Here is a 230,686-nt window from a genome sequence, read left to right as displayed (position 1 = left end):
TAGCTTATACAAAATTACTTTTGGAGGGATTATTATGGATATAGTCAGAGTAAATAACATAACAAAAAGATTTAACGATAAATTGGCACTTGATAATATCAGTTTTTCTGTTAAAGAAGGGGAGATATTTGGACTTATTGGACCAAATGGGGCTGGTAAGTCTACACTTATAAATATAATTACAAATCTTATGTTACCAAATAGTGGTGACATTCAAATCAATGGTTTAGATTTGTCAAAAGATTATATAAAAGCAAAGTCTATAATAGGATTAGTTCCACAAGAATTAGCACTTATTGAAACCCTTACTCCTTTTGATAACTTAGAGTACTTCGGAGCTTACTATGGTTTAAAGGGAAAATTGCTTCAAGAGAGAATCACCGAAGCCTTAGAAGTCACAGGACTTACTGATGTTAAAAAGAAAAAAATAAAAAAATTATCTGGTGGTATGCAAAGGAGATTAAACATTGGAATAGCACTCTTAAATCATCCTAAAATATTAATATTAGATGAACCAACGGTAGGTGTTGACCCCCAATCAAGAAATCATATTTTCAATTTTATTAAAGATATATCTGAAAAACAAAAAACCACGGTAATATATACTTCTCATTATATGGAAGAAGTTGAACATCTTTGTTCTAAGATTTTTATTATGGATGAAGGCAAGGAGATTGCTTTTGGAGATAATAATTATCTAAAATCATTAGTATCTACACATACAAAATTAATCATGGAAATTAAAAATATAAATGCTCAACTTATATTCGATTTAAAAAATATCAAAGGTGTGATATCTGTTTTAGAAAATAATTCATTAGTAGAATTGGATATAGATAAAAAATTGCAACTTACAGATGTGCTATCTGTTGTTGAGAAAAATAATTCAAAAATAGTACGAATTTCTTATGAAGAACCTAGTCTAGAAGATGTGTTTTTAAATCTAACAGGTAAAAATCTAAGAGATTAATGGAGGTGATTTTATGAGATTATACATTAGTGTAAAAACTATGCTAAAAGGTTTAAAAAGCTCTTTTATACTTAATTTAATATATTTCTTAGCCTTACCTCTAGTCTTAGCTGGGTTTCTTGGAATGGTGACAGAAAGCATGTTTCAAAACCCTATAAAAACAGATTTGACATCAATTGTTATATATGACAAAGATGATACAAAGCTATCAAATAATCTGACAAGATACTTAAAAAATGACTTATCTTCTATATTAACAGTTCAAAAAGATAGTTCTAATGCAGATTTAAAACTCACTATACCTAAAGGATATGAGAGTAATTTATTAAATGAAGAATCAAATATTTTAAGTGTAGAAAAACTTGGAACTCGCGATGATATTGCAATATTACTTCAAGACATATTAGATACTTATCATGAAAAATTATATTTAAATAATTCGCAAAAACTAAGTTTAGAAGATTTCTCTAAATTATTTAACAAGAATTCTATTGATACTTCTATAATAAAAAATAATGTCAGACAAAACTCTTATGAGTACTTTGCTTTAGTTTCTCTGGGATTTCTTGTAATAATTTTTATAATGAATAATATTTTAGCAAATTACGTAAGTGAATCAAAAGGACTTTCAAAAAGACTTTACTCTATGCCTATTACTAGAGTACAATTCTTAATTTATGATTTTGTAGGATTGTGGATTTATTCATTTATCTTCTTGTTATTATATGTTTTATTCTTTAGAATACTTGGGATAACATTTAAAGGTAACTTTGCCATATTAATTTTACTTTGTGCTTTATCTTCTTATTTTATGACTTCAATATCTACTTTTGTAACCGCCTTTTTTAGTAAGAAATATGGTACAGTTATTGTTTACACATTACTCTTCTTACAGACAGTTTTTGGAGGTATTCTCAGCATGGTAAATGATATATTTACTAAGTTTACAAGTTTATCTCCTACTTATTTAATAGGAACATTATTCAGTAATTATGAGACATTTAAAACTATCGATTCAATAGGAAACTTAATTTTTATATGTCTAATTGCATCTACAATATTGATTGCACTTTCTATTGTAAAAGAAAAATATAAATGGAGGGAGATTTAATAATGATTAGATTAATTATTGCAAACATAAAAAGATATATAAAAAATCATGCTCTTTTAGTTAACATGGTTCTGTTTCCTGTTATATTATTAATGTTTTCTCTTAACTTTTTTACTGGTAACTCAGAAAATCAATCAATGTACTTTTCTCCAGTAGCAATTGTATCTAATTCTTCTGGAAAATATGAACATAAGTTAATAGATGGTTCTAAATTAAAAGAAAACTCATTTGGATTAGACGAACAGGATAAGGCTATGAATTTATTAAAAAATAATAAAGTTTCTGCTGTCTTCATTTTAGATGAAAATTTTTCAAACAATATAGATAACTTAAAACGACCTGTAGTTAAATGTTTTAAAACCGAAAACGGTGGAGGTAGTCTTTGGGCAGAATCACAAATAGAATCTTTTATTACTAATTCATTAAAATTAAAAATAGATAGAAACATAGATGATAAATTGACAAGGACAAATATAATTGATAACAGTCCAAATAAGAATAAAAATTCATTTTTAATAGTCTTCTTAATATGTTATTTTATGTATATTAATGCAGCACATCTTGCTTCTGATTTATTCGCATTAAAAAAATCTAATACCTTAAAAAGACTTGTTTCTACAAGACATAAAGATATAAAAATCATTTTCAGCATATTTTTAGGGTTATTTTTTATTCAAGCAATTATATACACCTTAACTTTAGTATGCTTCTCATTTATAAGTGATTTTAAATTGACTTTAAACACATTAATGATTGTACTAGCAAATAGTTTTGTTGCTACTGGATTTGTATTTTGGATAGCTAGAGTAACTAAAAGTGAAAGTTCTATAAGTCTTATGTCTACATTTTATTCTTTAATAGGTTTAGCTATATCTATATCTAGTCTAATACCATCACTTGATAAATTATCCTTTATGGTTAATCTTTCAAAGCTTACACCATTTTATTGGACTATAGACGCTATTAATAATGACAACATATTAATAAATATAATTGTTTTAATTTTTATTGGAATGGTCTTTGTAACAGCTGGAAGTCTTAAGTTAAGAGATTTTGCTAAAAATTAATAATTACTAAGCATAGTTAATGTACAGTTTTATAAAAAACTAACATAATATTTCAATACGTTAAATCATTTTATCTTATATTTTTATAGTTATTTTATATTTATTCATCATAAACTTAATATTATATATTAATATTTTTGACTTGTCAAGTATTTTGTGATATAATATTGAGTATTAGATAATTAAAGCATTGTACCCAAATTGCAATATCTAAAATTCAGTTTGGAGGTATAACTATATGTATAATATTGGCGAAAGTGTGATGTATCCAAAAGAAGGTGCTTGCTATGTAAGTGATATTGTAACAAAGGAAATAAATCATAATATACAGAAATACTATGAATTGACTGTTATTTTCAATAGCAATCTTAAAATTTTGATTCCAGTTATAAGTGCTGGCAAGATTGGCATACGTCCAGTTATGAATGAAAATGAAGTTGATGATTTTATGCAATCTATTGATAAAACAGATGGTGTATGGATTTTTGATAGAAAGAAGCGACTTAAATTATACCAAGATAAATTTCATTCAGGAGATGTTTTTGAGATTGTAAAATTGATTAAGATGCTTATGATACAAGATTGTTCAAAGCAATTATGTAGTACAGATAAGGACTTTCTAAATAAGGCTCAAAGGTTTGCTTTATCAGAATTAGCTGCAGCTCAATCCAAGTCCTATACAATCGTATTAGATGAAATGAAAAAACATATACTAAATTTGAATAAAAATTAAGCACGTAAAGCACTCTCTTTTACTTTAAACTGCCTAATCTATTATTGATAAAATTCTCTTAATTAGATTGAAGTTTATACTCAAACAAAAAAGCTAAGAGCAAATCATATTTTTGATTTACTCTTAGTTAATAAAATTTAATCTTCTGCAAGTTCTTTTTTTTCTTGTAATAACACACCTAACTCATTTGCTTCTAAAACTTGTGCCTCTGCAATATCAAGTAACTCTTGTTGCCATTCCACACATTTATCTTTGTAATCAAAAGGTAGCGTTCTGTCAACTATGTACTTATCAATACAGCCCTCCGCACTTTTAATTATTTCTTTTCTTTCATTAATAAATTTCTCCAATTCTACTAAGGCTTCTTCATAAGCTTTTTTACTCATATAAATTCCCCCTTTGTACAATTATTCTACATTAAAATGATTTTTCCTCTTTTTTGTATAAAATTTTATTTGTATATAACTTTTCCATCAATATCTTTTATAGTTTGACATCCAGTTAATATCATAGAACCACTTAGTTCTGATTGAAGCTTATTTACATAAGTTTCTACACCATCAGTTGCTCCACCAAATGAAGCAGTCACAAAAGGTCTTCCTATTAATACTGCATCTGCTCCTAGACCTATCATCTTTAATACATCTAATCCTGTTCTAACTCCACCATCTGCAAGTATTGTAACTTTGCCTTTAACAGCATCAGCAATCTTTGGTAAAACTTCACATGCTCCTGGTGTACAATCTAATACTCTTCCTCCATGATTTGATACAACTATGGCATCTACACCTGCTTCAACTGCCATTAACGCATCTTCAACAGTCATTATTCCTTTTAATATAAATGGTAGTTTAGTAGAGTTCACCAATTCTTTTATTTGTTCAACATTTTTAGGAAGTACTGGCTTTCCATGTAGCGATAAAGTCACTAGACCACAAGCATCTATATCAACTCCAACTGCAAATGCACCAGCTTCTTCAGCTAGTCTTATCTTTTTTATAATATTTTCATTATCCCAAGGCTTAATAAATACAATCCCATCACCATTATACTTTTTAACTACATCTAAATTTTCCATTAAAAAAGCATCTACTGCTGTATCTCCAACCATTGCATAAATCCCACTTTTTGCACATCCTGCAACTACTGGTTCTATGTAATCTCTTTCACTAATTTTTCCACCCATATTCAAGGTAGTTCCTGTTACTGGAGCTGCAAATATAGGTGCACTCATTTTTTTCCCAAATATCTCTATAGATGTATCAGGATTTGAGACATCATGTATTACTCTCATATTTACTTTTACTTTTTCTAAACTCTTACTATTTTCTATAAAAGAAGAACCACTTCCTTTACCTCCCATACCAGGAACTTCCCCTGCACAAACAACTCCATTACAAACCTTACAAACTTTACAACTTCCATTTAAATTTTCTCTAGCATTTTTTAATAATTCATTATACTCCATCTTTAATCCCCCATTTATTATAGTAATTTATATCATATACATTATATCATATTGTGTTTACAGTATATTTTTCAAAAAACTTTTCCTATGTATAGGAGTTATCCCATGTTTTTCAATGGCTTCATAATGTTCTTTAGTCCCATACCCTTTATGAGATTTAAAACCATATTCTGGATAGACCCTATCATATTGATACATTATACTATCTCTAGTAACCTTAGCCAATATACTTGCTGCTGCTATTGATATAGATTTTGAATCTCCTTTTACAATTGGATTTTGAGCTATGTCAATCCCTGGTATTGTCGCTGCATCAACCAATAGATAATCTGGTGCTTGTTTTAAACAATTTATAGCTTTTTTCATTGCCATATAGGTAGCATTCAATATATTAAATTCGTCTATTTCTTCATTATTTACTATACCTATTCCATAGTCTAATGCTTCTCTTTTTATTACTTCAAAAAGTTCATCTCTTTTTGCTTCACTTAGTTTTTTAGAATCATTTACGCCTTCTATTTTTGTGTCTTTTTTAAATACTACTACAGAAGCTACAACAGGTCCAGCAAGAGGTCCTCTTCCCGCTTCATCAATTCCTCCAATATATAAATAACCTTTATTGTAACCTTCATTTTCAAATATATTTATAGTTTCTAATCTTTCTTCTTCTCTTCTAATATTGTCTAATTTTTTAGCTAGTTTTACAGCTAAGCTTTGAACAGATTTTCTGTCATCGACTCTCAATAGTTCTATATATTGCATATATTTTTCTACTTCTAAAGTCTCAATTATTTCCTTAATCTCCCTCACGCTTTTATTCTGCATACAATTCCCTCATCTTTCATTTGTAAAAATATAAGTTTTTAAATCTATTAAAATTTTGCTAACACAAAGTTTAATTACATCCACTATATCCACATTTTAAGCATATACTACAACCACCTGTATGTGCAATTCCTTCACTTCCACACTCAGGACACACAAATTTCTCATCTTCTTCAAAATTTTTATTTATTATTTTTTTGGATTCTTCATCTTTATTATCTTTTTCTTTTTTATTATTTTTATAACATTCTTTTTTATTATCTTCTTTTTTATTATTTTCTTTATTGTTTTCTTCCTTTTTTTCATTTATTAAAATTCCACTCCTTTTGCATCCATCTCTAAATATTGTCACCCCTTTAAGACCAGCCTGCCATGCCTTAATATATATATTGAAAACATCTTCAACTGTAGTTTCAAAGGGAATATTTATTGTAGATGATATAGAAGCATCAATATATTTTTGCCATACTTTTTGCATGTTTATCCTTTCTTCGTATCCTATATTCATTGCAGTTACAAAGAACTCTGGTAAACATTCTTCATCTGTAATACCTTTTTTATCCATATATTCTTTAACGATTGGAGTATATACTTTGTAATATACATCTTCGTCATGTAAACTCTCAGTTTTTCTTATATATGAAAGATTAAATATAGGTTCTATTCCACCACTAATTCCTATCATTGTAGATATAGAACCTGTAGGAGGTATAGTTAATAGTTGTGAATTTCTAAGCCCATATTTTTTAACCATTTCCTTAGTATCATCATTTAAATTTTCTATAAAAAACTTAGACTTGGATATATTTTCATATTTATACTCACTAAAAGTTCCATATTCTTTGGCAATTAAGGCTGATTGCTTTACAGCTTCATTCAACATAGTTTTACCAATTAAATCACATAATTCCAAAGATTTATCAGAACCATATCTTATTCCCATCTTTATAAGCATATCAGCTATACCCATTACTCCTAAACCTATCTGTCTATATTTATGTACACTATCTCTTTGCTCTTGTAATGGATGTAAGTTTAATCCCTCATCTAACACATCATTTAAAGCTACCACAGCTTCTCTAACGCAAGATTTTAATTTATTAATATCAAAGGTAGCATGTTCACCAAATGGTTGTATTACAAACTCTGACAAGTTTATTGAACCAAGCAGACAACTTCCTCCACTTGGAAGTGGCTCTTCTGCACAAGGATTTACTCCTGAAAAGCAAAAATTCTTATCTTCGCTCATAAAATTATAAGTTCTTATTTTGTCCCAAAATAATATACCTGGTTCTGCATAATCCCAGTTATTTTTCACAAATTTATTAAACAAATCATATGCATTTACTATCTTGACTATTTTTTCTCCAGTAGTTTCAACTTCAAAAGTACAGTTATACAGTTTCTTTTCCTTTACAGCTTGCATAAATTCATCTGTTACTCTTACAGAAATATTTGCTTTAGTAACTTTTTCTAAATCTGTTTTTATATCTATAAACTCTTCTATCTCTGGGTGGTTTACGTCCATAGAAATCATAAGAGCTCCTCTTCTTCCTCTTTGACCAATCAAACCAGTTGTCATGCTGTAAAGTTCCATAAAAGAAACTGCTCCAGTCGTGTGTTTTGCAGCATTATTAACTTTTGCTCCTTTTGGTCTTAACTTTGAAATATCAATTCCAACGCCTCCACCATAGCTAAATGTTCTAGCAAGTTTTTTTGCAGTATCGAAAATATCTTCTATACTATCTTTTGGTGGCTCTATTACATAACAATTAGAATATGTTACTTTTTTACCTTCTTTCTGCAATCCTCTATTTGCTAAAATCCTTCCAGCAAATAGAAATCTTTTCTGTCTTATTAATTTTGAGATTCTAGGACTATTATTTGAGATTCTCTTTATCCACTCATCAAAACTCTCACCATTATTTCTATACTTATTCTTCCATATTGATTTTTGCAGTTCATCAAACTCCCAAGCTTTAGTTCTTATTTCAGAACGTCTTTCTCTATATAATATGTAGTGTTTTGCTATATCTTTTCTATTTGATTCCATAAGTAATACTTCAACTATATCTTGGATTTCCTCTACGGATAAGCATTTTTCCATAGAATTATAATCTTTAGCTATTTTTCTTGATATATCATATGCTAAATCTCTATCCACTCCACCTTCACTATTTATACTAGCCTTATAGACAGCATCTTCAATCTTACTTTTACTAAAAAGTTCTTTTGTACCATCTCTTTTTATTATGTACTTCATTTTTAGACCTCCAATAAATTAGTATTAAATTAATACACCTATTAACTATAACTCTAAACAAACTTTTTTATATGTTTGTATTTTTTCAGATTAATTATCTAGCATAATATATATTATACTATTTTATATTCAATATAACACTCCTTATAGTTCTCTCAACTTTTAAAACAATTTCTTAAAAAAATCAAAAATAATATAAAAAAGTATATAAAAGTCCAATTCTACTTTTATATACTTTATATTTTTTATGTTTTTATTGTTTTAACTTTTATTAATTAATAAGTATCTAAATAATAAATTCTTTATTTTTTCTTTATATATATATGGCAATAATTTACATTTACATTAAATATTTTTAGTAAATATAATTTTATTTTACTTATAGTTTTAAATCATCCTTTTTATTTTACATGCTATTATAAATCATATTACTGCTAATGTTATAAAATTAAACAAATAACATATTTTCAATCTTAAGCAATTTAATAATACTTGCAAATATTACAAATATAAAAAGGAATTGCCTCTATAATTTAAAGGCAATTCCATAATTATCAATTATTCTTTATTATTATGCAGTTTTACTGCTTTTAGATGGAATAAAGTTTCCTATTATTCCTGCTATTACAACTGGAACTATCCAGTTAAATCCTAATGAAGCGAATGGTAAGCTATTAACTAGAGGAATATTTACACCAAAGCTTGTTGCAACTGTTAACACACTTACTAATAATGCCATATATGCAGCACATTTGTATACATTGTCATTTTTAATTTGGTTACTAAATAATGCTAGTATAACTAGAGTTATAGTTGCTGGATATACCATACTTAATATAGGAGAAGAGAATTTTATTATTGTACTTACTCCAAAGTTTGATATGATTGCACTAAACACACAAACTACTATAACTATATGCTCATACTTTAATTTCCCATCTGTAAGTGTTGAGAAATATTGACCTGCTGCTGAAGAAAGTCCTATAGCTGTTGTTAAACATGCTAATGCAACTATAATAGCTAATAAGACTTTACCTGTAGTTCCAAGTAAAGATGCTGTTATTGCAACTATTAAAGCTGTTTGTTGAACATCTTGTCCATATGCTTGAGATACAGTTGCTCCAAGATAACATAATCCACCATAAACTAGTGCCATACCTATTACTGCAATAACACCTGCGCTTACTGTAGCTTTCATCTTTTCTTTTTCACCTGTATACCCTTTAGCTATTACTGACATGATTATAATTGATGCAAATACACTAGCTGCTAATGCATCCATTGTTTGATAACCTTGAGTTATACCTTCTGCAAATACATTTTGTATTAAAGAACTGTCTCTTATTTCTCCTAATGGAGATATGATACCTTTAACGATTAATACTGCTAAAGCTATAAGTAAAGCTGGAGTTAATATTGACCCAACTATATCTACAACTTTTGATGGTCTTATTGTTAGAAGTAATACTATAGCAAAGAATACTATAGAAAATATTACTGGGCTTATTCCTGAACCTATTGTAGGTAATATACCCATCTCATAAGTTGTTGCTGCTGTTCTAGGTATTGCCAAAAGTGGACCTATACAGATTACCATTGCACATCCTAATGCAATACTTAATCCTTTACCTGCTCTTGAGAACATCTTTGATGTGTCTCCATTGAACTTAGTTGCTGCTATAACTGCTAATAATGCCAAACCACCATCTGCGAAAAGGAATCCTATGAAAGCTACTAGCCAACTACTTCCGGATAAAACTCCTAGATATGGAGGGAATATTAAGTTCCCAGCACCAAAAAACATTGCAAATAGTGCAAATCCAATTACAATTACATCTTTAAACTTGATTTGTTTCTCACCCATTTAAAGCACCCCCATTTGAATTTTACTACTTTTTTTACCTTCTACTACATTTTACTAAAAAATAAGTCCAATCTCTTCTTAAATGAAAACCTTTTGACGAGATTTTATTTAATTATACATTTTTGACTTAAACTTGTCAATTATGTTTCATAATTTATAAAATCTTCGCAATATTTAATACAACTTTCTTAATTAAATAAAATCAACCTGTATACTTTAAACATGACTGGTTTTTCATTTTTTTACTAAGTTTTCTTGACAAAATTAAAAATTCTAACTTTTTTGAATTTTCTAAATTTTACCATTTTTTGAATTATTCCTAATTTAAGTTGCTTTATGTAATACTGTATATCAACCTCCTTACTATTTTTATATAATCTTTTTAATTCAGTTTAAATTTTAAATATTTTGTGTTTATTATATAATTCTAAAAAAAAGCCGTCAATATGATTTTTAATTTTTTAAATTTTCAAAATTATGATATCCGAAAAATCGTTTTCCTTTTGTCACAACTCTTATTTACGTTAATTCTTGTAGGATTTTGTATTTATTTTGCTAAATTAACTCCTAATTTTATTGAATAACCGTTCTACACCTATAGATTTTTCACTTCTTTTTTATGCTTGAAATCGTTTTTTCTGAAAATTCCTTATTATGATTTACAATCTTACTTTTCTTCATCGTAATTATTTTCTAACTTCCAACTTACTTAAACTTTGCAGTTGCTAGTATCCACATAAACATACTTATATTTCAAAATTAACTAAAAATTCTTAATATATACCTCTATAAAAACAATTTAGTGCTTTGCTCAATTCATTTATATATGTAAATGACTTAAATTTTATTTTATTATTTTATTATTGTTATAATTTTATTTATATAATATTTTTGTAAAAATCAGCTACTACATATAACTAAACTTATAAAATTCATCCAAAATTCTTTTTTTAATCTTTATTATTGTTAAAAAATAAACTATATATTTTTTCTAATATTTTCTTATATTTTTACATCCAAAAGCAAACAATTAGTATAGAAACTAAAAATAAAAGGAGTTATCTATATAAATAATTTAATTTATTATAGATAACTCTTTTATTTATAGGTAATTATATTTTAACTAAATAAAGTTTAATTTGTTCCAAGTGTATTAGATTGACTCTTTGATGGTATAAAATTACCAATTATTCCAGCTATTATAACTGGAACCACCCAGTTAAATCCTAATGAAGAAAGTGGTAAAGAATTTACTACAGGAACATTTACTCCGTAAGTAGATATAACTGTCAATATACTTACAAGTAGTGACATGTATACTGCTCCTTTGTAAACATTATCATTCTTAATTTTTTCATTGAAGAATGCTAAAATTATTAAAACAATTGATGGTGGATAAACTATACTCAATATAGGAGATGCTATCTTTATTATAGTTCCAACACCAAAAGATGCTACTACTGCACTGAATACAGATACAGCTAATACTATTTTTTCATAACTTAATTTACCTTTTGTAAGTCTAGAGAAATATTGTCCTGTAGCAGACGTAAGACCTATAGATGTAGTTAAACATGCTAATGATACTACTATTGCTAAAATCGCTTTCCCAACATTACCAAGTAATCCTTGTGTTATATTTACTATTACTTGTGATTGTACTGCATCTGTTCCATACATTGTTGATACAGTTGCTCCAAGGAAACATAATCCACCATAAACTATAGCTAGACCTCCACAAGCAAGTACACCAGCTTTACCAATCATTTTTAATTTCTCACTAATAGAAGTATATCCTTTTTCATTTAAAGACACTATCAACACTGATGCAAGTGCTATCGCTGCAAAGGCATCCATCGTCTGATATCCTTGACCTATACCTTCTGCAAATACATTAGGTATCATAGGCTTATCTATTATCTCTCCAAGAGGAGATACAACACCTTTTATAATTATAAATGCTAAAGCTATTAGAAGAGCTGGAGTTAAAAATTGTCCAACTATATCTACGACCTTAGAAGGTCTTATCGTTAATACATATGATATCGCAAAATAAACTATACAGAATAATAACACTGGAATCGAAGTTCCAAATAAAGGCATCATACCCATTTCATAAGTTGTTGCACCTGTTCTTGGTATAGCTAGGAATGGTCCTATGCATAAAATATCTGCACAACCTATAAGAATACCTAATTTCATACCACATCTTTTAAACATTTCAATTACGTTTCCATCGAATTTAGCTGTAGCCATTACTGCTAGAAGTGCTAAGCCAGCATCGGCAAATGTAAATCCTAAGAAGGCAATTAACCACTCTGGACCTGTAATTATTCCCAAGTATGGTGGAAATATTAAGTTACCTGCTCCAAAGAACATTGCGAATAATGCAAATCCAAATACTATAATATCCTTGGTCTTACCCATTATAAAATCCCCCTTTTTAACCTTATTAAATTAATAAAATTCCTCAATTGTTTACGCTTGCATAACTTACATATATAACTTAATTGAAACAATAAGAGCTTATTATTAAATTAATAAAACTAAATAAATTAAATTTTTAATATATTGTATTGATTTGTGCTTATTATATATTATACGAAACAAGCAAGTCAATATACCAAAATTTGAAATAATCATACTCATTTTAATTTTCAAAAAATTAGGCATATTTGTCTTAAATTAATGTTTTTAAAGGTTTTCTAATCTAATTTACACTTTCGCATGACAATATTTGTCTATATTTCAAAAAAGTAAAAAAAACCTTTAGGAAAAGGCTTTTTTTAGCTTATAATATTAATTTTTTTAACTAGCTTTAAAATCTATCTTTTAACATTCTCTGGTACTTCTAGAGTTATATTGCCTATTTTTCCATCTCTAAATTCATTTAAAACAGTTGTAGCTATGCGTGTATAATCAAGCTCTTTTTTACCTGTTATAAATCCTCTTTTATGACCAATCATATCCATAGTTTCAATTGGAGTTTCTCCTAGAGTATCCAATTTATATCTCGCTTTCAGATTCTCAGGAGCTATTTTCATAAGTTTTTCTATGAGTCTTAATGCTAAAGTTTCAGTATCTAAAATCTCATCCTTTATAGCTCTACTAAAGGCTAAGTTTAAAGCAACTTCTTGGTCTTCAAACTTAGGCCAAAGTATCCCAGGTGTATCTAGAAGTTCAAGGTTTCCCTTTAATCTAACCCATTGTTTACCTTTAGTTACTCCTGGCTTATCTCCTGTTTGTGTACTTTTTCTTCCTGTTAATTTGTTTATAAGAGATGATTTACCAACATTTGGAACCCCAACTATCATTATTCGTATAGCTCTTTCTTTTCTCCCTTTATCCTTTAAATTATTCATTTTTTCTCTAGTTACATTCTTACATTCTTCTATTATCTTATTTATGCCAACTCCTTTTATTGTGTCTACAGGTATAGCTTTTATATTGATTTTTTTATAGTACTCTACCCATTGATTTAATTTATCTCTGTCTGCCATATCACTTTTATTAAGTACAACTACTCTTGGTTTATCACCTACAAGCTTATCTATATCTGGATTTTTACTACTAAATGGTATTCTGGCATCTAACAGTTCAATAACTACATCAATCAATTTTAAGTTGTTTTTTACCAACTCCTTAGTTTTTTTCATATGACCTGGATACCAGTTTATATGTAGATTGTCATCCATAAGATACTCTTCATATTCATTTGACATGTATATCACTCCTTTAAAAGATTATATTATTATATCTTAATTATAATTAAAAAATAAATTTATTTAAATCATTGTATTGTCATGCTTTTAACATCCTACTTTACATAATATTCTCTTCTTATTTTAATATTATTTCGAAATATAATTCAATATTTATTGATTTTATTTTTCATTTTAAAAGGTATAAATTCATAAATAAATAATATATATTTTCAACAAATAGTTCTATTTATTTCTAATATAATTATTTGCTGTAATTTTCATTAAAATAGAAAGAGGACTGATAAATCAGCCCCCCATTTATAAGTAAAGTTTTTAATTATCTATTTCTAGCTTCTTTTATCTTAGCAGCTTTACCTACTCTACCTCTTAAGTAGTTTAGTTTAGCTCTTCTTACTTTACCTTTTCTAGTAACTTCTATTTTTTCTATTTTTGGAGAGTGAACTGGGAAAGTTCTTTCTACACCAACATTGAAAGACATTTTTCTAACTGTGAAAGTTTCTCTTGCTCCTCCACCTTGTCTCTTTAATACTACACCTTCAAATACTTGTATTCTTTCTCTTTTTCCTTCTATAATTCTAACGTGTACTTTAACTGTGTCCCCAGGTCCAAAATTAGGAACTTCATTTTTTAATTGTTCTTGCTCAATTGCTCTTAGCATTTCATTCATCTTTCTTCCTCCTAAATATCATAGACGTTCTTAACTACCCGACCAGTGTAAACAGAGGAACGCCCGTATTTTCAACATTTTATATTATACTATACTTCAATATTTATTACAAGCACTTTTATGTTTTTAATTCCATTTATAGGTACTTTACTGTATACATGTATATTAATTATTTATTCTCTTTTTATTTTTTTTGAGATTTTTTATATAAGTCTAATCGTCTTTCTTTAGTTATTCTTATAGATTCTTCTCTTCTCCACTCATCTATCTTTTTATGATTACCTGATAAAAGGACTTCTGGTACTTTTAATCCTTCAAAGTCTCTAGGTCTAGTATAATGAGGATATTCTAACAAGTTATCTTTAAATGATTCTTCTTCAAAAGATTCATCTTGATTTAATACACCTGGTATTAGTCTTGATATAGAATCTATCATTATAAGTGCTGGAAGTTCTCCTCCAGTTAGTACATAATCTCCAATTGAAATTTCATCAGTTACGATTAAATCAATGATTCTTTCATCTATTCCTTCATAATGACCACATAGCAGTATTATGTCCTCTTTGACAGACATCTGTTTTACTATGGATTGATTGTATACCTTCCCTTTTGGAGTTAAATAAATTACTCTTGGATTATTTATATTATAGGTTGTTATTATATGCTTATACGTGTCATATATTGGTTGAGGAGTCATTACCATCCCAGCTCCTCCTCCAAATGGATAATCGTCTACTTTTTTATGTTTATTATCAGAAAAATCTCTTATATTATATATATTAACTTCAATTATACCTTTTTCAACAGCTCTTTTCATTATACTTTCATTCATATATGAATGAAATATTTCTGGAAAAAGCGTCATTATATGAAATCTCATATTACCACCTAATCAATCATTCCCTTAATAGGGTCTATAATCATTTTTCTGTCATCAATGTCTATTGTAGGTACAAATTTTTTAATAGCTGGTATCATAAATTCTTTATCTTCATCACCTTTTATTACATAAACATCATTTGCAGAATATTGGAGAACATCTTCTAACACTCCTACATATTTTCCGTCTACAGTTAAAACTTCCATACCAATCATATCTGCTATAAAAAATTCGCCTTCTTCAAGCTCTCTACTATCTTCTCTAGACACGTACATAAATTTATTTTTTAGCTTTTCTGCTTTTTCTATACTATCTATATCTTTTATCTTCATTATAACCATAGAACCTTTGTATCTTACCTTCTCAACAATCCACTTATTATTTAAATCTTTTCCTAGATAGAAATCTTTTAACTCATCAAATCTATCTATATCATCAGTAAGTGGATAAACTCTTACCTCACCTTTTAAACCTTGTGTATTTACTATTTGACCTATCTTAAAATGAGTTACTTTTTCTTTCATGCTATCACCTTCTTAAAAAATTTAATCTTATATACTCATATCATCATAAATTCTTAAAACTACATATAATTATATAAAAAGGACTAGGTATTATACCTAATCCTCCTATTTACACTATCTCAAGAGAAACTTTTACATTTTCTCTATTTGCAACAGATCTTACGACAGTTCTTATAGCTTTAGCTATTCTTCCCTGCTTCCCAATAACCTTACCCATATCATCTTGAGCAACTGTAAGTTTTAAGACTATACCATCATTATCTTCAAATTCCTCAACGACAACTGAATCAGGATTATCAACTAGAGCCTTAGCTATATCTACAACTAGCTCTTTCATATATTTCATCTCCTAAAGTAACCTCAGCAATGAGTACTTACTTAAACTAATCGCCAAGAAAAAATTATTTTGCTTGTTTAGAAGCTTCGAATTTTTCTATTACTCCATTTTTTACAAGTAATTTTTTAACTACTTCTGTTGGTTGAGCACCAGTAGCTAACCATTTTATAGCTTTTTCATCATTTATTCTTACTTGCTTAGGTTCAGAAACTGGATTATAGTATCCTATTTCTTCTATAAATTTTCCATCTCTTGGAGCTCTTGAATCAGCTACTACTATTCTGTAGAAAGGTTTTTTATTAGCTCCCATTCTTTTTAATCTTATTTTAACTGCCATTACAGTCACCTCCGAATAATTTTTACTTTTTTATATTTTATTTAAAAAAAGGTAAACCGCCTAAGCCGCCCCTTTTCTTCATACTCTTTTGTGAACCAGCAAACATCTTCATCATTTTTTTCATTTCATTAAGTTGTTTTATAAGTCTATTTACATCTTGTACACTAGTTCCACTACCTCTAGCTATTCTTTTCTTTCTAGAAGCATTTAATACTCCTGGGTTTCTTCTCTCATATGTAGTCATTGATTGAATTATGGCTTTAGTTCTATTCATTTCTTTGCCATTCAAATCTACATCTCCAAGTTGGTCTTTTACATTTCCCATACCAGGTATCATGCCAATTATCTTGTCAAGAGGTCCCATATTTTGTATTTGTTCCATTTGTTGTAAGAAATCCTCAAAATCAAGTTCTTGCTTTTTGATTTTTTGTTCTAATTCCTTAGCTTTTTCCAAGTCTATGTTTTCTTGTGCTTTTTCTATTAAGCTTAAGACATCTCCCATACCTAGGATTCTTGATGCCATTCTGTCTGGGTGGAAAGGCTCTATATCATCTAGTTTTTCTCCCATACCCATAAACTTTATAGGTTTTTGTGTAACTGCTCTTATTGAAAGTGCAGCACCACCTCTAGTATCTCCATCTAATTTAGTTAATACTACTCCATCAACACCAAGTGCTTCATTGAAACTTTCTGCAACATTTACAGCATCTTGTCCTGTCATAGAGTCTACAACCAAAAGTATTTCATGTGGTTTAACTTCTGACTTAATAGATTTTAACTCATCCATAAGCACTTCATCTATATGAAGTCTACCAGCTGTATCTATAATAACTAAATCATTTGCATTTTTAATTGCATGGCTTAAACCTGCTTTTGCAATATTTACTGGATTTTCTTTATCACCCATATTAAATACAGGTATATCCAATTTTTCTCCAACAACTTGAAGTTGCTTTATAGCTGCTGGTCTATAAATATCACAAGCTACTAATAAAGGTTTCTTGCCTTGCTTTTTAAAATATCCTCCAAGTTTTCCTGCTGTCGTAGTTTTACCTGCTCCTTGCAATCCAACCATCATTAAAATTGTAGGAGGTTTTGAGGAAATCATTACTTTACTTTGTACATCCCCCATTAAGCTTGTAAGCTCTTCATTTACAATCTTGATTACATGCTGAGCTGGAGTTAAGCTTTGCATAACTTCTTGTCCAACACATCTTTCTTGAACTTTTTTTATAAAATCTTTAACTACTTTAAAGTTAACATCTGCTTCAAGAAGAGCAAGTTTAACTTCTCTCATAGCATTTTTTACATCTACTTCTGTAAGTTTTCCTTTTGATTTTAACTTACTAAATGCCCCTTGTAGTTTATCAGACAATCCTTCAAATATCATTTTATCATCTCCCTACATACATCTTCTATATTTTCTAGCTTAGGGATTAAATTAGCACAATCTCTATTGTGCAATAAATCTTCTTTAATGTCAATAATTTTATCTTTTATACTTTTAATATTTTTTTCCTGCTCTTGAATCTTAGATACTAAGTGTAACTTTTCTTCATAATCTCTTAGTATTTTCTCTGAACGTTTCAAAGTGTCATACACACCTTGTCTTGATACATTCAGATTTTCACTAATTTCACCTAAAGAATAATCTTCTTCATAGTATAGAGCTACTATTTCTTTCTGCTTGTCAGTTAATAATTCTTTATATTGTTCAAATAACAATCCAATTTCGACCATTTTTTCTATATTCATATCTTACACTTCCTAGCAGTATACTGTAAAGGTTATCTACTTTACACTATTGTATTTTATATCATATAAACACTCTTGTCAACCATTATTTTTAAAAGAATACTAGTTACCAAATAATGCATCTGAAAATGATTTTGCATTAAAATCTTGTAGGTCTTCTACTCTTTCTCCAACTCCAATAAGTTTTACAGGTACATCTACTTCTGATTTTACTGCAAGTACTACTCCACCTTTTGCAGTCCCATCAAGTTTTGTAAGCACTATACCTGTTATGTCTGCAACTTCTTTAAATGTCTTTGCTTGAACAACTGCATTTTGACCTGTTGTGGCATCTACTACAAGAAGTACTTCACGCTTTGCCTCTGGGAATTCTCTATCTACTATTTTAAATACTTTGCCAAGCTCATTCATAAGATTAGCTTTATTGTGTAATCTTCCTGCTGTATCACATATTAATACATCTGTTTTTCTAGCTTTTGCTGCCTTTATAGCATCAAATACTACTGCTCCTGGGTCTGCTCCTTCTTGGTGTTTTATTATATCTACATTAGTTCTATTTGCCCAAATTTCTAATTGCTCTGTAGCTGCTGCTCTAAATGTATCTGCTGCTGCCAATAAAACTTTTTTACCATCTTTTTTGTATCTATTTGCTAGTTTTCCTATTGTAGTAGTCTTACCAACTCCATTTACACCAACCATTAAGATTATACATGGTGCTGGTTCTATATCTAATGTAGAGTTTTCATTCGTAAGAATGTCTTCAACTATAGATTTAAGTTCTTCTCTTACCTCGATAGGCTCAGTAATACCTTTTTGCTTTATTTTATCTCTTAATTTTTCAATTATATCCATAGTTGTATTTACACCAACATCTGCTGTTATTAAAATTTCCTCTAAATCCTCAAGTAAATCTTCATCTACTTTTGTATATGATTTTAAAACCTCATCTATTCTATCTGTTATTCCTTGCTTTGCTTTTGTTAATCCTTGTTTTAGCCTTTCAAACAAGTTAACCTTTTTTTCTTCTTTATCTTCCATCTCTTCAGATTCAGTTTTATCATCATATATTTCTAATTCTTCTATTATATCTTCCTGAGAATCACTATTTAAGATACTTTTCACTTCTTGTTCATCACTATTTATCCGACTTTCTACTTCTTCAGTTTCTTCAGTACTGTCATTAGTAACATCTTCTTCAGCTTTTTCTTCGATATCTTCCACTTTATCTATCACTTCTTCTTCAAGCCCTGAAAAAATAGTTTCTTCTATATTTTCTAGATTATCAACACTACTTTCTATTTCTTCTTCTACCTCGTCATCTTTTTTTTCCAGTTCTTTTTCTTTGTCTTTTCCAAAACCAAATAATTTTTTTAACACTATTCTTCCTCCTATGTCAATCTAAGTTATATAATATCTGTTATTTCCTGAGCTTCCTTTAATTTTAAACTAATAACTTTTGAAATGGCTTTTTCTTGCATAGTAACTCCATAAATATAGTCAGCAGCTTCCATAGTTCCTCTCCTATGTGTTACTGATATAAATTGTGTTTCTTTAGATAAATCCTTCAAAAACTCTCCAAATCTAAATATATTTGCATCATCAAGTGGCGCTTCAATCTCATCTAATATACAAAATGGTGTTGGTTTTGTAATTAATATAGCAAATAATATACTTATTGCAGTTAAAGCTTTTTCTCCACCAGACAATAGGTTTAGGTTTTTCATTTTTTTACCTGGTGGTTGAGCTGTTATTAGTATATCACTTTCTAATAAATTTTCTTTATCTAAAATAGTTAATTCTCCACAACCTCCACCAAATAATCTCTTATACACATACTTAAAGTTTTTGCTTATTTCTTCAAATTTAATCTCAAATTCAGATTTCATATTTTCTTCTAATGTATGTATAAGTTTTTCTATCTCTTCCATAGATTCTTCTAAGTCTTGTTTTTGTTCACTATAAAAATCATATCTTTCTTTTATTTCTTCATATTCCTTTATAGAATCTATATTTATATTTCCAAGACTTCTTATTTCTCTCTTTAGACTTTCTAAGAATTTTCTATCTATATCTAAATTTTCATTTTTAATTTCCAATGCTTGTACTAGAGTCATCTCATATTGCTCAAATAACTTATTTATATATGTGTCTTGACTAGTTTTTAATCTTTCTAATCTTCCACCAACTTTAAATAAACTTTCTTTAAGTTCTATATGTTGTCTATCTATAGTTTTTAATTCTTTATTGATTTCATCAAAACTATTTTTTAAATCATCTTTAGCTATTTTTCTAGTTTCAAGATTTCTGTTACTATCTCCCAATTGTTTTGTTAGATTTTCTTTTTCTTTTTCTTCAATAGATATAGAGTCTTGTAATTTAACTATTTCTTGTTCTTCATAGTTTAATGATTCTTCTAGTTGTTTGTTTTTTTCTTCTAGCTCACAATTTTCACCAACTATTCTTTCTATATCTCTAACTATACTATTATAAACCTCTCTTTTCTTTACTAAGGTTAAGTTTAATTCATCAAATTGGGATTTTTCTTTATCATATAAATCATTATATTTTTTTATTTCATCATTTAATCTATCAATTTTTTCTTTATTTTGACTGTATATGTTATCTAATTCTTCCATATCTTTTTCAACAATATCACTTTTTTCAAGTGTGTAATTTAAATTGGAGTTCAAATCATTCTTCTCACTCTCTAATTTAGTAATACTACCTTTTAAAGATTCAATTTCAGATTCAATGTTCTTTATACTTGTACTTTTTATTATTATACTTTTTTCTAAATCCTTTATTTTACTTTCATGTAAATCAATTTCATTTTTTATATTTTTTATATCCTTATCTAGAGATTCTCTTTTTAATTCTAAGTCTGAAATCTCAACCTTGATACTATTTATCTTTTCTGTATATTCATTAATGTATCTTTTTCTTGATAATATATTCCCATTAGTTTTTAAGCTTCCTCCAGTCAAAGAACCTCCTGGGTTCAATATCTCACCATCTAAAGTTACTATTTTAAACCTGTGACCAGTTTCTTTTGCAAATTTTATACCTTCATCTATATTATTTATAAGTATTGTTCTTCCAAGTATATTTTCAATTATATTTCTATACTTTTCATCAAATGTAATTAAATCACTTGCTATTCCTATAAACTTAGTATTTGCTTTTAAGTTTCCCAAACTTATTTTATTTGATTTAATTATATTTAATGGAAGAAATGTTACTCTCCCTAAATTATTTTGCTTCAAATAATTTATTGCAGATTTAGCACTAAACTCATCATCAGTTATTATATTCTGCATATAGGCACCCAAAGCTGCTTCTATAGATTTCTCATATTTTTCAGGCACATTTATAATTTGCCCTAGTGCTCCATGAACACCTTTTAAACTTTTATTTTTTAAGACTTCCTTTACTCCTCTATTAAACCCCTCATAATGATTTTCCATGTCTATATAGACATTTAATTTTGAGTTATATCCATTTAGGTTATATTTACTTTTCTGTATTTCATCTTCTAGCTTATTGTGTTCATTAATTGAATCTTTTAAATCTGTTGCTAATTCATTATTTCTATTATTTATATTCTTTAAATTTTCATTTTGCATATTGAATTCTTTATTTATATTATCTAATTCAAAAGACTTTATTTCAATACTCTTATTTAATTCTGCTATTTCTGAGCTTATGTTTTCATCTCTTATATTCATATTTTCCTTATTTGCATTTAAGGTAGATAGCTTATTACTAAATTCTTGCTTCTTATTTAATATATCTATTATACTTTCTTTCAATAATTCTATATCATTATTTAAAGATTCTAATTTCACTTTTTGTTTATCTTTATTAGATTCCAATATTTTTATATTTTCTTGCAAAATAGATAGTTCTTCACTACCTGATGACTTATTGCTTTCTAACTCTTTTATGTATTGCTTATTTTCATTTAGTTTTTCTTTTATATCATTTATTTCTGAATTTTTTCTATGAATTTCATTTGTAAAATTTCTTATTCTTTCTTTAATTAAATTTATCTGAGATTCTTTTTTTGATATAACCCCTTTAATTGAGTTTATATAGTCTACAGACTTTTCAATTACATCTTGTAATACATCTATCTCTTTATTGATATCCTCTTGCTTTTTTTCTACAATACTTTTTTGTTCTTCTTTTTCATTAAGTTCTTTTTCAATAACGTTTCTATGCTCATTAACCTCACTTAATTCTTTTTCTGTTCCTTCAATTTCTCTTATAAAGCTATTTACTTCTAGTATCTTCAACTTCTCACTTATTTCCAAATACTTTTTTGCTTTTGTCTGTTGATTAAAAAGAGGTTTTAATTGATTTTCAATTTCTATATATACATCATCTATTCTTTCTAAGTTCTCCTTTGTATTACTTAAATTTCTTTCTGCTTCCTGCTTTTTATATCTATACTTTGATATACCACAGGCTTCATCAAAAACTTTCCTTCTACTTAAAGGATTGTTACTTAATATTTCGTCTACTTTTCCTTGTTCTATGATTGAATAACCATCTTTTCCAATACCAGTATCTAAAAAGACTTCTTTTATATCTTTTAATCTACAACTCTTATTATTTAGAAAAAACTCACTTTCACCATTTCTGTAAGCTCTTCTTCTTATAGTTACTTCTGTAAAATCTAATTCCAATTGATTCTCAGAATTATCAATAGTAAGAGCCACTTCACAGTAATTCATAGGTTTTTTTGTATCTGTACCCGCAAATATTACATCTTCGAGTTTATCTCCTCTAAGACTCTTAATACTCTGTTCTCCTAATACCCATCTTACAGCATCAGATATATTACTTTTCCCACTTCCATTTGGCCCTACTATAGCTGTTATTCCTTCTTTAAAAATAATATCTGTTTTCACTGGAAAGGATTTAAATCCCTTTAACTCTAGTCTCTTTAAATACAAATCGTTTCTCTCCCTTCATCGTTAAAACTAAAGGTCATAAATGTCATACAATTTTCTATGAATGTCTATCATATTAGCAATAATTAAACTTTTTCCATCTAACACAATTTCTAATTGATTTATATCTAAATCTGATTCTTGTGTTTTTAAAATCACACCAAATTTTTCTTTCATATACTTCACATTTGTTTTTTTATTTCCTATTATTTTAGAAATATTCTTTTTATTAGATTTCACCAACATTTGTTTTACATCTTTATTTTGTAAAATAATAAATTTTAAATAATCTTTTATCATATCAGCTTCTACTAATTCCCTAAATGCAGGATGATATGGTCCTGATAAAACAGCTTTTCCAATTTGTATATCATCAGTAGCTTGAAGTCCAACTCTTATTACATTTATATTATTAACATAAAACAGTACAAGAACTTTTTTTACTATACTTATACTTTCATCAAGAGTAAATGGACTATACTCATTTTGCTCCATCAATTTTTCAAGCCCTGTATCTTTTACTACTAAAGTTGGATAAACTCTAACACAATCTGGTTTTAGCTCTACAAATTTTTTTGCCGTAAATATACATTTTTCTTCTGTATCAGCTGGGAGACCAATCATCATCTGCAATCCAAGTTTAATTCCACTATTTTTTATCATTTTTGAACTCTTGTATACAACTTCTGCTTGATGACCTCTTACACTCTCTAATAATACTTTTTCATCTAAAGATTGTACTCCAAGTTCAATTATGCTTGTCTTATAGTCTTTCAACATACTTAGTATCTCTTCATTAATGCAGTCTGGTCTTGTAGACATTCTAATATCTTTTACAATACCTTTTTCTACATATTCTTTGGCAACCGATAACAAACTTTTTTGTATATCAATATCTATAGCAGTAAAGCTACCACCAAAAAATGCTATTTCTACATCAGCATCTTTATCTATGGTCTCTAAACATTCTTCAATTATTTTTCTTGCATCTTCACTTGTAACATCGGTACTCACACCTGTTATTTTTTTTTGATTACAAAAAATACAATCATGAGGACACCCTTTGTGAGGAACAAATATAGGTATAATTCTCTTTTTCATCTACAACATCCTTCTAATATAAATATTTCTTTTTATATTTTTACATATTACATTTATTTTTCCCATAATTTTTTCTTTAAAGCCACTTTAGCGGCTAATTGTTCAGCTTCCTTTTTACTCTTACCTTCTCCTATACCCAATACATCTTCATTAATTCCAACTTCCATCACAAATCTTTTATTATGGTCTGGCCCTTTTTCTTCTATAAGTCTGTACCAGATATTATTTTCACCATTTCCTTGTAATACTTCTTGAAGATGTGTTTTATAGTCTCTAAATATATTTCCTTTTCTTGAGTCATAAATTATATTTTCCATATAATTTAGTATAAATTGTCTTGCACTTTCAAAACCTCCATCAAGATATATAGCAGCTATTACAGCTTCAAATGCATCTGCTAATATTGAAGTTCTGTGTCTGCCTCCAGTTGCTTCTTCTCCTCTACCTAATAACATGTGAACACCTAAATTTATATCATTAGCTACTTCACTTAATGAATCTTCACAAACTATATTTGCTCTAAGTTTAGTCAGTTCCCCTTCGGGCAGATTAGTTTCTTCATTGAATAAATAATCACTTATCACTATACCTAAAACCGAATCCCCTAAAAACTCTAATCTTTCGTTAAAATTATATTTTTTATTTTCATTAGAATATGAACTATGAGTAAGAGCTTCTAATATATATTCTTTATTTTTAAACTTATAATTTATAACATTTTCAAATCTTTGTATATTATCTAGTAATTTTTTACTTATTTTCATAACTACATCCCTCCAAAATCCTATTCTATAAATTCTAGTGTACTATTTTTGTCCAAGTATTGCAAAACCAAAATACATAATACCCTTCCTCATAAAAATAAAACTACCTATGAAACAAAATTATCTCATAGGCATCATAGGCAGTTTTATTTCTTATGAATTTTTACTCTCTATCATCACAACTTGAACAACCACCACATGTACAATCATCATCACAATCATCTTCTGATGATAATATTACAGCCTTACAATCAGGACAAACAACATCTACTTCATCATCATATAACAAATCTTCGTCTATTTCTACTAACTCTCCACAATTTGGGCATTCCATTTCTATATAGCTGAAGTCCTCATCGTCATCATCTTCATCTTCTTCATAAAGATCATCTTCCATGTCAGCGATTTCTTCTTCTAAATCTGCTAAATCTTCATCAATAGATTCAACAAAATCTTGAAGTTCTTCTTGCTCTTCATCCAATGTTACAATAGCATCTGCAAACACTTCTAATGCATCAACTATTTTATGTATCATTTTCCCTTCTTTGCTTTCAGCACTAATTTCTAGTCCTTCTGCTAGGCCTTTTAAGTATGCAACTTCTTCATATAAATGTTTCATGTAACACCCCTCGCTTTCTTTTTTATATATAAACTAAAAGCTCATATATCTTATATTATTAAGACATATAAGCTTTTATATACATAAATTTTTATACTCTTGATAAATATTCACCTGTTCTAGTATCTATCTTTACTTTATCTCCAGTATTTATAAATAATGGCACTTGAACAACTGCTCCAGTTTCAACTGTAGCTGCTTTAGTTACATTACTAGCTGTATCACCTTTTATACCTGGCTCTGTATCTGTAACTTCTAGCTCTGCAAAGTTTGGAGCTTCCACTTGGAATGGTTGCCCTTGATAAAATCTTATTGTAGCAACTTCATTTTCTTTTAAGAACTTAATTGCTTCTTCAACTTGCTCATAGTTTAATGGTATTTGTTCAAAATTTTCTTGGTCCATAAAATAATATAACTCACCATCATTGTATAGATATTGCATTTGTCTTGTATCTATAACAGCTTTAGGGAATTTTTCACTTGGATTGAAACTTTCTTCTCTTATAGCTCCTGTTTTTAAGTTTCTGTATTTAGTTCTAACGAAAGCAGCTCCTTTACCTGGCTTAACGTGTTGAAAATCAACTACTAAACATGGTTGTCCATCTTTTTCAAATGTAACACCTTTTCTAAAATCACCTGCTGATACCATTTCTTGTTCCTCCATATTAAAATAAATTTCTTATTTTTTAGTAAATTTTACATTACTATGCCTTTAAAATTATATCTCTTACTTGAATTCTGTCAAGTCAGGATTACAAATTTTTACTAATATCATAATATCATAAGTTATACAATATAAACAAGTATTTGGCAAATTACTTATTCTATATTTTTATTATTCTCCTCTACAATCTTAGTCTATACATTTTATATATTAATATTATTCAGTTATATAGTTCTCAATAATTATGTTTTATATGATTTGTTAATGTTGTTTATTTTTCTTAAGCCTATGTGTTTTATATGTTTTGACTAAAATTCCATACTTTTATTTTGAATTTAGTTTCATAGTTTTGGCTACGTTTTGATAACTTCAATTTTATATTAACATATTGTCCATTATTAGACATTGACACATACATTTCGTCTACATAATCTCCAATCTCATAACCACCAGCTTGACTACTTTCACCATTTAAAGAATTTACAAACAACTTATTTCGTCTTTCATTTAATATAATTTCTTTGTTACTTATATATTCTTCATTATTAGTTATACTTTCGTCTACATACCTACATTTTATAGATGTTGTCCTTTTAAAACCTTCTTCGTCATTAGATAGATTTATTATTCCCATAGAATTACTAATAATTCCTTCCATAGATTTTACAATTTCAAGGCTTTGTTGTTGCAACTCTATCTTATCTTCTATTTTAAGTTTCAAGTTTATTGTAAGTACAAATATAGAATGTAGAACCATTATCAATATTACAATTGAAGTTAATGATACTACACTTTCTAAAAGTAAGTATCCATCTTTATGTTTCATATTTTCCCTCTTTCAGAAGTACTCTTCCACTTACAGGTGTTATTGTTATAGTTTTTCTTAGTCTATTATTATATATCTCTATTGTAGATGCTTTTTGAGGCGAGCCATCAGATTTAAACTTTATTATATCAATACTTCTTGCTATTTTTACACTTTTAGGTAGTACTATAGATTTAATATTTTTACCATCTTTTCTCAATACATATCCTTCATGTTTATCTTGATTTACAATATATATATATGTATTGTAATTGCTAAACATATTAGTTCTCCTAACATATCTTATATCTGAACAAAGTTGACGTGCAAATAAATTTATTTTTTGATTTTCAAGATTATCTTTTGGAAAAGATAATGTAGCTATCAATAGTATTATACTAATAGATACTACTAATTCTATTACAGTCACATTCCTTCTTTTTTCAAAGTTATACACCTCTATACTTATATACATATACTAAATTTCTTTCATCAAAGCTCTTTTTTATATTTTCAATTATATTCTGTTTAATCTCTTCTTCTATAGATTCATCAAGTTCTTGATTACTTGTGCTTTCACTCTCAGCTTCAAATTCATTTAAAATTTCATTTTCTTCAAATGACTCATATTCATTAAATACCTCAATATTGGATTCATCCATATAATCTTCAATGTCAATCCCTACCCATGGATTTTTAATTTTCACCCTCACTTTTATAACTTTTAAAAAATCTTTTTCTCTAACTGAACTTGTTATATCCAATTCAAAAAAATCGCCTTTATCATATATAGTATTATTCTCTACTTTTAAAGAAACGTCTTCTAGGTTGCTATGGGAGGTGTCTTTTATTTTTTTTATACAATTAATCATATTATTTCCTAAGAAATATGTTCTAAATTCATCTTCACTATTTGATATATTAATGGCTTCCTCCACACAAGAAAATACATTACTTATTGATATTTCTATCCCACTTAAAGAAGTTTCTTTTAGCTGAATGTCCTTGTATTCTAACTCAAATATGTTATTATGTGTGTAAATTAGACCTATAGTCATAATACATACAGTACTTATAATAGAAAATATTATCAATGTCATTATTAATATAGAGCCTTTATTGTTTAGTAACATAACTATTAAACCTCAATTTTTTAAAATTACTTTTTATTTCTATATTTATTTCATAACATTGATAGTAATCTAAAATTTGTTTTGCTGTACTGACAACTTCATATCCATTTATGTAGTTTCTATTTGTTTCATTCTCAATCAAATCATATTTACTACTTTTTATTTTATACTTCTCCTCTTCCATATATTTTTTTGCAATGATTAACATTTCTCTATCAGATGAATTTCTACAGACAAAACTATAACAACTATATAAAGATGTTGACACTAAATAAACCGTCACATATAATATAGCAATGCTTATTATACATTCAATTGATATAAAACCCTTATTTCTTGTTTTCAATAATAAAAACCTCTCAGTAATATTTTATATAGAAATTTAACTGTAAATTTTCTTCATAAATATCTTTTATAAAGTTTTTCCATTTCCCTCTAAAGCTATCTAAGTCCATATACAAAAGCACTTATCCCTTGATTTATTAACATATCAATGTTTCTTTAATTGAACATAAACTGTCTGCCATAACTCTACAAGCACCTCCACAACCTAATATCATCACTTTCTTATTTGTTAAATCAAAACCATTTTCAATTACAGATTAACTCTATTCCATCATTACTATATCCCTTTAGTACACCACCTTAATTTTTAATAGTATTAACTACTCCTGCTAACCTCACTTTGTAATCTCATCTTCCTTTATATTTATTGACATCCAAATTTCAATTTATACTAAATAAATTAATAATTCCTTCGCCTTGTTTCATATATATATAACAAAATTTTAAATTTATGTTATCATTTTTCATGTTATATTACGGTCAAAAGTTTGTAAATATATGTTTTAAATTCTAAAAGTATGCACATTATTTTATTAGATAACAGTCAACTTGGATAAGTCTCCTTCATATAATTTAAAGTGACCGTTGAAAAGGGGGGTGACCTATTGGCAGCTCTTAAATCTTTTGAAAAACCCTTAACCCCTGAAGAAGAGATTGAGTATTTAACTAAATTTAAAATAGAAAACGATAAAAGTGCAAAAGATACATTGATTGAAAGAAACATGAGATTAGTAGCTTATATAGCAAAAAAATATAATAATTCGACGGAAGACCAAGATGATTTAATATCCATAGGTACAATAGGATTAATAAAAGCTATAGAAACTTATAATATAGATAAAGGAACTCGATTAGCAACATATGCTTCTAGATGTATTGAAAATGAGATTTTAATGAATATTAGATCTAACAAAAAAAATAAAACTCAAGTATCTTTACAAGACCCTATCGGAACAGATAAAGAAGGTAATGAAATAAATACTACTTTTTATCTATATTTCTCTACTGTGTAAAATAACATCCTCATATAAGAATACTTTTCTCAATCCTCTCAAACTAAAATACATATCAATAGCATCATTAGCCATAATTACATATTTTTAAATATATCTAAATATCTAGCTTTTTTAATCATGACTTTATTACTATAAAATGCCAAGGCTATACTCTCAAATAAATTGTTATACATATAGCAAACAAATATTTCATATTAAATCTCAAATATTCTACTTTAATAGTTTTTTTATTTTTGTCATTTTATAGATATTAATGTATATTTACTTATTGTAAAAAATAATAAAATTTTATAATTTATTCCATAATATACTTTTTTCTATAAACATTTTATATATAACCTTTATTTTTTTATTAAAATGCATTATAATAAAAAGTAAAGCTAAAATTGATATAGTTTTAACAAATATTATTTTCAGAAAAGTGACACTATTAAATATATTGAAAATAATCATAGATGGAGGTCAAAATATGAGTGTAATTGTATTATGTAGTTACTGTGGAAAAGAAATAGATGAATATAGAAATAAATATATAACTTACTATGAAAAAAATACTAACGAAGAGATTAAGGTTTGTATTAATTGTGCTTTGGATTTATTAGAAAAAACAAAAGAAAATCAAGAATTAGATATTCAAAAATCTCAAGATACAATACTTCTTTAATAATTTAGAAAAGCACCTATATAGGTGCTTTTTATGTGTAAGTAAATCCATATATCTTTAAGGCAAATATAAGTGTTGAATGTAATACTAGAAACAATAAAAAAGTAGATAGTATTGTTGAAAGTACAACTATTATTCAAGATTAATTATATCCTCATTAATGATATACACTTTACTTCCGTCTATAAGTTTGTAATAATAATCAGTCCCAAAAATAATATCACAATAATTGTCACAATCAAAGCTAATACATTGATAATTTTTATTGTCTTATTCTTAAATATTTTTGATAATAAAACAAAAATTGCTATTCCTATTATTCCCCCTAATGTATTTCCTAACAAATCAGTTATATCACTTGCACCTATTGCAAATATATATTGAAGTGTTTCAAAAATTAAACTTGCTAAAAAAATAGGTACAACCTTTTTCAGAAAGCTCCACTCTTCTTTTAGCATACACAAATATATTCCAAATGGCACAAATACAACTACGTTTAATATAATCTCTGATATATCAACTTTATTATTAACTACAAGTGAGCCAGCAAAAGGTACTAAGTTTATATTTCTAAGATTCATGGCTTCAAGTGATGCAATATCAAATTGCATCTTAAATAGTATTATCCATGTCAAAATGATTATATATACTATAAACAATACTTTTGTAATATTAGATTCCCTCGTTTTCATTCATTGCCTCCTTACTATACCATTGTATCACACTCTTAATACAATAGTATAGTAATACAATTTATCTGTCAACTATTTCTTATAAAATTACATAAATCTTTATTCACTATTTAATATATAAAATTTATTCTTTACTTTGTCAACATGCACTTTATTTATTATTTAAAATTCTATTTTTATAGTATAGACCTTAGTAGAGATTTCATAGTTAGCTACTCAAACTCCTCAAATCTATATTCTTGTGCTGTATTAAGATACTTTTCTTTATCTACTTTAGAGAGAAATATATCTATGGGTCTTGCAAATGCTCCTGTCCCATTGTATAAAGATTTGTAAATTACTAGCTTTTCACAGTCTATTTCTTTTTGATGATAGAAGTTTCCATCCGAGTCTTTATATATAACCACAATATCATTAGTTTCAGTATGAACTGCATTAAAACCATTTTCTACTACCAAATAATAACTATCAAATTCAAACAATGATTTATTAAGTTCAAAATAAGCAACAGGTTTACTAATTCCTATAGTTACATAAAATCCACCTTTGAAATGCTTATATATATATGGATATTTTAATTTTCTTTCCTTAGATTCTTTTATATCTAAATCTTTAACCATTATATCTATAGTATCATATATGTTAAAAGTCTTAATATCTTTATACAAACAACTATTATTATTTAAATTATAGTTGTTTGTATAAAATTCACAATCACCACAGTTTAGATTCTTTTCTTCTCTTGATTTTTTCGTAAAATTATTGCAATGTTTTTCCATCTTAGATAAAACTCTATGTAATTCTAATAATAACTCATTTTTAACCACTACTTAAATCCTCCTAATTTACACATTTCATATTTATATTATTTTTTAAATTAGTATCTTTATAATTTTAATTATTCCATCGACTCTTATATAAAACTCTTTTCCTATTTAAATAATATATTTACTTATTGACTATAATTTTATTTGTTACTATAAATGTAATAAATGCTATCAGTAAAATTTTTCTCACAGCTAGAGCATATATATCCAATATTTATGGTAAACAATATACAACCTCAATTCTTTGCATATTACAACTGTCATGATTCAACTTCTATAATACATCTTACATAAGCTTTTTACACTTCAAGTTTTCTTCAAGTTTTATTACGATTATTAAATCTTCTACATATTTCATAATTTGATATTAACTATAGCTCATAAATTCTTTTATAATTAGAAATTTAATGTTCTTTTTGTTTTTCTAAAATAAAAATTATTTTATGCCTCTTTATTTTTCACAGTATATAAATTTCGTAAAATAACTACCTAGTTGTTAAAAAACACTTGTCCAACTTTGTGGTAAAGAAGTGCTAAATATTAGCAACTTCTATACTTTTTTAACATTCTGCTGTTTCAGCTTTTTTCATTGATATATTAATAGCTACTTCTTTGGCTACAGCATCAAAGTCTTCCCATCTTCTTTTATTCTCTTCATTAGAAATGCGTGGATATATTATATAGACTTCTGTACTTTGATTAGCTATAATTTTTTCATCATACTCTATATCCTTTTCTGTATCATATTTAAATGGTTTAAATTGTTGTAGTACTTTCACAATATCACCCCTTGTTATAAAATATGAGCTCATATACTTGTCTTATACTCAATATAAACCTTGTTTTTAGAATTTTAATTTGTCATGTATTTACCTAGATTGCTTTAAATTTTACTGTTATTCTTTTTCATACTTTTGGTATACCAAAGACAAGGTGTATAGATTTAGACAAGGTTGATATTTTATACAAATACAGGTGTATCATATAATTTAGAAATAAGATTTTAAGATTGGAAATACAGTACTATTAATAATTAAAAATAAGAAAACTAATGGAAGGTATATTACACTTAAAATATATTATTAGAATAATTCTAAATATATTAAACAAATGTGGAAGAAATATTATAGGATTGCCAATTTATTTTAGAAAATAGATAAATTTTAATTTAATAATCACTTGATTATAAAATCAAAAAACATAACAAAATTATATACACATTTACTATGTAGTAAAATTATTATTTTTGAATATTTATATCAATTTGTGATATAATAAAAGCAAGAAGAACTACAATCTATGTGGTGTAGAGTGAAGTTCATGATTAAAAAACTAGAAAATTATTTAAACTTATGGAATTTGATTTTAAAGTCAAATTCCCAACCACTCTTAGTGCCAGCTTTGAGTGGTTTTTTACGTTTTCTAAATAACTTACTTATTAAGTAAACTATATAGCTAGCCAAAATACTGGCTAATATACTTAGTAAAAAATTATCCATACATAATCACCTCCCTTCTTAAAATTGGGAGGATAATCCTTTGTTTGTATGAACTCCACTCTTAGATTATAGGTTACAACTTCTTGCTAGAATTATTATAACATATTCTGGTAATTTATATAATTAAAAACACTTGTTTAATATGGTTGTAATAACATACTTATAAGTATTTATAAAACAATTATATTACTCAGTTATAACTAATATAATATATTCAAGGAGTGTGATTACTTATATGAATGTTGCTATCTACTTAAGAAAATCTCGTGCTGATGAAGAAGCAGAAAAACAAGGAGAATTCGAAACTCTAAGCAGACATAAATCAACTCTATTAAAAATAGCAAAAGACCAAAATCTAAATGTAATTGAAATAAAGGAAGAACTAGTATCTGGAGAAAGTATAATACATAGACCCAAAATGATTGAACTTCTAAAGGAAGTTGAAGAAAATAAATACGATTCAGTATTAGTAATGGATTTGGACAGACTCGGTCGTGGAGATATGAAAGACCAAGGTATAATTTTAGAAACTTTCAAGGAAAGTAAGACTAAAATTATAACACCTAGAAAAACATATGACTTAACAGATGAATTTGATGAAGAATATTCAGAATTTGAAGCATTTATGGCAAGAAAAGAATTAAAACTTATCTCAAGAAGAATGCAAAGAGGAAGAATAAAATCGGTTGAGGAAGGAAATTTCATAGGTACTTCTGCTCCATTTGGATATGATGCTGTAACTACAGGTAGAAAAGAAAGAATTCTTGTACCAAATAAGGATGCTGATGTGGTTAGAATTATTTTTGATTTATATATTAATGAGGATATGGGTTGCAGTAAAATATCTAAACATCTAAATAACCTAGGGATTAAAACCTCTACAGGTGCTAATTGGTATAACTCTGCAATAACAAATATAATAAAAAATAAAGTTTATTGTGGTTATATTCAGTGGCAAAAGAAAGACTATAAAAAATCTAAAAATCCAAATAAAATAAAAACTGTTAAATTAAGACCTAAAGATGAATGGATTGAAGCAAAGGGTAAGCATGAACCTATAGTAAGTGAATCAGTTTGGAAAAAAGCTCAGAATATCCTTAACAAAAATGGCCATGTAAGTTATGGTAATCAAATAAAAAATCCACTTGCAGGAATAGTAATATGTAAAAACTGTGGTAGACCTCTAGTATATAGACCATATACGGACCACGATTATATAATTTGTTATCACCCTGGTTGTAATAAGAGCTCTCGCTTTGAATTTGTTGAATCTGCTATTTTAAAGTCATTAGAAGATGCAGTGAAAAAATACCAACTAAGAATGTCTGATATAGATTTAAAGGAAAATAATGCAGATAATAATATAGAATTTCAAAAACGAGTATTAAAAGGCTTAGAAACTGAATTAAAAGAATTAGGGAAGCAAAAAAATAAGTTGTATGATTTGTTGGAGCGTGGTATATATGATGAAGATACATTTATTAAAAGGTCTAATAATATAGACTCAAGAACTGAAGAAATTATAATCTCAATAGACATGCTAAAAAATAAATTAAATACAGTTAAAAAAGATACTGCAAAAATAATAAACGATATTAAAACAGTACTATCTCTTTATCATGACTCAGATTCTCTTGGAAAAAATAAACTTTTGAAATCTGTTATTGATAGAGCTATTTATTACAAATCTAAAGAGCAAAAACTAGATTCCTTTGAGTTAACAGTCCACTTGAAATTATATGAAAGTTAGTAATATCAATAACATATAAAGCGTAGTGTGTAATGAAATAAGTCTTTTAGATATACTTGGTACAGAAGCTAACCATGTTCTTGATGAAGTTGAGCTAAAAGTTCAAGTCGGAAAACTTTATGAGCAACTAAACAAAATTCTTACTCCTAGAGAAAGAGAAATTGTCCAGTTAAGATATGGGTTAACTCCTTATGGGTATAAAACTCAAAGAGAAATTGCACAAAAACTCGATATATCGAGGTCATATGTATCTAGAATCGAAAAAAAAGCTCTTAAAAAACTAGAAAAAGAGCTTGTTCAGGAAAGTTAATATTATAATTTTTAAAAGGATATATCGTAATAGTATTAGATATAGCCATTCATCTAAAACTTAAAATTATGATATATCCTTAAATTTTATAATATATAATTTTATTGTATGCTTTCACATATTTCTTTAAATATAGGTATTGCAGATTTACTTTCTTTTTGAGTTCCTTCTACTAACACAGTTATTACATACTTAGGTCTTTCTTCAGGATAATATCCAGTTATCCATCCATGGTCTATTGCTTTTTTATTCAAACTACTTTGAGCTGTACCAGTTTTAACTCCACATCCACCTTCTAAATCTTTTAAATCTTTAGCTGTACCAACCTTAGATACAGACTTCATAATTTCTTTAACTTGTGTACACACATAAGGAGAAATAAGTTCTTCTTTTTTTGAAGACTTGTAAGTTTTGATTGTATTCATATTATTGTCCACAAGACTTTTATATAAATATAATGGTTTGAATGTTCCATTATTAGCCATTATCTGAGTCATTTGATTTATTTGAAGTGGTGTAAATTCTATATTGTCTTGACCTATAGCTAAATTTCGTATTGATATATTTTTTGGAGCTTCTCTAATTTTTTCTTCATCAAGACCAATATCAACCTTTTCAAATAAATGCAACTTTTCAGCAGATTTAAGTATCTTTTCTTTGCCAAGTTTCATAGCTATATCTAAAAATGCAGGATTACATGAATTAGAAAAAGTTTGTCTTAAATTTTGGAAACCATGACCATTTCTTTTATTACATCGTAGTATTTCATTAGTATTTCCAACTTTAGTCTTTCCTGTGCAATTATAAGTATAGTTCTCATCTACAACACCATTTTCAAGTGCAGAAAATAAAACTACCATCTTAAATACAGACCCTGGTGGATATGTTGCCTTTATAACTCTATTTTCAAATTCTCCATTTTTTCCTTTCAAACTTTTTGATATATCATTCTGGTCAAAATTAGGTCTAGAACACATTGCAAGAATTTCACCTGTAGAAGCTTCCGAGATTACTACTGCTGTAGGGTTTTCTTCTTTGTTTAGTATCTGCTCTAATTTTTTTTGAATATTATAATCAATTGTAGTTTTTAGATGTCTATCCTTAGACTTATCATCAATAGTTTTTACACTTCCCTTTAGTATGTTTAGAGATTTTTCATTTCCTGCATCTCCAGCTTTAAAAGCACTTATATACTTTTCATTTGAATTTCTAAGCACACTATCCATACTTTTTTCAATTCCTGTTTGCCCTGACTTATCATCTTCTTTTATATATCCTATTGTATGTGATAATAAACCATCTTTTGAATATCGCATAGTTTTTTCTTCTACCATTATTCCGTTTTTCTCAAGCTCTTTTTTCATACTATTATCAATATTTTTAGTCTGAATCTGTATTATAGGATGTGTTAATTGTTCTTGTATAGCCTTATATATATCCAAATCTTTCAGATTAGTAGCTTTCTTAACGAGTTCTAAAATTTTATAGTTATTATTTAATTTTTCTTTTTCAACTACCAGTACTTGAGTTTTGCTTGTATCTGTAAGTTTCTTGTCATTTCTATCATATATTATTCCTCTTCCACTATTTAACTCTACTTTCTCAACACTTTGTGATTCTACACTTTGTTTGTATTTATCACCTTTTAATACCTGTATATCAACTAGCCTATAAATTAAAGCACTATAAATTATTAAAATTATAGTAAATATATACCAGGTTCTCTTTCCCACTTTTTTCAAAAATGGAGTCTTCTTTTTTGACATGAAATCACCCCTTAGATAATTTCATTATTGACAATTTCTAAGGGGCTAATACTATCTTTATCAAATTTTTATTATTCTTCAACCTTTTCTTCTATAACTTTTCTAAGCATATAATCTTTACCAACTTTTACTGACAACTTTAATTTCACTATTTGTCTAGGATGAGGAGCTGACTCTATGGCTTCTCCTTCTTCATTATACATTTCTTCAATTCTAGTAAACATAGTTTCTTTATATGGTCCCATGACCTCTATTTCATCACCAACGCACATTTTATTTCTTTGCTCAACCACAATAAGACCATCTTCATCTTCTGTTTCTCTAACTATACCTATAAAATCATAGTTTCTAACATATGATGCTGACTGATAATTTTGGTCTTCTGTTGTTGGTTTATTCAAATAAAAACCTGATGTAAAATGTCTATGACTACCTTTCTTTAACTCTTCCATCCACATTGGATTGAACTTCCAGTTTTCTGGGTCTTTGTAAAATTCATCTATTGCCATTCTATATGCTCTTACAACAGTAGCTACATAGTATGAAGTTTTCATCCTACCTTCTATTTTTAAACTTGTTATACCAGATTTGATTAATTCTGGTATATACTCTATCATACATAAATCTTTTGAATTAAAGAAGAATGTACCTCTTTCATCTTCATATATTGGGAAATATTCACCAGGTCTTTTTTCTTCTACTAAATGATATTGCCATCTACAAGATTGAGCACAAGAACCTTTGTTTGCATCTCTTCCAGTCATATAATTACTTATTAGGCATCTACCAGAATAAGAGATACACATAGCTCCATGCATAAATGCTTCTATATCCATATCTAAAGGTGTTTTTGCTCTTATCTCAGATATTTCATCGAAAGACAATTCTCTTGCCACTACAACTCTTTTTACTCCATGCTCGTACCAAAATTTTGCACTTAGATAATTAGTTGTATTTGCTTGCGTACTTAAATGTATTTCCATATTTGGAATTACTTTTTTAATAACACTTAGAACTCCTGGGTCAGCTATTATAACTGCATCTATTCCTATTTCTTCTAATTCCAACAAATAATCCTCTAGTTGTAGAAAATCTTCATTGTGAGGTATTATATTTACTGTTACAAATACTTTTTTACCTCTTTCATGTGCAAAAGCTACTCCTTCTGCCATATCTTCCTTACTAAAATTCTTTGCAGCAGACCTCATTCCAAAAATCTCTCCACCTATATAAACAGCATCTGCTCCATATGTTATAGCTATTTTCAATCTCTCCAAATCACCTGCTGGAGCTAAAAGTTCAACTTTATTTAATTCCATCTACGTCACCTCTTTTACTTTCTTTATAACTTAGTGCTACACCATCACCTATTGGTATCAATGATGTACTTAAATAATCGCAATTACATATATAATCTAAATAATTTCTCATTCTTTTTACTATGGTTTTCTTTCTTCTTATGACAAAATCATCATGTGCAACCATACCTTTGTATAAAATATTATCAGATACTAAAAGTCCACCATCTTTTAATTTATCTATAACTAAATCAAAGAATAACTTATATTGACCTTTGGCTGCATCTATAAATATAAGGTCAAATTCACCTTGGACTTGACTAAGCTTTTCTTCTGCATCTCCTTCTAGTATAGTTATGTTATTGTCAAATCCAGCTAATTTTATATTTTCTTTTGCTTTTTCTATCATTTTTTCATTTCTCTCAACAGTTGTTATATCTGCATCGTTTCCTATAATAGTAGCAAAAAAAATAGAAGAATAACCAATTGCGCAACCTACTTCTAAAACTCTCTTTGGCTTTTGAATCTTTAATAAGACTTTTAACAAATCTGAAACTTCTTTATGTATTATAGGAACGCTATTTTCCTCTGCATAAATTTCTAACTCTTTTAAAAGTCCTTCTTTTTCTTTTAATGTCACTCTTATATAATCTTCAACCAAGTCATTAACTATATTACTCATAAAAACACTCCCTAAAATAATAAATATTCAAACATTGTCTTAATTTATTATTTTTTAAATTCATATTGTTATATATATTTACACTTTCTTTATTATAAATCTAAGAATAACAATTTTCAATAAAAAAGCCCAACATTATTCTTACCCTGTTAGACTTTTTATAATCATCGTTTATTTTTTTGTATTTTCTTTATTTGTTGTTTTTGTATCTTTGCCTTGCTTATCTCTTGCTTCTTTATATTCTTTGACATATTTTAAATGGTCTTGATAATTTGTACTATAGTTATTTCCACCATCAATCTTAGCTACAAAATAGAGATAATCAGTTTTATCTGGATATAGTGCTGCTTCAATAGATTTTATGCCAGGATTTGATATTGGTGTAGGAGGCAATCCTTTATTTTTATAACTATTATATGGTGAATCAATTTTTAAATCATCATATGTTACAATTTTCTTTCTCTCTTCAAATATATATTGTATTGTTGCATCAGATTGAAGAGGCATACCTACCTTAAGTCTATTATAAAACACACTTGCTATTATTGGTCTGTCTTTATCAAGAACAGCTTCTTTCTCAATTATTGAAGCCATTTCCATTACTTCTTGAAGAGTCATCTTTGATTCTTTTTGCTTATTTTTAAGCTTGTCCGTATATTTACTATCAAATACCTTTAACATTTCGCTTAAAATATCTTTTTCTGATTGTTTCTTTGAATTAAAATAATAAGTTTCTGGATATAAGAATCCTTCCAAAGAATTTATTCCATCTTCCTTCAAGTATGGAAATTCATCATAAAATTCTTGAGGTTTTTTTATTAAATTTTCAAAAGTAGTTTTATCTCCTAGATTTTTGTTTACTAACATTGCTACAATTTCTTTTGATGTAGCACCTTCTGGAATAGTTACTTTTACACCATCATGATATATTTTACCTGAAGCCAGAAGACTTATTATATCATTATTTGAATACGATTGGTTAAGTAAATATGTTCCTGATTTTATAGATGGAGCTTTATTACTAACCTTTACCAAAAGTTTAAATAATAGTTCATTTTTTATTAATTTATTTTCATATAATATGTCAGATATTTTTCCAACAGATGCACCACTTGGGATATCAATAATTACATCATTCTTGTTATTTTTATTATAAGGACCTATTTGCATAGATACAAATATACCTGCTAAGATAATTAAAATAACAATTATTAATGCTGCTATTTTTAATCTATTTTCTTTAAATTTCATAATATAATCTACTCCTTATGTATATTTATCCATTTTCTATTATAAAGCTAGATACTCTAATTTTCAATCACCTTGTCGAATAAACTTATTTATATTTCAAAAAATATTTTAAAATATATTTTTTTGATAGCCATTTACCACTTATCAAAAAAATAAAAAACCTAACACTATTTTTGACATGTTAGGCCTTTTATAATCACTTTTCTAAAATTTTCTAAAACTTTTTGATTTCATCTTTAGTTACAATACCATATATTAATTTATTCTTTTCTATTTTTTTATCTACAATGGAATATGAATTAATAAATCTGTCTTTTGCCAATAAAAACTTTTGTTCATCATCGTAATACAAGTATGCTAAAACTTCACCTTCATTTACATAATCTCCAACTTTCTTTTCTAAGATTATCCCTGCCGATAAATCTAAAATATCATCCTTAGTCTCTCTACCTGCTCCAAGAATCATAGCTGATAAACCAACTTCTTCAGCCTTAATTTTACTTATATAACCTGATTTAGTTGATTTAACTGGATGTTTATATTTTGGTTTTTTAAATAAAGAATAATCATCTACTACATTTTTATTTCCACCTTGGTTTTCTATGAATTCTTTAAGTTTCTGTACTGCACTACCAGATTTTATAGATTCTCTTATCTTTTCAATACCATCGTCAAAATCATGTGCAACCTTTGATAAAATTAACATATATGCTCCTAATACTTCACATAGTTCAACAAGGTCTTTAGGTCCATTTCCTTTTAAAGTTTCAATTGCTTCTATAACTTCTAAAGAATTTCCTATTGCAAAACCTAAAGGTTCATCCATATCTGTTACAATTCCTATTGTATCTTTGTTCATACCAGTACCTATATCAACCATAGATTTCGCTAATTCAAAAGATTCTTCTAAAGTCTTCATAAATGCTCCATCTCCAGTTTTTACATCTAGCACAATTGCATCCGCTCCTGAAGACAATTTTTTGGACATTACACTAGATGCTATTAATGATATATTATCAACAGTTGCTGTAACATCTCTAAGTGCATATATTTTCTTATCTGCAATTGCTACCTTGGCACTTTGACCACATACTGCTATTTTAGACTTATTTACAGAATCAATAAACTTATTTATATCCATTTCTGTTGAAAAACCTGGTATAGACTCCAACTTATCAATAGTGCCACCAGTATGACCAAGACCTCTACCAGACATTTTTGCAACTGGTGCTCCACATGAAGCAACCAAAGGTATAAGGGCTATAGTTGTCTTGTCTCCTACACCGCCAGTACTATGCTTATCTACCTTTATACCATCTATATCTGATAGCTTTATAATATCACCAGAGTTCATCATCGCTTCTGTAAGATAAACAGTTTCTTGTTTATTCATCTTATTTAGGTAAATAGACATTAATAGCGCAGAAGCTTGATAATCAGGTATATCTCCTTTTGAATAGTTTTCTATAAAATAATGTATTTCTTCTTTACTAAGTTCTAGTTTGTCTCTCTTCTTTTTTATAATATCATACATTCTCATACTTGAAATCTCCATTCTAACTTGTAATAATTTAAATAAATATTAAACTTTAAAACAATTTCAAATCTTATAGTATTATAAAAAAACTGTCTCTTATTAGAAATAATTTTCTATATCAAGACAGCTCTTTATTAATTCTTTTCAAATAATACATCAGCTATTTCATTATAAATCTACTCAAAATATTTATAAATTTTTAACTGTACTCTTAACTAAATTCATAAATTCTGCTTTTACTTTTTGAGTAGTTTGTATTACTTCCTCATGGCTTAGTGGTTGATTTAAGATACCAGCAGCCATATTAGTTATACAAGATATCCCAATAACGCTAATATTAGAATGTGCTGCTACTATAACTTCTGGAACAGTAGACATTCCTACAGCATCAGCTCCTAATATTTGAGCCATTCTTACTTCTGCTGGTGTTTCATAGTTTGGACCACTAAAAAACATATACACGCCTTCTTTTACATCTATCTTGTATTCTTTTGCACAGTCTTTAACTATATCTACATATTTAGAAGAATATGCATCTGACATATCTGGAAATCTAGCTCCAAGCCTATCATCGTTTTTGCCTACTAATGGATTGCTTCCACTAAAGTTTATATGGTCTCTTATAATCATCAAGTCCCCTGCTTCAAACTTTTTATTTACTCCTCCAGCAGCATTGGTTACTATAAGAATTTCAACTCCTAAAGCTTTCATAACTCTTACTGGAAAAGTAGCCTCTTTCTGAGAATATCCTTCATAGTAATGAAATCTCCCCTGCATAGCAATTACTTCTTTCCCTTCAAGTTTTCCAATAACAAGTTGTCCAGCATGTCCTTCTACTGTTGATACAGGGAAATTTGGAATTTCACTATATTTAATTATGACAGAATCTTCTATATCATTTGCCAAATCTCCAAGTCCAGAACCTAATATTAAACCAATTTTAGGTTTTATACTAATTTTAGAATTTATAAATTTGCTACTTTGTTCTATCTTTTCAAACATTCCAATCCCTCCATTCTATTAAGCTAAATTTTTTGACTTTTTATTTATATTTTAATTTAGAATAATTCTTTTTTAAAACTTGACCCATGTTTAGGCAATTTTACATCTAGTATATCTGCAACAGTTGCTCCAATATCAGCAAAAGTATCTCTTATTCCTAAATTAAATCCTTTTTTAACCTTATTACCATAAATCATAACTGGTATATATTCTCTTGTATGGTCCGTACCTTTATATGTTGGGTCATTCCCATGGTCTGCATTGATTATAAGCACATCATCTTCTCTCATATTATCCATTATTTCAGGAAGTCTACTATCAAACTCCTCAAGAGCCTTCTTATATCCTTCTGGGTCTCTTCTATGTCCATATTTAGAATCAAAATCCACAAGGTTTGAATATATTAGACCTTTGTTTTTTTGTTTCATATAATTTAAAGTTTCATCTACTCCATCCATATTACTTTTAGTATGGATAGCATCTGTAATTCCTTTTCCATTAAAAATATCTTCTATTTTTCCGACTGCTAAAACATCAAGCCCTGACTCTTTTATATTATCCAGAACAGTGGGTTCAAATGGGTCTAATGAATAGTCTCTTCTATTTGAAGTTCTAACAAATTCACCAGTTTTCTTCCCTATGAATGGTCTAGCAATTACTCTAGCAACTGCATTATCTCCCATCATTATTTCCCTAGCTATTTTACACATATTGTAAAGTTCTTCTAGTGGGATTACTTCTTCATTTGCAGCTATTTGAAATACACTATCAGCTGAAGTGTATACTATCACATCACCAGTTTTTATTTGGTGCTCTCCATATTCATCAATTATCACAGTCCCTGAAGCTGGTTTATTTCCTATTACTTTTCTTCCAGTTTTTTGCTCGAATTCTTCTATTATTTCTTTTGAGAATCCATGTTCAAATGTTTTAAAAGGCTTGTCAACTATTATACCAGTCATTTCCCAATGACCAGTAGTAGTATCTTTCCCTTGAGACATTTCCTTGCATTTTCCAAAACAACCTATTGGTTCTTTTATACTTTCAAAAAAATCTACACCCTCTATATTACCTATCCCTAATTTTCTCATATTAGGAATTTGTATATCTGGATATTTCTTAAATATATTTCCAAGAGTACTTACATCCTTACTGTCTCCAAAATTTTCAGCATCAGGCAATGCTCCTATCCCAACACTGTCAATTACAATCCAAATCACTCTGCTCATATAAATACGCTCCTTTTAAATTATAAAATTTGCTCTACAGTCTATTTAGCCTCTGCTTTTTGTAATTCTATATCAATATCATTTCTTGGATGTTTTTCCTTTATTTCTCTTCTCACGTTTTTATCTATATGATTTAAATATACTTGGAGGCTAGATAGATTAACATTTCCTAAAATTTTACTTACAACAGCAATGTTAGCACCTTCATTTAATAAATGAATTGCAAATGAATGTCTAAGCATTGTAGGATTTATATTTTTATCTATATTAGCTAAATTAGAATATTTTTTTATGACTTTCCAAAGACCTTGTCGTGTAAACCTTTGACCCAATGAGCTTACAAATAATGATTTTTCACCTTCCACAGCTATTTTAGGTCTTGCTTCTTTTAAATACTTATCTAAATAAAGTTTTGTAATATCACAAAGTGGTATTACTCTTTGATTTTTACAGCATGAATTACAATATATATAGTCAATATCCAGGTCAACATCTTCTACGTTCATATCTACTAATTCAGATACTTTTATACCAGTACCATATAATACCTCAAAAATAGCCTTGTCCCTAATCAACTTAGGTGTTGTTAACTTTGGAAACTTTAATAATCTTTCAATTTCTTCTTCTGTAAGTATATTTATATTTTCTTTTTTTATTTTAGGTTTTTTTATGTCCTTTGCAGGATTATTTGTGCATACATGATTTAAAAATAAATAATCATGAAAAGATTTTATAGAGGATATCATCCTCGCTATTGTAGCTATTGATACATTATCTTTTTCCAACTTTATTAAATAACTTATAATATCATTTTCAACTATATCTACTAGTTTAATACTTTTTTGATTTATATATTCCATATATTTTTTTATATCCATAAAGTATGATGCCACTGTATTTTCTGATAATTTTTTTTTATCTTTTATGTAATCTATATATCCCTCTATAATATCCATTATAAACTCCTTTATTTAACTAGGAACTTAATAATACCAATACTTGCAGTATTTAATATTAATTGCAACCCCAATGATAGTGCTATTATAATTATAATATTTAGTATATACCTCTTAATTAAAAATTGCATATTTTTTCTGTTATTCTTTTTAAATTCATAAACCATCTCTTTGAAATAGCTTAAACTAATTAATGTTAATATGATTGCACATGGAATAATAATCAAATTTTTAAATAATATTATTAAAATCATTTTTACGCTTTTAAACTTTAATGCCAATATAAAACTATTTATTGTATATCCTATTGACATACCTTTTAATACAAAAACTACTAACACTGCTGGAATTGTCACTACAAACAAACTTAATAGAGCTATTGAGCCCATAAAAATTCCATCTGACTTTAAATTTTGTATAACTGTCTCTTTTATGTTTAGATTTAGATTATAATACTCTACAGCAGGATTTATATTGCTTAATATATTGTCACTAGAACCTGGCAAGATTTTATTTATATAAGACCCAATAACAATAGACATCATAAACAACAATCCTATAATAATTATTTGTCTATTCAATTCTCTAAAATCATTTTTTCTATATGTTCTTCTCAATTTTATTCCCCCTTGTCCTTTATAAAATAATATGCTTTAGGACAAGGGGTTATTCATTTTTATAAATATTAATTTTTAAACATATCTTTTACTAATAATAATCCAATAGAAGTTTTTGCATCTTCAATATCATTCTTTAATACCATATTATATGCCTCTTCAAGCTCAACTTCATATACATCTAAAAACTCATCTGCATCTAAGTTATTCTCTCCTGGAGTAAGCCCAGTTGCTAAATATACGAACATTATCTCATTAGAAAAACCTGCTGAAGTGAAAAATTTATGTATTAATTTAATATTTTTTGCACTATACCCAGTTTCTTCTTTTAGTTCTCTTTCAGCACATTCTTTTGGACTTTCATTTTTTTCTAGTTTACCAGCTGGAATTTCGAAAATTGGCTTTTCTATAGGCTTTCTAAATTGCTTAACTAGTACAATTTTGTTATCATCTGTAATTGCAACTATTCCTACTGCTCCACCAACTTCTACTAACTCCCTTTTTTGATATCCTTGCCCTGGAATTTCAACAGTATCAACCTTTAAAGTAATTACTTTACCTGTATAAACCCTATCACTACTAATAGTTTTTTCTTCTAATACCATCTTAAACCTCCATTAAGTAATATGCTACTGTACTTGCAGCTTTAAAAAATGCCTCATCTTGTTCATAATTTCTTCCCATACTTTTTACTTTTAGATTAAAATAGTCTAAATCCTCTTTCGTTTTATTATTATCTATATAAATTATATTATGCTTTTTATCTAAACCATTTGAACTTACTTGTTCTTTTATAAAACTTAATTTTTCATCATCATATATGGTTATTGGTATATCTACATTTACATTTACAATTTCTTTAAATACAGTCATACTATGATGTGAAATACCTTGATGCCTTTCTCTTTTATCAGCAAAACTAATTCTTGGAATTGCTATTGCTCTTCCTCCAAGTTTTTTTACCGCATCAAGAATTGGACCTTGTTCAATTCCTGTAAATCCATATTTTGTTCCTGTACCAGCAATTCCTGGTCCCATACTTACAAATACTACATCTGCTTTTAATATTTCTTTTGCTGTAATTAGTGCAGTGTATATATTTATACATTCATAATCTCCACCAAATGCATTGCCTATTGTTATGGTACTGTCTATTAATTTTTTTGCTTTCAAAGTATCCACATTTTTACTTAAATAAATTGGAAGAGATGCCCCATCAGTCATTATATATACTAACTTTTTATTGGGATTACTTCTTTTAAATGAAGCTGCAAATGGTGTTAACATACTGTGAAGAGTTCCTACCACAACAGAAAGACCTTCTAATCCTTTAAAGTTTTCAAATGCATCATGATAAATACTTTCTTGTTCTTCAATAGAATCAACTTTTATTTGAAAAGGTGTATACCTAAGTTTCATTATATGTCCACCTTCAGTTAAAGTAGATTCTAAGTTATTTAAATTAGTTATTACAAAATGGTATCCACCTGTACCTAAACTCAATTCTACTGCCGTTGTATTTAAAACTACTTCATCTCCTATACTTACGCTTCCAGATAGTTTTGGATAATTATATGCCCTTTGCACTTCCCCATTTATATTCACTCTTATATCATCAAGAGTTTCAGTTTGGCTTACTATTGACTCAACAATCCCCACTCTTTTGCTTATCATAATGCTACCTTCCCAATTTATCTATAAAATTTAATAATTTATTTTTTTCTATTATCTTAGTTAATGAGTATTTCTCAGTGAATATATGCATAATAACTACGAATATTAACCATCCTAATCTAACATTAAATGAATATCCAAAAGCAATCATGATTCCAATAGATATTCCAAGAACATTTGAACCAGTATCTCCCATCATTGCTCTTGCTTTTAAATCATAATTAAAATATGCAAGTACATTTGGTACTATAAGTAATGGAAGCACTTGAACAAAACCTGTCAATGTTAAAAATATAATCACCATTATAAATAAGTATACTTTTATTGCCCTCCCTGGTCTTAAATCCAAGAGATTCATTAAATTAGTCGATAGAGCTATTATTAGTGTGTTTATTATTATGTCAATTATGTCTTTTGATATAGCAACAGAAACTATAAGTCCTACAAATCCACCAAATAATGCTTTAAAACCACCAGTTGTAAGACTTCCTTTAAATAGACTTTTAAAATGTCCCTTTAAACCACTTACATCTCTATTTCCAATAATATCGTCTAGTATCCCTGCAAAAAACATGGATATCATACCAAACATAAACATAAATATATATGCTAAATCCCTAAATTCTGTAGTAAAGAGAGCAAGTATTATTCCGTTAATTACAACCATCGGCAAAAACACAATACCCATACTTACTGGTATCATATCTTTTTTATAGTTTGGCCTAAGTACATTTCCATTTATCAATAGATTTTTAAATAGTGGTATTACAGCATAGGTTCCAAATAATCCTGTTAATAGTAAAATGGTATAAAGTATATAATCTTTCACTAAGATATTACCTCCATTCTTTCTTTTTTTGTCCTAAAACCTTTTTTATGTGATAATACTGTTTTCCTCTATGAATAAATCCTTTTAAATTTCTTCCTGTTTCATTGTGAGTCATATTCACTAATACTTCTTTAATTTTAAATCCATACTTTAATATATCAATAGTCATACCAACTTCTACTCCATATCCAAAAGGTATTTCATCAAATTTTTCTAAAACTTCTCTTTTAAATATTCTTTGGCCTGATAAAGTTGCGTCTAACTCAACACCTGTCATCTCAAAAACAGAATTTTTAGCTAAACCTTTTACAAATCCCAATCCTCCTTTTTTCTTTGCAGGAGGAAACTTAGCTATAGTAACATCAGCATCACCATTTAATATAGGCACTATTAATTTCTCAACTTCTTTAGCAGAACTTCCTAAATCTCCATCTAAAAATCCTATAATGTCTGCATTTTTCATCGCTAACTTAATACCATAATTTAAAGCATATCCTTTACCTCTATTTTTATCTAACTTAAAAAATTTAATCTTTTCATTTTCTAGTTCAGATACAACTTTAGCAGTATTATCAATTGAACCATCATCAACGACTATTATTTCGTTTATTTGTTTAATATCCACTATACTATCTAACGTATATTTTATTCTACTTTCCTCATTATAAGCTGGTATTATTATACTTATATAAGAATTCATTTCTTCTCTCCTTAAAATTATTTCTATTTAATAGATGGCAACAATGAAGTTGCAGTATCTAATCTACCAAAATTGCCAACTATATTTCCTTGTTGTAAAAGAATAGCTAGAGATATACTTCCTATTCCTTCATCAATATTATCTATAGTTGCAACCTTGTTTTTAGAATATAGTTCTACATAAGAAGTTTTAACTCCTGTATTTTGAACTTCTACTAAATATTTATTTTCTGATTTAAGTTTTGAAACTACAAACTTTTCTATCTTTTCAAACTGTTTTGTACTATCTTTTGCATCATTTCCACCAGCTATTACAACAGAATCATATTTTAGATATGTATTACCAAGAGAGTTAAATTTTATTACATCTAGTTCTTGAAGATATGTCAGAATATCACTTGCATCTTCCTTTTTAAGAGTATCCATTATATAATTAACAGCATCACTTGAATTTTTTATATCTGCACCCAATTTAGTTGATATTTCTTTTAACTTTTCTGGACTTGTTATATTTTCTTTTAATACTATATTGAATGCAATATTTCCATTAGATTTATTTATTATGTCTTCTATATTCTTTGTATAATCGTCATTTTCATTAGCTGATATTATTCCTATATTTTTACCATTTAATGAACCGGCTAAAATCTTATCTACATTTTTATTTATAAAATTAACCGCCTCTTCATAATCTTTATTTACATTTGCTAGGTCACCATCAAGTTTATCGTTTTTTTCTTTTAAAATATTAAACTTATCATCTAAATCATTTATTATATTTGCTTGTTGTTCACTTAATTGTTGATTATTATTTAAGTTAAATCCTACTAACATGCCTATACCCAAAGCTATAAATATAGCACCTATAGTGACTATATAATATTTCATATTAATATGCATATTTATCCTCCTAAAATTTACATCTGTAATAATACTCTAAACTTTAATTGCATTAGTTGTATAAATTGTTGAACTCCTGGTGACAACGATGCTACTACCAACACAGGAAATAAAGCTGTTGCTATTAATGCCCATATGTACTTTATTTTTAACTTACTTCTATATAACAGATTAACTCCTTTAGCATCTATAAGCTTTGAGCCTATTTTAAGCCTAACTAAAAAGGTACTTGCCATACCTTTTCTTCCCTTTTCAAGGAAATCAATCATATTTGAATGTGTACCAACTGCTACTATTAACTCTGCTTTATACTCATAAGCAATAAGCATAGCTATATCTTCACTAGTTCCTGGTGCAGGAAATACAATTGCATCTAAACCTAACTCCTGAACTCTCTTAAGACCTGGTGCCCTTCCATCTGTATAAGCATGTACTACTATTTCGCTAGCCTTCTTTAAAGCATCGTCACTTACACTATCCATATCTCCTACGATTACATCTGGAGTATATCCAAACTCAATTAAAGCATCTGCTCCTCCGTCAACACCAACCAAGACTGGCTTTACCTCTTCTATATAAGAAAGCATAGTACTTAAATCTTCTTTATAGTCCTGACCTCTTACAACTATCAATACATGTTTATTAGCATAATTAGTTTTCACTTTTGGGATTTCTACTTCTCCAAGTATAAATCCTTTTTCTTTTTTAGCATAATCTATAGTATTATCTATAAATCTGTCCAATTCTACAGCTAAATTTTCATAAGCAGCCTTTATTTGGTGTGAAACTTCATACTTGTCTAAAACTTCGCCTGCACCTAAAAATTTTCCTTCTCTATATATCTTTCCATCTACAACTTCTATAGTTTCCCCTTCTTTTAATTCTTCAAATAATTCTTCTCCAATATTATCAATTATTAGTATATTATTTTCAGTTAATATTCCTGGACCTTTATTGGGATACCTACCACTTATAGAAGGAGCCGCATTTATGACAAGTTTTATTTTAGCTTCTACTAAAGAGTTTGCAGCAACTTCATCTATATCGATATGATTTATAACTGCTATTTCCCCACTTTCAACTCTTTTAGCAAGTTTTTTGGTTTTTCGATCTACTTTTATAGGGGCCTCGACTCTCATTTTTAAACCTCCACTATCATTATTAAAATCACATTATATTATAGCATTACTTAACAATAAAATAAATGTTTTAAGTTTGTTTTGCATCTTTGGCATTTATAATACTATATTCTATTATTTTTTTATTTAACACATTCAACAATATTCTTTAAAATATAAAGTTTATTATATTTTATTCAACATTCATTTTAAAAAAATAAACTCCTTCCATTTTGCAACTTATAAAGACATATACTATAAGCATAGTATAAATAAATTTATTATATTAATATATTGAATGAATAATAAAGAAAAAATAAAGAAAAAATTTTATACTTATTAAAATAGCGAAACAGCATAACCCTACTGGTTATACCATTTCGCTACTTGTAATACATATTTATCGCCAATGCCTTAATTAAAAAGCCTTACTTTTTGTGTCTATTTATTTAACCATACTATGCTCTAGTCTTAATTTGTCAGCAATCATTGCTATAAATTCTGAGTTAGTTGGTTTTCCTTTAGTATTGTGTACTGTATATCCAAATAGTTGATTTATTGTGTCAACTTTTCCTCTACTCCATGCAACCTCTATCGCATGTCTGATTGCTCTTTCAACTCTACTTGGTGTTGTATTGAATTTTTTAGCTATACTTGGATATAACTCCTTTGTTACTGCACCTAAAAGCTCAACATTATCAATAACCATTTTAATCGCTTCTCTTAAATATAAATACCCTTTTATATGAGCTGGTACTCCTATTTCATGTATTATATTTGTGATTTCTGTTTCTATATTTCCTACATTCTTAACGAAATCACTTCTAGTCATTTGAGTTTCTTGAACTGGTCTAGGCTTTGGCTCAACTTGAGCAACTCTATTAGAAACCAATTCTCTAATTCTGTTTATAAACACAACAAAATCAAACGGCTTTACTATGTAGTAATCTGCTCCTAGATTTATTGCGCTTTGAGTTATCTTATCCTGACCTACTGCTGATAGTACTATTATTTTTGGCATTTTAGGTATATCCATAGTATTCAATTTTTCAATTACACCTAATCCATCTAGATGTGGCATTATTACGTCTAATATTAATAAGTCCGGTTGTGTCTTTTTTACTAAGTCTAATGCTTCAATTCCATCCTTAGCTATGCCTAATATATCGATATCATCCTCATTAGACAAATACTCTTTTAATACCTGACAAAAATCCTTATTGTCATCTGCTAAAACTATTTTGATTTTTTCCACTAAAAATCCCCCCATTAAAAAACATCTTCTTATTACAGAAAACTAAACTTTTTACACAATTGCTCTTAATTATCTACTCTAATGCATATTCGACACTTCAAAATTATATTCCTTCTAGATAATTGATAAAATAATAAAATTTTTTAATGCCTCACCTACAATTTTATCATTTCATCTATAAAAATACCATATCCTTTTTTCGGATTATCTCTAAAAACATGAGTTATTGCACCAATAATTTTATTATTTTGTATTATTGGGGCTCCACTCATCCCCTGTACAATACCTCCTGTGTATTCCAATAACTTATCATCTACTACTTTTATTACCATATCTCTATAATTTCCTTTATCATATACTATACTTTCTATTTTTATATCATAGCTTGTTATATTCTTATTTTTATCTTCAAAAAGAATTACTGCATTTCCTATTTTTACATCTTGTGGTCTTCCAACTTCTATCAATTGCATTTCTTTATTTGCCAAATCAAATTCTTTGTTCTGTTTATTTGTAATATTACCACTTATACCTAACTCTGAATTATTCGAGAAATTACCCATTAAATTGCTATCATTAAAGTCGCCTTTTATTTTACCGATTTTTTCATTACTAGCCTTTACTATTTTTAGCTTTTCTGGCTTATATATATATCCTTGTTTTATTTTTAATAGTTCATTAGTATCCGAATCTTTTATGGCATGACCAATTGCTTTGAACTTTTCCATACTAGGGTCATAGAAAGTCATAGTTCCAATTCCAGATATTTTATCTCTTACCCAAAGACCAAGCTTATATTTACCATTTTCTCTTTTAGTTTCTATTATTTCTGTCTTATACTTATTCTTTCTCTCAAAAGTCACTTCAACTTTACTTTTTTTAGCCTTGTTCAAAATTTCTGATACATCTTGACTGTTTTTTATCCTTTTATTATCTATTTTTACTATATTATCACCAATTTGTATGCCTCCAATATAATCTACATCTTCTTCCTCATATCCTAAGACCAATACACCATCCGTATTGGCTTTTACTCCAATTATATTTCCAAGTGGATATACGAATTTTTTATCATGATTCTTAATTGTAAAAGCTTCTATTGGAGTTTCTTTATTTATATTATAATTCTTATTTTGAAAAATTATAACCATCATAAAAATCGATACAGCTCCTAATATTATCCAAATATTTTTGAAATTTTTATTTGCTTTGTTCATATATTCATCTACTCCTATGCTGTATTATTATGTATTTATAATTCCTTTTTCCAGAAAATTTATTCATTTAAAAACCTTGCTGAGTATCTTACTAAGTGATTTTTAATATATAATATGATAGTATTATATTGTAACAAAAAGTTTGAAGGGCGGTAATATCTTGAAATTAAATGTAAGAATTGCAGACATAAATAATTGGCATGATTTAGTTAATTTGTCTGTAGATAAAAGTCAATTAGATTATATAGAAAGCAATGCACTTTCTATTGCTGAATCTAAATTTATAACAGCTTGGATACCTGTTGGAATATATGATGAGAATTCATTGATAGGATTCGCTATGTATGGTCGTCTAGAAGATGACAGAGTTTGGCTTGATAGATTCATGATTGATTCAAAGTATCAAGGCAGAGGATACGGAAAAGCATCCTTAGATTATCTTATAAATCTTCTTAAAAAAGAATATAACTGTGATGAATTATATCTTAGTATATTTGATAACAACAAAACGGCTATCAAGCTTTATAAAGATTTTGGATTTGAGTTTAATGGAGAACTTGACTATGGTGGTGAAAAAGTAATGGTATTAAAATCTAATTGATATTAACAAAAATATACATATATCAAGGAGGTGAAGTCGTTATATAAACATATTTATATAATGATGGATAAAATGGCTCAAAATATAACTTTAGAATTTGTTGAAGAAAAAGACTTGGAAAACCTTGAAAATGTAAAAATTTTATTTACTGAATATTCGAATTCTCTAAATATAGACTTATGTTTTCAAGACTTTAACAATGAATTAAAAACACTTCCAGGAAAATACAAAAAACCTTCTGGTTCATTGATATTAGCATTTGTTGATGGAAATTTATCAGGTTGTGTTGCTCTAAAAAAACTTGAAGGCAAAATATGTGAGTTAAAAAGATTATATGTAAGAAATCAATTTAGAGGACTAAAAATAGGAAAACTACTATTAGAAGAAATTATTAAAGAGGCAAAAGAAATTGGATATGCATATATGAGACTAGACACTCTTCCAAGCATGAAAAGTGCTCAAGGACTATATGAAAAGCTTGGTTTCTATGATATAGAACCGTATACTTATAATCCGATTGAAGGTGCTAGATATATGGAATTAAAATTATAATTTTATTTAACAGAGTATAAATAAAACTACTAAGATTTTATTTATACTCTATTTTATTGACTAACTTTATTTGTATATGTATTTATTTTTCTAAATCTTGTAGTCCCATAGTTACCTCTTCAGTTATATCCTTTATGTATTCTACTCCATTACTGTATGTAAGCTTGGCTTTAATATAAACTATATCATCAATATCCCTTTTAGGAAAAGCAGCTTCATAATTTACTTGACTTTCATTTGAATTATTGTTTTTATCATCATCTGAGATTTTAACAGATTTTGCTTTGCATACAGTATCTTTTTTCCCTTCATTTACAATGATATCTACTTTCTTTAATCTTATATTGTTATAAACTTTATTTTTTGACTTTTCACTTTCATGATTTAAGAGATTACTATTTTCTATTATTTCAATAAAATATTCTTTATTATCCCTTATTCCGGAATTAAATACAGGTTGTTCAGGCATATAATCAGATGTAGTTAGCTTTTGTACATCTGAGCTTTCAGATATTGTCCCATTTGTAACTACTTTATAGTCATATTCATTGCCTGTCTTTATTTTCATCTCACAAGCATACGATAATTCTCCATGTTTTGTCATTTTAATTTCATTCCATTTATTATTATCTTCTTTATACATGAAAAATACTTTGCCATCTTTACCCAGCTTACTCAATTGAATATCTACCTCAATAATACATTCTTCTTTTTCAAGCTTTTTAACTTTTAAATCAATACTTTTAGTTATATAGCTTTTCGACATTTCTTCATTTATCGTATTACTAATATCTGACTTGGTGTTCATAATTTCTTGTGACAAGTACTCTAATTTATTATTATAGTTTTCTATGTTTTTGTTAATTTCATTCATTGTCAATATCATATACCATAATAAAATAAAAATTACAATTGTAAAAATTAAGTGCATAGTATTTTTTTTATTCAATTTATGCCCCCCTCACTAATACCTTATACATAATATTATACTTAAGCATCTAAAAATTTCAAAGTTACAAATTTATAAACCTTTAAATTTTATGTTTTTAATGTCTACATTAAATAATATAAAATTATTTTGTCATAAAAAATAGATGTAAAGTATTCAGATAGAAAATTCTTTACATCTATATTAGAGCAATCTTTCTTAACTAGCATTTTTTAGCCATTTCAATGATTTCACTTGCATGTTCAATAGTTTTCTCTGTTATATTATTACCTGCTATAAGTCTAGCAATTTCATTTTTTCTTTGAGATTGATTTAGTTTACTAACATTAGTAAATGTCCTATTATTTGAAGTGTCTTTCTCTATACAATAATGAGTATCTGCATTTGCCGCAATTTGAGGTAAGTGAGTTATACATATTATTTGTTTTTTCTTTGCTATATCACTTAATTTCTCACCAACAATTTGTGCTGCTATACCACTTATCCCTGTATCTATTTCATCAAACACTAATGTATCAATATCATCTATATCAGCTAATATTGTCTTAAATGCCAACATAAATCTTGACATCTCACCACCTGATGCAACTTTATATATTGGTTTAATATCTTCTCCTAAGTTAAAAGATATCATAAATTCAATATCATCTACTCCATTTAAAGTAAATTGACCTTCTTCAAAATTAACTTTGAACATTACATTTTTCATGTTTAGACTTTTTAATTCATCAAGAAGTATTTTCTCTAAAGTAGTTGCTACTTCTTTTCTTGCTTTGGTCAATTTATTAGCTTTTATTTTTAAATCTTCTTCTATATTCATAAGTTGACTTTTTAATTGTTCAACTCTTTCATCTCTATTTAGTATCTCATCTAATCTATCTTTTATCTTTTCATAATACTCAAATATATCGTCTATACTATCTCCATATTTTCTTCTTAAATTGTTAATCTCATCAATTCTAAGTTCAATCTGCTCTAGCTCATAAGGCTCAAAGTCTATATTATCTTTGTAATTTCTTATATCACCAGATATATCTTGTAATTCATACATAATTCTTTCTACAGTATCACTATATTCACTCAAAACACTGTCATATTTTGATATGTCATTAAGCTCTTTAGATGCAAGACCTATTAGGTCAATAACATTATACTCACCATTATGTAACTTGCTATAACTTAAATTTAAATTATTATATATCTTTTCACTATTCCTATAAACTTCTCTTTGTTTTAATAAATCTTCATATTCATTTTTATTTAAATTTGCAACTTCTATTTCATTTATTTGAAATTTTAATAAATCTATTTCTCTTTGAATTTGCATCTCATCTTTATTTTCTGTCAAACAATTTAAAGCTTTTTTTACCTCACTATACTTGTTATACACTTTTTTATAGGCAACTTTAAATTTTTCTAATTCATTTTCTCCAAAAAGGTCTAGAAATTTCAAATGAGTATCTTTATTAAATAAAGCTTGATTTTGATGTTGACCATGTATATCTATAAGTGTTGATGCAATTTCTCTAAGAAGAGATACTTTAACAGTTCTTCCATTTACTCTAGCAGTACTCTTTCCATCTGAATATATCAATCTAGTTATGACTAACAAATTGTCATCTTCTATACTTATATCATTTTCGTCTAGTATTTTTTTTAAATATATATTATCTGACAAAAATACGGCCTCAATAAGTCCCTTGTCTGTTCCTTTTCTTAGAAAAGACCTATCGTATTTATCACCTAGACAAAGTCCAAGTGCATCTATTATTATAGATTTTCCTGAACCAGTTTCACCTGTAAGTATATTTAAATTTTTATCAATACTCAACCTTAGCTCTTCAACTAAAGCACAATTTTTCATATATAATTCGAGGATCAAGTCTAAGCCCCCTTTTAGTCTATTTATCTAAATTATGAGAAGCCTCAACGACTTCTATTATTTTGTTATTGTGTATGTCACTATTAAACTCATAACCTTCATTACCATTTCTCAAATGAATTAAATATTCTATATTTCCTTCAGGACCCTTAATTGGAGAAAAGTCTAATCCTAAAATTTCAAATCCATTTTTAACCGAAAAGTCTGAAATCATTTTTATAACTTCTATATGTGTAGATTTTTCTCTAACTACACCTTTTTTACCTACTTTTTCTCTTCCTGCCTCAAATTGAGGTTTAATTAAAGCAACAATTTCTCCATCATGGCGTACTAACTCCTTAGCTTTTGGAAGTACTAGTTTTAATGATATAAAAGACACATCAATTGATGCAAAATCAGCAAACTGCTTTGTATCTTCTATTGTTACATTTCTTATATTGGTTCTTTCCATACACACAACTCTATCATCTTGTCTCAATTTCCAAGCAAGTTGACCATAACCAACATCTATAGAAAATACTTTTATTGCTCCGTTTTTGAGCATACAATCTGTAAAACCACCTGTAGATGCACCTATATCCATACATACCTTTCCATCAATAGTTAAATCAAAGTTTTTCATTGCTTTTTCAAGCTTTAAACCACCCCTACTTACATATGGTATTGGATTTCCTTTTACTTCTATATTACAGTCCTCTTTTACTTCTGTGCCAGCCTTATCACACCTTTGATTATCAACAAAAATTAGACCAGCCATTATTGCTTTTTTAGCTCTTTCTCTACTTTCAAAATGACCTTGTTCTACTAACAATAAATCTATTCTCTTTTTCATAAAATTACCTTTCTGTTAAAAGCTACTTTAATAATAACTAAAGTAGCTTTAAGTAACACACTTGATATTTATTCTAATTGATAAATTTTATATTTCATATCAGTCTTAATTTATAATATTTTCATTAGCTTTTTATTCAATAACTAACTTTCTTATTTTATCAGCAATACTCTCTGAGGATAATCCTACAAAATCATATAACTCATCTGCATTACCATGTTTTATAAATTCTTCTGGTATTGCTATATTGAGTATATTTATCTTATACTCATTATCTATAATAAACTTGTTTATTCTACTTCCAAACCCTCCAGTTACAACGTTGTCTTCTATTGTAACTACATTTTTGTGAGTCTTTAATAAAACATTCAACATATCTTCATCCATTGGCTTTAGGAATCTAGCATTAACTATTGTTGGATTTATTCCTTCTTTCAATAATATTTCTTTAGCACCCAAAGCATGTTTTACCATACTTCCAATAGAAAGTATAACTGTATCTTGTCCATCATCTAATACTTCATACTTTCCTAATACAAGTTCTTTATATTCTCCCTTGTCCAAGTAATAGCTATTTCCTCTTGGATATCTAATTGCTAATGGATAGTCTAATTTTAATGATAAATCCATCATAAGTTCCATCTCTCTTGTATCTTTTGGTGCCATTACTACAATATTTGGAATAGAATTCAAGTAACTTAAATCAAACATACCATGATGAGTTTCTCCATCATTTCCAACTAATCCAGCTCTATCTATAAGAAAAGTAACAGGCTTTTTAGTTATACATACATCATGAATAATTTGGTCATATGCTCTTTGCAAAAACGATGAATATACAGCAAAGTAAGGTTTCATACCATTTTTTGCAAGTCCTGCTGCAAACCCTGTTGCATGTTGTTCAGCTATACCAACATCATAATATCTTTTTGGGTATGCACTTTCAAATAAATTTAACCCAGTACCAGATGGCATCGCAGCTGTTATTGCTACTATATCTTCATTATCGCTAGCCATATCAACCAGTTTTTCTCCAACACTAGCTGACATAGACTTAACTTTTGAAGATGTAACACCTGTCTTTATATCAAATTTTGATACTCCATGATATTTATCAGGTTGCTCCTCCGCAAATCTGTACCCTTTTCCTTTTCTCGTAATTACGTGTAAAAGTACAGGCCCTTTTTTGTGTTTAGCCTTCCTCAATATATCTATTAATTCTTTAGTATTATGACCATCTATAGGACCATAATATTTTATACCTAATGAATCAAAAAATGAACAATCTTGAGGAGAAAAACTATACATCAACTTGTCTTTAAATCTATGTGCAGTTTTAGATAAAATTTCGCCTGTTGATGTAACGTTTAAAATTTTATCAACTTCATCTGTCATTTTTTCAACTGTTGAATTTCTTATAATACTTGACAGATATTTAGACATTCCACCAACATTTTTATCTATGGACATCTCATTATCATTAAGGATTACTATCATATTGGTATTGATATATCCCAATTGATTTAAAGCTTCAAGTGCCATACCTCCAGTTATAGAACCATCTCCAATCACAGATATAACACTGTAATTTTCTTTTTTTATATCTCTAGCACAGGCAATACCTGTAGCTACAGAAATAGATGTACTGCTATGTCCTGTGTCAAAAATATCATGAGGACTTTCACTCTCCTTTGGAAAACCACTTAGTCCATTAAATTGTCTCAAAGATATAAAACAATCTTTTCTTCCAGTAACTATTTTATGAACATAAGATTGATGTCCTACATCCCATACGATTTTATCTTTAGGACTGTCAAACACTTTATGAAGAGCTAATGTTAACTCAACTACTCCTAAATTAGAAGCTAAGTGTCCACCTGTCTTAGAAACAGATTTTACTAAAAATTTTCTTATATCTTTTGCAAGTAAATCCATTTCTTCTATGCTCATATTTTTTATATCCTTTGGAGAATTTACTTTATCTAAATATTTATACATATTATCCTCACCTTTGTTTTGTAAATTTTAAATTTACATCAATATTAAAGCTGTTACTATTCCGAGTAAAGCTCCAAACCAAACTTCTAGTGGTGTGTGACCTATTAATTCTTTTAATTTCTTCTGCTCTATATGCTTTCCATGCTGTATATCTGCTACTATTTGATTTAATATAATAGCTTGTTTACCTACAGCCCGTCTAACACCTGCTGCATCATACATTATAATCAAGGCAAGCACAGTAATTATAGCAAAATCAGTAGAATTAAACCCTTTTTCAATACCTACCACTGTAGCTAAACTTGTAACAAAAGAACTATGGGAACTAGGCATACCTCCTGAAATAAGTATTCTTGATAACTCAATTCTTTTTTCCTTACCAGTAAATATTTTTATAAATTGTGCCAAGAAACAAGCAATCAGACTTATTCCCAAAGCCCCATTGTTAAAAATCTCCGAAAAAAAGTCCATTTTTCCCTCCTCGATTTTAGCTGTATATTTTAGTATTCCCTATCTATTATATATTCAGCCAATCCCTTTAAAAAATCTACATCGTCAGATAATTTTTCTATACTTTTCTTTGCTTCATCAATCAAATTATATGCAATTTCTTTAGATTTATCTAAACCTAAAAGTGATGGGTACGTTGACTTGTGATTTTCTATATCACTTCCAACTTTTTTTCCTAACTTCGCTTCATCTCCCACTATATCTAGTATATCATCTACTATCTGGAATGATAATCCGATATTTTTTGCATATTTAGTTATTTCTTCCATCTGTTCTGAATTTGCTCCACCTATAATAGCTCCTGCTCTCATACAGCCCACCATCATTGCAGCAGTTTTATTCATATGTATATAATCTAATTTTTCTTTTTCAATTTGTTTATTTTCACTTTCTACATCTACTACCTGACCGCCTATCATTCCATATATACCAGCACCTTTAGCAATTTCATTTATAGCTTTTAAGTATTTTTCTGGATTTTCTTTATTGATTGAACCTGAAAGCATAACTTCAAAAGCATAATTTAGTAGAGCATCCCCTGCTAAAATACCCATAGCTTCTCCGTATACTTTATGATTTGTTGGTCTTCCTCTTCTTAAATCATCATTGTCAAGAGCTGGTAAATCATCATGTATTAGAGAATATGTATGTATCATTTCAATTGCCACAGCAAAAGGAATAGCTTCTTCTTCATTACCTCCAACTATTTTACAAGCTTCTAATGTAAGTATTGGTCTTAATCTCTTACCTCCAGCACTTAAACTGTAGTTCATAGCTTCAATAACAGTTTTTTGATATCCTTCTTCTTTAGGCATATATTCTTTAAGTACATTTTCTATAAAACTTGCTTTTTCTTTCAGACATTGTTTAAATTCCAATTTTACTCCTCCTCGATTTTAAAATCTTCTTCTATTCCTAATTGATTAAATTTACTTATTTTCAATTTAGCATCATCTAAAAGCTTATTACAATGTTTATAAAGGCTTATACCTTCTTCATACAAGCTCAAAGATTCATCTAAGCTAGCATTTTTAGATTCTAACTCGTTTAAAATACTCTCCAATCTTTTATAAGCTTCTTCATAGGTTAAATTCATACTATACCTCTTTATTTTCAATTTTATCTATCATACATTCTAAATTTCCATCTTTTAATACTATATCTATCATATCTTTTGTTTTTAATCCATTTATACTGTTTATTACTTTTCCATCTTTCTGGGCTATACTATAACCTCTATCCATAGTAGCTAGTGGACTTAAATTATGAAGTAAAGCTCCAATCTTTATTAGTTTCTCTTCTTCCAATTTCAAATTATTTTCTATTCCAAAAATTATTTTATCATATATTTTATCTAATTGTATAACTTTATCTTTTATTGTATAAGAATCTAAATAGTTATTTATCTTGTTAAACGCTGACTCTAGCTTGTATTGGTCTAGTTCAATTTGATTTGTAAGAGACTTACTCATTCTACTTTTTATATTTCCAAGCTTGTAATTTATATCATCTAATGATGGAGTAGCAATCTCTGCTGCTGCTGATGGTGTTGGTGCTCTCATATCAGCTACAAAATCACAAATAGTAAAATCAGTTTCATGCCCAACTGCTGATATTATTGGAATCTGAGAATTAAAAACCTCTCTTGCTACCATTTCATCATTAAAAGACCAAAGCTCTTCTATTGACCCACCACCTCTACCAATTATAAGTGTATCAACATTCTTCATATGATTAAAAAATCTAATTGCTTCACATATTTCTTCTGCTGATTTATCTCCTTGAACTGTTACTGGATAAAGCTTTATATTAATTTTAGGGTATCTTCTTTTTATAACATTTATTATATCTCTTATAACAGCACCTGTTGGAGATGTTATAACTCCAATTGATTTTGGCATTTTAGGTATAGGTATCTTGTATTTTGAGTCAAATAGCCCTTCTTTATTAAGTTTTTCTTTTAATCTATTGAATTCTATGTGTAAATTTCCTATTCCCTCTATTTCAATTTGGTTAATGTATAATTGATACGCACCATCTCTCTCATAGACTGATATATATCCACTAGCTATAACTTTCACACCATTGTCCAATTTTAGATTACGATTAAAATTGCTTTTAAAAATTACACAGTTTAACTTTGATGATTCATCTTTAAGTGATAAATACACATTCCCACTACTATGAACCTTAAAATTAGAAATTTCTCCCTTAACCTTAAGATTAGAAAGTATTGGGTCGTTTATTAAAATTCTTTTAATATATGAATTTGCTTCACTTATATCTAAAGCTCTTAGTTTCATACTCTTTCTCCTAAAAAGTTATTCAATCCTATTATAGCACACCCAACAGCATTATCAGTTGAATATTGTGGCTCTGTAAAATGAGCTTCTATATGTTTTTTTCTTAATTTTAGACTTAATTCTTTGAGAATATACTTACTTGCAGAAACTCCACCTGCAAAAACTACTTCATTTATATTATAAGTTTCACATAAATACACTAAAGATTTAAACATATTTCTAACTACTGAATCTAATACTAATTTAGATACATATTCTTTTTGATTGGTATTATCTCTATTATCCTCTATAATCTTATTTACCTGATTTTCTAATCCAGATAAATTCATATATCCATCTCTCACAGAAGTTTTTAGACCACTTTCTATTTTAAGATTATAATTTAAAGCATTTTCATCTAAATATTTTCCTGAAGGAAATTTATATCCTAACTTAACTCCTACTCTATCTATAAGTTGACCAAAACTAATATCTTTACTTCCTCCAATTATATCTATATTATATCCAAAATTATTGCATAACTTACTTTTATCATCTTTTTTATTACTTATTTTGGTAATTGCATCTAAGTTATTATCCCATATATTATAATTACTATCCAATTTGCTTATTAAAAGTATCTCTGTAGTGCCACCAGACATGTGAACAGAAATAAATCTATTATTATTTTTTAATTTACTATTTAATAAACTTGCTTCAATGTGATTTTCTTGATGAGTAGTCTCATAAAATCTACAACCATACATGCTTGATAATAACTTTCCAAAATTATATCCTACATTAAATACAGGCATATATGAGTTTTCAACTGGTCTAGGTCTTATAGATGAACAGACACCTTCTACATTAAACTTACCTTTAAATGATTTTATTCTATCACTGAGAAGTCCTAAATTATTTACATGCTGGAATACAGCTTCACTCTGTCTTAGACCTTTGGTATTTTCTTTTACTTCCAACATTATTTTTTCATTAAAGATAACTTTCTTATCTAAAGAGATAGCTGCTATAGAAGTAGTATAGCAGCTAGTATCAATTCCAATTATTATATTATTTCCCGATTTCATCAACAACACTTCCCAATATACCATTTATAAACTTAGGAGACTTATCATCACAATATATCTTTGCAAGTTCTACAGCTTCATTTATTGATACTTTATTAGGAGTATCCAAATAAGCTATTTCACATACAGATAATCTAAGTATAGACACATCTACCTTTGGCATTCTATCTACTGTCCAGTTTTTAGCATGCTTATTTATTAACTCATCTATCTTATCATGATTTTCTTTTAGTTCTTTGCATACTCTGTTTATATACTTTCTGTCTATAACATCTTCAAGCTTAATATCTTCTAATTTTAAATTTGCATTATTTGAATACTGAAGTGCAAGTTCTTCATATCTATTTATAATATGCTCCGAATTATCTTTTAAAAAAGTATCTACTTTATCTTCTAAAGCCTCAAAATCTTCTTTATTAATATTTATCTGGTATATAAGTTTCATTATATATTCTCTTGTTGTACTCTTTTGTGCCCTATCTTTTTTCATCAATCAAAATTCTCCTTTAAGTTTAATTATCTATATAAAAATCAGATGCCAACAAAAAACCCTCTGACTTTTCAGAGGGCTAATATTAATTTTTCTTAGTTGCTTTTGCTTCTTCTTTATCAACTTTATCTTTCTTAAAGCTGATTCCTTGAATGTGTATATTTACTTGAGAAACCTTCAGTCCTGTCATTGTCTCAACAGTATTTTTTACATTTTCTTGAACTTTAAAAGCTGTATCTGGTATTGACATTCCATATTTTATCATAACCATTACATCTAAATTAACATCCTCTTCTTCTATTTGTATTTTTACTCCATTATTTTTTAACAACTTATCTGTTAATGTTGCTGTAGTTTCTATGCCTTCAACTTCTAATGCTGCTAAACCAGCTATTGTAGCTATTACATCATTAGATATTTTTACTTGTCCAAACTTATTATCTTCCATATTAAAACTTACCTCCTGATTTTAAGGAACTATTTTTATAAGTATAATAATACCAAATACAAGTCTACTTTGCAAGAAAATAACCTCAGTTAATTCTGAGGTTTATTTTTTACTTTTTATTATTATTTGTAAGTTTAATATTTTCATACTTTACATTCGCTTGTTCTGCAACTAAGTCAAATATTTTTGCTGCATCTTTCTTATCTAATTTAGCTTCATTTACTACTACATTAACTTTGCTATCACTTATATAAACTAATGCTTCTTCATATCCTTTTGTACTCAAGAGATTTTCTATTTGAAGTTCTTTTTCTTGAATTTTAACTATATTTAATTTCATATTAGAAGCTTCTTTTCTAGATTCTTCTGTTGTAGATGGATTATTTATCATTTCATTTAAATCTTGAACTAATTCATTTCTTTGCTTTTCTCTATTCATTTTCATATCCAAAATATAAGATGCTTTTTTCATATTTTTCTCAGATGATAGTTGAGCTTTTATTTCTTTGCTTGTTTCAGTTGCCTTTTCTTTTATTTTACTAGTTTTACTATCGACTATGTCAATATCAGCACTTTCCTTTCCATCTTGTTTATTTACATTACTAGAATCCTCTGTTTTACTACTATCGCTATCATCAGTATTTTTCTGTAATTGCGCTTCTTCATATGCCTTAAACTCTTTTGATGTTTCTAATAAAGACTTCTTACTCAATTGATAATTCACTGTTCCTACTACAACTAACATTGCAGTTAAAGTTATTATTACAAATCCTCTTCCCTTATAATTAAACTTCATTCATTTATCCCCCCGGTTATATGTATTTATTTAGAATATATTTCTACTTGATGTCCAGCTACTTGTAATGATGTTTGTACTGCACTATAAAGTGTTTCTTTCACACTTGGGTCATTAGCTCCACTTGCTACTACTATCACTCCCTTTATCTTTGGCTCTGTAGTTTTTATAACTACAGGGTCACTTGAATTTGAAGTTATCATTGTTTTATTTTCACTAGAAGTCGTAACTGTTCTTTCTCCTCCTTGTGCATCTTTTTCCTCTGTTGTTTCTGTTGTATTATTTGAATTAAAAGCAGGTTGTATTTCTTCACTTGATTCAAATGTAACCATTACATCAACATCCCCTGCTCCATCAATTTTAGATAGTATTGTTGTTAGTTTTGATTCTAAATCATCTTTTTCCTGTTCTTTAGTAACTTGTTTTTCAGTACTTTTGTTAGCTTCTGTTTTTTCAGCTTCTTTATTGTTTTTGCTACTCGGAAAACAAGATAATAATACTAATGACACCACACATATTCCAGCTATAGTTATTAGTGAATATACCTTTCTCTTATCTTTGTCATTCAAGTTTTTCAACATTCTCCCAACTCCTATTTATCAATTTGTATATCTTCTATAGAAACATCAAGCACCTTTATTAAGTCATTTTTTAATTTTTTTTCATTTAGGTTCAGTCCATATTCTGCACCTTTTTTAAAGACTTGTTTAGAATTTTCTTTGTCATTAGAGTTTATGTTTTCTCCATTATTTTTAGTACTATTATTTTTATTTTCTTCATCAATACTGCCATCACTTTTTGTACTATCATTTTTTTCTTTTATTCTTATATTATTTATATTTGCTCCATTAAGCTCTATATCTTCTAAATCATAACCATATTCGTCAAGTTTTAATTTAAGCACTTCTTTTAAACCGTCCTCATATCCCTTAGATAAGCTATTGTTCCCAGTTTCTTTTGCTAAAGCATTTGTACTATCTACATATTGTTTGTTGTAGTTGCCCATAGACTTCAAGATTCTATCTTCTAAGCTCATATCTTTTGAAAAAAATCCTACTACTGGAGTTATTACAATAAATACAAACATAAAGTTTAAAACTAAGTTGACATAAGGTTTTATCTTAGAACTCGGTAAAATCATATCTACTATATTTACTATAAATGCTCCTATTAAAACACTAACAATCCATGCCTTTATGCCCTCTAACATAGCACCCTCCTCTCTACAAACTTTCGATTCAATGTAATCATTTTTTATTGATATATTATCCTTGACTTACGACACTTATCGAGGTCAAGATAGCTACAGTTACAAAGAACATTACTGTTATGGCAATTACTGATGCTAGCATTATTATCATTAAATTTGCAACTTCATTTAAAAAATTAGATATTCCATCTTCTCCTACTGGTTCTACAATTATTGAGGCTAATTTGTATACTACTATAACGGATAAAATTTTTATAACTGGAAGTAAACAAATTCCAACAAGTAATATAAGCCCTATTCCTCCAAATATATTTTTTATAAGTTGAGATGAAGATAATAAAATATCCACAGAATCAGATACAAATCCACCAACAACAGGAATAAAATTACCTATAGCAAATTTAGCAGTCTTTACACTGAATTTATCAAAACTAGTTACATACAATCCTTGTATGGATACAAGCCCTAAATAAATAGTAAACATAGCTCCAATAGAAACATAATTTATTTGTTTTACAAAGGAGAAAAATCTCTTTAACCTTATATTTTTTGATAAATTGTTTATTATTAAAATTCCAAACGCAACAGTAATTGATACAAATAAAAAATTTTTAAAAAATACATTTATAAATGTTACTCCTCCTATAAAGATAGGATTCAAAGTAGTAGATGTTATTGGGAATCCAATTAAAAGTAAAAATGTTATCAATATTGGCATTATAACCTGCATGAGACCTACAGTATGGTCTATTGCATCATAGCAAATTTGTAATACATCTTTAAATCCAACAAGTGTGAGTGATACCATTGTGATAAATATTATATATGTTGCTATTTGACTTACTGCACCTGATGAAAAAGAGTTCTCTAGACTTTTTAAAATAGATGATAATAAAGCCAGTACCAAAATTACTGCTACTACCTTTAAACTCGCTTTAAATTCGTCAAACATCAATATCTTCAATCCATCTTTATTGAATAAATCTAAGATATTTTTTTTGCCACTAATTAAATCTTTTACAAACGATTTTAAATTAACATCATTAATAACTATTTCTTTATTTATATAATCTTGAATTTCATTTATATCTAGCTTGTCTAACTGACCATCTATATATTTATCTATACTATTTTTTGTTTCACCATATTCTTTATCTTCACTACTTGGTACTTCGTTAGCAAATATCATAATAGCAAAAATATTTATAAAAAAGAAAGTAAATACAAAACCTATAATCATTGGTAAAAATCTTTTTTTCATAAGCAACCATGCCTCTCTTCACTCTATAAACCTCAATACAACGAATCTCTCTAATATACCTATAGTTATATTAAGATACATAACTATGGAATTATGCTAACTACCATTTCTACAATGGATAGAAGTATAGGGAAAGACATTGACATAACTATTATTTTTCCTCCAAATTCTAGCTTTGAAGCAATGTTTCCTTCCCCACAATCTTTACAAAGTTGTATTGCAAATTCCATTAAATATGCTATCCCAATTAATTTTATTATTAATGATATATACATGGTCGGGATATTAGCTTTATTAGCTAAATCTTGTATACTATCTACTATAAAGTTCAACTTAAACATAACTGATAATAGTATTATTACTCCAGTTATTATCGCTATGAAGTTTGCTATCTCTGGTCTATCTTTTTTAATTACTAAACAGAGTGTAGTTGAAATGATTGCAATTCCTATTAATTGCATTATTTCCAAATTACTCCCTCCTCTTTAGTAAAGTTGAAACATTGTTCTTACAGTATTAAATAAGTCACTTATTTCTGTTATTACCATACCCAATACGATTATTACACCTGCTAATGTAGTAAGTCCTGCCCAGTCTTTTCTATCTGTCTTTTCCAATATCATATTCAATACTGATATTAGAATTCCAACACCTGCAACCTTTAATATCAATGATATCTCCATAATAAACCTCCCCATATTTAAATCAATATAATACATATACCTATGCCTATAAATGTGACTAATTTTTTATACAATACACCTTTTTTGTTTATATCTTCTTTTGTCTCATAGGTCTGTTTTTTCAAATTTTCTATAGATAAATCTATCATTCTTTGTTGTGACTCTATGTCACTTTTACCTAAAGTAAGTATTAAATTTTTTAACTCCTCGATTTCTTTATTACCTAGATAAGTTTCTTTGTTTAAAATATCAAGATTTTCTGATATTATCATTTCCAAAGTTTTGCCTTGTTCATTGTGAAGTTCTTCTGATATTTGAAGAAAAAACTTCCAAAAACAAAACTCTTTATTTTCACCTATCCTCTTAAAAATCTCTTCCAATGTATAAAGTCCAAAAGACAAGTCCATCCTTAATATTTCTAAAACTCTTATTAAATCATTCAATTGTTTATGTCTACGAGTATAAGTCTTGTAGATGTGTTCACCTATCAAATAACTACTTCCTATTAAAAGAGCTATAATAATTATCTTAATTTGCAAAATACCATCTCTTTTCTTCTAAATCATAAATTTTTTCAATTGTCCCTGCACCTCTTTTGGCAGAAAGAATTATAACTTTTTTAAATAATTCTTTATCTAGAAGCCTATTTAATTCTTTTCTATTTTGTATATCTTCTATTGAATCTCCATGTACAGTAGTTATTAATCCTATACCTCCATTTAATGCTGTATATAATGCCTTTATTTCTTTTTCGCTTCCAATCTCATCTGTCACAATAACATTTGGTGACATAGACCTTAAAAGCATTGTAATCCCCAAGTCTTTTGGGCAAGTTTCTATTATATCAGTCCTTATTCCAACATCCATTTGTGGAACACCTAGATAAGCACCTGCTATCTCATTACGCTCATCCACTAGAGCCACTTTTAAACCTTTAAATCCATAATCCTCATTTCCATTGCTTAAATTTCTTACTATATCTCTTATTAAAGTTGTTTTTCCACATTGAGGTGGCGATATTATCAAAGTATTATTAATCTGATTTTTTCCATTTATGATATGACTTAAAATCTTGTTTGAACATCCAACGATTTCTCTCGATACTCTTATATTTAAAGATGATATATGCTTTATATTTTTGACTTGTCCATCTTCTACTATTGCTTTCCCAACTAACCCTACTCTATGCCCTCCTCTCAAAGTTATAAATCCTTTTTTTATATCATCCATAAATGAATGTATCGAATATTTACATATTATTTGAAAAGTTTGCTCTACATCTTCTCTTGTCACTACATATGAGTTTTGTTGATTTAAATCGAGTGTCATAGTTTTTTGATTATAAAAATAATCTTTAGAGTTTGCATTTAGTATCAATGGTTTTTGTGAACGTAACCTAATTTCTTCTATATTTAGATTATTATTTGAGATTTTTTCTACCTTTTCTCTTATAGTTGTAGAAAGAGAGTTTATAATTTCATCAGAAAGTTTATTCATTTCTTGTCCTCCTCCTTTGTTTATATAATTCTATTTATAAAGGACAAGGAATATTACCAAAACATATATATTTTTTAAAATAATATTTATCAATAAAAAAAAGTAAACCCATTTATTTAGGATTCACTTATTAAGTAAGCTCTATTAAATTACTATTATTAACCTTTATGGTATATTACTCAATAAAAAAGACACTTCAATTATGAAGTGTCTCTATAATATCTACATTTCTTTTATTAGGCCTTTTTTATAAGCCATTAAAAGTAGTTTTAAATCTTCTATTTCTTCCTGTATTTTTACTCCTTCATCAGTATCCCTTACCATTTTTCTCTTTGCCTTATGCTCTACTACAACAGTTGTCGATAAAATATCGCTTTCATTTGCAATAGCTTCTTCAGCAGAATTAAATGGTTCATGTGATACTAATTGTAGAGTTCTAGAATTATATATCAAAGTATATCCAGCTATACCAGTAGTTTTTTGATACGCTCTAGAAAAACCACCATCTATAACAAGAATTTTACCATTAGCTTTTATTGGACTCTCTCCGTTTTTACTTTCCACAGGAACATGACCATTTATTATATGTGATTCATCAAGTTCTAAATCAAATTCTTCAAATATTCTTTTACAAGCCATCTCATTTTCTCTAAGCTTAAAATATGGGTTCTTATTTTCTTTATGAGTCTCTTTTTCTGCTATAAAGTATCTTTCAAATGTAGTCATATCATCTTTACCAAATAATGAGGAACATTTTCCAGTCCATAAATACCACATAATATCCATACCATATAACTTTTCTTCTGCTTTATCTTTAAAGAAAAAGCCTTCTCTTGCTAGAGATTCCATTTTGTCCATAAGAGCCTTACCTTTATACTCTTTTCCCATTATATTCATAGACATAAAACTTCCATCCTCATTTAATGGTACACATCCATGAATCAGTAAGTTCAAATTCGCCTTTAAATATATACTTCCTTTAGAAAATAAAAATGAAACATGTTTTTGTAGTTTTTCACTACCTCTAAATGAGGATACTAATTTATCAATAACATTTTTTTCTTCTATTGTTAATTTATATGGGTCCTTTTTGTCTATTGTAGGCAAATAAGTATCTTTTAATTTATATGTCTTTCCATTTAAAGTAATTGTACCTTCATCATAGTTTATCATATTAAGCAAAAGTCTATGTTCCATCTCAAATTCAGGTCTTCTCCTTATAACTTCACCTTCAAGTTTAAACTGGATTATACTTATTGCCTTGTGCATCTTAGCCATCAAAGACTTTTCTGTTATTGTTACACTTTGGTCATTAATCTTTGGAATAAATTCTTTACAAGGGTCATCCTTATACATCTCTATAGCAAAAGTAGCTAAAGGTAATAGATTTATTCCATATATGTCTTCTACAATATCTAAATTAGCATATCTAGCTGATATCCTAAGAGCATTTGCTATACAAGTTTTTTCACCTGACGCTGCACCCATCCATAATATATCATGATTTCCCCATTGAATATCTACACAATGATGTTCAATAAGTTTATCGACAATTATATCTGGTCTTGGACCTCTATCATAAATATCTCCTATTACATGCAATCTATCGACAACTAATTTTTGTATAACTGTAGAAATAGCAATTATAAACTCTTTAGCTATACCTATGTTTACTATTGTTTCAACTATACTTTTATAGTATTCTTCTTTATGTTCACTTTTGACATGCTCATGTAAAACTTCTTCTATTATGTATTTAAAATTTTCTGGCAAAAGTTTTCTAACTTTGGACCTAGTATATTTGCTAGAAGCATACTTACAAAGTTCTATAAGTCTATAAATATTTATTCTATAAAAATCATCTATATTTTCCTCTTGCTTAATTATTAGGTCTAACTTTTGTTCAGGATAATATACAAGAGTTGCTAACATCTTTTTTTCGCTGTCCCTTATTGTGTTTGAAAATAATTCTTCTATTTTTCTCTTTATTACACCAGAACCATTTTTTAATACGTGTACGAATGGCTCATATTCCCCATGTACATCTGTTATAAAATGTTCTGTTCCCTTTGGAAGATTTAATATAGCCTCTAAATTTATTATTTCTGTACTTGCTTTTGATATACTTGGATATTGTTTTGATAATAACTTTAAATACTTCAGTTTGCTGTTTAAATAATCATCTGATATTTTACACAGATTTTTCATAATTCGTCCTCCAAAATTATATTAAGTTATATTCTTTTTTAATTATACCATACTTAATATACTTTTTTCGAGATAAAATGTACACTAATTATATTCCTAATAAAAGTGACATTCCTACTAAATCTGTATAAACACCATTATAGTAACATTCTTTCTTTAATATACTCTCTACTTCAAACCCAACCTTTTTGTATAGTCCTATAGCATTATGATTTTCTTCATTAGTTACAAGAGTTATTTTCTTAGTTATTCCATTTGATTTACACCATTCTATAAGGTCTAACATAAGTCTTTTTCCTAATCCAATTCCCCAATATTTTTCTTTTACAACAATCCCTAATACTCCAACATGCTTTCCTTTTGCTTTTTGATTAGAATCAATTGTCGCAATACCAACTATCTCATTATCTATAAATGCAATCAATTTCACTGAATTATCAGACGCTTTTGCTGCCTCTATAGTGTTTTCTTGTTCCTCTAAAGATACTTTATATTCGTCTTTTCCAAATGAGAGAAAATGAGTTTCTCCACCCACTTCATTATAGAAATCTATAATGTTTTGAGCATCTTCTTTTACTCCCTCTCTAATAAGTATGTCCACACCATTTTTTAAAGTTATTGTTGGCATAAATTTACCTCCTAACAAGTTTTTTATCTATAAACATAATACTATTGTTTTTAACCTATTACAATATTTTTCATGTATTAATAACAATATAAGGTTACACTAAAATAAAAAATCAATAATATTTTAATATAACCTTATATATACTTATTTATATTTAATTTTCTGCCAATATCCAACCTTATTTCAATTTGTTTTTATAATGCAATTAAACTATTTTCTTTAATTGTTCACCATAAACTTTTCTATTATAAGACTTCATTATAAAGTATAGTGGTACTCCAATTGCCAATGCTCCTAATCCCATAATTAACTGATGCATAGATGCTTGGAATAATAACCATGTCCCAACACATACCGCAATTAAAGGAATCACTGCTCCAAATGGAGTTTTAAAAGTACCTACTAATTCTGGTCTTTTCTTTCTAAATACTAATACTGATAAAGATGTTGGTATATACTGTATAAATCTAGCAACTGCACTTATTGCCGCTAATTCAGCAAAGCTTCCAGATAAGGCTATTGGTATAGTAATTATCATAGTAGCTATTATTGCTACATATGGTGTCCCTTTTTTGTCTTTTCTTGCAAATATTCTAGGTAACATTTTATCATCAGCCAAAGCTACACAACTTCTTGGATTTACGAAAGCACCACACATACAAATTCCACCCACAGAAACTAATGTCCCAAAAGTTACCAATCCTGCACCCATATTTCCAAAACATATTCTTGCAGCGTCTGCAACCGGTGTAGATGTACTAGATAATGAATCTCCTAGTATACCAACACATACAACTTGATTTAATATGTATATTATTGATGCAATTACTATTACACTTATAATTGCTATTGGTATATTCTTTTTAGGATTCTCCATATCTTCTGCTGCAACTGCTATAGATTCAAATCCTGTAAATGAATAAAACATTAAAAGTGCTGCTGCTCCAAACTCTGTTACTCCAGCTCCTGGAGGTACCATTGTTGAAGTAGTAAAATTAACTCCTTTTATAAAAAATATACCTATTCCTATAAATAATATTAATGGAATCAGTTTACCTACAGTTATAACATTTTGTACAATTTTTGATAAGGATACACCTAATAAGTTTATAATTGTAAGACCAACTATCATAGTTACAATTATAATTTTTTGTATATAAGGGTCACCTGCTGGAGCCCATACTGCTGACAATGATGTAGGAAAACCTACTATTAATGCCCCCCAAGAGATACATCCTATTACCCATTTCATAAGACCTACTTCAAAACCACAAAAATCTCCAAAAGCTTCTTTAGTATATACATAGGCAGCACCATTTTTGTTAAATTTACCTGCTACCTCAGCAAAACAAAATGCCATGGATAAAACCAACAACATATCAAACATATATACAAATATACTTGCTACACCAAATGATTTCATTGCATCTCCTGGTAATAGGAAAACTCCAGCTCCTACAACTGCGTTAATACCTAAAAGTATAATACTTATTAATCCCATTTTATTCTTTTCGTTCATGTTCAATCCCCCCAAGGTATATTATAAATTTGAACAAATATTTATAAAATATTTAAATAGTTTTTCCATTTTATTACAGTGGTCTATCATCATTTCTGGATGCCACTGTACACCTACTACAAAATTTTCATCCTCTTTCTGAATAGCTTCTATTATACCATCTTTTGAATATGCTATAGCTTTTAATCTTTTTCCAAGCTGATTAACACTTTGATGGTGATAACTATTTGTAAGTAATTGTTTTCCTAAGATTCCTTCTAAAATACTACCTTCTTTAACATCTACTTTATGAGTAGCTACATGTCTTTTTGAAGATTGTGTATGTTTTATATAACTTCCTTCTACAAGATTATTATCTTGATATAAAGTTCCTCCTAAGCTTACATTTAAGATTTGTAAGCCCCTGCATATACCTAATATAGGTTTTTTAAGTTCTAATGCTATACTTATAGCAATTAAATCAAACTCATCAACTTCTGGGTATATAAATGTCGTTTCTTCTCTTGTTTCTTCACCATACAATTGAGGATTGACATCCCATCCCCCAGATATTAAAACTCCATCAACCATCTCAATCTGTTTTTTTATAACTTCTTTATCTGTATTTACTGGAATAATAACTGGACTACCTCCACCTTTTAGTACTGCATTTATATAGTCATTATTTACATATGACCTTTCAAGACCTGGAAACATTCCATTTTCCATTATTATTAAATTTCCTAAAATCCCTATTATTGGTTTCATAATCAAGCTCCTAACTAATCGATTGTTGTATGTATTTATTTTATATTTATATAATTTTCCAATGCTAGAGAAAGTTGGTCTGGACAAGATGTTGGCTTTGTCTTACATTCAATTCCTTTTAATTTTTTAATTACATCTTCTATATTCATACCTTCAACTAATACTTTTAATCCTTTTAAATTTCCATCACATCCACCAATAAAATTTACATTTGTAACTTTATTCTCTTTTACCTCGAATTCAATTTCTGTAGCACAAGTCCCTGTTGTTTTGTATTTCATAATTAAACCTCCTAATTATTTTGTCGTCTTATCCCTATAATTAGCAATATACATGCCAAGATTTATAATTATTTATATTTATTTTTTATCTAGCATTTTCAGTGCTTTTGTAGACTGCAGTTTTTATTGTTTATCTTATATACAATCTTTTTGAAAATAAAAATAGGTAATGGGTTATTTTATAATAACCCATTACCTATCTAAACCTATTTTTTTAACCTATTAATATTTAATTTAAAACATTTGAAATATATGCTATTCTCTCCATTATAATATAATCTGAATTTTATAAGTATAAAAGTTTACACTTATTTAAATATTTATGTTCAAAATATCTTATTTTAATATCAGTACACTTAAGTCATTTTATTGTAAAGATTTATACCTTCTGAAGTTATTTGACTTCCAAATCTACCAGATTTAGATGATATGTATCCACACTCACTTAAATAAGATAATACCTTTCTAACTTTACTTTCAGAAATCTCAATCCCTTCATCTGTAAGTCTTTCAATTATAAATCCTCTTCCAACTCCAGAAGCTGATTCTCTTCTTTCATATAGAACTCTTAATATATCCTCAAATTCTTTTTTTGTATAACCAAATCCATCTTCATAATTAGCAACATATTCTGTCTTTATATATGGTGGTAAGTCCTCTTTAAAAACCATATTATCACACATTAGACTTACATAAGAAGCAACATTTTGTAACTCCCTTATATTTCCTGGCCAATTATATTTTTCTAAGATAGTTACAACTTCAGGTGAAAGCCTTATATTATGTTTTAAAAAGAAATTCATAAGTGTTATTATATCTTCTTTTCTATTTTTTAATGATGGTACATCTATTGGCAATACATTCAGTCTATAATATAAATCCTCTCTGAATTTTCCTTCTCTAATCATCTTTGGCAAATTTTTATTTGTTGCTGCTATAACTCTAACATCTATATTTACAACATTATGAGAACCTATAGGCATAACCTGCTTCTCTTGAAGTACTCTGAGTAACTTTGTTTGCAGCAATGGAGGCATATCTCCTATTTCATCTAGAAATATGGTTCCATTGTTTGCAAGTTCAAATAACCCTTTTTTTCCTTCTCTTAAAGCTCCTGTAAAAGAGCCTTTCTCATATCCAAACAACTGACTTTCTAATAGGCTATCTGGAACTGCTGCACAATTAACTGCTATAAATGGTTGATTGCTTCTATTAGAGTCATTATGAATTGATTGGGATAGCAATTCTTTCCCAGTACCACTTTCTCCTATTATTAACACAGAAAGGTCTGATTTAGATATTTTTTTAGCCAATTCTATGCACTTTATCATATTTTTATTTTTAGTTTTTATATCTTTAAATGTATACTTAGCTATTTGTCCTTGTTCTCTCAATTTATTAGTAAGATTTTGTTCTAACTTTTTTATATATGTTATTTCTTGTAAATTATAATATATACCAGCTTTATTCCCCATAGAAAATATATTTTTTTTATTTACATTTATATATTTTTTATTTGTAAATACAACTTCATCAACTATTTCTTTGTCTTCAAGTAAAATATTTAAATCTTTAGATATAACTTCCTCTATGTTTTTACTTTGTGGGTTTTCATTTATACCTAAAATCTTTAAAGCTTCTTTATTAAAAGTATTTATAACACCATCTGCTGAAGTAAATATTATTCCATCTTTTGATAAATTTAATATAACATCTTGTTCCTCCATTTTTAGAAACAATTGTCTATAATTATCTTTGACTCCGTTATCTAGACTTATTAAACGTTCAGAATATGCCATTAAGTTTTTACGTATTTCCTTAACATCAATTCTAAGTCCATTTATTATTTCTATAAAAGTAGATATATCAATATATCTATTCCCAAGGTCTATTACTTTACTTATATAACTTGGTACTTTTTCTTTTACTCCAGGTGTTATAGCTATATCTATATTTTTATAAATTTTTCCTTCAATATATGGAGTAAACTTTAAATTTTTTACTCCTATCTTGTAAAACAAACTTATTGTTTCTAAGGTAGTTTCTTTTGTATCATTTACAACTAATACTTCTGTTCCATTTGGGATTGAAAATAATCCATAGATTTCATTTTCTTTAAGAGTCCTTCTTACTACTATAATCTTACTATCTTGTACTAAATGTTTTCTCATGCTATTTAATCTATCATCAGTCATTACCAATACAAAGTCACCTTGTATTTTATCATCCTCTTTTAAATTGTCTAAATAGTAATGGTTTATATCAATGTAATCACCCAAAACCAAACGTATATTTTCTTCTAAAAAAGATGATAATTTGGTTATTTTATCAGTTACTATAGCTATTGATTGTTTCATACTTATACCTCTTATTTATATAACATATAATTACTTATATACTACTTTATTTCTACCAAGTTGTTTTGCTTTGTATAAATTTTTGTCAGCTTCTTCTAGTACATTCTTACTGTCAGAAATATGAGCTATACCTGCACTTATAGTCACAGTTACATCTTCACCCCATTTTTTATTTGCAATTGCAATTCTTATATTGTCAATTATATTTACTACTTCTTCACCAGATTTATTTCTTATTAGTACAGAAAACTCCTCGCCTCCATACCTAAATACTTTATCTTCTTGCTCCAACATGACACAAATAGTATTTGTTATCCCCTTTATGACAACATCACCAAATTTATGTCCATAATTATCATTTATAAGTTTAAAGTTGTCAATATCTATCATTACAAGTGCAAAATTATCATCTTTATCTCTATATTTTTCATACATAATATCGAAACTTTTTCGATTATAAACATTTGTAAGCCCATCATGTAAGTTTTGTGCTTTAAAATACTTCAGTCTATTATATAAAAAAGTAGACCCTAATATAGCAATTGTAATTACTGTAAATAATATTTTGTAATATTTGATTTCTTTCTTAGTTTTCTCAAATAATGCACTTTCATTTGATACTTTGTCAATTATATAAAAACTAGTCTCTGAGTCTCTTATCCTTTTGTTCTCTTTGTATTCACTTATCAGTATCTTTTGGTACTTATTTACAGCATTTACATTTCCTTGTTTTTCATATATATTTAATATTTTGTTTAAAATTCTTATTTTTTCTTGAATTAACTTTCTTTTATTAGATATCTCTAAGCTTTTTTTATAATTATCTATTGCAGAAGTATAATTTTCATTTTTATATTCTAAATTTCCCATTGCCATATAATAATACATATCTTTATCTAATATATAGACTGATTTGTCAGATTTTATAAGATAATCAGCTCTTTCTAAAAAAGTTCTTGCCTTTGGCATATCATTTTTTCCTACATATGCATTTGCCTGCATTATAGAAGCCATTATCTCAAAATCGTTGTAATTATCTATCTTTACAAATTTTTTATAGTCTTCTACTCTGCCACTCGTTTCAATAGCTTTATCATATTCTCCCAGCTCTACATATATTTCTGATAAATTTATAAGAGCATATAATCTAACCATTCCATTTTTTTCGCCTTCATCAATATCTATATTAAAAGAATCTCTTATTAATTTCTCTCCTGTTTCATAGCCACCTACCTTTAAAAGTATGCTCGCCAAATCAACATCTAGCCTTGCTTTTTCATAATTGTCCTCTAATTTTTCAGCCAATTTTATAGACTTTACAGTTAAATCTACGGCTTTAGAATAATTATTATCCATTATGTACACTGATGCTAATCTTTTTTCTATATTAAATCTACTCTCATCAGATAATTTTTCATCTGACATTCTCATCTTCTCCAATGAATCAATAACTATCTTCGTTCCTCCTGGAACAGATGAAATAGTTTTTAACATGTCCCATACTTCATTATATACTTTATTGTATTTTTTTTCTGGTATAGCTTCAAAAGACGTTTTAACCAATTTTTTTGCTTCATCATACTTCTTATCTGAAACAAGACTTTCAGACATATATTTCTCCTTATTTATAATTTCTCTTTCTTTCAGCCCATTTTGGTCGTACTTTATAAACAAAATAATACTAATAAGTATTACACCTATAAAAATTATACTTTTTAATAATCTTTTATTTGGTAGTCTAAAATTCAAAATTTTAGTCCTCCTTCTGTATATTGTAGAATGAAAACTCGCATATATATAAATAACCTCTTAATACTTAATAATACAATATATCAAAATGATTTACAACATATGCTAGAATTAAATCTTAATAAAAAATCCCCTAAAATAATTTAGGGGACTTTGAATTTAAGTCAATGTAAATTTAAAAGTTAAAACAAGTACTTGTTTTTTAATTTCAAATTTAATATTTATGATTTATTTATACATATTTTTTTAGTACAATTGTAGCATTGTGCCCACCAAATCCTAAAGAATTTGATAGTGCATATCTAACATTTTTTTCTTTACCTTTATTTGGAACATAATCTAAATCCAAATCTTCACCAACTTCTTGTACATTTATAGTTGGAGGTACAAAACTATCCTCTATACTCATAGCACAAACAACAGCTTCTATAGCACCTGATGCCCCTAATAAATGTCCAGTCATAGATTTTGTTGATGATACACATAAATCATATGCCTTTTCTCCAAATACAGTTTTTATAGCCATAGTTTCGTACAAGTCATTGTAATAAGTTGAAGTTCCATGAGCATTTATATAATCTACTTCTTCTAATGGAACATTTCCATCTTTCAAAGCCATATTCATAGACCTAGCTGCTCCTTCTCCATTCTCAGCTGGAGTTGTCATATGATATGCATCAGCAGTTAAACCATATCCAACTACTTCTGCATATATCTTAGCACCTCTTGCTAAAGCATGTTCCAAGTCTTCTAGGATAACAATACCTGCTCCTTCTCCCATTACAAATCCATCTCTATCTTTATCAAATGGTCGTGATGCAGTTTTAGGGTCATCATTTCTAGTCGACATAGCTTTCATATTACAGAATCCAGCAAATGCAAGACCTGTTACAGCAGCTTCAGAACCTCCTGCCACCATAATATCTGCATCACCTCTTTGTATAACCTTAAAAGCATCACCTATTGAATGAGTCCCTGATGCACAAGCTGTACATACATTAGTGTTAGGTCCTTTTGCTCCTAAAAATATTGAAACTTGACCAGCTGCCATATTACCTATCATCATAGGTACAAAAAGAGAGCTTACTCTTTTGTTTCCTTTTTCTAAAAGAATTTTATGTTGAGTTTCTATTGCTTCAACTCCACCTATTCCAGAACCTATTATAACACCAACACGTTCTCTATTAACTTTATCTAAATCAAGATTTGCATCTTCAACTGCTAATTTTGCAGATACTATTGCAAATTGAGCAAATTTGTCTAATCTTTTCAGTTCTTTTTTGCTTATATATTCTTCTGGGTGAAAATTCTTAACTTCTCCTGCTATCTGAGTTTGATATGTGCTAGCATCGAAATTAGTTATTTTATCTATACCAGATACTCCAGATTTTATATTGCTCCAGAACTCATCTTTTCCCGTTCCCAACGGCGTAACACATCCAAGTCCTGTTATTACTACTCTTTTATTCATCGGATACCTCCACTTTTTTAAAGCTCGACTATTTATTAGCTTCTATATACTTAACTATATCTCCTATAGATTTGAAGTTTTCTGCTTCTGTATCTGGTATTTCTATACCAAATTCATCTTCAAGTGCCATTATTATTTCTACTGCATCTAATGAGTCAGCTTCTAAATCTTTCATTAATGATGTTTCCATAGTTATTTCTTTATCTTCTACTCCTAATTGCTCTATTATTATTTCTACAACTTTATTAAACATTGTGTACCTCCTAAGATTTTTTATTTTAATAGATTTCTCTACTTTTTAAATTATTATTTTTTATTATTGCATTACCATTCCGCCATCTACATTTATCACTTGTCCTGTTATATAACTTGACATGTCACTAACTAAAAATGCTACAGCATTTGCTACATCTTCTGGTTTACCATAAGATTTTTTTGGTATATTTGCAAGTGTTGATTCTTTTACATCATCACTTAATACTTTAGTCATATCTGTTTCTATAAATCCAGGTGCTACTGCATTTATATTTATATTTCTTGATGCCAATTCTCTTGCAGAAGCTTTTGTAAATCCAATTACACCAGCTTTTGATGCACAATAATTAGTTTGTCCTGGGTTACCCATAATTCCAACTACTGAAGTCATATTAATTATTCTTCCATACTTCTTTTTCATCATAGGTTTAGTAACTGCTTTTGTACAATTAAAGACACCTTTTAAGTTTATATCTATGACTCTATCAAAATCTTCTTCTTTCATTCTCATAAGCAAAGCATCTTTAGTTATACCTGCATTATTAACCAATATATCAACTTTTCCAAATTCTTTTACAACAGAATCTATCATTTGATTTACTTCATCAGATTTAGACACATCACATTTTATAGAAGTACATTTTACACCCATTCCTTCTATTTCATTTTTAGTTTTTAGTGCTTCATCTTCTTTAGAAGTATAATTGATTACTACATCAGCCCCAAAAGATGCTAGTTTTTTTGCTATTTCTTTTCCTATGCCTCTAGAGCCACCAGTAACAACTGCTACTTGTCCTGTAAGATTTATCATTATATCTCTCCATTTCTATAATTTTGTACAAATTCATTAAGAGAATCTATACCATCTATATTATAAATATTCACACTTGCTTTTTTGTTAGAAGCTATCTTCTTGATAAATGCTTTTAAAGTTTTTCCAGGTCCCATTTCTATAAAAGTATCATATCCATCGTTTAAAAGTCTCTCTATAGAATCTTCCCAAAGAACAGATGAACTTACTTGTTTTATAAGTAGTTCTTTCCCTTCATTTTTATAGTAATCTGCATTTACATTTGCTACTACATCAATTTTAGGTTTAGTGATGTTAACTTTCTCCAACTCACTGCCTAACTTTACTCCTGCTTCTTTTAGCATTGATGAGTGAAAAGGTCCACTTACATTTAATTTAACAGCTCTTTTTGCTCCTGCTTCTTTGCATCTTACCATTGCCTCTTCTATCTTTTCATTTTCACCAGATATAACTATTTGACCAGGAGAATTGTAATTTGCTACTTCTACAATACCTCCTTGTATATCTTTAACTACATTTTCTAATATACTTCTATCTAGTCCTAAAATTGCTGCCATAGCTCCAACACCTGTTGGAACTGTATCCTGCATAAATTTACCTCTTTTTTTGACTAAGCATACAGCATCTTTAAAATCAATTGCATCTGCTGCAACTAATGCACTATACTCTCCTAAAGATAAACCTAAACATGCACTATATTTTAAATCTATTTGAGCTTGTACTGCTTTTAATACCGCTACACTATGTGTAACCATAGCAGGTTGAGTATTTTCAGTTTTAGAAAGTTCTTCTTCATTGCCTTCAAACATAAGTTTTTTTAAGTCCATTTTTAAGGCTTCACAAGCCTCATCTATTACATTTTTAGCAACATCATTATTTTCGTATAAATCCTTGGCCATACCTACATATTGAGCTCCTTGACCAGGAAATACTAGTGCAACTTTTCCCATCTTGCTCCTCCTGATTTACAGTTCTATTGCTGGCATAATCTCTTTTGCTTGATTTACCATAGTTTCTATAATTTCTTTACAAGGTGTTATTTCTTTTACCATAGCAGCACTTTGACCTGCCATAAATGAGCCTTTTTCTATATCTCCATCTACTGTTGCAAATCTTAAAGCACCTGTACCTTTTTTATCTAATTCTTCAGGAGTAGCTCCATTTTGCTCCATCTTTAAAAATTCTTTCGATAATTTATTCTTTAATGTTCTTACTGGATGACCTGTACTTCTTCCTGTAACAATCGCATCTCTATCTTTTGCTTTTATTACTAAGTTTTTGTAGTTTGAATGTACAGAACACTCTTCACTACAGATAAATCTAGTTCCTACTTGAACTGCACTAGCACCTAATGCAAAAGAAGCAGCAATACCTCTACCATCTACAATTCCTCCAGCAGCTATTACAGGTATGTTGACAACATCAGCAACTTGTGGAACCAAAACCATAGTAGTAAGCTCTCCTATATGTCCTCCACCTTCTGTACCTTCAGCTATTACTGCTGTAGCTCCTAGCTTTTCCATTCTTTGAGCTAAAGCTATTGTAGGTACTACAGGAATAACCTTTGTTCCAGCTTCTTTTAATCTATCCATATACTTTGCAGGATTTCCTGCCCCAGTAGTGATAACCTGAATTTTTTCTTCTATAATTAAATCAATTATGTCATCTACAAATGGTGACATAAGCATTACATTTACTCCAAAAGGTTTATCTGTTAATTTTTTGCACTCAACAATTTCTTTTTTTATAGCTTCTTTTGGTGCGTTTCCTGCTGCTATTATTCCAAGCCCTCCTGCATTAGATACAGCACTTGCTAATGATGCAGTAGCTACCCATGCCATTCCCCCTTGGATAACTGGGTATTTTATATTTAATATTTTGCAAATTTTATTCATACAATTCTCCTTCACTTGAAATCATAAAAGTAAACTTTTTATTATTAATCAACCTTACTCTTAATATAAAGTTAATTTTGTCAATTAAAGCATTTTGGATATTTTATACTATAAAGTCCACTTGACAACTGAAGCCCCCCAAGTTAGACCTCCACCAAAGCCAACTAAAACTACATTGTCGCCTTTTTTAATTTTACCTTCTCTATAAGCTTCATCTAACGCAACTGGTATAGATGCAGCAGACATATTTCCATACTTGTTTATATTTACATAAACTTTTTTCATATCAAGTTCTAATCTCTTAGAAGACGCTTGTATGATTCTTATATTAGCTTGATGTGGTATTAAATAGTCTATGTCAGTTGTATTTAAATTGGCTTTTTCAAGAGCTATTAAAGAAGTTTCTGCCATCTTTCTAACTGCAAATTTAAATACATCACTTCCTGCCATTTCTATTGTATGTAGATTAGCTTCTACAGTCTCTTTACTTGCTTTAAGTCTTGAACCTCCAGCAGGTACTTTTAAACAATCTTTTCCTTTACCATCAGAACCCATATGAGTAGATAGTATTCCACCTTCACTTACAGGTCCAATAACAGCTGCTCCAGCACCATCTCCAAATAATACTGCTGTTGTTCTATCATCGTAATTTAAAAACTTAGAACAAGTTTCTGCTCCTATTACAAGTACATTTTTGTAACAACCAGTTTCCACAAATTGCTTTGCAATAGTTACTCCATATACAAATCCAGAACAAGCTGCTGATATATCAAATGCAGTAGCATTCACTGCTCCTATTGCATCTTGTACTATACATGCAGTTGAAGGCAAAGACATATCAGGAGTAATTGTCGCTAATATAATCAACTCTATATCCTCTACATTTAACTTTGCACATTCTATAGCTTTTAAGGCAGCTTTAGATGCTAGGTCAGAAGTTGCTTCAGACTCTTTAGCAAATCTTCTTTCCTTAATACCAGTTCTAGTACTTATCCACTCATCTGATGTATTCATTATCTTCTCGAAGTGAAAATTATCATATGATTTCTCAGGTAGATAACTTCCTACTCCTAATATTCCAGCCTTTGTATTCATTATATATTAAACCTCCAAAACGAGTTTATTCATCTTCGTTATTTTTATTTTCTTCATTATATTTGCTTATAAATTGACTGATATCTTCAACAACGTTTCCTTTTGCAAATTTTATTCCTTGATTTATAGCATTCTTTATAGCTTTAGCATCAGAGCTTCCATGAGCTTTTATAACGCCTCCATTTAGACCTAAAAGTGGAGCTCCCCCATACTCAGAATAATCTATAAAACTCTTTAATTTTCTTAAATCATCCTTTATAAGTAATGCTCCTATTTTACTCTTTGTACTAGCCATAAAAGTTTCCTTTATAAGGCTCATAACTGAAAGAGCTACACCTTCAGCAGACTTAAGTAATATATTACCTGTAAATCCATCACAGATTATTATATCTGTATATGCATTTATAACTTCCCTAGCTTCTACATTCCCTATAAAATTTAAATCTAATTTTTTAATTTCTTCATATGACCTTTTAACTAAATCATTACCTTTGCCTTCCTCTAGTCCAACATTTGCTAATGCTACTTTAGGATTTTCAAGACCTAAAACTTTTCTTGCATAGATATTACTCATAGCTGAAAATTCAACTAGATTTTTAGGTTTACAATCTGCATTTGCGCCACAGTCTGCTATAAGTGTCATTCCTCGCTTTACATTCGGTATTGCTGAGCATAAGCAAGGTCTATCGATTCCTTTTATTCTACCAACAACAAATAATCCACCAGCAAGTAAAGCTCCTGTATTTCCAGCTGATATTATAGCATCTGCCTTTCCTTCTTTTACAAGGTTTAATGCTACTACCATAGAAGAATCTTTTTTACTTCTTATAGCCTTTACTGGTTTATCTTCATTTTCTATAATCTCAGTAGTATGAACTATCTCTAGCCTATTTCTATCAAATTCATAATTTGAAAATTCCTTTTCTAATAAATCTTTATCTCCTGTGATTATTAAATCAACGTTATATTCTTTTATAGCATTTACTGCGCCTTCTACATTAGATTTAGGTGCATTATCTCCACCCATTCCATCAATTACTATCTTCATGATTACCCTCCTAATCTAATTCTTCAAAGATAAACTTTCCTCTAAATATTTGTTCTTGAGCTTTATTATTGATAACAACTTTTACATAATGCTTTTTATCTATATTTCTATACACTTCTGCTTTTGCTATAAGCCTGTCTTGTTGTTCTATCAACTTAAAACTTTTTACATTTGCAACTCTCATAATAACTTTAGGTGCATCTATTATAGCCATTGCCAATGAATCTGCTAGAGAAAATATATACGTATCTTTTAAAGTATTAGTCTTAGAATAAATCATGTCTTGTGTAACTTCTAACATAGATATACCTAATCGCCCTACAGATAAATCAATGATTTCTCCTGTAATTTCCTTTACTCCTAAAGTCTTTACTTTTGAACTCTGAGTTTCTGCTATTGATTTGACTCTTTCTCTTAGCTCTGGTATGTTTAGACTCATTCTATCTAATCTTATAGTCTGTATACTTACATCAAACAGACTTGATAATTCTTCATCAGTATAAAAAGGATCCGTCTTTAGCATATCTATAAGCTCTTTTTGTCTTTGGGCTTTACTTTTCTTTTTCATGTTCCCTCCAAATTTTATAGCTGTAATTAGTACCAGCTACTAATAGTAGTATATAGTAACACACAAAAATTTTCAATACTTATATTATTATTTTTATATTTTTTAATATGCATAAAATCCACTTATTTCTCTAGTAAATCATCTTCCTTTTATATGTACAAAAAAAACATGTAGAGTATACTCTACATGTTTTTTTAGAAGCTATTACTTAGACACAACTTCTTTACCTTTATAATATCCACAGTCTGGACACACTCTATGTGGTAATTTTGGCTCATGACATTGTGGGCAACTTACAAATCCTGTTGCTTCCATCTTTGAGTTAGCTGCTCTTCTCATTTTTGTGTTTGATTTAGACGTTTTACGCTTTGGTACTGCCATTTACGCCACCTCCTTAGTCAAAATTTAATTAAATAAATCTTTTAATTTAGCAAAACGAGGATCTATGTATTCCTCATCGTTTGTAATTTCACTGCAAGAACATTCTACTTCATTTAAGTTTGCTCCGCATACTTGACAAAGACCTTTACAGTTTTCACCACAAAGAACCTTATGAGGTACATTAAAATCTAATGTCTGTTCTATTATATCAATAAGGTCGATTTCTTCGCCATCGAATATAAAAGGATCAAATTCCTCAAAATCATCTTCATCATAATCTTCTTCTTTTACTAAAAAGCCTTGTATAGAATACTCTAATGGTATTTCTACTTCTTTAAGACATCTTGAACAATTGTCAACAATTGTAAAATTGACATCTATATCTAGATATAAACCTTTATTAGTCTTTGACACTTTCCCTTTTAAATTTACAGGTGATACTAATTTGTAAATCTCATCACAATAACTAATAGTATCAATTTTTTCACAAAAATTCAAGTCTATTTTATCAGTTTCTTTTCTATTTATTTTTTCTATGCTAACTTTCATTAAGTTCACCTCAACATATCACCAAATTTATTATACAAATCTAGCATTTGTTTGTCAAGTATTTTTACTTGATAGGCATCAGTTTGCTTAAATTATTTTACTAATCTTAATGTATCTCTAGCTATCATTAATTCTTCATTAGTTGGTATTAAAAGTATTTTTACTTTAGAATCAGCAGTAGATATTATTGTTTCTTTTCCTCTAACATCATTAGCTTCTTTATCTAACTTCATTCCTAAGAATTCCATATTAGAAGCTATATCTGCTCTTATAGCCTTTCCATTTTCGCCAACACCAGCAGTAAATACTACGACATCCAATCCATTCATCTCAGCTGCATAAGCACCTATATATTTTTGTACTTTTTTAACATAAGCTTCTAGTGTTGCTTGAGCTCTTTCATCTCCATTTTTAGCTGCATCTTCTATATCTCTGAAGTCACTAGAAATACCAGTCATTCCATATACTCCAGATTCTTTATTCATTAATTTATCTAATCCATCAGCATCTAAACCTTCTTTTCTCATTAAGAAAGGTAATATAGCTGGGTCTATATCTCCACATCTAGTTCCCATTATTAATCCTTCTAATGGAGTGAATCCCATAGATGTATCTACACATTTTCCACCATCAACAGCAGCTATAGAAGCTCCATTTCCTAAGTGACAAGTTACTATTTTTAAATCTTTTATGTCTTTTCCTAATATCTCTGCTGCTTTTTGAGATACATAATTATGAGAAGTTCCGTGGAATCCATATCTTCTTACCCCATATTTAGTGTATAACTCATGAGGTAAACCATATAAATATGAAGATTTAGGCATTGTTTGATGGAAAGCAGTATCAAATACTCCTACCATTGGTACGTCTGGAAGTATAGCTTTACAAGCATCTATTCCCATTATGTTTGCTGGATTATGAAGTGGAGCTAAATCTATACATTCTTTTAAAGCTTCTTCTACTTCTGGAGTTATTACTACTGAAGTAGCAAATTTTTCTCCAGCATGTACAACTCTATGTCCTACTGCATCTATTTCTTTCATTTCTTTAACTGCACCAAATTCTGGGTGAGCAACAGCTTCTAAAACTAATGCTATTGCATCTTTGTGGTCCTTCATTGGTTGTTCAACAATGTATTTATCATCTCTACCTGCTTTTTCATGTTTTAGTATAGAACCTTCTATTCCTATTCTCTCAACTAATCCTATACATAAAACTTCTTCATTAGTCATATCTATTAGTTGATATTTTAATGAAGAACTCCCACAGTTTAATACTAATATTTTCATTATTATTTCCTCCTTAGATTTTTATAAATAATATGTAATAATTTTTGATTTGTAATAAATGTCTAAATAAAACTCTATCTTTTATTATTTTGTCATAGATATATTATTGTATACATTAAACGATTTTCATAAATAATATATCACCTTTTAATATAAAAGTATATACTTTTTTTTTATATTATATCATATTTATAGTATGGTAATTTGTGTATTTTCCTAATAATATATTAACAAATTAACTTAATGTAGATTATTCTTTCCCATTTGCTATAATAATATAATATAAAGCTCTAATAAAGTTATTTTAATAACATTTAACTAGTTTTTTATTATGTAGTATTTCTACATTTTTATAACTTTTTTTACGTTTTTTAGTTTTATAATTAAAAATTTAAATTTTATATACATTTTAATAAATTAAGATATATATAAAAATAACTAAAGATAGAAGGAGTATTTTATGAATGTACTTGGACTAATAGTTGAATATAATCCATTTCATAATGGACATATATATCACTTATCTAAATCTATAGAAAAAACAAATGCAACACATACTGTAGCAATAATGAGTGGAAACTTTCTACAACGAGGTGAACCAGCTTTATTTGATAAATATACTAGAGCAAAAATTGCTGTCGAAAATGGTGTAGACTTAGTTATAGAATTACCAACTCTATTTGCTTGCCAAAGTGCTGAAATTTTTTCTCATGGTGCCATAACAATTTTAAATTCACTAAACTGTATAAATTCTATATGTTTTGGTAGTGAAGAAGGAGATACAGAAATTCTTTACAACATTGCAGAAATTTTAGCAAATGAACCAGATGAATTTAAATTATTTTTAAAAAAATATTTAGATGATGGTATGTTATTTCCAACAGCTAGAACTAATGCATTTTTTGATTATATACATCAATACAAAAAAAATGACTTTATGCAGAGTTATTCAAAGGAACAATTATCAAAAACATTAAATTCATCAAACAATATACTTGGTATAGAATATATAAAAAATCTTATCCATTTAAATAGTAATATAAAACCATTCACTATCTCTAGAGTTCAAGCAGAATACAATTCTGAAGAAATCGATAGTAATATTTGTTCTGCTACTGCTATAAGAACTTCACTTAAAGAAAACAATACACTTTTTCACTTAAAAAATGTTATTCCAGAAAAGACTTATAACACTCTAAATGAAAAAATAGATAATGGCTTTTTGCCTATATTTGATGACTTTTTCTTTGATGCTTTAAAGACAATTATACTTAGAGATATAGACAATTTAAAAGATTATTTTGAGGTAAATGAAGGTATAGAAAATAAAATCTACAAAGATATTTTTACATCTAAAGCCTTATATGAACTACAATTATCAATTAAATCTAAACGATATACTTTAACCAAAATCAAACGTACTTTAAATAATATATTGTTAGGTATTAAAAAAAGTGATATGCAACTTATAAAAAATATAGATACAATACCTTATATAAGAATACTTGCTTTTAATGATAAAGGTAGAGAAATTCTAAAAGAAGTAAAAAATAAATCTGAAATAAAAATAATAAACAAATTTTCAAATATATCATTTTCATTGGATGATATGATTTTTAGAACGCTCATAAGTTATGATATAAAATCTACAAATATGTATAACTCAGTATATTACAAAAATAATGAAAACTTAATAAAAGGTCCTATGGATTTTTATACTCGTCCAATCTATATAAAATAGATTTTTAAAATAAAAATATTTCTAAAAACTATTTTATTAATATATTGTACAAAATATAATAATCTTACTTCAATCTATATGCACATACTTTTAGGATGGCAACATCAACTTAAAAATTATCTAACTTTCTAATTTTAAGTAAATATTGCCATCCTAAAACTTTTACAGTTTAGCTTCTTATTTAAAAATAAATTTTAAAGTATTACATTTAAATATCATTTTTATACTTTTTTTCTCACAAACATTGCTAAATTAATATGTCTAATATATTTTTCCTGGATTTAAAATATTTTTAGGGTCAAAAGCTAATTTTATATTTTTAATTAACATCATATAAGCATCTGAATTTGATTCATGCAAATACTCTTTTTTAGCATATCCTATACCATGTTCGCCAGAAACTTGGCCACTAAGTTCTCTAGACTTTCTATACATACAGTCAAAAGTTTCTTTTAATCTCGTCTTCCATGTATTATCATCCATACCATCTTTTAAAATATATATGTGTAGATTTCCATCTCCTGCATGCCCAAAACTTTTTATTCTTATTTTTAATTCATCTTGAAGCTCATGAGTGTATCTTATAAACTCTGCTATCTTATCTCTTGGAACAACGACATCACATTCATCCATTTGTGTTGTAGATGCCTTTATAGCCTCTAGAAAGGCACCTCTAGCTGACCATATAGAATCGTTTCTTTCCTGTGTATCTGATATAAATACATCTAATGCACCGTTTTCTAGACATAAATTAGCTACCTTTTCATATTCTTTTTCTATATCTTCAGTGCTATTTCCATCAAATGTAAGTAGAAGATAAGCATCTGATGTGTTATCTGGAAACTTCTTACCTAAAAATTCTTCTGCTGCTAGTATTACATCTCTTTCCATAAATTCTATAGCTGTTGGTATTGACTTTGACTTTATTATTTTAGGAACAGTCTCGATTGCCATTGATAAATTTGGAAATGGTATAAGTAAACTTATACTTTTCTTTGGTAGTGGAAGTAATTTTAATATGGCTTTAGTAACTATTCCTAAAGTTCCTTCCGAACCTACTAATAAGTCCTTTATACTATATCCAGAACTATTTTTAACAACTTTTCCACCTATGTTTATAACCTCTCCATTTGGCAATACAACTTCAAGACCTCTTACATAATCTCTTGTGACACCATACTTTACTGCTCTCATACCACCTGCATTGGTATTTATATTACCAGCAATTGTAGCACTTTTTTCACCTGGGTCAGGTGGATAAAATAAATCTCTATCTTGAACATATTGACCTATTGTCATCAACAAAACACCTGGTTCTACTGTCAATGTTAAATTTTCATAATCAACTTCAAGTATTTTATTCATTTTACACAGATTAATCATTATTCCACCATTTATGGCAACAGCAGCACCTACAAGACCAGTTCCTTGACCTCTTGGTGTAACTGGTATATTATTTTTATATGCGTATTTCATTATTTTAGATACTTGTTCAGTTTCAACTACGTTTACTAGGACTTCAGGATATTTTTCAATTCCTCCAAGTTCATCATGTGAGAAATCTTCATTTATATCACTTCCAACTATTACGTTTTCTTCTCCGCAAGTATCTATTAAAAAATCTATATCTTTTTTATCGATTATTTTGTACATTTCTATCCCCCTATTTGGCTGCTGATGCCATATATATTTGATTATCACCTTTTTTATTTTCTATCTTTTCAATCAATTTAGGAATAATATCATAAATATCACCTATTAAAGCTAGGTGTGCTACATCAAGTATAGGAGCCTTATCATCTTTATTTATGGCTACTATATAGTCAGCACCTTGCATCCCTGCAACAAATTGAACAGCTCCAGATACACCACAAGTTATTATAAGTTTAGGTTTTACAGTTCTACCACTAAGACCTATTTGTTTTTTTGCATCTATCCATCCTGCTTCTATTACAGGCCTTGTTCCTGCTACTTGAGCATTTAATTTATCAGCTAATTTATATATCATCTCCATATCTTCTTGTTTTTTTATTGCTCTACTTGCAACAACTATCACTTCGGCTTCTTCAAGCCCAATTTCTTTATTTTTTTCTTTTACACTCAATACTTTAATCTTAGAGCTTAGCTCTTTTTTTTCTATTTGACATAAAGTAATCTTTCCTGTAGCACTTTGTACTTTTTCTGGCACTGAAAATATTTTGTATCTTACAGTAGCAAATTGTGGTCTATTATTAGGTGTGTTTATATGAGCCATTATATTTCCACCAAATGCTGGTCTTATTTGGTCTAAATCAGTATTAGATTGAATATCAAGTATTGTACAGTCTGCTGTAAGACCAGTTCTAAATCTAGCAGCAAGTCTTGGAGCTAATGACCTTCCTAGTGTAGTTCCACCCACTAGCATTATTGTTGGCTTTATTTTATTTATAAAGTTTTCTATCGCTTTTGCATATGGTTCTATCCTGAAATCTTTAAATTCATCCTCATCATATACAAATACTTCATCCACACCATAGGAAATCAAATTATTACACTTATCTTTTATGTCTTTTCCTACAAACACACAATACACAGGTTGTTTTATTTTTGATGCCATCTCACGAGCTTTACCTATAAGCTCATATGTTACAGGATGTATATTTCCATTGTGATGTTCTACATATACCGCAATCCCCCTCCATTCATCCTTATTTATTTGTACTTTGCTACTTTCTATAAATTCAAATGCACCTTTTGGTCCACTTTTGACACATAACTTACACATCTTACATGCAGCACTTATTTCTACTATACCTGATTTTTCTTCTATAGCACCAAAGGGACATATTTCTAATACTCCTTTTAAATCAGTTATTTTATCTTGATTTACAACTATCTTTGACATTTATTAATCCTCCCTAAACTAATTTTAATTCCTCTAATTTATTTATGAGTGCAGAACTTAAGTCATCTGCATTTCCTCTTACAATATTTTTATCTGTGTTTGGCTTTGGAGGAAATATTTTTACAACTTGAGTAGGAGAACCATTAAGTCCATAGTTGTTTTCATCTTTATCTTCAAAATCATCTAAGTTATATACAGGTATTTTTCTTTCTTTAGTGTCTAACTTTAATTTAAATGATGGTAGTCTTGGTTGAAAAATATCTTTTTCTACAGTTATTAAGCATGGATATTCAATCTCACATACTTGTAAATCATTTGGCATATCTATTTCAACAACTATACTTTTTTCTTTAACATCAATTAATTTTGTGACATTAGTAACATGAGGTATATCTAAAAACTCAGCTACTTCAGGTCCAACCTGTGCTGTATCACCATCAGTAGTTTGTTTCCCACATATTATTAAATCTACTTTTCCCATCTTCTTAATGCCTTGTGATATAGTATAGGAAGTAGCCAGTACATCTGCACCTCCAAATCTTCTATCACTTATTAAAGCTCCTTCATCAGCTCCCATCATAAAGCTCTCTTCTATTACTTTTTTTGCTTGAGGAGGACCCATACTAAGCACTTTTAGATTAGCTCTTTTTTCTTGTTTTATTCTAAGTGCTGTTTCTAAAGCATATAGGTCATAAGGATTCATTTTTGAATCTACTCCATCTCTTTTTAGTACCCCTGTAGTTTCATCAACCTCTACTGAAGTTGTACCAGGTACTTGTTTTATACATGTCAAAATTTCCATAAAGTACACCCCTTTTTTATTTAACTATAACTGATACTCCATCAGGTATAACTACTATCTTACTATCATTACCAACTATACTAGTTGCCATTTCCAAAGCTTCTTTAAAATTAAATGCGTGCTTCATATGCATTCTATTTATCATTTCAGGATTGCACTTATCTGTTACCATTATCACAGTATATTTAGATAGTATTCTTGCTAATATCTGAAATTCCCATTGGTCTGGGATTGTATCACATCTACCAACACTTCTAATTTTTTCTAATAATTGTTTTGGAGAATCTGCACTTGCTACATTTTCATAAAAAGATTGACCTCCATGACCATCATTACATGCTGCAATCATTATTATTACTCCACCTTCTCTACAGGTAGCCTCTGCTGCTGTCATACCTTTAACTGATTGATAAATATTTTGGTCTAATGGATATCCACCATTTGTGGTTACAACAATATCTGATTTTATGGAATTTACTTTTGATAACTCTGTTACAAATTCACAACCCTTAGTATGTGCTTTTTCGACATCCCCAGCAAAGGATGCAATTATTTTTTTATCTTTATCTATTACAACATTCAATATGAACGCTAACCTTGCAACTTTAGCTGCGTACACCATATCTTCATGAATAGGATTATTCTTTAATTTTCCAGTTCTTGAATTATCACTGTCTATAAAGTCACTACAATGGTTATACATTATAGTTTTTGCAGATGCTATTCCTGGAAGTACACTTTTTCTTCCACCTGAAAAACCTGCAAAAAAATGTGGTTCTATAAATCCTTCTGCTATTAAAAGTTCTGCCTCATATGCTAGTTTATTTATATATAAATCCCCACCTGAAGGTAGTACTCCCACTTTACACATAGATTCGTCATCAGTAGATATATGCATAACTATATCCTCATTATCTACTATTTCTTCTCCCATTTTATAAACTAACTCTTCCCTTGTGCTTGGCCTATGAAATCCAGTTGCCACTATAATTTTCACATCAATGTCTGGATTGACCTTCCTAATTCGTCTTAATATAATTGGCATAGTTATTTTACTTGGTACAGGTCTTGTATGGTCACTTGTAATTATAACCACATTCTTTTTACCCTTAGCTAGTTCTTCCAGTGAATTAGAGCCGATTGGATTATTCATAGATTCTTCAACTATTTCTTCTTGAGTTTTATTTTCTATATAATTATCCGATTTTGCTTCCAAAACACCAATAAAACGTTTTTCAGGTATTTCTAAAATCATTCCTTGCTTTGAATACGGTACTTTTAACTTTACCATTTTTAATCTCCCATTATATAAACTATAAAATTGGTATGTGGTCATACCAGTTTTACACTTATATGATAATACCATTATATTCCATTTGCAAGAATAATTTATTTTATAACAAACTTTTAATTTTCATTTTTTCTATAATTTTTACTTATAAACTTCATATGCTCTTTTGCTTTTTCAGATGCAAGTTCTAAATTATTTTCTACAACTGCATTATATATCGCCTCATGTTGCTCAAGTAATATATTTTCATTAAAAGGTTTTGCAATTATTTTTTCTCTTGCATCTTCTATAAATCCATCAAATAATTTTGATGCTGTCATAAAAAGACTTTGAATTAAATAATTTTTACTTATTGTGGCTAGTTTACTGTGAAATTTTTGGTCTAATAAAACTAAAGCTTGGTTATTATCTTTTCTCTTAGTTTCCATTCTCATTTCATCTATTATATTTTTAAGTTCTATAGATTCAGAAGAAGTTATTCTCTTTGAAGCAAGTTTTGCAATTTCAATCTCTAAAATTATTCTAAGCTCCAATATATCTTCAAGTGTTCCATTATTAAGTTTAAAAATCATAGATAATGGTTCTATTAAAGTTTTTTCTATATTTGTACATATAAAGTTTCCTTCACCTTGTCTACTTTCTATCACTCCCATAGTTTCTAAGACTCTAATAGCCTCTCTAATAGACGTTCTACTTACATTCATTTGCTCAGATAATTCTCTTTCTGACAGTAATTTATCTCCCTTTCTTAATTCTCCATTTAGTATTTTATATTGTATTTGTTCAATTACTTGTTCATAAACTTTCTTACTAGCTATACTATTAAACATTTTTTCCTCCAATATTATAATCGTTCTTGTAATATATATCTATTATATATCTTAAGCCATTACATTCATATATTTTTATTACTTTTAATATAATATCTTATAACTCAAATTTATAGGTGATATTATGAAAAAAAATAAAATTATTGCTTTTTTTGCTCCAGCTATTATAGTTGGAGTTCTAGTTTTAGGCATTATCCTATACCCAAATGAAGCTATAAAATCTGCAAGAGAGGGTTTCTCTATATGGTCTAATGTTCTAGTTCCATCACTACTACCATTCATAATTGGAGCAAACCTAATTGTCGATTTAAAAATAGTGGATATTATAGGATTTATTATTAATCCTATAACTAGACTTGTATTTAATGTCTCAGGCAAAAGTGCTTTGGCTTTTGCAATATCAGCAGTATCTGGTTATCCAGTAGGGGTAAGTTTGGCTTCTGAATTTAGAAATAATAGACAAATTTCTAAACATGAAGCACAAAGACTCGTCTCTTTTTGTTCTACATCAGGACCTTTATTCATAATAGGTTCGGTTGGTACGGGCATGTTTCAAAATTCAAATTTAGGCTATTTAATGATTCTATGCCATTATCTAGGGACTATATTGGTTGGTCTTTTTTTTAGAAATTATGGTAATGAAATTCTTCCAAAGACAAAATTAGATTTAAAAACAAACATAAAAAATATAATCAATCTTCGAAATGCAAGTGGAAATGGCTTTTTTGTTCTATTTGGAAATGCTGTATTTAATGGAGTAAATACCTTACTCACAGTTGGTGGATTTGTAATTGTTTTTTCAGTAGTATTTAAAATACTATCACTTTTTAATGTAATATCTTTAATAGCGTCAATTTTGTATTTACCTCTTTCATTTTTAGGTGTAAACAAAGAACTCTGTCAAGCATTTGTAAGTGGTTTATTTGAAATCACTATAGGTTGCAATAAGGTGTCCAGTATAACAAGTGCTCCAGAAATACTAAGAGCATCTTTAGCTAGTTTTTTAATAGGATTTAGTGGATTATCCATACTTGCTCAATGCTGTACATTTTTATCAAAAACAGACATAGATTTAAAATTATACATACTAAGTAAGTTTGCTCATGGAATCTTAGCTGCTCTATTTATATTTATACTTTATCCTATTGCAAACTCTACTGTATTGGTTTCTAGTTTTGCTGATACATATAATGTTATATATAATAACTTAATCTGGTTTTATTATCTTAGCTATTATGACACAATTCTTCAAATTGTAGTAATAGTTTACCTAATATCAGCTTTATTTATTGCTAAAAAGCATATGAAAAGTTTATCTACAAGTGGAAAATTAATCAGATATAAAAATACTTTCTCCATTAAGAAATATTTACGAAAAAAATAAAAATCACAAAAATTGACTAAATACTTCCATTTTTTTATTATATTTGTCATAATTTTAATAACCTTTTTAATTAGTTTAACAACACAGTTATTTCATCACAATTTTGTAATTTTATTAGTAAATATTTTTCAAAAAATTCTCCTTAATCACATATATCACAGTTGCATAAGTTTATTGGTAAATTTTTCCATTATATAATGTTTCATTTATATTATATAATAAATACCGACCTAAACTTACCAAATCAAATAAGAGGAGTGGTTGAAAATGGCAACAAGACCTATAGAAATAGACGAATATAAAAAGATAATGGAACTATTACATACTGGCTTTATTTATAGTGAAAATGGCGTTGAAAAAAGATTTAGAAAAAATCCTAAAGTTGCATTGGCACTAATGTTAGAAGCTAATTTAGGTCTAAGAATATCAGATATTTTAAGATTAAAAATAGGCAATTTTAAAGGTAACATGTTAGAAATAAATGAAAAAAAGACAGGCAAATTACAATATAGACCAGTTAATAAAAATATAATTGAATCTATAAACGAACATGCTAGAAAGTATAATCTTAAATCAAATGACTATTTAGTAAATATAAAGACAAAAGCTATTCAAAAACAGTTGAGGATAATTTGTAAATACTTGAATTTGTATAATATAAGTACACATAGCTTTAGAAAGCTATATGCTACTACTCAATTTGAAAAGAGTAATAATAACTTAGAGTTAGTCAAAGAGCTCTTAAATCATAGCTCTGTGGCCACTACACAGCGATATATAAGGGTAACTCAACAAGCTATTAATGAAGCTAGTGAAAACTTCTTTATTGGCTAATTATAACGTATTTATTTTTCTATTATCTTATTAATTCACCAGATATTAAAAAGGTGAAGTAAAACAAAATATTTATTTTGTTTTACTTCACCTTAAATTTTATAATTCCTATATAAATATATTAATCTATCTTCAATAATTTCTTAGCTGATTTACTATAATTATTTCTTTTTACATCTTCCAAAAGTCTATCAATTTTATGCTCTGAATTTGCATTTACAAAAATCGCTAGTTCTTCATCATCTATAATGTCATAGCTATCCACATATTTATCTAAACATTTTAAAATTCCATCTTTATCATATCCATCAAATCTAACTACAGCACTACATTCATCTTCTATAAGTCCACTTAAATCCAACTTTCCTTTTGAGAAAGATTTTATATTTGCATTTCTATTATCTATTATATCTATAATATCAGCATAGACAGCACTACCTGTTGCACCTCTTCCAGCTCCTTTACCCACAAAAGAAAGTTCACCTACTGAATCACCTACTAGAATCACTACATTAAACTCATTATCTATTTTTGAAAGCATATTATCATTATCAACCAATGCTGGTCTAACAAACCCACTTACTTCTCCTGATTCATACTTACTTCTAGCAACTAATTTTATCTTACAATTTAATTTTTTTGCGTATTCTATATCTTTTTCATCTATTGAAGTTATTCCTTCTAATAATAAATCTTTCCAATATACTATTTTTCCATAAGATAAAGTAGATAATATAGATAGTTTTCTAGCACTATCATATCCTAAAACATCTGCATCTGGGTTAACTTCTGCAAATCCCAATTCTTGTGCTTGTTTTAAAGCTACATCATACGGTAGATTTTCATCATACATCTTTGATAATATAAAATTACAAGTTCCATTCAAAATAGCATTTATACTCTTTATATTATTACCTTCTAATGATTCTATCAATGGCTTTAAAACTGGAATACCACCTGCTACAGATGCTTCAAATTTAATGCTAACATCATTTAAATTGGCTAATTCTATAAGGTCGCTACCTCTCTCTGCAAGCAAGTCTTTATTGGCTGTTACTACATGTATTTTTTTATTTAATGCTCTTGTTACATAATCAAAAGCTGGATTCAATCCTCCAATTACTTCAACTAGTATATCAATATCCTTATCAAATATATCTTCTATATCTGTTGTTATCTTATCAAAATACTTTTTAGACTTATGTTTCTCTTTATTTTTAACTAAAATTCCAACTATTTCTATATCTCTTTTTGAAGTATTATTTTCTATTAAATCAATTAATCCACTTCCTACTGTTCCATACCCTAATATTGCTATCTTCACTGTTACATACCCCCATCATTTTGATTATATTAAATTATTTATATGTATAAATATACTAATTAAAAAAGCTTGAGTATAAACTCAAGCCATATGACGGGTTTATACTCATCTTTCAGCATAACTGCTGCAGGATTTAGCACCAATGTATAATAAAATATACTGGTTGCCGGGCTTCATAGGGCCAGTCCCTCTGCCTCTCTTGATAAGATTGCTAATTTAAATTTATGTTTAATAGTATAATACAATTTTTGCCAATTGTCACTATTTTTTTAACTTATTTTACTAAAAGAATATATACTATTATCTAGCTGCTCTTTTAGTTGGTTTACCTTTTTTTGTAACATTATTATTTTTAACCTTGGCTTTTGCCTGTTCATGTCCTGGGAAAAGTATCTTAGGTTCCTCAACATTTCTCTTATAAATAGTAAATTTAAAACCAATAGCTTGCACAAATTCAGCTCTTAAAGCTTCACATACTGCATTAGCAGTTTCTTTAGCATCAAGACCTGCATTTTCTAGTATAGTAACTTTTACTAATTCTCTAACTCTTAACATATCATCTAATTGCTCTAAGAAACTTTCTGTGACACCTTCTTTACCAATTTGTGTAGTAGGTTTTAAAGTATTTGCCAAAGATCTTAAATACGCTCTTTGTTTTCCTTTTAACATATCCTCACCTCTATAATCCTATACTAAAATTAATTGTAAAATTCAAATTCCAATTCGTAAATTCTAACTACATCTCCATCCTCTATTCCCATTTCTCTAAGTCTATCAAACACACCTTGACTTTCCATAGCTTTTTGGAAATATTGAAGAGATTCCATATCATCAAAATTTACAGAATACATTATTCTTCTAAGTGCTTTACCTGTAACTACATACACACCATCTTCAATATCTATACTCAATTCTTCTTCAGTACCAATATCAAGTTCTGGTCTGTACATTTCTTCTTCTGAAACTAGTTCCACATCTTCTACTTCTTTTAAAAGTTTAGAGACATAGGCTATTACATCATCTATTCCTTGACGAGTTGCTGCAGATATTTTAAATACTGTATATCCTCTGCCTTCTAACTCATTCTTAAATGTATCAAACTTACTTTCATCTTCTAGTATATCAAACTTATTTGCAACAACAACTTGTGGTCTCTTTGAAAGCTTTTCATTGTACAATCTAAGTTCGTCATTTATCTTGTCAAAATCTTCAATAGGGTCTCTACCCTCTAGTCCAGATATATCTACAATATGTATCAATACCTTTGTTCTCTCTACATGTCTTAGGAATTCATGCCCTAATCCTATACCTTCAGAAGCACCCTCTATAATTCCAGGTATGTCTGCAAGTACAAAACTATCTCCAAACTTAGTTTGAACGACACCTAGATTTGGTGTTAGTGTTGTAAAATGATAGTTTGCAATTTTGGGTTTAGCCTTAGTTACCACTGATAGAAATGTTGATTTACCTACATTAGGAAATCCTAAAAGACCTACATCTGCTATCATTTTAAGTTCAAGAGTTACCCATCTTTCTTCTCCATCTGTACCAGATTTTGCAAAAGCTGGAGCTTGTCTTACTGCATTTGCAAAGTGTTGGTTACCTTTACCACCTATACCACCTTTTGCAACTACAGCTATATCTCCTTCTTTCTTTAAATCTGCCAATACAAGACCTGTAGCCTCATCTCTTATTACTGTACCTGCTGGTACTTTTAATACTAGGTTCTCTCCATTTTTACCAGCTCTTTTACCTTTGCTTCCGTCGCCACCATTTTGAGCTTGATATTTTTTTTGGTACTTAAAGTCCATTAGAGTTCTAAGACCCAAATCAACTTCAAATATGATGCTTGCTCCACGACCACCATCTCCGCCATCTGGTCCACCAGCTGGAACATATTTTTCTCTTCTAAATGCTACCGAACCATTTCCACCATTTCCAGCCTTAACAAATATTCTTGCCTTATCTATAAACAAATTCTTCACCTACTTAATTAAAAACTTTTAATTAGCATTACCAAAAACACTATTATAAATTCATCAGTACTATAAGAAAAAGGAGTGCCTCAACACTCCTTTTATGTATATTACTCAGCTATTGCTACTGGATATATACTAACTTTTTTTCTCTTCTTGTCTTTTCTTTCGAATTTAACAGTACCATCAACTAATGCAAATAAAGTATCATCGCTACCTTTTCCAACATTAGTTCCTGGATGTATTTTAGTTCCTCTTTGTCTAACTATTATACTTCCAGCAGTTACTAATTGCCCATCGAATCTCTTAACACCTAATCTTTTAGATATAGAATCTCTACCATTTTTAGAAGAACCTACCCCTTTTTTAGATGCTAATAATTGTAAATTCATGTTTAACATATGGAGTCACCCCCTACTTTTTTAAAATTTTTATATTTTTTGGGTATTCCCGTTTAATTTCTTCAACCGCTAATTGAAAGTGATTTAGTAATAATTGTGCATCTTTTATATGTATATCTTTAACTATACATTCTATATGACCTTCTTCTCCTACTACTTTTTCAAATTCAATCTTTTGTAATTTGTCTAAAGAATTTATAACTGCAATAGCATTAGATGTAACTGCAGCACACACTATATCATAGCCTATTTCAGCAAAATCAGCATGTCCCTTTAAACAAAAACCTTGTATCAAGAAATCATCATTATAATAATATTTTACTTTTATCATAACTTAACCAACAACTAAGCGTTTATTTTTTCTACAACTATCTTAGTGTATGATTGACGATGTCCTTGTTTTCTTCTGTAATCTTTTTTTGCTTTATACTTGAAAACTATAACTTTCTTAGCCTTACCTTGTTCAACAACTTTAGCTTGAACAGATGCTCCTTCTACTACTGGAGAACCTAATTTTAATTCTCCATCTTTAGAGCAAGCTAATACTTCGTTTAAAGTAACAACATCACCTGCGTTAGCTTCTAATTTTTCAACGAATAATACATCACCTTCAGAAACTTTATATTGCTTCCCACCAGTCTTTACTATAGCGTACATTAAATACACCTCCTCGGCCTCAAACTCGCCAGTACAAGGTACTTCATTTGAAGATTTAGACCTTTACTGTGCGGCATTACAATTATTAATTATAAAATATTTACATTTTATTGTCAACTATTTTATCGAAAATAACATTAGTTTTATTGTGTTTTAATGTAGCATTTGAGTTTAAAGAAATCTTTATATTATATTTTTCACCAATTTTATCAATTATATCCATATAATATTCTTTTATTTGTTCAAAAATAAAATCATTAAACTCTATTATTACATTTTTATAGACTGTATGCTCGCTTATTCTCATAATTTCTTTTTCAATACCATCTACCATATGATGTATAGATTTTATCGTTTGTGCACCATCACAACATGGACAAGACATTAGATAATATTTATCAATAGACTCTTTTTCTCTACGCCTTGCAACTTCTACTAAACCAAGCTTCGTCATACCTAACACTTCAGCTTTTCTTTTATCTTTATTAAATTCTTCCTCTAAGAGGTGTAAAACTTCATTTTGATGCTTCTTTTTATGCATGTCAATAAAATCAATTATTATTATTCCAGCTATGTCTCTAATTCTAAGTTGCCTTACAATTTCTTTTGCAGCTTCAATATTAGTTTTATAAACAGTCTCATCAAGTTTGCCAGTTCCAACAAACTTACCTGTATTTACATCTATGACTGTAAGAGCTTCTGTCTTTTCAATTATTAGATAACCTCCACTCTTTAACCATACCTTTTTATTTAGTAACTTATCTATTTGAGATTCTATCCTATATAAATCAAATACATCTCTATTTTCTTCAAGACATAGTTTATCAACATAAGTATTGTCTATTCCCTTCAAAATAGATTTGAGTTCGCAATATCTATCATAACTATTAGTAATTATAGATTCAATATCATCATTCACATTATCTTTTACATATTTAGTTGCAAAATCTAAGGATTTATATAATAATTTTGGTCCAATACCAAGTTTATATTCTTTTAAAATGTTTTCATACTTTAATTTCAACTCTTCTATATCTTTTTTTATTTCATCATGAGTGCAACCTTGAGCCTCAGTCCTTATTATTAAGCCTAAATTTTCTTTATTTACTGCCTTAGTAATTTTTTTTAATCTAAATCTTTCTTTTTCATCAGTAATTTTATTCGATATTGTAGTTCTATCATTGGAAGGTATATAGACAATATACCTTCCAGAAATACTAATTTCAGTGTTTAATTTTGCACCTTTAGTTCCTATTTCTTCTTTATTTACTTGCACTAGAATATCTTGACCAGATTTTATAGTACTTCCTTTTTTCAATTGTAAATAAGCAAGTTTTTTAAAGCCAATATCTACAAAACAAGCTTCTATTCCTGGTATAACTTTTTTTACAATTCCACGGTATATATTGGATACAGTCTTTTTATTTAAATTATCCTCAACAAAAAGTTCTACTAACCTTTCATCTTCAAGTACTGCTGTTTTCTGAGACCCTACTAAGGACTCGATAACTATCTTTTTCACAACTTCACCTCTCGAGCCTACATAGGAGTCACTAATTCACCATCTTCTAATACATATAAATCTCTTCTCAATATATCAACATCTAATGGGTCAACATTCAATTCAAACATCTCTAATATTTTTGGAATAAGTATATTAGTATTTAAATTAGTCTTTGAACCTGTAGCTATAGTAGCGGTAAGAGTAATATATTCATCTTCTAAATTTAAAACATCAAAAGTTCTTATCATAGGTCTTATATCAACTTCTACCATCTTCCCTTTTTTATTCTTTTTTGTTATAATTATTTCTTTATTATTCATAAAATCAATTACTTTTCTTTTTACAAACTCTTTAGTTAGAGGTCTTTTTAACTCTATATTAAACAGATATTCTCCATAATCTATCACAGAAGAAAGAGAAGGTGTTTGTCTATCAATTTCTTTTGCTTTGATAAATGCTATTCCATCTGGAAGTTGAACTGATACTTTACTTAAGAACTCCTCTACTGATAAATCATCTTCTTCTATCTCAATATCTACATACTCTCCCTGACTTTCTGTTCCTAAAGCCAAAGCATTACCATAACTCATTTTAGGATGAGGATTAAACCCTTGAGAATGTGATAAGTTTATTTCAGCTCTCCTAAATGCTCTTTGCAATAATCTCTGAAGGTCAAGATGTGATATATATATCATATCGCCTTCCTTTTTAAATTTTACTCTTATTATTTTACTCATATTAGCAAAGCCCCCTTCCTATATCATGTATATTTATTCCACAGCCATTACAATTATGTCTACAATCAGAAGTGATTTTTTCTTTTTTAGCATTCTCATCTTCTCTAATTAAGAATTTTTTATTAACACCTACATCTATATGGTCCCAAGGAAATACTTCTTCATAAGTTCTATTTCTATGTGCATAAAAATCTATAGAAAGATTATTTTTTTCCATAGCTTCCTTCCATATATCCAAATTAAAGTGTTCTGCCCATCCATCAAACTTTGCACCTAGTTTAAATGCATCATATATAACTTTTCCTATCCTTCTATCCCCTCTAGCTACTACAGCTTCCATCAAGCTAGTTTTTGAATCATGGTAATTGTATTTTATATTGTTGTTTCTCAATTTATTTACTAAGTGTCTTTGCTTCTCAACTACTTCTTCTGTAGTATCTTGTCCATGCCATTGGAAAGGTGTAAATGGCTTTGGTACAAATGTAGAAGTACTTACTGTAACGCTAAAACTTCTCTTTAATTTACCTCCATTTACTTTTCTGTAAATATCAATAACCTTATATGCTAATTTAGCTATTCCATCTAAATCATCATAAGTCTCAGTTGGTAAACCAATCATGAAATATAGTTTGACACTATTCCATCCCATCTCAAAAGCTCTTTCTGTTGCATTTTCCAAATCTTCTTCTGTGACACCTTTATTTATAACATCTCTAAGTCTTTGAGTTCCCGCCTCTGGAGCAAAAGTAAGTCCAGACTTTCTTACTTGTTGTATTTTATCAGCAATTTCCATTGAGAAGTTATCTAATCTAAGAGATGGAAGAGAAATGCCTATATTATTAGAAGCATACTCGTCTACCAAATAATCAGTAAGCTCAGATAATTTGCTATAGTCACTTGTACTAAGCGATGATAATGATATTTCATCATATCCAGTATTTTTAACTAATTTATCTAATATTTCTTTAAGTCTTTCAACACTTTTTTCTCTTATTGGTCTATATATCATACCTGCTTGACAGAATCTACATCCTCTTGTACATCCTCTGAATAATTCCAACACTATTCTATCATGAACAGTATCTATATAAGGTACTATTAGTTTCTCTGGATAGTCTACAGTTTCAACATCTTTTATTATTCTCTTAGTAGGATTCTTAGGAACTCCATCTCTATTAGGAGTTACACTTTGAACTGTACCATCTTCATTGTATTTAACATCATAAAAACTTGGTATGTATACTCCCTCTATACTTGATATTTTATATAAAAAATCTTCTCTAGTCGTTTTATTTTCCTTCCATTCTTTATACTCATTTACTACTTCTAAATTGACCTCTTCACCTTCACCTAATATTACTACATCCACAAAATCTGCTAAAGGTTCAGAATTATAGGCACAAGGGCCACCAACCATTACAAATGGGTCTTCCAGTTTTCTTTCCTTTTTTAATATTGGTATATTTGCTAAATCTAATATATTTAAGATATTAGTATATGAAAGTTCATATTGAAGTGTAAAAGTAACAAAATCAAAGTTTGTTATAGGCTCTCTTGACTCTAATGCAAATAATGGTATGTTTTTTTCTCTCATTATATTTTCCATGTCAACAGCAGGAGAATATACTCTCTCACAAAATACATCTTCATCTTTGTTTATTACATCGTATAATATATGACTTCCTAAGTGACTCATACCAACTTCATATAAATCTGGAAAGCAATGTGCGTATCTTATCAATTCACTATTACTAGTATCTTTATGAATTGAATTTATTTCATTTCCAAGATATCTAGCAGGCTTTTCTACTTTTTTTAAGATTTTTTTCAAGTCTACTTTATTCATTTATCCAAATTCCTCCAAACAAGCTCTTTATTTTTATTCTTATTTATAAGTAATATTATACACGATAAAATATTTTCTATCAAAAATATAACTAAAATATTGAATTTAAAACCTATATTATTCACAAAATAGAATGTCTAAAAAATATTTAATAATATTTTCCATTAAATTTTTATTAAAATGCAGATTTTTTATCAAATATGATATATTATAAACATAAACTATTGTTTTATATGACTTATAATGACATCTTTTGTTTCATTAACCCCAAAATGGGGTATGTTACTTGTATAATGATAAATTTTAGGAGGGTTAAAAATGAGTAAAGTTTTTGAAGTAAAAAAAGATATCTACTTTACTGGCGTAGTAGATGAAGGTTTAAAAGTATTCGACATAATAATGGAAACTGAGTTTGGGACAACTTACAACTCTTATTTAATCAAGGACGAAAAAACGGTTTTATTTGACACAGTAAAAGCAAATTTTAAAGATGAATTCTTAAGTAATCTATCAGAAGTTACTGATATAGCTAAGATTGACTATGTTGTAATTCATCATACAGAACCAGACCATGCTGGTAGTTTAAAGTACTTATTAGATTTAAATCCTAATATAGAAGTTTATTGTACTAAAGCTGCTAAACTATACTTAGATGGTCAAATAAATAGACCTTTTAATTGTCATGTAATAAAAGATGGTGAAGTTTTAAATATTGGTAAAAGAAACCTTAAATTTATAACTGCTCCATTCTTACATTGGGTTGATACAATGTTTACTTACATTGAAGAGGACAAGACTCTTTTAACTTGTGATGCATTTGGTTGTCACTTTGCAAGTGTTGATGCAGATGTAGTAAACAGTGAAGATTACCTAAAATCAGCTAAACACTATTATGACTGTATAGTTAAGCCATTTGCTAAGCACGTTTTAAGTGCTGTAGATAAGGTTGTAGGAATGAACATAGAATTTGATACTATATTAACTTCTCATGGACCAATGCTTACTAAAGACCCAATGGCTGCTGTTAAAAGATATGTTGAATGGTCTACAGAAGCTATTAATACAACAAATCAAAACCAAGTTTCTATATTCTACTTATCAGCTTATAGCAATACTTTAGAAATGGCTAAAAAGATAAAAGAAGGTCTTGATGCAGAAGGCGCAAAAGCTGAATTATATGATTTAGAAGATATGACATTAACAGAGATGCACGATACATTAGTAGTATCAAAGGTAATACTATTAGGTTCTCCAACTATAAACAAAACTATGGTTAAACCTATGTGGGATTTATTCTCTGTTATAGACCCAATGGCTAACCAAGGCAAGATAGCAGGAGTATTCGGTTCATTCGGTTGGAGTGGTGAAGGTATAACTATGGCTGAGACTTTACTTAAAGCTATGTCATTTAAAATGCCTGTAGAATCTCTTAAGAAAAAATTCTTCCCTAGTGAAGAAACATTAAAAGACTGTATGGCATTTGGTGCAGAATTTGCAAAATTAGTTAAATAATCATTAATCACAAACAAAATTATTTAATTTAAATAGTTTTATATCCAAAAATAAATTAAAAAGGAGTTGTCTCAAAATTGATTTTTTCTAATCTAATTTTAAGTTCAACTCCTTTTTTAAATTTTTAAAGAGGTCGAAAATCTCTTTTTTGTTTCACATAATAATGTTAAATACACCCTCAGCGAGAGGTTGCATTATTTATAATGATATGTTCTATTTGTATATTAGTATTAACGGACGTATCTAGCGTATGCTACTAGCCCTATTCCAGAATTAGATCCTTTTTCACCAATTTCTACTTTAATAATTATATTATTTTTTTTACAGTATTTTGACAATTCTGCCGCAGAACGGTTCTTACCACTAAAATCTAAAGAAAATGGCTTATCATATTCAAAAGGATATTCAACAGGTTTACTATTTGGTGCTAATGCAAACATACCATATGGTGTTTTCATAAATCCTATTACAGAAACCGTATGCTTTGATGGGTCTAAATTTGAATTACTACCTGTAAACTTAATTGTATTTATTGATGAGTCAATTGAACTACACAAAAGACCCTCATACATTTCATTTTTTGGCTTCATATTATTTCCATAAACTTCATTAAGTATTGCCCCTTGTTGATCTGCTAGCATAGTGTGCTTCCCAGCTTTTGCTGGTGGATTTTGAGTATTCACTGCTCCAACAGCTGGATATGCTGTCTTGTCAAATGGTAATGGGTGAGTAAGGCTCTTGTATATAATGTCCTTTCCTGCCGATTTGTTAGCATCAATGTCTACATGATACAAACGTCCATCCTCAAAACGGACAAGGTTCCACTGGTGGTCATTTGATGTACTATGTACATAATAACATTCAATTCCCATAGCATCACATAGGGCTTTAAAACTCCTACACATTCCAGAGCACGCACCTTTTTTAGTTACCAATGTATAGGCAGTATTGGCTCCCTCTGCTGCGTTCCAATTAACATATGTTGTGTTATTTTTAATGTGATTGTAGGCAACCATAATCTTAGCATCTGTGGTCATGTTCTTTGTAATTTTATTATTCATAAAGTCTGCTGTTGCCTGTGCTACTGAATTCAGTTGGGCTTGTGACAACTTTGGACCATATATACTGTTAGTTCCAGATACGTAGCTTTTTGGTGTCTTTGCAGTAACATCTTTAGCTGTCATACCATAAACTGTCACATACATACTTGAAGTTAAAACCATTGTTGTAATCAATAGTTTGGTAGCTAATTTCCTGATTTTTTTCATATTAGCATTCTCCTTTATAAAATATTTTTATTTCCTATTCCCTACCATTAATCAGACTATTTTGGATTTAAAAAGAAGGATTGTAAACATGTATCTCCATTTATACAGTTGAGAAATATCTGGATTTCATGGAAAATCTGGTTAATATTTTCTACATAATTGGTATACAATACAACTCACAAATTAGTATATTTGATGTCAACATGAGAAAACGATAATTATTAATATATTAGAAACTGTTATTCTGTATCTGGAGTAACTCTTTTTCAATCATTATTAACGGTGAGAGTGAGGAGAATTTTCAATAATATAATTAAAATCAAAATTGTATACTATTTATATATTCTCCCCTAAAAACATTATACAGATTATAATATATATATTCAATACATTTTTTGGAAAGTATAGTTACATCAGGATGTATAATCATGTATAGTTATGGCTCACTGTGAAGACTATAAAAGAAAAGAATGTAACAATATATCAGTTGATTGAGTAAGTAATTCAGATAAAAATGATTTATAATCTAAAACACAATGTATGTTATTGTACTTACACAAAAAACTATGTACAATTTTATTGTGAAGTCAGTGAATATTGTAGATAACATACAAATCAATAGGTTTAAAATAATATAAAAAAAGGAGATGATTCAAATTTTTATTTTGAAACATCTCCTTTTTTTATATATAATTTACTTTTCTTAAACACGTTGACTTTTATTTTTTCTAACTTCTCTCCATGATAGTTCTCCCCTATCAAGAGCTTTTATAAATATTTCTGCAGAAGCTAGATTTGTAGCTATTGGAACATGATAAACATCACAAAGTCTTATTAAAGCTTGTATATCTGTTTCATGAGCCTGAGATGTCAATGGGTCTCTTAAAAAAATAACTAAGTCTATCTCTTGTGTTACTATTAAAGAACCTATTTGTTGGTCTCCACCTAAAGGACCAGATGCTAACCTATTGATATTTAAGTCAGTTTCATCCATTATTCTTTTTCCTGTAGTTCCAGTTGCATAAAGTCCATACTTTTTTAAAATTGATTCATAACCTATACAAAATCCGACCATAGTATTTTTCATTTGGTCATGCGCTACTAATGCTATATTCATATGCTCAATCTCCTCAATTTACGTTTCAAGTATTAAATCTAGAAATTTATTTTCTTTCTTCTCATACAAACATTTAGTACTAATCCTAAGTTTGCTAAGGATGTTAATAACGAACTACCTCCATAACTTACAAAAGGTAGTGTTACTCCTGTTACTGGTATTAATGCAACAGTCATACCTATATTTTGGATTATCTGATAACCAAACATCCCCATAACACCAACCACGATGAGGGTTCCATAAAAATCCTTGGCATCTCTTGCAATTACTAAAAGCCTTAATAAGAATATTGCAAATAAGATTATCAGCACTGCCATTCCTATTACACCAAGTTCTTCACCTACAACAGCAAATATAAAATCACTATCTTGCACAGGTAAAAAATCTTCTTGGTTTTGACTTCCATTGTATAGCCCCTTACCAGTTACACCACCAGAACCTATCGCAATCAAAGATTGCATAACCTGATAGTTTCCTTTCAGTGTTACATCTTCTGGATTTAAAAAGGCTTCTATTCTTATCTTCTGATGGTCTGCCATCATCAAATACATCAGTGGCATTGATACCAACAGTATGATTATTCCTCTTTTTATCAATTTTGAACTAAGACCTGCTGTAAACATCATTGCAAATATCATACAACAAAAGACAATTCCTGTTCCCAAATCTGGTTGTGCAAGTAATAATCCAATAAATGGAATAGCATAAACTACAACAGGTATAACTTCCTTTAATGTATTTAATTTGTCTTTCTTAGTTTCAAGTATCTTTGCATAACTAAGTACAAATGTTAATTTGACTATCTCAGATGTTTGCAAATCAAGTGGACCTAAGTTAATCCACGACCTAGCACCACCTTTTTCTGTACCAATTACAGGTAATAAAACGATGGCTAACAAAACAAGACTTATTATATAAAGCGCTTTGTAATACCTACCTAAAAGATTATAATCAAAAAATAATATGACTATAATCATCCCTATGCCAAGTACAAAAGCTAGTCCTTGCTTAATTAATTGATTATATGAACCAGTCGAATTAGCATGCGTTGCACTACTAAGTATAACAAGTCCAAAAATAAAGATAGCTAATACTGTAACTATAAGTTTCCAGTCTAACTGTTTTATCAACTTAATTGTCGACTTATAATTAATATTGATTTTTTTCAAAGAATCACCGTCTTTCTATCTTTAAACACATAATTAAATAAAAGGGGCATATACCAATAAGGATACCCCCCTTTTAAGCACTAATTACATACATCTATCTTTTATATTCTTTAATGGTATATTAGCAACTAATGCAGATACAGGTTTGTCATCGTGCTCACCTCTGCATTTAGACATTTTTATTTCAAGGCCATCATCTTCTATCTCTGCATAATTGGCTATTACTTTTAAAATGTCTGTTTTTATCATTTCTAAAAGTTGTGGTGAACAATCTACTCTATCATGTACTAAAACTAATTTTAACCTCTCTTTAGCAACAGATTTACTAGTTTTAGCATCGTTAGAAAAAACTCTAAATAAATCTAACACAGATGTATCCTCCTTTGCTACTTAGCCATGCTAAACATTTTTTTAAGTCTACCAAAGAATCCATCTTCAACTTCAAGTTCAAGTAGAGGAACTTCTTCATTTAGTATCCTTTTTGCGATATTCTTGTATGCTTGACCAGCAAGTGACTTTGAATCAAGTATAGCTGGCTCACCTTTATTTGTCGATATAATTATACTTTCATCATCAGGAACAAGACCTAACAAATCTATTGCTAATATTTCTATTATATCTTGTTTATCCATCATGTCTCCACGTTTAACCATATCATTTCTAATCCTATTTATAACTAATCTTATTTCTTTTATTTCATTTGCTTCTAATAAACCTATTATTCTATCAGCATCTCTTACTGCCGATATTTCTGGATTTGTAACCACAATAGCTCTATCTGCTCCAGCTATTGCATTTTTAAATCCTTGCTCAATACCTGCTGGGCAGTCTATTATTATATACTCGAAAGATTCTTTTAGTTTTTCACACAGGTCAACCATTTGTTCAACTGAGACAGCATTTTTGTCTCTAGTTTGTGCTGCTGGTAATAAATATAGATTATCAAATCTTTTGTCTTTTATTAGAGCTTGCTTAAGCCTACAAGTTCCTTCAACTACATCTACTATGTCATAAACTATTCGATTTTCAAGACCCATTACTACATCTAGGTTTCTAAGTCCGATATCTGCATCTACTACTACTGTTTTTTTATTTTCTAGGCTTAGCGCAGTTCCTAAGTTTGCTGCGGTAGTAGTTTTTCCAACTCCACCTTTACCAGATGTTATAACTATAACTTCGCTCATAATACTACCCCCTATTTTTCTTTCTATTTGTCCAATTTTGACAAATAGCTTTCGATTACAATTCTTCCATTACTCACAAAGGCTATTTCTGGGCTAATTTCTGATTCAACTTCATAATTTTCTTCATCATCTGGAGCTTCTGCAATATTTTCTGCTATTTGTAATATTTTAGGATTAAGATTTCCAGCAACAACATATGCAAATTCATTACCTTCTGCACCTGCATGTACAAAGCCTTCTATTTTACCCATTACAAAAACATTACCTCCTGCTACAACTTTAGCACCAGCATTTATATCTCCCATAACAACTGTATTTGATTTTGAAAGCACCTTTGAACCAGGTTTCATATCATTTAATATGACTACATCACCTTCAAATTCAATATTTTCTCCAGATCTTAGGGTATTGACATATTTTGTTGGAAAATTACTATTTTCTTCAATTTTTTGATCTTCAACGAATTCCACATCAAATCTAGAAGTGATTCCTTCTTTTAATTCTAGAATCTCCATGTCAGTTAAATAATCACTATTAATTTTACTAATTTTAGCCCCATTAAAAAAGCCAACATACGCTTCCAATTTGTTTATTAATTTTTCCTGTATTTCCTCAAATGGAGCTTCTTTTTTTATATTTACTATTATCCCTCTTTTATTACCTTTGAACTCTACTAGTTCTTGACTACAAATTTCTCTTAAAGACATAACAACCTCCAGAGTGATATATCATTTATATTCTTCAAATACGCTTTAAATCCTTTTATTTTTTCTGTATAAAGCTAAAGTTTATATATGGATTAAGCTATCTGTTAATTTGTGACTCGAAATTTATATTTTCGTCAGAAGAATTGTTAACATCATTCGTATTGTTGTCTTTTTTACTATTAGTTGGCTCTAATCCCATATACGTTCCAATAACTTCTCGAGTTGGTAAAAGTGAGAATACACTTGAATCACCTTGAGGAATTACACATACAACAGCTATTTCTGGGTCATCTGCTGGAGCAAAAGCAACAGTCCATGTAAAAGAACCATAATCTTGTTTAAATTTATCTATTTCGTCATCTGTTATTTTTGGATTTAATTCTTTTATAGCTTTTCTTAAATATGAAGAATTCACTTTATCAGTATCTTCTAATCTAACTTTTATTCCATCCTCTAACTCTTCTTCTAATTTCTTTCTTTCTTTGTCTTTTAAATCTTTGTTTTCTAATTTCTTTTTTACTTCCTTTTCTTTAGTTAATGAAAGTTCTTTTTCTTTTTCTGCTTTCATCTTATCTGCTAGTTTAACTGCATCATCTAGATTTACATTATAAGATGATATATGACTTTTTAAATATTCATATTCATTATCTGTAGGTATTTTCCCACTTTTCTCAGCTGTACCAGTCTTTGCCGCTACATCTATTGGGAAATCAGCAAAAGCACTCTTTCCTGTACCTTGTTTTGCAACCAATTTCATACCTTTTGTTAATTCTTTTAAGTTGTCAGGATTTTTAAAAGGTATTTTTTCTACTTTCTTCTGGTCATTGATTTTCACTGATGAATAGTTACTTGAAACAGCTCTATCAACTACAGATAATTCTACTAAATTGCCTCCATTTGCTATGGCAGCCACATATCTTGATATCTGAGCTGGTGTATAGGCATTCTCACCTTGACCTATAGCCAAGTTGAATGTATCTGCAGTACTCCATTTTGCAAAGTTGAAATAACTAAATACTGCTAAATCTGCTACATCTTCTATTCTCTCTTCTTTAACATCCAATTTTTTTAGTCTATTCATTGTTTCTACTCTACCAGGAGTTTTCTTTTCTGCTGCCCAGCTTACAATCTCATTGATTCTTTTTTCATATTCTTTAGGATTTTTATCTCTAGTTATATCAACAAAGTCATTTGCCATTTCTCTTTCTAAATTCGACTTTAACAGAGCTTGTGTTGATTTCAATTTATCCTCTGTGCTAGGAACTTTACCTGCTCTTTCTTCTACTTCATCTTGAAGTCCAGTATTTTGGTCAAGTCCAAACAATTTTGCATACTCAAGGATTTTACTTGCATTCATATCTATACCAATGCTTTTTCCATCTGGCCATGTTTTACCTGTACCAATAGTTGCCATATATATATTACAAGATTCTTGTATTGCTTTATATAAGTTTGTCATGCCATGATTGCCTCTACCATGGTTCCATACATAGTCACCAAAAGATTTTTTACCTAACATGATAACCCCAGGGTCATTTATTGTAAAGTTTGGATTTAAACCATTTTCTAAAGCTGCCATTGAAGTTACCATCTTAAATGAAGAACCTGGCTGGAATTCCCCTTGTGTAACTAAGTTTAAAAGTGGACTCCCTGCTAGTAAGTCATTTGGATTCTTTGGCTGAAGTGCTTTATAATCTTCTGTAGAAATACCTTTTGCAAATTTATTTGGGTCATAATTAGGATAGCTTGAAGAAGCTAATACTTCTCCATTTTTTACATCAATAGCTATAAGGGCTGCTGATTGTGCTTTTCCTGCATATGCACTAATTGGTTTATCACCAAATTTACTTTTAAAAGTACCTCCTTTAGAAGCAACTTCTATTATTTGTTTTAATGCATTATCTGAAACTTCCTGTAAGTCTTTATCTAGTGTAAGATATACAGTATCTCCTGATTTAGGCTTTTTAGATTCAATCTCTTTACTGATTCTTCCCAATGCATCAACCTTAACCATTTTATAACCATCAGTTCCTCTTAGTCTACTTTCATTACTTTTCTCTACTCCTGCAAGACCTACCATGTCTCCATTTTCATACCCTTTCTGAAGGTATGATTCTATTTGAGTTGATGGCATTTTTCCTACATATCCTAGCATATGTGAACCTAAAGTTCCATTAGGATAATATCTTACTGGTTCGACTGCTATTGAAACACCAACAAGGTCCATAGCACGCTCTTCAATTTGTGCAATTGTAGTTTCTCCTACATCTTTTGCAATGGTTACTGGATTATACTGAGAATATCCTTTTGATTTTATCAAATCTCTCACAACCATTATTTTTCTTGCATCTTCATCACTTAAACTTTTATCAATGTTTAATGCTTCACTATTTCTTACTTTTTCAAACGCTTCTTTGGCATTTAGCTTAGTCTCTTTTATCTTATAACTAGCCAGCCAATCTCTCTTATCTCTTTCTGCTGTGAACATCCATTTACTAACTAAAATAGGTGGATAATATCCATTTTCATTCAGTTTTGCTTGTAACTTTGTTGCATCCAATCTTTTATCTTCTTGAGACAATATTCCAGCTGATATAAGTTTATCTACTAAGTAATAAAAACTTTCTTTAGCATTATAATCATTTGGGATACCATTTTCTGATTTATACTCTCTAATATCTCTGTCATATGTATAATAGTACTTTCCATTTTCTACATATATAGGAAACTCATCTACATATTCTTCACCATTTTTTTCAAGCAAATTTATAAGCTTTAATGATATTTCATTTGCTCTTGAACGCTTCTTTGCATCTTTTTTATTAATATCGTTACCTGAAACCTGAACAGTAAATAAGTTTTTATTTCCCGCTAACAATCTTCCATATCTATCTTTTATTTCTCCTCTTGGAGCTTCTATTGCCAATTTTTTATATGTTTTATTCTCAGCTAACTCATTGTAATATTCATATTTAAATGTAGTCATGTAGATTATTTTTACTAAAATAGCTAAAAATATCACACTTATGACTATTTTAATTATTTTTAGTCTATCAACTTGTTTATTTTCTTCCATGAACTCACCAACTAATCTTCTTTAAGTTTTAAAACTGCTCTTTTAGATAAGCGATATATTACTAAACCAATTAAACTATTCACTATTGGTGCTACTAGTAGACCTTTTACTAAAAGTGTTGATATGCTATAGCTTTGATAGATTATACTAGATGTACCTATATTGACAATTGAATCAATTAAACTTCCTATAAAAATCAAAACGAAAGTAATAATATAGCTACCTTTATATAGCTGGTCTCTCATGTGTCCGATTGCATACGCAATAACAAACAAAACTAACGCATTTACACCAAAAATTCCACCAACGGTTATGTCTTTAATAAGCCCTATTATAGCAGCTATAATACCACCCTCTAGTTCATCTAAATAAAGAGAGATTATAGTCACATATATAAGAACTAGATTAAAGCTTATGCCAAAAATATCTATATAATTTGTTATACTATTTTCTATAGTCATAAGCACAATTCCTAATAGACAAAGTAAAACTTTTTTCATTGTTTTTATCCCCTTTATCCTATATTTCTTGGTTCTATGACTACAACGTCATCTATATTCTTAAAATCAACATAAGGTTTTACAACTACATATTTTAGCGACTTATCTTTATCATCAACTACTTTTTCAACCTCACCAATTGGTATACCCTCTGGGAAGAATCCAAGACCTGATGTTGTTATTATATCTCCTTGAATTACATTGTATGATGAGTCAAACATATAACCTTGTAAATATCCTTTACTATTATAACTATCCTTATTATCCAAAGTAGTATTTTGAGTAATTGTTCCTTTCGCATTAGCATCCTTTGCTAGTTTAAAACTTACAGATGCCTTAGAATCCAATAGTGAAATTGCCTTACTATAATTGTTTGAAACTTCATAAACTACACCAACTAATCCACTACCATTCATAACTATACTTTCTTTTTTTACACCCGAACTTTTCCCTGCACCTATAACAAAGCTCTCATACCAGTTTCCATCATTTTTACTGACAACACTTGTAGAAATACTTGTAGCTTTATATTTTTCCTCTACAAAATTAAGCGTCTTTTTTAACTCTTCTAGTGATTCTGTTTTATCTAATTTAGTATTTAAAGTTATCATATCCTTTTTAAGTTTTTCATTTTCTGCTTCTAATTTCTTTACCTTTTTAGAATTCTCTTTAAAACTTGATATATCTTTAAATCCATTTTTGATAAAAGAAAAGCCATTGTTTATTCCTTTTCCAACACTTGTAATAGCATCAGAGGCTACTCCTAAATTTACTGGACTACCACTAGAAAACTTACCGATTGATATACCCACAATTCCAATTAAAGTGATAGCAACTACGCCCGTTGCTATCACTTTAACATTAATCCTTTTTTTCTCATTTTTATTCTTGTCAAATCTCAAGGCCATCACCAACTTCTAATTTTTAGCATTCATCATTAATACTTTTTCAAAGATTTCTTGGTCTTCAACAGATTTTCCTGTTCCAAGTGCAACACAATCAAGAGGTGTTTCTGCTATTTGCACAGACATTCCAGTTTCTTGTGTAATAAGTTTATCAAGACCTCTAAGCAAAGCTCCTCCTCCTGTTAGCATTATTCCGTTTTCCATTATATCTGACGCTAATTCTGGTGGAGTTTTTTCTAGTGTAGATTTTATTGCATCTACTATTGAACTTACAGGTTCTTTTAATGCTTCTCTAACTTCTGTAGAACATATTTCTATTGTCTTAGGTAACCCTGAAATTAAATCTCTACCTCTTATTTGCATGTTTACTTCTTCATCATCTTTAAATGTAGAACCTATACTAATCTTAACATTTTCAGCAGTTCTTTCACCTATCATAAGATTGTACTCTTTTTTTACATAAGCAACTATAGACTCATCAAACTCGTCTCCACCAATTCTTATAGATTTAGCAGTAACGATTCCTCCTAAAGATATTACAGCTATCTCTGAAGTACCTCCACCAATATCAACTACCATATTACCTTCTGGTTCTTCAACTTTTAATCCTGCTCCTATAGCTGCTGCCATTGGCTCTTCTATAAGGAATGCATCTTTAGCTCCTGCTTGTCTTGCAGCTTCTTCTATAGCTCTCTTTTCTACTTCTGTAACTCCAAAAGGAACACATATAGCTATTCTTGGACTTACAACACCTTTTTTGTCAGCTGCTTTTTGTATGAAATAACTAATCATTGATTGAGTTATATCAAAATCAGCTATTACACCATCTTTCATAGGTCTTATAGCTACTATATTTCCTGGTGTTCTACCTATCATTTTTTTAGCTTCTTCACCTACTGCTAAAACTTCCTTACTGTCATCTCTTATTGCGACAACTGATGGTTCTCTAACAACAATACCTTGTCCTTTTATGTAAACTAATGTATTTGCAGTCCCTAAATCTATTCCCATATCCTTTGTCATCTTATTAAAACTAAAAAAACCTTTTTTCTCTTTCTTTTTTTCCTTAGCCATGATTTTACTCCTTCCTACTATTAAGAATCATGTTAAAAACATTCTCCTACTATTTTATCACATATAAAGTCAAATTATCATATTTTCTTTAAAGCTAAAGTATAATCCATCTCCAATAATTATATGGTCAATTATTTCTATTCCAATTATTTCTCCACATTTAACAAGTCTTGATGTGATATTCTTATCTTCACTTGATGGTTCCACACTTCCTGAAGGGTGATTATGCATCACTATTATTTTACTTGCACTTCTTCTTATAGCTTCTTTAAAAACCTCTCTAGGATGGACTAATGACGAGCTTAAAGTCCCCACGGATATATCTACATCAGATATTATCTCATTTTTTGTGTTCAAAAGAACTGCTTTAAAAACCTCTTTTTTTAAATACCTAAGGCTGTCCATATAATATTTATGTATATCCCAAGGATTTTTTATTTTATACTTCATAGGTTTAAAACTGGCTATTCTAGAGCCTAGTTCTAAAGCTGCTTTAATTTGGGTTGATTTTGATAACCCAATTCCATCTATATTACACAGCTCCTCTATTGTCATATCTTCTAAATGTCTAATACCCTGAATATCTCTATTTATTATATAGTTGGCTAACTCAATAGCATTTTTATTTTTGTTACCAGTCCTTAAAAGTATAGCCAACAATTCAGTATTTGATAAGCTTTTTACTCCTTCAGCAAGCATCTTTTCTCTGGGTCTTTCCTCTGGTGCCATTTCTTTTACCTTAATGGTTGAATTAAATGACTTTTTCAGATAAATCACACTCCATAAAAAAGATTTATATTAAAATGTTTTTTTAATAAGTCACCTAACTTTGAAATTGGAAGACCGACTATATTAAAATAATCTCCTTTAATTTCTTCAACTAGCAAAGCTCCATAGCCTTGTATACCATAAGCTCCTGCTTTGTCAAATGACTCTTTAGTTCTCAGATAATCCTCAATATCCTGTTCTGATAACGTTTTAAATTTCACATTGCTGATTACATAGTCAATTACTTTCTTATCTTCGCACAAGTTTATTAAGCTAATACCGGTTATGACTTGATGCTCTCTTCCAGATAGTCTTTTTAGCATATCTCTTGCACAAGACTCATCTTTAGGTTTTCCTAAAATAGCATTGTCTAAAACAACAACTGTATCAGCTCCAATAACAACATCTTCATTATGTTCAGATGCTACAGACATACTTTTTTCAAAAGCCAATCTCATAACTAAATGTTCTGGTGCTTCACTTTCTAATATAATCTCATCAATTTCACTTTTAATTATATCAAATCTTACATTTGTATTCTCTAGAATTTCTTTCCTTCTTGGAGAGGCTGATGCCAAGATTATATTCATTTATTCACCTCGTTTGTACGTAATTTGTACCTATTTAGTCTATCACTATATTGTAAAAAATTCAACAGAAATGTCGAACCTTTTTTGTTACACTATTGTTATATTTATTACCAATAAAATAAATATACATAAAATAGAGGTATGGAAATTATTCCATACCTCTGTTTTATGTACTCATTAGAGATATGGAAATTATTCCATATCCTTATTTTGTCCATATTACAAAATTTTAATAGCTTTCTTTGGACATTTTTCCATACATAAATGGCATCCTACACATTTATCAGCATCTACCTTATGTTTTTCTTTTAATTCTCCTTCTATTGCATCAAACTTACATTGTTTTTTGCATACTGTACATCCAACACAAAGTTCTTGGTCAATAGTAACTTTCTTTTTCTTAGTTATATCACCTGATATTACTTTTGTAGGGCATTTTGCTACACATTCCATACAACCTACACACTTGCTAGAGTCTATCTTAGCTATTTTATTTTCAAATATTATAGCATCAAATTTACAAGCTTTTACACACATTCCACAGCCAATACATCCAGCAGTACATTTTTCTTTAACAGCCTTACCAAACTCTTTACTGTTACACTCTACAACTACTTCTTGACTTTCTGGCTTTGTGATTATTATGCCCTTAGGACAAACTTCTTGACATTTTCCACAATTTACACATTTTTCTTCATCTATTACTGCTACTCCATCAACTATAGATATAGCATCAAATTTACAAGCAGCTTTACATGTTCCAAGACCTAAACATCCAAATTTACACATTTTAGCTCCTGAATTTAAAACATTTGCTGCTCTACAATCTGATATTCCGTCGTACTCATATTTATCTTTTGCACTTGAACAAGTTCCTTTACAAATAACTTTTGCTACTTGCTTTTCACCTGCTTCAGCGCTTACTCCCATTATTTCTCCTACTTTTGCACCAACATCTGCTCCACCTACAGGGCAACCATTAACTGGTGCTTTTCCTTCAACTATTGCACTTGCAAGACCTCCACAACCTGGAAATCCACAACCACCACAGTTAGCTCCTGGAAGTACTCCTAGTATAGCTTCCACTCTTTCGTCTACTTCTACAGCAAACTTTTTAGATGCAAAATCTAGTACTATCCCGAAGATTAAGCCCATAACTCCTAAAACTAATACAGCTGTAAGTATCACTATTTTCACCCCTCTTTTTTATAGCTTTATAAGTCCTGTAAATCCTAAGAAAGCTATTGACATTAAACTTGCTGATATAAGTGTTATAGGGAAACCTTTAAATGCTTCTGGTATATCAGCTAATTCTAGTCTTTCTCTTATACCTGCGAATATTACTATTGCTAAAGTAAATCCAGCTCCGGCACCAAATCCATTTATTATTGTTTCTACTAAGTTATAACTTTTTTGAACATTAACTAGAGCTATACCAAGAACTGCACAGTTTGTAGTTATAAGAGGTAAATAAACTCCTAATGCTTGATATAAAGATGGACTCATCTTTTGAATTACCATTTCAACGAACTGAACTATAGAAGCTATAACCAATATAAAAGCTATTGTTTGTAAAAATCCAGTTCCAGTTTTTACTAATAAAATTTGTATAAAATAAGTTATAATTGAAGCTAAAGTTAAAACGAATGTAACTGCAACTCCCATCCCTACTGCTGTATCAACTTTCTTAGAAACTCCTAAGAAAGGACATATACCTAAGAACTGAGATGTTATAACGTTATTAACAAGAACGATACTTAAAAATAAAAGTATTAAATTCATTTATTACACCTCCACTACGCTTTTTTACTTCTTAATTTATTAAATCCTGCAAATAAGAATCCTAATGTTAAGAATGCACCTGGTGGTAATATAAATATTAATACTGGTTGGAAAGATGCTCCAAATAGTGTCAATCCAAATAAACTACCATTTCCAAGTAATTCTCTTACTGCACCTATTATTGTAAGAGCAACAGTAAATCCAAGACCTTGACCTACACCATCAACAATTGAAGCTAGTGGACCAGTTTTAAAAGCAAAACTCTCTGCACGAGCTAATATTAAACAGTTAACAACTATTAATGGTATATATATACCAAGAGCCTTATCAAGAGCAGGAACATATGCTTTTAAAACCATTCCTACTATTGTAACAAATGTAGCTATAATTACTACAAATATAGGTATTCTTATCTTATCTGGTGTGATTTTTCTTAGTAATGATATAACTAAATTTGCACATATTAAAACTGCTGCTGTTGAAAGACCCATACCGATTCCATTTATTGCTGAAGTTGTAACGGCTAGTGTTGGACACATACCTATAACTTGCACAAATGTTGGGTTCTCATCTATTAGCCCATTTTTAAATACTTTAGCTAAATTCATAATTAACCCTCCTTATTTATTAAGAGCACTATTGAAAACATCTATAGCCGCATTTACTCCTGTAGTAACTGCTGTAGACGTAATAGTTGCACCTGATATTGCTAGTATTTGATTGTCTGCTGTTGCACTACCTTTTGCTACTTCAAGAGGCTCAGCAGTTTTGCCTTTATATTGACCTTTAAATGCATCATCTTTAGCTTTTGCTCCAAGTCCTGCTGTCTCTGTCATATTACCAATATCAACACCTGTAACTTGACCTTCAGATGATATACCTACCATAACTTCAATTTCTCCACCATAACCACTTGGCTTAGCTTTTAAAGTATATCCCACTACTTCAGAACCATCAAGACCTTCATATACCTCAGCTATAAGTCCATCTCCAAGGTTTTTATAAGTACTTTCTTCCATTTCTTTGAACTCTTTTGCTTCTGGAAGTACTGCTTTTCTAAGTTCATTATTTGCTTGTATATTTCTTTGTTCTATTACTGGAGCTGTAACTTGATTTGTAGCCCCAAGTGCTAATGCGGCTATAGCACTTATAGCAAGTAAAGTCCCACCTAGTCTTACAATACTATTCATTATTTAGCCACCTCCCCAAACACTCTATTTCTAACAAACTTATCTATAAGTGGAGCAAGACAGTTTACTAGTAGTATTGAGTAAGATACACCTTCTGGATATCCACCATACATTCTTATAACTGTTGTTATAAGACCAGCTAATACAGCGTATATTATTTGACCTTTTTTAGTCATAGGCGAAGTTGTATAATCCGTAAGCATGAAGAATCCACCTAACATAAGACCTCCAGCAAACAGCTGATATATTGCGAAATTTATATTAAATCCACCTAAAAGGAATGTTAATATAAATACAGTTGCTATGTAAAATACTGGTATAATATAATTTATTATGCCTTTATACATTAGGTATACTCCACCTAATAATAATAATATTGCTGATGTTTCACCTATACATCCACCAATATTACCAATCATCATATCAGCGAGACTGATTCCATTACTAGAAAGGTCTGCTAATCCTGCTGCTCCATTTTTCAAAAAGCTCAATGGAGTTGCTGTACTAACTGCATCTAAGTTTTTACCTATCCAGTTAACACCTGGCTGAGTCCAAGCAGTCATCGCAACTGGGAATGATGCTAATAAAAATGCTCTTGCAGCAAGTGCTGGATTGACAAAGTTACATCCAATTCCACCAAATACCATTTTAACTACTAATATTGCAAATATTCCTCCTACTAGACACATCCACCAAGGAAGTGATGCAGGTACGTTAAATGCTAATAATAATCCTGTTACAACAGCTGAAAAATCTCCTATAGTACTTTTTTGCTTCATAAATTTTTGATATAAAAATTCAGTACCTACTGTACCAAGTATACAAAAAAACATAGCACTCAAAGCATTAAGTCTAAAGAAGTATACTCCTGCTACTGCTGCTGGAAGGAGTGCTATAATAACTTGTTTCATTATATATGAAGTATCTTCATTACTTCTCACATGAGGAGAAGATGATACTATCAACTTATTTTCCATCGTTTTTCCCCCTTAACTTTCTTTATTTCTGAGCAGCTTGCTTTCTTCTCTTTGCTCCTATTTCTCTCTTTGCTGATCTTATAGATTGAAGTAATGGTCTTCTTGCTGGACAAATAAATGAACAAGACCCACATTCGATACAATCCATTGCTCTATGATATTCAGCTGTGTCATAATCATCTCTTAAAGAATATGCACTTATGTAAAGTGGTTGTAAGAATGATGGACATACATCTGTACATCTTCCACATCTTAAACAGTTTTGAATATCTGGAGTACGTGATTCTTCCTCATCCAAACATAAAATCCCTGAAGAACCTTTATTAGTTGCTATCTCAGTAGTATATTGAGCCATACCCATCATAGGTCCACCCATTATAACTTTACCAACCTTCTTACCTTCTTTAAATCCACCACATTGTTCTATTATTTCTGAAACTAATGTTCCAACTTTTGTTATTAGGTTTTTAGGTTCTTTGATACAACTACCTGTTATTGTAGTGATTCTTTCTACCAAAGGCATACCTGTTTTAATAGATTTAGCTATTTGAGCTGCTGTGGCAACGTTGTCAACAACTGCACCTGCTGCTATTGGTAATCCACCAGATGGAACTTCTTTACCTGTACACGCATAAATAAGTTGTTTTTCTGCTCCTTGTGGATATTTCACTTGAAGACCAACAACTTCGATTTCACTATAATCTTTAGCTACATTTTGAATTGCTTCTATAGCATCTGGTTTATTTGTTTCAATTCCTATAAATCCTTTTTTAACATCTAATACCTTCATTAATGCTCTTAAACCAAATACAACATCTTCTGGATTTTCAATCATTAATCTGTGGTCTGCAGTTAAGTATGGCTCACACTCTGCTCCATTTAATATAACTACTTCTGCTTTACTATCTGGTGGAGGAGATACTTTTACATGGTTAGGGAATGTAGCTCCACCCATACCTACTATTCCTGCCTCTTTTATAATACCTACTATATCTTCTTTACTCAAATCCTCTAACTGACCTTTTGGTTGAACACTTTCATGTAATTCTTCCTTAAAGTCGTTTTCGATAACTACACATTGAGCCGAACCACCTGGTACTTCATGTTGTTCAATAGCAATAACTTTTCCTGATACTGAAGAATGAACGTTGCATGACACGAAACCTTGTTGTTCACCTATTTTTTGCCCAAACTTTACTTCATCACCAACTTCAACAATAGGTTTAGCTGGTGCCCCTATATGTTGCTGAAGAGGAATGTAAACTATCTTTGGAGCTTGAGCTTTTTCAAGTGCCTTTGTGTTAGAGTACTCTTTTCTATATGGAGGATGTATCCCTCCCTTAAAAGTTAAGAGTTTCATTGTTTTACCCCCTTATCTATAAAAAAACATTTTTTCTGCCTTCTATAAGTATACTATATATATTAAAAAATCTTAACAATTGTTAAAAAAATATCCCTATTTTTATAATTTATTTTATAAATCAATCTCTTTATATTAAGTCAAAATGAGGAAAAGGATTGCTCAATTAAACAATCCTTTTCATATAGCTTTCTAAAGTCCAAATTTTCTGTATTTTATTTTATAGAATTTATAAACAAAGAGTACTCTTGCATAGATGATAAAAGTAGACTTTTACTCACACTATATTTTTCTTCATTTGCTGCTTTTGAAGCTGTATCAATTTTTTCATTTACATTCCTTACATAATCAATTAAATTATCTTTAAATAAACGCATTTCAGAATAGTCAATCTTTTCAGCTTCTTTTGATATATTTTGTGATATTGCCTTTCTATTTGTCAAAATAGTATTATATTTTTTCATATCCACATTATTTTCATCATTTGACCAAAAACTTGATTCTTCTTTAAAGTTTGTTATTAATTTATTTAATTCTTTGGATATACTCTCTATATAGGCGTAATTACTTGTATATTCTAAAGACAACATAGGTGCATCCAAGTGTGATAAAAATGCATCTGGAAATACCTTTCTTACACTGCTTATGTGTTTTCTAACTTCGTTTTCGTCAAACGAAGAATATGTCTGTATTTTTTTTACTCCATCCTTCTCCATAACTGAAAAAGGTATATCGCTACTAACTAATGATGTCTGTATTTTTTTCAAGTCATCATTATTATCTATTGCAGCAACTTGAATAGTATACATATCCCATCCTTCTATAGTAGCTAATTTCACTTCTTCTGCTTCTTTAGTATTATTTACTGCTTTTTCTGGATTAGTTTCTTCTTTATCTTCTGGACTGGTTTCTGATTTAGATTTTTTTCCGTTTTTTATTGAATTTAATTCATCAGATATATCTTTATAAGTTATATCTGATGAATGATTTAGAAATGGTATTTTAGCTGATACATATTCAAGTACCTTGCTATCTTTTATTTTTGTATAAGAATAATAGCCAATTAAACATAAACAGGCAATGGTTATAACATACTTACGTAAATCAATTTTATGTCTATTATTATTAAATCCTCTGTATATCGTTTTTCTTCTATTCATTAGTTTGTCCCTCCCAAAATTATATTATTAATAAAGTATATTTTTAAGAGTCACAATTTATGAATAGAAATGATTATTTATTCTAATTTTTTAATAAGAAATTGTATTTGTTAAGCAAGTCTTCTTGCTCCAAGTAATGCTTTAGACCAATATGAACTAGTTAAATTATCCACTTTAACCTTATTAGGATTGGTCTGAGTACCACTACAATGGATAAATTTACTATTACCTACATATATGCCTACATGATTAGTTGCTCCATCTCCATCAGTGTCAAAATAAACCAAATCTCCTGGTGCATAATTTCCCATAGAAACTGCGCTTCCAGATTTGGCTTGCTCTCTGGAAACTCTAGGAATAGAAACACCTACAGAGTTTTTGAAAACATACTGTGTGAATCCAGAGCAGTCAAATTTATTAGGGCCTGATGCACCCCACTGATATGGAATTCCAATAAGAGTATATGCAAAGTCTACAATTGTTGAGCCTTTTGCTGTAGATTTATCTGAATTTCCAGTAAATGATGAATTAGAATTACTGTTGGATTGAGAATTCTGATTAGATGATGAACTAGAATTGTCTTTTGTTCCTTCATTAGTCTCAGAAATATAACTAGCACTTACCCATCCAGTTGTACCATTTGATAACTTTACTTTATACCATCCACTACTCTTAGCCTTTAATTCAACAATATCTCCACCATTTAATTTTCCTATTATAGAATAACTTGTCCCAGGTCCACTTCTCACATTTAAACTTACAGTAGAGGTTACCTTACCGTTTTTTCCCTCAATAGACTCTTCACTAGATGGTTTTTTATCAGAATTATTAGTATTACTTGAATTGGAATTATTTGAATTAGAATTATTTGTCCCAACATCTTCTGACGTTTTTGAGATATATTGGCTACTAGCCCATCCAGTAACACCATTTGATAGTTTTATTTTGTACCATCCATTACTTTGTTCTAATAACTTTACTACATCTCCATTATTTGCCTTACCAACTAATGAATAGTTAGTACCTGCACCACTTCTTATATTCAGTCTTGAACTCACATTTACCTTACCATTTCCACTTATAGTTGTCCCACTTGAAGTCGAATTACTTTGGTTTGATGTACTTTCAGATGAACCACTAGTTGATATGTATTTTGCACTTCCCCATCCAACAACAGAACTTGATACCCTTACTTTATACCAACCATTAGATTTTTCTAAAATCTCTACAGTTTTTCCTTTGTATAATTTTGCTACTTTATCACAATCAGCGCTTGGTCCACTTCTTATATTCAAAGCACTTGCCGTTACTACTCCTTTTTCAAGAGCACTTGCATTTATGGAACTAACAGATACTGCTACCGCTCCAATTCCTAAAGCTGCTATAGCTTTCTTCACTACCATCACTCCCCCCAACAAATTTTTATAAACATAAATTCATAACATTATTATCCATTTTTAGTACCTATAATTTAATGATAACTTATTATATTATTAATTGTAAAGAAATTATAAATATTTACTTAAAATTAATAATTTTTAGGAAGTATTTCAATCCAATAATTATCTGGGTCTGCTATGAAATAAATTCCCATATTTTCGTTTTCGAAACATATACAGTCCAAATCTTTATGAAGTTTTTTTGCCTCATCAAACTCATCAACTTCCAAAGCTAAGTGGAATTCATTATCTCCTAAATTATATGGTCCATCCCAATCTCTAAGCCAAGTTAATTCTAATGTATGACTAGTAATGCCATCCCCCAAATAAACTAATATAAAACTACCATCTTCTGCTTCTTTACGCTTTACTTCTTTCAGTCCCAAAGCTTTATTATAAAAATTCAAACTTTTTTCCAGGTCAGTAACATTGAAATTGTTATGGCAAAAATTAAACTTCATTTTGAAATCACCCTCCAATTTTTATTTTTTTTATATTATATCATTATTATAAATTTATTTAAATCACATTAAGTTAAAAATTTGAATAATGCTGTGTAATTCCTAAATAGTAGTAAATTATTTAAGGTAATATGTCAAAAAAAGAATAAGTTCTATCAAATCCATAGAAGAATTATAATCAAGTTATACTTAATCATGTAAATTGATAGAACTTACTATTTAAAATTTTTAAATTGTATTGCTTCGTACAATTCTAACCAAACAAATTAAAACTTTAGTTCTTAATCTTCTCTTTAATAATATAATTTATTACTTTTTTTCTAATGTCTTCAGCATTATAATCATCTTCTACTTCTATATCCAAAAGTTTTGCTATAGACTTCATATCTTCCCTAGTTTTTGACCTATAACTTGCTATTAATTCATCTTTTATCTTTTCAGGTTCTAAAAGATATTCTTCATCCCCTCTTTTAAAAGCAACATACTTTTGAGCATATGAACTTCTATTATAGTATATATATCTTGATATTTTTCTTAAAATCTGATTATATGAAAGTCTCTTGTTAATATCAAGCTTTAAGTACTCTGAAAAAGCGAATAGCTCTTTTTTTGATTTAAATAATGTTTCTTTCTTTATAGTTCTTGATATTGAATTTACACTTTCTTGATATGCACACTTTTTTAACATTTTTAAATATACTCTATTAAGACCAATACTTTGATTAAATTTTTTTATGTTATTATTGATAATCTTATCCAAATTGCCTTCAAAGTATTTTTTTGCTCCTTTTTGTGATACATAACTCTCAAGTTCTTTGTGGGCCATATCAAGTATCATTTTTTTTAAATCCTCTTTATATCCCCTAGATTCCATGATACTCCCTCCCTTAACTATTTATAGTATATTCAAAACAATTAAGAAATGTGAGTAATTACAAAATTTTTTTACTTTTTATGTATATATTAATTTAAAGGGGGAGATAATAGTAATGTAAAATCAAACATACTCAATCTCCCCCATTTTTAGACCTCTATTACTCCCCCAATAGAGGTCTTTTTTTAGTTTGTTATCTTTCTATTCAATTCCCTTTAATTCAAATCCTAATTCTGCTACTACTTCTTTTAATTTTTCAATTGATACATCATCTTTCATATCTACAGATGCACACTTGTTTTCTAAATCTACATCTAAAACTTCAATGCCATCTATATCTTCTGTTAATGCAGTTTTAAGATGATTTACACAATGACCACAACTCATACCTTCTACTAATAGTTTCTTTTTCATTTAATTACCTCCTTATACCCTATAAGGGTATTTTATCATATAGTTTTGACTTTTTAAATACTAATTAACCATTTAATTTAATTTGATTCACTAGATTTTATATCTAGATTAGATATTCCTTCATATACATCAAAATCATTTGGAGTAATTTTACCTTTTAATCTACTATTACTTACAATATAGTTATTTCTGATAGCTAAACTTATAAATGTTGCATTATCTTTTACATATGTCTGTACATTTTTGTATGCTTTTTTTGTTTCAATTTCAGATGTGGAACTTGTAAGTGCAGACATATATCCATTTAACTTATCATCAGTATAGCCACTACTTGCTATAATGCTACTTACATCTGGTATACTTGATAGTTTCCATCCAACCAATGCTAAATCATAGTTTTTAGAATTAAGAGCATTTTCCATATCTTTATCTGATAACTGATTTATTGTATTATTTATTCCTATAGCTTTTAAGTTTTCACTTATTATGTTTGCAGTTTTTAGTCTTTCGCTATTATCTCTATTTACTATTATTTTTAAATTCATTTCAGAAAGTCTTTTCTTTACTTCTTCTTTTTCTCTATTTTGTTTTTCCTCAGCTTCTTTTTTAACTCTTTCTTCTTCCTCTTTTTTAGCTTTTGCTTCTTCTTCTGGAGTAAGCTTTTTTGTATTCTTTTTAGTTGATTTTTTTTGTTTCTTATCTGCTTTATTATCATTTTGATTTACTGAATTTATATTTGCATATTCTACTTTATTAAGATACTCTATCGCCTTATCTTTATTGAATTCCAAATCTTTCATTTCACTATTGTAGTACTTTGACTTTGAATTAAGCGGAAAATTAACTGGAGTAGCATCATCCATATAACCTTCACTGATAATTCTATCTTTATTTATAGAATGTGCAATTGCTTTTCTAAAATTGACATCCTTGAAAAAAGGATTATTATAATTAAACAATATACACTCATACTCTCTACCTTGATATTTTGTTATATTAAACTCTTTTTCTTGAAACTTACTCAAATCATTCAATGTAACATTAGTTATATCACTATCAAGTGCCATGACCATAGATGTTCTTGCATCTTCATTAGGAACCATACCCACTTTTATATTCTTCATAGTTTTTGGAACTTCTTCATAGTAATCTTTATTTACAGATAAAACCATTCCTTCTCTCTCTGTATATGATTCTATTTTATATTTCCCATTTCCTATCAAATTATTATTTTTGTCATTTGCATCCTTTGAATCTAAATGATTTTGAGATACTATTGGAAAGATTAAACTATCAATAGAAAAGGCATATCTAGCTTTAAATTTTATTGTGAAATCTTTATCCGATTTAATATTCACAGAAGCTATGTTTTTAGTAAATTCATTATATGGACTATCTGTACTTTTTTGAATTAAGCCAATAGTATAATTTACATCATTTGAAGTAACAGCTTTTCCATCATGCCACTTTGCATCTTTTAACTTTATATCTATACTCATTCCATCTTGAGCTATATTATACTCTTTAACTAGTTGAGGAGTTACATTATAGTTTTCATCTATAGTAAATAAACCATCATAAACTAAATTCATTATATAACCAACAGACTTATCAGTATTAGTTATAGGATTTATAGTTTTTGGAGTTACCATTGTTAAGTTTATATATTTAGCATCTATAGAACTTTGACTTTTTAAACTCGAATCACTACTACTTTGTTTTGTTTTAGTATTACTACAACCAACTACCATAAGAGTTATAGCTAAAATAACTGTTAAGACTTTTATTCTCTTCATTAGTTTTTTCCTTTCTTGCCATATATCTTATTATAATGTTTATAATTATTTTTAACTTTTTCTACATATTTTGAAGTTTGCTCAAAAGGTATATCATGTAGATTTTCTCCATCTTTACTATATTCATTATTTTCTAACCACTTTCTCACGTTACCTGAACCACCATTATATGCAGCTATTACTAAGTCCAATTTACCAAATTCCTTATACAATTTATTTAAATACCAACAACCAAGTCTTATATTAGTCTCTGGGTCAAAAATATCAACATTTTTTAGCTTTAGTTCATCTGCTCCCCAGTCCCTAGTTATATCTAATAGTTGCATTAAACCCTTTGCCTCTTTTTTTGAAATGGCAGAACTATTAAACTTACTTTCGACTTTTATAACACTGTAAACTATATTTTCATCTAAATTAAATTCCTTAGAATATTTTTCTACATATTCTGAATATTTTTTAGGATACAAAAACTTATGTATTACTTTGCTTTCCATTAATAGTGCTCCAAATAAGATTATAAAAATAGATAGAATCAATACTTTCTTACTATTCACGCCAATTCTCCTTCATGTACTCAATAAATTTGTGTGCTTTACTTTCTAATTCAATTATTGTTCCCGAATTATCTATTATATAATCACCATATTTGGATTTTTCTTCCTGACTCATTTGTGAATTTATTCTACTAATTGCTTCTTGCTCACTACAATTATCTCTATTCTTTATCCTATTAATTTGCACTTCTTGTTGACAAGTGACTACTAATAACTTATCAACCATATCTAAAAAACCACTTTCTACCAATATAGCTGCATCTAAAATCACTATACTTTCGCCTTTTTTTCTTACTTCATCTATCTCACTTATTATTCTTTCTCTTATTCGTGGATGAGTCAAATTATTTAGCTCTCTAAGTTTTTCTTTATCATTAAAAACTATTTTTCCAAGAGCTTTTCTATTTAGTGTTCCATCATCATTTTTTATATTTTGTCCAAAGTAATTAAATACTTTTTTTACTAATATTTTATCTTCAAATATTTTTCTAGATATAATATCTGCATCCACTATAGAAATATTAAGATTTCTGAATATATTTGATAGGCTGCTTTTTCCACAGCCTATTCCTCCTGTAAGTCCTAATATCAACATAAAATCACCTACTTTGTCTCATACCAAGAACTACCGACATTTAAATCTACATCTAAGTGAACATCCATACTTACAGCATTTTCCATTTCTTCTTTTACTATCTTTTTAACTATCTCTATTTCATCATCAATTGCTTCAACTATCAATTCATCGTGAACTTGTAGTATAAGTTTTGATTTTAAATTATTATCTTCCAACTTTTTATGAACATTTATCATAGCAATTTTTATTATATCTGCTGCACTTCCCTGTATTGGTGCATTCATAGCAAATCTCTTTCCTCTGTTTCTTTCCATAAAATTGCTTGATTTTATCTCTGGTATATATCTTCTTCTGTTTAAAATTGTTACAGCATATCCATCTTCACTAGCCTTTTCTATTGTCATATCCATAAACTCTTTTATTTTATGGTATTTAGCAAAATAACTTTCAATATACTCTTTTGCCTTTGGAACAGGTATATTTAAATCATCTGCCAATCCAAAATCACTTTTACCATATATAATACCAAAGTTTACTGCTTTAGCTGCACCTCTCAATTCACTAGTGACATCTTCCATAGAAACATTGAAAACTTGTGAAGCTGTTTTAGTATGAATATCTTCATTGTGTTTAAATGCTTCTATCATATTTTCATCTTGACTCATATGTGCAAGAACTCTAAGTTCTACCTGTGAGTAATCGGCATCAACCAGCTTACAATTATCATCTGCAATGAATACTTTTCTTATTTTTCTACCCATTTCCATTTTTATAGGTATATTTTGAAGATTTGGTTCTGTAGATGAAATTCTTCCTGTAGTTGTTATTGTTTGATTAAATGATGAATGAATTCTATTACTTTCTGGATTTATTATATTTAAAAGCCCTTCAACGTAAGTAGAATTCAACTTTACTATTTGTCTATACTCAGTTATCTTATCTATTATTGGATGTTTATCCCTTAATTTTTCTAGAACATCTGCATTAGTAGAGTATCCAGTCTTAGTTTTTTTGATTATTGGAAGCTCTAATTTTTCAAATAGTATAACACCTAATTGTTTTGGTGAATTTATATTGAATGGTTCTCCAGATAATTCATAAATTTCCTTTTCTAATGTAGCTATTATTTCTTTAAACTCAATACTTAACTCATCCAAGATACTTTTGTCTACTTTTATACCTTCATACTCCATATGTCCTAAAACTTCTACTAAAGGCATCTCTACATGATAAAAAAGACCATCCATACTCATATCTATTAGACTTCTTTCCATCATAGGAACTGTTTCTTTCACTGTGCATATTATTTGACCCATGTACTCAGCTAAATCCTCAAACTCTAAATCTTCATAGTTTTTGGATTTAACTCCTTTTCCTAATAATTCTTCTTTTGATTTAACCTTTTTTGATAAATACTTCATGGCTATTGCACTACAATCATATGAAGTAGATGAAGTTGAATCTATTAAATACTCAGCTATAGTTATATCAAAATACATATTTTCCAATTTAATATTATATGGCTTTAAAGATATATAATCATCCTTTAAATTATATCCATATTTTTTAATTTCGTTATTTGAAAGTATGCTATCTAATTTTGTTACTTCATCTGAATCTATATAATATATTTTTTCTCCATCTACACTTATAAAAATATATATTATATTTTTTTCAAGTATATTACCTTGTCCTCTAACAGTTTTTAAAATAACCTGTCCTTTTTTATTCACTTCATCTATAAATTTATCTATATCTTTTAGTTTTAATATTTCTATTTTTTCTTCTACTTGCTCTGTATCATTTGAATCAACTAAATCAACTAATCTTGATAAGAGACTTGTAAATCCAAAATATCTAAATTTATCTAAAAGCTCATCTTTATCATAATCACCAAAAATCATGCTCTCTAAATTTACTTCTATTGGTACATCTCTTATAATAGTTGCTAATCTTTTACTTTGAATAGCAATTTCTTTATTTTCTTCTATTTTCTTTTTTACACTACCTTTAAGTTTATCTGTATTCTCTATCAAGTTTTCTACACTAGAAAACTCTTTTATAAGCTTTATGCCTGTTTTTTCACCTATCCCAGGTACTCCAGGTATATTATCTGACTTATCTCCCATCAGACCTTTTAAATCTATAAACTGTGTTGGTGTCATCTCGTACTTTTCAATCACAGAATTAAAGTTGTATTCTTCTACTTCACCAACTCCTTTTTTTGTTATAAGAGTAGTTGTGTTATCTGAAGCAAGTTGGATGGCATCTTTATCTCCAGTTACTATGTATACCTTATATCCATTCTCTTCTGCTTTTTTAGAAACAGTACCTATAATATCATCTGCTTCATAACCATCTATTTCTAATCTGTTTATTTTAAATTTATCTAAAAGGTCTTTTAATGGTTGTAATTGTTCTGCCAATTCATCTGGCATTCCCTTTCTTCCAGCCTTATATTCTTTATATTCTAAATGTCTAAATGTAGGTGCTTTTCTGTCAAAGGCTACACTTATATGTGTTGGTTTATATATATCAATCATTTTAAATAACATTGTCGTAAAACCATATATAGCATTGGTCTTTAGACCTTCTTTATTATTCATTTCTGGAAGAGCATAAAAAGCCCTATTTATTATTGAATTTCCATCTATTATAATTAATTTTTTTTCCAAATTATATCACTCCTAAAAATTATCTATTTTTGTAACATATATATTATATACCAATATACTGTTATTTAATATTCCCATAATAATAATAGTATATTAAAATTAAATATGTTGCAAACAATATATTTTTTTGCTATAATAATATACATAATATGCCCGAGTGGTGGAATTGATAAATACAATGGGTTCAAAATCAACTGTATTGATTAATAAGTTTTTGTAATAAAAGTCTAGTATTTATGATATTTTACAGTTTGATGAGTATTTTGTATTCAATATTCCTATTGCATATTCTTGGAAAATCTGGTAGGATATACAAGTAGCTTGGATTTAAAATATAAGCCGCTGTGGCGGAACTGGCATACGCATACGACTCAAAATCGTACGGGAAACCATATGGGTTCGAGTCCCATCAGCGGCACCAATAAAAAAAAACTCTTTAGTATATACTAAAGAGTTTTTTTTTATTGTAATATTTTTTCATCTTTGTTTCTAGCCTTGTATAAGTATAAATACCATAGGCATGACTTCTTGAACTCCTAAAACATATCTAAACAAAGCAGGATTTTTTATGTATTTACTTAATAAATCCATACTTCTTATCATATTGATTTTTTCCCAATCTCTAAAACTTTTCCCTCTCTAAAAATATTTATAATCAATCATCATTATTCAGTATAACTATTCGATATTATTTTAAAGTATTTGTCATTTAAAACAAACTTGTAATAAAAGCATATCTGAAAGTATTCTAACTCCAATACTTAATAAAGAGTTCTTTTTACAATTATAGATATAAACAACATCTATCTTAATGGACTGTATAGAGCTACAACCAAAGGCAAACACATATAGTTAAGCAATGTGTCCGTGATTTTTCTTTATTATTTTATCATAATAGCTTTATTAATCCATTATAACATTACATAATTTTAAAAAAATTATATAAAAAGTCAAAATTTACATATATATTAATAAAACTTGTAAAAACACAGCTAAATTTCTACAATTAAGTACTTAAAACTTGAAAATACTTACTTTGCTATATATTTTAGATAAATATATAATTTATTTAGTTAAGAAAGGAAGTTGTAAATATAAAAGATAATTTAAAAATAACACTAAAATACATAAAAAGTTATAAAGCTAGATCTTTAACAATTGCTCTGAGTATAATTCTTGATACATCAACTTATTGTTGGTATTGTACTCTCTCAAGAAGTGCTCAGTAAGCAGTGGTAGTTAAATAGTATGGGCCTAAAATCAGAAATAAATCAAGACCTTACTCTTAATATATATATTATTAATTTTAGTTGTTTTATTTATTATTCATTTATTAAATAATAAAAAGATAAGGAGTTTAATATGATATTCAGTAGTTTAATATTTTTATTTTTATTCTTTCCAGTCATACTCATTTGCTATTACTTAGCAAATTCTAAGTATAAAAATGTTGTGTTACTTCTAGCAAGTATTACCTTCTATGCATGGGGAGAACCAAAATATATTTTTTTGATGATGCTATCAATAATAGTAAACTATATATTTGGTATTAAAGTTTCTGACAGTAAAGATAAGAAAATATGGGTTGTGCTTTCTGTGATTTACAATATATCCATTCTTGGTATATTCAAGTATAGCAATTTCTTTGTAGATAATATTAAATTTTTATTAAATACAAATATAACTATACCTGAAATTAAATTACCTTTAGGTATCTCATTTTTCACATTTCAGATAATGAGCTATGTAATAGATGTATATAGAAATGATGCTAAAGTTCAAAGAAAATTAACTAACCTAGCATTATACATAAGTTTATTCCCTCAGCTTGTAGCAGGTCCTATTGTTAGATATCAGACTGTGGCAGATGCTATTGGACATAGAGAACATAATTGGTATAAATTTACTCAAGGCGTAAACAGATTCGTTATTGGTCTTGGAAAAAAGGTGATTTTAGCAAATCAATTAGGTATAATTGCAGATGATGTATTTAATAAGTCATCTGGAGATTTATCAAGACTTGATGTGTGGCTAGGTGTAGTTTGCTATACACTTCAAATATTCTATGACTTTAGTGGTTATAGTGATATGGCTATTGGTTTAGGTAAGATATTTGGATTTGATTTTTTAGAAAATTTCAACTATCCATATATCTCTCAAACAGTATCTGAGTTTTGGAGAAGGTGGCATATATCTTTAAGTACTTGGTTTAAAGACTATGTATATTTCCCATTAGGTGGAAATAGAGTCTCTAGATTAAAACTATATAGAAATCTATTTATAGTATGGTTTTTAACTGGCATGTGGCATGGAGCTAATTGGACTTTTATTATATGGGGTCTATATTTTGGAATATTAATATCAATAGAAAAAGCATTTTTAGAAAAGTTGTTATATAAAATGCCAAGAATCATAAGACATATGTATTTACTTTTTATAGTCATGATTGGATGGGTATTCTTTAGAGCAGAAGATTTACCAAAAGCTATTAAGTTTATAGGTATTATGTTTGGTTCTGGAAATTATCCACTTGTCAGTAATGCATTCAATGTATTTATAATTGAATATTGGTATATAATTGTTGGAGCAATCATTCTATCAACTCCTATTGTAGAAGTTATAAAGTCATTAGTAGTTAAGAAGAATAAAAATACACTAAATAGTACAATGTGTCAAGTTACTAATGCAGCTTTCATAGTTGCTTGCATGTTTATTGTAACGGTAATGTTAAGTAGCTCAACTTATAATCCATTCTTATACTTTAGATTCTAATTTTGGAGGTATTGACATGAATAAAAATAAACCAAGGATTGTTGCCATTTCATTTTTAATTATAGTATTTGGATTTTTTATACTAAACTTCTCACTTCCAAAGAAAAAATTAAGTATAACTGAAAATAGAAATCTTGCAAAATTCCCAACTATAGAAAATTTTAAAAAAGGTAACTACATAGATAAATTTGAAGAGTACTTTAATGACCATTTTGCATTTAGAGATGAAATGATATCAATAAATACAAAATCTCAAGCTAGTTTAAATAAAACTAAAGTAGGTAACTATTACTTAGGAAAAGATAACTGGATATTAGGTATGTTTCCAAAAGTTTTAAACCAAAACCAATTAAATAGATACGAAAAGTCTATTAATTACTTATCTAATCTAAGTAAAGATATGGGAAAAGATGTGTATTTTACAATGATGCCACATAAATCTAATATGCTAAAACATTTATATCCTAAGTATGTTGATAATATAAGTAATATAGATATAAATTTAAAGAATTTTAAAAATAGATTAAATCAAGATTCAATTAAATACATAGATATGGATGAGTATTTTTTAAGCAACTATTCAAATAAAGAAAGAGAAAATTTATATTTTAAAACTGACCATCATTGGACTGGATATGGAGCATTTGAAGGCTTTAAAATGATGGCATCAAATATGGACTTGGGTCTTTCTAAGCAAGATTTAAGAAATCATTTTAATAGCTACAAAAAGTCTATAGTTACTGATAAAAAGTTTGTAGGAAGTTATAATCAAAATATAGATATGCTAATTAAAGAAAATGAATATGTAGTTTATATGACAAAAGATAACCAAGATTATAGCTTTGATATAAATGGAAAAGAAAAAGAAGAAAGACAGGTCTATGCAACTAAAAGAAGTGATAAAAAGTGGGATTATGGTGGGGCATACATTAGAGGAGCTCAAACTAATATATTAACTATAAAAAATCCTAAAGCATTATTAGATAAAAAAATACTAATATTTAGAGATTCATACCAGGCTCCTACAACACTTTTATTTGCTGATATGTTTAATGAAGTAGAGATAGTAGACCCTAGAAATATAAACTCAATAGATAAAACATACAAAGATATGATTGAGGAAAGCAATGCTGATGTTGTAATGTTTATGTATAATAGCTCTGGGTTTGATTCAATGATAGATGCGATGATAGATAAAGGAATAGTATAATATAAAAATATTAACTAAAATTAATTTTAAGGGATTATTTCAAAATAAAAATTTGAATCATCCCTTTTTTATACCAAAACTGGAAAAGAGACTATTTATCTAACAATGCATATACCTACCATATAAACTTATAAACAACCTCTCTACACTATGTTATCTTTCTAAAAATATCAATATATATCTTATATTAGCATAGCGTAAACAATTAAGAAATAATCCCATACGTCTTTTTTACAATAGAGATAAAATCACAAAGATTCTTAGACAACCACTTGTCCTTATGATAAATTAATTGTGAAAAAATATTATAGTCTGTAGTATAAGGAATCTTAACCAATTCATGTTTTTTTAATTCCTTTTCTACTGCAAGCTCTGGAAGAAGGCACAATCCAAGCCCACTAAGTACTGTTTGTTTAATTACCTGAATACTTCCAGTTTCAAGAACTGTTTTTGGTACTATAGATGATTCAGATAGCTCTTTCTCAAATAAACTTCTATAACAACAACTCTTTCCTGTCAAAATAAATGGAACATTTTGAAAGTCTTGAATATACACCTTTTCTTTTAAGGCTAAATCACTTTCTGGAACTGATAAGACACAGATTGGCTCCTCATTTTTTAATACAGAAATAGTAGATTTATCATTTATAGGTAAATCAAGTATAAATGCTATGTCAATCGTATTATCAGCAAGTAAAGGAACAAAATCAGAAGAATCTAGAGTTTTTATAAAAAGGTCAACATCTGGATATTTCTCTTTATATACTTTAATAATCTCAGGTAACTTAAAAATACAAATAGATTCTGATGCTCCAATAACAATACGCCCATAATTATCTTTCTCTTTATACATCTTTTTTATATCAGATGATAATAAAAGCATTTTTTCAGCATATGAAACCAACTTCTCACCTTCTCTAGTCAATTCTACACTTTTTCCTATACGTTCAAAGAGATGTACATCCAATTCCTTTTCTAATTGTTGTATATGAGCTGTAATATTTGATTGTGCATAGTTCAAATATTCAGCAGTTCTAGTAAAATTTTTAATTTTACTAAGTGTTAAAAATGTATTTAAATGCTTTAATTCCATATCTATGTACCTCGTTTCATCTAAATATCAGATTGATATAATCAAATCAATCTATTTCACAAATAATTAGATTGATGTTAACATACAGATATACTAAAAGTCAAACAAAAATAAAATCTAAAGGAGATTCTAATGTTATCAAAAACTAATATAATTGAAGAAGTAAATAATATTGAACAACTGTACGTATACAAAAAATTAGGAAAAATAAACAATAATATACTAAGTGTTGTACAAGTAGCAAATAGAAGCTTAAATTTTCATGTTCATGAAAAATCAGATGAATTGTTTTATGTAATAGAGGGAGGATTTAATTTGGAAACTCCAGAAGGATTAACAGAAGTTAAAGAAGGAGAATTTATCATTGTACCTCAAAATACAATACATAGACCAGTAGTTAAAAAACTTACAAAATTTCTAATGATTGAATTAGAAGGAACTCTTAATAAAAAAAATAGTGGTAATTTATATGAAGACTAGCCTATTTTGTAATCTATAAAAATCATTCATAAGTAATGATAATACTATAGTACTTCTCTTCAAAACATATAGAATTCCATATAAAAAAGCCACAATATATAATACTTGTGGCTTTTAAGAATTTATACATATAATTTAATCTTATACTATCAATTTATAAACTAATTTGCTTTTATATAATTTTATATTCAGCGTTATAATTCATTACAATTTTTTATCTAATTTATTATATACAACAACACCACAAATAAATTGAAATAAAATAAGTAATCCAAGAACAATTAAAACCCATCTACTTGTTAACATTACAGAGAACACACTCAATATAGAAACAATAAGTATAAGAATTACGAAAACATAAGACATGATTTGATTAGTAATACGTCCAGATTTGTCACGTAACATAATTCTTCTTTCATCATTCATCTCTATCCTTTGATTCTCTACCTTTTCTTTATATTCTACAGCTCTTTCTGGATTACTCCAATATATATATTGAAAAATCATACATACCCCAGGACCCAAAGTGGCTCCAGATAATCCCCAAATCAAAGCCTCAAATGAAAACTCTGTAAATGTAGCCAATAAAACAAGTAAAATTCCACAAATAAAATATCCAATTCCAACATATAATCTGTTCTTTTTCATTTTTACTCCTCCTCATAAATAAATATTTCTTCAATATTCATATCAAAATATCTTGCTATCTTAAAAGCTAATATGATAGAAGGATTATATCTACCATTTTCTAATGAACCTATAGTTTGCCTTGATACTTGCAAAGCAGATGCAAGTTCTTCTTGTTTTATACCTCTCTTTTTTCTTATTTCTTCTAATCTATTTTTCACTTTGCTCTCCTTTAATATCTTATTTATGTAAAGTCTACTTTCCATAATTATACAACAATATTCATCTTATGTAAAGTTTACTTTCCATTTATCAAAAAAATAACAGACCATTTCCAGTCTGTAATTTTAAAGGTTTATATTGTTCGTTAATTTTAGGATTGTTTCTTAATTGGAATCCAAACTTCTGTGGTATAATCAGGAGCATTAATATCACCATTAGGATAAAGTTCAATATCTGGTAAATTAGCATATACATATCCAGAGCTTGGTAACCATTCAGTAATAATTCTTTTTTGTAATTCTTGTATTGCCAAAGCATTTGGCATTGGGGAAATACATTCAAATACTGCCCATGTACCTGATGGTATAAAGTATTCATAAGTATTTTCTACTATAGGATTATCCGTTGAGACAGCAATGTAATAATCTAAGCCTTTACTATCTGTACATACACTAACTCCAAGCAACCCATGAGGTTCGTTATTTATTAACTCTGAAAGCTTATCAATTGTTCCATTTTTTATGGATTTATCCCACAATTTAGGAACTTTATCAAAACACTCTTCTACAATCATATTCATACTTTCTTTTATACCAACAATACGGAATCCTTTCTTTTCTACAATACGATACTGCATTTCTAAGTTCCCTTTTACATAAATAGTTAATGTCATCTTAGGATATGCTTTTAAAACAACTCCCTTTGCTCTAGCCGCAGAAGGAGAAATGCTATGTATATTTTGAAAAGCCCTATTAAAAGATGTTGGTGAATCATAACCATATTTCTCAGATAGTTCTAAAATTTTAATATTGCTATTCTGTAGTTCAAATGCGGCTTTAGTCATACGTCTTCGTCTAATGTATTCAGATACTGGTACTTCTGCAATATATGAAAACATCCGTTGAAAATGAAAGGTTGAACAGCATGCGATTTTTGCTGCTTCGGCATAATCTACCCCACTTTCAAGATTATCTTCAATATAAGTAATAGCTTGATTTAATTTATTTATCCATTCCATTTGATATTACCTCCAAACAAATTATACAATCTAATAAAATAATATACCTCTCTATTCATGCACAAAATTGTAAGCATTAAAATTCGTAAGTATTTTTTAATTCATAAACATGATAAATAAGAAAGCTGGATTATACAATAAAAAAGTTCAATAACATTATATTATGGAATGTTATTGAACTTTTTATAAAAATTAGTTTAAGTGTAGTTAAGTATTAAATTATCTTATATATTACAATATCCAACTATCTTATAATCTTCTGGTACTTTGTAATCTTTATCTGGAGTACCTAAATTCCATTTCAACTCAAACATAGTTGCACTTATTATTGTTGCAAAGTAAAGCATAACGATACCTACATCTATTTTTTCTTCATATAGACTAGTATGCCCATCTTTTCTAACAGCTAAAACTACAACTCCTCCATCAACTATAAATCTCCATGGTTGTCTATTTAGTGTAGATGGTGCTAATCTTGCATAGTGGAATGCCTCAAGAAGTGCTCTTTCTTCTAATACTTCTATACTTGCATCATTTCCCCATTCATCCATGTAAACTACATCTTCTACACCTAATCTAGAAGAACCATTGTCTAATACAACTTGCATATCAGATTTTGAATAATTTTCTCCAGTCTTTGTAGCATTTAATATTTTAGTATTGCTTGCATTTTCTCCATATCCAATTGCTATGATTCCTGTTACTTCTTTATCTGAATTAATTTCAAGTTTCTCTCTTACCTTTTTACCATCTTCAAAAGTAACCCAACAAGAACCTATTCCTAGTTCTGTTACTTTAAAGATTATACTTTCTCCTATGTATCCTGAATTTTCAATATAGTTATCTTTTACATCAGATAATATTATAATATAACTTGGAGCATCTATCATATTTCCTTTATATCCTGCTACTTTATCTAAATTGTCAAAAACTTCATTTCTATTCATAATTCTTATGTCAACATCTATTTCTGGAACTAGTTTCTTGCAAGATTCTGAGTATTTCTTAATTTCACTAAGATATTCCTCTTTAATATCTGTGTTCTTGTATTCTCTAACAGACTTTCTATTTAATATGATTGTTTTATAATTCATAATTTATCCTCCCCAAACTAGTATATTATTAATTATATACCCATTAGTATGATATTTTACTCATTTACTTAACAAATAATAATTACAATTTTGTAATTATTATTTGTTAATAATATTCCACTTTTACATTAATAATGACCAGTTGTGCAAAATCCATTGCCAACCTTCAAATAAACACATATTATAAAGGTAATATAAAATAAACAAACAAATCTTAACAAAAAATTAAACTTTTTTACACGAAAGAAGGCTTCCCGTTGCCTTCTTTATTTTTTTAAAAAAATAAGCTGTTTCTAAATGATTTCACATTTTGAAACAGCCAAGTTATTTTATAATGACAACTATAATTTGAGGATGTGAGGGAGAGTTGTCATTATAATTTTAGGGTAATTATATTATGTTTTAAGCTAGTTCTTTCTATATTTATATAATACATTTTATATATGAATTTTATATGAGATTTGTATAAATGGTATATGAAATTACCTATATTTATTATATTAAATCTTATTATTACATTTTCCACAACGATACTCATATGTTTCCACATTATTTGGAATATTTACAAATACAAATTCTTTACAGTTCTCACAATACTTCAATATAGATATAGTTCCACACGTGTAACATTCAAATGTCACACAATCCTCATTTTCCTCTACTATCTCAAACTTTTTACTGTGTTCACCACACTCTGGGCACTTGTGATTATTTACATTCATAAATACTCCTCCTTATTAGTATAGTTAAAAATGTGTCAAAAACTTAATTACTGTATTCTATATTACTTAGTATATATTCTATAATAAATCATATTCTAATATAATAAAACAAATTAAATAAAAAAAAACCATAAATTTTAAATTTATGGATTAATTCTTGTAATGATAACTCTATTTGAGGATGTGAGGGAGGGTTATCATTACAATAGGGTATTATATTATGGTTTTTTAAGCTAGTCTTTCTATACTCTATATAATACATATGCTATATGAATTTTATATGATTTTTACATAAATATTTTATGAAATTTAAATTTTTTAGTCACTTTGAAATTTGTAAAAAGTTCTCTAAAAAACCATAACATCGTAAACAACCAACATTTAAGTAAAATATCATAAAAAAATTTGTCCAATAATTTTAACAAGTTATATCACCTCATTATAATTGTTGACACAAAATCAAATAAACAGTCTATAAAGCTCTTATAAAATATAATTTTAATACTTATTGATACACAATCTCTAGTTTATCAATCTTATCTTGCATCTCTAAGAAAATCTCTTCAACTGAATTGTTAAATATATTGCCTAAATAGATTCTTTTATCTTTTTGAAGTGAATAAGATTTTACGCTACCATCAGAAGAAATGTATAAATGACTCCATTCTGCACCATACTTTGAAAATCTTTCTTTTGTATCCTTAAATCTCATGTCTGCTATTTTTATTGCTTTCTCCCTATCTTCTCTTACTACTGTATGCCCTCTTTTTATCAAACTAGTTATTTTTATATCTTCTTTTAATTTAACATGTGCATTATCATTGTTTGAATATACTTTCCATATTACTTTATGACGATAATTATCTAATTCTTTTATAAGTCCTCTATCAATAGTAAAACTCTCCTTAGTTACCACAACTAAATCAAAGTGGTCTAACATATATTGAAATATTTCTCTCATATTTTTATTTTTTAAAATATCCTCACCAATAACCTCTATGAATCTACAACCTTTTTCATTCATACACTTTAATAATCTTGTGATTTCAGAAAAATACTGACTTGTATTGTTGTTACCATCTATCTCTATTGTAAAATATAAAGGAGTAAGATATACTTTGTTTCCTGTTATCTCAAAAACACTTGATAGTGTCTGTACTTCGTCTTCAAAGGTTAAATATACATTCTCATAAAACATAAAAAATTCAATGACATTTTCTTTTATATCAAGCATATTCCTATATTTATTGGATAATAGATTTATTACATCTTCAGTAGTATTTTTCCCATCACATTCTGCCAGTACAACAATTTGCTTCCAAGTTAAGCTATCCACATTTCCTATACTTTTTTCATATCCATTTGCTTCATCATAAATTGGGCCAAGTATAAGATTTTCCTTTGGCCACATATGAACTCTGGTTCCATCTTTTAGTTTTGGATATTTATTTCTTACAGATTCATAAAATCTACTTATATCACCCATGATTCTTCTAATCCCCCTATATTTTAAATATTCTATGCTAAAAATAACACTTTATTTTTATTAATTCAACACTTATTCAAAATTGGTCATTGTACATGTTTAACTGGATTTAACATCAATTTTATCTATATGTTATTGATGTTTATATACAAATTCTTATTCATTAGACTTCAATGTAATTTTAACTATTTCTGGTTTGCAATTAAGTCTAATTAAAACTTTTGAACCTCCCAAGCCTTTATTTAAAATCATAGTACTATTATCTTTTTCATATTTTCCCCAGTCATACTTAGGAAAGAACTCTCTATTTGGAGATAATACCCCTCCAATAAAAGGTATTCTTATTATACCACCATGAACATGTCCAGCTAAAATTAAGTCTGCTCCCCATTTTGCATATTTTTCAAAGAAAAAAGGTGTATGAGCTAAAAGCATATTATACTCATTTTCATTTATCTTACCTAGATTATCTTCTATAAAATTGTCACTTAATTCTAACTTTTTATTATTGCCAAAAAAATATGGATAGCATTCCAATGGTATAATTAAACCATATAAATTAAGATGACTATCTCCTCTATATATTCTTACATACTCGTTTTCCATATTTATTATTTTCTTTGAGTACAACTTCTTAAAATAGTCTTTATATAGATGCTTGTACTTTTTTATTAAAGATTTTTGTTCATGATTTCCAATTATATGATATACCTCATATTTTTCTACCAAATTATCGATTAAATCTAATGCAACTTGAAAATTTTTATTTTCCCCATCAACTAAATCTCCTGTTATAAATATAACATCTGGACTTAAGGAATCAATTTTATCCATTAATACCTTATTATTTTTTTTATCAAAGACCTTATTATGTAAATCACTTACTTGAACTATTTTAAAGTCATCAAATTCTTTTGGAATTTTTTCATTAAAAATAGTATATTCTGTTGTTTCTATATGCTGAGTTTCATACTTATACAGAATATACAATAGTACTAATACCAATACTGTTAATAAAACCTTTATAATCATATTCTCTTCCTCTTTATTCTATTTTATTAATATTATTATAATGCTTTTATGTTTTTTTTTAAACAATAATATTAGTACATATATATAATTTTTTTTGACATTATAAAAACAAGTCACCCTTTTCCAAAATTATAATTTATTTCAGAAAAGGATAACTATAAAATTATCTATAAACTTCTATATTGTGAAATATAGTTTTTCCTATATTTAAATTTTTATATATATGCTCTAAAGTTCCATCAAATCTAATAGAATGTCCAGACTCTAAAATATAAGTTTTCCCATCAACATTAAGTTCAAGTTTTCCTTCTATTACAAGTACGTACTCTTCTAAAACATGACTGTGCGTAGATGAAACATGAGTACAATTCTCTTCAAGCTCTATTATGAAAAGTTCAAACCTTCTTTGAGGACTGAAAGGATATATTGGATATAACTTCATATTACCTTTCTGTTCAATAATAGGTTCTACATCTTCCTTTTTTATAACTTCATAGGTATTTGTGTTTTCACTTAATAGTGTTGTAAAATTTATTTTAAATCCAGATGAAATTTTCCATAAGGTAGATACTGTTGGACTCGATTCCCCTCTCTCAATCTGACCAAGCATTGCTTTACTAACTCCTGTCATCTTTGAGGCCTTATCTAAACTCATGCCCATTTCTTGTCTCAATAACCTTAAGTTTTCTCCCACATTAGGAAATTTATTATCCATGTTAAAACCCTCCTGATAGCCTATTTATATTCTATGATTTTTACTCCTGTAAGTTCTACTATCTCTTTTAATTTTAACATATGATTATTACAAATTTCATCAAATTCATATATATAATCTTCAAGTCCTAATGCCTTATATTTATCAATTCCAAATTTATGATATGGAAGCAATTCCATCTTTCCTCCCGAAACATTTTGTTTTACAAATAATGCAGTATTTCTTATATTTTCTTCACTATCATTCACTCCATAAATAATTGGTACTCTTATAACCATAGATTTATTCAGATTTGAAAGCTTGCATATATTCTCTAATATAATTTTATTACTTACTCCTGTATATTCTTTGTGGATATTATCATCCATTGATTTTATATCTACAAAAATATGGTCTATTTTCTCGAATACATCATTTACTTTATTCCAATCAAAGTATCCACAAGTTTCAATTGCCATATTTATACCTTTATTATAAAAAACATCCACTAATTCTCTTAAAAAATCAATTTGAAGTGTTGGCTCTCCTCCAGAAAAAGTTACCCCTCCATTAGATTCAAAGAAGAATATAAAATCTTTTTCAACTTCCTTTATAATTTCTTCAACATTCATTTCTTCAGTCATTATACATATAGCATCTTTAAGGCATACTTTAACACATTCTCCACATAAATCACACTTGCTATTTATTTGATTTCTATCAAATAGTGAACTTATCTTTTGAGGACAAACATCTATACATCTATTGCAAGATACACATTTATCCTTCATAACACCTAGCTTGACAATGTTACTCCATGAATCTGGATTGGAACACCACTTACATTTTAATTTACATCCTTCCAAAAATATAGTAGTCCTTATTCCATCTCCATCATTTACTGAAAAATGTTGCACTTTTACAACTCTACCTTTTTTACTCATAATCTACCTCTTAATTAAAAATTACTATGTGAATTTCTAGCTATTATAGCATCTTGCATTTCTCTTGATAAATTAACAAATTGAGTACTATATCCAGCAACTCTCACTAGTAAATCTTTATATTCTTCTGGATTTTCTTGAGCCTTCAATAGAATATCATTTGATATTGTATTAAACTGTACATGGAATCCTCCTAGAGCAAAGTATGATTTAACCATAGATGTTAGATTTCTAAGTCCTCTTTCTGTTTCTACCAAATCTTGATTCAGTCTTAAGTTTAAAAGTGTTCCACCAGTATGAACATCATGATTTATCTTTGATGCAGATTTCATAGCTGCTAGTGGACTTGTTGTATCAGTTCCAACGAATGGAGAAACGCCTTCTGTCAAAGGTTTTGTTGCTTTTCTTCCACATGGAGTTGCACCTACAATTTTTCCAGTTGGTACATAATTTGATATTCCCATAAATGCACTATTAAATTTTGAGCCAAATATATCCTTATATTTTCTAGTTTCAGTATAATAAAAATCAGAAACTTCAATTGCTAATGAATCTACATAATCATTGTCATTTCCATACTTAGGAACATCTAATGCAAGTTTTCTTAAATCTTCATAACCTTCCCAGTCATTGTTTAGTGCTTTTGTTAACTCTTCTAATGTCGTAACTTTATCTTCAAACACTAATTTTTTTATAGCTGCTAATGAATTTGAAACCACTCCTAGCCCTATACCAGTTAATACAGGCCCTATATTATATTTTGCTCCTCCTTTGCTTAAATCAACACCTTTATCTAAACATCCATCTACACAAGTAGATAAAAATGGTCTCGGTACCATTTCTTTATGAATTTGTTGGGCAACAGTAGTTCCTATAACAGAATTTTTGATAAGGTATGCTAATTGTTTTAAAAACTCATCTTTAACTTCTTCAAAAGAAGTAAATTCTGCGATATTCTTTATATCTAATCCCATTACTTCTCCAGTTAACCTACTTTTACCTTCATTCATAGCATATTCTAAAGCTGCTGCAAAATTTATATTTACTGCCGAAGTCCATTGCCCTGTTTTTCTGAAATGAGGAACTACACAGCCACAATTACTCCAGTCTCTTGCATCTTCTGCATCATATCCATCTTGTAATAACATTTGTGCCCCTGCACTATCACTGTGTATAGCAGGGAAACCAGTACCTTGTTTTACTAGTTTTGCAACTGCCATAACGAAATCATCTGGTGCTCCTTGACTTATTCTAACACTTAAACCTGGCTGATGAGTTTTTACACTTTCTGTAGCCTTTAAACACATATATGAAATGTCATTTGTTCCGTCAGTACCATTTCTCTTTTTACCACCAACAGTAAGATTTTGGAATTGATTATATCCTGCAAAGTAATTTGCTGTATTTGCTGATATAGTCCATACCCATTCTGACAACTTAATCCAAAGAGCTTCTATCAATTCTTGGGCTTCTGATGCAGTTATTTTGCCTTCTTTAGCATCATTTTCATAATAAGGGTACATATATTGGTCAAATCTACCTAAATTTAATGCTAGAGGATTTTCTGATAAAACACCTCCCAATTGTACAAACCATACAAATTGTATTGCTTCATAAAAACTAGTTGGAGGATTTGCTGGTACATTCATACATATTTCTGCTATTTTTATAAGTTCTGCTTTTCTCTTTTCATCTGTTTCAGATTCACTCATTTCTTTTGCAAGATTTGAATATCTATTTGCTAATATCATAATAGCCTCTGCAACTATAGAAACAGATTTGTAAAAATCTATTTTTTCAATATTTTCTGAAATTGATATATCTAGTTCTGCTATTTTTTTGTCTGCATCCTCTTTGATTCCTTTATATCCTTTTACAAATAGTATATCTTGATAGTCTGGTGTTACTTCACCAACTGCCTGTCTCCACTTAGAATCATTGTCTATTATTCCTGTATCTACCAATATCTTAGCTGTATCTTCTGGAATTCTTGCTAAAAAAACTTCTTCCAAAGATTTTCCCTTCCAATATGGAAATATCTCTCTTCTTATAAATTCTATTTGCTCTTTTGATATTACATATGGGTCTTGAGTTCTTTCATCAAAAGTATCCATTTCTTTATCTACCCATTGCCAAGAAAATTCTGGTGTCAATATACCTGTTCTTCTAAACTTACCTGCTGTTCCCACAATTAATTCATCTTCAAATATTTTTATAGGAAGTCCCTTACATGTCTCTAAAAAAGCCTTAGCTCTTCTTATACATATAGCCTCTCCCTCAGTTTTTTTATGTGATTCTGTAAAAATTCTAGCCCTTTCACAACATATCATAGGCTTAGAATTAATGTATTCTTGTCTAAATGCTTCTATTCTATTAGTTTGACTCATTTAAAATCCCCCTTTAGATAAATATCTATTAGCTTTTGTATGTTATAACATACTTTAATTATATTATACTGTCCTTTTACATAAAATGGAAGCATAAATAATTTATTTATGTAAGAAGGGGGATATTTTATTTATAATGTATTTCTATCTTGTTATAAGTTTTTATATTATACTAATATGCTAATGATTTGAAATATCAACTTTATATAATAGGCTAAGTTTTAAGACTTTAGTAGACTCTTTAACTTTGTTAACTTCAATATGTATATCCTTCATATAAGGAAGTTCTACAGTACCTGTTCCATCATTAAAGTTTTTTTCTACAATAGAAAAAAATTCTTTCTCTGTTAATTCTGTATTCGTCAATGACTTAAATAGATTGTATAGAAATTTAATATATTTATCACTCTCAGACAACTTATCTTCCTCTGGATATTCTTTAGCACAGAGAATATCGATTATTACCTTTCCTTCTTTGTCGTCTTCAGACATAGAATAGAATAAACTTCGGATATTTTTTTCAGGTACTTTCTCTGTTCCATTTATAGATACCACAAAACTACCATCTGTTTTTGAATTAGTAATACTATAACCACTATTTGTTATAGCTTTCGAAAATCTTTGGGATAAATCTTTTTTTACTTCTTCTCTACCTTTTACATCATTCATCTTTTTTGAGTAATTATCAAATAATTCAATAGATTCATCTTTTTTATCTTCAATTTGTTTTTTTAATGAATCCTCACTAATTTGCTCTGAGCCATTTGAATTATTGTCAGACACAGTAGGCATACATCCTACCATCAGTCCTAAACTGATATTTAAAGCTACCACTATAGCCACTCTATACATTTTTATCTTCATTTATACTTACCTCCACTCTATTTACATATTTAAAGTATTACTTATTTAACTGCAATATTCTTTTAGCTTTCATTGTTCAATACATACCACCTTTCTATCCAATGCTTATAACTTATACTAGTAAAGTTATACATTCCTTAATACACAAATAAGGATGTTATCTTTTTCTATCACAAAGATAACATCCTTATTTTTTTGTATCAATATATATGGACCAACTAGTAATCTAATCGACCCAACTGTCAGTATCTTGATTCAATGGTATATATATATTTAGTATAAATTTATCCTTATTATTTTCAAATAATAATTCTCCATTATATTTTTGTAAAGAGGATTTCATGCTCTGAATCCCTATTCCATGAATAAATTTATCCACTTTGTCTGTAAATAATATACTTTTATTGGAATTAATAGAATTCACCTTACTATTTTCACACTTAAATACAAAAAATGACTTCGTTATAGTTCCTTTAATCCTAATATATTTATCAACATTCTCATCTATAATTTTATCACATGCTTCTATTGCATTCTCTAAAGCATTAGAAAATATACTTGACACATCTATAGGTTTCACAAAATTTACATTTGAAAAATTTATACAGCAAGTAAATTTAATTCCCTTTTTTTCACATATTTCACTCTTTTCATTGATTATAATATCTAATATCATATTTCCTGTATTATAAATATATTTAAATGATTTAATTTCATCTTTTAAATTATGCACATATTCATCCATTTCTTTACTATTATTTTTAAGATTATCTATACAATAAATATGATTATTTATATCATGGTAAAGTTTCTTAACTTTCATATGAGATTGTTGAATAGCTAAATAATGTGCATATTGCATATCTAACTTATTTTTTATTAATTCATTTTGGGATTTTAATCTATTTTCTTTTATTATTTCCTTGAATACCAGAATAATAAGTATGCTACTAGCTCCTACTAACTTCGGATTTACAAAATTGTAAAAATAGTATCCTTCTGAATATAATGACCCAAACCGTTCTAATTTCTTTAATATATAATTTACAAATACATTCATTGTATTAACTAATAAAGCAAATAATAAGTATATATAATTTCTCTTATCCTGACTAATCAATTTTATATGCTTCCTAAAAAAACTAAATATCATGTATATAAGTATAATTATTAAATTTCTATATATATGAATTTTTATATAATCTAGATGAGATGCCAATAGATATTCTTTAGATGATATAACATTCCCTGTAATTACAAAAAATAGTATTCTATATATGACATCATTTAGACACTCATAATATACACTAAATATAAAAAATAAAATAGAATACTTAATATAATTCATCTTGTAAAAATAATTATAGTAACCTGCCCAAACGATAAATATTACAATAGGAAATAAGTAATTTATATTATTATAATACTTACCTTCATTAAATAATCTAGTTATTTGAACCAAAATATAAATAAGAAACAACAAGATACAAAATGCTATTTTTTCATTTTTTTTATTATCTTGTTTGTAAGTTAATACATCTTTCATTATAACAAATTTTGTAAATACAGATAAAATTAATAACATCTCAGTCATAAAATTTAGCATATTGTATCACCAAGAAATTTCAAAAACTTCTCCTTAACCTCTTTATATCTATATCTACTAATAGGAACTTCCTCCCCACTTTCCAGTATTGCAATATTATGCTTTATATTTTCAACATAACTTAAATTGACTATAAAGCTTTTATGACATCTTATAAATTTATATAGATTTAATTCTTTTTCTATTTTACTTAAGCTATATCTTATATCAAAGTTCTTATTTATTGTGTGTATTAGCATATCCTTTTTTTGAACTTCTATATACTTAATTTCATTTAGATATATCTTGTATGTATTGGACTTATTTTTTATTGTAATATAACTATCCCTATTTATTTCAATATCCTTGATACAAGTCAGCACATGCTTTTTTAATTCTTCTAACTCTATTGGCTTTAACAAGTATCTATAAGCTCTTACCTCATACCCCTCTTGTACATAGTCTATCAGAGACGTTATAAATATTATTTCCATTTCATTATCTACTTCTCTAATCTTCCTTGCAGTGTCCATTCCATTTAGTTTTTCCATCCTTATATCAAGAAATAATATATCTATGTCTTTCAAGTTGCTTTTAAGTAACTCTTCGCCAGATAAATACTTTTGTATTTCATATTCTATACTTATATTTTTTAATATATTCTCAATATAATCTACTATTAAAAGTTGAGTTTCTTTTTCATCTTCACAAACTGCTATATTAATCATAAAATTCCTCCTTGCACGATTTCCAATTACTACAGTTAAAATATTTGAATTAATTCATTCAGGCATAATTTTTTATATCTGATACTTTAGAATAACATTTTTAAATTATTTCTATCAATACTCAATTTTATACAACTGTTATTTTGATATATCATTTTCACAATGAAAATTATCTTTATTAAAAGATAGTATTTATGTATAAAAGAGGGTACCTTAAAATATTTTTAAAATCATTTCAAGGTACCCTCTTCTATTTATTTAAACTTTTTGAGCCTTAAATAATACATTAGTCTCTTATATAACTGTACCATATATAAAACTAATAACATAATCTGTAGTACAATAGCAGTTATAGATACTCCATAACCACTAGATAGATTACTTACTTCAACAGATAATAAATATATAAAGATTACCACTAACAAAAAGAATATAAATATATTCATAAACAAAATTGATTTTACTTTATTTTGTTTATCAAAATCACTATATAGTTTAGGAGGCAAATCTTTATACTCTTTAGACCATACATACCATGAAGATGTCCCCATAAAACTGCCAATACTCCTAAATATAAGATTCCAACCTTTTGATTTATGTTCATCAAAATAATTATTCTCTGCATCATAGTAGTAATCAATAGCGTATTTTATTTTTCTTGGGCTTCCTTTGTGAAAATAAAATATTCCTCCAAATTTATTTATCTTATACAGATTATATCCATTCGCTTCCATATCTTCTAGCCATTTTTCTATCTTATCAGGTGAGCTATACCAGTCAAATTTAAACTTTATTTTCTTTTTCATAATACTCACTCTCCAAAATGATATTTTTAAATATCTTAAAAGTCTATTTAAATAATTATATCATTTTGATATTAATTTTAAGTTACAATCAGATATCTAAAGGCTTATTTAAATAACAATAAGCTAATAGCCATAACACCCATACCTGCAATCAACCCATAAATAGATAAATGATGCTCACCATACTCTCTAGCTGATGGCAATAGCTCATCAAGTGATATAAATACCATGATTCCTCCTACAATTGCAAATACAATTCCAAGAGTTATATCATTTAAGAAATTTCTAAGAAGCACATATCCAATAATTGCTCCTAATGGTTCAGACATTCCCGATAAAAAAGAATAATAAAAAGCTTTCTTCTTATCTCCTGTAGCATAATAAACTGGTACAGATACAGATATACCCTCAGGTATATTGTGTATAGCAATCGCAATAGCTATCGGTATAGCTATTGTAACATCATCAAGAGCCGATATAAATGTAGCTAAACCTTCTGGAAAATTATGAATTGCTATAGCCATTGCTGTAAATACTCCTGTTCTCAAAAGAGATTTATTTCTATTGATATTTTGTTCTTCTATATTTTCCATTTTCTTTATCTCATGTGGATTTTCTTCTTGAGGAATTAACTTATCAATAATTGCAATAATAGCCATCCCTACAAAAAAAGCTATTACAGTTGACCAGCTTCCCATTTTTTCACCCATAGACTTTGTCAAAGCATCTTGTGCTTTAGGAAAAATTTCTATCATAGACACATAAATCATAACACCAGCAGAAAATCCTAAACTTATAGAAAGAAACTTAGTATTAGTTTTTTTAGCAAAAAATGCTATGCAACTTCCTATACCTGTAGACAAACCTGCCAATAATGTTATCAAAAATGCAAACACTACATTATTCAAATAAATCACCCTCTTTTTAATTGATATTGATTATCATTTTCTTTTATGTTATCATATATCTTTTATATAGTCAATCTTATAAGAATTATATGCATTAAAAAAGCAGAGATATAAACTTAGTCTCTGCTTTTTCTTTATAGTATATTAAATTTATTTATTTAAGAAATCTACTGCATATTGAACATATAAAGCAGTCCCAATTTCTAAGGCATCCTCGTCTATATTAAAACATCCATGATGATGAGGGTAACAAGCACCTTTTGATTCGTTTCTAGCTCCTACAAACGCTAGTGCACCAGGTGCAATATTCATAAATTCAGCCAAATCTTCTGCTCCTGTTACTTTTTCAAACATTGTTATACATTCTTCTCCAAATAACTTAATTGCTGCATCTGTTGCTATCTTTGAGCATTCTTTGTCATTTATAACTGCTGGTGTTAAATATCCATATTCTAATTCAGCTTCTGCTCTATATGCTCCTGCTGTAGATTTTGCTATACGTTCTAAAATTGAAGGAATTTGTTCTCTAAGTTTTGGATTAAATAGTCTTATTGTACCTTCTAATATAGCTTCACTTGCTATTACATTAAATCTAGTTCCTGAATTTAAAACTCCAACACTTACAACTAATGGCTCTAAAGGACTTACTTCTCTACTAACCATAGATTGTAAATTCATAACTATTGCTGAACTTGCAAGCACTGTATCAACACCCTGATGAGGAAGTGAGCCATGCCCACCTTTGCCCTTTACAGTGATTTTAAAGAAATCGGCAGAAGCCATTCTTGGTCCCTCTTCTACTGATATAGTTCCAGATTCTACATCTGTCCAAAGATGTATTCCAAATACACTATCTACACCTTCCATAGCACCATCTTTAATCATAGCTCTTGCACCTTTACCAACTTCTTCTCCTGGCTGAAAAAATAATTTTACAGTTCCATTAATACTATCTTTAATATCATTTAGTACTTTTGCTGCTCCTAAAAGCATTGATGTATGACCATCATGACCACAAGCATGCATAAGTCCTTCATTTTTTGATTTGTATTCTACATCTGTACATTCAACAACTTGTAGTGCATCCATATCACCTCTAAGTGCTACAGTCTTTCCTGGATTAGTTCCTTTTATAGTTGCAATTACACCTGTACCTCCAGCTGATACATATGGTACTCCAATTTTATCAAGCTCTTCTTTAACTCTTTTTGATGTTCTAACTTCTTCCATACTCTTCTCAGGATTTTCATGAAATTCCCTTCTAAGTTTAATCACATAATCTTTATAATTCTTTGTTATTTCTTTAATATCCATTCCAGACCTCCAAGTAGTACATATTCTTCTTATTTAAAATATTTTTTATTGTTATCATTTAAATATTAGATTAGATTTACAAATATACCTGCTATTACTACAGAAGCTATTGTAACTGTAGTGAAACCTCCAACAAGCATCTTTGGAAGCATCTTATCCATTAAAAACTCTTTTTCTTCTGGTGTTTCAGCTAAAGCTTTTACTGCTTCTTCAGTTAATATATAGTTTGGTGGAAAACCATAAAGTGCTGTAAGAGAAACTGAAAAAGACATTTCTTTACTTTCACCTAAAAGCTTACCTACTATAATAGAGAATATTCCCATTCCTATTACACCAAATATTATGATTCCTACAAGAGGAACTGCCATTTCAGCAAGCATTGCTGGTGTAGCTTTTGCTAATCCTGCAAATATAAAAGCCATCAATGATGTCATTAACCATCCAAATGAACCAGATTTGTTAAGAGGTTTTCTATCAACTATTCCAAGTTCTGATGCTATTACACCAAATATCAAACATATAACATATCTAGATACAACTTCATGTGTAAGATTTGTAAATTGTACTGCTAACCATGCTACCAATCCTAATCTAAGTATTATCATATATGTTGTATCATACTTTTCAGGTAAATCTGGAATTATCTTAAATCTACTTTTTTGTTCAGGTAAATTCTCAGTTTTTTCTTCAACTTTACTTGTAGTTACTTTTCCACTTCTAAAATCTGATAAAAGTCTTTTTCCTTCTTTTTTAAGCATTAGTGCTGTAATAGGATAACCTGCAAATCCTTGTGCAACATACATCAAAATTGCAAGTACTGCCAAACTTGCAAGACCTTTTGCTGTAGCAGCATCTGCCATCATTATAGATGCAACTAGTCCCCCAGTAAGAGGAGGTGTAGCTATTACTGCTGTATCCCATCCAAATACTACTGTACCTAATGCTAAAGCCCCTACACATATACCTACTATTCCTGCCAAAGCTATTACGATTGTTTTCCATTGCCCTGCCAATTCTTTAATACTCATCATAGTTCCCATATGTGTTATTAATAAAAGCATTCCCAATTGGGCTAATGGTGTTCCTAAAGCGGCTAAGTCTACAATATTTTCTGGGAAAAAAGTCCAAAATCCTACTATAAATATAATTGCTGATACAAAAACTGATGGAACAAAAGCTTTAGTTTTCGCTGAAACTACATCACCTATCGTCAGTGATACTAAAACTAGACAAAAAGCTGTTATTGCCTCCATACAAAATCCCCCCTCATAATAAATATATTTGTATACAATGTATGTATAGTTATCCATTATTTTACTACTTTTGAAAAACATTTCAAGACAAAATTCGAATTTTTTCATAAAATTCCATAAATTCTATAAATTAAAGTTAGCTTTCTAAATTATTCTTTTTAAAAAAACGTTATCCTAATTATTGGCTATTTATCACTATTCTTATAAATAGAATTAATTGTAATTTGCAAAAAATAAAACATAGAATACATTTTTTCATAAAACATCTCATTAATTAAAATGAATTTGATTTATGAATCTTAATATATTCTATGTTTATAAATTTAGTGTATATGTTAGTTATTGTATAAAATTTACATACTAGTTATTGTGTAATCTACTATATACTCCATTTTTGTTTACTAACTCTTCATGAGTACCTCTTTCTTCAATTCCTTTATCTGTCAATACTATGATTTCATCAGCATTTTTTATAGTAGTTAATCTATGTGCAACAACTAAATTTGTTCTATCTTTGCTTAGTTCTTCTAAGGATTCTTGAATTTCTCTCTCTGTTACATTGTCTAAGGCAGATGTAGCCTCATCCAATATTATTATTGGAGGATTCTTTAAAAAGATTCTTGAGATTGATATTCTTTGTTTTTGTCCACCTGATAATTTTACTCCTCTTTCACCTATATAAGTGTCATATCCGTCTGGTAAAGTCTCTACAAAATCATGTATCCTTGCCTTTTTGGCTGCTGATATCATTTCTTCATCTGTAGCATTAGGATTTCCACAAAGAATATTGTCTCTTATCGTTCCTGTAAATAAAAACACATCTTGTTGAACTATACCTATATTTTTTCTCAATGATTTTAAGCTGACATCTTTTATACTCTTTCCATCAATTTTTATATCACCCTTATCAAATTCATAAAACCTTGGCAATAGATTACATAGTGTAGTCTTTCCTCCTCCAGAAGGTCCAACTAATGCTATCGTCTTACCAGCTTTTATAGATAAACTTAAATTATTTAATACTTGAGTCTTATCTTCGTATGTAAAAGATATATTTTCTATCTCAATATTACCTTTTACATTTTCAAGCTCAACAGGATTTTTAGCTTCCTTTTGATGGTCTTGTTCCATTATTTCTATGAACCTTTTAAAACCTGTCATACCATTTTGATATTGCTCTGTAAAGTTTATCAATTTTTTCATAGGTTGTATAAACATTTTTACATATAATATATAGGCAGCAAAATCACCCAAAGTAATTTTTCCAAGATAAGTAAAGTAACCACCAGCTATAACAACTACCCACTCTAAAATATCCATGTATAAGTTCATGCCAGAATAGTATTCTGCCATTACTTTATAAGAATCTTGTCTTGCTCTTCTAAATAACTTATTACTTCTTACAAACTTATTTAATTCTTCTTTTTCAGTACAAAAAGACTTAGTTACTTTCATACCTGCTATACTATTTTCTAAGGTAGCATTCACATCACCTATAGTAACTCTACTCTTCATAAAAGCAACATTCATTTTATCTTTTTTAGTTATTGCAAACCAAATTATAAATGGTAATATGGCAAATATTATGAAAGTAAGAGGAATATTTATATCTATAAGTATAAAGAATGAACCCACCAACATTACTATAGAAATGAATAAATCTTCAGGCCCATGATGTGCAAGTTCTGTTATATCCATTAGGTCATTTACTATTCTAGACATAGTTACCCCAGATTTGTTATTATCAAAATACGTATTTGGAAGTCTCTGCAAATGTGTAAATACTTCATTTCTCATATCAGCTTGCATATCTACACCAATAACATGCCCCCAATACTGCATAAAATAGTTAAGACCTGCTTTTGCTATAAAGATAAGAATAAGTACTACTGCAAAAACTACTAACATTCTTAAATTTTTATTTGGAACAATGTCATCCATTATATTTCTAGTTATCATAGGATAAACTAAATCACATAAGGAAAATAAAAAAGCTGCTATAAGGTCTAGTGTAAAAATTTTCTTATACGGCTTATAATATTTTATAAATTGTTTTATCATAAGTATTAAACCCCTCCTTCATTGATACTTCTAAAAAATACCCATAAATTAGTATAACATAACAACAATTTTAAATCTTTTATAAACTTGCAATATAAATCAATATTTTTCATAAATTTGAATATTTATGTCATATATTATACATTTAAAACAATATAAAAGAGCCATATCTCTGTAAATAACTTATTACAAAGATATAACTCTATATTTAATGCTAAATATTTTTTATAGATACAAAACTACTTCAATGCATCCAATATTTTCTTATCTAAAGCAGCTGTATTTATACCTGTTATGTATGCTGTTGCTTTTATCGCAGGTATATCGTAAGTTGTTGGCAATATAGTAGTAGACACTATTAAATCAGCCCCCTCTTGTTTTGTTGCACATTCAGCAATTTTACATTGTATAACTTCTGCTTGTATGTTGTTTTCTTTAATTAATCTTTCTACCCTATCACAAACTACTGTTGATGTCGCAATTCCTGCCCCACATGCTACTAATATTTTTTTCATATTTTTTCCTCCTACGATTTCTTTGATATTTTATAATTCAAAATACGATTGATAAATTTCTCATATCTTTATTTATATAAATAATTATACCATTTTATATCAAAAGAGTATCTTAAAATTATTCTTTTAATATGTTTTTTATTTCAGTATCATTTATACTTAAAATCTCATTTTTTATACAATACTCTATGTAATTTGATATATTTTTATAGTCATTTAAATCAAATTGTTTAATATTCAAATCGTATTCTATATCACTAACAATACCTATTAAATCAGACTTATTTGATAAAATATCCTTATATTTATTCTTTCTAGTTATCTCCAACCTTTTGAACCTATAATTTTTATATCCTTCTATAATAATTAAATCCATATCTCTATATAACTGAATCATTTCATATAATGGATTCTTCTCTTTTAGTTCTTCAATATACGCTACTCTCTTATCTGATATTATACATACCTTTTTAGCACCAGATTTTCTATGTTTATAAGTATCTTTACCTTCTTCATCCATGTCAAAATCATGACATGTATGTTTAATCACTCCAACATTATACCCTTCTTTATTTAGTTCTTTTATTATACCTTCAATCAATGTAGTTTTACCTACTCCAGAATAGGAGACAATTGACAATATATTATACATAAAATTGACTTCCTCTCATAAAACTATCTAATAACAACATCTACTAACTGATTTTCTTTTATAGTTTCTTTCTTTTTTATCCTTATCATACAATTACTTCTCAGTGTTGCTGACAATCTAGCTTTAGCATCTTTCTTATCATTTAACTTTACATATAATTTACCTTCACTTGTGTATAATTTCCCACTTACAAATCTATCTTTATTTGAAAGTTTATTAAATTCTCCCTTAAATATGGCTTTTATATAATGCTCTCCTTTTTTATATGTCAAATACTCAATAACAGGAACTACCACATTATCAAATACCACAATTGCTGCATGTGGATTTCCAGAAAGCCCAAATAATAGTTTTTCTCCCAATGTAGCTACATAACAAGCCCCTCCAGGTTTAATGTTTATTTTCCAAAATAACTCCGTTGCACCTATCTTTCTAAATACATCTGGAATTAAATCTTTGTCCCCAACAGACACACCACCTGTTGTAATTAAAAAATCTACCTTTTGCAACATATTCTTTACTATTTTTTCTAACTCTAATATATCATCAGAGCAATTACATATTGTATCTGCTTGTATTCCAAGCTTTAGAAGTTTTGAATATAATGTATATCTATTACTATCATATATCTTACCATCCTCTAAAACCTCATTTATATCTTGTAGTTCTGTTCCTGTATTCAAAATCCCAACTTTTAAATCATCATACACAGTTACTGTAGATATTCCAAGACTTGCTAATACTCCTACTCCATCATATCCTATATCCTGATTTTTATTAATTATCAATTGCCCCTTTTTTATATCCTCACCCTTAAATATATAGTTATCGTATTCCTTTAACTTTACATTTAAAGTTATCATATCATCTATAACAGTTACATCTTCTTTTTTTATTACACAGTTTGCACCCCTTGGTATTTTACCACCAGTCATTATCTTCACTGCTTCATTTTTATTTAATACACTATCAAACACTTCTCCTGCATATAAAGTCCCTATAACCTTTAAACTTCTATTTTCAGAATTTGCATTATATGCATAACCATCGTACGGTGACCTATCAAATGGAGGGCTATCAATTGTTGAATATATATCTTCTGCAACCACCTTATTTATTGCGTCTATAAGATTTACTCTCTTCACCCTACTTATTGGTACAACATTTTCTTCAATAATTTTTATGGCATCTGCTAATTCTATCATTTTAAATACTCCCCAATATATTTTTTATTTAAAACATTTTAATGTAATATGCTATAGATTACAAAAATTAGAAATAACTTTATCTTATATTTAATTATAACTAATTGTCATCTATAAGTGCAGTTCAAATTTAATAAAGCTTATAAAATTATTACCAACTACAATGTGCTAAATTTTATAAATCTTATAAAAAAACTGTTTCCAGCTAGAAATTTACTTCTATCTTGAAACAGTCTTGTATGCTCTAGAATCCATTATTCTATTAAAGCTCCTTTTAATATTTTTACAATTTTATCACTTTCAGTAGTTTTTATAGATTTTATTTTGTTATCCTCAATACTTATTGTAAGCACTTCTTTTTTTAACAATTTATTATCTTCTTTTAATCTATAACTTTTCACTACTTTGCTACCTTCATGATCGTATGCTATTAAATCATAATTTACATCTCCCACAATTTCATTTATTCTAGCCTCTTCAACTCCAATATACTCCCCTAAGTCAATTTTTCTAAATTTTTCTATTGATACAGCCGATTTTTCATGGTCACTTTTTTCAATCATAATACTAGAATCAGCGTCAATAGTTATATTGCTCTGTGAAGAAAATGAATTTGTTTCAACATTGACTACTTTATTTTTATTAATATCAATGTATAAAGCACTTCCATCTAGCTCATTATTTCCAGTATACTTGGGGTAAACTAATGTCATATAACTTGATGTATTTATATCTTGCATTGTATCTGATTCTTTTAAATCTTTAGGTTTTATATAGTAAATTGTGTTATAAGGTATTCCCATATTCTTTATAACAAAATTATAGTCTTTACTCATAATTTCATTAACATCATTTTGAACTTTTGTCATAGTTTTTTGTTGTGTTGCTTTATTTGCTACTTGATTTTTCTCTTTAGTATTTTCTTTATGACATCCAACAAGTACAATACCTAAAATAGTTACACAAACTAATGACTTTTTTAACTTCATAAATCAATCCTCCTTTCTTAAATTTTATAATATTTATCTATATATCAATGTACGATTATCTCTTTTTTCAATAATTATATTTATTATATTATAAAATAATTATATAATATTTATTTGAATTTAATAAGATTAAGAAGCTATTTGTAATTTTTCTGTAATAAAACACATTTTAAAGTTGAATTTTGAAAATTCAATTTAAGATATTTTTAAGGTAAATATCCTTATAACATTATACCAAATTATTCCTAAACAATCAAAAACTCCATGAATATTTTAAGGTTTTCTATTTTAAAAATCACCTTTGACTATTAATTTATCAAATATGTTATAATAGTTTTAGATAATTTAAGGAGGATTAAATAATGGATTTTAAACAACTTGAAGTATTTGTTGCTGTTGCAAAACATCAAAGTTTTTCAAAAGCTGCAAGAGAACTTTTTTTAACTCAACCTACTGTAAGTGCACATATACAAAATTTAGAGAGAGAGTTAGAAACTGTACTTATAAATAGAAGCAACAAAGTGATTACACTTACAAAATCTGGTGAAATTCTTTATGAACATGCTATATATATATTAAACAACTGTAAACGTGCAATATATGATATAAAAGAATATTCAGGAAAAATAGAAGGTATCATAGATATTGCATGTAGCTCTATACCTGAAACCTATATTTTACCTGATTTTATGAAGAGTTTTTCCATGAGTTACCCAGACGTAAAATTTTCCATAAGCCATTATGATTCTCAATATGCTATATCAGAAATTTTAAATGAACGAATAAGCTTTGGATTAGTTGGTTCTAAGGTCAACAATCCTCAAATAGAATACCTAGACTTATTAGATGATGAGCTTGTTCTTATCACTCCTTCAGATTTTAAAATTGACAATAAAGATAATAAAATTGATATAGAAGAATTGGCTTACTTAAATTTTATTATGAGAAAAGAGGGCTCTGGTACTAGAAATTTAATATTAAATACACTTAGCAAAAATAACTTTCCTGTAAATAAATTAAATGTAATAGCTCATGTAGAATCAAATGAAGCTATTAAAGAAATGGTTAGATTGGGTCTTGGTGTGTCTTTTATATCTTATATCTCAGCTATTGATTATCTAAATGCAGGCAAGATTAAATGTTATAAAATAAAAAATGTTGACTTTACTAGAAAATTTTTCTTTATTTATTCCAAGAAGAAAACTTTTTCTCCACTAGAGGATAAATTCCTAAACAGATTGTGTGAGTACTTTGAAATCATAATATAATAATTATAATATAAGATACTTAATCCTAAATTATATAACTAATGAATAAACTAACTATAACTGTCACATACATAGTCATAAATTACTATGTAACAATTTTCTTTTTTAGTTAATTTAGTAAAAAAACCCTTGTTCAAATGAACTTGGGATTTTTTATATAAAAAGGGAGTTGCCTTATTTTTAGTGCAACATCCCCTTTGTAAATTTCATTTGTGGATAATATTAAAAAAAATATATCCTTAATTTTGATTATACTATTCCAATAGCAGCTAATACTATACAAATAATTATAACGGAAATTAATATCGTAGTTGTCTTGACCTTTTTTCCTAATAACCAATATATAATACCAAATATCATAGCTGGAAGCATACATGGCATTATTTGATCTAAGTAAGTTTGAATAGGCTCTGCCCACTCTCCACTACCTACATTAACACTAAGCTTTAACATTACATTAGAGGCAGTCATTCCTCCAATTACCATAAGCCCTAGCATTGACGCTGCTTCCATAACTTTTGAAACTATACTTGAACCACTTACATCTTTAAAAAATTGAGTCCCATACTTAAATCCTTTATCTAGACATATATAACGAATGATAAAATGAGGAATATTTATTATTAAAAGAAATAAAATTGGTCCCATTATATTTCCCTGAGAAGCTAAAGCTATACCAACTCCAGCTGCTATAAGTTTTAATGTACCCCAGAAAAATGAATCTCCTATCCCAGAAATGGGTCCCATTAAACTTGATTTAACAGCATTTATACTATTTGCATCAAATTCTTCATTCTTTGCATTTTCTTCTTCCATAGCTCCAGATATACCCGCCAAAAGAGTACTTATATGAGGAGTAACTGACATGAATTCAAGATGTCTTTTTAAAGCCTTAGATTTTTTTTCCTTATCATCTTTATATAATCTACGGATTATAGGTGCCATCATATATGCATATGCTATATTTTGCATACGCTCATAGTTCCAAGATGAATCTAGTGTTAAAGACCTTCTAAAACATTTCCAAAAGTCTTTCCTCGTTATTTTACTGTCTGGTGAAATTGTTTCCAATTTCTTAGAATTCGTTGTCATCTACTACTACCTCCTTCTCTCCTACAAAGTTAACATATATTAAAGCTATTGCTAATCCAAACAATGCAACACCTGTTACTGTTATATTTAGATAAGCGACCAATATAAATCCTAATAATAAAAATGCTACTGTCTTCTTATTAAGCATCATTCTAGCTAACATAGCAAAACCTATTGCTGGTATAACACCAGCTGCAACATCCATTCCATGAGTTACATATGATGGTATAAATGAAAGTATCTTTTCTATTACTGGAACACCTAATGAGAATCCTATACCTACTATTATTGCTAATATTAATTTATTTCCTATACCAAATAATAATTGCACACGCTCTACGCCTTCAATATTACCCTCTTCTGCATAACGGTCAGCAATATGAGCTCCCCATGTAAGTACTACTGTCATTAAGAAGTTGTCTATAAGCAATACTAATGTTGCTATAGGAACTGCAAGTACAACTGCCGCTGATACATCTTGCCCAGTTAATATTACAAATGCTGTAGCAATAATAGAACCAGAAACAAAATCAGGAGGATTACTTGCTCCAACTGGAAATGCACCCATAAATACTAGCTCTAATGTTGAACCTATTACTATACCTGTCTGTAGATTACCTAGTGCTAAACCAACAAGTGGTGCAACAACTATAGGTCTATTATGCATTGTAGAACCTACAAAACAATGCATATATGCAAAGAATGCAATTAGAGTTATTAGAATAACTTGTGTAAATTCCATTTTCATCCCCCTAAAATTATATTAATTTCATTACATTTGTAGCATCATCATCAGGAACCAATTGTACAAATACATTTACGCCTTCTGAATCTAATTCTTTAATCATATTTATGTCATCTTTTGATACATGTACTGCTTTAGATATATTTTCACGATTATCAGCTGATTTTGTTCCACCAAGGTTTATAGATTTAATAGCTTTTACTTCCTTAGCTAGTCTATAAACATCTTCTACAGATTCACAAAGTATCAATAAATTATACTTATCAGTAACTCCTGAATTAAGTGCTTTTACAGAATCTTCTATACTTTTCATTACAAGTTTAACATTAGATGGTTTAGCCATTCTAAGTCCTGCCATTCTTAATTCATCCTTTAATAATTCGTCACTTGCTATCAATATACAATCTGTACTTAGAAATTTTGTCCATGTAAATGCTACTTGTCCATGTATAAGTCTGTGGTCTACTCTTACTAATTTAATCATTATAATTCCTCCCTAATTTTTTTTATTTCATCCATGAATGTTTTCACGTGTTCTACACTAACATCTCCAAAATCTTTATAATTATCTTTAAAGTAACTTCCTATTATTGCCATATCTCCTAATTCAAGCTGTTCTTTTGCATTTTCCAAAGTAACTCCAGCAGCTATAACTAATGGGAAATCCCCTAAGTTTTTACGGAATAACTCTATCTTTTCCATTGATGTTTCTTGTCCTGTAGCATTCTCTGTAACTGCTATGGCATCACATCTTGTCATACCTATTTTTAAATCTTCTTCAACTGTCTTTTCTGATAATACTGGTTGGTATTTAAATCTCACTCCTCCAATTAAATAAGCTGGGCACTTTGAGCGTTGTAATTTAAAAAATTCTTCTAATGTTGCCTCGTCTCTAGGTTTAACATGACCTACTACAGAATCAACTTGTATATAACTTGCCTTATATTTTGTTGCCAGTTCAAATCCCATAGTATCAACATTTAAGCAGTTTACTCCATATGGTATTGACAAATTAGCGTTTGATACATACTCAAGTATTCTTTCTAAATCATAGTAATTGCCATAGTAGTTTTCTAACATTATTCCATCTACACCATTTTCCTCCAAGATTGCGATTTCTTTTTTAGCTCTTTCAAAGATATCTTCTGGAGTATCTCCTTTTAAATGTATCATTGCTATAATTGGCTTCTTATTTTTAAATACTGATAATATTCCCTTTTTTTTCATAAACTAAAATACCTCTTCTTCTTCTTTAATTTGTAATGTCACACTTTGTATTCCCATTCTAGATTCTTTCACTAATTCTTCTACATCTTCAGCTGTCAATTTATCAGAAAATCTTGTAAGAAGTTCTAATACCAGATTCAAGTTCATTCCAGAGAATAAATTAACATTATGTAAGTTAGTTAATCTCAACATTGCAGTGCATACACTTGCACCATATAAATCAGATAAAATTATGTATTCACATTCTTTATCTTCTACTATTATTTTTTCTAATTCTAAAGCAAAGTCTGAAGCACTTTGTCCAGGATACAAACTATATGAACTAACACAATTTGCTAAATCTCCTACTATCATTTTTACTGAATCTAAAAGACCTTTTGAAAATTCTCCATGAGATGCTAATATTATTTTTCTCATATCTGTCCTCCTACTAAATATAGATTATATTTCTGCTGATACTGCATATTTATACTTATCACTTCTTATAAATTGTTCATTGTAATATAAAACATCATTATTCTCTGTATATACTGATTGTCTTACTTTCAATAATGGCATATTGCTTGCACATTTAAGATGGTCAGAATATTCTTTGTTTGAATGTTTTACTTCAAATATATTTTCTACACGCTTAGGTAATGTACTTATATTATTAGATATAACTTCCATTAAAGATTTATCTTCTAATTCTTCTTTTAATAAAAACATATAATCTATCCTAAAATAATCAACTTCAAAGATAACAGGTACTTCATCTATTAATCGAAGTCTTTTAATACAGATTACCTTCTCTTCTAACTCAATACTTAAAGCTTCAGCTACCTGCTTATCAGCTTTTTTTATTAAAACAGAGATTATTTTGGTGCTTGGTTTTGCATTAATACGATGACAAGAATTAGTAAAACTATTTCCCGCACATGTTGCTTCTATTCTCTCTGGTATTGTTACATAAGTTCCTTTACCACGTTTTTTACACAGTATATCTTCTTTTACAAGTTCATTAAGTGCATTTCTCACAGTTATACGACTTATATTAAATTCTTTACATAAATCACCTTCGGATGGAAGTTTATCTCCTGGCTTATATATACCAGATGCTATTTGTTTTTTAATGTTGTCATATAGTTGTTGATATAAAGGAACAAATGAATTTACTTCTAAATCCATCTCTTTTTTTTGTTTCTTTTCATCCATTTTGTTCACCTCCCTATGTAACTTTTTTATAACATTATATAACAAGTTCTTTATTACATATTATAACAAGATAAAACCGTTGTCAATTTTTTTTGCTATTTTACAAAAAAATAAGACTATTGTATAACAATTTAAAATTGTTTATACAATAGCCTTTATTCACTTATTACTCTTATATTTTAATTTATAAGTTGATATTAAAAAATGCCTTATATCCCTTGTACATCTCATATATATCTACCTTAGAGACAATCTCATGTGGTGCATGCATATTTAGAACTCCAACACCACAGTCTATAACCTCTGCACCTTGATTTGCTAATATATACGCTATAGTTCCGCCTCCTCCTTGGTCAACTTTTCCAAGTTCAGCAGTTTGCCATACTACATTTCCTTCATTAAAAATTCTTCTTACTTCTGACATAAATTCTGCATTTGCATCATTACATCCGCCCTTACCTCTCGAGCCAGTATACTTATTTAAAACTACTCCATTTCCCATATATGCGGAATTTCTCTTTTCATATGCTTCTCTAAAATTTGGGTCATATCCAGCAGAAACATCAGCTGATAAAACCTTACTATTTGCTAGGGCTCTTCTTACCTTAATATCACAGTAATCACCCTCCAAAGCAATTAATTCAGCTACAGTATTTTCAAAAAACTTTGAGTGCATACCTGTATTTCCTTGAGAACCAACTTCTTCTTTGTCTACACATAATGTAACTGAAGTGAATTCTGGTTGTTCAGTTTCTAATATGGCCTTCACAGCAGCATATGAACATACCCTATCATCATGCCCATATCCCAATACCATTGACCTATCAAAACCTAAATCTCTAGCTTTTCCAGCTGGAACTACTTCAATTTCAGCACTTAATAAGTCTTCTTCAACTATACTATACTTCTCATTTAAAATCTTTAATATATTTGCTGTTATAGGTTCTTTTTCCTCATCGTTTAAAGGCATATTACCAATTAATATATTTAAAGCTTCACCACTAATTCCTTCAGATAGTTTCTTTTGCATTTGGTCTCCAGCTAAATGAACTAATAAATCCGTTACACAAAATACTGGGTCACTTTCTTCTTCTCCAATGGATATATCAACTTTTGTTCCATCATTTAATATAACTACACCATGTAAAGCAAGAGGGATAGCTGTCCACTGATATTTTTTTATTCCTCCATAATAATGAGTTTTAAAAAAACCTAAGTTTCCTTCTTGATATAGTGGATTTGGTTTTAAATCCAATCTTGGTGCATCTATATGACTTCCTATAATTTTCATACCTTTTTCTATATAATTTTTACCTATTACAAAAAGTGCTACTGCCTTTTCTTTATTTATAACATAAATTTTGTCACCACTACCTATACTTCCTTTTTCCATAGCTTCATCTATTGAAATATAATTATTTTCTTTAGCTAATTTTATAATTTCTTTTACTGAAATTCTTTCAGTTTTTGATTTACTTAAAAAATCCATATAATTGCGAGAATATTGCATAACTTGTTCAATAGCATTTTCTTTTCTTTCAACATCCCATGCATTCTTAAATTCATGCTTTAAGTTCATGTTTTCCTCCTATTAAGTTTTAATTTTTATTGTTTTTCATATACTGTTCATATTCCTCTGGTGAAACTACTTTAACACTGTCAAGTCTTGATTTAAAGTGTGCCCTAAAATTTTCTAAGTATTCTTTTCTTAAAATTTCTCTTTCTTTGATTTCATCATCAGAAAGAACTCCCTCTTTATTTTTCTTTGCCAATTCATTAATCCTATCTAACTTCTTTTTGTCAAACATGTTTTCCTCCTAAAGACTTCTATTTATTTAATAAAATAATTTATTGCTTTTTATATCTAACTTGTTTTTATATTCACAAAAAAACTCATCTATATTATCACTGATTATGGTTATTCCTTTTTCTAATTCTTCCATGCTTGGACGAGCTATGTTTATCCTAAAAAATCTATCATCTACTAAATTGTCAAAAAAATAAGTTCCTGGAAGCATAGATACTCCTTTGTTCAGCATAAAACTTGTAAATCCTTGGGATGTATATCCTCTTGGTAATTCTAAAAAAAAGTTTATTCCTCCACAAGATTTTCTAACTTTTAATTTACCACTCAATTTATTATTAATCAAGCTTTTTGCCAATTTGTACTTATCAGTATATATCTTCTCTATATGATTCAGATAATTTTTCCAATCAAAATTCTCCATATAGTAATACATTGATTTTTGAATAAGACCTGGTGTTGATATATCTGAAGAGTATTTAGCCCATAAAACCTTCTTTAGCAGTTCATTTGGCATTTCTACAATTCCTATCCTAAGACCTGGCATAAGTATTTTTGAAAAACTCTTTATATATACCACTCTATTTTTATCATCATAACTTCTAACTGTCCTATTGTCTTTTGATTCAAATATAAAATCACTTATAAAATCATCTTCAATTATATAAAAATCATGTTCTTCTGCTAATTCTATTAACTTCTTTTTTTTATATGTTGAATAAGATATTCCTGTTGGATTTTGAAAGTTAGGCATAATATATATAAGTCTTGGTTTTATTTTTTCCAATTTTAATTTTAAAATACCTATATCAATTCCATCATCTAACATAGGTATAGATATTATTTTTGCACCTCTACTTTTAAATACTTCAATCGCTCCATTATAAGAAGGCTCTTCCATAAAGACAACATCTGAATAACTTATAAGCCCTTTACAAACTATATCTATACCTTGTTGAGCACCAGATATGATTTGAATATTTTCTTTAGTAGTTTTTATATTTCCGTCACTTAGATACTCTACCATCTTTTCTCTTAATTCTTCAGAACCAAGACCTTCATCGTAATCAAATATCGAACTGCCATCTTTAGATAATGCCATATTTACAGCATTTTTAAAGGAATCAATAGGAAACATATCATTAGATGGATTTCCATTATCAAAATGAATTAAATCTTCTCTTTGCACAGTATTCTTGTTTTTTCTGTTGTCTATACCACTTTTATAAGAATTTGAACTTGATACAAAAGTTCCGCTACCTACAATCTTATATACATATCCTTCATTCTCTAAGAGTTCATATACTTTAACTATGGTAGTATTATTTACTTGTAAGAAATCTGATAGTTTTCTTATTGGTGGTAGCTTTTCATGTTCCACTAACTCTTTATTTATTATCAATTCTTTTATATGATTAAATATCTGTATATATTTAGTTAACTTTTTTTCACTTAAATCTATTCTGTATTTTTCCACCTTTATCACCGCTCATTGTATTTATATTTTATTGATGCTTTCACATATATTTGATATTATTTAGTATGTATATATAATACCAAAATTTTTATAAAAAGGGGAAATATTTATGTTTTACGACTATCACATGCACTCAAGTTTCTCTACTGATGGAAAATCTACAATGGAAGAAATGATAAAAAAATCAATTGAACTTGGTTTAAATGAAATTTGTTTCACAGACCATGTTGATTATGATGTTTATGCCGATGATTCTTTTTCAATTGTATATGAAGACTATTTTAGAAGTCTAGAAACTCTTCAAAATAAATATAAGGATAAAATCTCAATAAAAAAAGGAATTGAATTTGGAGTTCAGACTCAATTAATGGACACCTATAGAAAAGAAGCTCATCAATATCCATTGGACTTTATAATATGTTCTATTCATGCTATAGATACAATGGATTTATACCTTGGTAGTTATTTTAAAGATAAAACTCAGCATGAAGTTTATGAAAATTACTACCTTTACTTATATAATATTGTTAAGAATTATAAGGATTACTCTATTTTAGGTCACTTAGATTTAATTAAAAGATATGCACCTTATGATACTATTTTAGATGATAGACTATTTTCAGATATAATTGAAGAAACTCTTAAACAAGCTATTTATGATGGTAAAGGTATTGAGATAAATACATCTTGCTACAGATATAACCTTCCAGATTTAACTCCATCTAGATATATCCTTCAGATGTATAAAGACTTGGGAGGAGAAATTATAACTACAGGTTCAGATTCACATCATGTAAGTCAAATTGCCTGTGAATTTGATTACATATATGCATTACTAAAAAACATGGGCTTTAAATATGTATCTAAATTTAATAAATTGAAACCAGAATTTATAAAATTATAAATTTTTACACCTCCTTGTGAATATATTTAAAAGATAAGGAGGTGATTTTTTTGAAAGTACCTTATTTAGTACTATCAACAGTTATTCTATTTATATCTAATTTTATTGTAAGGATATTTGGGTTTTTGTATAAAATATTCTTATCAAGGGCTTTGGGTGAAACGGGTCTAGGTATTTACCATATGATTTTTAACTTTTTAATGATTTGTTTAGCTGTTACAACAACAGGTATACCTACTGCACTTAGTTGTTTAGTCGCAAAGAGAAAAGCTTTAAATGATAGACACAATACTAATGCTTTATTTATATCAACTTTATATATATCATTTTTCGTAGCACTTGCTATATCTATAGTTGCATCCTTCAATAGCTCTTTTTTATCACTTAAGTTTTTAAAAGACGCTAAATTAAACCTATTTATACTAGCAGTTTGCCCTGCTATAGTTATAATAACTCTTTCAAATGTACTAAGAGGATATTATTATGGTATAAAGAATGTAAAAATCCCTGCTATTGGACAAATTATTGAACAGATTGGTAAAATTTTATTTGTTTTTTTACTTGTTATGTACATAAATAATAAATCTATGAATTGTTATATTGCCCTATTAGGTATATCGATTGGTGAATTGAGTAATATTGTATTCATGCTTATTTGCTTATGGAGAGATTCATCGTTTGACAATAGGTATATTATAAGTATAAAAGATTTTTATAATTCTTCAATGGAAACATTAAAAATGTCCATTCCAATAACTTGTAACAGAATGTCAAATATACTTTTGCAGTCTATTAGTTCTATGATGATACCATCGAGATTAGCATTATCAGGAATGACTTATCAGCAATCGCTAAGCATGTATGGTGTTGTCAGTGGAATGGTAATGCCATTTATATTTTTACCTTTTACTGTTGGTTCAGCACTTATTGTAAACTTGATACCTACTATATCACAAGAAATAGCTCTAAGAAAACGTAAGAGTGTCTTAAAAAAAATAAAATACTCTGTACTTCTAACTTTATTTGTAGGCATACTATCATCAATATTTTTTTATTTCTTTGGAAAAGATTTATGTGTGTTAGTATTTAAAAATAAACTTGCTGGAGAATATTTAAAAGCCATGTTTTTAGTTCCATTATTTATGTCATTAAATCAAACTCTATCTGGCATTTTACATTCAATAAGAAAAGAGTTAGCCTCAAGCATAAATACTATAATTGGTATGTTAATTCAACTAGTGGCTCTATACGTATTCCTACCTATTCCAGGTCTTAATATTTATGCATACATATACACAATGACAATCGTATCAATATTTACTTGTCTATTACATACTATAGTACTTTTTAAATCACTAAAATCTATACACTAGTTATAAAAACGTGAAGGCTACCAAAGTAAATAATTTACATTGGTAGCCTTCCTTAGATGATTTTTATTTATAATTTAAACTGTCTATATATCTACCTATCTATCTGTGGCAACTAGGCTTACCACTTCCGTGATTAGGTCCACATTGCGAAAAATCACATACTTTAGAGAAAGTATCAACAAGTCTTGGTTCGATTGGATTTGGTGATGCTAAAACTACTATTTGTTCACTTATTAATGTGCTAACTGTTTCTTGTAAGCAAAGTACTAAATCTATATCATTTGGTATTATTAATTCATAGAAAGGTTCACAACATTCGTTACATTCTAATTTTAATATAGATTTTCCTATACAATCTACAGTTAAGTTAGTTTGATATTCTTGTCTTAAAGTAACAGCTCTTCCGTCAGCTGGTAAGCATATTGGTGCTGAAAGTGTGTTAAAAGTAAATTCTACATAATCAACTCTTCTCTTACATCCACCTCCTGCTCTGACTGCTGGGAAAGCTAATGCAACGAATTCTGTACATCCACATCTACCTCTTAGCTCTAATACTAAATTACGAACTGCTACAGTTAATCCTCTTTGTTTATAAGCTACTGATTTGCCTTTTCCTTGTCTACAACATTCAGCGTTTCTTTCTCCACATACTGCAAATTCAAAAGTTGTTTCACAATTTCTTCCTACTATATCTCCTAATGGATCTAAATCGAAATCTTCTAAAGTTGTCATTCCTGTGTCTATAACTATTCCATCATTACTTAAGCATATTTTTTCTATAGTTACACTTGCTTGACCTGCACTTGGAACTGAACCAAATACTTCTACTACTTCTGTTTCAAAAGTTAATGGTTCTCCATTTGGTCCAGTTGCATCTGTAAATGTTTGGAATTGCATAGTATCAAATATTCTATTAGCCTCTATTGCAAATGGCACTGCATTTGATACAGAGAAGTTTCTTGGTGATATAGGATTGCAGCAATTTGGTCCACATTTGTTTTCAAAACATTCATCTGAATCCATTTGACATGGTTCACAATCACATTTACAATTGTCATGGCATCCACAATTGTCATCACATGGATTAGGTTTACATGGATCACATGGATTAGGTTTGCATGGGTTAGGTTTGCATGGATTGCATGGATTAGGTTTGCAATCATCATGACATTCACACTTATTATCATTATTACATCCATTATTATGATGATGTGATTTTTTAAATCCTCTCATATCTTCTGAATTCATTTCCTCTGTATACACTTCTTCTTCACTAATTGTAGGCATTGGCTGATTTATCATTCTTCTTTTATTTTTTTTATAATCTTGCATTTTTCATTGCCCTCCCTGTAAGCTATTCTAATTAAGTCTCGGCTTTTTGAAGCCTAATTAATACTATGCTCTTATAAACTTAATTGTTACTTCGCTTTTTAAATTTATCAATAATTAGATATATTTAGTAGAAAAATGCATTTTAATAAAAAAAGTACTACTATTTGAAATAGTAGCACTTTTTTTGTCCCGAAACACCGGTGGCTAAGTAAATTCACACCCTAGGCACTCCCAGGTGGGTGACTTGCCAGTAACCTTTAACGTCCAAACTAAACAGGCATGTTATAATTTACTAGACACGGTCTCCCGTATTTCATTTGTAGGTTGAATTTAAAAAAGCCTTATCGTATGTTTCAGGATTTCATACTATTATTATATAATAAATTTCGAATTTTTTAAAGTGGTTTTATATAGTAATTAAGATAAACTTATTCTAGTATTACTTTTTCTTCCTTTTCTCTTTATGTAGTTAGTTAAATTATCTCTTTCTCTTAGCTCTATTTTTAGTATTTTTTTCATTATAATTATGTTCAGATTTTTGCTCATTTACATTGTATAATTCTTCATCATAAACTATATCTTCATCGTTTTCGACATTTTCATAGTATATTTCCTCTTCTTCCATTGATTCTTCTTCATCATTATATATTTCATTCTCATCTGTTAACTCTTCTTCATAATCTAATTCTTCATCTTCATCATCCAATTCTTCTTCATAATCTAATTCTTCATTATTATCTTCATCATCATCATTATTACTATCATCACCTCTTAAAAGACTTCCCAATAATTTAAGATTATTCATGCTACCAAGATTATTTATATTTGCCAAAGAACTTAGACTGAATCCACCTTCTCCAAAGTCATCTGGCAAAAACAATTCTGCAAATAAATCTATTTTCTTTTTCATTCCTATAGCTTTCTCAACCGAATTTTTTCTTTTTTCTGGGAATACATCTATAATTTCTTTTATCATCATATTCTTTTTATCGTCACTATCCATTTTTCTGAAAAAGTCTGTTTCATCTTCCGAATCTACTACATCTATATTATTTAATTTTTTTATACCTCTAACCAAGTCTAAAACACTCTCTATTTTTATTAGTATTTTCCTTTCATCTCTTGACATGTATTTTTTAGTTCTTGTTATTATTTCCATTCCCATTTCTAAATCTTCTTCACTTAAATCCATAAGCCTTAAGCCTCTTTTTATATCATTTGCATCAAATCTTAAATTTCCATGTGTAGACTGTGAAAGTTTATCATTTGCATTTTTTTTGTTTTTTCTAACTCTATTATTTCCTTTTGATTTATTTTTATCATCAAATATAGAGATATTACCATTACTCAATGCAATCACTCCAATCAAAAATAGTAAATTATTCAAGACAATTCCCCCTTATATTATATAATTGCCCTATATTAAAGTATGTTTTTCATATTTTAATGTTCCATTTTTAAAGCTCAGTGCATATATATTATCTATAAGAATTTTTATTTATATTATATATCACTCACAATTCACCACTTCAATATTATTTCTATATATAAATAGTATGAATATAATTCAATATATATTTATAGAAAGGGGTTTTTTTATGAAAAAATTAGATACAGAGTCATTAGAAAAAATGGCTAAACAAAAAAATATTGATAAGGATAAGATAGAAAAGATTGCTGATAATTACAAAGGAAAATCAGAAAATGAACTTATGGAGGAACTTATAAAAATAGGTAAAAACTTGGATGGAAGAGATGAAGTAGTATCAAAATTCAAAGCATTTTTAGATGAAAATCAACGCAAAAAATTAGATAATATAATGGAAAAAATCTCAGATGCAGAAACTCAAAGAGATACTAAAGCAGTTAAAAGTAAGAAAACTAAACCTACTAAAGGTAAACCAAGTTCCCCTGCACCAAAAAATACACCAAATGGTCAACAAAAAAAATCTAAAGGTTTATTTAAAAAAACTAAGAAGTCCAATCCTCATGAATAAATAAAAATAAATTGTTTAGATATTCATGACAATTATTTTTTCAACTGAAGTATTCTTAAATTTGATATTATTGACATAAAAAATCAGGTAGTGCTTAAGCACTACCTGATTGATTTTAATGGTTTTATTTTTTTCTTTCTATAACACTTTCTCTATCAACAATTCTGTAAGGTAATTCTATTTTCTTATTTTCAATTATTTCTTTGTTTATTAATTTTATAACCATTCTTATTGCTACTGCTCCCATATCATATAAAGGTTGATATACTGTAGTAAGTTTAGGTCTATACATTTTAGCTATCTTAACATCATTAAATCCTGCAACTGATATATCTTCTGGAACTTTATATCCAGCATCACAGATAGCGTTTATAGCACCTATAGCGGCCTCATCACCTGTTACAAAAGCTGCATGAGGTATTATTCCATCATCTAATAATTCTTTCATACTATTGTATCCACTTTCATAATCAGTTCCACCATATTTAATTAAACTCTGGTTTAATTCTATGTTGTTATTTGAAAGTGCTTTCTCATAACCTGAAAGTCTCTCCATCTCTAAAACAGTATCATCTTTACTTGTCATTATAAAAGCTATCTTTTCATGACCTTTCTTTATAAGATGTTCTGTCATATCAAAAGTAGCCTCTTTATTACTAGTACTTACTGTATATATATCATAATTTCTAGCAGTTTTACTTATATATGTTGCTGGTATACCACAATTTTGTATATAGTTGATGTGTTCTTGTTCAACTACCCATGAAATCATAACTATACCTTCCACTTGTTTTGCTCTCAATAGATTTATACTCTTAAGTTCTTGTTCTTTATCAGAGTATGTATTAGCTAAAAGAATATCATAGTCATACATTTTAGCAACTTCCTCTATCCCATTTAATATCTCATTAACAAAAGAATCTGAAACTTCTGGAACTATTACCCCTATTAATTGACTCTTCTTAGTTACTAAACTTCTTGCAAGCGGATTTGGTATATATCCTGTTTCTTTTATAACTTCTAAAACTTTTTGTTTGACTTCATCAGTCACAGGTTTTGAATCATTTATAACTCTAGATACTGTAGATATTGACACGCCTGCTTGTTTAGCAACATCTTTTATCGTTATATTACCTTTCATCTTCATCCTCCTTATTTTACTAAATTTATCTAAAACTGAACCCAATTTGTGAAGGTCCCTATTTTAACTATATTTATATAAGTTTTTATTTTACCATAAAAGCAAGTACATTTAAATACATTATATTTTATATTATACCCTATATTCAACAAATTTAATAATATTCATTATTAATTTAAATCATATTAAAAAACAAAATAAAAAAATGCTGGTATAAAATACCAGCATTTTTACATTGCAACGGTTTAATCCTAGCAACCGCAGCCTCCATCACCTTCAAAGAATCCACCACATGAACAAGTTATTAATAATAGTATTAAGAATGGTATCCATGACATTATGTCTATATCTCTCCAACAATCTTCAAAAGCTAAGAATAGGAAGAATAGTACTATTATCCACCATCCTCCTCCACCAAAACATCCTTCTTCTCCAAAAAATCTATCTAACATAACAAAGCCCTCCTTTTTTTAGTAACTACTATCTTTACTCTAAGCATCCACCACAGCAGCAAAGTATTAATAAAACTATTAAGAATGGTATCCATGACATTATGTCAAATTCTGCCCAGCTATCTCCAAAAGCTAAAAATAGGAAGAATAGTACTATTATCCACCATCCTCCTCCACCAAAACATCCTTCTTCTCCAAAGAATCTATCTAACATTCCACGTTACCTCCTGTTGATATTTTGTTGAGCTTTTCGCTCCTAACATATACTATGCATTTGGTTTCCATTTTGCTAATGTATTTTTATTATTTTTTAATTTTTTCTTATCCTAAAAAAGTAAAGTTTGTACATTCATACAGACTATAAGTATGGTAAACAATCACTTTACAGATTATTTTATTTATAATGAAGTATTAAATTTGTAATCTAAACTAAAAAAGGCAAAACCATAACTTGTATAAGTTACTGGCTTTGCCTATTTAATAATCAATATTTTTTAGCAACAACAACCATCATCGAAGTTAAATAACAACAATACTATTAGTATAACCCATATCCATATATTGTCATCGCATAATAAGTCTTCTAAAATGTCTGTACATAATAATAAGAATACTATAACTATTATTATCAACATTTTATTACCAAAAAATCCTTCGCATCCTCCAAAGAAACGTTCCATATTGTCTTCTAATTTTGTCATAACTAATCCTCCTTGAATCATTAAGAGACTAAGTTCTGTCTCTTTAATTAAATATATGTAGTAATAGACAGATAAGTTACTTCTAAAAAATTTTTATTGATTAGTTTATTTATTTCTTTTTCACCAAGTTTATTGTATCTATCAACTTCATCTAGATAATCTTTTTTCTCTTCTGATATAGTATAAATTAAACTCTCTATTGATTTTACTTTGTATTCTTTATATCTTTCTATCAAGAATGATGTTTTTGAGTTTTCTATCCCTTTCTTTACATGCATTAATCTTGATATGTAATCTTCTTTTTCATTAGATACATAACTATCTTTTTCAGCCACATCTTCAAGTATTAAATTTGTCTCCATTACATAATCCTCTATACGTTGCATATCTAAAGTTATTGAATTATAATAAAAATTTACTGCTACAAGTAAAAACATTCCTACTGATGCTAGTAATAGTCCTACATATTTCATAGCATTTCCTCCTAAGTTATATTTGTTATCAATAAAGTTTATTCACCAAATAAGACTTTATTACTACCTTTATAAAATTTTATTATTTTTTATGGATTCCGTATTGAAAAATTCTCGATATTATATTAAACTAACATTAAAATTAATTAAAACTGCTTTAGGAGGCTTAAAATGTTTGAAAAAATAAAAGAAATAATAGCAGAACAATTAGGGGTAGACAATTTAGATGAGATAACTATGGAAGCATCTTTAATGGATGACTTAGAAGCTGATTCACTAGATGCTGTTGAAATTATAATGGCCCTTGAAGACGAATTTGGAATAGAAATACCAGACGAAGAAGCTGAGAATTTTAAATGTATTGGTGATATATGTAAATATATCGAAGAAAACAAATAGTATTGTTTTGTCTACAAATATAAATAGTCTGTGTAAACTTCTATATAATAATTTATATCGAAGTTTACACAGACTATATTACGTTTATTTACAATTATAGAAAATATTCAATTTTCATATATAAATTACTCAAATTAAAGTTACTTTTCTTCATAAAATGTTACATTCTTTATTACTATATCTATGGTTCCATCTTGATTTTGTTTTACAGTATATTTCATTGGGTCTTCAAAATCAGTTAAGTTTCCTTTTATATCAAATCCATTATCTGTTTTTATACTTCTTTTTTTAAGCTTTTTCTCAACCCATTTTTTATCTATACTAAAACCTTCATCAAGACCTTTTTCCTCCATATGTTCTTTGAAACTATCCTTTAATTCATCATCCTTAATTGAATTATCAACAAAGTCATTTATATCAACCTCATGTTTTTCTTTTAATGTATAATTTAATATACTTCTTACATCTTCTGCCTGTTTTATATCATTACTAAGAGCATTTGTTATCCAATTTTCAGCTGTGTTTTTAAATACTTTTGTCTTATACTTATCATCATCGATTTTTTTAGCATTTAAAAATTCTGTCACAAATTTTGATTCTGAACCTTCTTTTTCTGCATCTTTATCTAAAAGTCTTAGATGAAACTCATCATTTATTCCACTTAGACTAATCAACGCTCCTTGCTTTTGTCTTAGAGTCTCTGGAATACCAATTTCATTTGAAACCATTTGAATATTAAATTTATCATCTACAAATTCAATTGAATGAGTATATAACTTTTTATAGTCTAATTTTAATATAGCTACACTCTTTTCATCCTTAATAGTATATAAACAGATTGCTAAATCACAAGATTCTAGTGCAGCATTAATTTTCATAACATCAAACAGGTAAGATGCAATCTCTTTAGAGTTTTTTAAAAAAGAACTTTCATCATATATTATTTGTTCACAACAGTTCTTAATTAGATTATCATTATAATCTTTAAAAATACCTTTTCTTAAATCCTCATCCTTTGCAATTCTTTTTATAGATTTTTGAAAAAAGCCATCCACTTCTTGGTTAACTTTACCTTCAAAGTCATTTAATATTGGAACATCACTATTTTTGTCCAAAACGTGTATTATAAATTTATGTATTATCATATATATCACCCCATTATCTTAATTTCGATATTAACTCTTTCATATCCTTTGGTATATCTGCTTTAAATTTCAATTTTTCTTTTGTCCTTGGTTGCTCAAACTCCAACTCATAAGCATGAAGTGCTTGCCTATCTATAAGTTTTTCATCTACACAACCATATAACTCATCACCTATTATTCCATGCCCTATATGAGCCATGTGCACCCTTATTTGATGTGTTCTGCCAGTCTCTAAACTTATTTCTAGTACAGTTGCATTTTTTAATCTTTCTATCACTTTATAATGAGTAACAGATGCCTGTCCTCTTTCATCTATTACTCTCTTTATTGAATCCTCTGTCTGTCTATAGATTGGCTCATTTATAGTTCCCTCATCTTCTTCTATAATTCCATCAACTACTGTTATATACGTTTTTTTAACTTTATTTTCACTCATTGCTATAGACAAAGTATGATGTGCATAAGCATTTTTCGCTACTATAACGAGTCCTGAGGTATTCATATCCAACCTGTTTACAAATCGTATTTTTACATTTTCTTTCTGACTATCTATATAGTAACTAATACCATTTGCTATTGTTTTATCATAGTGGCTTTTGGTTGGATGAACTACCATAAATGGAGGTTTATTTACCATGATTATATCAAAATCATCATATATTATTTGTAAATTTAAATCTTGAGGTTCAAATCTAGCTTTTTCTTCTTCTATTTTTACCTCTATTAAATCACCACAATATACTTTTATACTTGGCTTTTTATATACCCCATTTACTAAAACACTCTTTTCTCTCTTCATTTTTGATAATGACCTAACCGAAAAATTTAGTTTGTCCAATAAAACTTCTTTTAAAGTCATTTCTTCCTCATTTGTATATGATATTATATTATATCTTTGATTTTCTTTTTTAAACAAGCCTTTACCTACTTTCTTTTATATCTTCAAAATCATGATATTATATATTTTACACTATTTTTGTTTAATAGATAATAATTATTTTTAACTATAAAAACCTGTAAGAATAACAAATAGTTACTCTTACAGGTTACATTCATAGTTGAATATTTAATTTTTTTAAATTATAATCTAGAACTATCTTTTAACTATTAGAGTAGTTCCCATTCCACCACCTATACAAAGTGTAGCTAAACCAGTTTTAGCATCTCTTCTCTTCATTTCATATAGAAGTGTAGTAAGTATTCTTGCTCCTGAACAACCTATTGGATGCCCTATAGCTATTGCTCCACCATTAACATTAACTTTAGCCATATCTATATTTAAATCTTTTACTACAGCTATAGATTGAGCAGCAAATGCCTCATTAGCTTCAACTAAATCTATGTCTTCTATAGTCATATTAGCAGCTTCTAAAGCTTTTTTAGTTGCTGGAACTGGTCCATATCCCATTATCTTAGGGTCAACACCAGCTGTTCCATAAGAAACTATAGTAGCAAGAGGCTCTATTCCTAATTCTTCAGCTTTTTCCTTAGCCATTACTACTAACATAGCAGCACCATCATTGATTCCTGATGCGTTACCAGCAGTAACTGTTCCATCTTTCTTAAATGCTGGTCTTAATTTAGCAAGTTTTTCTATTGTAGTACCAGCTTTTATATATTCATCTTTATCTACTATAGTGTCACCTTTTCTACCTTTTATAACAACTGGAACTATTTCTTCGTCAAATTTTCCTTCAACTTGAGCTTTTTCAGCTTTATTTTGGCTTGCAAGAGCTAGTTCATCTTGTTCTTCTCTAGTTATATTCCATTGCTCTGCTATATTTTCAGCAGTAATACCCATGTGGTAGTTATTGAATATGTCTGATAATCCATCTTTTATCATTGAATCAACAAAAGCAGCATCACCCATTCTTGCACCGTATCTAGCACTTGGTACTAAATAAGGAGACATACTCATGTTTTCAGCTCCACCAACTAGCATTATATCAGCATCACCTAATGCTATAAGTTGAGATGCCATTGAAACAGATCTTAATCCAGAACCACAAACTATATTTATAGTCATAGCTGGTTTTTCTACTGGTATTCCTGCACCTAATGCTATTTGTCTTGCTATATTTTGTCCAAGACCTGCTGTAAGTACTCCTCCTAAAAGTGATTCATCTATCATATCTGGAGTTATATTAGCTCTTTTTATAGCTTCTTTAGCCGCTGTTATTCCTAAATCTACTGCTGAAACTGATTTAAATGCTCCTCCGAAACTTCCTACTGCTGTTCTAGCTGCACTGGCAATTACTACTTCTCTCATATTCATTACCCCCGTAAAATTAGATTTTTATCAGATTATCGAAATTGTTTTTTAAACAATACTATTTAAATTTCTAAATTTTTATTTATTGTAATCATAGAATCCTATCTTAGTTTTTCTTCCTAATTGATTAGCTCTAACCATTTTAGCTAAAAGTGGATGAGGTCTATATTTAGTATCTCCAAATTCAGTATATAGAACGTTCATTATAGCTAAAACAACGTCTAATCCTATTAAATCACCTAATGCTAATGGTCCCATTGGATGGTTTGCTCCTAATTTCATAGCTTCATCTATTTCTTCTTTACTTGCAACGCCATCTGCATATATACCAACAGCTTCATTTATCATAGGTATAAGTATTCTGTTTACTACAAATCCAGGAGATTCAGATACATCTACTGGTACTTTATTGATACTCTTAGATAATTCAAATACTGTATCAAAAGTAACTTTTGATGTTAACTGTCCGCTTATAACCTCAACTAATTTCATCATAGGAACTGGATTGAAGAAATGCATTCCTATAACTTTATCTGGTCTAGTAGTAGAAGAAGCTATTTCTGTTATAGATAATGATGAAGTATTTGTTGCTAAAATAGTGTCTTCTTTACATAATTCATCTAATAATTTGAAAACATCTTTCTTTATGTTCATATCTTCTACAGATGCTTCTATTATTAAATCCATATCTTTTAAGTCTTCATAGTTAGTAGTTGAACTAACATGACTTAATATCTCTGCTTTTGTAGCTTCATCCATTTTTCCTTTAGTAACTAACTTAGTTAAATTTTTATCTAATAAACCTAAACATTTATCTATAGCACCTTGAGTTCTACTCTTTAAACATACATCATGACCACAACTTGCAAAAGTTTGTACAATACCACTTCCCATAGTTCCACTACCTATTACAGCTAATTTCATAGTTATAACCTCCTGTTATTTTAGTATTTATATTCTGCTAACTAGATTAAAATATTGATTCAATCTAGTTAACAGCAAATATATTTTTAATTAGATTTTTTACCCTTTTATAAAGTTAGCTTCTCTTTTTTCAACAAAAGCTGACATTCCTTCTTTTTGGTCTTTAGTTGAAAAACAAAGACCAAATAAATTAGATTCTATATCTATTCCAGTATTTATATCAGTTTGAGCACCAAGTTGTATTGCTTCTTTAGAGTATCTAACTGCAAGCTGAGCATTTTTAGCTATTATCTTAGCTAATTTTTCAACCTCTTCCATTAAAACTTCTGGCTCAACAACTCTATTTACTAGCCCTATTTTTTCAGCTTCATCAGCTTTTATAACTTGACCTGTAAAGATTAATTCTTTTGCTTTTGCCATTCCAACCAGTCTTGTAAGTCTTTGAGTTCCACCATATCCTGGAGTTATTCCAAGAGTTACCTCTGGTTGCCCAAATTTAGCTTTAGCAGATGCAATTCTTATATCACATGACATTGCAAGCTCGCATCCTCCACCTAAAGCAAATCCATTTACAGCAGCTATTACTACTTTTTTACTATTTTCTATTTCTCCAAAAGCTTTGGCTCCTAAGCTACTAAAATCTTTAGCAGCTACAGCATCTAAATCTTTCATATATGCAATATCTGCTCCAGCTACAAATGCTTTTCCTTCCCCTGTCAATATTACAACATCAATAGTTTCATCATTATTAATATCTACAAATACTTCATAAAGTTCTTCTAAAGTTTTTGAATTTATTGCATTAAGGGCTTTAGGTCTATTCATTTTCACTGTACATATATTTCCATCTACTTCAACAGCTACATTCTCATAAACTTTAACATCACTTGTACTCATAATACCCTCCCCAAGAAATTAGTTAGCTAAAACTTCACCTTTTTCTTTTGCAACACTTAACTGACTGATAAGTTCTGGAAGTACTTTATGAACGTCTCCAACTATACCAACATCAGCATACTTAAATATTGGGGCTTCTGGATTTTTATTTATAGCAACTATAAACTCAGCATCTTCCATACCAGCTATATGCTGTATTGCTCCAGATATACCACAAGCTATATAAAGGTCTGGTCTTACAGTTTTACCAGTTTGACCAACTTGTCTTGCTTTGTCTAACCATCCTGCATCTATAGTGGCACGAGAACCAGAAACTTCTCCACCTATGATTTCAGCTAATTCATAAAGTATATCTAAGTTTTCTTTTCCACCCATTCCACGTCCAGCAGAAACTAATATCTTAGCATCTTCTATTTTAACTTGTTTTTTAGCTTCTTTGATTACTTCTACAACTTGAACTAATTTGTCAGCTTCAGTAAATTCTACTTTAAAACGATTAATTACAGCCTCTTTAGTTTCATCAATTTCATTTTTCTTCATAACACCTGGTCTAACTGTAGACATTTGAGGTCTAAAGTCTTTACAAACTATTGTTGCCATTATATTTCCACCAAAAGCAGGTCTTGTCATTAATAATAATTTTGTATCCTCAGCTACTGCAAGTCCTGTACAGTCAGCAGTAAGTCCTGTATGTATTCTAGCAGATACTCTAGGAGCTAAATCTCTACCTATTGAAGTTGCTCCAAATAATACAACTATTGGGTCAGCTGCTTTTATTGCTTCATAAGCTGCCTTTGTATATGGTTCAGTTGTATACAATGCTAAAGCTTCATCATCAACTACAATTACTTCATCTGCTCCATAATGTGCTAATGTATCTATTAAACCTTCTACTTTACTTCCTAAAAGTAATGCAGAAACTTTTGTATCATAATCTTTTGCTATTTCTGTAGCCTTTCCTAGCAATTCTAAAGAAACGGTTTGAATTACATTTTCTCTTTGTTCTATTACTACTAAAACGTTACCCATTCTTTATCCCCCCTTAAATTATATGATAAACTTCTCTTTTAATTTATCTATTACAATTCCAGCTGATGTTTTTGCATCTTCATTGTATATTGTACCAGCTGGTTTAACTGATTTTGTAAATGATTTAAATACACTAGTTGGAGAACCTTTAAGACCTAAATTAGTAGGGTCAACTTCTATATCTTTTACAGTCCAAGTTTCTACTACATCATTTTCAAATGCATCGTATATTCTTCCAACCTTCATGTATCTTGGTGTGTTCATATCTTTAAGAGTTGTTATAAGGCATGGCATTTTAACTTTTAAGTCATGACAACAATCTTCAAATTGTCTTTTTACTAATACATATTCACCTTCAGTTTTTATTTCTTCAGCATATGTTATTGATGGAAGTTTTAAATGTTCAGCTATTTGAGGACCAACTTGTGCAGTGTCTCCATCTATAGCCTGTCTTCCAGCTATTATAATATCAAAATCTATATTTTTTAATGCTCCTGCTAATGCTGATGAAGTCGCCCAAGTATCAGCACCTGCAAATGCTCTATCTGTTAATAATATTCCTCTATCTGCACCCATTGCTAAAGCTTCTTTTAAAGCCATATCTGCTTGAGGAGGTCCCATTGTTATAACAGTTACATTAGCACCCATTTCTTCTTTTAATTTTATAGCTTCCTCTAGACCTGCTTTATCATCAGGGTTTATTATACTTGGTACTCCATCTCTAATTAAAGTACCTGTATTAGGATCTAGTTTAACTTCTGTTGTATCTGGAACTTGTTTTATACAAACGACTATATTCATAAATCCTTCCTCCATATCTATTTTAATATCGACCTATTGTGTATATTTTAATATTTATCTATTTTAATAATTTTCCTGAAATAACCATTCTCTGAACTTCACTAGTTCCTTCATATATTTCAGTTATCTTAGCATCTCTCATCATTCTTTCTACTGGATAGTCACGAGTGTATCCATATCCACCATGAAGTTGTACAGCTTTTGTAGTAACTTCCATAGCTGTTTCAGCTGCAAATAGTTTTGCCATTGCTGCTTCTACTCCATAAGGTTTTCCTTCATCTTTGTTTATAGCTGCTTGATATACAAGATGTCTAGCCGCTTGTATTTTAACTTCCATATCAGCTAATTGGAATTGTGTATTTTGGAATTTTGATAGTGGTCTACCAAATTGTACTCTTTCTTTTACATATTTAACTGTTTCATCAAGAGCTCCTTGTGCTAAACCTAAAGCTTGTGCTGCTATACCAATTCTACCACCATCAAGAGTAGACATTGCTATTTTAAATCCTTGTCCTTCTTTTCCAAGTAAATTTTCTTTAGGTATTCTACAATCTTCAAATATTAATTCACTAGTAGCTGAACCTCTTATACCCATTTTCTTTTCTTTAACCCCAAAGCTAAATCCAGGAGTTCCTTTTTCAACTATAAATGCTGATATTCCTCTATTACCTTTAGATTTATCAGTCATTGCCATTACTACATATATGTCACCAGCTATTGCATTTGTTATAAATATTTTTGAGCCATTAAGTATGTATTCATCTCCATCTAAAACAGCAGTTGTTTGTTGTCCAGATGCATCTGTACCAGCATTAGGTTCAGTAAGACCAAAAGCTCCTAATTTTTCTCCACTTGCTAATGGCTTTAAGAATTTTTGTTTTTGTTCTTCGTTTCCATATTGATATATAGGCCAAGAACCAAGAGATGTATGAGCTGATAAGATAACTCCTGTAGTACCACAAACTCTAGACAATTCTTCAACTGCCATTATATATCCTACAGTGTCTCCACCTTCTCCACCATACTCTTTTGGATATGGTATACCTAACATTCCTGCTTTTGCCATTTTTTCCACTGTTTCATAAGGAAATCTTTCTTCTTCATCAAGTTCTGTTGCTAAAGGTTTAACTTCATTTTCAGCGAAGCTTACATATAGCTCTTTAAGCATCTGATATTTTTTAGAATTTAAATCCATAATAGCCTCCTCAGTATTTTATAAATATTTTATTTTCATTTATTAATTAAAATCTCGGCAGCATCTATAATAAAGTATTTGAATATACGTCGAGAAATTTATAACCGTAATTAAAGTCCGCCCTATATTTATATGTAATTATGCTAACCAATTATGACATTAATTTAATTATAAATTGTTAATTTAAAATCAACTACACTTAAAAAAAATCTCGCTTTTTGGAATTTTGTGAAATTTCAAGCTAAAATAAGATTTCTTTCACAATGGTTATAGACAAAATAATTTGTTTACGATTTTTATCTTAGGGTATATTAGTTAGTAAACATTGTGTATATATCTACTTCTTAGCAGTATACAAAAAAAATTTTATCGTATCAAAATTATTTTAATAGAGCTAAATAATCATATTTTTCTGTGATTATTTTTTGTTTTTAAATATCTTACATCTATAATACTATCACTCAGAGGATAATTTTTCAATAATTTCTAATTATTTTTTTAACAATATTTACTACATTTTTTCTATTTTTTTGTCATTTTTTTTTAATTTTGAAGAAAAATCAGAATTTTTTAACTTTATTTTGGATTATTAGTTTAAATTAGATTTTCCTCCTAGATTTATAAATATTTCATCAAAAAAACTACCCCTGTATAAATTGTATACAGAGATAGTTTTTTACTAATTTCTACTATAGTTTACTATATTTTTTACCAATTCTTACAAACGTCTACCCATTTTTCACAATTAGAAAATTTATCCATTTCCTCACATGTAAGCTCTATTGCTGAATTACTACTTCCACATGCAGGGAATACTGTATCAAATCTTTTCATTGAATCGTCTAAGTACACTTTTAGAGAATTTTTTAATCCAAATGGACAAACACCACCAATAGCATGTCCAGTAAACTCTAAAACTTCTTCTGGTGTTAACATTTTTGCCTTACAGTTAAATTCAGCCTTATATTTTTTATTATCAATCTTAGCATCACCAGCTGTTACAATCAAAATTGCATCATCACCTATCTTAAATGAAAGTGTCTTAGCTATTCTTGCTGGAATAACTCCTGCTGCTTCAGCTGCAAGTTCTACAGTAGCACTAGATTGTTCAAACTCCAATATACTATCTTCTCTTCCAAAACCTTTAAAATACTCCCTTACATTACTTATTGACATCAAATACCCCTCCTACTCTGAATGTTTATAGATTTTTTATTATTCTTAATTATATCTATGATTGGTTAATTTTTCAATTTTTTAAAATCATTCCATAATAGTAGCTTTCCATACATCATTATTTTTTCCAACTACTAGATATAAACCTTTTGCCATTGGAATATCGACAATATATTCTCCCCTATATTCGACACTCATCCCAGACTGACTAAAGTACCTATAATCAAAATTTAATCCTTTTGGAATTATAAAATCAACATAACCCTGATTATTTGGTTTTATACCATACTTTAGAGTTTTTTCAGTTATAGAATTTTTCTCATTAGATAACTCTATATTTACATATGAAGAACATTTATCTATCCCTTTTTTATTTTCTACACAGCTTTCAAACTTCATTTTAGCACTGCTTAACCTATAGCTATATCTACTATTATTGCTTATTTTAAATCTTACAATAGTACCAATATCTCTACTTCTTCTGCTATCAAAATCAAAACCAATTTCCTCTAAATGATTTATTTCATAATCTTTGACACTTACCATATCTCTATATACTAATTTATTTATAGCTATGAATAGTGTAAAAATCCCCAAAATAAAAAATGAAACCTTTATAAACTTATTCATTTCTAGTCTCCTTATATTTTGTGCTATTGTGCTATAATATTAATTAAAATTTTAATAATTAAACTTATTCTTTTTTGAAATCCTAATAGAAAAATACATCGATATTATAAAAATTATTATTGTTAAAAAAGTCATACTATATAGGTTTATATATTTAGTATTAGCCATATCAGTTACATAATTTGAAAGATACACTCCTCCAATTTTGCTATAATTAAAATGCTTTACCTGATATACAACCATGCTAATTGTCTTCAAAAGACCTCCATATACAAAATAGATTAATATACTTATCATTAGACCACAAACTTTCATTTTGCCATATCCAAATTTAAAAATTAAAGGAAGTAAAATTGCCAAGATTGCTAAAAATATATTTACAGAGAAAAATACATCATTTAAAACCATATTTCTGAAAAATACTAGTGATGTCAATTTACTTACTAAAGATACAAATGTTGTCACAGAAATTATCAAACCCACACCCAGTAAATATTTTGAATAGACGACATCTTCTATACTAACTGGCATACTTCTTATAAAAATCCTTGAATCATTTTCATAATCACACTCAAATGTATTTATAAACACCAAATAACTTACAACAATGCTTACTGTGTAATATGAAATTGAGTTAAGGAAAAAATAAAAAACAAAAAATAATACTATGTACTTTAAATTGCGAATACCATCTGAACTAATTCCTATTATTAAATCCTTCCTTATTAAATTGAACATTATTTCACCTCATTTACATAATAATACATTAGTTCTTCTATAGTAGGATTTTTGACCTTATGTTTATCAATTTCTACCAACAAACTTTTTATTTTTAAACTATCTCCAACTTTAACAAGTGCCTCATTGTAATATTTATACTCTTTCACACCAACTATATTTTCTTTAATTGCTTCTAATTCTGCCTTATTTGCTCTAATTATTTTATATTCTTGTTCTATTAACTCTTTCTTAACTGTAAAAATCTGATTTCCTTTATTTATAAAGACAAGATAATCAGCTACCTTAATTAAATTATCAGTGTTGTGAGTGGAAATTATTACACTGCTGTTTCCATTTTTTACAAAATCTTTTAAGTATTGCATTATTTCAGTTCTTACTATTGGGTCTATTCCAGCAGTTGGTTCATCCAAAATCAATAATTTAGCATTATGACTAAGTGCATTTGACAGCATAAGTTTCTCAGATTGACCTTTAGACAAATTCTTAATATGCATATGTTCTTCTATCTCAAACTTTTTAAGATATTCATCAAATCTTTCTCTATCAAAATCACTATAAAATAATGATACTATTCTTCTAAATTCTTTAACCTTTAAATGTGGATAAAATTGTAAAGAATCATATACAAAACCAATATTGTTTTTAAAACTTATTGGAGAATCGTCAATAGTTTCATTACAAAGTTTAATTTCACCTTCATCTGCATCAATAATCCCCATTATAATTTTTATTAAAGTCGTCTTTCCTGAACCATTTGGACCTATAATTCCAACAATATCCCCTTCTTTTAGCTCCAAGTTTATATTATTCAACTTGAATTTACCTAATTTTTTTGTGATATTCTTTACTTCAAACACATCTTCACCTCTTATGTATTTTTTATACCCGCCTATACATATTTTAACACATTCACAACAAGCTAGGTCATTTATAAATTTATAAATTAAGAATTATAAAACTATGTTATAATACAAAGTATGAAGAGGTGAATATATGAAAAGAATTATAACTATAAATACAAACCAATTAAATAAGTCCCTTGAGACTAAAGAACTCTTAACTAGAAAACTTATCAATGCTGGCTTTGAAGTGTATTCAGATATTTATCCAGATACAGAGCTCATTATATCAATTGGCGGTGATGGCTCTTTTTTAAGGACAGTTAGAGATTTCGATTTTCCTGAAATTCCTATAATGGGTATAAATACAGGACATCTAGGTTTTTTTCCTGATATTTTACCAGATAAAATCGATAACTTTATTGAAGCTTATCTAAAAAAAGATTATATTATTCAAGAAATGTCACTTCTTAATGCTGAAGTATATACAACTACTAGTGGTTCTAACATGCTTGCTGTAAATGAGGTTGTTATAAGAGGGGACAAGTCTAGAACTATACACCTAAATTTAAGCCTTGATAATAGACATATACAAAATTTTAGTGGAGATGGTATGATTATTTCTACTTCCACAGGTTCAACAGCCTATAACTATTCTGCTGGAGGTAGTATCGTTGATATAAATCTTGAACTTATGCAGATTACACCTTTACATCCCATAAACACCAACGCATATAGGTGTTTTACATCAAGTATAATATGTTCCAATGAATCTATTATAAAAATTGCACCAGAATACAGATTTGAAGATTCTGTATTAATTGTAGTTGATGGAGTTGAACACAGATTTAGACAAATCGAAAATATAAAAATTAGTATATCTGATGCAAAAATAAAATTACTTAGAATGTCAAATTACGAATTTTGGCATAGAGTATCTGAAAAATTTTTATAGACTGCACTTAGGAGGATTTTTAATATGAAAATAGGAATAATGAGTGATACTCATGGTAGCTTGCTTTACTTTGAAAAAGCATTAAATGTATTGTCTGATTGCGATATTCTCTTACATGGTGGAGATGTCCTATATCATGGACCTAGAAATGATATTCCAGAAGGATACAATCCTAAAAAATTTATCGAAGTATTAAACAAGTTAGAAAATATTGTGATTGTAAAAGGAAACTGTGATGCAGATGTTGACCAGATGGTAATAGAACATCCTATTCAAAGTCCTTATGTTATGAGCCAATTTGGTGAAATTAGAATTATATTAAATCATGGTTATACAGAATCAGAGGAAGAAATCGTTGATAAAGCAAAAAAAATGGGTGCTGACATATTAGTTTTAGGACATACTCATGTAAAGAAACTATATATGGATGATAATTTAATAGTTATAAATCCAGGAAGTACTTCTATCCCTAAAGATGGAAGCCATTCTGTAGCAATTATAGATATTATAAAAACTGATGATGAAGATGAACTTGAACTTGATATCAACTTAGTTGACATCAATACTGGAAATATAATAAATATTAATGAATAATAAACTTTGAATAAAAATAAATCAAACTTAATCTGTTAAATTAACAATAAAAAACAAGTAAACTACGCTATTTATATCTCAATTAGAAATTTAAAAGATAGTACCTTAAAATTCTAAATTAAATATAACTTAGTTTACTTGTTTTTTTATATATTCTTATGGATCTACTATATTATTGTAATGCTAATGCTTCTGTATATGGTTTACTATTCTTACCTCCACCAACTTGTACAAATTTATCAGCCTTTACTTTTTTTATAAAATTTTTCTGTGCACTACTTAAACTGCCACTTGCAAGTATTACAGGTGATTTACTCTTCGATGCTAATACTCCAGCAGCAAGTCCATCAACTAAATCAGCTTCTCTTCCACTTCCATCTTTTGCAAAATACATATTATTAACCTTACTTAATTTTTCATAAAACTTTTCTAATACTTTGGCATTTGTATCTTTTCTATCTGTACCAGCTAATCTTTCTGAATTTACTAATTGCCCTTCAAGTTTTTTACTTATACTATATTCTCCACCTACTATGTATGTCTCATTTGAGTTTTGTGTAATAAAACTCTTTGCTTCACTTCCTATACTATCTTTACTTGTGTATATTATAGCCACATTATCACTTGCTGCTGGACTTGATATTGAAGTCGCATCTGCTAGACCATTATATCCATTGACTACAGCTACTTTTGAAACACCTAAATCCCCTGTATCATCCAATTGCTTAGTAAGAAGTAAAGAAGTCTCTTCTCTATCTGCTCCACCAATACGACTTACTAACACTCCCATATCTTCAAGAGATTCTTTTACACTTGATGAAATAGCTCCTTCACTTCCAATTAAAATAACTTCTTCTGGATTGAGTCTTTTTATTTCATCTTCCACATTATATGGTATGCTGTTTTTATTGGTAAGTAATATTGGCGCATCCAATTTACTTGCTAAAGGAGTTGAAGCCAATGCATCTGGTAATGAATTTGAATTTACTAGAAACACTCTCTCTGAACCATTATTCCATCCACTTTGAGATATTTTTATGGCTGTATCAAATCTATCTTCACCAATCAACGTTTCTCCTTTTGGAGATTTTCTGTTTTGAAGATAATGATTTACACCTTTCTCTGTATTTTTACTACTAGTGTCTGCATATACACAACTAGGCATCATAATACCCACTACAAGTGCAAATGCTATTATTTTTTTAGATTTAATTTTCAATATAATTCCCCCTTTTTAAAAGTTAATACCTATTGATATCCATACCTCTTATTGATACCCACAATTAAGAATAATTATCTTTTATAAAAATAATTATAAAAATAGCTACATCATCTCAAATACAATACAAACTTATAATCAGTTTGACTTATAAAGAATGATATAGCTATTATAACTTTAAATGATTAGTTTTTAAATACTTTTTAACTAAACTCTTTCAGCATATTTTTCAGCTATTCTTATAATTAATTTAGTCGCTTTCTCCATAGAACTAACTGGTATACATTCATTTTTACCATGGAAGTTTAATCCTCCAGTAAATATATTTGGACAAGGTAATCCATTAAAAGATAATCTCGCTCCATCAGTCCCACCTCTTACAGGAACTAGACGTGGCTTTATACCTAATTCCTCCATAGCATCTTTAGCTATATCAACTATGAACATAACTGGTTCAATTTTTTCTTTCATATTATAATAAGAGTCTTTTAAGTCTAATTCTACTCTATTGTCATATTTCTTATTTATTTTTTCTATATTTTCTATCATAATAGACTTTCTCTGTTCAAACTTTTCTTTACAATGGTCTCTAATAATATAAGCCATACTTACATTTTCAACATTTCCACCTATAGAATTTAGATGCCAAAAACCTTCATATCCCTCTGTTGTTTCTGGTCTTTCATCTGCTGGAAACATTTCTGATATTTCAGCAGCTATATGTATAGCATTTACCATTTTATTTTTAGCTGACCCTGGATGAACATTTCTACCATGTATAGTGATAGTTGCATTTGCTGCATTGAAGTTTTCACACTCAAGTTCGCCAACTATTCCTCCATCCAAAGTGTATGCATATTTTGCTCCAAATTTTTCAACATCAAATAAATCAGCACCTCTACCAATTTCTTCATCAGGTGTGAATCCTATTTTTATGTCTCCATGTTTAATTTCTGGATGATTTATTAGATATTCTATTGCAGTTACTATCTCAGCTATACCAGCTTTATCATCAGAACCAAGTAAAGTTGTTCCATCAGTAACTATTAAATCATCTCCCTTAAATTCTTCTAATTCTGGAGAATCACTTATATACGTAACAACATTTAATTCTTCATTTAAAACTATATCTTTTCCGTCATAGTTTTCTATTATTCTTGGTTTGATGTCTTTTCCACTAACATCTTCAATTGTATCTAAATGTGATATGAATCCTATAGTATCCACACCATCAGTGTTTCCTTTTAAAGTAGCCATTATATAACTATTTTCATCTAAACTTACATCATCAATACCCATTGATTTTAGCTCTTCAACTATATACTTAGCTAAAACCCTTTGCCCTTCTGAAGATGGACAATTTTCACATTGAGAATTAGATGTTGTATCAAATGATACGTATTTTAAAAATCTTTCTACTACTTTTTGTTTCACGTATATACCCTCTTTCTTATACTATTAATGAAATTTTTTATTTATTAGTGAATAAAATTTTACTTTTTAAAATTTCTGACTTACTATAATTAAAAAATATCCACCTTCTTAAGTATATCATGCATACATACCAAACCCAAACAAAAAATTACGCCAATTATTCCTTTTACTTGGATTCCAATAAAAATTGCAGCAAGCGTCGCAAGTGGATTTAATCCAACATTTACTGATACTAGTTTAGGTTCTAGTATTTCTCTAATTAAAGATAAGATAAAAAATATTACAATCATACTTATAGCTATAAAATAATTTTTTATAAGAAAATAGTAAACAATCACTGGAAGGTATATTGTTATAATACCTAGAAATGGAATTAAATCCATTAAAGCTCCCACAAACCCTACTATCAAACCATATTTCAATCCAAATAAAGCAAAACTCCCCCAGATTGCAAAAAATGTTATAGCCATGAGTATTGTATAAGCCCTTATATATCCAACAAGAGAAAGACCTGCTTCTTTTTTTACGTTTTTTACCTTCTTTCTAACATCAGTAGTAAACATATTGTAAAAATTATTTTCAATTTTATCTAAATCTTTTGCTATAAAATATGTAGCAATAAACAAAGTAATTATAAATATTATAATATATGGGATGGAAGTAGCTAATCCAAGAATACTTGTAAGAAGATTTTTTGTAATTTGCATCACTTCACCACTAAATTTATTTACTAATTGCTCTACATCAAAATTAGCTATTTCTTGAAATGTTTTCATAAAATCATTTATTTTATTTAAGAAATACATAATAGTATTGCTTATATCTTCAGGATTAGTAGATATGTTATTTAAAAATCCCATTAGTTCTTTTACTGAGTTTATTACTATTATTGTAGTAACTGTACTCACTATGGCAACTGCAAGAAAACTTAGAACTAGTGTAGATACACCTTTGTTTATGTGAAACTTATTTTCTAGTTTTTGTGATATAGGATTAATCATAAGTGCTATTATACCACCTAAAAAAAATGGAGCTATGTATGGAAAAGCTTTATAAATAAAAATAAATAAAAATGTATATATACAAAAAAAGATAGTATTATTTTTTAATTTGTATAAGAAATTATTCTCTAGTATGCTCATCTTAAAAATCTCCTTTCTTCTAATTTATATTTTTATTTTGTCCATTTCATACTAGTTTTATTTGAATATAAAATAAAAATAAGTGCATGTAATATAAAATTTAAATTTTATATTACATGCACTCATAATATTTAAGAACATTATCACATTATGTATATATTCTTATTTTTTTAATTCTATTTTTTTCTATACTCTCTATACAAAATCTTATATTATCGACTTCAATTACTTCATTCTCTTCTGGCAATCTGCTCAAATGTCCAATTATAAATCCACCTATAGAATCAAATTCTTCAGATTCTAAGTTTACACCAATAAGTTCATTAACATCACCAATTTTAGTACTTCCATCTACAATATACTCATCTTCTTTTATAACCTGTATTTCATCTTCTTCTTCATCATATTCATCCTCTATATCGCCAACAATCACTTCTACTAAATCTTCTATAGTTAAAAGACCAGATGTTCCACCATACTCATCTACAACTATGGCCATTTGGCTTTTTTCAAGCTTCATCTCTTCAAGAAGTTGTGTTATTTTTTTGAATTCATATGTGAAAAAAGGCTCTCTCATATAGTTTTTAATGTCAAATGATTCTATTTCTTCATCTGATAAAAATATAATGTCTTTTATATTAAGTATTCCTACAATATCATCTATAGTCTCTTCATACACAGGCATTCTACTCAATTTTTCAGTTTTAAATACCTGTATTATCTCATCATAACTATCTTCCATATCTATAGCTACCATATCTATTCTTTGTATCATTGCATTTTTAGCTTGCATATCTCCAAATTCAAATACATTATTTATGATTTCTCTTTCTTCCATTTCAAGGACGCCTTCTTCATGGCTTACATTTACCATGGTTTTTAATTCTTCTTCAGTTATGAATGATTTGGCTCCTTTATTTGTTATACCGAATAATTTAAATATAACACTTGTGATTATGTTAAATACCCATACTATTGGTCTTAATATAAATATAATTACTTTTATAGGTTTGGATACTAATAGAGAAACCTTTTCTGAATTACTTGCTGCTATTGTCTTTGGAGTGATTTCACCAAATATTAATACTAACACTGTCATAACAGCTGTAGCAAGTGCCACTCCTTTTTCTCCCATTAATCCTATAAATAAAGATGTTGATATGGATGTTGCTGCTATATTTACGACGTTATTTCCAACTAATATAGAACTTAAAAGTTTATTTGGATTTTCTATTAATGAACTTACTAACTTAGCTCCTTTAACTCCTTCATCTTGCATATATCTGATTCTGATTTTACTCAATGACATTAAAGCCGTTTCAGATGCTGAGAAAAATGCAGACCCCATAAGTAATACTATTAAAAATATAATCTGAATCAAATTATTGGGCGATTCCAACACTTACCACACTCCTAATTACATGTTTTTATATTAATATTAATTATAAATAACTTTAATATTAGTTTTAATTATATCACAATTATATATTTTTTGGAAATATTAGATAATATATTCAATTAACATATGTTTTTAACTATATTCAATTTTTACTTGAGAACCTACTCCAGCCTCACTAGATGAAACTATTAACTTAACAGGAACTCTATTTTTAAGTTCCTCGACATGACTTATTATACCCACACTTAGATTATTACTATGCAATCTTTCCAAGGATTCTATAACAATTTCTAAAAGTTCACTGTCTAGTGAGCCAAAACCTTCATCTAAAAAGAAGAATTCTAGAGGTGCACTTCCCTTTAATTGTATCTGAGATGAAAGAGCAAGTGCTAGTGATAGAGAAGTTAAGAATGTTTCTCCACCAGATAGGGTATCAATACTTCGTCTTTCTCCTCCATTAAAATTATCTCTCATTACAAAATTCAGTGTCGAATCAATTTCAAGTGCATATCTTCCTTTTGTTATTCTTTCCAATCTTTTTGATGCTTCCAAAGCGATATATTTTAATTGGTTTGTAGAAACATATTCTACAAACTTATTTCCTTGCACACATTTATCTAATTCCTCTAATAAATCTACCTGATGTTCAACCACTTTAAGTTCTTTATTAAAATCATTTATCTTATCTAAAGAGTCTTTTAATGTTATTAGCTTATTTTGATTAGCTCCAATATCTTTCGATATATTACCTATCTCAACTTTTAGATTATAAATCTCGTCTTTTAATTGCTCAAAGTATTCCTTCTTTACAGTCCTTCCATTTAACTTTTCTTTTGATGACTTTATTTTAAATGTCAATAATTTTTGTTCTTCTTCATACTCTAATATCTCTTCAATTAATTTTTTTATTTCATCGCCATCTAATAAAGCTCTCTTTACTGCATATATACTTTCAAATTTATTTTCTGCTAGTAATCCATTTAATATTAATTTTTGTTCTTTATATTGCTCTCTAGCTGTTTTAAGCCTACCATCTATATTGTGTTTTTCAGCAATATTTTTTTCATACTCTAATCTTTGCTCTTCTAATTTTTTTCTACTTGATTCTTCTTGTTCTAATATCTTACATATATTTTCTTCAACATTATGTAAAAGATTTTTAGCCAAATCACCCTTAGTTATGTTAATAACTTCTTTATACTTATTTTCTCTATGCACTTTTTTTTCTACATATAATTCTCTAGCTCTTATTAACTCTATCTCTATCTCATGTAGTTTACTTTCATTTTCTCTTATTTTAAGGTCTAATGAGTCTCTATTTTTTAACAACTTTGAGTATCCAGTGCTTAATAATTCTAATTTTTTTTCATTTTCTCTTATTTCTTCTACCTTTGATGATAAATTAGAAACTTTAGTAATCGTCTTTAACCCTATATACTCCTGTTTTAGTTTTCTACATTTATTTTCTAGACTTTCTATCTCTGTATTTAAGTCTCTCGTTAATTTCTTATAGTTATTCAAGCTTTCTTTTATTTTTAATTCTTCTTTTTCAACCTTATTCTTTTCTTCTTTAACCAGAGTTATCTTATTTTCGGTATCTTCTTTCTCTTTCTCCCATTCTTGAATGTTAGATTTAAGCAAAGCAAGTTTTCTTTGTTCGTCATCAAGCTTTTTTAATAATTGACTAGATGGAATATCACCTAGCTTTCCTTTTACATCTTCCAATTCTTTAGTTTTCATTTTTTCTACAGACAAATATCCACTTACTTTAGCATTTAATTCCTCTATATTGCGTCTTATACTTAATTTTTCTTTTTCCTGTTTCTCTAGTTTTTCCTTGACAAAAGCTATATTTTCATCATATTTGGTTATATTATGGTTTTCATGATGTTTTGACCCACAAACTGGGCATGGCATATTTTCTTTTAACTCACGTCTAAGTTCAGATGCTAAATTTAAATATTTTAGTTCTTCTAGCTCTTTTTCCAAGTCTTCTCTGTTTTTTCTATTATTTTCAAGTTTCTCATTTAGTAAATTTATTTCTCTTTCAGTATTAAACTTGCTTTCTAGTACTATCTTTAATTCATCTTGTATACTATTCTTCTTAATTTCATTTTCTTTAGTATTGTTTGCTTTATTTCTTAATTCAGTTACATATTCAGATTTTAAAAGTAAATCTGCACTCTTACCAGGACATTTTTTAAGAAGAACATCTAAGTGAAGAGATAAATTGTCTAAATTACGTTTTGTATCATTTTTATCTTTATCAATATATCTGATTTTTAAATTTATGTCTTCTGTCTCTTTTAGTATTTCTTCTAGTTTATTTATTTTTTGATTCTTCTCTTCTAAGACCTTATTATAATCTTTCTCATATTCATATGCTAAAAATATCTTTTGCTTTAATTCAGCACTTATATTTACTTTATCAATTTTTCCTTCAACTTCTTTTATGGACTTAATTACTGCATCTTTTCTAGATTCAGCCTCTTGTTTTACTTTTTCTAATTCTACTTTATTCTTATTTAAATTAATTCCATTTTCTTTTAACTCTTTTAACTCTTTATCCAGTAAAACTAACTCCTCTTCTAGTTTTATTGCCTGTTGTAACCTTATTTTTTCTTCACTTAACTTAGGGACTTCTTCATTTTTAATTCTACTTATTTTTTCATATCTATTTTTTATGACCTCAAGTTCTTGATTTAATATCACTAATTTCTTTTCTAAATTATTTACAGTAAAGCTATCTTCATTTATTTTTTTTTCTAGATTTTGAACAGAGCCTATGTATGGGTCTACTTTTCTTGCATTATTATCACTTTCTACAGTAGTAGTTTTTTCCTTTATCTCGTTACTTTTTAAATTAAGTTCATTTTTTCTACTCTCATTTTTCTCTAATTTTAATTGCTCTTCATATACTGCCTTACTCTCTTCATAGGATTTCTGAGCCAAATCTAAAGCTTTATTCTTCTCTTTTTCTATTTGTTTTAATTCTATTAATTCTTGGTTTATATTGTTGTATACTTCTTCTGTAATTCCATCATATTGACTTAATTTTGATTTTAAATCTTTTAAATTTTGTAAATGTAGATTTTTTCTCTTTTTTACTTTTTCTCCAAGACTTCTTCCATATTTCTCAAGATTGAAAATTCTCTCTAGCATATCTCTTCTATCCGCACGTGACAATCTTAGAAACTCATTAAATTTATCTTGTGGCAAAACTACTGACCTAGTAAAATCATTAGCTGTTAATCCTACAACTTGAGCTACTTTTTCATTCACTTCCACAACCTTATCAGCTAAAACATTTTTAGTATTGTCATTCAATATCTCTATTAATCTAGCATTAGAAGTCTTTGTCCCTGTTTTACTTCTAGCAATAGTCCTATCTACAATATACCTTCTTCTAGTATTTTTACTTCCTATCTCAAATTCATACGATATAATTGCCTTATCACATACGCTATTTATATATTCTTTTGTATTTCTGGATATATTTCCATACATAGCAATGGTTATTGCATCTAAAATTGTAGATTTTCCACTTCCAGTAGTTCCAAATATCCCAAACAAACCTCTTTCAATTAGCTTTTCAAAGTCTATAACTTGTTTATCAATGTAGCTATTAAGTCCTGTAACTTCTAACCTAATTGGTCTCATCTGCTGATTCACCCTCTTCACTTATTATATCTAGAAATAAATCCATAAGCTCCCCTTTTGGCTCTACACCCCTACTAAAAGAATAAAATTCTTTAAATAACTCTGCCATAGACTTTTCTTTTATATCTACACTTTCTTGTTCATAACAAGATGTTATTATTGGTTTTATTTCTATTATGTCTTTTAATAATTCCTTCATTTTTTTTATTTCATTCTGTGATATTATCTCATCGGTATTTATTTCAAAGTATGACCAAATATCTCTATCTTGATTTTGCTCACATATATCTAAAGCTTCTTCTATACCATTACATTTAAATACTTCTATAGGTTTATAATTATTAAAATATACTTCCTCGATTATTGGTTTTTCACCAGCTTTTATATCCACTATGTATGCACCTTTTGTATATGCTCTTTCATCTTTACTATATTGAAGTGGAGAACCTGAATAGTATGCATTTAAACGTTCAGAAGCTTTTTGTTGTTTATGCAAATGTCCTAATGCAGTATATTGAGCTTTTTCTGGTAAGTCTTTTCTTTCAACCAAAAAACTCCCCCCCAGTTGTATTGGTCTTTCTGATTCAGTACTCTCTCCACCTATTACAAATATATGTGATACTGCTATATTTATAGTATCACTTCTAAAATTTTCTTCTAAACTTTTAAATATATTGCCTACTTTTTCAGAATAAGTTTTTTGTTTTTCCAAATCATCTTCACTTGAAAAAACTTCATTTAACCTTTTTTCACTTGGATAAGGTAATGTAGCAATTACAACACTTTCTCCATTTATATCTAGTGTTGTGCATCCTTGTATTGAATCTGTTATTTCAAATCTTTCATACTTAGCTTTGGTTGTAGAACTTGATGGATATCCAAATATAAGTATTCCTTGTTCATGTGCTAGAGGTGTTATTGCAGAAAGTCTCTCTGGATTATCATGGTTTCCTGAAATTATTAATACACACCTTTGCCCATTATTAGCAAGTTTTGAAACAGTTTGATAAAACAGTTTTTCTGCTTGTGCTGGAGGATTCGAGGTATCATATATATCTCCCGCAATTACAACCATATCAATTTCATTTGATTCTACTATTTTTATAAATTCCTCACAAAACTTTGCTTGTTCCTCAATTCTAGAATGGCCCTCTAGGGATTTCCCTAGATGCCAATCTGATGTATGAATAAATCTCATCTTTTCCCCTTCCTCTATCTTTATGTTTAATTTATATAAAAAAACTAATAACAAACAGCTTCATCAACACCAAATAAATATATACATTTTTCTTTTACTGACTTCCCAGTTAGAGTTTCAATAACATCTGCATATAAATCTAGTTGTTTTTTATATTTTTCTATTATTTGGTTTATATTTTCTTCATTTACAAAGTCGGTTTTATAATCAACTAAAACTATTTGATTATCTTCCTCAAAATAAGCATCAACTATACCTCTTAACATGACACTTTCTCTATCATAAAGTTTTTTATCATCATTTTTTATCAATTCTTCATAAATATATATATCTTTCATATTCACTTGTGCATAAATTGATTTTTCTCTATTTATAAGTTCAGCATTCAGCATTCTTTTCCCTATGTCGGAAGCAAAAAACTTATATATTTTATATGGATTTACTATACTAGCTTGTTTTTCTGTTATTACGTCTTTTGAAATAAGGCTTTTTATTTGTAACTTTATATCATTTACAGTATTTACTTTTTTTAAGTCTAAAACTTCCATAACTAAATGGACTATTGTACCTCTTTCTGCTCCATTTATCTTTTCTCTTTCTTCATCATTTTGAATAAATAGAGGTTTTTTTAGTATTACTTTTTGTTCAAAGATAGTATTTATTAATTCTTCTTCATAGTTATTTTGTATTTTTTTTATTTCTGTAACAGATATACTAGCAGGTTTTCTTGTACTAAACTCATATGGATATACATAATTTAATTTTCCTTCTATTTCAGTATAATAATCACTGTCATGCTTATCTACATCTATTTTTTCAAGGATTTCTTCAATACTTTCATTTTCTTCATTAGTCTTTCTTTCTATTAAAACATCATTCTTGTTCCATAGTTTTCCACTCCATTTTGAATTATGGTCAACATTAAAGACTGCATCTAAGCCTACTTCTTCCAATAAATTAGACAAATCCTTATGTTTTAATACACAAGGCATTATCCAATCCAGAAAATTTTTACCTTTTAATATCTCGTATTGTGATATTGTATCCAGACCTTCAATTCCATTTGCCCATCTTTTTATACTATCTTGTATATTTCTAGTAGAACCTGTTATAATTAATTTTTCTTTTGCTCTTGTAAATGCAACATATAAAACTCTCATCTCTTCTGATAAATTTTCTATATTTATTTTACTTTTTAATGCTTCTTTGGCTATACTTGGAAAAGAGATTCGTCTTTCATAGTCTACAAACTGAGGTCCATACCCTAAATTATGATGATATAAAATACTCTTTTTAAAGTCTTGAGTATTGAAATTTTTACCCATTGCAGAACATATAACTACTGGAAATTCTAATCCTTTACTTTTATGGATACTCATTATCCTAACAACATTTGCATTTTCACCAAGTGTCTTTGCACTTCCCATATCAGAACTGGATTTTTTTAATTTTTCTATAAAATTTACAAAGTTGAATATTCCCTTAAAGCTAGTTTCTTCAAATTGTTTTGCTCTTTCAAACAGTACTTTTAAATTAGCTTGTCTTTGACTTCCACCTGGTAATGCTCCAACATAAGCATAGTATCCAGTCTTTGTGTACAAATACCAGATAAATTCGTCGGTACTCATGTACATTGATTTTTCTTTAAAGTCCTTTAATTTAACAAAAAAATCCTTGCTTTTACTTATACATTCTTTACTTGGTACAAACTCAGACTTATTTTCATTTTGATAATCCGTAAACTCGTCATACTCTGATGTACTTTCTAAAACCTCATAAAAAGTCTTATCTTTGTTCTGAATTCTAATATCAATCAAATCCTCTGGCGTAAATCCAAATATAGGAGATTTTAATACAGATATAAGTGGTATATCTTGTATTGGATTATCTATTATTTGAAGTAATGATAATATAGTTTTTATTTCAATTGTATCAAAATACCCTACTCCAACATCTGCATAGGTTGGTATATCCATATTCATCAATTCATCTGCAAACACTGGAGCCCATGCAGATGTAGCTCTTAAAAGAATCACTATATCTCTAAATTCAACAGGTCTATATCCATCAATTCCTTTATCGTATACTTTTTGAATTTTTCCATCTTCGTTAACTTTCATTAAATCTTTGATAATCTTTCCAACCATTCTAGCTTCAAGTTGTATATTATCTAACTTTTCTTCTTCTTCTAATTCATTTTCTTCATTATTGGCATTATCATCTTTATTATTTATAATATCATCATCAAGTTTATTATCTTTTTGTATAAGATGTATTTCTGTTGCTCCACCAACAATAGAGGTTTCATCTGTGTCTAACTTAAAATCAGCTCCCAAATTTAGTCTTTCTTTTTCCGTATATTCAATTTCTCCTATATTTTCATTCATTATATTTTCAAATATATAATTTACAGCATCTACAACTTCTGCTCTACTTCTAAAGTTTTTATAAAGCATTATTTTTCTATGAGAACTTCCCTTTTTATCATTGTAGTTATTGTATTTTTGTAAAAATAATTCTGGCTTTGCTTGTCTAAATCTATATATACTCTGCTTTACATCTCCAACCATAAACCTATTTGGTGTTTCTGTGTTAGCCACAGCTTTAAGTAATACTTCCTGTACTAAATTACTATCTTGATATTCATCTATAAATATCTCATAAAACCTCTTCCTATATCCCAATGCTATATCAGAAGGTATAATATTACCTTCTTCATCTACATTTGTTAGTATATTTAAGGCAAAATGCTCTATATCATTAAAATCTATTATTCCTTTTTCGCTTTTCTTATTACTATATTCCTCTTCAAATCTCAGTACAATATTAGATATAGGCTTGACTATATTATAAAGATATTTTATTTCTTCTTTAATTGAGTCATTATCTTTATTGAATGTAGCATTTACTATACTTTCTAAAGATTTTTTAGCTTTATCTCTCATAGCCTTTGCTTTTTCTTTTGATTCTTTTATATATGAAGGAGCATCTTTCGGGATTCTTTTTATTCCTTTTACATAGTTTTCAAAAGACATACCTGCCATCTTTTCATACGCTTCATTCCAGGATTTATTACATGCTTCTGAAATATCTACTATTTTTTTATACTCAATAGCTAACTTTTCTGCAAAAGTTTCTAATTCTTCTATTGATTCAACTTCTTTTAATGCCTTTTCCATATTTAAACAAAGACCATTAATTTCTATTTTTACAGTATCTAATATAGCTCTAGCCCAAATAGACTGTGAAAAATCAAAATCCTCATCGATATTAAATCTCTCTGCTGAATCAATTAACCATTTTTTAGGTTTAGGAGAAGCCATTGCAAATGAGTATATTCCTAAAATAATATCTTGTACTTCCTTGTCTCCTCCTCTTTCTGCATAACTTTCAACTAAATTTAAAAAACCCTCATTTCTTTCTTCATACAAGGTTTCAAATACATCTTCTATTGCTTCTTGTTTCAAAATAGCACATTCAGTTTGGTCTCCTATTCTAAAATTAGGGTCTAAGTTTATTCTATGAAAGTTTGATTTTATAACATCCAAACAAAATGAGTGTATTGTTGTAATGCTAGATTTATTCAATAGAACCAGTTGATTTTGTAAATGTTTATTTTCTGGATTTTCATCTAGTGATTTTCCTATAGCATCACCTATTCTCTCTCTCATCTCTGATGCAGCAGCATTAGTAAATGTAACAACTAATAACTTATCTATATCGATTGGATTTTCCCTACTTGTTATCATTTGAATTATACGCTCAACTAGTACTGCTGTTTTTCCTGACCCAGCAGCTGCTGCAACCAATAAATTGCAGTCTCTACTTTCTATGACTTCTAGTTGCTCTTTTGTCCATTTAGGAGAACTCACTAATCAACATCTCCTTTCATCATTTTTATTATCTCTTCATTGCTTTTATTGTTTAGAATTTTATATTTATTATCTTTCATAGTTGAATCAAATTGACATATGGCTGAATAATCACAAAAATCACATGATGTTCCATCTTTATGTTTATATGGAGCTATACATATTTCTCCACTCAACATGTCCTCACATAAATCTTTTATAGCATGTTTTACATATTTTCTAAGTAGTTTAAAATCCTCATAAGTTACTGCTGATGTACTTTTACCTACATTTCCATCTTTAGTAAGACCTACTGGTATTACTAAAGAGTTTTTTCGTTCTCCATCTATTAATGATTTATCCATTTCTTTTATTATATGTGAATCTTTTATTACAAGCCCTTTCATTCTAAGCTCTTTTAGTATTGCTTCTTGTATTTCTTCATCATCTTTGTCTTCATTAAATTTTGCTATTGGATTATTTATTCTACAATATAATATTGCAGCTGGATTTATATTTATATCTTCACCTTTTACACTTTCAAGGATTGCATCTAAATACACAAGTAATTGTAATTGTAGACCATAATATATTTCTGTCAAACTTATGGATTTATTACCTGACTTATAATCTACTATTCTTATATATTTATTTTCTCCTTCTTTAAATTCATCAACTCTGTCTATTTGCCCAATTAGATTTACTTCTTCTCCATTGTCTAATACTATTTTTATAGGAGGATATTTTCCGTCTCTTCCAAAATTAACTTCATAATCTATTGGTTCAAATGAACCTTGTTTTATTTGTTGACTGATTATATCTACAGCAGTTGTCAACATATTTTTTAATCTATATGCAAGATATTTGTACCTTTCTGAACTATTTAATATATACCCTGGTATCTTTGAAATTATTTCATCAAATATTATACCTATCTTTAATTCTATATACTTTTCATCAATGTCTCTCCAAGATAAATTATCTTGTGAAAGCTCCTTTGAAAATCTATCTAAAATATTGTGAATGAAAGTTCCCAAATCTGGTGGTGTAAATGAGTATTCTTTACGTTTTCGAGCTTTTAAACCGTACTGTATGAAATAAGCAAATGGGCACTCTGCATATTTTTCAAGCCTAGATATACTGAGAGAATTACTTTTATATAACGACCTTATCTTTTTCTCTTCAATCTTATGAACTTGATTAGTATAACTAAGACCTTTTATAACCTTTTTTGTTATGGAACTATACATTTCATCCTTTAGATAATATCTATATATATCTAGCCAAATACTATTAATATCTTCTTTATTATAACTATCACTATCATAATTTTTTATTACATTTATAAGTTCATTAAATGTAGGTGATTTAACAGTTATTTTTTTTAGTATATCTTCATCATTTTGCTTATCTTCTTCTACTAAATAACTTTTATTTTCTATATTTGGAAATATCTTTTTAAGTCTTGATATAATTATTGATGGTCTAAGAGTTTTACCCTCATGGTCAGATATCGGATATGTTATGATTAAATTCTCAGATGTAGAGGTAAGAGCCTTATATACTAGAAATTGTTCTTCAAAACTTCTAGTTTTACTATCAATGTCAACTTCAATTCCTTTACTTCCAAGGCTTTCTCTATCATTATCACTCAATATCCCACTATCCTTTGTAATCAGAGGAAATACACCATCAGTAGTTCCAATTAGATATAAATATTTAGTATTTGGATTTTTCATTCTATCAATACTACTTACAAGTACCTGGTCTATACTAGGAGGAACTAGTCCTAATTCATATTCATCAAAACCTAAAGTTATCAGTTTTATAAATTTTTCTAAAGAAATTATTTCATCACCCATAAGCTCGACCATTTGGTCTAGTACATCCACTACTATATCCCAAACTTGTGAGTATTGATTGGCAACATCAAGTTCCCCTTTATCTTTAAAATTTACTATTAAACTTTCTATAGTTTCTGGCATATTTATATCTAGTAAAAATTCATATATATATTTACATATTTCTTTTACTCTATTTTTTCCTTTTAATTTTTCTTGTAAAGTGATTATTGGCTCTAATACTCTATTTTTTATTTCATTTATTTTGTCTTTTAATTCTAGCTCAAATTCACTTTCTTCACTAGAAAGACTCTGTGTTATTCTATAGTCCCATTTTTCATCAAACCATTTCTTACCTTTAATTCCATTAGCCAGTACATAATTTTCTAGTAAATTTATATCATTATTATCAATTCCTATAAGTCCACTTTTTAAATATCTAAACATAGTCTCATATCCATATCGTCTATTTTTCATTTCTAAAGCTGAAATAATTAAAATAACTATTGGATTACTTTTTGCTTCTCTCTTCTTATCTATAAAATTTGGTATATTATATTGGTTAAATATAGAATGTACTAAAAAATCATATCTATTTAAATCTCTTGTAGCAATAGTTATATCTCTATATCTAACATTCTTATCTCTAACTAAATGTACAATTTCTTTAGCTATTTCTTCTACCTCTGAATATAAATTATTAAATTCTTTGATTTTTATATTTTCAGTTGGTTTTAAATATGTTTTATATGGATAAGCATTATAAAATCTTTCTAAGTGTTGTAATTCTTTAATTTCCTCAAATCTTTTTATAACACCTGTATTCAAATTTACTTGTGGTAGTATTTTTATTCCTTCTTCATTGCACAATTGAGTTAATTTTGAATAAGTAAATTTAGTTCTAGAAAATACATCTGCTTTACTATATCCAATATAATTAATATCATCAACAGTCAAAGAAATACTGACATTTTTAGTTTTGTTTAATATGCTCTTTATTACATTGTACTGATTTGGTGTAAAACCTGTAAATTCATCTATATAAATACAAGCTCCTTCTAAATAACTACTTAATTCTATCCTATTTGCCAATGAAGTTAGCATATCTTGAGCATCTACATAATTTTCATGTAGTTTTCCTTCAAAAGAATTATATATCTTACTTATGTCTTTTAATTTTAGGCTTAAAGTCTCATTATCTAATTCTCCAGATATATTCTCTAACATCTCAGGACTTATATTATACTGTTTCATTTCTGATATCATATCTGTAATTGAACTTACAAAACCAGATTGTGATTTTGATTTTGAAAATACATTTAATTCTTCACTTACATCTTCAATTGCTCTATATACCATCATTGCTTTTCCACTAGAATTTATATTTACATCAGTTAATCCTCCTGCTTGAGAAAAAACTATATTACTTAGTGTTTTGAAACTAAGCACCCTAACTCTTAAATACTTATCTTTTTCTTTACCTAAAAATAGTTTACTTACTCTATTTTCAGCCTCAAATGTGTATTGTTCTGGAACTAAAAGTATAATTGATGTAGTTTCATTTTTTTGAGCTTCTCTTTTAATTTCATCTAGTATATAAGTAGATTTTCCACTTCCACCTCTACCTAATATAAACCTAAGTCCCATAAATTTCCGCCTCCAAAATACTATAATCTATTTCTTTACCATTACATAATTTATTGAATTCACAATACTTGCAATGATTCTTGTTTCTATAGCACATACGTTCTTCTTTATTATATACCTTTTCTATATCATTGTATAGATTGTCTTCGTATGTATGTTCTTCATAATTAGTATTCTTTATCATACTTATATAAGTTTGAATTTTATTTTTATTTGTTTCATGCTTTTCCTCGTCATATGAAATGATGATTGGTAGGTCATCAAATTCAGGTTGATAGTATCTCATATTTATATCTTTAACATTTATGTCCATTTTTAAAACTTTTGGGATTACTTCTTTTGCTAAAAACATATAAACAATTGTTTGTATTCTATTTTCTACATTTTTATAGTCAATTTTTTTAGACTCAGTTTTCCAGTCCCATATCTCTATACTGTCTTTTCCAATTACAACTAAATCATACTTTGCCTGTATTGTATCTCCTTTTAAAGTCATCCTTACTTCATATTCTGGTAGATATATTTTATCTTCTTTAATAGGAACGACTTTTTTTATATTTTCAATCCATTTTAAAAATTTTTTACTATTTTTATCACCTTCATTAGAATAGATTCCAAGGGGTATATTACTAAAATATCTTTCGCAAATTAAATGAAAATCTCTTCCTGTTTTTAAACTTTCATAATACTCTCTACTACCAATATCATCATTTTTCCAATTTATTCTATCAATATATTTATATTTAAACTTCAATGGACATGATTTATATGTGTTAATTGAATTTTGACTATAAGAAAAATATTTTAATTTATCATTCACTCATATCACTTTCCTCTTAATTTTATTTTTAATAACTATTTACTACTATATATTGTTTTAACTTTTTTCAATCAATATTTTAAACAATATATTGATGTAACTTATCATATATTAATTTGACCTCTTTTCAATAATATGTCGGTTCAGTCTGCTTAAATATATACTTGGTTTTTGCTCTTTTCTTTTATTGCCTATATCATTTTCATCTCTATAAGCACTTCCTGAAAGTACTAACATCTCCTTTGCTCTAGTAATTCCTACATATAAAAGTCTAATTTTTTCATTTATAGAATCAATCTTAGTCTTATGAGCATAATCAGTTGAGATACTTCCTTTTAATATAGCTTCGATTTCTGATTTAATAATTGCCATAGGATTTTTGTATTTTTCTTTTAAATACCATTTATCACTCTGAAATTTTTGATTGATATTGTCAGGGAAATTATATTCAACAAGACCTAATAAAAACACACAATCCCACTCCATTCCCTTTGACTTATGATAATTACATAATGTTATACTACCAGGCTCTGGCTCATATCCATTTATCTCATATACTACATCTATTATGTGATTGAATACTTTATTTTTTACATCGAATAATAAATTATATACATCCTCTAAATCCATATGTATATTTTCTGATACTAGATACTTTATATAAAAAGATATATAATCAAGTACAGCCTTATCTTCTTTTTCTAAATTAAGTTTTTTGCCAATAAATAAAACTAATAAGTCTAACCTTATTATTGGATATTCTAATATATGTTTTATAATATCTATTCCTTTTTTGAAATTCAAATATACCTCACTTTCTTCATTAATTTCTATTAAATCAGTGTCTAACTTACTAAATTCAAAATTGTAGATGATTTCTTCTGTCGAATAGTCTTTTAATACTTCTAAAAAATTCTTCTCATCTGCTTCATTATCAATATTTATAAAAACCTTATCAAGTACATTTATTAGCTTTTCTACATCATCACAATGTAGCATAAAATCAATAATAGATGCTATGTTGTTTATAATCTTCCTCTTACTCAAAGAATTTGGCCCTAATTCTTCAAAAGTTAGATTGTACTCCCTAAGTTCTTTAGCAACTTGTGTAACTTGTTCATTAAATGGGACTAATATACCTATACTTTTATCTGGGTATTTATTTTTTATCCCTTTAACATATTTAGCAGTTTGCTCTATTTCATTTTTCCAACTCTCATACCACTTTACATTTATATTATAATGTTCTGGGTTAGGATTTTCTTTATACCCCATTCCATTTGGTACAGTCTTTATTTGCATATCTTCAAGAGCATGTCTACATTCTTCCTGTCTAAATTCCTTTGTAACATAATCCACAAGAGTATTTGCTAAATCAAGTATATCTTTTGAACTTCTATTTGACATATTCATCCTGTGACAGAAATCTGCATTATTTATAAATTCTTTAAAAAATCTGGGGTCTGATGATGAAAAAGTTCCTGTTATACTCTGATTTATATCCCCAACCCTAACTAAATTTTTATTTTCGCTAGATATAATTTTTATTATATTACCTTGAATTTCATTTGAATCCTGACATTCATCTTCAAAAATATATTTGTATCTAGTCTGAAACTTCTTTCTAAGTGCTTCATCTAAACTCAAAGTTTTTTCTGCTAAAATTAATATATCATCATAATCTAATAACCCATTTTGCTTCAACTTCCTATCATATAACTTATATATTGGTAAAATAATTTTAAGCATTCCTTTATGCCCTCTTGACAATATTTCTTCAAGTTTATCTGGAGAAATACCTTTATACTTAAGTTCACTTATTGCATTTCCTGCAAATTCAAAAAAACCTCTTTCCCAAGCTTCAAGAGTTATTTCTTTCCAACGCTCATCTTTTTGCTCTTTTAGAAACCATCTAAAAGCTCTTTCTCCTCCTTCAAATCTAAATCTATTTATACATTCATTTAATATAATATTTTTTTGTAAATCGTCAGCTATATTAAAATCCTCACTTAACATTACAGCTTCTGGTTTTTCCTTTATTATCTTTACAGCTAAACTATGTATGGTCATTACTTCATATGAACTAGCATCATCTATTTTATTCTCTTCAAGAATTTTTTTTATTCTACCTTTAAAATTATTTACAGCACTGTTCATATAAGTAAGAACTAATATCTTTCCACCTTTATGCTTCTGCTCAAGTAATAGCTTTGCTACTAAGTTTGTTATTATAAATGTTTTTCCTGCACCTGGTACTGCTGGTACCGCCATAGTACCATTATCATAATTTATTATTGGTATCTGATCTTCTCTATAATTTATATTAATCATAATTTTTATCTCCTTTATGTGAGATTTTTAAAAGTATACTATATAACATACTTTCTTGAATATATCCATTAATCGTATACTCACTCTTGTATGCATAAATTTTATTTGCATTTAGTAACAAATTATATACAGTATTGTATAGATAATATTTCTTATAATATTCTTCCATTTCATTTGTATAAATCTTTTTTTCCTCAAAAGATTTTCTAAGTACAATTAAATTGCTTATATCTTTTTCTATTTTCATATTCCAAGCATTACTTCCTATATCTACCCATATTTGTATACTTCTATCTATATTTGATGATATATACGAATAAGGAGTAGTTATTACTATTTTATCTTTAGATTTTAACTCTTCCATATCAACAACAGAGTAATAATCATTTATTGTAGTCTTTAAAGCTTCTATGAATATCTTTTCTTCTCTCATATCAAGTAAACTTATACTTTCACTAAAAGATTCACTTTCAGCTATTATCTTTTTACATAACCCAACATTCTTCTTACCTTCTTTTAAACCTAGCATTTTATCTATATAGAACTGAATTAAAAATTCATGTATTTTTATATCACTTTTCTTCTTTTCTTCAATATACTGTAAAATGTCACAGTACTGACTATATCCATTTATATTATCAATACTTAAATTTCTTGTTTCATTGAGAATTTTAAATGCCTTTATCCTATTTATTTCTAAAAGAGTTTCTAAAAAACTTAAATATTCATCTTCTTTTATAAAATCTAAATGCCCATAAAATATACATGTAGCTACTACCAGTGCATTTCCATATGGATAATCTATAACTTTTTTATCCTTTTTAGTATTAAAAACATCTATATTTTTTTCTATCAAAGAGTCTCTAATCTGATACTCCAATATAGTATTATTTATAGGAGATATAATTGCTATATCTCTTGGAGATATACCATCTTCTATAAGAGATATAATTTTTTCACTTATTAAATCTAACATTTCATTGTACAGTTGGCTTGATTGATTTAATTCCACTTTTGCATTTAATAAGTATAAGTCTTCTATTCCTATGTTCTTCTTTTTAATCTTATCTTTTTCTTGTGATTCAATTTTTGATATTATCTTTTCATTTATATAGTCCATATCTGCATTATTAAATACAGAGTAATCTTTGCTATAATCAATATATATATAACTTTCCAATACATTATCTAATGCTTTTACAATAAAATCAACTTCTACATTACTTGAATTTTCAAGGCTATCCACTATTATATATCTCACTTCTTTAAATAAGTTTTTTATATAAGAATCATCAGTAAGCAGATATTGATTATATAGATATACACTTAATGCATTATCTAAAATTGAGTTTGATAATAATGAGTCTATATAATATGATATAATTTCATCCATTTGAGTATATGAAAATCTATATATACTATCTCTGTTTTTCTTTGATGAATATATTTTTTCTCCAATAAAATCAAAATCAATTAAATTGAATGCAGATTTGTTTATATTGGTCATTATACTATTTGCTATTGATTTATTTGTTCCTGTAATATCTTCAAAATAACCTTCTTGTATCCTTTTTTCCTTAACTTTTTGTACTATTAAATATTCACTTAAACTGTTTGATATAAACGTTGGAGATACAGGTTTTTTACTTATTTTATTACATTTTTCTATTATGAGTGGCCAATATTTCAATAATTCTTTTTTTACAAAACCTATATATGTTGTTATTTTCAACTCTTCACTATAATCTAATTTTAAAGACCTTTCATATCTTATTTTTGTATTATTATTTGGTACCAATAGAATAATACTTCTTGAATTATTATAGTTTTTTTCTAATATTTCTCTATATTTATCTAAAGGTTCATCTCTATATTCTCTTAAACCACTTTTTTCAAATAAATATTCCACATAATCACCTTCCTCAATTAAATTAAGTGTATATTATCTAATTATATCATATTGTGTATTTTACAAAATACAATCAAATTATTGCATTTAACTACAAAAAAGACTATATATACATAGTCTTGCATTTATATATGCAACAATGTATATACAGTCTTTGATATTGATACACTTATATTTCATTTTATGACTTTAATGTCAATTTCCAATTATAGATTTACATTAAACTTTTAAATCTTTTTACTTATAATTACTTTAATGACTCTTCTATTCCTTTAGCTATTTGTGTACCCATTTCTTTTACTTTTGCTGGCGAGTTTATTAAACTCATATCACTTGCACTATCCAAAAAGGCACATTCTACAAGTACAGCTGGAATATTATTAGTTCTTAAAACATACAAATAGTCTTTTGTAGAGTCATCGTTTAAAGCTCTCGTTTTTATTCCTCTATTAGTAAGTTTAAACTTTTCTAAAATCCTATTTAATATATTTTTAGCTACCGTCTTAGTAGTTCCTCCATTTTTATCTTTAAGCTTATAAAACACTTCTACTCCATGACCTTTTCTATTATTATCACCATTATAGTGTATACTTGTAAATAAGTCTGGTTTAAGTGAGTTAGATAAAGCAGTTCTACTTCCAAGTGATACAGTTTTATCTGTATCTCTAGTCATAATTACATTTATACCTTTTGAACGTAAATATTCAGTAGTTGCAAGTGAAGTATTTAAATTGTAATCTTTTTCAATCATTCCTCCAAATGAATTTCCAGGTGCTGAACCACCATGCCCTGGGTCAATCATAACTGTCTTAGCACCATTATTACTTCCTGGGTCTGTTGGAGTTGTATTATGTTTAGATAGTGATGCTGCTATAGAATTCATTACATTAGAAGTCAATCCTCCGCCTATTTTATATACCTTATTAGCCGATTTAGCCTCTAAATTAGCTTTATGATATGCTGACACATATGTCTTTGGCGTTATAAGAATTGGTGACTTTAAACTAGCAGCTAATGGACCTGCTGCTAAAGCATCAACAAGTTCATCCGATTTAGCTACTAACATAGCTTCTAATTCGGCATCTGGATAGAATTTCTTTATTACATTTGCATTTGTTTCATGTCTATCTGCACCAGATACTCTATTATTAGTAACATTATCCTTAGTTATATCATTTACTTTATTTATAACATTTGTTGATATCATTTGAGGACCACCTATAAAATAAGCACTTTGTAAATCCTCACTCTCCAGCCATTGATATGTAATATTTGTAATACTATCTTTGTCAGCCACTATAATTGGTTGCTTATCTTGACCTGCTTTTGCTGCTATAGTAAGTGCATCTATTTCTCCACCATCCTTACCATTTGTTATATAAACTTTATCTACATCGTGATTTTTATCTATTTCTTTTGCTATCAATAGAGATGTCTCGTATCTATTAGAACCATTTAGACGAGTTTGATTAGAAGAATTTACAGCTGATTTTATCTGATTAACACTAGTTTTAGAAATAGAATTCTCATCTCCAACGATAATTATATCTTTAGGATTTAGACGTTTTAATTCTGCTTTTACACTATCAGGAACATTATTTTTTTCAACTAAAAGTATTGGTGCATTATATGTAGTTGCTAGTGGAGTTGATATAATCCCATCAATACTTACATCTCCATTTATTATAACTACCTTATCTGCACCATTTTTCCAACCTTCTTTACTTATTTTAACTGCTGTTTCATATCTATCACTTCCTGTAAGTTCTGTAATAGGTGCAGAAGTCTTTCTCAAGTATTTATTTACATCTTTTCTTGAAGTTATATCTTCAATTATACATTCCTGCGTTACATTATAGTCTTTTAAATTTAATCCCAGCTTCTCTAGGTCTTGTTTGTTTAAAGTCTTAGGATTATTTGCACTGTTTATTGTTATACCTTGTAGCTCCCAAACATTTTGATATTCTGGGTCTTTATTGTAATTGATAGTACCTTCGTATGCCCCAGTTGATTTGTTGTAATTTAGAGTTGTATCTAATGGCATGTCATAACATTTATATTTTAATGTAATACTATCTGCTTCTGGTTTTTCTTTAAATTTGACACTAACTTTTGATGTACTGCCTAAAACTATACTTTTTTTCTCTAAGCTTATATTTAAATCTGCATTATTTTCCATAGCATTAGATTCGGTAGCAAATGCCATTGTAGGTGCAACAATTGCCATTGAAAGAATTCCTGTTGTTAATAATTTTGTATTTCTTCTCATATCAATCTCCTTATTTAAAATAAATTTCTGACTTAGTCTTCTTAATTTTTTAATATGTCAAAGTGTATCTACCCAAAATTATAAATAATTTATAAATAAATTATAAAAATAAAATAATAAAAAAATAAATGTATTAAATACATTTATTTATCTTCACTATATCACTTATTGTGATAAAAATCCATAAAAATCCATAAAAAACAAATAATAACACATAATACCTTAATTTTCATCGTATTTTATAGACAAATATCACAACTTTTAATAGTTAATAATATTCTTTATATCTATGAATGTTTTTATATTATACTTAACTACAAAAGGCTATATATACACTTTTTTGCACTTATATGCAACAGTATATATATAGCCTTTCTTATTAATACAATTATATTTTATTTTGTAGATTTAGTCTAAGTTTAAGACCATAATTAATTTTATATTAAAACCTTTAATGATTCTCATTTAGACTATTTTAGCGACTCTTCTATACCTTTACCGATTTGTGTACCCATTTCTTTTACTTTACTTGATGTATTCAATAAACTCATATCTTTCTCATTGTCTAAAAATGCACATTCTACGAGTACTGCTGGCATATCATTTGTTCTTAAAACATATAAATAATCTTTTGTAGCATCAGTTGATAGTGCTCTCGTCTTAGCACCTCTGTTTTTTAGATTGAACTTTTCTAAAATTCTATTTAATATATTTGTAGCTAAAGTTTTAGTAGTTCCACCATTTTTATCTTCAAGTTTATAAAATACTTCCACACCATTTCCAGTTGTATCAGACGCATTATAGTGTATACTTGTAAATAAATCTGGTCTTAAAGAATTAGATAAAGCAGTTCTGTTTCCAAGTGATAGAGTTTTATCTGTGTCTCTAGTCATAATTACATTTATACCTTTTGAACGCAAATATTCAGTAGTCGCAAGTGAAGTATTTAAAGTATAATCTTTTTCTTTAATACCACCTAATGGTTTCCCTGTTGTACCACTATCTGAACCACCGTGTCCTGGGTCAATCATAACTGTCTTAGCACCATTATTATCTGGGTCTGCTGGAGTAGTATTGTGCTTAGATAATGATGCTGCTATAGAATTCATTACACTTGAAGTCAATCCTCCACCTATTTTATATACCTTATTAGCTGATTTAGCTTCTAAATTAGCTTTATGATATGCTGACACATATGTCTTTGGAGTTATAAGTATTGGAGATTTTAAATTAGCAGCTAATGGACCTGCTGCTAAAGCATCAACAAGTTCATCTGATTTAGCTACCAAAACAGCTTCTAATTCATCCTCTGTATAGAATTTTTTTATTACATTTGCATTTGTTTCATGTCTATCTGCTCCATATACTCTATTATTAGTAACGCTATCCTTAGTTATATCATTTACTTTATTTATAACATTTGTTGATATCATTTGAGGACCACCTATAAAATAAGCACTTTGTAAATCCTCACCCTCCAACCATTTATATGTATTATTTGTAATACTATCTTTATCAGTCAATATAATTGGTTGCTTATCTTGACCTGCTTTTGCTGCTATAGTAAGTGCATCTACTTCTCCACCAGTAGCATTCGTTATATAAACTTTATCTACATCATGATTTTTATCTATTTCTTTTGCTATCAATAGAGATGTTTCGTATCTGTTAGAACCGCTTAGACGTGTTTGACTAGCATTTACAGTTGATTTTATCTGATTAGCACTAGTTTTAGAAATAGAATTCTCATCTCCAATTATGATTACATCTTTAGGATTTAGACGTTTTAATTCTGATTTTACACTATCAGGCACATTATTTTTTTCAACCAAAAGTATTGGTGCATTATATGTAGTAGCTAGTGGAGTTGATATAATCCCATCAATACTTACATCTCCACTTATTATAATTACCTTATCTGAACCATTTTTCCAGCCTTCTTTACTTATTTTAACTGCGGTCTCATATCTATCACTTCCTGTAAGTTCTGTAATAGGTGCAGAAGTCTTTCTCAAGTATTTATTTACATCTTTTCTTGAAGTTATATCTTCAATTATACATTCTTGTGTTACATTATAGTCTTTTAAATTTAATCCTAGCTTCTCTAGGTCTTGTTTGTTTAAAGTCTTAGGATTATTTGCACTGTTTATTGTTATACCTTGTAGCTCCCAAACATTTTGATATTCTGGGTCTTTATTATAATTGATAGTTCCTTCATATGCTCCAGTTGATTGGTTGTAATTTATAGTCGTATCTAAGGGCATATCATAACATTTATATTTTAATGTAATACTATCTGCATCTGGCTTTTCTTTAAATTTAACACTAACTTTTGATGTACTGCCTAAAACTATACTTTTTTTCTCTAAGCTTATATTTAAATCTGCATTATTTTCCATAGCATTAGATTCAGTAGCAAATGCCATTGTCGGTGCAACAATTGCCATTGAAAGAATTCCTGTTGTTAATAATTTTGCATTTCTTCTCATATTAATCTCCTTACTTAATGTAAATTTCTATTTTGTTTTATAGATTTAGATTTTTAAAATATATCAAAGAGTATCTACCCAAAATTATAAATAATTATATAAAAAATAAACTTATAAAACACAAAAAATAAAAAAATTAAATATATCTAATATATTTAATTATATCCACTATATCATTTATTGCCAAAAAAATCTATAAAAGACAAATAAAAACATATAATAATTGTAGTTTTATTAAATTTTATACAACAAAAAAAGATTACGTGGCTACGTCCTACTCTCCCAGGCAGTTTCCCACCAAGTACCATCAGCGCTAGAGAGCTTAACTTCTGTGTTCGGAATGGGAACAGGTGTATCCTCTCTGCTATTGTAACCACATAATCTTTTGGAGCGGGTGAAGGGGATCGAACCCTCACAGCTGGCTTGGAAGGCCAGAACTCTACCATTGAGCTACACCCGCATTAAATTCTTATAAATTAGCAAAACTAATTTTCTAGAGTTAGCACTCTAAAAACTACACATATATTTTATTGAATGGACATCAAATAATTTGGTCAAGTCCTCGACCTATTAGTATCGATAAGCTAAATACATTGCTGCACTTACACCTTCGACCTATCAACCAGATAGTCTTTCTGGGGTCTTACCCTTGCGGTGGGAAATCTTATCTTGAAGTTGGCTTCGCGCTTAGATGCTTTCAGCGCTTATCCATTCCGTACATAGCTACCCAGCCATGCCCTTGGCAGAACAACTGGTACACCAGAGGTACGTCCATCCCGGTCCTCTCGTACTAAGGACAGGTCTTCTCAAATTTCCTACGCCTGCGACGGATAGGGACCGAACTGTCTCACGACGTTCTGAACCCAGCTCGCGTACCACTTTAATGGGCGAACAGCCCAACCCTTGGGACCTACTACAGCCCCAGGATGTGATGAGCCGACATCGAGGTGCCAAACCTCCCCGTCGATGTGGACTCTTGGGGGAGATAAGCCTGTTATCCCCAGGGTAGCTTTTATCCGTTGAGCGATGGCCCTTCCACGCAGAACCACCGGATCACTAAGTCCGATTTTCATCCTTGCTCGACCTGTATGTCTTGCAATCAAGCTCTCTTTTGCCTTTACACTCTACGTACGATTTCCGACCGTACTGAGAGAACCTTTGAGCGCCTCCGTTACCTTTTGGGAGGCGACCGCCCCAGTCAAACTGCCCACCTGACAGTGTCCCAAGACCAGATTCATGGCCTATGGTTAGAGTCCCAGTACTACAAGGGTGGTATCCCAAGGATGGCTCCGCCAAAACTGGCGTCCTGGTTTCAAAGCCTCCCACCTATCCTGTACATGTAGTACCAAGACCCAATGTCAAGCTACAGTAAAGCTCCATGGGGTCTTTCCGTCCTGTCGCAGGTATCCGGCATCTTCACCGGAATTACAATTTCACCGAGTCTGTTGTTGAGACAGTGCCCAAATCGTTACGCCTTTCGTGCGGGTCGGAACTTACCCGACAAGGAATTTCGCTACCTTAGGACCGTTATAGTTACGGCCGCCGTTTACTGGGGCTTAAGTTCACTGCTTCGATTACTCTAACAGATCCCCTTAACCTTCCAGCACCGGGCAGGCGTCAGCTCCTATACATCGTCTTGCGACTTAGCAGAAACCTATGTTTTTGGTAAACAGTCGCTTGGGCCTATTCTCTGCGGCCACCGGATGGTGGCACCCCTTATCCCTAAGTTACGGGGTCATTTTGCCGAGTTCCTTAACAACAGTTCTCTCGCGGGCCTTAGGATACTCTCCTCACCCACCTGTGTCGGTTTGCGGTACGGGTACCTTTAACCTCGATAGAGACTTTTCTTGACAGTGTGAAATCAGCTACTTCGCTACTAAATTTCGCTCCCCATCACATCCCAGCATTATCAAAGCGGATTTACCTACTCTGACTGCCTCAATGCTTGGGCACACATAACCAACAGTGTGCTTAGCTTATCCTACTGTGTCATCCCATCTCTCAAACGGTTATCGGTAGTACAGGAATATCAACCTGTTGTCCATCACCTACGCCTTTCGGCCTCAGCTTAGGTCCCGACTAACCCAGGGCGGACGAACCTTCCCCTGGAAACCTTGGGTTTACGGCCTGTGGGATTCTCACCCACATCTCGCTACTCATGCCAACATTCTCACTCCCATACTGTCCACATGTCCTTACGGTCATGCTTCAACCCGTATGGGAAGCTCCCCTACCCATCATAATGATGCCGTAGCTTCGGTAGTAAGTTTTAGCCCCGGAAATCTTCGGCGCAGGATCACTCGACCAGTGAGCTATTACGCACTCTTTGAATGAGTGGCTGCTTCTAAGCCAACATCCTGGTTGTCTGTGCAATCCCACATCCTTTACCACTTAACTTACATTTAGGGACCTTAGCTGACGATCTGGGCTGTTGCCCTTTCGACTATGAATCTTATCACCCACAGTCTGACTCCCAAGTATAAGATGACGGCATTCGGAGTTTGATAGTCTTCGGTAGGTGCAATACCCCCTAGGACATTCAGTGCTCTACCTCCGTATCTCTCACCTTGAGGCTAGCCCTAAAGCTATTTCGGGGAGAACCAGCTATCTCCGGGCTCGATTGGAATTTCACCGCTACCCACAAGTCATCCCCGAGCTTTTCAACGCTCGTGGGTTCGGACCTCCACGAAATTTTACTTTCGCTTCATCCTGCTCATGGGTAGGTCGCCCGGTTTCGGGTCTACGTCAAGTAACTGAACGCTCAGTTAAAACTCGCTTTCGCTACGGCTCCACACCTTAAGTGCTTAACCTTGCTACTTAACGTAACTCGTTGGCCCGTTCTACAAAAAGTACGCGGTCACACAAGAAATGTGCTTCCACAGCTTGTAAGTGCAGGGTTTCAGGTTCTATTTCACTCCCCTCCCGGGGTTCTTTTCACCTTTCCCTCACGGTACTATACGCTATCGGTCACTAGGTAGTATTTAGCCTTGGAGGGTGGTCCCTCCTGCTTCCCACAGGGTTTCACGTGTCCCGTGGTACTCTGGATCATACCTAAAGAATTATTATTTTGACTACAGGATTATTACCTTCTATGATGAGTCTTTCCAAACTTCTTCGTCTATAATGACCTCTTATATATGGTATGTCCACAACCCCAGTAAAGAAAACTTTATTGGTTTGGGCTCATCCGCGTTCGCTCGCCGCTACTTACGGAATCGAATTTCTTTCTCTTCCTTCAGGTACTTAGATGTTTCAGTTCCCTGAGTTCCCCTCATTAAGCTATGTATTCACTTAATGATACTTAGACATTACTCTAAGTGAGTTTCCTCATTCGGAAATCTTCGGATCAAAGTTTACGTGCAACTCCCCGAAGCTTATCGCAGCTTATCACGTCCTTCATCGGCTCCTAGTGCCAAGGCATCCGCCCTGCACCCTTAATAACTTGACCAGTTAAAAAGGTTTGATAGATTAAAGTCTATCAACTTGATAATTTTTAAAAGTTATCAACTTTATATATTACAAATTAGATGTCATATCACTAAATATATATGCAGTTTTCAAAGTGCTAACGCACAACGCCAACGGATAAATCCCGTTGCTTAAAGTGCTAACGCACGTCGCCAACAAACAAACTTCGCATGCGCTCAGTTTATTCTGTTGCTTAAAGTGCTAATTTTGAGTATTCGTAAAAACGAACCCTCAAAATTAAACAGTAGGTAATTCTCCTTAGAAAGGAGGTGATCCAGCCGCACCTTCCGATACGGCTACCTTGTTACGACTTCACCCCAGTTATTGATTCCACCTTCGACGACTTCTTCCAAAAGGTTAGATAATCGGCTTCGGGCGTCTCCAACTCCCGTGGTGTGACGGGCGGTGTGTACAAGACCCGGGAACGCATTCACCGCAGCATTCTGATCTGCGATTACTAGTAACTCCAGCTTCATGTAGGCGAGTTTCAGCCTACAATCCGAACTGAGAGTAGCTTTAAGGGATTAGCTCCACCTTACGGCTTGGCAACCCTCTGTACTACCCATTGTAGCACGTGTGTAGCCCTAAGCATAAGGGGCATGATGATTTGACGTCATCCCCACCTTCCTCCAGGTTATCCCTGGCAGTCTCTCTAGAGTGCCCAACTTAATGATGGCAACTAAAGACAAGGGTTGCGCTCGTTGCGGGACTTAACCCAACATCTCACGACACGAGCTGACGACAACCATGCACCACCTGTCACCAATGTCCCCGAAGGGAAGTCTCCGATTAAGGAGATGTCATTGGGATGTCAAGCTTAGGTAAGGTTCTTCGCGTTGCTTCGAATTAAACCACATGCTCCGCTACTTGTGCGGGTCCCCGTCAATTCCTTTGAGTTTCACTCTTGCGAGCGTACTTCCCAGGCGGAGTACTTAATGCGTTAGCTGCGGCACCGAGGGGGGTAACCCCCGACACCTAGTACTCATCGTTTACAGCGTGGACTACCAGGGTATCTAATCCTGTTTGCTCCCCACGCTTTCGTGCCTCAGCGTCAGTTACAGTCCAGAGAGCCGCCTTCGCAACTGGTGTTCCTCCTAATATCTACGCATTTCACCGCTACACTAGGAATTCCACTCTCCTCTCCTGCACTCAAGTCTCCCAGTTTCAAGAGCTTACTACGGTTGAGCCGTAGCCTTTCACTCCTGACTTGAAAGACCGCCTACGCACCCTTTACGCCCAGTAAATCCGGATAACGCTAGCCCCCTACGTATTACCGCGGCTGCTGGCACGTAGTTAGCCGGGGCTTCCTCCTCAAGTACCGTCATTATCTTCCTTGAGGACAGAGTTTTACGACCCGAAGGCCTTCATCACTCACGCGGCGTTGCTGCATCAGGCTTTCGCCCATTGTGCAATATTCCCCACTGCTGCCTCCCGTAGGAGTTTGGACCGTGTCTCAGTTCCAATGTGGCCGATCACCCTCTCAGGTCGGCTACTGATCGTCGCCTTGGTAAGCCGTTACCTTACCAACTAGCTAATCAGACGCGGGTCCATCCTGTACTGGCTCACCTTTGATATTTAAGAGATGCCTCTCAAATATGTTATCCCGTATTAGCATACCTTTCGGTATGTTATCCGTGTGTACAGGGTAGGTTACCCACGCGTTACTCACCCGTCCGCCGCTCTTTACCGAAGTAAATCGCTCAACTTGCATGTGTTAGGCACGCCGCCAGCGTTCATCCTGAGCCAGGATCAAACTCTCAAATAAAAGTTTATCAGGCTCAGATACTATTGTTATCAAAATATCTGGCTTTATGGTTTGTTTCTTGTTTTATAAATTAACCTACTGTTTAATTTTCAAAGTTCATTTTGTTCTCTTTCGAGTACAGTAATAATAATATCACCTTTTAAATAACAAGTCAATACATTTTTTTAGTTTTTTTTACAAATTTTCTATTCTTTTGTAGAAACTAATATTATCCTGTTATGACTTTGTATGAAGTTAATAATTACTTTGTTTCTACTTTATTATCTATAAGTTGCAAATTGTAACTTCTAATGACTTCTATTAATAGTTCTGCATATATGCGATTTCCTTTTTTATCTTCAGCTGTACTATATCCTGCATTTTCCAATGCTTGTGCTTGACTGATATAATCTTTTGCTTCAAATAAACCATGTTTTCTATATCTTTTATTATTAACTAAAAATAAACTATGGTCTTTAACAGAATCTTGTATTGAATTATATGACCTGAAATTTGCTACAATTTTATCATTATAGTTTTCTGAAGTTGAAATTTCTACCTTTTTTCCTTTCCATGCTTTATCTGCTTTTATTCCAAATAAATTGTTGCTCTGTTTTGTGAGTTTAGAATTTCCCCATCCAGATTCTAATATAGCTTGTCCTATTGTGATAGATGGCAGTATTCCATAGTCAATGTATTCTCTTATAGCTGAGTCTTCTAATTTTTTTATAAACTTAATTTTTTCATCACTATTATTTAATTCTTTATTTCCAAGATATGTGTATTCTAAATCCTTCATATATTTTTTTGCTCTACCTTTTTGAGAAGAGTCAAATTTCAGTTCACTTAATACTTTAGTGAATTTTTTTACCTTATACACTTTCTCTCCTTTATCGTTTTTATCCTCTACTATAAATCTTTCACCTATATTCAATGTGTCTTTCTTTTTTATATTACTTAAATCTTCATTATGTATTACCATATCTATAGCAAGCAACGCCTTCCAACTTAATTGAACTTTCCCATCACCAGCTTCATCAGCTACATCCATATAGTATTCAATTTTAGTACTTTTTATATCTCTTACTTTATATAATTCCTCAAAATATTTTGTTATGTTAAAAACAGCAATTATACTTGCTATTATGCATACAGTAATAAAAATTTTTTTAAATAGAAGCTTTATTCTCTTTACACTTTTATTTCTACCTAAGTTTTTTATGGTTTTTCTACCCATATTACTCCCCCTTAAAAATGGTATTCCTTATGTTATCACAAATTTTATATAAATGGATAATAGTTTTAACCTTTTCCACTATAAATTCTATAAATTTTATATTAAATAACTAAAAACTAATTTAAATATTTGTAATTAAATTTTTTCATTATTATGTCCACTATATATTTACTTGCATTTCCATCCCCATATGGATTAGATGCTTTACTCATCTGAATATAGCTCCCTTTATTTACTAATAAATTACTTACTGAATTATATATTTTCTCTTCATTTGTACCTACTAATTTAAGTGTCTTAGCCTCAATCCCCTCAGTTCTTTCTGTTTTATCACGCAATACAAGAACTGGTTTACCTAATGATGGAGCTTCTTCTTGTATTCCTCCACTATCAGTCATTATCATATATGCTTTATTTAAAAAATTATGAAAATCAACTACTTCTAAAGGCTCTATAATATGAATTCTGTTAGGTGATTTTCCAAATACTTCATCAGCTATATTACGTATTTCAGGATTTAAATGTATGGGATATACTATCTGTACATCTTCAAAGCTATCTACTATTCGTTTTACAGCTTTGAATATATTTTTCATAGGATTTCCTAAGTTTTCTCTTCT

At 28.8% G+C, this 230,686-nt stretch carries 213 protein-coding genes, 2 tRNA genes, 3 rRNA genes, 1 other RNA gene and 1 riboswitch (1 of these 220 running past the window's edge); of the genes, 25 read left to right on the top strand and 194 right to left on the bottom strand.

Annotation, left to right across the window (positions count from 1 at the left end):
• Positions 1-34: 34 nt before the first annotated feature.
• The 4 genes from ACTG48_RS06615 to ACTG48_RS06600 all read left to right on the top strand — a co-directional run bounded on the left by ACTG48_RS06615 (position 35) and on the right by ACTG48_RS06600 (position 3,881).
• Positions 35-970 (top strand): ABC transporter ATP-binding protein, encoded by a 936-nt coding sequence (locus ACTG48_RS06615; protein ID WP_479918399.1) that lies wholly within the window; start codon positions 35-37, stop codon positions 968-970.
• Positions 971-983: 13 nt separating this feature from the next.
• On the top strand, positions 984-2,081 hold the full coding sequence (locus ACTG48_RS06610) for an ABC transporter permease (protein WP_479918398.1): 1,098 nt from the start codon (positions 984-986) through the stop codon (positions 2,079-2,081).
• A 2-nt stretch (positions 2,082-2,083) separates the two neighbouring features.
• Positions 2,084-3,148, top strand: coding sequence for an ABC transporter permease (locus tag ACTG48_RS06605; protein WP_021384050.1), 1,065 nt, complete (start codon positions 2,084-2,086; stop codon positions 3,146-3,148).
• A 238-nt stretch (positions 3,149-3,386) separates the two neighbouring features.
• A complete protein-coding gene (locus ACTG48_RS06600; protein WP_021384042.1) occupies positions 3,387-3,881 on the top strand; it encodes a CarD family transcriptional regulator in 495 nt (164 codons plus the stop codon).
• A 137-nt stretch (positions 3,882-4,018) separates the two neighbouring features.
• Here ACTG48_RS06600 and ACTG48_RS06595 read toward each other — a convergent pair whose 3' ends face one another.
• From ACTG48_RS06595 to ACTG48_RS06480, 24 genes are all read right to left on the bottom strand, one after another.
• A complete protein-coding gene (locus tag ACTG48_RS06595) occupies positions 4,019-4,267 on the bottom strand; it encodes a hypothetical protein (RefSeq protein ID WP_021384021.1) in 249 nt (82 codons plus the stop codon).
• A 65-nt stretch (positions 4,268-4,332) separates the two neighbouring features.
• Positions 4,333-5,349 (bottom strand): alpha-hydroxy-acid oxidizing protein, encoded by a 1,017-nt coding sequence (locus ACTG48_RS06590; RefSeq protein WP_021384023.1) that lies wholly within the window; start codon positions 5,347-5,349, stop codon positions 4,333-4,335.
• Between the two features lie 57 nt (positions 5,350-5,406).
• Positions 5,407-6,174: a ribonuclease HII gene (locus ACTG48_RS06585; protein WP_021384056.1), complete on the bottom strand. Its 768-nt coding sequence runs from the start codon at positions 6,172-6,174 to the stop codon at positions 5,407-5,409.
• 70 nt (positions 6,175-6,244) lie between these two features.
• Positions 6,245-8,437 carry an adenosylcobalamin-dependent ribonucleoside-diphosphate reductase gene (locus ACTG48_RS06580; RefSeq protein ID WP_021384063.1) on the bottom strand — a complete coding sequence of 731 codons (2,193 nt, stop codon included), beginning with the start codon at positions 8,435-8,437 and terminating at the stop codon, positions 6,245-6,247.
• A 571-nt stretch (positions 8,438-9,008) separates the two neighbouring features.
• A complete protein-coding gene (brnQ, locus tag ACTG48_RS06575; protein WP_479918397.1) occupies positions 9,009-10,301 on the bottom strand; it encodes a branched-chain amino acid transport system II carrier protein in 1,293 nt (430 codons plus the stop codon).
• Between the two features lie 1,134 nt (positions 10,302-11,435).
• Positions 11,436-12,728, bottom strand: a complete 1,293-nt coding sequence (gene brnQ, locus ACTG48_RS06570; protein WP_021383960.1) for a branched-chain amino acid transport system II carrier protein — start codon at positions 12,726-12,728, stop codon at positions 11,436-11,438.
• Between the two features lie 398 nt (positions 12,729-13,126).
• Positions 13,127-14,023 (bottom strand): ribosome biogenesis GTPase YlqF, encoded by an 897-nt coding sequence (ylqF, locus tag ACTG48_RS06565; RefSeq protein ID WP_021383977.1) that lies wholly within the window; start codon positions 14,021-14,023, stop codon positions 13,127-13,129.
• A 319-nt stretch (positions 14,024-14,342) separates the two neighbouring features.
• Entirely contained in the window at positions 14,343-14,693 is a 351-nt protein-coding gene (gene rplS / locus ACTG48_RS06560; protein ID WP_021383988.1) for a 50S ribosomal protein L19, read from the bottom strand.
• A gap of 184 nt (positions 14,694-14,877) precedes the next feature.
• Positions 14,878-15,573: a tRNA (guanosine(37)-N1)-methyltransferase TrmD gene (gene trmD / locus ACTG48_RS06555; protein WP_021383926.1), complete on the bottom strand. Its 696-nt coding sequence runs from the start codon at positions 15,571-15,573 to the stop codon at positions 14,878-14,880.
• An 8-nt stretch (positions 15,574-15,581) separates the two neighbouring features.
• Entirely contained in the window at positions 15,582-16,097 is a 516-nt protein-coding gene (rimM, locus tag ACTG48_RS06550; protein WP_021383932.1) for a ribosome maturation factor RimM, read from the bottom strand.
• Positions 16,098-16,206: 109 nt separating this feature from the next.
• Positions 16,207-16,434, bottom strand: a complete 228-nt coding sequence (locus ACTG48_RS06545; protein WP_021383925.1) for a KH domain-containing protein — start codon at positions 16,432-16,434, stop codon at positions 16,207-16,209.
• A 64-nt stretch (positions 16,435-16,498) separates the two neighbouring features.
• Entirely contained in the window at positions 16,499-16,771 is a 273-nt protein-coding gene (gene rpsP / locus ACTG48_RS06540) for a 30S ribosomal protein S16 (protein WP_021383935.1), read from the bottom strand.
• Between the two features lie 37 nt (positions 16,772-16,808).
• Positions 16,809-18,161: a signal recognition particle protein gene (gene ffh / locus ACTG48_RS06535; RefSeq protein ID WP_021383940.1), complete on the bottom strand. Its 1,353-nt coding sequence runs from the start codon at positions 18,159-18,161 to the stop codon at positions 16,809-16,811.
• Positions 18,158-18,526, bottom strand: a complete 369-nt coding sequence (gene ylxM / locus ACTG48_RS06530; RefSeq protein ID WP_021383968.1) for a YlxM family DNA-binding protein — start codon at positions 18,524-18,526, stop codon at positions 18,158-18,160. Before ylxM ends, ffh begins: the two co-directional genes overlap by 4 nt.
• Before the next feature lie 102 nt (positions 18,527-18,628).
• Entirely contained in the window at positions 18,629-19,903 is a 1,275-nt protein-coding gene (gene ftsY / locus ACTG48_RS06525; RefSeq protein WP_021383973.1) for a signal recognition particle-docking protein FtsY, read from the bottom strand.
• Between the two features lie 26 nt (positions 19,904-19,929).
• A complete protein-coding gene (smc, locus tag ACTG48_RS06520) occupies positions 19,930-23,484 on the bottom strand; it encodes a chromosome segregation protein SMC (RefSeq protein ID WP_021383946.1) in 3,555 nt (1,184 codons plus the stop codon).
• Positions 23,485-23,511: 27 nt separating this feature from the next.
• Positions 23,512-24,582, bottom strand: coding sequence for an elongator complex protein 3 (locus ACTG48_RS06515; RefSeq protein ID WP_021383936.1), 1,071 nt, complete (start codon positions 24,580-24,582; stop codon positions 23,512-23,514).
• A 53-nt stretch (positions 24,583-24,635) separates the two neighbouring features.
• The gene (gene rnc, locus ACTG48_RS06510; protein ID WP_021383953.1) at positions 24,636-25,346 is read right to left on the bottom strand and encodes a ribonuclease III; all 711 of its coding nucleotides are present in this window, start codon (positions 25,344-25,346) and stop codon (positions 24,636-24,638) included.
• A 163-nt stretch (positions 25,347-25,509) separates the two neighbouring features.
• On the bottom strand, positions 25,510-25,965 hold the full coding sequence (locus tag ACTG48_RS06505) for a CD1247 N-terminal domain-containing protein (protein WP_021383963.1): 456 nt from the start codon (positions 25,963-25,965) through the stop codon (positions 25,510-25,512).
• Positions 25,966-26,056: 91 nt separating this feature from the next.
• Entirely contained in the window at positions 26,057-26,614 is a 558-nt protein-coding gene (efp, locus tag ACTG48_RS06500) for an elongation factor P (protein ID WP_021383927.1), read from the bottom strand.
• Between the two features lie 310 nt (positions 26,615-26,924).
• Positions 26,925-27,455, bottom strand: a complete 531-nt coding sequence (locus ACTG48_RS06495) for a hypothetical protein (RefSeq protein WP_021383928.1) — start codon at positions 27,453-27,455, stop codon at positions 26,925-26,927.
• Positions 27,445-27,909 (bottom strand): hypothetical protein, encoded by a 465-nt coding sequence (locus ACTG48_RS06490; protein ID WP_479918396.1) that lies wholly within the window; start codon positions 27,907-27,909, stop codon positions 27,445-27,447. The genes ACTG48_RS06495 and ACTG48_RS06490 overlap by 11 nt, the downstream gene beginning before the upstream one ends.
• The gene (locus ACTG48_RS06485) at positions 27,884-28,567 is read right to left on the bottom strand and encodes a hypothetical protein (protein WP_479918395.1); all 684 of its coding nucleotides are present in this window, start codon (positions 28,565-28,567) and stop codon (positions 27,884-27,886) included. Before ACTG48_RS06485 ends, ACTG48_RS06490 begins: the two co-directional genes overlap by 26 nt.
• The gene (locus ACTG48_RS06480) at positions 28,551-28,913 is read right to left on the bottom strand and encodes a hypothetical protein (protein ID WP_044213042.1); all 363 of its coding nucleotides are present in this window, start codon (positions 28,911-28,913) and stop codon (positions 28,551-28,553) included. The genes ACTG48_RS06485 and ACTG48_RS06480 overlap by 17 nt, the downstream gene beginning before the upstream one ends.
• Before the next feature lie 604 nt (positions 28,914-29,517).
• Here ACTG48_RS06480 and ACTG48_RS06475 point away from each other — a divergent pair.
• On the top strand, positions 29,518-29,925 hold the full coding sequence (locus tag ACTG48_RS06475) for a sigma-70 family RNA polymerase sigma factor (protein WP_021383952.1): 408 nt from the start codon (positions 29,518-29,520) through the stop codon (positions 29,923-29,925).
• 472 nt (positions 29,926-30,397) lie between these two features.
• Entirely contained in the window at positions 30,398-30,592 is a 195-nt protein-coding gene (locus ACTG48_RS06470; protein WP_021383972.1) for a hypothetical protein, read from the top strand.
• Between the two features lie 182 nt (positions 30,593-30,774).
• Here ACTG48_RS06470 and ACTG48_RS06465 read toward each other — a convergent pair whose 3' ends face one another.
• The 4 genes from ACTG48_RS06465 to ACTG48_RS06450 all read right to left on the bottom strand — a co-directional run bounded on the left by ACTG48_RS06465 (position 30,775) and on the right by ACTG48_RS06450 (position 33,610).
• Positions 30,775-31,284, bottom strand: coding sequence for a VanZ family protein (locus tag ACTG48_RS06465; RefSeq protein ID WP_021383978.1), 510 nt, complete (start codon positions 31,282-31,284; stop codon positions 30,775-30,777).
• A gap of 212 nt (positions 31,285-31,496) precedes the next feature.
• Positions 31,497-32,111: a DUF1653 domain-containing protein gene (locus ACTG48_RS06460; protein WP_021383921.1), complete on the bottom strand. Its 615-nt coding sequence runs from the start codon at positions 32,109-32,111 to the stop codon at positions 31,497-31,499.
• Between the two features lie 560 nt (positions 32,112-32,671).
• A complete protein-coding gene (locus ACTG48_RS06455) occupies positions 32,672-32,890 on the bottom strand; it encodes a hypothetical protein (RefSeq protein WP_021383949.1) in 219 nt (72 codons plus the stop codon).
• A 561-nt stretch (positions 32,891-33,451) separates the two neighbouring features.
• Positions 33,452-33,610 carry a type I toxin-antitoxin system toxin gene (locus ACTG48_RS06450; protein ID WP_169466111.1) on the bottom strand — a complete coding sequence of 53 codons (159 nt, stop codon included), beginning with the start codon at positions 33,608-33,610 and terminating at the stop codon, positions 33,452-33,454.
• Between the two features lie 235 nt (positions 33,611-33,845).
• Here ACTG48_RS06450 and ACTG48_RS06445 point away from each other — a divergent pair, with 235 nt between their 5' ends.
• Both ACTG48_RS06445 and ACTG48_RS06440 read left to right on the top strand, forming a co-directional pair.
• Positions 33,846-35,360: a recombinase family protein gene (locus tag ACTG48_RS06445; RefSeq protein ID WP_479918394.1), complete on the top strand. Its 1,515-nt coding sequence runs from the start codon at positions 33,846-33,848 to the stop codon at positions 35,358-35,360.
• Between the two features lie 25 nt (positions 35,361-35,385).
• Positions 35,386-35,670 (top strand): sigma-70 family RNA polymerase sigma factor, encoded by a 285-nt coding sequence (locus tag ACTG48_RS06440; RefSeq protein ID WP_021383999.1) that lies wholly within the window; start codon positions 35,386-35,388, stop codon positions 35,668-35,670.
• Positions 35,671-35,771: 101 nt separating this feature from the next.
• On the opposite strand, the gene ACTG48_RS06435 is transcribed toward ACTG48_RS06440, so the two are convergent.
• The 17 genes from ACTG48_RS06435 to ACTG48_RS06355 all read right to left on the bottom strand — a co-directional run bounded on the left by ACTG48_RS06435 (position 35,772) and on the right by ACTG48_RS06355 (position 53,700).
• Complete coding sequence (locus ACTG48_RS06435; RefSeq protein WP_479918393.1) at positions 35,772-37,436, bottom strand: peptidoglycan D,D-transpeptidase FtsI family protein; 1,665 nt, start codon at positions 37,434-37,436, stop codon at positions 35,772-35,774.
• Positions 37,437-37,507: 71 nt separating this feature from the next.
• Positions 37,508-38,755, bottom strand: coding sequence for a peptidase U32 family protein (locus ACTG48_RS06430; protein ID WP_021383971.1), 1,248 nt, complete (start codon positions 38,753-38,755; stop codon positions 37,508-37,510).
• Positions 38,742-39,416, bottom strand: coding sequence for an O-methyltransferase (locus ACTG48_RS06425; protein WP_021383929.1), 675 nt, complete (start codon positions 39,414-39,416; stop codon positions 38,742-38,744). Before ACTG48_RS06425 ends, ACTG48_RS06430 begins: the two co-directional genes overlap by 14 nt.
• A 171-nt stretch (positions 39,417-39,587) precedes the next feature.
• A complete protein-coding gene (gene mltG / locus ACTG48_RS06420; RefSeq protein ID WP_479918392.1) occupies positions 39,588-40,667 on the bottom strand; it encodes an endolytic transglycosylase MltG in 1,080 nt (359 codons plus the stop codon).
• Between the two features lie 214 nt (positions 40,668-40,881).
• Entirely contained in the window at positions 40,882-42,207 is a 1,326-nt protein-coding gene (locus ACTG48_RS06415) for a pyrimidine-nucleoside phosphorylase (protein ID WP_479918391.1), read from the bottom strand.
• 186 nt (positions 42,208-42,393) lie between these two features.
• The gene (locus ACTG48_RS06410) at positions 42,394-43,206 is read right to left on the bottom strand and encodes a purine-nucleoside phosphorylase (protein WP_479918390.1); all 813 of its coding nucleotides are present in this window, start codon (positions 43,204-43,206) and stop codon (positions 42,394-42,396) included.
• 56 nt (positions 43,207-43,262) lie between these two features.
• On the bottom strand, positions 43,263-44,435 hold the full coding sequence (locus ACTG48_RS06405) for a phosphopentomutase (protein ID WP_021383922.1): 1,173 nt from the start codon (positions 44,433-44,435) through the stop codon (positions 43,263-43,265).
• Positions 44,436-44,476: 41 nt separating this feature from the next.
• Complete coding sequence (locus ACTG48_RS06400; RefSeq protein ID WP_021383986.1) at positions 44,477-45,391, bottom strand: tyrosine-type recombinase/integrase; 915 nt, start codon at positions 45,389-45,391, stop codon at positions 44,477-44,479.
• An 11-nt stretch (positions 45,392-45,402) separates the two neighbouring features.
• Positions 45,403-46,008, bottom strand: a complete 606-nt coding sequence (locus ACTG48_RS06395) for a stage II sporulation protein M (RefSeq protein ID WP_479918389.1) — start codon at positions 46,006-46,008, stop codon at positions 45,403-45,405.
• Positions 46,009-46,076: 68 nt separating this feature from the next.
• A complete protein-coding gene (locus tag ACTG48_RS06390) occupies positions 46,077-46,613 on the bottom strand; it encodes an NUDIX hydrolase (protein WP_021383955.1) in 537 nt (178 codons plus the stop codon).
• A gap of 1 nt (position 46,614) precedes the next feature.
• The gene (locus ACTG48_RS06385; RefSeq protein ID WP_021383975.1) at positions 46,615-47,682 is read right to left on the bottom strand and encodes a DUF3866 family protein; all 1,068 of its coding nucleotides are present in this window, start codon (positions 47,680-47,682) and stop codon (positions 46,615-46,617) included.
• A gap of 4 nt (positions 47,683-47,686) precedes the next feature.
• Positions 47,687-48,511, bottom strand: a complete 825-nt coding sequence (locus ACTG48_RS06380) for a glycosyl transferase 4 family protein (RefSeq protein ID WP_021383979.1) — start codon at positions 48,509-48,511, stop codon at positions 47,687-47,689.
• 7 nt (positions 48,512-48,518) lie between these two features.
• Complete coding sequence (locus tag ACTG48_RS06375; RefSeq protein WP_021383983.1) at positions 48,519-49,211, bottom strand: glycosyltransferase family 2 protein; 693 nt, start codon at positions 49,209-49,211, stop codon at positions 48,519-48,521.
• Between the two features lie 23 nt (positions 49,212-49,234).
• Complete coding sequence (locus ACTG48_RS06370; protein ID WP_479918388.1) at positions 49,235-50,110, bottom strand: copper transporter; 876 nt, start codon at positions 50,108-50,110, stop codon at positions 49,235-49,237.
• Positions 50,111-50,127: 17 nt separating this feature from the next.
• A complete protein-coding gene (gene steA / locus ACTG48_RS06365; RefSeq protein WP_021383954.1) occupies positions 50,128-51,249 on the bottom strand; it encodes a putative cytokinetic ring protein SteA in 1,122 nt (373 codons plus the stop codon).
• A gap of 424 nt (positions 51,250-51,673) precedes the next feature.
• Positions 51,674-52,498 (bottom strand): sporulation transcription factor Spo0A, encoded by an 825-nt coding sequence (gene spo0A / locus ACTG48_RS06360; RefSeq protein ID WP_021383996.1) that lies wholly within the window; start codon positions 52,496-52,498, stop codon positions 51,674-51,676.
• 140 nt (positions 52,499-52,638) lie between these two features.
• Entirely contained in the window at positions 52,639-53,700 is a 1,062-nt protein-coding gene (locus ACTG48_RS06355) for a SpoIVB peptidase S55 domain-containing protein (RefSeq protein WP_479918387.1), read from the bottom strand.
• 160 nt (positions 53,701-53,860) lie between these two features.
• Here ACTG48_RS06355 and ACTG48_RS06350 point away from each other — a divergent pair, with 160 nt between their 5' ends.
• Positions 53,861-54,301, top strand: a complete 441-nt coding sequence (locus tag ACTG48_RS06350) for a GNAT family N-acetyltransferase (protein ID WP_021383969.1) — start codon at positions 53,861-53,863, stop codon at positions 54,299-54,301.
• 60 nt (positions 54,302-54,361) lie between these two features.
• Entirely contained in the window at positions 54,362-54,853 is a 492-nt protein-coding gene (locus ACTG48_RS06345; protein ID WP_021383943.1) for a GNAT family N-acetyltransferase, read from the top strand.
• Between the two features lie 82 nt (positions 54,854-54,935).
• On the opposite strand, the gene ACTG48_RS06340 is transcribed toward ACTG48_RS06345, so the two are convergent.
• From ACTG48_RS06340 to ACTG48_RS06160, 37 genes are all read right to left on the bottom strand, one after another.
• Positions 54,936-55,802 carry a hypothetical protein gene (locus tag ACTG48_RS06340; RefSeq protein ID WP_021383984.1) on the bottom strand — a complete coding sequence of 289 codons (867 nt, stop codon included), beginning with the start codon at positions 55,800-55,802 and terminating at the stop codon, positions 54,936-54,938.
• A 202-nt stretch (positions 55,803-56,004) separates the two neighbouring features.
• On the bottom strand, positions 56,005-57,684 hold the full coding sequence (gene recN / locus ACTG48_RS06335) for a DNA repair protein RecN (protein WP_479918386.1): 1,680 nt from the start codon (positions 57,682-57,684) through the stop codon (positions 56,005-56,007).
• A gap of 19 nt (positions 57,685-57,703) precedes the next feature.
• Positions 57,704-58,516 (bottom strand): TlyA family RNA methyltransferase, encoded by an 813-nt coding sequence (locus ACTG48_RS06330; protein WP_021383987.1) that lies wholly within the window; start codon positions 58,514-58,516, stop codon positions 57,704-57,706.
• Between the two features lie 132 nt (positions 58,517-58,648).
• Positions 58,649-60,514, bottom strand: a complete 1,866-nt coding sequence (gene dxs, locus ACTG48_RS06325; protein WP_021383934.1) for a 1-deoxy-D-xylulose-5-phosphate synthase — start codon at positions 60,512-60,514, stop codon at positions 58,649-58,651.
• 33 nt (positions 60,515-60,547) lie between these two features.
• Positions 60,548-60,985 (bottom strand): divergent PAP2 family protein, encoded by a 438-nt coding sequence (locus tag ACTG48_RS06320; RefSeq protein ID WP_021383959.1) that lies wholly within the window; start codon positions 60,983-60,985, stop codon positions 60,548-60,550.
• A 29-nt stretch (positions 60,986-61,014) separates the two neighbouring features.
• On the bottom strand, positions 61,015-61,902 hold the full coding sequence (locus ACTG48_RS06315; protein ID WP_021383981.1) for a polyprenyl synthetase family protein: 888 nt from the start codon (positions 61,900-61,902) through the stop codon (positions 61,015-61,017).
• Positions 61,903-61,904: 2 nt separating this feature from the next.
• On the bottom strand, positions 61,905-62,120 hold the full coding sequence (gene xseB, locus ACTG48_RS06310) for an exodeoxyribonuclease VII small subunit (protein ID WP_003419178.1): 216 nt from the start codon (positions 62,118-62,120) through the stop codon (positions 61,905-61,907).
• A gap of 1 nt (position 62,121) precedes the next feature.
• Positions 62,122-63,327 carry an exodeoxyribonuclease VII large subunit gene (xseA, locus tag ACTG48_RS06305; protein ID WP_021383937.1) on the bottom strand — a complete coding sequence of 402 codons (1,206 nt, stop codon included), beginning with the start codon at positions 63,325-63,327 and terminating at the stop codon, positions 62,122-62,124.
• Positions 63,324-64,394, bottom strand: a complete 1,071-nt coding sequence (locus tag ACTG48_RS06300; RefSeq protein ID WP_479918385.1) for a Kae1-like domain-containing protein — start codon at positions 64,392-64,394, stop codon at positions 63,324-63,326. Before ACTG48_RS06300 ends, xseA begins: the two co-directional genes overlap by 4 nt.
• The gene (gene nusB, locus ACTG48_RS06295) at positions 64,378-64,884 is read right to left on the bottom strand and encodes a transcription antitermination factor NusB (protein ID WP_021383993.1); all 507 of its coding nucleotides are present in this window, start codon (positions 64,882-64,884) and stop codon (positions 64,378-64,380) included. Before nusB ends, ACTG48_RS06300 begins: the two co-directional genes overlap by 17 nt.
• Before the next feature lie 85 nt (positions 64,885-64,969).
• The gene (locus ACTG48_RS06290; RefSeq protein WP_021383951.1) at positions 64,970-65,332 is read right to left on the bottom strand and encodes an Asp23/Gls24 family envelope stress response protein; all 363 of its coding nucleotides are present in this window, start codon (positions 65,330-65,332) and stop codon (positions 64,970-64,972) included.
• A gap of 109 nt (positions 65,333-65,441) precedes the next feature.
• The gene (locus ACTG48_RS06285) at positions 65,442-66,128 is read right to left on the bottom strand and encodes a SpoIIIAH-like family protein (protein WP_021383962.1); all 687 of its coding nucleotides are present in this window, start codon (positions 66,126-66,128) and stop codon (positions 65,442-65,444) included.
• Between the two features lie 26 nt (positions 66,129-66,154).
• Positions 66,155-66,709 (bottom strand): stage III sporulation protein AG, encoded by a 555-nt coding sequence (locus ACTG48_RS06280; protein ID WP_021383956.1) that lies wholly within the window; start codon positions 66,707-66,709, stop codon positions 66,155-66,157.
• Between the two features lie 11 nt (positions 66,710-66,720).
• Entirely contained in the window at positions 66,721-67,338 is a 618-nt protein-coding gene (locus tag ACTG48_RS06275; RefSeq protein WP_479918384.1) for a stage III sporulation protein AF, read from the bottom strand.
• Between the two features lie 55 nt (positions 67,339-67,393).
• Positions 67,394-68,599, bottom strand: coding sequence for a stage III sporulation protein AE (gene spoIIIAE / locus ACTG48_RS06270; protein ID WP_021383990.1), 1,206 nt, complete (start codon positions 68,597-68,599; stop codon positions 67,394-67,396).
• Between the two features lie 83 nt (positions 68,600-68,682).
• Positions 68,683-69,060, bottom strand: a complete 378-nt coding sequence (gene spoIIIAD, locus ACTG48_RS06265; RefSeq protein ID WP_479918776.1) for a stage III sporulation protein AD — start codon at positions 69,058-69,060, stop codon at positions 68,683-68,685.
• 24 nt (positions 69,061-69,084) lie between these two features.
• Positions 69,085-69,282, bottom strand: coding sequence for a stage III sporulation protein AC (gene spoIIIAC, locus ACTG48_RS06260; RefSeq protein ID WP_009888937.1), 198 nt, complete (start codon positions 69,280-69,282; stop codon positions 69,085-69,087).
• Between the two features lie 17 nt (positions 69,283-69,299).
• Positions 69,300-69,821: a stage III sporulation protein AB gene (locus ACTG48_RS06255; protein WP_479918383.1), complete on the bottom strand. Its 522-nt coding sequence runs from the start codon at positions 69,819-69,821 to the stop codon at positions 69,300-69,302.
• Positions 69,811-70,779, bottom strand: coding sequence for a stage III sporulation protein AA (gene spoIIIAA / locus ACTG48_RS06250; RefSeq protein WP_021383924.1), 969 nt, complete (start codon positions 70,777-70,779; stop codon positions 69,811-69,813). The genes ACTG48_RS06255 and spoIIIAA overlap by 11 nt, the downstream gene beginning before the upstream one ends.
• Positions 70,780-71,001: 222 nt before the next feature.
• A complete protein-coding gene (locus ACTG48_RS06245) occupies positions 71,002-72,987 on the bottom strand; it encodes a fructose-1,6-bisphosphatase (protein ID WP_021383980.1) in 1,986 nt (661 codons plus the stop codon).
• An 88-nt stretch (positions 72,988-73,075) separates the two neighbouring features.
• A complete protein-coding gene (locus tag ACTG48_RS06240) occupies positions 73,076-73,615 on the bottom strand; it encodes an N-acetyltransferase family protein (protein WP_479918382.1) in 540 nt (179 codons plus the stop codon).
• A 205-nt stretch (positions 73,616-73,820) separates the two neighbouring features.
• Complete coding sequence (locus ACTG48_RS06235) at positions 73,821-75,134, bottom strand: APC family permease (RefSeq protein WP_479918381.1); 1,314 nt, start codon at positions 75,132-75,134, stop codon at positions 73,821-73,823.
• 21 nt (positions 75,135-75,155) lie between these two features.
• Positions 75,156-75,881: a gamma-glutamyl-gamma-aminobutyrate hydrolase family protein gene (locus ACTG48_RS06230; protein WP_479918380.1), complete on the bottom strand. Its 726-nt coding sequence runs from the start codon at positions 75,879-75,881 to the stop codon at positions 75,156-75,158.
• A gap of 35 nt (positions 75,882-75,916) precedes the next feature.
• Positions 75,917-76,162, bottom strand: coding sequence for a TIGR03905 family TSCPD domain-containing protein (locus ACTG48_RS06225; RefSeq protein ID WP_021383974.1), 246 nt, complete (start codon positions 76,160-76,162; stop codon positions 75,917-75,919).
• Between the two features lie 356 nt (positions 76,163-76,518).
• Positions 76,519-78,519, bottom strand: a complete 2,001-nt coding sequence (locus tag ACTG48_RS06220; protein WP_479918379.1) for a sigma-54 interaction domain-containing protein — start codon at positions 78,517-78,519, stop codon at positions 76,519-76,521.
• Between the two features lie 30 nt (positions 78,520-78,549).
• Positions 78,550-80,268: a tetratricopeptide repeat-containing diguanylate cyclase gene (locus ACTG48_RS06215; RefSeq protein WP_479918378.1), complete on the bottom strand. Its 1,719-nt coding sequence runs from the start codon at positions 80,266-80,268 to the stop codon at positions 78,550-78,552.
• Positions 80,269-80,500: 232 nt separating this feature from the next.
• Positions 80,501-81,739 carry a beta-ketoacyl-ACP synthase II gene (gene fabF / locus ACTG48_RS06210; protein WP_021383994.1) on the bottom strand — a complete coding sequence of 413 codons (1,239 nt, stop codon included), beginning with the start codon at positions 81,737-81,739 and terminating at the stop codon, positions 80,501-80,503.
• 28 nt (positions 81,740-81,767) lie between these two features.
• On the bottom strand, positions 81,768-81,992 hold the full coding sequence (gene acpP / locus ACTG48_RS06205; RefSeq protein ID WP_003419132.1) for an acyl carrier protein: 225 nt from the start codon (positions 81,990-81,992) through the stop codon (positions 81,768-81,770).
• Between the two features lie 63 nt (positions 81,993-82,055).
• Complete coding sequence (gene fabG, locus ACTG48_RS06200; RefSeq protein ID WP_021383965.1) at positions 82,056-82,805, bottom strand: 3-oxoacyl-[acyl-carrier-protein] reductase; 750 nt, start codon at positions 82,803-82,805, stop codon at positions 82,056-82,058.
• A complete protein-coding gene (gene fabD, locus ACTG48_RS06195) occupies positions 82,805-83,755 on the bottom strand; it encodes an ACP S-malonyltransferase (protein ID WP_021383967.1) in 951 nt (316 codons plus the stop codon). The genes fabG and fabD overlap by 1 nt, the downstream gene beginning before the upstream one ends.
• Before the next feature lie 15 nt (positions 83,756-83,770).
• Complete coding sequence (fabK, locus tag ACTG48_RS06190) at positions 83,771-84,700, bottom strand: enoyl-[acyl-carrier-protein] reductase FabK (RefSeq protein WP_021383942.1); 930 nt, start codon at positions 84,698-84,700, stop codon at positions 83,771-83,773.
• A gap of 108 nt (positions 84,701-84,808) precedes the next feature.
• A complete protein-coding gene (locus ACTG48_RS06185; protein WP_021383966.1) occupies positions 84,809-85,795 on the bottom strand; it encodes a beta-ketoacyl-ACP synthase III in 987 nt (328 codons plus the stop codon).
• A 25-nt stretch (positions 85,796-85,820) separates the two neighbouring features.
• Entirely contained in the window at positions 85,821-86,843 is a 1,023-nt protein-coding gene (gene plsX / locus ACTG48_RS06180) for a phosphate acyltransferase PlsX (protein WP_021383976.1), read from the bottom strand.
• Between the two features lie 10 nt (positions 86,844-86,853).
• Positions 86,854-87,411: a transcription factor FapR gene (fapR, locus tag ACTG48_RS06175; protein ID WP_003419115.1), complete on the bottom strand. Its 558-nt coding sequence runs from the start codon at positions 87,409-87,411 to the stop codon at positions 86,854-86,856.
• 204 nt (positions 87,412-87,615) lie between these two features.
• Positions 87,616-87,792, bottom strand: coding sequence for a 50S ribosomal protein L32 (gene rpmF / locus ACTG48_RS06170; protein WP_003419113.1), 177 nt, complete (start codon positions 87,790-87,792; stop codon positions 87,616-87,618).
• A gap of 24 nt (positions 87,793-87,816) precedes the next feature.
• Complete coding sequence (locus ACTG48_RS06165) at positions 87,817-88,341, bottom strand: YceD family protein (protein WP_479918377.1); 525 nt, start codon at positions 88,339-88,341, stop codon at positions 87,817-87,819.
• 92 nt (positions 88,342-88,433) lie between these two features.
• Complete coding sequence (locus ACTG48_RS06160; protein WP_021383958.1) at positions 88,434-89,630, bottom strand: acetate/propionate family kinase; 1,197 nt, start codon at positions 89,628-89,630, stop codon at positions 88,434-88,436.
• A gap of 460 nt (positions 89,631-90,090) precedes the next feature.
• Between ACTG48_RS06160 and ACTG48_RS06155 the strand changes: the two genes are divergently transcribed.
• Complete coding sequence (locus ACTG48_RS06155; RefSeq protein WP_479918376.1) at positions 90,091-91,371, top strand: nucleotidyltransferase; 1,281 nt, start codon at positions 90,091-90,093, stop codon at positions 91,369-91,371.
• Between the two features lie 261 nt (positions 91,372-91,632).
• On the opposite strand, the gene ACTG48_RS06150 is transcribed toward ACTG48_RS06155, so the two are convergent.
• The 5 genes from ACTG48_RS06150 to ACTG48_RS06130 all read right to left on the bottom strand — a co-directional run bounded on the left by ACTG48_RS06150 (position 91,633) and on the right by ACTG48_RS06130 (position 97,178).
• Positions 91,633-93,024, bottom strand: coding sequence for an FAD-binding oxidoreductase (locus tag ACTG48_RS06150; RefSeq protein ID WP_479918375.1), 1,392 nt, complete (start codon positions 93,022-93,024; stop codon positions 91,633-91,635).
• Between the two features lie 10 nt (positions 93,025-93,034).
• Complete coding sequence (locus ACTG48_RS06145; protein ID WP_021383915.1) at positions 93,035-94,255, bottom strand: electron transfer flavoprotein subunit alpha; 1,221 nt, start codon at positions 94,253-94,255, stop codon at positions 93,035-93,037.
• 13 nt (positions 94,256-94,268) lie between these two features.
• A complete protein-coding gene (locus ACTG48_RS06140; RefSeq protein ID WP_021383855.1) occupies positions 94,269-95,057 on the bottom strand; it encodes an electron transfer flavoprotein subunit beta/FixA family protein in 789 nt (262 codons plus the stop codon).
• A 16-nt stretch (positions 95,058-95,073) separates the two neighbouring features.
• Entirely contained in the window at positions 95,074-96,348 is a 1,275-nt protein-coding gene (larA, locus tag ACTG48_RS06135; protein WP_021383837.1) for a nickel-dependent lactate racemase, read from the bottom strand.
• 116 nt (positions 96,349-96,464) lie between these two features.
• Complete coding sequence (locus ACTG48_RS06130; RefSeq protein WP_021383918.1) at positions 96,465-97,178, bottom strand: FadR/GntR family transcriptional regulator; 714 nt, start codon at positions 97,176-97,178, stop codon at positions 96,465-96,467.
• Positions 97,179-97,302: 124 nt separating this feature from the next.
• Between ACTG48_RS06130 and ACTG48_RS06125 the strand changes: the two genes are divergently transcribed.
• Together ACTG48_RS06125 and ACTG48_RS06120 are read left to right on the top strand one after the other, a co-directional pair.
• A complete protein-coding gene (locus ACTG48_RS06125; RefSeq protein WP_021383863.1) occupies positions 97,303-98,562 on the top strand; it encodes a nucleoside recognition family protein in 1,260 nt (419 codons plus the stop codon).
• Positions 98,563-98,829: 267 nt separating this feature from the next.
• The gene (locus ACTG48_RS06120) at positions 98,830-99,396 is read left to right on the top strand and encodes a tyrosine-type recombinase/integrase (protein WP_021383821.1); all 567 of its coding nucleotides are present in this window, start codon (positions 98,830-98,832) and stop codon (positions 99,394-99,396) included.
• Between the two features lie 121 nt (positions 99,397-99,517).
• Here the strand turns inward: ACTG48_RS06120 and ACTG48_RS06115 are convergent, their stop codons facing one another.
• From ACTG48_RS06115 to ACTG48_RS06075, 9 genes are all read right to left on the bottom strand, one after another.
• Positions 99,518-100,720, bottom strand: coding sequence for a homoserine dehydrogenase (locus ACTG48_RS06115; RefSeq protein WP_021383828.1), 1,203 nt, complete (start codon positions 100,718-100,720; stop codon positions 99,518-99,520).
• A gap of 102 nt (positions 100,721-100,822) precedes the next feature.
• A riboswitch (SAM riboswitch) is annotated at positions 100,823-100,929 on the bottom strand.
• Positions 100,930-101,020: 91 nt separating this feature from the next.
• Positions 101,021-101,389, bottom strand: a complete 369-nt coding sequence (locus ACTG48_RS06110; RefSeq protein WP_021383816.1) for a YhbY family RNA-binding protein — start codon at positions 101,387-101,389, stop codon at positions 101,021-101,023.
• A gap of 29 nt (positions 101,390-101,418) precedes the next feature.
• Positions 101,419-102,696 carry a GTPase ObgE gene (gene obgE, locus ACTG48_RS06105; RefSeq protein ID WP_021383873.1) on the bottom strand — a complete coding sequence of 426 codons (1,278 nt, stop codon included), beginning with the start codon at positions 102,694-102,696 and terminating at the stop codon, positions 101,419-101,421.
• A 110-nt stretch (positions 102,697-102,806) separates the two neighbouring features.
• Entirely contained in the window at positions 102,807-103,097 is a 291-nt protein-coding gene (gene rpmA / locus ACTG48_RS06100) for a 50S ribosomal protein L27 (protein ID WP_003419086.1), read from the bottom strand.
• A gap of 13 nt (positions 103,098-103,110) precedes the next feature.
• Positions 103,111-103,428, bottom strand: coding sequence for a ribosomal-processing cysteine protease Prp (locus tag ACTG48_RS06095; RefSeq protein ID WP_021383819.1), 318 nt, complete (start codon positions 103,426-103,428; stop codon positions 103,111-103,113).
• Between the two features lie 14 nt (positions 103,429-103,442).
• Positions 103,443-103,754: a 50S ribosomal protein L21 gene (rplU, locus tag ACTG48_RS06090; RefSeq protein WP_003419082.1), complete on the bottom strand. Its 312-nt coding sequence runs from the start codon at positions 103,752-103,754 to the stop codon at positions 103,443-103,445.
• 100 nt (positions 103,755-103,854) lie between these two features.
• Positions 103,855-105,276 carry an Rne/Rng family ribonuclease gene (locus ACTG48_RS06085; RefSeq protein ID WP_479918374.1) on the bottom strand — a complete coding sequence of 474 codons (1,422 nt, stop codon included), beginning with the start codon at positions 105,274-105,276 and terminating at the stop codon, positions 103,855-103,857.
• A gap of 17 nt (positions 105,277-105,293) precedes the next feature.
• Positions 105,294-105,995, bottom strand: a complete 702-nt coding sequence (locus ACTG48_RS06080; RefSeq protein WP_021383885.1) for a TIGR03936 family radical SAM-associated protein — start codon at positions 105,993-105,995, stop codon at positions 105,294-105,296.
• 1 nt (position 105,996) lies between these two features.
• A complete protein-coding gene (locus ACTG48_RS06075) occupies positions 105,997-107,841 on the bottom strand; it encodes a TIGR03960 family B12-binding radical SAM protein (RefSeq protein ID WP_479918373.1) in 1,845 nt (614 codons plus the stop codon).
• Between the two features lie 318 nt (positions 107,842-108,159).
• Between ACTG48_RS06075 and ACTG48_RS06070 the strand changes: the two genes are divergently transcribed.
• Positions 108,160-109,353 (top strand): FprA family A-type flavoprotein, encoded by a 1,194-nt coding sequence (locus ACTG48_RS06070; protein WP_021383872.1) that lies wholly within the window; start codon positions 108,160-108,162, stop codon positions 109,351-109,353.
• 230 nt (positions 109,354-109,583) lie between these two features.
• Here the strand turns inward: ACTG48_RS06070 and ACTG48_RS06065 are convergent, their stop codons facing one another.
• The 27 genes from ACTG48_RS06065 to polA all read right to left on the bottom strand — a co-directional run bounded on the left by ACTG48_RS06065 (position 109,584) and on the right by polA (position 136,970).
• Positions 109,584-110,621, bottom strand: coding sequence for a transglutaminase-like domain-containing protein (locus tag ACTG48_RS06065; RefSeq protein WP_021383839.1), 1,038 nt, complete (start codon positions 110,619-110,621; stop codon positions 109,584-109,586).
• A 703-nt stretch (positions 110,622-111,324) separates the two neighbouring features.
• The gene (mgsA, locus tag ACTG48_RS06060) at positions 111,325-111,738 is read right to left on the bottom strand and encodes a methylglyoxal synthase (RefSeq protein ID WP_021383835.1); all 414 of its coding nucleotides are present in this window, start codon (positions 111,736-111,738) and stop codon (positions 111,325-111,327) included.
• A gap of 38 nt (positions 111,739-111,776) precedes the next feature.
• Positions 111,777-112,907, bottom strand: a complete 1,131-nt coding sequence (gene rodA, locus ACTG48_RS06055; RefSeq protein WP_479918372.1) for a rod shape-determining protein RodA — start codon at positions 112,905-112,907, stop codon at positions 111,777-111,779.
• An 84-nt stretch (positions 112,908-112,991) separates the two neighbouring features.
• A complete protein-coding gene (gene minE, locus ACTG48_RS06050; protein WP_021383822.1) occupies positions 112,992-113,276 on the bottom strand; it encodes a cell division topological specificity factor MinE in 285 nt (94 codons plus the stop codon).
• 17 nt (positions 113,277-113,293) lie between these two features.
• Positions 113,294-114,091 (bottom strand): septum site-determining protein MinD, encoded by a 798-nt coding sequence (gene minD / locus ACTG48_RS06045; protein ID WP_021383865.1) that lies wholly within the window; start codon positions 114,089-114,091, stop codon positions 113,294-113,296.
• 23 nt (positions 114,092-114,114) lie between these two features.
• Positions 114,115-114,798 (bottom strand): septum site-determining protein MinC, encoded by a 684-nt coding sequence (locus tag ACTG48_RS06040; protein ID WP_021383876.1) that lies wholly within the window; start codon positions 114,796-114,798, stop codon positions 114,115-114,117.
• 97 nt (positions 114,799-114,895) lie between these two features.
• Positions 114,896-117,874: a penicillin-binding transpeptidase domain-containing protein gene (locus ACTG48_RS06035; protein ID WP_479918371.1), complete on the bottom strand. Its 2,979-nt coding sequence runs from the start codon at positions 117,872-117,874 to the stop codon at positions 114,896-114,898.
• Positions 117,875-117,885: 11 nt separating this feature from the next.
• The gene (mreD, locus tag ACTG48_RS06030) at positions 117,886-118,374 is read right to left on the bottom strand and encodes a rod shape-determining protein MreD (protein ID WP_021383803.1); all 489 of its coding nucleotides are present in this window, start codon (positions 118,372-118,374) and stop codon (positions 117,886-117,888) included.
• A 14-nt stretch (positions 118,375-118,388) separates the two neighbouring features.
• Positions 118,389-119,282 (bottom strand): rod shape-determining protein MreC, encoded by an 894-nt coding sequence (gene mreC, locus ACTG48_RS06025; RefSeq protein WP_021383899.1) that lies wholly within the window; start codon positions 119,280-119,282, stop codon positions 118,389-118,391.
• A 9-nt stretch (positions 119,283-119,291) separates the two neighbouring features.
• Positions 119,292-120,353, bottom strand: a complete 1,062-nt coding sequence (locus ACTG48_RS06020; RefSeq protein ID WP_044212993.1) for a rod shape-determining protein — start codon at positions 120,351-120,353, stop codon at positions 119,292-119,294.
• A gap of 69 nt (positions 120,354-120,422) precedes the next feature.
• Positions 120,423-121,082, bottom strand: coding sequence for a RadC family protein (radC, locus tag ACTG48_RS06015; RefSeq protein WP_021383866.1), 660 nt, complete (start codon positions 121,080-121,082; stop codon positions 120,423-120,425).
• Between the two features lie 44 nt (positions 121,083-121,126).
• Positions 121,127-121,711, bottom strand: coding sequence for a Maf family protein (locus tag ACTG48_RS06010; protein ID WP_021383880.1), 585 nt, complete (start codon positions 121,709-121,711; stop codon positions 121,127-121,129).
• 219 nt (positions 121,712-121,930) lie between these two features.
• Positions 121,931-122,902 carry an RnfABCDGE type electron transport complex subunit B gene (locus tag ACTG48_RS06005; protein ID WP_044213008.1) on the bottom strand — a complete coding sequence of 324 codons (972 nt, stop codon included), beginning with the start codon at positions 122,900-122,902 and terminating at the stop codon, positions 121,931-121,933.
• 15 nt (positions 122,903-122,917) lie between these two features.
• Complete coding sequence (rsxA, locus tag ACTG48_RS06000; protein WP_021383857.1) at positions 122,918-123,493, bottom strand: electron transport complex subunit RsxA; 576 nt, start codon at positions 123,491-123,493, stop codon at positions 122,918-122,920.
• Between the two features lie 14 nt (positions 123,494-123,507).
• Complete coding sequence (gene rsxE / locus ACTG48_RS05995; protein WP_021383804.1) at positions 123,508-124,101, bottom strand: electron transport complex subunit RsxE; 594 nt, start codon at positions 124,099-124,101, stop codon at positions 123,508-123,510.
• A gap of 12 nt (positions 124,102-124,113) precedes the next feature.
• Positions 124,114-124,683 carry an RnfABCDGE type electron transport complex subunit G gene (locus tag ACTG48_RS05990; protein WP_021383890.1) on the bottom strand — a complete coding sequence of 190 codons (570 nt, stop codon included), beginning with the start codon at positions 124,681-124,683 and terminating at the stop codon, positions 124,114-124,116.
• Positions 124,683-125,660 (bottom strand): RnfABCDGE type electron transport complex subunit D, encoded by a 978-nt coding sequence (locus tag ACTG48_RS05985; RefSeq protein ID WP_021383838.1) that lies wholly within the window; start codon positions 125,658-125,660, stop codon positions 124,683-124,685. Before ACTG48_RS05985 ends, ACTG48_RS05990 begins: the two co-directional genes overlap by 1 nt.
• A 22-nt stretch (positions 125,661-125,682) precedes the next feature.
• Positions 125,683-127,020 (bottom strand): electron transport complex subunit RsxC, encoded by a 1,338-nt coding sequence (rsxC, locus tag ACTG48_RS05980; RefSeq protein ID WP_021383815.1) that lies wholly within the window; start codon positions 127,018-127,020, stop codon positions 125,683-125,685.
• A 215-nt stretch (positions 127,021-127,235) separates the two neighbouring features.
• Positions 127,236-128,180 (bottom strand): hypothetical protein, encoded by a 945-nt coding sequence (locus ACTG48_RS05975; protein WP_479918370.1) that lies wholly within the window; start codon positions 128,178-128,180, stop codon positions 127,236-127,238.
• Between the two features lie 110 nt (positions 128,181-128,290).
• Positions 128,291-129,586 carry a Cwl0971 familypeptidoglycan hydrolase gene (locus ACTG48_RS05970; RefSeq protein WP_479918369.1) on the bottom strand — a complete coding sequence of 432 codons (1,296 nt, stop codon included), beginning with the start codon at positions 129,584-129,586 and terminating at the stop codon, positions 128,291-128,293.
• Positions 129,587-129,708: 122 nt separating this feature from the next.
• Entirely contained in the window at positions 129,709-130,080 is a 372-nt protein-coding gene (locus tag ACTG48_RS05965) for a VOC family protein (protein ID WP_021383811.1), read from the bottom strand.
• 274 nt (positions 130,081-130,354) lie between these two features.
• Positions 130,355-130,954: a hypothetical protein gene (locus ACTG48_RS05960; protein WP_021383851.1), complete on the bottom strand. Its 600-nt coding sequence runs from the start codon at positions 130,952-130,954 to the stop codon at positions 130,355-130,357.
• 201 nt (positions 130,955-131,155) lie between these two features.
• Positions 131,156-131,368 carry a heavy-metal-associated domain-containing protein gene (locus tag ACTG48_RS05955; RefSeq protein WP_021383836.1) on the bottom strand — a complete coding sequence of 71 codons (213 nt, stop codon included), beginning with the start codon at positions 131,366-131,368 and terminating at the stop codon, positions 131,156-131,158.
• Positions 131,369-131,445: 77 nt separating this feature from the next.
• Positions 131,446-133,164, bottom strand: a complete 1,719-nt coding sequence (locus tag ACTG48_RS05950) for an ABC transporter substrate-binding protein (RefSeq protein ID WP_021383917.1) — start codon at positions 133,162-133,164, stop codon at positions 131,446-131,448.
• On the bottom strand, positions 133,164-133,718 hold the full coding sequence (locus tag ACTG48_RS05945; RefSeq protein WP_021383889.1) for a lytic transglycosylase domain-containing protein: 555 nt from the start codon (positions 133,716-133,718) through the stop codon (positions 133,164-133,166). Before ACTG48_RS05945 ends, ACTG48_RS05950 begins: the two co-directional genes overlap by 1 nt.
• Positions 133,711-134,313: a dephospho-CoA kinase gene (gene coaE, locus ACTG48_RS05940; protein WP_021383874.1), complete on the bottom strand. Its 603-nt coding sequence runs from the start codon at positions 134,311-134,313 to the stop codon at positions 133,711-133,713. Before coaE ends, ACTG48_RS05945 begins: the two co-directional genes overlap by 8 nt.
• Before the next feature lie 8 nt (positions 134,314-134,321).
• Complete coding sequence (gene polA, locus ACTG48_RS05935; RefSeq protein ID WP_021383856.1) at positions 134,322-136,970, bottom strand: DNA polymerase I; 2,649 nt, start codon at positions 136,968-136,970, stop codon at positions 134,322-134,324.
• Positions 136,971-137,308: 338 nt separating this feature from the next.
• Here polA and ACTG48_RS05930 point away from each other — a divergent pair.
• The 3 genes from ACTG48_RS05930 (at position 137,309) to ACTG48_RS05920 (ending at position 140,952) form a co-directional block, all read left to right on the top strand.
• Positions 137,309-137,391 (top strand) — tRNA-Leu (locus ACTG48_RS05930).
• A 941-nt stretch (positions 137,392-138,332) separates the two neighbouring features.
• Positions 138,333-139,742: an MBOAT family O-acyltransferase gene (locus ACTG48_RS05925; RefSeq protein ID WP_479918368.1), complete on the top strand. Its 1,410-nt coding sequence runs from the start codon at positions 138,333-138,335 to the stop codon at positions 139,740-139,742.
• A gap of 16 nt (positions 139,743-139,758) precedes the next feature.
• A complete protein-coding gene (locus ACTG48_RS05920; RefSeq protein WP_479918367.1) occupies positions 139,759-140,952 on the top strand; it encodes an alginate O-acetyltransferase AlgX-related protein in 1,194 nt (397 codons plus the stop codon).
• A gap of 205 nt (positions 140,953-141,157) precedes the next feature.
• Here the strand turns inward: ACTG48_RS05920 and ACTG48_RS05915 are convergent, their stop codons facing one another.
• On the bottom strand, positions 141,158-142,045 hold the full coding sequence (locus ACTG48_RS05915) for a LysR family transcriptional regulator (RefSeq protein WP_021383808.1): 888 nt from the start codon (positions 142,043-142,045) through the stop codon (positions 141,158-141,160).
• Between the two features lie 132 nt (positions 142,046-142,177).
• On the opposite strand from ACTG48_RS05915, the gene ACTG48_RS05910 reads away from it, so the two are divergent.
• Entirely contained in the window at positions 142,178-142,525 is a 348-nt protein-coding gene (locus ACTG48_RS05910; RefSeq protein ID WP_021383891.1) for a cupin domain-containing protein, read from the top strand.
• A 204-nt stretch (positions 142,526-142,729) separates the two neighbouring features.
• Here ACTG48_RS05910 and ACTG48_RS05905 read toward each other — a convergent pair whose 3' ends face one another.
• The 22 genes from ACTG48_RS05905 to ACTG48_RS05800 form a co-directional block, all read right to left on the bottom strand.
• Positions 142,730-143,173 carry a hypothetical protein gene (locus tag ACTG48_RS05905; protein WP_479918366.1) on the bottom strand — a complete coding sequence of 148 codons (444 nt, stop codon included), beginning with the start codon at positions 143,171-143,173 and terminating at the stop codon, positions 142,730-142,732.
• Positions 143,174-143,175: 2 nt separating this feature from the next.
• Positions 143,176-143,373, bottom strand: a complete 198-nt coding sequence (locus tag ACTG48_RS05900) for a helix-turn-helix transcriptional regulator (protein WP_021383879.1) — start codon at positions 143,371-143,373, stop codon at positions 143,176-143,178.
• A 152-nt stretch (positions 143,374-143,525) separates the two neighbouring features.
• Complete coding sequence (locus tag ACTG48_RS05895; protein ID WP_479918365.1) at positions 143,526-144,392, bottom strand: AraC family transcriptional regulator; 867 nt, start codon at positions 144,390-144,392, stop codon at positions 143,526-143,528.
• Positions 144,393-144,616: 224 nt separating this feature from the next.
• A complete protein-coding gene (locus ACTG48_RS05890) occupies positions 144,617-145,486 on the bottom strand; it encodes a nitroreductase family protein (protein ID WP_021383860.1) in 870 nt (289 codons plus the stop codon).
• Positions 145,487-145,986: 500 nt separating this feature from the next.
• Positions 145,987-146,208, bottom strand: coding sequence for a hypothetical protein (locus ACTG48_RS05885; protein ID WP_021383887.1), 222 nt, complete (start codon positions 146,206-146,208; stop codon positions 145,987-145,989).
• Between the two features lie 505 nt (positions 146,209-146,713).
• Positions 146,714-147,694 carry an SPASM domain-containing protein gene (locus ACTG48_RS05880; RefSeq protein ID WP_021383897.1) on the bottom strand — a complete coding sequence of 327 codons (981 nt, stop codon included), beginning with the start codon at positions 147,692-147,694 and terminating at the stop codon, positions 146,714-146,716.
• Between the two features lie 156 nt (positions 147,695-147,850).
• Positions 147,851-148,726: a metallophosphoesterase gene (locus tag ACTG48_RS05875; protein ID WP_021383831.1), complete on the bottom strand. Its 876-nt coding sequence runs from the start codon at positions 148,724-148,726 to the stop codon at positions 147,851-147,853.
• A 163-nt stretch (positions 148,727-148,889) separates the two neighbouring features.
• Positions 148,890-149,441, bottom strand: coding sequence for a helix-turn-helix domain-containing protein (locus tag ACTG48_RS05870; protein WP_021383825.1), 552 nt, complete (start codon positions 149,439-149,441; stop codon positions 148,890-148,892).
• A gap of 20 nt (positions 149,442-149,461) precedes the next feature.
• Complete coding sequence (locus tag ACTG48_RS05865) at positions 149,462-150,364, bottom strand: glycyl-radical enzyme activating protein (protein WP_479918364.1); 903 nt, start codon at positions 150,362-150,364, stop codon at positions 149,462-149,464.
• 14 nt (positions 150,365-150,378) lie between these two features.
• The gene (locus tag ACTG48_RS05860) at positions 150,379-152,751 is read right to left on the bottom strand and encodes a glycyl radical protein (protein WP_021383903.1); all 2,373 of its coding nucleotides are present in this window, start codon (positions 152,749-152,751) and stop codon (positions 150,379-150,381) included.
• A 180-nt stretch (positions 152,752-152,931) separates the two neighbouring features.
• Positions 152,932-153,615, bottom strand: a complete 684-nt coding sequence (locus ACTG48_RS05855) for a hypothetical protein (protein WP_479918363.1) — start codon at positions 153,613-153,615, stop codon at positions 152,932-152,934.
• 226 nt (positions 153,616-153,841) lie between these two features.
• A complete protein-coding gene (locus ACTG48_RS05850) occupies positions 153,842-155,221 on the bottom strand; it encodes a sensor histidine kinase (RefSeq protein WP_021383892.1) in 1,380 nt (459 codons plus the stop codon).
• Positions 155,215-155,928, bottom strand: coding sequence for a LytR/AlgR family response regulator transcription factor (locus ACTG48_RS05845; protein WP_479918362.1), 714 nt, complete (start codon positions 155,926-155,928; stop codon positions 155,215-155,217). Before ACTG48_RS05845 ends, ACTG48_RS05850 begins: the two co-directional genes overlap by 7 nt.
• Before the next feature lie 254 nt (positions 155,929-156,182).
• The gene (locus tag ACTG48_RS05840; protein WP_479918361.1) at positions 156,183-156,734 is read right to left on the bottom strand and encodes a DUF2812 domain-containing protein; all 552 of its coding nucleotides are present in this window, start codon (positions 156,732-156,734) and stop codon (positions 156,183-156,185) included.
• A gap of 104 nt (positions 156,735-156,838) precedes the next feature.
• Entirely contained in the window at positions 156,839-157,642 is an 804-nt protein-coding gene (gene zupT, locus ACTG48_RS05835; protein ID WP_021383901.1) for a zinc transporter ZupT, read from the bottom strand.
• Between the two features lie 150 nt (positions 157,643-157,792).
• The gene (locus ACTG48_RS05830) at positions 157,793-158,956 is read right to left on the bottom strand and encodes a M20 family metallopeptidase (RefSeq protein WP_479918360.1); all 1,164 of its coding nucleotides are present in this window, start codon (positions 158,954-158,956) and stop codon (positions 157,793-157,795) included.
• A 65-nt stretch (positions 158,957-159,021) separates the two neighbouring features.
• Positions 159,022-160,209, bottom strand: a complete 1,188-nt coding sequence (locus ACTG48_RS05825) for a membrane protein (protein WP_021383912.1) — start codon at positions 160,207-160,209, stop codon at positions 159,022-159,024.
• A 360-nt stretch (positions 160,210-160,569) separates the two neighbouring features.
• Complete coding sequence (locus ACTG48_RS05820) at positions 160,570-162,270, bottom strand: ABC transporter ATP-binding protein (RefSeq protein WP_479918359.1); 1,701 nt, start codon at positions 162,268-162,270, stop codon at positions 160,570-160,572.
• Positions 162,271-162,509: 239 nt separating this feature from the next.
• Positions 162,510-162,785 (bottom strand): PTS sugar transporter subunit IIB, encoded by a 276-nt coding sequence (locus ACTG48_RS05815; RefSeq protein WP_021383888.1) that lies wholly within the window; start codon positions 162,783-162,785, stop codon positions 162,510-162,512.
• Between the two features lie 118 nt (positions 162,786-162,903).
• Positions 162,904-163,437: a molybdopterin-guanine dinucleotide biosynthesis protein B gene (gene mobB, locus ACTG48_RS05810; RefSeq protein ID WP_021383818.1), complete on the bottom strand. Its 534-nt coding sequence runs from the start codon at positions 163,435-163,437 to the stop codon at positions 162,904-162,906.
• Between the two features lie 23 nt (positions 163,438-163,460).
• Positions 163,461-164,642, bottom strand: coding sequence for a molybdopterin molybdotransferase MoeA (locus ACTG48_RS05805; RefSeq protein ID WP_479918358.1), 1,182 nt, complete (start codon positions 164,640-164,642; stop codon positions 163,461-163,463).
• A 254-nt stretch (positions 164,643-164,896) separates the two neighbouring features.
• Positions 164,897-165,631, bottom strand: coding sequence for a hypothetical protein (locus tag ACTG48_RS05800; protein ID WP_021383823.1), 735 nt, complete (start codon positions 165,629-165,631; stop codon positions 164,897-164,899).
• A 362-nt stretch (positions 165,632-165,993) separates the two neighbouring features.
• Between ACTG48_RS05800 and ACTG48_RS05795 the strand changes: the two genes are divergently transcribed.
• Entirely contained in the window at positions 165,994-166,899 is a 906-nt protein-coding gene (locus ACTG48_RS05795) for a selenium metabolism-associated LysR family transcriptional regulator (protein WP_021383850.1), read from the top strand.
• A 249-nt stretch (positions 166,900-167,148) separates the two neighbouring features.
• Here the strand turns inward: ACTG48_RS05795 and ACTG48_RS05790 are convergent, their stop codons facing one another.
• The 9 genes from ACTG48_RS05790 to pdxR form a co-directional block, all read right to left on the bottom strand.
• Positions 167,149-167,991: a PTS system mannose/fructose/sorbose family transporter subunit IID gene (locus ACTG48_RS05790; protein WP_021383812.1), complete on the bottom strand. Its 843-nt coding sequence runs from the start codon at positions 167,989-167,991 to the stop codon at positions 167,149-167,151.
• A complete protein-coding gene (locus ACTG48_RS05785; protein ID WP_021383858.1) occupies positions 167,975-168,733 on the bottom strand; it encodes a PTS mannose/fructose/sorbose/N-acetylgalactosamine transporter subunit IIC in 759 nt (252 codons plus the stop codon). Before ACTG48_RS05785 ends, ACTG48_RS05790 begins: the two co-directional genes overlap by 17 nt.
• Before the next feature lie 16 nt (positions 168,734-168,749).
• Entirely contained in the window at positions 168,750-169,220 is a 471-nt protein-coding gene (locus ACTG48_RS05780; protein WP_021383881.1) for a PTS sugar transporter subunit IIB, read from the bottom strand.
• On the bottom strand, positions 169,220-169,963 hold the full coding sequence (locus tag ACTG48_RS05775; RefSeq protein WP_021383907.1) for a BtpA/SgcQ family protein: 744 nt from the start codon (positions 169,961-169,963) through the stop codon (positions 169,220-169,222). The genes ACTG48_RS05780 and ACTG48_RS05775 overlap by 1 nt, the downstream gene beginning before the upstream one ends.
• 3 nt (positions 169,964-169,966) lie before the next feature.
• Complete coding sequence (locus ACTG48_RS05770; RefSeq protein ID WP_021383875.1) at positions 169,967-170,380, bottom strand: PTS sugar transporter subunit IIA; 414 nt, start codon at positions 170,378-170,380, stop codon at positions 169,967-169,969.
• A gap of 24 nt (positions 170,381-170,404) precedes the next feature.
• Positions 170,405-171,157 (bottom strand): GntR family transcriptional regulator, encoded by a 753-nt coding sequence (locus tag ACTG48_RS05765; protein WP_021383805.1) that lies wholly within the window; start codon positions 171,155-171,157, stop codon positions 170,405-170,407.
• Between the two features lie 184 nt (positions 171,158-171,341).
• The gene (locus ACTG48_RS05760; protein ID WP_021383909.1) at positions 171,342-172,736 is read right to left on the bottom strand and encodes an aminopeptidase; all 1,395 of its coding nucleotides are present in this window, start codon (positions 172,734-172,736) and stop codon (positions 171,342-171,344) included.
• A gap of 19 nt (positions 172,737-172,755) precedes the next feature.
• Positions 172,756-172,965 (bottom strand): DUF896 domain-containing protein, encoded by a 210-nt coding sequence (locus tag ACTG48_RS05755; RefSeq protein ID WP_021383914.1) that lies wholly within the window; start codon positions 172,963-172,965, stop codon positions 172,756-172,758.
• A gap of 27 nt (positions 172,966-172,992) precedes the next feature.
• The gene (pdxR, locus tag ACTG48_RS05750; protein WP_021383868.1) at positions 172,993-174,438 is read right to left on the bottom strand and encodes a MocR-like pyridoxine biosynthesis transcription factor PdxR; all 1,446 of its coding nucleotides are present in this window, start codon (positions 174,436-174,438) and stop codon (positions 172,993-172,995) included.
• Between the two features lie 109 nt (positions 174,439-174,547).
• On the opposite strand from pdxR, the gene ACTG48_RS05745 reads away from it, so the two are divergent.
• Entirely contained in the window at positions 174,548-175,342 is a 795-nt protein-coding gene (locus ACTG48_RS05745) for a histidinol-phosphatase HisJ family protein (protein ID WP_021383853.1), read from the top strand.
• Positions 175,343-175,392: 50 nt separating this feature from the next.
• The gene (locus ACTG48_RS05740; RefSeq protein ID WP_021383867.1) at positions 175,393-176,715 is read left to right on the top strand and encodes a polysaccharide biosynthesis protein; all 1,323 of its coding nucleotides are present in this window, start codon (positions 175,393-175,395) and stop codon (positions 176,713-176,715) included.
• Positions 176,716-176,814: 99 nt separating this feature from the next.
• On the opposite strand, the gene ACTG48_RS05735 is transcribed toward ACTG48_RS05740, so the two are convergent.
• The 3 genes from ACTG48_RS05735 to ACTG48_RS05725 form a co-directional block, all read right to left on the bottom strand.
• Entirely contained in the window at positions 176,815-178,047 is a 1,233-nt protein-coding gene (locus ACTG48_RS05735; RefSeq protein WP_021383829.1) for an exosporium morphogenetic protein CdeC, read from the bottom strand.
• A 182-nt stretch (positions 178,048-178,229) separates the two neighbouring features.
• A non-coding RNA gene (gene ssrS / locus ACTG48_RS05730) (6S RNA) lies at positions 178,230-178,410 on the bottom strand.
• A 115-nt stretch (positions 178,411-178,525) separates the two neighbouring features.
• Positions 178,526-179,434, bottom strand: coding sequence for a hypothetical protein (locus ACTG48_RS05725; RefSeq protein ID WP_479918357.1), 909 nt, complete (start codon positions 179,432-179,434; stop codon positions 178,526-178,528).
• A 211-nt stretch (positions 179,435-179,645) separates the two neighbouring features.
• On the opposite strand from ACTG48_RS05725, the gene ACTG48_RS05720 reads away from it, so the two are divergent.
• Positions 179,646-180,044 (top strand): hypothetical protein, encoded by a 399-nt coding sequence (locus tag ACTG48_RS05720; RefSeq protein WP_021383849.1) that lies wholly within the window; start codon positions 179,646-179,648, stop codon positions 180,042-180,044.
• A 124-nt stretch (positions 180,045-180,168) separates the two neighbouring features.
• On the opposite strand, the gene ccpA is transcribed toward ACTG48_RS05720, so the two are convergent.
• The 5 genes from ccpA to ACTG48_RS05695 form a co-directional block, all read right to left on the bottom strand.
• Positions 180,169-181,191, bottom strand: coding sequence for a LacI family transcriptional regulator CcpA (ccpA, locus tag ACTG48_RS05715; protein WP_044212986.1), 1,023 nt, complete (start codon positions 181,189-181,191; stop codon positions 180,169-180,171).
• Positions 181,192-181,436: 245 nt separating this feature from the next.
• Positions 181,437-181,637 carry a hypothetical protein gene (locus ACTG48_RS05710; protein ID WP_021383905.1) on the bottom strand — a complete coding sequence of 67 codons (201 nt, stop codon included), beginning with the start codon at positions 181,635-181,637 and terminating at the stop codon, positions 181,437-181,439.
• A gap of 34 nt (positions 181,638-181,671) precedes the next feature.
• The gene (locus tag ACTG48_RS05705) at positions 181,672-181,851 is read right to left on the bottom strand and encodes a hypothetical protein (RefSeq protein ID WP_021383870.1); all 180 of its coding nucleotides are present in this window, start codon (positions 181,849-181,851) and stop codon (positions 181,672-181,674) included.
• A 280-nt stretch (positions 181,852-182,131) separates the two neighbouring features.
• Positions 182,132-182,338: a hypothetical protein gene (locus ACTG48_RS05700; protein ID WP_009888870.1), complete on the bottom strand. Its 207-nt coding sequence runs from the start codon at positions 182,336-182,338 to the stop codon at positions 182,132-182,134.
• 47 nt (positions 182,339-182,385) lie between these two features.
• Positions 182,386-182,811, bottom strand: a complete 426-nt coding sequence (locus ACTG48_RS05695) for a hypothetical protein (RefSeq protein ID WP_021383900.1) — start codon at positions 182,809-182,811, stop codon at positions 182,386-182,388.
• A gap of 171 nt (positions 182,812-182,982) precedes the next feature.
• Between ACTG48_RS05695 and acpP (ACTG48_RS05690) the strand changes: the two genes are divergently transcribed.
• A complete protein-coding gene (acpP, locus tag ACTG48_RS05690) occupies positions 182,983-183,210 on the top strand; it encodes an acyl carrier protein (protein ID WP_003418905.1) in 228 nt (75 codons plus the stop codon).
• 140 nt (positions 183,211-183,350) lie between these two features.
• Here acpP (ACTG48_RS05690) and ACTG48_RS05685 read toward each other — a convergent pair whose 3' ends face one another.
• From ACTG48_RS05685 to ACTG48_RS05630, 12 genes are all read right to left on the bottom strand, one after another.
• Entirely contained in the window at positions 183,351-184,355 is a 1,005-nt protein-coding gene (locus ACTG48_RS05685) for a nucleoid-associated protein (RefSeq protein ID WP_021383820.1), read from the bottom strand.
• A 13-nt stretch (positions 184,356-184,368) separates the two neighbouring features.
• Complete coding sequence (locus tag ACTG48_RS05680) at positions 184,369-185,271, bottom strand: RluA family pseudouridine synthase (protein WP_479918356.1); 903 nt, start codon at positions 185,269-185,271, stop codon at positions 184,369-184,371.
• A 177-nt stretch (positions 185,272-185,448) separates the two neighbouring features.
• Positions 185,449-186,624 carry an acetyl-CoA C-acetyltransferase gene (locus ACTG48_RS05675; protein ID WP_021383898.1) on the bottom strand — a complete coding sequence of 392 codons (1,176 nt, stop codon included), beginning with the start codon at positions 186,622-186,624 and terminating at the stop codon, positions 185,449-185,451.
• A gap of 81 nt (positions 186,625-186,705) precedes the next feature.
• Positions 186,706-187,551 (bottom strand): 3-hydroxybutyryl-CoA dehydrogenase, encoded by an 846-nt coding sequence (locus tag ACTG48_RS05670; protein WP_021383883.1) that lies wholly within the window; start codon positions 187,549-187,551, stop codon positions 186,706-186,708.
• A 99-nt stretch (positions 187,552-187,650) separates the two neighbouring features.
• Positions 187,651-188,448: an enoyl-CoA hydratase-related protein gene (locus tag ACTG48_RS05665; RefSeq protein WP_021383809.1), complete on the bottom strand. Its 798-nt coding sequence runs from the start codon at positions 188,446-188,448 to the stop codon at positions 187,651-187,653.
• An 18-nt stretch (positions 188,449-188,466) separates the two neighbouring features.
• Positions 188,467-189,477 (bottom strand): electron transfer flavoprotein subunit alpha/FixB family protein, encoded by a 1,011-nt coding sequence (locus tag ACTG48_RS05660; protein WP_021383864.1) that lies wholly within the window; start codon positions 189,475-189,477, stop codon positions 188,467-188,469.
• 18 nt (positions 189,478-189,495) lie between these two features.
• Positions 189,496-190,278 (bottom strand): electron transfer flavoprotein subunit beta/FixA family protein, encoded by a 783-nt coding sequence (locus tag ACTG48_RS05655; RefSeq protein WP_021383832.1) that lies wholly within the window; start codon positions 190,276-190,278, stop codon positions 189,496-189,498.
• A gap of 58 nt (positions 190,279-190,336) precedes the next feature.
• Positions 190,337-191,473 (bottom strand): acyl-CoA dehydrogenase, encoded by a 1,137-nt coding sequence (locus ACTG48_RS05650; protein ID WP_021383893.1) that lies wholly within the window; start codon positions 191,471-191,473, stop codon positions 190,337-190,339.
• A gap of 708 nt (positions 191,474-192,181) precedes the next feature.
• Positions 192,182-192,649: a YbaK/EbsC family protein gene (locus tag ACTG48_RS05645; protein WP_021383817.1), complete on the bottom strand. Its 468-nt coding sequence runs from the start codon at positions 192,647-192,649 to the stop codon at positions 192,182-192,184.
• Between the two features lie 87 nt (positions 192,650-192,736).
• Positions 192,737-193,279: a hypothetical protein gene (locus ACTG48_RS05640; RefSeq protein WP_021383911.1), complete on the bottom strand. Its 543-nt coding sequence runs from the start codon at positions 193,277-193,279 to the stop codon at positions 192,737-192,739.
• A 51-nt stretch (positions 193,280-193,330) separates the two neighbouring features.
• On the bottom strand, positions 193,331-194,017 hold the full coding sequence (locus ACTG48_RS05635; RefSeq protein WP_021383894.1) for an ABC-2 transporter permease: 687 nt from the start codon (positions 194,015-194,017) through the stop codon (positions 193,331-193,333).
• Positions 194,017-194,877, bottom strand: coding sequence for an ABC transporter ATP-binding protein (locus ACTG48_RS05630; protein WP_021383895.1), 861 nt, complete (start codon positions 194,875-194,877; stop codon positions 194,017-194,019). The genes ACTG48_RS05635 and ACTG48_RS05630 overlap by 1 nt, the downstream gene beginning before the upstream one ends.
• Before the next feature lie 136 nt (positions 194,878-195,013).
• Between ACTG48_RS05630 and ACTG48_RS05625 the strand changes: the two genes are divergently transcribed.
• Both ACTG48_RS05625 and yfcE read left to right on the top strand, forming a co-directional pair.
• A complete protein-coding gene (locus ACTG48_RS05625; protein ID WP_021383844.1) occupies positions 195,014-195,814 on the top strand; it encodes an NAD(+)/NADH kinase in 801 nt (266 codons plus the stop codon).
• Between the two features lie 24 nt (positions 195,815-195,838).
• Positions 195,839-196,408: a phosphodiesterase gene (gene yfcE / locus ACTG48_RS05620; protein WP_021383861.1), complete on the top strand. Its 570-nt coding sequence runs from the start codon at positions 195,839-195,841 to the stop codon at positions 196,406-196,408.
• Between the two features lie 172 nt (positions 196,409-196,580).
• Here the strand turns inward: yfcE and ACTG48_RS05615 are convergent, their stop codons facing one another.
• The 19 genes from ACTG48_RS05615 to wecB all read right to left on the bottom strand — a co-directional run.
• Complete coding sequence (locus ACTG48_RS05615; RefSeq protein ID WP_479918355.1) at positions 196,581-197,627, bottom strand: cell wall-binding repeat-containing protein; 1,047 nt, start codon at positions 197,625-197,627, stop codon at positions 196,581-196,583.
• A 207-nt stretch (positions 197,628-197,834) separates the two neighbouring features.
• Positions 197,835-199,061: a peptidase T gene (pepT, locus tag ACTG48_RS05610; RefSeq protein ID WP_021383813.1), complete on the bottom strand. Its 1,227-nt coding sequence runs from the start codon at positions 199,059-199,061 to the stop codon at positions 197,835-197,837.
• An 89-nt stretch (positions 199,062-199,150) separates the two neighbouring features.
• Positions 199,151-200,203: a sporulation integral membrane protein YtvI gene (gene ytvI, locus ACTG48_RS05605; RefSeq protein WP_479918354.1), complete on the bottom strand. Its 1,053-nt coding sequence runs from the start codon at positions 200,201-200,203 to the stop codon at positions 199,151-199,153.
• 148 nt (positions 200,204-200,351) lie between these two features.
• On the bottom strand, positions 200,352-201,605 hold the full coding sequence (locus ACTG48_RS05600; RefSeq protein WP_052328874.1) for a hemolysin family protein: 1,254 nt from the start codon (positions 201,603-201,605) through the stop codon (positions 200,352-200,354).
• Positions 201,606-201,734: 129 nt separating this feature from the next.
• A complete protein-coding gene (locus tag ACTG48_RS05595) occupies positions 201,735-205,262 on the bottom strand; it encodes an AAA family ATPase (protein WP_479918353.1) in 3,528 nt (1,175 codons plus the stop codon).
• Entirely contained in the window at positions 205,249-206,460 is a 1,212-nt protein-coding gene (locus tag ACTG48_RS05590; protein WP_479918352.1) for an exonuclease SbcCD subunit D, read from the bottom strand. Before ACTG48_RS05590 ends, ACTG48_RS05595 begins: the two co-directional genes overlap by 14 nt.
• Positions 206,461-206,504: 44 nt before the next feature.
• Positions 206,505-210,332 carry a helicase-exonuclease AddAB subunit AddA gene (gene addA, locus ACTG48_RS05585; protein WP_479918351.1) on the bottom strand — a complete coding sequence of 1,276 codons (3,828 nt, stop codon included), beginning with the start codon at positions 210,330-210,332 and terminating at the stop codon, positions 206,505-206,507.
• On the bottom strand, positions 210,332-213,799 hold the full coding sequence (gene addB, locus ACTG48_RS05580; protein ID WP_479918350.1) for a helicase-exonuclease AddAB subunit AddB: 3,468 nt from the start codon (positions 213,797-213,799) through the stop codon (positions 210,332-210,334). Before addB ends, addA begins: the two co-directional genes overlap by 1 nt.
• Positions 213,789-214,619: a PD-(D/E)XK nuclease family protein gene (locus ACTG48_RS05575; RefSeq protein ID WP_479918349.1), complete on the bottom strand. Its 831-nt coding sequence runs from the start codon at positions 214,617-214,619 to the stop codon at positions 213,789-213,791. Before ACTG48_RS05575 ends, addB begins: the two co-directional genes overlap by 11 nt.
• A gap of 111 nt (positions 214,620-214,730) precedes the next feature.
• Positions 214,731-216,950, bottom strand: a complete 2,220-nt coding sequence (locus tag ACTG48_RS05570) for an ATP-dependent helicase (RefSeq protein ID WP_021383845.1) — start codon at positions 216,948-216,950, stop codon at positions 214,731-214,733.
• Positions 216,943-218,859 (bottom strand): hypothetical protein, encoded by a 1,917-nt coding sequence (locus ACTG48_RS05565; RefSeq protein WP_479918348.1) that lies wholly within the window; start codon positions 218,857-218,859, stop codon positions 216,943-216,945. Before ACTG48_RS05565 ends, ACTG48_RS05570 begins: the two co-directional genes overlap by 8 nt.
• Before the next feature lie 247 nt (positions 218,860-219,106).
• Entirely contained in the window at positions 219,107-221,128 is a 2,022-nt protein-coding gene (locus ACTG48_RS05560; protein WP_479918347.1) for an N-acetylmuramoyl-L-alanine amidase, read from the bottom strand.
• A 470-nt stretch (positions 221,129-221,598) separates the two neighbouring features.
• Positions 221,599-223,617: an N-acetylmuramoyl-L-alanine amidase gene (locus ACTG48_RS05555; protein ID WP_479918346.1), complete on the bottom strand. Its 2,019-nt coding sequence runs from the start codon at positions 223,615-223,617 to the stop codon at positions 221,599-221,601.
• 261 nt (positions 223,618-223,878) lie between these two features.
• Positions 223,879-223,995, bottom strand: a 5S ribosomal RNA gene (gene rrf / locus ACTG48_RS05550).
• Positions 223,996-224,003: 8 nt separating this feature from the next.
• Positions 224,004-224,077 (bottom strand) — tRNA-Gly (locus tag ACTG48_RS05545).
• Between the two features lie 90 nt (positions 224,078-224,167).
• Positions 224,168-227,065, bottom strand: a 23S ribosomal RNA gene (locus ACTG48_RS05540).
• A 282-nt stretch (positions 227,066-227,347) separates the two neighbouring features.
• Positions 227,348-228,850 (bottom strand): 16S ribosomal RNA (locus ACTG48_RS05535).
• The 16S, 23S and 5S rRNA genes sit together here with 1 tRNA gene alongside, the layout of an rRNA operon.
• Before the next feature lie 241 nt (positions 228,851-229,091).
• Positions 229,092-230,066 carry a glycoside hydrolase family 73 protein gene (locus ACTG48_RS05530; protein WP_021383792.1) on the bottom strand — a complete coding sequence of 325 codons (975 nt, stop codon included), beginning with the start codon at positions 230,064-230,066 and terminating at the stop codon, positions 229,092-229,094.
• Positions 230,067-230,182: 116 nt separating this feature from the next.
• A protein-coding gene (wecB, locus tag ACTG48_RS05525; RefSeq protein WP_479918345.1) for a non-hydrolyzing UDP-N-acetylglucosamine 2-epimerase crosses the window boundary here: on the bottom strand, positions 230,183-230,686 show its final stretch. 621 nt of this gene lie beyond the right edge of the window; the window shows 504 of its 1,125 coding nt (coding positions 622-1,125); the start codon falls outside the window, past its right edge; it ends in the stop codon at positions 230,183-230,185.

Source organism: Clostridioides sp. LIBA-6822, assembly GCF_056688955.1.
Note: the sequence above shows the minus strand (reverse complement) of the source record. Positions and strands in the feature narration are given on the sequence as shown.

Excerpts from the sequence above, each read along its gene's own strand:
- rpmA (WP_003419086.1), bottom strand. The coding sequence starts at position 103,097 with ATGTTAAACATGAATTTACAATTATTAGCATCTAAAAAAGGGGTAGGT.
- ACTG48_RS05870 (WP_021383825.1), bottom strand. The coding sequence starts at position 149,441 with ATGGATAATAAATTTCCTAATGTGGGAGAAAACTTAAGGTTATTGAGA.
- ACTG48_RS05875 (WP_021383831.1), bottom strand. The coding sequence starts at position 148,726 with ATGATTATAAAGGTTTTATTAACAGTATTGGTATTAGTACTATTGTAT.
- ACTG48_RS05910 (WP_021383891.1), top strand. The coding sequence starts at position 142,178 with ATGTTATCAAAAACTAATATAATTGAAGAAGTAAATAATATTGAACAA.
- ACTG48_RS05965 (WP_021383811.1), bottom strand. The coding sequence starts at position 130,080 with ATGAAGTTTAATTTTTGCCATAACAATTTCAATGTTACTGACCTGGAA.
- ACTG48_RS05635 (WP_021383894.1), bottom strand. The coding sequence starts at position 194,017 with ATGTTCAATTTAATAAGGAAGGATTTAATAATAGGAATTAGTTCAGAT.
- rsxE (WP_021383804.1), bottom strand. The coding sequence starts at position 124,101 with ATGAATTTAGCTAAAGTATTTAAAAATGGGCTAATAGATGAGAACCCA.
- ACTG48_RS06020 (WP_044212993.1), bottom strand. The coding sequence starts at position 120,353 with ATGGCTAAGGAAAAAAAGAAAGAGAAAAAAGGTTTTTTTAGTTTTAAT.
- spoIIIAE (WP_021383990.1), bottom strand. The coding sequence starts at position 68,599 with ATGAAAAAAAGATTTTTACCAATGATTATAGGTTTTGTATTTACTTTC.
- ACTG48_RS05555 (WP_479918346.1), bottom strand. The coding sequence starts at position 223,617 with ATGAGAAGAAATGCAAAATTATTAACAACAGGAATTCTTTCAATGGCA.
- xseA (WP_021383937.1), bottom strand. The coding sequence starts at position 63,327 with ATGAAACTAAGAGCTTTAGATATAAGTGAAGCAAATTCATATATTAAA.
- ACTG48_RS05975 (WP_479918370.1), bottom strand. The coding sequence starts at position 128,180 with ATGAATAGAAGAAAAACGATATACAGAGGATTTAATAATAATAGACAT.
- ACTG48_RS05760 (WP_021383909.1), bottom strand. The coding sequence starts at position 172,736 with ATGAACTTAAAGCATGAATTTAAGAATGCATGGGATGTTGAAAGAAAA.
- ACTG48_RS05815 (WP_021383888.1), bottom strand. The coding sequence starts at position 162,785 with ATGAAAAAAATATTAGTAGCATGTGGGGCAGGAATTGCGACATCAACA.
- ACTG48_RS06425 (WP_021383929.1), bottom strand. The coding sequence starts at position 39,416 with ATGAGTAATATAGTTAATGACTTGGTTGAAGATTATATAAGAGTGACA.
- ACTG48_RS06245 (WP_021383980.1), bottom strand. The coding sequence starts at position 72,987 with ATGAAAAATCTGTGTAAAATATCAGATGATTATTTAAACAGCAAACTG.
- ccpA (WP_044212986.1), bottom strand. The coding sequence starts at position 181,191 with ATGAAGATGAAAGGTAATATAACGATAAAAGATGTTGCTAAACAAGCA.
- ACTG48_RS05845 (WP_479918362.1), bottom strand. The coding sequence starts at position 155,928 with ATGATTAATATAGCAGTTTGTGAAGATGAAAAAGAAACTCAACTTTTA.
- ACTG48_RS05700 (WP_009888870.1), bottom strand. The coding sequence starts at position 182,338 with ATGACAAAATTAGAAGACAATATGGAACGTTTCTTTGGAGGATGCGAA.
- ACTG48_RS06355 (WP_479918387.1), bottom strand. The coding sequence starts at position 53,700 with ATGAACAAAGCAAATAAAAATTTCAAAAATATTTGGATAATATTAGGA.
- ACTG48_RS06435 (WP_479918393.1), bottom strand. The coding sequence starts at position 37,436 with ATGTCAAAAAAGAAGACTCCATTTTTGAAAAAAGTGGGAAAGAGAACC.
- acpP (WP_003418905.1), top strand. The coding sequence starts at position 182,983 with ATGTTTGAAAAAATAAAAGAAATAATAGCAGAACAATTAGGGGTAGAC.
- ytvI (WP_479918354.1), bottom strand. The coding sequence starts at position 200,203 with ATGAGCATACTAGAGAATAATTTCTTATACAAATTAAAAAATAATACT.
- ACTG48_RS06235 (WP_479918381.1), bottom strand. The coding sequence starts at position 75,134 with ATGAACGAAAAGAATAAAATGGGATTAATAAGTATTATACTTTTAGGT.
- spo0A (WP_021383996.1), bottom strand. The coding sequence starts at position 52,498 with ATGGGGGGATTTTTAGTGGAAAAAATCAAAATAGTTTTAGCAGATGAC.
- ACTG48_RS05905 (WP_479918366.1), bottom strand. The coding sequence starts at position 143,173 with ATGAAAAAGAACAGATTATATGTTGGAATTGGATATTTTATTTGTGGA.
- ACTG48_RS06490 (WP_479918396.1), bottom strand. The coding sequence starts at position 27,909 with ATGTATATAAGTATAGAGGTGTATAACTTTGAAAAAAGAAGGAATGTG.
- rimM (WP_021383932.1), bottom strand. The coding sequence starts at position 16,097 with ATGAAAGAAAAAGTAACTCATTTTAAGATAGGTCAAATAGTAAATACA.
- ACTG48_RS05925 (WP_479918368.1), top strand. The coding sequence starts at position 138,333 with ATGATATTCAGTAGTTTAATATTTTTATTTTTATTCTTTCCAGTCATA.
- ACTG48_RS06580 (WP_021384063.1), bottom strand. The coding sequence starts at position 8,437 with ATGAAGTACATAATAAAAAGAGATGGTACAAAAGAACTTTTTAGTAAA.
- ACTG48_RS06615 (WP_479918399.1), top strand. The coding sequence starts at position 35 with ATGGATATAGTCAGAGTAAATAACATAACAAAAAGATTTAACGATAAA.
- ACTG48_RS05855 (WP_479918363.1), bottom strand. The coding sequence starts at position 153,615 with ATGAAGATAAAAATGTATAGAGTGGCTATAGTGGTAGCTTTAAATATC.
- ACTG48_RS06080 (WP_021383885.1), bottom strand. The coding sequence starts at position 105,995 with ATGAGTAAAATAATAAGAGTAAAATTTAAAAAGGAAGGCGATATGATA.
- ACTG48_RS06375 (WP_021383983.1), bottom strand. The coding sequence starts at position 49,211 with ATGAATTCTTATATAAGTATAATAATACCAGCTTATAATGAGGAAAGT.
- ACTG48_RS06320 (WP_021383959.1), bottom strand. The coding sequence starts at position 60,985 with ATGGACTTTTTTTCGGAGATTTTTAACAATGGGGCTTTGGGAATAAGT.
- ACTG48_RS05655 (WP_021383832.1), bottom strand. The coding sequence starts at position 190,278 with ATGAATATAGTCGTTTGTATAAAACAAGTTCCAGATACAACAGAAGTT.
- ACTG48_RS06130 (WP_021383918.1), bottom strand. The coding sequence starts at position 97,178 with ATGTTTAATAGTATAGCTAGTAAGAAAGTTTATGAACAAGTAATTGAA.
- ACTG48_RS05735 (WP_021383829.1), bottom strand. The coding sequence starts at position 178,047 with ATGCAAGATTATAAAAAAAATAAAAGAAGAATGATAAATCAGCCAATG.
- ACTG48_RS05785 (WP_021383858.1), bottom strand. The coding sequence starts at position 168,733 with ATGGAATTTACACAAGTTATTCTAATAACTCTAATTGCATTCTTTGCA.
- rsxC (WP_021383815.1), bottom strand. The coding sequence starts at position 127,020 with ATGAAACTCTTAACTTTTAAGGGAGGGATACATCCTCCATATAGAAAA.
- fabD (WP_021383967.1), bottom strand. The coding sequence starts at position 83,755 with ATGGGAAAAGTTGCACTAGTATTTCCTGGTCAAGGAGCTCAATATGTA.
- ACTG48_RS05705 (WP_021383870.1), bottom strand. The coding sequence starts at position 181,851 with ATGTTAGATAGATTCTTTGGAGAAGAAGGATGTTTTGGTGGAGGAGGA.
- ACTG48_RS05645 (WP_021383817.1), bottom strand. The coding sequence starts at position 192,649 with ATGTCAATAAGTAATGTAAGGGAGTATTTTAAAGGTTTTGGAAGAGAA.
- ACTG48_RS06075 (WP_479918373.1), bottom strand. The coding sequence starts at position 107,841 with ATGAATAAAGTAGACTTGAAAAAAATCTTAAAAAAAGTAGAAAAGCCT.
- ACTG48_RS06430 (WP_021383971.1), bottom strand. The coding sequence starts at position 38,755 with ATGGAATTAAATAAAGTTGAACTTTTAGCTCCAGCAGGTGATTTGGAG.
- ACTG48_RS05775 (WP_021383907.1), bottom strand. The coding sequence starts at position 169,963 with ATGAAAAAAAAGGGAATATTATCAGTATTTAAAAATAAGAAGCCAATT.
- mgsA (WP_021383835.1), bottom strand. The coding sequence starts at position 111,738 with ATGAATATAGCATTAGTAGCGCATGACCAAATGAAAAATACTATGGTC.
- ACTG48_RS06165 (WP_479918377.1), bottom strand. The coding sequence starts at position 88,341 with ATGAAAGTTAGCATAGAAAAAATAAATAGAAAAGAAACTGATAAAATA.
- ACTG48_RS06610 (WP_479918398.1), top strand. The coding sequence starts at position 984 with ATGAGATTATACATTAGTGTAAAAACTATGCTAAAAGGTTTAAAAAGC.
- ACTG48_RS06345 (WP_021383943.1), top strand. The coding sequence starts at position 54,362 with ATGATGGATAAAATGGCTCAAAATATAACTTTAGAATTTGTTGAAGAA.
- ACTG48_RS05675 (WP_021383898.1), bottom strand. The coding sequence starts at position 186,624 with ATGAGAGAAGTAGTAATTGCCAGTGCAGCTAGAACAGCAGTAGGAAGT.
- ACTG48_RS05805 (WP_479918358.1), bottom strand. The coding sequence starts at position 164,642 with ATGATAGAATTAGCAGATGCCATAAAAATTATTGAAGAAAATGTTGTA.
- ACTG48_RS05640 (WP_021383911.1), bottom strand. The coding sequence starts at position 193,279 with ATGAATAAGTTTATAAAGGTTTCATTTTTTATTTTGGGGATTTTTACA.
- ACTG48_RS06120 (WP_021383821.1), top strand. The coding sequence starts at position 98,830 with ATGGCAACAAGACCTATAGAAATAGACGAATATAAAAAGATAATGGAA.
- brnQ (WP_021383960.1), bottom strand. The coding sequence starts at position 12,728 with ATGGGTAAGACCAAGGATATTATAGTATTTGGATTTGCATTATTCGCA.
- radC (WP_021383866.1), bottom strand. The coding sequence starts at position 121,082 with ATGGCACCAGAGGAAAGACCCAGAGAAAAGATGCTTGCTGAAGGAGTA.
- ACTG48_RS05685 (WP_021383820.1), bottom strand. The coding sequence starts at position 184,355 with ATGATAATACATAAATTTATAATACACGTTTTGGACAAAAATAGTGAT.
- ACTG48_RS06300 (WP_479918385.1), bottom strand. The coding sequence starts at position 64,394 with ATGAAATCGGGAAATAATATAATAATTGGAATTGATACTAGCTGCTAT.
- ACTG48_RS06185 (WP_021383966.1), bottom strand. The coding sequence starts at position 85,795 with ATGAATACAAAGGCTGGAATATTAGGAGTAGGAAGTTATCTACCTGAG.
- ACTG48_RS06280 (WP_021383956.1), bottom strand. The coding sequence starts at position 66,709 with ATGTTGAAAAACTTGAATGACAAAGATAAGAGAAAGGTATATTCACTA.
- ACTG48_RS05660 (WP_021383864.1), bottom strand. The coding sequence starts at position 189,477 with ATGGGTAACGTTTTAGTAGTAATAGAACAAAGAGAAAATGTAATTCAA.
- ACTG48_RS05765 (WP_021383805.1), bottom strand. The coding sequence starts at position 171,157 with ATGGATGAAAAGAAACAAAAAAAAGAGATGGATTTAGAAGTAAATTCA.
- rpmF (WP_003419113.1), bottom strand. The coding sequence starts at position 87,792 with ATGGCAGTACCAAAGCGTAAAACGTCTAAATCAAACACAAAAATGAGA.
- ACTG48_RS06290 (WP_021383951.1), bottom strand. The coding sequence starts at position 65,332 with ATGGAAGATAATAAGTTTGGACAAGTAAAAATATCTAATGATGTAATA.
- ACTG48_RS05650 (WP_021383893.1), bottom strand. The coding sequence starts at position 191,473 with ATGGATTTAAATTCTAAAAAATATCAGATGCTTAAAGAGCTATATGTA.
- dxs (WP_021383934.1), bottom strand. The coding sequence starts at position 60,514 with ATGTATAAATATTTAGATAAAGTAAATTCTCCAAAGGATATAAAAAAT.
- ACTG48_RS05590 (WP_479918352.1), bottom strand. The coding sequence starts at position 206,460 with ATGAGATTTATTCATACATCAGATTGGCATCTAGGGAAATCCCTAGAG.
- ACTG48_RS05885 (WP_021383887.1), bottom strand. The coding sequence starts at position 146,208 with ATGAATGTAAATAATCACAAGTGCCCAGAGTGTGGTGAACACAGTAAA.
- larA (WP_021383837.1), bottom strand. The coding sequence starts at position 96,348 with ATGGTAAAGTTAAAAGTACCGTATTCAAAGCAAGGAATGATTTTAGAA.
- nusB (WP_021383993.1), bottom strand. The coding sequence starts at position 64,884 with ATGAAAAAAGATAGGGCACAAAAGAGTACAACAAGAGAATATATAATG.
- ACTG48_RS06140 (WP_021383855.1), bottom strand. The coding sequence starts at position 95,057 with ATGGAAATTTTGACATGTATAAAACAAGTACCTGGTACAACTTCAGTA.
- ACTG48_RS06065 (WP_021383839.1), bottom strand. The coding sequence starts at position 110,621 with ATGAAAAAAATCAGGAAATTAGCTACCAAACTATTGATTACAACAATG.
- ACTG48_RS06230 (WP_479918380.1), bottom strand. The coding sequence starts at position 75,881 with ATGAAACCAATAATAGGGATTTTAGGAAATTTAATAATAATGGAAAAT.
- ACTG48_RS06010 (WP_021383880.1), bottom strand. The coding sequence starts at position 121,711 with ATGAATATAATCTTGGCATCAGCCTCTCCAAGAAGGAAAGAAATTCTA.
- fabG (WP_021383965.1), bottom strand. The coding sequence starts at position 82,805 with ATGATAAATCTTACAGGACAAGTAGCAGTTGTTACTGGTGGCTCTAGA.
- ACTG48_RS06370 (WP_479918388.1), bottom strand. The coding sequence starts at position 50,110 with ATGCATATTAATATGAAATATTATATAGTCACTATAGGTGCTATATTT.
- ACTG48_RS06400 (WP_021383986.1), bottom strand. The coding sequence starts at position 45,391 with ATGGATATTATAGAGGGATATATAGATTACATAAAAGATAAAAAAAAA.
- ACTG48_RS06405 (WP_021383922.1), bottom strand. The coding sequence starts at position 44,435 with ATGAGCAGAGTGATTTGGATTGTAATTGACAGTGTTGGGATAGGAGCA.
- ACTG48_RS05670 (WP_021383883.1), bottom strand. The coding sequence starts at position 187,551 with ATGAAATTAGCTGTAATAGGTAGTGGAACTATGGGAAGTGGTATTGTA.
- ACTG48_RS06145 (WP_021383915.1), bottom strand. The coding sequence starts at position 94,255 with ATGTCAAAGATAGTTGTAAATCAAGATAAAATAACTGATTTAAAAGGA.
- mreD (WP_021383803.1), bottom strand. The coding sequence starts at position 118,374 with ATGAAAAAAGTTTTACTTTGTCTATTAGGAATTGTGCTTATGACTATA.
- coaE (WP_021383874.1), bottom strand. The coding sequence starts at position 134,313 with ATGTTGATATTAGGACTTACAGGAGGAATAGGCTGTGGAAAAAGCAGC.
- mobB (WP_021383818.1), bottom strand. The coding sequence starts at position 163,437 with ATGTATAATATATTGTCAATTGTCTCCTATTCTGGAGTAGGTAAAACT.
- minD (WP_021383865.1), bottom strand. The coding sequence starts at position 114,091 with ATGAGCGAAGTTATAGTTATAACATCTGGTAAAGGTGGAGTTGGAAAA.
- spoIIIAA (WP_021383924.1), bottom strand. The coding sequence starts at position 70,779 with ATGAATAAACTTTCTGATGAAATTATAAACTCTCTTTCTACAACTATA.
- ACTG48_RS05920 (WP_479918367.1), top strand. The coding sequence starts at position 139,759 with ATGAATAAAAATAAACCAAGGATTGTTGCCATTTCATTTTTAATTATA.
- ACTG48_RS06595 (WP_021384021.1), bottom strand. The coding sequence starts at position 4,267 with ATGAGTAAAAAAGCTTATGAAGAAGCCTTAGTAGAATTGGAGAAATTT.
- ylqF (WP_021383977.1), bottom strand. The coding sequence starts at position 14,023 with ATGTCAAATGAATATGAAGAGTATCTTATGGATGACAATCTACATATA.
- ACTG48_RS06240 (WP_479918382.1), bottom strand. The coding sequence starts at position 73,615 with ATGCCAACAATAACTTTAAAAAATGGTGTGGACATACTTATTAGAGAG.
- ACTG48_RS06450 (WP_169466111.1), bottom strand. The coding sequence starts at position 33,610 with ATGGATAATTTTTTACTAAGTATATTAGCCAGTATTTTGGCTAGCTAT.
- ACTG48_RS05850 (WP_021383892.1), bottom strand. The coding sequence starts at position 155,221 with ATGCTAAATTTTATGACTGAGATGTTATTAATTTTATCTGTATTTACA.
- ACTG48_RS06495 (WP_021383928.1), bottom strand. The coding sequence starts at position 27,455 with ATGAAACATAAAGATGGATACTTACTTTTAGAAAGTGTAGTATCATTA.
- rsxA (WP_021383857.1), bottom strand. The coding sequence starts at position 123,493 with ATGAATTTAATACTTTTATTTTTAAGTATCGTTCTTGTTAATAACGTT.
- rplS (WP_021383988.1), bottom strand. The coding sequence starts at position 14,693 with ATGAATGAAATGCTAAGAGCAATTGAGCAAGAACAATTAAAAAATGAA.
- trmD (WP_021383926.1), bottom strand. The coding sequence starts at position 15,573 with ATGAGATTTCATATAATGACGCTTTTTCCAGAAATATTTCATTCATAT.
- ACTG48_RS05755 (WP_021383914.1), bottom strand. The coding sequence starts at position 172,965 with ATGTTTGACAAAAAGAAGTTAGATAGGATTAATGAATTGGCAAAGAAA.
- ACTG48_RS05780 (WP_021383881.1), bottom strand. The coding sequence starts at position 169,220 with ATGATTAAATTAGTAAGAGTAGACCACAGACTTATACATGGACAAGTA.
- ACTG48_RS05560 (WP_479918347.1), bottom strand. The coding sequence starts at position 221,128 with ATGAGAAGAAATACAAAATTATTAACAACAGGAATTCTTTCAATGGCA.
- ACTG48_RS06390 (WP_021383955.1), bottom strand. The coding sequence starts at position 46,613 with ATGGTATTAGAAGAAAAAACTATTAGTAGTGATAGGGTTTATACAGGT.
- ACTG48_RS05530 (WP_021383792.1), bottom strand. The coding sequence starts at position 230,066 with ATGGGTAGAAAAACCATAAAAAACTTAGGTAGAAATAAAAGTGTAAAG.
- ACTG48_RS05820 (WP_479918359.1), bottom strand. The coding sequence starts at position 162,270 with ATGATAAAACAATTTATAAAATATTATAAGCCGTATAAGAAAATTTTT.
- ACTG48_RS06155 (WP_479918376.1), top strand. The coding sequence starts at position 90,091 with ATGAATGTACTTGGACTAATAGTTGAATATAATCCATTTCATAATGGA.
- fabF (WP_021383994.1), bottom strand. The coding sequence starts at position 81,739 with ATGAATAAAAGAGTAGTAATAACAGGACTTGGATGTGTTACGCCGTTG.
- ACTG48_RS06585 (WP_021384056.1), bottom strand. The coding sequence starts at position 6,174 with ATGCAGAATAAAAGCGTGAGGGAGATTAAGGAAATAATTGAGACTTTA.
- ACTG48_RS06410 (WP_479918390.1), bottom strand. The coding sequence starts at position 43,206 with ATGTTTGAAAAGATAGAACAAAGTAGCAAATTTATAAATTCTAAAATT.
- ACTG48_RS06220 (WP_479918379.1), bottom strand. The coding sequence starts at position 78,519 with ATGAAACAATCAATAGCTATAGTAACTGATAAAATAACCAAATTATCA.
- xseB (WP_003419178.1), bottom strand. The coding sequence starts at position 62,120 with ATGAATTTAACCTATGAAGAAGCTTATAAAAGATTGGAGAGTATTTTA.
- ACTG48_RS05890 (WP_021383860.1), bottom strand. The coding sequence starts at position 145,486 with ATGAATTATAAAACAATCATATTAAATAGAAAGTCTGTTAGAGAATAC.
- ACTG48_RS05985 (WP_021383838.1), bottom strand. The coding sequence starts at position 125,660 with ATGGAAAATAAGTTGATAGTATCATCTTCTCCTCATGTGAGAAGTAAT.
- ACTG48_RS05745 (WP_021383853.1), top strand. The coding sequence starts at position 174,548 with ATGTTTTACGACTATCACATGCACTCAAGTTTCTCTACTGATGGAAAA.
- ACTG48_RS05880 (WP_021383897.1), bottom strand. The coding sequence starts at position 147,694 with ATGGGTGATATAAGTAGATTTTATGAATCTGTAAGAAATAAATATCCA.
- ACTG48_RS06040 (WP_021383876.1), bottom strand. The coding sequence starts at position 114,798 with ATGTCTTTAAGAGAAATTTGTAGTCAAGAACTAGTAGAGTTCAAAGGT.
- addB (WP_479918350.1), bottom strand. The coding sequence starts at position 213,799 with ATGGGACTTAGGTTTATATTAGGTAGAGGTGGAAGTGGAAAATCTACT.
- ACTG48_RS06095 (WP_021383819.1), bottom strand. The coding sequence starts at position 103,428 with ATGATAAAAGTAAAATATTATTATAATGATGATTTCTTGATACAAGGT.
- ACTG48_RS05830 (WP_479918360.1), bottom strand. The coding sequence starts at position 158,956 with ATGGATATTAAAGAAATAACAAAGAATTATAAAGATTATGTGATTAAA.
- ylxM (WP_021383968.1), bottom strand. The coding sequence starts at position 18,526 with ATGAATATAGAAAAAATGGTCGAAATTGGATTGTTATTTGAACAATAT.
- spoIIIAD (WP_479918776.1), bottom strand. The coding sequence starts at position 69,060 with ATGCAATTAATAGGAATTGCAATCATTTCAACTACACTCTGTTTAGTA.
- ACTG48_RS05865 (WP_479918364.1), bottom strand. The coding sequence starts at position 150,364 with ATGAGTAAAAAAGGTAGAGTTGTAAAAGTGCAACATTTTTCAGTAAAT.
- ACTG48_RS06035 (WP_479918371.1), bottom strand. The coding sequence starts at position 117,874 with ATGGAAGAAAATAAACAAGTTGATAGACTAAAAATAATTAAAATAGTC.
- ACTG48_RS05950 (WP_021383917.1), bottom strand. The coding sequence starts at position 133,164 with ATGAAGAGAATAAAAGTCTTAACAGTTATTTTAGCTATAACTCTTATG.
- fapR (WP_003419115.1), bottom strand. The coding sequence starts at position 87,411 with ATGAAAAAGAAAAGTAAAGCCCAAAGACAAAAAGAGCTTATAGATATG.
- ffh (WP_021383940.1), bottom strand. The coding sequence starts at position 18,161 with ATGATATTTGAAGGATTGTCTGATAAACTACAAGGGGCATTTAGTAAG.
- ACTG48_RS06150 (WP_479918375.1), bottom strand. The coding sequence starts at position 93,024 with ATGTACAAAATAATCGATAAAAAAGATATAGATTTTTTAATAGATACT.
- ACTG48_RS05720 (WP_021383849.1), top strand. The coding sequence starts at position 179,646 with ATGAAAAAATTAGATACAGAGTCATTAGAAAAAATGGCTAAACAAAAA.
- ACTG48_RS06285 (WP_021383962.1), bottom strand. The coding sequence starts at position 66,128 with ATGAAGTTTAATTATAAGGGAAGAGGATTTGTAATAATAACTTTAACT.
- rpsP (WP_021383935.1), bottom strand. The coding sequence starts at position 16,771 with ATGGCAGTTAAAATAAGATTAAAAAGAATGGGAGCTAATAAAAAACCT.
- ACTG48_RS05710 (WP_021383905.1), bottom strand. The coding sequence starts at position 181,637 with ATGTTAGATAGATTTTTTGGAGAAGAAGGATGTTTTGGTGGAGGAGGA.
- ACTG48_RS05955 (WP_021383836.1), bottom strand. The coding sequence starts at position 131,368 with ATGAAAAAGAAACTATTAGTAGAAGGTATGAGTTGTGGTCATTGTGTA.
- ACTG48_RS05960 (WP_021383851.1), bottom strand. The coding sequence starts at position 130,954 with ATGGAATCTAGGGGATATAAAGAGGATTTAAAAAAAATGATACTTGAT.
- ACTG48_RS06470 (WP_021383972.1), top strand. The coding sequence starts at position 30,398 with ATGAGTGTAATTGTATTATGTAGTTACTGTGGAAAAGAAATAGATGAA.
- rplU (WP_003419082.1), bottom strand. The coding sequence starts at position 103,754 with ATGTACGCTATAGTAAAGACTGGTGGGAAGCAATATAAAGTTTCTGAA.
- plsX (WP_021383976.1), bottom strand. The coding sequence starts at position 86,843 with ATGAAGATAGTAATTGATGGAATGGGTGGAGATAATGCACCTAAATCT.
- ACTG48_RS05915 (WP_021383808.1), bottom strand. The coding sequence starts at position 142,045 with ATGGAATTAAAGCATTTAAATACATTTTTAACACTTAGTAAAATTAAA.
- ACTG48_RS06415 (WP_479918391.1), bottom strand. The coding sequence starts at position 42,207 with ATGAGAATGTATGATATTATAAAAAAGAAGAGAGACAAACTAGAACTT.
- ACTG48_RS06070 (WP_021383872.1), top strand. The coding sequence starts at position 108,160 with ATGAGTAAAGTTTTTGAAGTAAAAAAAGATATCTACTTTACTGGCGTA.
- ACTG48_RS05570 (WP_021383845.1), bottom strand. The coding sequence starts at position 216,950 with ATGATTAATATAAATTATAGAGAAGATCAGATACCAATAATAAATTAT.
- ACTG48_RS05825 (WP_021383912.1), bottom strand. The coding sequence starts at position 160,209 with ATGGAGGCAATAACAGCTTTTTGTCTAGTTTTAGTATCACTGACGATA.
- ACTG48_RS05895 (WP_479918365.1), bottom strand. The coding sequence starts at position 144,392 with ATGGAATGGATAAATAAATTAAATCAAGCTATTACTTATATTGAAGAT.
- ACTG48_RS05790 (WP_021383812.1), bottom strand. The coding sequence starts at position 167,991 with ATGACAACGAATTCTAAGAAATTGGAAACAATTTCACCAGACAGTAAA.
- ACTG48_RS06275 (WP_479918384.1), bottom strand. The coding sequence starts at position 67,338 with ATGTTAGAGGGCATAAAGGCATGGATTGTTAGTGTTTTAATAGGAGCA.
- ACTG48_RS06225 (WP_021383974.1), bottom strand. The coding sequence starts at position 76,162 with ATGAAATACAAAACAACAGGGACTTGTGCTACAGAAATTGAATTCGAG.
- yfcE (WP_021383861.1), top strand. The coding sequence starts at position 195,839 with ATGAAAATAGGAATAATGAGTGATACTCATGGTAGCTTGCTTTACTTT.
- ACTG48_RS05595 (WP_479918353.1), bottom strand. The coding sequence starts at position 205,262 with ATGAGACCAATTAGGTTAGAAGTTACAGGACTTAATAGCTACATTGAT.
- rnc (WP_021383953.1), bottom strand. The coding sequence starts at position 25,346 with ATGAAAATAAGTAAAAAATTACTAGATAATATACAAAGATTTGAAAAT.
- ACTG48_RS06605 (WP_021384050.1), top strand. The coding sequence starts at position 2,084 with ATGATTAGATTAATTATTGCAAACATAAAAAGATATATAAAAAATCAT.
- ACTG48_RS05860 (WP_021383903.1), bottom strand. The coding sequence starts at position 152,751 with ATGAGTCAAACTAATAGAATAGAAGCATTTAGACAAGAATACATTAAT.
- ACTG48_RS06545 (WP_021383925.1), bottom strand. The coding sequence starts at position 16,434 with ATGAAAGAGCTAGTTGTAGATATAGCTAAGGCTCTAGTTGATAATCCT.
- ACTG48_RS05800 (WP_021383823.1), bottom strand. The coding sequence starts at position 165,631 with ATGAAGTTAAAAAAGTCATTAGTTTGTGTAACTATTTTAGGTATTGTA.
- ACTG48_RS05990 (WP_021383890.1), bottom strand. The coding sequence starts at position 124,683 with ATGAATAGTATTGTAAGACTAGGTGGGACTTTACTTGCTATAAGTGCT.
- acpP (WP_003419132.1), bottom strand. The coding sequence starts at position 81,992 with ATGTTTAATAAAGTTGTAGAAATAATAATAGAGCAATTAGGAGTAGAA.
- ACTG48_RS06330 (WP_021383987.1), bottom strand. The coding sequence starts at position 58,516 with ATGAAAAAGAGAATAGATTTATTGTTAGTAGAACAAGGTCATTTTGAA.
- ACTG48_RS06600 (WP_021384042.1), top strand. The coding sequence starts at position 3,387 with ATGTATAATATTGGCGAAAGTGTGATGTATCCAAAAGAAGGTGCTTGC.
- ACTG48_RS06445 (WP_479918394.1), top strand. The coding sequence starts at position 33,846 with ATGAATGTTGCTATCTACTTAAGAAAATCTCGTGCTGATGAAGAAGCA.
- ACTG48_RS05770 (WP_021383875.1), bottom strand. The coding sequence starts at position 170,380 with ATGAGAAAAATAATATTAGCATCTCATGGAGAATTTTCAAAAGGTCTT.
- ACTG48_RS06125 (WP_021383863.1), top strand. The coding sequence starts at position 97,303 with ATGAAAAAAAATAAAATTATTGCTTTTTTTGCTCCAGCTATTATAGTT.
- ACTG48_RS05795 (WP_021383850.1), top strand. The coding sequence starts at position 165,994 with ATGGATTTTAAACAACTTGAAGTATTTGTTGCTGTTGCAAAACATCAA.
- ACTG48_RS06465 (WP_021383978.1), bottom strand. The coding sequence starts at position 31,284 with ATGAAAACGAGGGAATCTAATATTACAAAAGTATTGTTTATAGTATAT.
- ACTG48_RS06485 (WP_479918395.1), bottom strand. The coding sequence starts at position 28,567 with ATGTTACTAAACAATAAAGGCTCTATATTAATAATGACATTGATAATA.
- ACTG48_RS05695 (WP_021383900.1), bottom strand. The coding sequence starts at position 182,811 with ATGAAATATGTAGGACTATTACTAGCATCAGTAGGAATGTTTTTACTT.
- fabK (WP_021383942.1), bottom strand. The coding sequence starts at position 84,700 with ATGAATAAAATTTGCAAAATATTAAATATAAAATACCCAGTTATCCAA.
- ACTG48_RS06505 (WP_021383963.1), bottom strand. The coding sequence starts at position 25,965 with ATGAAACATTTATATGAAGAAGTTGCATACTTAAAAGGCCTAGCAGAA.
- ACTG48_RS06160 (WP_021383958.1), bottom strand. The coding sequence starts at position 89,630 with ATGAAAATATTAGTATTAAACTGTGGGAGTTCTTCATTAAAATATCAA.
- ACTG48_RS05665 (WP_021383809.1), bottom strand. The coding sequence starts at position 188,448 with ATGAGTACAAGTGATGTTAAAGTTTATGAGAATGTAGCTGTTGAAGTA.
- ACTG48_RS05840 (WP_479918361.1), bottom strand. The coding sequence starts at position 156,734 with ATGAAAAAGAAAATAAAGTTTAAATTTGACTGGTATAGCTCACCTGAT.
- ACTG48_RS06110 (WP_021383816.1), bottom strand. The coding sequence starts at position 101,389 with ATGTTAAAAGGAAAACAAAGAGCGTATTTAAGATCTTTGGCAAATACT.
- efp (WP_021383927.1), bottom strand. The coding sequence starts at position 26,614 with ATGGTATCAGCAGGTGATTTTAGAAAAGGTGTTACATTTGAAAAAGAT.
- ACTG48_RS06590 (WP_021384023.1), bottom strand. The coding sequence starts at position 5,349 with ATGGAGTATAATGAATTATTAAAAAATGCTAGAGAAAATTTAAATGGA.
- mreC (WP_021383899.1), bottom strand. The coding sequence starts at position 119,282 with ATGGCCTTGAGATTTGACAAGAATAAAAATGAGAAAAAAAGGATTAAT.
- ACTG48_RS06515 (WP_021383936.1), bottom strand. The coding sequence starts at position 24,582 with ATGAAAAAGAGAATTATACCTATATTTGTTCCTCACAAAGGGTGTCCT.
- ACTG48_RS06385 (WP_021383975.1), bottom strand. The coding sequence starts at position 47,682 with ATGATAAGCAAAAGAGTGGGGATTGTTGAGTCAATAGTAAGCCAAACT.
- ACTG48_RS05625 (WP_021383844.1), top strand. The coding sequence starts at position 195,014 with ATGAAAAGAATTATAACTATAAATACAAACCAATTAAATAAGTCCCTT.
- mltG (WP_479918392.1), bottom strand. The coding sequence starts at position 40,667 with ATGAAATTTAAAGAAAATAGATTAAAAATAGCAGCATTAATAATTGTT.
- spoIIIAC (WP_009888937.1), bottom strand. The coding sequence starts at position 69,282 with ATGGAGATATCATTGATATTAAAGGTTGCAGGTGTTGGAATTCTAATA.
- brnQ (WP_479918397.1), bottom strand. The coding sequence starts at position 10,301 with ATGGGTGAGAAACAAATCAAGTTTAAAGATGTAATTGTAATTGGATTT.
- steA (WP_021383954.1), bottom strand. The coding sequence starts at position 51,249 with ATGAGAGTCGAGGCCCCTATAAAAGTAGATCGAAAAACCAAAAAACTT.